206 protein-coding genes and 7 pseudogenes (2 of these 213 running past the window's edge) are annotated in these 229,978 nt (G+C 55.0%); 115 read left to right on the forward strand and 98 right to left on the reverse strand.

All coding sequences use genetic code 11. From position 1 onward, the window contains the following. Window positions 1-1,006: the 3' portion of an MBL fold metallo-hydrolase gene (locus ACVLVH_RS01625; protein WP_312462701.1), read on the forward strand. It extends 14 nt beyond the left edge of the window; only the last 1,006 of its 1,020 coding nucleotides appear in the window; its start codon lies off the left edge, out of view; it ends in the stop codon at window positions 1,004-1,006. 128 nt (window positions 1,007-1,134) lie between these two features. On the opposite strand, the gene ACVLVH_RS01630 is transcribed toward ACVLVH_RS01625, so the two are convergent. The 12 genes from ACVLVH_RS01630 to ACVLVH_RS01685 form a co-directional block, all read right to left on the reverse strand. Next, entirely contained in the window at window positions 1,135-1,578 is a 444-nt protein-coding gene (locus tag ACVLVH_RS01630; protein ID WP_309837541.1) for a hypothetical protein, read from the reverse strand. Between the two features lie 139 nt (window positions 1,579-1,717). Continuing rightward, complete coding sequence (locus ACVLVH_RS01635; RefSeq protein ID WP_312462700.1) at window positions 1,718-2,428, reverse strand: SDR family oxidoreductase; 711 nt, start codon at window positions 2,426-2,428, stop codon at window positions 1,718-1,720. A gap of 139 nt (window positions 2,429-2,567) precedes the next feature. Next, complete coding sequence (locus tag ACVLVH_RS01640) at window positions 2,568-3,854, reverse strand: MmgE/PrpD family protein (protein WP_312462699.1); 1,287 nt, start codon at window positions 3,852-3,854, stop codon at window positions 2,568-2,570. Window positions 3,855-3,870: 16 nt separating this feature from the next. Next, window positions 3,871-4,635, reverse strand: a complete 765-nt coding sequence (locus ACVLVH_RS01645; protein ID WP_192413038.1) for an ABC transporter ATP-binding protein — start codon at window positions 4,633-4,635, stop codon at window positions 3,871-3,873. Next, window positions 4,632-5,498 (reverse strand): ABC transporter ATP-binding protein, encoded by an 867-nt coding sequence (locus ACVLVH_RS01650; protein ID WP_192234809.1) that lies wholly within the window; start codon window positions 5,496-5,498, stop codon window positions 4,632-4,634. Before ACVLVH_RS01650 ends, ACVLVH_RS01645 begins: the two co-directional genes overlap by 4 nt. After that, entirely contained in the window at window positions 5,491-6,426 is a 936-nt protein-coding gene (locus tag ACVLVH_RS01655; RefSeq protein WP_192234811.1) for an ABC transporter permease, read from the reverse strand. Before ACVLVH_RS01655 ends, ACVLVH_RS01650 begins: the two co-directional genes overlap by 8 nt. After that, window positions 6,423-7,493, reverse strand: a complete 1,071-nt coding sequence (locus ACVLVH_RS01660; RefSeq protein ID WP_312462696.1) for an ABC transporter permease — start codon at window positions 7,491-7,493, stop codon at window positions 6,423-6,425. The genes ACVLVH_RS01655 and ACVLVH_RS01660 overlap by 4 nt, the downstream gene beginning before the upstream one ends. Before the next feature lie 12 nt (window positions 7,494-7,505). Then, window positions 7,506-9,098 (reverse strand): ABC transporter substrate-binding protein, encoded by a 1,593-nt coding sequence (locus ACVLVH_RS01665; RefSeq protein ID WP_192413035.1) that lies wholly within the window; start codon window positions 9,096-9,098, stop codon window positions 7,506-7,508. Window positions 9,099-9,115: 17 nt separating this feature from the next. Continuing rightward, a complete protein-coding gene (locus ACVLVH_RS01670; protein WP_309837899.1) occupies window positions 9,116-10,543 on the reverse strand; it encodes a M20 family metallopeptidase in 1,428 nt (475 codons plus the stop codon). Window positions 10,544-10,676: 133 nt separating this feature from the next. Next, window positions 10,677-11,591: a LysR family transcriptional regulator gene (locus tag ACVLVH_RS01675; RefSeq protein ID WP_192234817.1), complete on the reverse strand. Its 915-nt coding sequence runs from the start codon at window positions 11,589-11,591 to the stop codon at window positions 10,677-10,679. A 205-nt stretch (window positions 11,592-11,796) separates the two neighbouring features. After that, window positions 11,797-13,167 (reverse strand): amidohydrolase, encoded by a 1,371-nt coding sequence (locus tag ACVLVH_RS01680; RefSeq protein ID WP_312462695.1) that lies wholly within the window; start codon window positions 13,165-13,167, stop codon window positions 11,797-11,799. A 106-nt stretch (window positions 13,168-13,273) separates the two neighbouring features. Then, window positions 13,274-21,871, reverse strand: a complete 8,598-nt coding sequence (locus tag ACVLVH_RS01685) for a glycoside hydrolase family 94 protein (protein ID WP_498948527.1) — start codon at window positions 21,869-21,871, stop codon at window positions 13,274-13,276. Between the two features lie 271 nt (window positions 21,872-22,142). On the opposite strand from ACVLVH_RS01685, the gene ACVLVH_RS01690 reads away from it, so the two are divergent. After that, a complete protein-coding gene (locus ACVLVH_RS01690; protein ID WP_217548267.1) occupies window positions 22,143-22,304 on the forward strand; it encodes a YnfU family zinc-binding protein in 162 nt (53 codons plus the stop codon). Window positions 22,305-22,308: 4 nt separating this feature from the next. Further along, window positions 22,309-22,554 (forward strand): hypothetical protein, encoded by a 246-nt coding sequence (locus ACVLVH_RS01695; protein WP_101761527.1) that lies wholly within the window; start codon window positions 22,309-22,311, stop codon window positions 22,552-22,554. A 17-nt stretch (window positions 22,555-22,571) separates the two neighbouring features. On the opposite strand, the gene ACVLVH_RS01700 is transcribed toward ACVLVH_RS01695, so the two are convergent. Then, window positions 22,572-22,844, reverse strand: coding sequence for a hypothetical protein (locus ACVLVH_RS01700; protein ID WP_498948530.1), 273 nt, complete (start codon window positions 22,842-22,844; stop codon window positions 22,572-22,574). A gap of 195 nt (window positions 22,845-23,039) precedes the next feature. On the opposite strand from ACVLVH_RS01700, the gene ACVLVH_RS01705 reads away from it, so the two are divergent. Together ACVLVH_RS01705 and clcA are read left to right on the forward strand one after the other, a co-directional pair. Beyond that, complete coding sequence (locus ACVLVH_RS01705; RefSeq protein WP_101761525.1) at window positions 23,040-23,516, forward strand: YciE/YciF ferroxidase family protein; 477 nt, start codon at window positions 23,040-23,042, stop codon at window positions 23,514-23,516. 166 nt (window positions 23,517-23,682) lie between these two features. Further along, window positions 23,683-25,065, forward strand: a complete 1,383-nt coding sequence (gene clcA / locus ACVLVH_RS01710; protein WP_498948532.1) for a H(+)/Cl(-) exchange transporter ClcA — start codon at window positions 23,683-23,685, stop codon at window positions 25,063-25,065. A gap of 108 nt (window positions 25,066-25,173) precedes the next feature. Here clcA and ampR read toward each other — a convergent pair whose 3' ends face one another. Next, window positions 25,174-26,058: a LysR family transcriptional regulator AmpR gene (gene ampR, locus ACVLVH_RS01715; protein WP_498948534.1), complete on the reverse strand. Its 885-nt coding sequence runs from the start codon at window positions 26,056-26,058 to the stop codon at window positions 25,174-25,176. 116 nt (window positions 26,059-26,174) lie between these two features. Between ampR and blaPSZ the strand changes: the two genes are divergently transcribed. Together blaPSZ and ACVLVH_RS01725 are read left to right on the forward strand one after the other, a co-directional pair. Beyond that, the gene (gene blaPSZ, locus ACVLVH_RS01720; protein ID WP_498948754.1) at window positions 26,175-27,308 is read left to right on the forward strand and encodes a PSZ family class C beta-lactamase; all 1,134 of its coding nucleotides are present in this window, start codon (window positions 26,175-26,177) and stop codon (window positions 27,306-27,308) included. Window positions 27,309-27,373: 65 nt separating this feature from the next. Next, complete coding sequence (locus ACVLVH_RS01725; protein WP_167391175.1) at window positions 27,374-27,514, forward strand: hypothetical protein; 141 nt, start codon at window positions 27,374-27,376, stop codon at window positions 27,512-27,514. Here the strand turns inward: ACVLVH_RS01725 and ACVLVH_RS01730 are convergent. Continuing rightward, window positions 27,501-28,613: an MFS transporter gene (locus ACVLVH_RS01730; RefSeq protein ID WP_498948536.1), complete on the reverse strand. Its 1,113-nt coding sequence runs from the start codon at window positions 28,611-28,613 to the stop codon at window positions 27,501-27,503. The two genes, ACVLVH_RS01725 and ACVLVH_RS01730, sit on opposite strands and share 14 nt — an antisense overlap. Further along, a complete protein-coding gene (locus ACVLVH_RS01735; RefSeq protein ID WP_137387367.1) occupies window positions 28,610-29,152 on the reverse strand; it encodes a TetR/AcrR family transcriptional regulator in 543 nt (180 codons plus the stop codon). Before ACVLVH_RS01735 ends, ACVLVH_RS01730 begins: the two co-directional genes overlap by 4 nt. 175 nt (window positions 29,153-29,327) lie before the next feature. Here ACVLVH_RS01735 and ACVLVH_RS01740 point away from each other — a divergent pair, with 175 nt between their 5' ends. The 6 genes from ACVLVH_RS01740 (at window position 29,328) to ACVLVH_RS01765 (ending at window position 34,935) form a co-directional block, all read left to right on the forward strand. Further along, window positions 29,328-29,954 (forward strand): response regulator, encoded by a 627-nt coding sequence (locus ACVLVH_RS01740; protein WP_110866872.1) that lies wholly within the window; start codon window positions 29,328-29,330, stop codon window positions 29,952-29,954. A gap of 29 nt (window positions 29,955-29,983) precedes the next feature. Further along, window positions 29,984-30,364 carry an Hpt domain-containing protein gene (locus tag ACVLVH_RS01745; RefSeq protein ID WP_498948539.1) on the forward strand — a complete coding sequence of 127 codons (381 nt, stop codon included), beginning with the start codon at window positions 29,984-29,986 and terminating at the stop codon, window positions 30,362-30,364. A 301-nt stretch (window positions 30,365-30,665) separates the two neighbouring features. Continuing rightward, window positions 30,666-31,169 carry a fimbrial protein gene (locus ACVLVH_RS01750; protein WP_110866986.1) on the forward strand — a complete coding sequence of 168 codons (504 nt, stop codon included), beginning with the start codon at window positions 30,666-30,668 and terminating at the stop codon, window positions 31,167-31,169. A gap of 48 nt (window positions 31,170-31,217) precedes the next feature. Continuing rightward, complete coding sequence (locus ACVLVH_RS01755) at window positions 31,218-31,922, forward strand: fimbrial biogenesis chaperone (protein WP_210080349.1); 705 nt, start codon at window positions 31,218-31,220, stop codon at window positions 31,920-31,922. Between the two features lie 62 nt (window positions 31,923-31,984). Continuing rightward, on the forward strand, window positions 31,985-34,528 hold the full coding sequence (locus ACVLVH_RS01760; RefSeq protein ID WP_280173138.1) for a fimbria/pilus outer membrane usher protein: 2,544 nt from the start codon (window positions 31,985-31,987) through the stop codon (window positions 34,526-34,528). Between the two features lie 113 nt (window positions 34,529-34,641). Then, window positions 34,642-34,935 (forward strand): YmdA family protein, encoded by a 294-nt coding sequence (locus ACVLVH_RS01765; protein WP_222183344.1) that lies wholly within the window; start codon window positions 34,642-34,644, stop codon window positions 34,933-34,935. 143 nt (window positions 34,936-35,078) lie between these two features. On the opposite strand, the gene ACVLVH_RS01770 is transcribed toward ACVLVH_RS01765, so the two are convergent. Then, window positions 35,079-36,212: a fimbrial protein gene (locus ACVLVH_RS01770; RefSeq protein WP_192413011.1), complete on the reverse strand. Its 1,134-nt coding sequence runs from the start codon at window positions 36,210-36,212 to the stop codon at window positions 35,079-35,081. Window positions 36,213-36,711: 499 nt separating this feature from the next. On the opposite strand from ACVLVH_RS01770, the gene ACVLVH_RS01775 reads away from it, so the two are divergent. Continuing rightward, window positions 36,712-37,341, forward strand: coding sequence for a response regulator transcription factor (locus tag ACVLVH_RS01775; protein WP_110866877.1), 630 nt, complete (start codon window positions 36,712-36,714; stop codon window positions 37,339-37,341). Between the two features lie 122 nt (window positions 37,342-37,463). Beyond that, window positions 37,464-40,967, forward strand: coding sequence for a transporter substrate-binding domain-containing protein (locus tag ACVLVH_RS01780; RefSeq protein ID WP_498948542.1), 3,504 nt, complete (start codon window positions 37,464-37,466; stop codon window positions 40,965-40,967). A gap of 4 nt (window positions 40,968-40,971) precedes the next feature. Here ACVLVH_RS01780 and ACVLVH_RS01785 read toward each other — a convergent pair whose 3' ends face one another. After that, complete coding sequence (locus ACVLVH_RS01785; RefSeq protein ID WP_498948543.1) at window positions 40,972-43,812, reverse strand: response regulator; 2,841 nt, start codon at window positions 43,810-43,812, stop codon at window positions 40,972-40,974. A gap of 268 nt (window positions 43,813-44,080) precedes the next feature. Between ACVLVH_RS01785 and ACVLVH_RS01790 the strand changes: the two genes are divergently transcribed. Further along, complete coding sequence (locus ACVLVH_RS01790; protein WP_192413008.1) at window positions 44,081-44,776, forward strand: response regulator; 696 nt, start codon at window positions 44,081-44,083, stop codon at window positions 44,774-44,776. 9 nt (window positions 44,777-44,785) lie between these two features. Here ACVLVH_RS01790 and ACVLVH_RS01795 read toward each other — a convergent pair whose 3' ends face one another. Next, window positions 44,786-45,724, reverse strand: a complete 939-nt coding sequence (locus tag ACVLVH_RS01795; RefSeq protein ID WP_192413007.1) for a MurR/RpiR family transcriptional regulator — start codon at window positions 45,722-45,724, stop codon at window positions 44,786-44,788. Between the two features lie 288 nt (window positions 45,725-46,012). Between ACVLVH_RS01795 and ACVLVH_RS01800 the strand changes: the two genes are divergently transcribed. The 13 genes from ACVLVH_RS01800 (at window position 46,013) to ACVLVH_RS01860 (ending at window position 57,509) form a co-directional block, all read left to right on the forward strand. Continuing rightward, on the forward strand, window positions 46,013-46,321 hold the full coding sequence (locus tag ACVLVH_RS01800; protein ID WP_101761519.1) for a PTS sugar transporter subunit IIB: 309 nt from the start codon (window positions 46,013-46,015) through the stop codon (window positions 46,319-46,321). Window positions 46,322-46,380: 59 nt separating this feature from the next. Then, window positions 46,381-46,722, forward strand: coding sequence for a PTS lactose/cellobiose transporter subunit IIA (locus ACVLVH_RS01805; protein WP_101761518.1), 342 nt, complete (start codon window positions 46,381-46,383; stop codon window positions 46,720-46,722). After that, window positions 46,715-48,028, forward strand: coding sequence for a 6-phospho-beta-glucosidase (locus ACVLVH_RS01810; protein ID WP_312462668.1), 1,314 nt, complete (start codon window positions 46,715-46,717; stop codon window positions 48,026-48,028). Before ACVLVH_RS01805 ends, ACVLVH_RS01810 begins: the two co-directional genes overlap by 8 nt. Window positions 48,029-48,059: 31 nt before the next feature. Beyond that, entirely contained in the window at window positions 48,060-49,412 is a 1,353-nt protein-coding gene (celB, locus tag ACVLVH_RS01815; RefSeq protein WP_312462667.1) for a PTS cellobiose transporter subunit IIC, read from the forward strand. Between the two features lie 442 nt (window positions 49,413-49,854). After that, on the forward strand, window positions 49,855-50,115 hold the full coding sequence (locus tag ACVLVH_RS01820) for a biofilm/acid-resistance regulator YmgB/AriR (protein ID WP_101761515.1): 261 nt from the start codon (window positions 49,855-49,857) through the stop codon (window positions 50,113-50,115). A gap of 158 nt (window positions 50,116-50,273) precedes the next feature. Continuing rightward, the gene (locus ACVLVH_RS01825) at window positions 50,274-50,615 is read left to right on the forward strand and encodes a hypothetical protein (RefSeq protein ID WP_312462665.1); all 342 of its coding nucleotides are present in this window, start codon (window positions 50,274-50,276) and stop codon (window positions 50,613-50,615) included. Window positions 50,616-50,824: 209 nt separating this feature from the next. Continuing rightward, window positions 50,825-51,289 (forward strand): nucleoside deaminase, encoded by a 465-nt coding sequence (locus ACVLVH_RS01830; protein WP_192413003.1) that lies wholly within the window; start codon window positions 50,825-50,827, stop codon window positions 51,287-51,289. A gap of 214 nt (window positions 51,290-51,503) precedes the next feature. Continuing rightward, a complete protein-coding gene (locus tag ACVLVH_RS01835) occupies window positions 51,504-52,214 on the forward strand; it encodes a FadR/GntR family transcriptional regulator (RefSeq protein WP_309837590.1) in 711 nt (236 codons plus the stop codon). Continuing rightward, on the forward strand, window positions 52,201-53,367 hold the full coding sequence (locus ACVLVH_RS01840) for a PLP-dependent transferase (RefSeq protein WP_312462664.1): 1,167 nt from the start codon (window positions 52,201-52,203) through the stop codon (window positions 53,365-53,367). Before ACVLVH_RS01835 ends, ACVLVH_RS01840 begins: the two co-directional genes overlap by 14 nt. Before the next feature lie 20 nt (window positions 53,368-53,387). Next, window positions 53,388-54,659, forward strand: coding sequence for an ABC transporter substrate-binding protein (locus ACVLVH_RS01845; protein WP_222183326.1), 1,272 nt, complete (start codon window positions 53,388-53,390; stop codon window positions 54,657-54,659). Window positions 54,660-54,683: 24 nt separating this feature from the next. After that, window positions 54,684-55,604 (forward strand): carbohydrate ABC transporter permease, encoded by a 921-nt coding sequence (locus ACVLVH_RS01850; protein WP_192234862.1) that lies wholly within the window; start codon window positions 54,684-54,686, stop codon window positions 55,602-55,604. Between the two features lie 9 nt (window positions 55,605-55,613). Beyond that, on the forward strand, window positions 55,614-56,438 hold the full coding sequence (locus tag ACVLVH_RS01855; protein ID WP_101761508.1) for a carbohydrate ABC transporter permease: 825 nt from the start codon (window positions 55,614-55,616) through the stop codon (window positions 56,436-56,438). A gap of 3 nt (window positions 56,439-56,441) precedes the next feature. Beyond that, window positions 56,442-57,509, forward strand: coding sequence for an ABC transporter ATP-binding protein (locus ACVLVH_RS01860; RefSeq protein ID WP_110866891.1), 1,068 nt, complete (start codon window positions 56,442-56,444; stop codon window positions 57,507-57,509). Window positions 57,510-57,550: 41 nt separating this feature from the next. On the opposite strand, the gene ACVLVH_RS01865 is transcribed toward ACVLVH_RS01860, so the two are convergent. Both ACVLVH_RS01865 and ACVLVH_RS01870 read right to left on the reverse strand, forming a co-directional pair. Further along, entirely contained in the window at window positions 57,551-57,772 is a 222-nt protein-coding gene (locus ACVLVH_RS01865; RefSeq protein WP_101761506.1) for a hypothetical protein, read from the reverse strand. A gap of 255 nt (window positions 57,773-58,027) precedes the next feature. After that, window positions 58,028-58,204 carry a hypothetical protein gene (locus ACVLVH_RS01870; protein WP_158238597.1) on the reverse strand — a complete coding sequence of 59 codons (177 nt, stop codon included), beginning with the start codon at window positions 58,202-58,204 and terminating at the stop codon, window positions 58,028-58,030. Window positions 58,205-58,602: 398 nt separating this feature from the next. Between ACVLVH_RS01870 and ACVLVH_RS01875 the strand changes: the two genes are divergently transcribed. Further along, complete coding sequence (locus tag ACVLVH_RS01875) at window positions 58,603-58,875, forward strand: hypothetical protein (RefSeq protein ID WP_498948549.1); 273 nt, start codon at window positions 58,603-58,605, stop codon at window positions 58,873-58,875. Here ACVLVH_RS01875 and ACVLVH_RS01880 read toward each other — a convergent pair whose 3' ends face one another. Both ACVLVH_RS01880 and ACVLVH_RS01885 read right to left on the reverse strand, forming a co-directional pair. Next, window positions 58,876-59,082, reverse strand: coding sequence for a hypothetical protein (locus ACVLVH_RS01880; protein WP_101761503.1), 207 nt, complete (start codon window positions 59,080-59,082; stop codon window positions 58,876-58,878). It abuts the gene before it with no gap. Window positions 59,083-59,163: 81 nt separating this feature from the next. After that, window positions 59,164-59,646, reverse strand: a complete 483-nt coding sequence (locus tag ACVLVH_RS01885) for a MarR family winged helix-turn-helix transcriptional regulator (protein WP_217548235.1) — start codon at window positions 59,644-59,646, stop codon at window positions 59,164-59,166. A gap of 183 nt (window positions 59,647-59,829) precedes the next feature. Between ACVLVH_RS01885 and ACVLVH_RS01890 the strand changes: the two genes are divergently transcribed. Beyond that, on the forward strand, window positions 59,830-60,405 hold the full coding sequence (locus tag ACVLVH_RS01890) for a nucleotidyltransferase family protein (RefSeq protein WP_462063040.1): 576 nt from the start codon (window positions 59,830-59,832) through the stop codon (window positions 60,403-60,405). Here ACVLVH_RS01890 and ACVLVH_RS01895 read toward each other — a convergent pair. From ACVLVH_RS01895 to ACVLVH_RS01920, 6 genes and pseudogenes are all read right to left on the reverse strand, one after another. Further along, the gene (locus tag ACVLVH_RS01895; RefSeq protein WP_192412993.1) at window positions 60,392-61,315 is read right to left on the reverse strand and encodes an XdhC family protein; all 924 of its coding nucleotides are present in this window, start codon (window positions 61,313-61,315) and stop codon (window positions 60,392-60,394) included. The genes ACVLVH_RS01890 and ACVLVH_RS01895 overlap by 14 nt on opposite strands. Before the next feature lie 17 nt (window positions 61,316-61,332). Beyond that, window positions 61,333-63,531 (reverse strand): aldehyde oxidoreductase molybdenum-binding subunit PaoC, encoded by a 2,199-nt coding sequence (paoC, locus tag ACVLVH_RS01900; RefSeq protein ID WP_192412991.1) that lies wholly within the window; start codon window positions 63,529-63,531, stop codon window positions 61,333-61,335. Window positions 63,532-63,534: 3 nt separating this feature from the next. Then, the gene (locus ACVLVH_RS01905; RefSeq protein WP_309837600.1) at window positions 63,535-64,485 is read right to left on the reverse strand and encodes an FAD binding domain-containing protein; all 951 of its coding nucleotides are present in this window, start codon (window positions 64,483-64,485) and stop codon (window positions 63,535-63,537) included. Beyond that, entirely contained in the window at window positions 64,482-65,030 is a 549-nt protein-coding gene (gene paoA / locus ACVLVH_RS01910; protein ID WP_110866898.1) for an aldehyde dehydrogenase iron-sulfur subunit PaoA, read from the reverse strand. Before paoA ends, ACVLVH_RS01905 begins: the two co-directional genes overlap by 4 nt. A gap of 428 nt (window positions 65,031-65,458) precedes the next feature. Further along, a pseudogene (locus ACVLVH_RS01915) lies at window positions 65,459-65,661 on the reverse strand (helix-turn-helix domain-containing protein); the annotation flags it as partial. 48 nt (window positions 65,662-65,709) lie between these two features. Continuing rightward, window positions 65,710-66,627, reverse strand: a complete 918-nt coding sequence (locus tag ACVLVH_RS01920; protein WP_192412985.1) for a LysR family transcriptional regulator — start codon at window positions 66,625-66,627, stop codon at window positions 65,710-65,712. A gap of 128 nt (window positions 66,628-66,755) precedes the next feature. Between ACVLVH_RS01920 and ACVLVH_RS01925 the strand changes: the two genes are divergently transcribed. Beyond that, window positions 66,756-67,019: a DUF2798 domain-containing protein gene (locus tag ACVLVH_RS01925; protein WP_192412983.1), complete on the forward strand. Its 264-nt coding sequence runs from the start codon at window positions 66,756-66,758 to the stop codon at window positions 67,017-67,019. Window positions 67,020-67,046: 27 nt separating this feature from the next. Here the strand turns inward: ACVLVH_RS01925 and ACVLVH_RS01930 are convergent. Next, window positions 67,047-67,379, reverse strand: a pseudogene (locus tag ACVLVH_RS01930) (LysR substrate-binding domain-containing protein); the annotation flags it as partial. An 82-nt stretch (window positions 67,380-67,461) separates the two neighbouring features. Here ACVLVH_RS01930 and ACVLVH_RS01935 point away from each other — a divergent pair. Then, window positions 67,462-67,911, forward strand: coding sequence for an NUDIX hydrolase (locus tag ACVLVH_RS01935; RefSeq protein WP_192412981.1), 450 nt, complete (start codon window positions 67,462-67,464; stop codon window positions 67,909-67,911). A 101-nt stretch (window positions 67,912-68,012) separates the two neighbouring features. Here the strand turns inward: ACVLVH_RS01935 and ACVLVH_RS01940 are convergent, their stop codons facing one another. Together ACVLVH_RS01940 and ACVLVH_RS01945 are read right to left on the reverse strand one after the other, a co-directional pair. Next, window positions 68,013-68,456: a VOC family protein gene (locus ACVLVH_RS01940; RefSeq protein WP_498948552.1), complete on the reverse strand. Its 444-nt coding sequence runs from the start codon at window positions 68,454-68,456 to the stop codon at window positions 68,013-68,015. Between the two features lie 70 nt (window positions 68,457-68,526). After that, window positions 68,527-69,033, reverse strand: a pseudogene (locus ACVLVH_RS01945) (GNAT family N-acetyltransferase). Between the two features lie 393 nt (window positions 69,034-69,426). Between ACVLVH_RS01945 and ACVLVH_RS01950 the strand changes: the two are divergent. Both ACVLVH_RS01950 and ACVLVH_RS01955 read left to right on the forward strand, forming a co-directional pair. Then, the gene (locus tag ACVLVH_RS01950) at window positions 69,427-70,032 is read left to right on the forward strand and encodes a helix-turn-helix transcriptional regulator (RefSeq protein WP_498948554.1); all 606 of its coding nucleotides are present in this window, start codon (window positions 69,427-69,429) and stop codon (window positions 70,030-70,032) included. Window positions 70,033-70,182: 150 nt separating this feature from the next. After that, complete coding sequence (locus ACVLVH_RS01955; RefSeq protein WP_101761489.1) at window positions 70,183-71,175, forward strand: sugar phosphate isomerase/epimerase family protein; 993 nt, start codon at window positions 70,183-70,185, stop codon at window positions 71,173-71,175. A gap of 21 nt (window positions 71,176-71,196) precedes the next feature. Here ACVLVH_RS01955 and ACVLVH_RS01960 read toward each other — a convergent pair whose 3' ends face one another. Continuing rightward, window positions 71,197-72,201 carry a LacI family DNA-binding transcriptional regulator gene (locus tag ACVLVH_RS01960; RefSeq protein ID WP_498948555.1) on the reverse strand — a complete coding sequence of 335 codons (1,005 nt, stop codon included), beginning with the start codon at window positions 72,199-72,201 and terminating at the stop codon, window positions 71,197-71,199. 71 nt (window positions 72,202-72,272) lie between these two features. On the opposite strand from ACVLVH_RS01960, the gene ACVLVH_RS01965 reads away from it, so the two are divergent. The 3 genes from ACVLVH_RS01965 (at window position 72,273) to ACVLVH_RS01975 (ending at window position 74,387) form a co-directional block, all read left to right on the forward strand. Then, on the forward strand, window positions 72,273-72,605 hold the full coding sequence (locus ACVLVH_RS01965; protein WP_498948764.1) for a hypothetical protein: 333 nt from the start codon (window positions 72,273-72,275) through the stop codon (window positions 72,603-72,605). Then, window positions 72,511-73,434, forward strand: a complete 924-nt coding sequence (locus ACVLVH_RS01970; RefSeq protein WP_498948556.1) for a substrate-binding domain-containing protein — start codon at window positions 72,511-72,513, stop codon at window positions 73,432-73,434. The genes ACVLVH_RS01965 and ACVLVH_RS01970 overlap by 95 nt, the downstream gene beginning before the upstream one ends. Before the next feature lie 137 nt (window positions 73,435-73,571). Continuing rightward, a complete protein-coding gene (locus ACVLVH_RS01975; protein WP_192234887.1) occupies window positions 73,572-74,387 on the forward strand; it encodes a creatininase family protein in 816 nt (271 codons plus the stop codon). Between the two features lie 47 nt (window positions 74,388-74,434). Here ACVLVH_RS01975 and ACVLVH_RS01980 read toward each other — a convergent pair whose 3' ends face one another. Next, window positions 74,435-75,334, reverse strand: a complete 900-nt coding sequence (locus ACVLVH_RS01980; protein ID WP_498948558.1) for a LysR family transcriptional regulator — start codon at window positions 75,332-75,334, stop codon at window positions 74,435-74,437. A gap of 105 nt (window positions 75,335-75,439) precedes the next feature. Between ACVLVH_RS01980 and ACVLVH_RS01985 the strand changes: the two genes are divergently transcribed. The 10 genes from ACVLVH_RS01985 to ACVLVH_RS02030 all read left to right on the forward strand — a co-directional run bounded on the left by ACVLVH_RS01985 (window position 75,440) and on the right by ACVLVH_RS02030 (window position 85,720). Further along, on the forward strand, window positions 75,440-76,450 hold the full coding sequence (locus tag ACVLVH_RS01985) for a BMP family protein (RefSeq protein WP_271460416.1): 1,011 nt from the start codon (window positions 75,440-75,442) through the stop codon (window positions 76,448-76,450). A gap of 5 nt (window positions 76,451-76,455) precedes the next feature. Then, window positions 76,456-78,009, forward strand: coding sequence for an ABC transporter ATP-binding protein (locus tag ACVLVH_RS01990; RefSeq protein WP_498948560.1), 1,554 nt, complete (start codon window positions 76,456-76,458; stop codon window positions 78,007-78,009). Continuing rightward, on the forward strand, window positions 77,993-79,108 hold the full coding sequence (locus ACVLVH_RS01995) for an ABC transporter permease (protein WP_462063049.1): 1,116 nt from the start codon (window positions 77,993-77,995) through the stop codon (window positions 79,106-79,108). Before ACVLVH_RS01990 ends, ACVLVH_RS01995 begins: the two co-directional genes overlap by 17 nt. Continuing rightward, window positions 79,105-80,043, forward strand: a complete 939-nt coding sequence (locus ACVLVH_RS02000; RefSeq protein WP_210080321.1) for an ABC transporter permease — start codon at window positions 79,105-79,107, stop codon at window positions 80,041-80,043. The genes ACVLVH_RS01995 and ACVLVH_RS02000 overlap by 4 nt, the downstream gene beginning before the upstream one ends. 3 nt (window positions 80,044-80,046) lie before the next feature. Further along, window positions 80,047-80,469, forward strand: coding sequence for a cupin domain-containing protein (locus ACVLVH_RS02005; RefSeq protein WP_498948562.1), 423 nt, complete (start codon window positions 80,047-80,049; stop codon window positions 80,467-80,469). 1 nt (window position 80,470) lies between these two features. Continuing rightward, window positions 80,471-81,244: a cysteine hydrolase family protein gene (locus ACVLVH_RS02010; RefSeq protein ID WP_498948564.1), complete on the forward strand. Its 774-nt coding sequence runs from the start codon at window positions 80,471-80,473 to the stop codon at window positions 81,242-81,244. Then, a complete protein-coding gene (locus ACVLVH_RS02015; RefSeq protein WP_354466539.1) occupies window positions 81,241-82,626 on the forward strand; it encodes an amidohydrolase family protein in 1,386 nt (461 codons plus the stop codon). Before ACVLVH_RS02010 ends, ACVLVH_RS02015 begins: the two co-directional genes overlap by 4 nt. A gap of 153 nt (window positions 82,627-82,779) precedes the next feature. Beyond that, window positions 82,780-83,229, forward strand: a complete 450-nt coding sequence (locus ACVLVH_RS02020; protein WP_110866917.1) for a helix-turn-helix domain-containing protein — start codon at window positions 82,780-82,782, stop codon at window positions 83,227-83,229. Between the two features lie 9 nt (window positions 83,230-83,238). Then, complete coding sequence (locus ACVLVH_RS02025; RefSeq protein WP_498948566.1) at window positions 83,239-84,519, forward strand: type II toxin-antitoxin system HipA family toxin; 1,281 nt, start codon at window positions 83,239-83,241, stop codon at window positions 84,517-84,519. Window positions 84,520-84,616: 97 nt separating this feature from the next. Beyond that, the gene (locus ACVLVH_RS02030) at window positions 84,617-85,720 is read left to right on the forward strand and encodes an NADH:flavin oxidoreductase/NADH oxidase (protein ID WP_498948568.1); all 1,104 of its coding nucleotides are present in this window, start codon (window positions 84,617-84,619) and stop codon (window positions 85,718-85,720) included. Window positions 85,721-85,774: 54 nt separating this feature from the next. Here the strand turns inward: ACVLVH_RS02030 and ACVLVH_RS02035 are convergent, their stop codons facing one another. From ACVLVH_RS02035 to arnB, 11 genes are all read right to left on the reverse strand, one after another. Then, entirely contained in the window at window positions 85,775-86,992 is a 1,218-nt protein-coding gene (locus ACVLVH_RS02035) for an aromatic amino acid transporter (RefSeq protein ID WP_277974963.1), read from the reverse strand. Window positions 86,993-87,119: 127 nt separating this feature from the next. Continuing rightward, the gene (gene iolG, locus ACVLVH_RS02040) at window positions 87,120-88,130 is read right to left on the reverse strand and encodes a bifunctional inositol 2-dehydrogenase/D-chiro-inositol 1-dehydrogenase (protein ID WP_312462612.1); all 1,011 of its coding nucleotides are present in this window, start codon (window positions 88,128-88,130) and stop codon (window positions 87,120-87,122) included. A gap of 11 nt (window positions 88,131-88,141) precedes the next feature. Beyond that, complete coding sequence (locus ACVLVH_RS02045) at window positions 88,142-88,963, reverse strand: TIM barrel protein (protein WP_280173105.1); 822 nt, start codon at window positions 88,961-88,963, stop codon at window positions 88,142-88,144. A gap of 131 nt (window positions 88,964-89,094) precedes the next feature. Further along, window positions 89,095-90,531 (reverse strand): sugar porter family MFS transporter, encoded by a 1,437-nt coding sequence (locus ACVLVH_RS02050; RefSeq protein ID WP_280173104.1) that lies wholly within the window; start codon window positions 90,529-90,531, stop codon window positions 89,095-89,097. Window positions 90,532-90,858: 327 nt separating this feature from the next. Further along, window positions 90,859-91,224 carry a 4-amino-4-deoxy-L-arabinose-phosphoundecaprenol flippase subunit ArnF gene (arnF, locus tag ACVLVH_RS02055; protein ID WP_277974961.1) on the reverse strand — a complete coding sequence of 122 codons (366 nt, stop codon included), beginning with the start codon at window positions 91,222-91,224 and terminating at the stop codon, window positions 90,859-90,861. Beyond that, window positions 91,221-91,541 (reverse strand): 4-amino-4-deoxy-L-arabinose-phosphoundecaprenol flippase subunit ArnE, encoded by a 321-nt coding sequence (arnE, locus tag ACVLVH_RS02060; protein WP_280173103.1) that lies wholly within the window; start codon window positions 91,539-91,541, stop codon window positions 91,221-91,223. The genes arnF and arnE overlap by 4 nt, the downstream gene beginning before the upstream one ends. Further along, a complete protein-coding gene (gene arnT / locus ACVLVH_RS02065; protein ID WP_280173102.1) occupies window positions 91,538-93,199 on the reverse strand; it encodes a lipid IV(A) 4-amino-4-deoxy-L-arabinosyltransferase in 1,662 nt (553 codons plus the stop codon). Before arnT ends, arnE begins: the two co-directional genes overlap by 4 nt. 18 nt (window positions 93,200-93,217) lie before the next feature. Further along, entirely contained in the window at window positions 93,218-94,102 is an 885-nt protein-coding gene (gene arnD / locus ACVLVH_RS02070; RefSeq protein ID WP_280173101.1) for a 4-deoxy-4-formamido-L-arabinose-phosphoundecaprenol deformylase, read from the reverse strand. Further along, window positions 94,099-96,078: a bifunctional UDP-4-amino-4-deoxy-L-arabinose formyltransferase/UDP-glucuronic acid oxidase ArnA gene (arnA, locus tag ACVLVH_RS02075; protein WP_498948570.1), complete on the reverse strand. Its 1,980-nt coding sequence runs from the start codon at window positions 96,076-96,078 to the stop codon at window positions 94,099-94,101. The genes arnD and arnA overlap by 4 nt, the downstream gene beginning before the upstream one ends. Next, window positions 96,075-97,061 (reverse strand): undecaprenyl-phosphate 4-deoxy-4-formamido-L-arabinose transferase, encoded by a 987-nt coding sequence (gene arnC, locus ACVLVH_RS02080; RefSeq protein ID WP_498948572.1) that lies wholly within the window; start codon window positions 97,059-97,061, stop codon window positions 96,075-96,077. Before arnC ends, arnA begins: the two co-directional genes overlap by 4 nt. A 1-nt stretch (window position 97,062) precedes the next feature. Continuing rightward, window positions 97,063-98,199, reverse strand: coding sequence for a UDP-4-amino-4-deoxy-L-arabinose aminotransferase (arnB, locus tag ACVLVH_RS02085; RefSeq protein ID WP_498948573.1), 1,137 nt, complete (start codon window positions 98,197-98,199; stop codon window positions 97,063-97,065). Window positions 98,200-98,442: 243 nt separating this feature from the next. On the opposite strand from arnB, the gene ACVLVH_RS02090 reads away from it, so the two are divergent. The 4 genes from ACVLVH_RS02090 (at window position 98,443) to ACVLVH_RS02105 (ending at window position 102,629) form a co-directional block, all read left to right on the forward strand. Next, complete coding sequence (locus ACVLVH_RS02090; protein ID WP_101761453.1) at window positions 98,443-98,652, forward strand: hypothetical protein; 210 nt, start codon at window positions 98,443-98,445, stop codon at window positions 98,650-98,652. Between the two features lie 138 nt (window positions 98,653-98,790). Beyond that, the gene (locus tag ACVLVH_RS02095) at window positions 98,791-99,558 is read left to right on the forward strand and encodes a prepilin peptidase (RefSeq protein ID WP_210080309.1); all 768 of its coding nucleotides are present in this window, start codon (window positions 98,791-98,793) and stop codon (window positions 99,556-99,558) included. 206 nt (window positions 99,559-99,764) lie between these two features. Beyond that, window positions 99,765-101,150, forward strand: a complete 1,386-nt coding sequence (locus ACVLVH_RS02100) for a diaminobutyrate--2-oxoglutarate transaminase (protein WP_110866938.1) — start codon at window positions 99,765-99,767, stop codon at window positions 101,148-101,150. Between the two features lie 12 nt (window positions 101,151-101,162). Continuing rightward, entirely contained in the window at window positions 101,163-102,629 is a 1,467-nt protein-coding gene (locus tag ACVLVH_RS02105) for a pyridoxal phosphate-dependent decarboxylase family protein (RefSeq protein ID WP_110866939.1), read from the forward strand. Window positions 102,630-102,666: 37 nt separating this feature from the next. Here ACVLVH_RS02105 and ACVLVH_RS02110 read toward each other — a convergent pair whose 3' ends face one another. After that, a complete protein-coding gene (locus tag ACVLVH_RS02110) occupies window positions 102,667-103,593 on the reverse strand; it encodes a LysR family transcriptional regulator (RefSeq protein ID WP_498948577.1) in 927 nt (308 codons plus the stop codon). 97 nt (window positions 103,594-103,690) lie between these two features. On the opposite strand from ACVLVH_RS02110, the gene ACVLVH_RS02115 reads away from it, so the two are divergent. Then, window positions 103,691-104,554 carry an aldo/keto reductase family oxidoreductase gene (locus tag ACVLVH_RS02115; RefSeq protein ID WP_192412930.1) on the forward strand — a complete coding sequence of 288 codons (864 nt, stop codon included), beginning with the start codon at window positions 103,691-103,693 and terminating at the stop codon, window positions 104,552-104,554. An 87-nt stretch (window positions 104,555-104,641) separates the two neighbouring features. On the opposite strand, the gene pdxR is transcribed toward ACVLVH_RS02115, so the two are convergent. After that, window positions 104,642-106,126, reverse strand: coding sequence for a MocR-like pyridoxine biosynthesis transcription factor PdxR (pdxR, locus tag ACVLVH_RS02120; RefSeq protein ID WP_498948579.1), 1,485 nt, complete (start codon window positions 106,124-106,126; stop codon window positions 104,642-104,644). A 109-nt stretch (window positions 106,127-106,235) separates the two neighbouring features. On the opposite strand from pdxR, the gene gabT reads away from it, so the two are divergent. Beyond that, window positions 106,236-107,498 (forward strand): 4-aminobutyrate--2-oxoglutarate transaminase, encoded by a 1,263-nt coding sequence (gene gabT / locus ACVLVH_RS02125; protein ID WP_498948581.1) that lies wholly within the window; start codon window positions 106,236-106,238, stop codon window positions 107,496-107,498. A gap of 94 nt (window positions 107,499-107,592) precedes the next feature. Further along, window positions 107,593-108,987 carry a GABA permease gene (gene gabP / locus ACVLVH_RS02130; protein WP_101761447.1) on the forward strand — a complete coding sequence of 465 codons (1,395 nt, stop codon included), beginning with the start codon at window positions 107,593-107,595 and terminating at the stop codon, window positions 108,985-108,987. Between the two features lie 32 nt (window positions 108,988-109,019). On the opposite strand, the gene ACVLVH_RS02135 is transcribed toward gabP, so the two are convergent. Next, a complete protein-coding gene (locus ACVLVH_RS02135) occupies window positions 109,020-109,346 on the reverse strand; it encodes a hypothetical protein (protein WP_498948584.1) in 327 nt (108 codons plus the stop codon). Window positions 109,347-109,522: 176 nt separating this feature from the next. On the opposite strand from ACVLVH_RS02135, the gene ACVLVH_RS02140 reads away from it, so the two are divergent. After that, on the forward strand, window positions 109,523-110,860 hold the full coding sequence (locus tag ACVLVH_RS02140; RefSeq protein WP_370581441.1) for a glycoside hydrolase family 10-like protein: 1,338 nt from the start codon (window positions 109,523-109,525) through the stop codon (window positions 110,858-110,860). Window positions 110,861-111,255: 395 nt separating this feature from the next. On the opposite strand, the gene ACVLVH_RS02145 is transcribed toward ACVLVH_RS02140, so the two are convergent. Further along, the gene (locus tag ACVLVH_RS02145; protein ID WP_192412924.1) at window positions 111,256-112,176 is read right to left on the reverse strand and encodes a LysR family transcriptional regulator; all 921 of its coding nucleotides are present in this window, start codon (window positions 112,174-112,176) and stop codon (window positions 111,256-111,258) included. 146 nt (window positions 112,177-112,322) lie between these two features. On the opposite strand from ACVLVH_RS02145, the gene ACVLVH_RS02150 reads away from it, so the two are divergent. The 8 genes from ACVLVH_RS02150 to ACVLVH_RS02185 are packed head-to-tail and all read left to right on the forward strand — an operon-like array spanning window position 112,323 to window position 119,852. Continuing rightward, window positions 112,323-113,267: a PDR/VanB family oxidoreductase gene (locus ACVLVH_RS02150; protein ID WP_225614511.1), complete on the forward strand. Its 945-nt coding sequence runs from the start codon at window positions 112,323-112,325 to the stop codon at window positions 113,265-113,267. Beyond that, window positions 113,264-114,463 carry an amidohydrolase family protein gene (locus ACVLVH_RS02155; RefSeq protein ID WP_192412921.1) on the forward strand — a complete coding sequence of 400 codons (1,200 nt, stop codon included), beginning with the start codon at window positions 113,264-113,266 and terminating at the stop codon, window positions 114,461-114,463. The genes ACVLVH_RS02150 and ACVLVH_RS02155 overlap by 4 nt, the downstream gene beginning before the upstream one ends. Next, complete coding sequence (locus tag ACVLVH_RS02160; RefSeq protein ID WP_192235591.1) at window positions 114,453-114,908, forward strand: RidA family protein; 456 nt, start codon at window positions 114,453-114,455, stop codon at window positions 114,906-114,908. Before ACVLVH_RS02155 ends, ACVLVH_RS02160 begins: the two co-directional genes overlap by 11 nt. A 14-nt stretch (window positions 114,909-114,922) precedes the next feature. After that, window positions 114,923-115,801 (forward strand): creatininase family protein, encoded by an 879-nt coding sequence (locus ACVLVH_RS02165; protein ID WP_192412920.1) that lies wholly within the window; start codon window positions 114,923-114,925, stop codon window positions 115,799-115,801. Window positions 115,802-115,810: 9 nt separating this feature from the next. Continuing rightward, window positions 115,811-116,782 (forward strand): ABC transporter substrate-binding protein, encoded by a 972-nt coding sequence (locus tag ACVLVH_RS02170; protein WP_137386931.1) that lies wholly within the window; start codon window positions 115,811-115,813, stop codon window positions 116,780-116,782. Then, window positions 116,779-117,612 (forward strand): ABC transporter ATP-binding protein, encoded by an 834-nt coding sequence (locus tag ACVLVH_RS02175; RefSeq protein ID WP_192412919.1) that lies wholly within the window; start codon window positions 116,779-116,781, stop codon window positions 117,610-117,612. The genes ACVLVH_RS02170 and ACVLVH_RS02175 overlap by 4 nt, the downstream gene beginning before the upstream one ends. Then, window positions 117,609-118,409, forward strand: a complete 801-nt coding sequence (locus ACVLVH_RS02180) for an ABC transporter permease (RefSeq protein WP_101761439.1) — start codon at window positions 117,609-117,611, stop codon at window positions 118,407-118,409. Before ACVLVH_RS02175 ends, ACVLVH_RS02180 begins: the two co-directional genes overlap by 4 nt. 54 nt (window positions 118,410-118,463) lie before the next feature. Beyond that, complete coding sequence (locus ACVLVH_RS02185; RefSeq protein WP_312464618.1) at window positions 118,464-119,852, forward strand: FAD-binding oxidoreductase; 1,389 nt, start codon at window positions 118,464-118,466, stop codon at window positions 119,850-119,852. Window positions 119,853-119,907: 55 nt separating this feature from the next. On the opposite strand, the gene ACVLVH_RS02190 is transcribed toward ACVLVH_RS02185, so the two are convergent. Both ACVLVH_RS02190 and ACVLVH_RS02195 read right to left on the reverse strand, forming a co-directional pair. Continuing rightward, a complete protein-coding gene (locus tag ACVLVH_RS02190) occupies window positions 119,908-121,764 on the reverse strand; it encodes a putative phage tail protein (protein WP_277975327.1) in 1,857 nt (618 codons plus the stop codon). 320 nt (window positions 121,765-122,084) lie between these two features. Then, window positions 122,085-124,064, reverse strand: a complete 1,980-nt coding sequence (locus tag ACVLVH_RS02195; protein ID WP_312464623.1) for an autotransporter outer membrane beta-barrel domain-containing protein — start codon at window positions 124,062-124,064, stop codon at window positions 122,085-122,087. Window positions 124,065-124,512: 448 nt separating this feature from the next. On the opposite strand from ACVLVH_RS02195, the gene ACVLVH_RS02200 reads away from it, so the two are divergent. After that, window positions 124,513-125,799 carry a methyl-accepting chemotaxis protein gene (locus tag ACVLVH_RS02200; protein WP_101761435.1) on the forward strand — a complete coding sequence of 429 codons (1,287 nt, stop codon included), beginning with the start codon at window positions 124,513-124,515 and terminating at the stop codon, window positions 125,797-125,799. Window positions 125,800-125,837: 38 nt separating this feature from the next. Here the strand turns inward: ACVLVH_RS02200 and ACVLVH_RS02205 are convergent, their stop codons facing one another. Further along, a complete protein-coding gene (locus ACVLVH_RS02205) occupies window positions 125,838-127,166 on the reverse strand; it encodes an NAD(P)/FAD-dependent oxidoreductase (protein WP_309837651.1) in 1,329 nt (442 codons plus the stop codon). A gap of 197 nt (window positions 127,167-127,363) precedes the next feature. Here ACVLVH_RS02205 and ACVLVH_RS02210 point away from each other — a divergent pair, with 197 nt between their 5' ends. The 4 genes from ACVLVH_RS02210 to ACVLVH_RS02225 are packed head-to-tail and all read left to right on the forward strand — an operon-like array spanning window position 127,364 to window position 130,745. Beyond that, window positions 127,364-128,266 carry a metal ABC transporter substrate-binding protein gene (locus ACVLVH_RS02210; protein WP_101761433.1) on the forward strand — a complete coding sequence of 301 codons (903 nt, stop codon included), beginning with the start codon at window positions 127,364-127,366 and terminating at the stop codon, window positions 128,264-128,266. Further along, window positions 128,263-129,069: a manganese/iron ABC transporter ATP-binding protein gene (locus ACVLVH_RS02215; RefSeq protein WP_192234966.1), complete on the forward strand. Its 807-nt coding sequence runs from the start codon at window positions 128,263-128,265 to the stop codon at window positions 129,067-129,069. The genes ACVLVH_RS02210 and ACVLVH_RS02215 overlap by 4 nt, the downstream gene beginning before the upstream one ends. Further along, the gene (gene sitC, locus ACVLVH_RS02220) at window positions 129,053-129,916 is read left to right on the forward strand and encodes an iron/manganese ABC transporter permease subunit SitC (protein ID WP_101761431.1); all 864 of its coding nucleotides are present in this window, start codon (window positions 129,053-129,055) and stop codon (window positions 129,914-129,916) included. Before ACVLVH_RS02215 ends, sitC begins: the two co-directional genes overlap by 17 nt. Further along, window positions 129,909-130,745: a metal ABC transporter permease gene (locus tag ACVLVH_RS02225; RefSeq protein WP_277975324.1), complete on the forward strand. Its 837-nt coding sequence runs from the start codon at window positions 129,909-129,911 to the stop codon at window positions 130,743-130,745. The genes sitC and ACVLVH_RS02225 overlap by 8 nt, the downstream gene beginning before the upstream one ends. Before the next feature lie 139 nt (window positions 130,746-130,884). Here the strand turns inward: ACVLVH_RS02225 and ACVLVH_RS02230 are convergent, their stop codons facing one another. Beyond that, window positions 130,885-136,860: an autotransporter outer membrane beta-barrel domain-containing protein gene (locus ACVLVH_RS02230; protein ID WP_498948589.1), complete on the reverse strand. Its 5,976-nt coding sequence runs from the start codon at window positions 136,858-136,860 to the stop codon at window positions 130,885-130,887. 484 nt (window positions 136,861-137,344) lie between these two features. On the opposite strand from ACVLVH_RS02230, the pseudogene ACVLVH_RS02235 reads away from it, so the two are divergent. Further along, window positions 137,345-137,673 (forward strand): annotated as a pseudogene (locus ACVLVH_RS02235) (DUF2000 domain-containing protein). On the opposite strand, the gene ACVLVH_RS02240 reads toward ACVLVH_RS02235, so the two are convergent. Both ACVLVH_RS02240 and ACVLVH_RS02245 read right to left on the reverse strand, forming a co-directional pair. Further along, the gene (locus tag ACVLVH_RS02240; protein ID WP_370581434.1) at window positions 137,670-138,017 is read right to left on the reverse strand and encodes a helix-turn-helix domain-containing protein; all 348 of its coding nucleotides are present in this window, start codon (window positions 138,015-138,017) and stop codon (window positions 137,670-137,672) included. The pseudogene ACVLVH_RS02235 and the gene ACVLVH_RS02240 overlap by 4 nt on opposite strands. Next, window positions 137,993-138,163, reverse strand: coding sequence for a cupin domain-containing protein (locus tag ACVLVH_RS02245; RefSeq protein WP_225608252.1), 171 nt, complete (start codon window positions 138,161-138,163; stop codon window positions 137,993-137,995). Before ACVLVH_RS02245 ends, ACVLVH_RS02240 begins: the two co-directional genes overlap by 25 nt. On the opposite strand from ACVLVH_RS02245, the gene ACVLVH_RS02250 reads away from it, so the two are divergent. After that, the gene (locus ACVLVH_RS02250) at window positions 138,162-138,341 is read left to right on the forward strand and encodes a hypothetical protein (RefSeq protein WP_370581433.1); all 180 of its coding nucleotides are present in this window, start codon (window positions 138,162-138,164) and stop codon (window positions 138,339-138,341) included. The two genes, ACVLVH_RS02245 and ACVLVH_RS02250, sit on opposite strands and share 2 nt — an antisense overlap. Here the strand turns inward: ACVLVH_RS02250 and ACVLVH_RS02255 are convergent. Continuing rightward, window positions 138,338-138,940, reverse strand: a complete 603-nt coding sequence (locus ACVLVH_RS02255) for a helix-turn-helix domain-containing protein (protein WP_192412909.1) — start codon at window positions 138,938-138,940, stop codon at window positions 138,338-138,340. The two genes, ACVLVH_RS02250 and ACVLVH_RS02255, sit on opposite strands and share 4 nt — an antisense overlap. 43 nt (window positions 138,941-138,983) lie before the next feature. On the opposite strand from ACVLVH_RS02255, the gene ACVLVH_RS02260 reads away from it, so the two are divergent. Further along, complete coding sequence (locus tag ACVLVH_RS02260) at window positions 138,984-139,679, forward strand: B3/B4 domain-containing protein (RefSeq protein ID WP_192412907.1); 696 nt, start codon at window positions 138,984-138,986, stop codon at window positions 139,677-139,679. Between the two features lie 145 nt (window positions 139,680-139,824). Next, window positions 139,825-140,184, forward strand: coding sequence for a GNAT family N-acetyltransferase (locus ACVLVH_RS02265; RefSeq protein ID WP_370581432.1), 360 nt, complete (start codon window positions 139,825-139,827; stop codon window positions 140,182-140,184). Here ACVLVH_RS02265 and ACVLVH_RS02270 read toward each other — a convergent pair. Together ACVLVH_RS02270 and ACVLVH_RS02275 are read right to left on the reverse strand one after the other, a co-directional pair. Next, window positions 140,181-140,603 carry a nucleotide triphosphate diphosphatase NUDT15 gene (locus ACVLVH_RS02270; protein ID WP_498948591.1) on the reverse strand — a complete coding sequence of 141 codons (423 nt, stop codon included), beginning with the start codon at window positions 140,601-140,603 and terminating at the stop codon, window positions 140,181-140,183. The two genes, ACVLVH_RS02265 and ACVLVH_RS02270, sit on opposite strands and share 4 nt — an antisense overlap. Before the next feature lie 87 nt (window positions 140,604-140,690). Further along, entirely contained in the window at window positions 140,691-141,839 is a 1,149-nt protein-coding gene (locus ACVLVH_RS02275; RefSeq protein ID WP_498948592.1) for an MFS transporter, read from the reverse strand. Window positions 141,840-142,043: 204 nt separating this feature from the next. Here ACVLVH_RS02275 and ACVLVH_RS02280 point away from each other — a divergent pair, with 204 nt between their 5' ends. Both ACVLVH_RS02280 and cybB read left to right on the forward strand, forming a co-directional pair. Next, complete coding sequence (locus ACVLVH_RS02280) at window positions 142,044-142,538, forward strand: MarR family winged helix-turn-helix transcriptional regulator (protein ID WP_217548100.1); 495 nt, start codon at window positions 142,044-142,046, stop codon at window positions 142,536-142,538. A 91-nt stretch (window positions 142,539-142,629) separates the two neighbouring features. After that, complete coding sequence (gene cybB, locus ACVLVH_RS02285; protein WP_137386953.1) at window positions 142,630-143,184, forward strand: cytochrome b561; 555 nt, start codon at window positions 142,630-142,632, stop codon at window positions 143,182-143,184. Here the strand turns inward: cybB and ACVLVH_RS02290 are convergent. Together ACVLVH_RS02290 and ACVLVH_RS02295 are read right to left on the reverse strand one after the other, a co-directional pair. Then, window positions 143,168-143,521, reverse strand: coding sequence for an MmcQ/YjbR family DNA-binding protein (locus ACVLVH_RS02290; protein WP_498948593.1), 354 nt, complete (start codon window positions 143,519-143,521; stop codon window positions 143,168-143,170). The genes cybB and ACVLVH_RS02290 overlap by 17 nt on opposite strands. A 56-nt stretch (window positions 143,522-143,577) precedes the next feature. After that, window positions 143,578-144,462 carry an alpha/beta fold hydrolase gene (locus ACVLVH_RS02295; protein WP_498948594.1) on the reverse strand — a complete coding sequence of 295 codons (885 nt, stop codon included), beginning with the start codon at window positions 144,460-144,462 and terminating at the stop codon, window positions 143,578-143,580. An 85-nt stretch (window positions 144,463-144,547) separates the two neighbouring features. On the opposite strand from ACVLVH_RS02295, the gene ACVLVH_RS02300 reads away from it, so the two are divergent. Beyond that, complete coding sequence (locus ACVLVH_RS02300; protein WP_110866970.1) at window positions 144,548-144,904, forward strand: MerR family transcriptional regulator; 357 nt, start codon at window positions 144,548-144,550, stop codon at window positions 144,902-144,904. A gap of 87 nt (window positions 144,905-144,991) precedes the next feature. Beyond that, complete coding sequence (locus ACVLVH_RS02305; RefSeq protein WP_498948596.1) at window positions 144,992-146,107, forward strand: metallophosphoesterase; 1,116 nt, start codon at window positions 144,992-144,994, stop codon at window positions 146,105-146,107. 5 nt (window positions 146,108-146,112) lie between these two features. Here ACVLVH_RS02305 and ACVLVH_RS02310 read toward each other — a convergent pair whose 3' ends face one another. Continuing rightward, the gene (locus tag ACVLVH_RS02310; protein WP_101761774.1) at window positions 146,113-146,736 is read right to left on the reverse strand and encodes a TetR/AcrR family transcriptional regulator; all 624 of its coding nucleotides are present in this window, start codon (window positions 146,734-146,736) and stop codon (window positions 146,113-146,115) included. A gap of 137 nt (window positions 146,737-146,873) precedes the next feature. Between ACVLVH_RS02310 and ACVLVH_RS02315 the strand changes: the two genes are divergently transcribed. Then, complete coding sequence (locus tag ACVLVH_RS02315; protein WP_498948597.1) at window positions 146,874-148,082, forward strand: MFS transporter; 1,209 nt, start codon at window positions 146,874-146,876, stop codon at window positions 148,080-148,082. Between the two features lie 82 nt (window positions 148,083-148,164). On the opposite strand, the gene ACVLVH_RS02320 is transcribed toward ACVLVH_RS02315, so the two are convergent. Then, a complete protein-coding gene (locus ACVLVH_RS02320; RefSeq protein ID WP_498948599.1) occupies window positions 148,165-149,001 on the reverse strand; it encodes an alpha/beta fold hydrolase in 837 nt (278 codons plus the stop codon). Window positions 149,002-149,109: 108 nt separating this feature from the next. On the opposite strand from ACVLVH_RS02320, the gene ACVLVH_RS02325 reads away from it, so the two are divergent. Beyond that, window positions 149,110-150,108, forward strand: a complete 999-nt coding sequence (locus ACVLVH_RS02325) for a GlxA family transcriptional regulator (RefSeq protein WP_498948601.1) — start codon at window positions 149,110-149,112, stop codon at window positions 150,106-150,108. A 79-nt stretch (window positions 150,109-150,187) separates the two neighbouring features. Next, window positions 150,188-151,405, forward strand: coding sequence for an MFS transporter (locus ACVLVH_RS02330; RefSeq protein ID WP_498948602.1), 1,218 nt, complete (start codon window positions 150,188-150,190; stop codon window positions 151,403-151,405). Window positions 151,406-151,416: 11 nt separating this feature from the next. Here the strand turns inward: ACVLVH_RS02330 and ACVLVH_RS02335 are convergent, their stop codons facing one another. Beyond that, window positions 151,417-153,357, reverse strand: a complete 1,941-nt coding sequence (locus tag ACVLVH_RS02335) for a methyl-accepting chemotaxis protein (RefSeq protein WP_309837676.1) — start codon at window positions 153,355-153,357, stop codon at window positions 151,417-151,419. Window positions 153,358-153,630: 273 nt separating this feature from the next. Here ACVLVH_RS02335 and ACVLVH_RS02340 point away from each other — a divergent pair, with 273 nt between their 5' ends. After that, window positions 153,631-154,737 (forward strand): Fic family protein, encoded by a 1,107-nt coding sequence (locus ACVLVH_RS02340; RefSeq protein WP_446676437.1) that lies wholly within the window; start codon window positions 153,631-153,633, stop codon window positions 154,735-154,737. 42 nt (window positions 154,738-154,779) lie between these two features. Here the strand turns inward: ACVLVH_RS02340 and ACVLVH_RS02345 are convergent, their stop codons facing one another. The 3 genes from ACVLVH_RS02345 to ACVLVH_RS02355 form a co-directional block, all read right to left on the reverse strand. After that, window positions 154,780-155,127 (reverse strand): YebG family protein, encoded by a 348-nt coding sequence (locus ACVLVH_RS02345; RefSeq protein WP_217548088.1) that lies wholly within the window; start codon window positions 155,125-155,127, stop codon window positions 154,780-154,782. A gap of 73 nt (window positions 155,128-155,200) precedes the next feature. Beyond that, window positions 155,201-155,995, reverse strand: a complete 795-nt coding sequence (locus ACVLVH_RS02350; protein ID WP_008108794.1) for an SIR2 family protein — start codon at window positions 155,993-155,995, stop codon at window positions 155,201-155,203. Continuing rightward, window positions 155,992-156,552, reverse strand: a complete 561-nt coding sequence (locus tag ACVLVH_RS02355) for a non-canonical purine NTP pyrophosphatase (RefSeq protein ID WP_101761408.1) — start codon at window positions 156,550-156,552, stop codon at window positions 155,992-155,994. Before ACVLVH_RS02355 ends, ACVLVH_RS02350 begins: the two co-directional genes overlap by 4 nt. A 399-nt stretch (window positions 156,553-156,951) precedes the next feature. Here ACVLVH_RS02355 and ACVLVH_RS02360 point away from each other — a divergent pair, with 399 nt between their 5' ends. Next, entirely contained in the window at window positions 156,952-158,112 is a 1,161-nt protein-coding gene (locus ACVLVH_RS02360; RefSeq protein ID WP_225614485.1) for a putative bifunctional diguanylate cyclase/phosphodiesterase, read from the forward strand. Window positions 158,113-158,641: 529 nt separating this feature from the next. On the opposite strand, the gene ACVLVH_RS02365 is transcribed toward ACVLVH_RS02360, so the two are convergent. The 8 genes from ACVLVH_RS02365 to ACVLVH_RS02400 form a co-directional block, all read right to left on the reverse strand. Further along, the gene (locus tag ACVLVH_RS02365; RefSeq protein ID WP_192235003.1) at window positions 158,642-159,547 is read right to left on the reverse strand and encodes an ABC transporter substrate-binding protein; all 906 of its coding nucleotides are present in this window, start codon (window positions 159,545-159,547) and stop codon (window positions 158,642-158,644) included. Further along, entirely contained in the window at window positions 159,547-160,341 is a 795-nt protein-coding gene (locus ACVLVH_RS02370) for an amino acid ABC transporter ATP-binding protein (protein WP_498948605.1), read from the reverse strand. Before ACVLVH_RS02370 ends, ACVLVH_RS02365 begins: the two co-directional genes overlap by 1 nt. Next, the gene (locus tag ACVLVH_RS02375) at window positions 160,325-161,251 is read right to left on the reverse strand and encodes an amino acid ABC transporter permease (protein WP_110868467.1); all 927 of its coding nucleotides are present in this window, start codon (window positions 161,249-161,251) and stop codon (window positions 160,325-160,327) included. Before ACVLVH_RS02375 ends, ACVLVH_RS02370 begins: the two co-directional genes overlap by 17 nt. A 9-nt stretch (window positions 161,252-161,260) precedes the next feature. After that, the gene (locus tag ACVLVH_RS02380) at window positions 161,261-161,773 is read right to left on the reverse strand and encodes a GNAT family N-acetyltransferase (protein ID WP_101761402.1); all 513 of its coding nucleotides are present in this window, start codon (window positions 161,771-161,773) and stop codon (window positions 161,261-161,263) included. Window positions 161,774-161,782: 9 nt separating this feature from the next. Then, window positions 161,783-162,715: an ABC transporter substrate-binding protein gene (locus tag ACVLVH_RS02385; protein ID WP_192235005.1), complete on the reverse strand. Its 933-nt coding sequence runs from the start codon at window positions 162,713-162,715 to the stop codon at window positions 161,783-161,785. Window positions 162,716-162,733: 18 nt separating this feature from the next. Continuing rightward, the gene (locus ACVLVH_RS02390; RefSeq protein ID WP_110868465.1) at window positions 162,734-164,047 is read right to left on the reverse strand and encodes an LLM class flavin-dependent oxidoreductase; all 1,314 of its coding nucleotides are present in this window, start codon (window positions 164,045-164,047) and stop codon (window positions 162,734-162,736) included. 83 nt (window positions 164,048-164,130) lie between these two features. Next, window positions 164,131-165,288: an amidohydrolase gene (locus tag ACVLVH_RS02395; RefSeq protein WP_498948609.1), complete on the reverse strand. Its 1,158-nt coding sequence runs from the start codon at window positions 165,286-165,288 to the stop codon at window positions 164,131-164,133. A 22-nt stretch (window positions 165,289-165,310) separates the two neighbouring features. After that, the gene (locus ACVLVH_RS02400; protein ID WP_137386971.1) at window positions 165,311-166,306 is read right to left on the reverse strand and encodes an MsnO8 family LLM class oxidoreductase; all 996 of its coding nucleotides are present in this window, start codon (window positions 166,304-166,306) and stop codon (window positions 165,311-165,313) included. 368 nt (window positions 166,307-166,674) lie between these two features. Here ACVLVH_RS02400 and ACVLVH_RS02405 point away from each other — a divergent pair, with 368 nt between their 5' ends. The 14 genes and pseudogenes from ACVLVH_RS02405 to ACVLVH_RS02470 form a co-directional block, all read left to right on the forward strand. Continuing rightward, window positions 166,675-167,652, forward strand: a complete 978-nt coding sequence (locus tag ACVLVH_RS02405) for a TRAP transporter substrate-binding protein (RefSeq protein ID WP_137386972.1) — start codon at window positions 166,675-166,677, stop codon at window positions 167,650-167,652. Between the two features lie 48 nt (window positions 167,653-167,700). After that, window positions 167,701-168,207, forward strand: coding sequence for a TRAP transporter small permease (locus ACVLVH_RS02410; protein WP_498948612.1), 507 nt, complete (start codon window positions 167,701-167,703; stop codon window positions 168,205-168,207). Window positions 168,208-168,219: 12 nt separating this feature from the next. Continuing rightward, window positions 168,220-169,506, forward strand: a complete 1,287-nt coding sequence (locus tag ACVLVH_RS02415) for a TRAP transporter large permease (RefSeq protein WP_101761395.1) — start codon at window positions 168,220-168,222, stop codon at window positions 169,504-169,506. Between the two features lie 474 nt (window positions 169,507-169,980). Continuing rightward, window positions 169,981-170,160, forward strand: a complete 180-nt coding sequence (locus ACVLVH_RS02420) for a hypothetical protein (protein WP_210080278.1) — start codon at window positions 169,981-169,983, stop codon at window positions 170,158-170,160. A gap of 13 nt (window positions 170,161-170,173) precedes the next feature. Next, entirely contained in the window at window positions 170,174-171,796 is a 1,623-nt protein-coding gene (locus ACVLVH_RS02425; protein ID WP_498948614.1) for a TIGR04028 family ABC transporter substrate-binding protein, read from the forward strand. 12 nt (window positions 171,797-171,808) lie between these two features. Next, complete coding sequence (locus ACVLVH_RS02430) at window positions 171,809-172,753, forward strand: ABC transporter permease (RefSeq protein WP_498948756.1); 945 nt, start codon at window positions 171,809-171,811, stop codon at window positions 172,751-172,753. Further along, window positions 172,750-173,607: an ABC transporter permease gene (locus tag ACVLVH_RS02435; RefSeq protein ID WP_110868458.1), complete on the forward strand. Its 858-nt coding sequence runs from the start codon at window positions 172,750-172,752 to the stop codon at window positions 173,605-173,607. The genes ACVLVH_RS02430 and ACVLVH_RS02435 overlap by 4 nt, the downstream gene beginning before the upstream one ends. Beyond that, window positions 173,604-175,214: a dipeptide ABC transporter ATP-binding protein gene (locus tag ACVLVH_RS02440; protein ID WP_498948616.1), complete on the forward strand. Its 1,611-nt coding sequence runs from the start codon at window positions 173,604-173,606 to the stop codon at window positions 175,212-175,214. Before ACVLVH_RS02435 ends, ACVLVH_RS02440 begins: the two co-directional genes overlap by 4 nt. After that, the gene (locus ACVLVH_RS02445) at window positions 175,211-176,212 is read left to right on the forward strand and encodes a putative FMN-dependent luciferase-like monooxygenase (protein ID WP_498948617.1); all 1,002 of its coding nucleotides are present in this window, start codon (window positions 175,211-175,213) and stop codon (window positions 176,210-176,212) included. Before ACVLVH_RS02440 ends, ACVLVH_RS02445 begins: the two co-directional genes overlap by 4 nt. A gap of 12 nt (window positions 176,213-176,224) precedes the next feature. After that, window positions 176,225-177,322, forward strand: coding sequence for an alkylhydroperoxidase domain protein (locus ACVLVH_RS02450; RefSeq protein ID WP_498948618.1), 1,098 nt, complete (start codon window positions 176,225-176,227; stop codon window positions 177,320-177,322). 2 nt (window positions 177,323-177,324) lie between these two features. After that, the gene (locus tag ACVLVH_RS02455) at window positions 177,325-178,476 is read left to right on the forward strand and encodes an amidohydrolase (RefSeq protein ID WP_312464542.1); all 1,152 of its coding nucleotides are present in this window, start codon (window positions 177,325-177,327) and stop codon (window positions 178,474-178,476) included. A 23-nt stretch (window positions 178,477-178,499) separates the two neighbouring features. Next, window positions 178,500-179,348 carry a VOC family protein gene (locus ACVLVH_RS02460; protein ID WP_498948621.1) on the forward strand — a complete coding sequence of 283 codons (849 nt, stop codon included), beginning with the start codon at window positions 178,500-178,502 and terminating at the stop codon, window positions 179,346-179,348. A gap of 152 nt (window positions 179,349-179,500) precedes the next feature. Continuing rightward, window positions 179,501-180,039, forward strand: a pseudogene (locus ACVLVH_RS02465) (GNAT family N-acetyltransferase). Between the two features lie 70 nt (window positions 180,040-180,109). Further along, window positions 180,110-180,464, forward strand: a pseudogene (locus ACVLVH_RS02470) (IS30 family transposase); the annotation flags it as partial. 180 nt (window positions 180,465-180,644) lie between these two features. Here the strand turns inward: ACVLVH_RS02470 and ACVLVH_RS02475 are convergent. Together ACVLVH_RS02475 and ACVLVH_RS02480 are read right to left on the reverse strand one after the other, a co-directional pair. Further along, window positions 180,645-181,127 carry a hypothetical protein gene (locus ACVLVH_RS02475; protein ID WP_312464540.1) on the reverse strand — a complete coding sequence of 161 codons (483 nt, stop codon included), beginning with the start codon at window positions 181,125-181,127 and terminating at the stop codon, window positions 180,645-180,647. Between the two features lie 478 nt (window positions 181,128-181,605). Beyond that, window positions 181,606-182,628 (reverse strand): AraC family transcriptional regulator, encoded by a 1,023-nt coding sequence (locus ACVLVH_RS02480; RefSeq protein WP_192412863.1) that lies wholly within the window; start codon window positions 182,626-182,628, stop codon window positions 181,606-181,608. A 64-nt stretch (window positions 182,629-182,692) separates the two neighbouring features. Here ACVLVH_RS02480 and ACVLVH_RS02485 point away from each other — a divergent pair, with 64 nt between their 5' ends. Then, on the forward strand, window positions 182,693-183,895 hold the full coding sequence (locus ACVLVH_RS02485) for an MFS transporter (RefSeq protein WP_498948622.1): 1,203 nt from the start codon (window positions 182,693-182,695) through the stop codon (window positions 183,893-183,895). A 186-nt stretch (window positions 183,896-184,081) separates the two neighbouring features. Here the strand turns inward: ACVLVH_RS02485 and ACVLVH_RS02490 are convergent, their stop codons facing one another. Further along, window positions 184,082-184,606 carry a phenolic acid decarboxylase gene (locus ACVLVH_RS02490; RefSeq protein ID WP_110868449.1) on the reverse strand — a complete coding sequence of 175 codons (525 nt, stop codon included), beginning with the start codon at window positions 184,604-184,606 and terminating at the stop codon, window positions 184,082-184,084. A gap of 587 nt (window positions 184,607-185,193) precedes the next feature. Between ACVLVH_RS02490 and ACVLVH_RS02495 the strand changes: the two genes are divergently transcribed. After that, complete coding sequence (locus ACVLVH_RS02495) at window positions 185,194-185,580, forward strand: hypothetical protein (protein ID WP_462063112.1); 387 nt, start codon at window positions 185,194-185,196, stop codon at window positions 185,578-185,580. Next, window positions 185,577-185,753, forward strand: a complete 177-nt coding sequence (locus tag ACVLVH_RS02500) for a hypothetical protein (RefSeq protein WP_462063114.1) — start codon at window positions 185,577-185,579, stop codon at window positions 185,751-185,753. Before ACVLVH_RS02495 ends, ACVLVH_RS02500 begins: the two co-directional genes overlap by 4 nt. 100 nt (window positions 185,754-185,853) lie before the next feature. Here the strand turns inward: ACVLVH_RS02500 and ACVLVH_RS02505 are convergent. Next, a pseudogene (locus ACVLVH_RS02505) lies at window positions 185,854-186,496 on the reverse strand (LysE family translocator). 337 nt (window positions 186,497-186,833) lie between these two features. On the opposite strand from ACVLVH_RS02505, the gene ACVLVH_RS02510 reads away from it, so the two are divergent. Continuing rightward, window positions 186,834-187,517, forward strand: a complete 684-nt coding sequence (locus ACVLVH_RS02510) for a hypothetical protein (protein WP_192412853.1) — start codon at window positions 186,834-186,836, stop codon at window positions 187,515-187,517. 286 nt (window positions 187,518-187,803) lie between these two features. Here ACVLVH_RS02510 and ACVLVH_RS02515 read toward each other — a convergent pair whose 3' ends face one another. The 4 genes from ACVLVH_RS02515 to ACVLVH_RS02530 form a co-directional block, all read right to left on the reverse strand. Further along, window positions 187,804-188,640, reverse strand: coding sequence for a hypothetical protein (locus tag ACVLVH_RS02515; protein ID WP_277975296.1), 837 nt, complete (start codon window positions 188,638-188,640; stop codon window positions 187,804-187,806). Between the two features lie 4 nt (window positions 188,641-188,644). After that, on the reverse strand, window positions 188,645-190,219 hold the full coding sequence (locus tag ACVLVH_RS02520) for a hypothetical protein (protein WP_498948623.1): 1,575 nt from the start codon (window positions 190,217-190,219) through the stop codon (window positions 188,645-188,647). Between the two features lie 15 nt (window positions 190,220-190,234). Then, window positions 190,235-191,707 carry an OmpA family protein gene (locus ACVLVH_RS02525; protein ID WP_498948625.1) on the reverse strand — a complete coding sequence of 491 codons (1,473 nt, stop codon included), beginning with the start codon at window positions 191,705-191,707 and terminating at the stop codon, window positions 190,235-190,237. Between the two features lie 302 nt (window positions 191,708-192,009). Beyond that, entirely contained in the window at window positions 192,010-192,150 is a 141-nt protein-coding gene (locus tag ACVLVH_RS02530; RefSeq protein WP_498948627.1) for a hypothetical protein, read from the reverse strand. A 33-nt stretch (window positions 192,151-192,183) separates the two neighbouring features. Here ACVLVH_RS02530 and ACVLVH_RS02535 point away from each other — a divergent pair, with 33 nt between their 5' ends. Both ACVLVH_RS02535 and eptA read left to right on the forward strand, forming a co-directional pair. Beyond that, window positions 192,184-192,393, forward strand: a complete 210-nt coding sequence (locus ACVLVH_RS02535; protein WP_376753501.1) for a hypothetical protein — start codon at window positions 192,184-192,186, stop codon at window positions 192,391-192,393. A gap of 73 nt (window positions 192,394-192,466) precedes the next feature. Then, on the forward strand, window positions 192,467-194,110 hold the full coding sequence (gene eptA / locus ACVLVH_RS02540; RefSeq protein ID WP_498948629.1) for a phosphoethanolamine transferase EptA: 1,644 nt from the start codon (window positions 192,467-192,469) through the stop codon (window positions 194,108-194,110). Window positions 194,111-194,143: 33 nt separating this feature from the next. Here the strand turns inward: eptA and ACVLVH_RS02545 are convergent, their stop codons facing one another. Then, the gene (locus ACVLVH_RS02545) at window positions 194,144-194,920 is read right to left on the reverse strand and encodes an ABC transporter ATP-binding protein (RefSeq protein ID WP_137386993.1); all 777 of its coding nucleotides are present in this window, start codon (window positions 194,918-194,920) and stop codon (window positions 194,144-194,146) included. Between the two features lie 194 nt (window positions 194,921-195,114). Here ACVLVH_RS02545 and ACVLVH_RS02550 point away from each other — a divergent pair, with 194 nt between their 5' ends. The 3 genes from ACVLVH_RS02550 to ACVLVH_RS02560 all read left to right on the forward strand — a co-directional run bounded on the left by ACVLVH_RS02550 (window position 195,115) and on the right by ACVLVH_RS02560 (window position 198,367). After that, the gene (locus ACVLVH_RS02550) at window positions 195,115-196,188 is read left to right on the forward strand and encodes an ABC transporter substrate-binding protein (protein ID WP_462063119.1); all 1,074 of its coding nucleotides are present in this window, start codon (window positions 195,115-195,117) and stop codon (window positions 196,186-196,188) included. Window positions 196,189-196,198: 10 nt separating this feature from the next. Further along, on the forward strand, window positions 196,199-197,206 hold the full coding sequence (locus ACVLVH_RS02555; protein ID WP_137386995.1) for an ABC transporter permease: 1,008 nt from the start codon (window positions 196,199-196,201) through the stop codon (window positions 197,204-197,206). Window positions 197,207-197,317: 111 nt separating this feature from the next. Next, a complete protein-coding gene (locus tag ACVLVH_RS02560) occupies window positions 197,318-198,367 on the forward strand; it encodes a PLP-dependent cysteine synthase family protein (protein ID WP_192412839.1) in 1,050 nt (349 codons plus the stop codon). Between the two features lie 66 nt (window positions 198,368-198,433). Here the strand turns inward: ACVLVH_RS02560 and ACVLVH_RS02565 are convergent, their stop codons facing one another. Further along, window positions 198,434-199,492, reverse strand: a complete 1,059-nt coding sequence (locus ACVLVH_RS02565) for an ABC transporter substrate-binding protein (protein ID WP_210080245.1) — start codon at window positions 199,490-199,492, stop codon at window positions 198,434-198,436. 200 nt (window positions 199,493-199,692) lie between these two features. Between ACVLVH_RS02565 and ACVLVH_RS02570 the strand changes: the two genes are divergently transcribed. Further along, complete coding sequence (locus tag ACVLVH_RS02570; RefSeq protein ID WP_462063122.1) at window positions 199,693-200,841, forward strand: acyl-CoA dehydrogenase family protein; 1,149 nt, start codon at window positions 199,693-199,695, stop codon at window positions 200,839-200,841. 120 nt (window positions 200,842-200,961) lie between these two features. Here the strand turns inward: ACVLVH_RS02570 and fhuE are convergent, their stop codons facing one another. Then, window positions 200,962-203,157 (reverse strand): ferric-rhodotorulic acid/ferric-coprogen receptor FhuE, encoded by a 2,196-nt coding sequence (gene fhuE, locus ACVLVH_RS02575; RefSeq protein ID WP_498948632.1) that lies wholly within the window; start codon window positions 203,155-203,157, stop codon window positions 200,962-200,964. Between the two features lie 528 nt (window positions 203,158-203,685). Between fhuE and ACVLVH_RS02580 the strand changes: the two genes are divergently transcribed. Then, window positions 203,686-204,087 (forward strand): H-NS family histone-like protein, encoded by a 402-nt coding sequence (locus tag ACVLVH_RS02580; protein ID WP_101761355.1) that lies wholly within the window; start codon window positions 203,686-203,688, stop codon window positions 204,085-204,087. Window positions 204,088-204,295: 208 nt separating this feature from the next. Here the strand turns inward: ACVLVH_RS02580 and ACVLVH_RS02585 are convergent, their stop codons facing one another. Genes ACVLVH_RS02585 through ACVLVH_RS02595 form a run of 3 tightly spaced genes read right to left on the reverse strand, consistent with a single transcriptional unit; the run spans window position 204,296 to window position 207,919 of the window. After that, complete coding sequence (locus ACVLVH_RS02585) at window positions 204,296-205,495, reverse strand: aminotransferase class I/II-fold pyridoxal phosphate-dependent enzyme (protein ID WP_192412830.1); 1,200 nt, start codon at window positions 205,493-205,495, stop codon at window positions 204,296-204,298. An 18-nt stretch (window positions 205,496-205,513) separates the two neighbouring features. Further along, entirely contained in the window at window positions 205,514-206,815 is a 1,302-nt protein-coding gene (locus ACVLVH_RS02590; RefSeq protein ID WP_101761353.1) for an LLM class flavin-dependent oxidoreductase, read from the reverse strand. Between the two features lie 33 nt (window positions 206,816-206,848). Continuing rightward, window positions 206,849-207,919 (reverse strand): iron-containing alcohol dehydrogenase family protein, encoded by a 1,071-nt coding sequence (locus ACVLVH_RS02595; RefSeq protein ID WP_498948635.1) that lies wholly within the window; start codon window positions 207,917-207,919, stop codon window positions 206,849-206,851. A 334-nt stretch (window positions 207,920-208,253) separates the two neighbouring features. On the opposite strand from ACVLVH_RS02595, the gene ACVLVH_RS02600 reads away from it, so the two are divergent. The 3 genes from ACVLVH_RS02600 to ACVLVH_RS02610 are packed head-to-tail and all read left to right on the forward strand — an operon-like array spanning window position 208,254 to window position 211,251. After that, complete coding sequence (locus ACVLVH_RS02600) at window positions 208,254-208,799, forward strand: GNAT family N-acetyltransferase (RefSeq protein ID WP_101761773.1); 546 nt, start codon at window positions 208,254-208,256, stop codon at window positions 208,797-208,799. After that, window positions 208,796-209,938: an amidohydrolase gene (locus tag ACVLVH_RS02605; protein WP_498948637.1), complete on the forward strand. Its 1,143-nt coding sequence runs from the start codon at window positions 208,796-208,798 to the stop codon at window positions 209,936-209,938. Before ACVLVH_RS02600 ends, ACVLVH_RS02605 begins: the two co-directional genes overlap by 4 nt. Then, window positions 209,938-211,251, forward strand: coding sequence for an MmgE/PrpD family protein (locus ACVLVH_RS02610; RefSeq protein WP_498948639.1), 1,314 nt, complete (start codon window positions 209,938-209,940; stop codon window positions 211,249-211,251). Before ACVLVH_RS02605 ends, ACVLVH_RS02610 begins: the two co-directional genes overlap by 1 nt. Here the strand turns inward: ACVLVH_RS02610 and ACVLVH_RS02615 are convergent. Further along, complete coding sequence (locus tag ACVLVH_RS02615) at window positions 211,248-211,472, reverse strand: hypothetical protein (RefSeq protein WP_007890034.1); 225 nt, start codon at window positions 211,470-211,472, stop codon at window positions 211,248-211,250. The genes ACVLVH_RS02610 and ACVLVH_RS02615 overlap by 4 nt on opposite strands. A gap of 114 nt (window positions 211,473-211,586) precedes the next feature. Beyond that, a complete protein-coding gene (locus ACVLVH_RS02620; RefSeq protein WP_255421536.1) occupies window positions 211,587-211,709 on the reverse strand; it encodes a hypothetical protein in 123 nt (40 codons plus the stop codon). Between the two features lie 329 nt (window positions 211,710-212,038). Between ACVLVH_RS02620 and ACVLVH_RS02625 the strand changes: the two genes are divergently transcribed. Further along, on the forward strand, window positions 212,039-215,749 hold the full coding sequence (locus ACVLVH_RS02625; RefSeq protein ID WP_498948640.1) for an FAD-dependent oxidoreductase: 3,711 nt from the start codon (window positions 212,039-212,041) through the stop codon (window positions 215,747-215,749). Window positions 215,750-215,846: 97 nt separating this feature from the next. Here ACVLVH_RS02625 and ACVLVH_RS02630 read toward each other — a convergent pair whose 3' ends face one another. From ACVLVH_RS02630 to ACVLVH_RS02655, 6 genes are all read right to left on the reverse strand, one after another. Continuing rightward, the gene (locus ACVLVH_RS02630) at window positions 215,847-216,212 is read right to left on the reverse strand and encodes a type II toxin-antitoxin system PemK/MazF family toxin (protein ID WP_217548016.1); all 366 of its coding nucleotides are present in this window, start codon (window positions 216,210-216,212) and stop codon (window positions 215,847-215,849) included. Then, window positions 216,212-216,484, reverse strand: a complete 273-nt coding sequence (locus ACVLVH_RS02635; RefSeq protein ID WP_110867195.1) for an AbrB/MazE/SpoVT family DNA-binding domain-containing protein — start codon at window positions 216,482-216,484, stop codon at window positions 216,212-216,214. Before ACVLVH_RS02635 ends, ACVLVH_RS02630 begins: the two co-directional genes overlap by 1 nt. Window positions 216,485-216,571: 87 nt before the next feature. Then, on the reverse strand, window positions 216,572-218,857 hold the full coding sequence (locus ACVLVH_RS02640) for a molybdopterin-dependent oxidoreductase (RefSeq protein ID WP_498948642.1): 2,286 nt from the start codon (window positions 218,855-218,857) through the stop codon (window positions 216,572-216,574). A gap of 34 nt (window positions 218,858-218,891) precedes the next feature. Further along, window positions 218,892-219,653, reverse strand: coding sequence for an amino acid ABC transporter ATP-binding protein (locus ACVLVH_RS02645; protein ID WP_498948644.1), 762 nt, complete (start codon window positions 219,651-219,653; stop codon window positions 218,892-218,894). Beyond that, window positions 219,646-220,569 (reverse strand): amino acid ABC transporter permease, encoded by a 924-nt coding sequence (locus ACVLVH_RS02650; RefSeq protein WP_101761346.1) that lies wholly within the window; start codon window positions 220,567-220,569, stop codon window positions 219,646-219,648. The genes ACVLVH_RS02645 and ACVLVH_RS02650 overlap by 8 nt, the downstream gene beginning before the upstream one ends. After that, window positions 220,566-221,462 carry an ABC transporter substrate-binding protein gene (locus tag ACVLVH_RS02655; RefSeq protein WP_277975281.1) on the reverse strand — a complete coding sequence of 299 codons (897 nt, stop codon included), beginning with the start codon at window positions 221,460-221,462 and terminating at the stop codon, window positions 220,566-220,568. Before ACVLVH_RS02655 ends, ACVLVH_RS02650 begins: the two co-directional genes overlap by 4 nt. A 659-nt stretch (window positions 221,463-222,121) precedes the next feature. Here ACVLVH_RS02655 and ACVLVH_RS02660 point away from each other — a divergent pair. Continuing rightward, window positions 222,122-224,293 (forward strand): TonB-dependent siderophore receptor, encoded by a 2,172-nt coding sequence (locus tag ACVLVH_RS02660; RefSeq protein ID WP_498948758.1) that lies wholly within the window; start codon window positions 222,122-222,124, stop codon window positions 224,291-224,293. 39 nt (window positions 224,294-224,332) lie between these two features. On the opposite strand, the gene ACVLVH_RS02665 is transcribed toward ACVLVH_RS02660, so the two are convergent. Next, a complete protein-coding gene (locus tag ACVLVH_RS02665) occupies window positions 224,333-225,247 on the reverse strand; it encodes an alpha/beta fold hydrolase (RefSeq protein WP_312463854.1) in 915 nt (304 codons plus the stop codon). Between the two features lie 169 nt (window positions 225,248-225,416). On the opposite strand from ACVLVH_RS02665, the gene ACVLVH_RS02670 reads away from it, so the two are divergent. Beyond that, window positions 225,417-226,334, forward strand: coding sequence for a DMT family transporter (locus tag ACVLVH_RS02670; RefSeq protein WP_498948647.1), 918 nt, complete (start codon window positions 225,417-225,419; stop codon window positions 226,332-226,334). A 2-nt stretch (window positions 226,335-226,336) separates the two neighbouring features. Here the strand turns inward: ACVLVH_RS02670 and ACVLVH_RS02675 are convergent, their stop codons facing one another. After that, entirely contained in the window at window positions 226,337-227,224 is an 888-nt protein-coding gene (locus ACVLVH_RS02675; protein ID WP_277975278.1) for a MurR/RpiR family transcriptional regulator, read from the reverse strand. A 195-nt stretch (window positions 227,225-227,419) separates the two neighbouring features. On the opposite strand from ACVLVH_RS02675, the gene ACVLVH_RS02680 reads away from it, so the two are divergent. Both ACVLVH_RS02680 and ACVLVH_RS02685 read left to right on the forward strand, forming a co-directional pair. Beyond that, entirely contained in the window at window positions 227,420-229,549 is a 2,130-nt protein-coding gene (locus ACVLVH_RS02680; RefSeq protein WP_498948649.1) for a TonB-dependent siderophore receptor, read from the forward strand. 40 nt (window positions 229,550-229,589) lie between these two features. Then, window positions 229,590-229,978, forward strand: the 5' end (the start) of a protein-coding gene (locus tag ACVLVH_RS02685) for an ABC transporter substrate-binding protein (RefSeq protein WP_280173309.1). It continues 721 nt past the right edge of the window; 389 of the gene's 1,110 nt are visible here — the first part of the coding sequence; it begins with the start codon at window positions 229,590-229,592; its stop codon lies off the right edge, out of view.

Here is a 229,978-nt window from a genome sequence, read left to right on the forward strand (position 1 = left end):
GAGCATTTGTCGCTGCAATATAAAACGCTATCCGCAATCCGCTCAGTTTGATGGCAAAAGGTTTAACAATAAGATCCCACGCCAGCAGTTAGGATTAACTGAGTTCGCCAAACTATTCTGGGATTTTGCCTTTAACAAACCGAAAAATACCGCACCTGAATCTGCGCTGCCGCTCATCAAACTCGACGCGCAGCAACTTGCGGCTGCGGCGGATAACAGCGTATTTCGCCTTGGCCACTCATCATTGCTATTTAAAATGCAGGGCAAATACTGGCTGACCGATCCGGTATTTACGCAGCGCGCCTCACCCTTTAAGTGGTTTGGCCCGAAACGCTTCCAGCCTGCGCCGATTGCGCTTGAAGATTTGCCGCCCATCGAAGGGGTCATTCTTTCGCATGATCATTACGATCATCTGGATTATCACACCATTTTGCAGCTCAAAGATCGCGTGTGCTATTTCCTGACGCCGCTGGGTGTCGGTGATTTACTGATATCCTGGGGCGTTGCGCCGGAAAAAATCACCCAGCTGGATTGGTGGGAATCAAAGAATATCGGCGGTACTCATTTTGTCGCCACGCCATCGCAGCATTTTTCTGGCCGTGGCATGTTCGACAGTAATAAGCGGCTGTGGTGCTCATGGAGCATTATCAGCGATGATTTCCGCCTGTTCTATGGCGGGGATTCCGGTTATTTCGATGGTTTCAAACACATCGGTAATAAATTCGGCCCGTTCGATATGGCCTTCCTGGAAAACGGTGCGTATGACCGCCGCTGGGCCGATATTCATATGCTGCCACAAGACACCATCAAAGCCTTTATTGACCTTAACGCGAAATGGCTGTTCCCGATTCACAATGCCGCTTTCGATTTAGCGTTTCATGCATGGAATGATCCGCTTAATCAAATAGTGACGCTGGCGCAGGAACAGCAGATTAATGTGTCGATGCCACAACTCGGGCAAGGCGTGCAATTTTTGCAGCCGCAGCAAGAGAAAAAGTGGTGGTAAATGATGCCCGATTGCCAGGCAATCGGGTTATCCGGTTATTTCGTCAGTTCGCCCGCGAATAAACGCATTTAGCTTAGTGCGGCAGGCGGTGATTGCCGACATCAGCAGTGAATCCTGCGCCATCACGCTTACCCGGCGTCGCTGGATTTGGGCGGATTATTCTCTGGCTGCGGACGCGTTTCACCTCGCTCATCATAACGACCATGCCAGTCGCAGCGATCGTGATGACCACGATGACCAAAGCGATTGCGGCGATGCTGCATAAACTCTTCGCGCTGTTCTGGCGTCATCTGCATCCAACGTTCGTGCATGCGGCGACGCGCCATGCCGAACATGCCCGGACGGAATCCCAAACCGCCAAACAAGATGCGGCACAACGCCAGCAAGCCCAGCGCCTGCCAGAAACCGATGCTTTTCACACCGATGATGCCCGGCAGCAACGCATTCCACAGCGACATCACCAACAAGCCCAGCGCGGCGATAATCACCGCGCCCATCAGCAGCGGTTTCGCCAGGCGATGACCGCCAAAATGCTCCCGATGACCGTGTCTGTGCATATCAAAATCTCTCATTGTTTTGTCCTCATGACATTAACGGATAACTGCTGGTGATGAGGTAGACGAATGAGCAGTGAGAATATTGCTAAAAAAACGTAAAAAAGAAAAAGGCCGCCGGATGGCAGCCTCGCGTTATGGATTTTTTACTGCTGAATCAGCGCCTGGCTTTATCGCGGCGTGGACGAATAACAATATCTGCAATCTGCGTATCTTCCGGGCTATCCACAATAAACCGCACGGCGCGCGCCACCGAACTCGCATCGAGATACTCCTGCGTATTGATCGGTGCATGGTTACCCGCGCGGGCACGCGAGGCTTGATTCATCGGCGTATCGGTTGGGCCGGGCGCGACTGTCGCGACCCGCACGGCATGTTCGCTCTCTTCGCTACGTAGCGCATGCGCCAGCGCGGTAAGGGCAAATTTGGAGGCGGAGTAAATGACGTGTCCCGCTAACGCCAGCGTCCCGGAGCCGGAGTTGATAAACACCACTTTGCCCTGTGAGGCGCGCAGGGCGGGCAAGGTTAAGCGCGTGAGTTCTGCAGGCGCAATGACATTAATGTTCAGGTGCTGTTGCCACAGTTCTGGCGTGGCGGAGAAGGTAGTGCTGAGAATCGAGATCGCCGCCGAATGCACCAGTACATCAACCCGATTTAATGTGGCGGTGAACGCGGCCACGGCGGCAAAATCTGTGATATCCAGTGCAACCGGAATTACATTGGTGACCTGTTCTAAAGTCTGCAACGTTTGCTGATTGCGCCCAATCGCGTAAACCTGATGATCGGCCGCCAATAACATCACGGTTTCCAGGCCAATGCCGCTGTTGCCGCCGGTGACAATCGCGACCGGTAATGCTGATGCTGTCATAGGTTCCTCTCCTGTTGATGATTTCAAGCTATGGAAAAGGACGGCCGCAGGCAAATGCCTAAATTGACTATGTTTACCTGGTGCGCATGAATGCGCACTCGTTGTAGCGGCGCCATTCATGGCGGCCAATATCAAAAACTCATACCATCAACTCACGCATAAACCCCAAATCATGCTGTTGTTCGAGCTGCATCAGTTGCTGATAGATATTCCCAGCGTTGGGCAAATCCGCACAGCAGTCATGAAATTTCGCCTCGCGCTCCGCTGCGCTAAAAGGTTCATCGTGCGCGCCGCGCGCATGGCGACGTGAATGCACCATTTCGCGGCCATCTTTAAAGCGCAATGTGAGAATGTGCGGTAAATCGCGGCTTTCCGCTTCCTGTTCTGCCGTCCACGGCGACATGCTGATACTTGCCATCAGCGCGTTATCCGTCTGCGCCCGCACGCTTTGCGCGGTAAAGTCCGTGACGCTCAGCGCCCCTTTTTCCAGCATCATCGCCACACAATATTGCATCGAGAAGCGCGCCTGCATTTCATCCTGCGGCTGTGCATAGGCGAGGTTGCGCCAGTTGGCGATGCCCACCTGACAATGCACGCTTTTGATCTCGTCCAGTGATAGCGTCTGGCGCTGCTGCAAATCGGCAATGGCGTCGAGAATGCGATGCGTTGAACCGCAGCACGGATGCTTTTTCGGCATCACGCCGATGCGCTCGATAACGTGTTCATTCTCACAAGGCAACGCGGACACACTGAGTTTCCCCGCGTACAACTCAGCAAAACCCTGCGCGCATTCAATGATATCAGCGCGGCCTTGCATGCCAGTTTGCGCCAGCAGCGCGGCATCGACGGCGCTACGTGCGGCCATTCCGGCATGAAAGGGTTTGAGCGGCGTGCCGAACTGTCCTTTCACACCGCTGGCGAGACTCACCGCGATGCTGAGTGCGCGCGCAATGCCCGCCGCATCCATGCCCAGCAGCGCCGCAACGCCCGCCGCGCTGCCGATGCAGCCGACAGTGGATGTGCCGTGCCAGCCGGCGGTGTAGTGCTGATAGCCAATCGACTCGCCCACAAAGGCTTGTGCCTGCAGGCCAATCAGGTAAGCACGGACAAGCTGCGCACCATCGCATTGTTGCGCCACCGCTAGCAGTGCGGGCACCAACACCGCCGAGGCGTGACTCATGCCAGGCGCAAAGTTGTCGTCATAATCGATGGCGTGCGCGGCGGTGGCGTTAAACAGCGCATCCAGTGAGCGGGTGCGTGGGTGTTCGGGCCAGGTTTGCAGCACCGCGCGGGTTGAGAAATCATTGCGCCCCGCGACCATGCAGCCGAGCGTATCGGCAATGGCATCGCAGGCTAACTGGCGTGCATGAGGCGAGAAGGCGGGCGGCGTGAAGCACCACTGCGCCAGCTTTTCAATAAGTGTCATGAACGAATCCTCATAGTCAGGCCTCGCTGGCCGCGAGAAACTCACGCGTGTAGTTTTCCTGCGTCAGCCCTTGCCGCACGTTGTCGGCGCTCAGCTCTTCCAGCAGTTTGCCGTGATGCATGATGCCAACACGGCTGCACAGATGCGTAACTACGGCTAAATCGTGCGTCACCATCAGATAGGTCAGCCCTCGCTGGCGGCGCATGTTGCTGAGTAAGTTGAGAATCTCCGCTTGCACCGACACATCCAGCGCCGACGTCGGTTCATCCAGCAGCAGCACCGAGGGTTCAAGAATCAACGCGCGCGCAATCGCCACGCGTTGTCGCTGTCCGCCAGAGAGCTGATGCGGATAGCGATAACGGAAGGCATCGGAAAGTCCCACCGCGTGCAATACCTCGCTGATGCGCGCCTCATGGCGATCCAATCCGTGCAGCTTGAGCGGTTCACGCAGGCTGGCCCATACCATTTTGCGCGGATGCAGTGAGGCATACGGATCCTGAAACACCATCTGCACCTGGCGATAAAAAGCTTTATCGCGCTGTGGCTGCTGTTCGCGGTTATTGAACAGAATATGGCCGTGATAATCGTGATTAAGGCCAGCCAGAGCGCGCAAAATTGTCGATTTGCCGCAGCCAGATTCACCAATCAGGCCGTAACTTTCGCCGTACGCCAGCGTAAAACTCACGCTATCCACCACCTGACGACGACGCGTTCCGCTGCCGAAAGCGATGGTGAGATCGACCAGTTCGATGCTGCGTTCTGACGTTGGGATCATATTCATAGCGCCACTCCATCGCGGTAGCAGGGACCGTGAAGCCAGTTGGCTTCACGCAGCGGCACGCGCAGCATCTCAACCGGCTGATGCAGACGCGGCTGGCTGGCTAATAGCGCTTGCGTATAGGGATGTTGCGCCTGTTCAAGGCGGTCGGCGCGGATCTCTTCGACGATGCGCCCGGCGTACATCACCAACACGCGGTCACAGAAGCGCGACACAAGATTGAGGTCGTGGCTGATAAACAGCAGCCCGGTTTGGCGGCGCGCCAGTTGCTCGTTGAGAATGCTCAACACCTGCTGGCGCACCGTCACATCCAGCGCCGACGTCGGTTCATCGGCAATGATCAAATCCGGTTCCGGGATTAGCATCATAGCAATCATCACGCGCTGTCCCATGCCGCCGGAGATTTCATGCGGATAGCGCTGCGCGACGCTTTCGACATCGCGAATATGCACCGATTCCAGCATCGCCAGCGCCCGCAGTCGTGCTTCGCCTTTGCTGACACGACGATGCAGCCGCCAGGCTTCCGCCACCTGATCGCCGATGCGCATCAGCGGGTTCAGTGAGAAGCGGGGATCCTGCAGGATCATTGAGATGCGATTGCCGCGAATAGCGCGCATCTGTTTTTCGCTACAGCTGAGCAGGTCAATATCGCCAAACTGCATCTGATCGGCGCTGACGTGGCCGATTTTCGGCGTCAGCTTCAGCAACGCGCGGCAGGTTTGTGACTTGCCCGAGCCTGATTCGCCGACGATCGCCACTTTTTCACGACCGACCTGAAAACTAACGTCGCGCACCGCATGCTGCTCGCCATGCGCGCTGCGGAATACGATATTCAGGTTCTTGACCTGAAGCAGGGAATTAGTCATGGCGGATATCCATTACGTCGCGCAGGCCATCACCCAACAGGTTGAAGGCGAGGCTGGTGAACAGGATGGCTAAACCGGGAATGGCGGCAACCCAGCCGTTGTTAAGCATGAATTCACGCCCGGAAGCCAGCATCGCGCCCCATTCCGGGCTCGGCGCTTGTGCGCCGAGGCCAAGAAAGCCGAGTCCGGCGGCAGTGAGGATAATCGCCGCCATATTGAGCGTGACGCGCACCACCACGGAAGGCAGACACATCGGCACAATGTGGCGCACGATGATGTGCCACGACGATGCGCCTTGTAAGCGCACGGCAGCGATGTAATCCATTTTGCGGATGGCCAGCGTTTCGGCGCGCGCCAGACGCGCAATCGGCGGCCACGATGAGAGTGAAATCGCGATGATGGCATTCTCGATGCCGGGACCAAGCGCGGCGACGAACGCCAGCGCCAGAATCAGGCTGGGAAAGGCGAGAAAAATATCCACCAGCCGCATCAGAACGGTATCGACCCAACCGCCGAGATAACCGGCGGTGGTGCCGACCAGCAGCCCGAGCGGCGTAATAATCAAGGCGGTCAACCCGGCGATATACAGCGTGATGCGTGCGCCATACAGCAGGCGGCTGTAGATATCGCGGCCCAGCTCATCCGTGCCGAGCCAATGCTCAGCGTTGGCGGGTTGCAGGCGCAGCGCCAGATTTTGTGCGTAGATATCGTGGCTGACGATCCACGGTGCCAGCAGCGCGGCAGCGATAATCACCAGCAACACCAGCAGACCAAACAGCGCGGAGTGATTGGCGCAAAAGCGGCGCCATTGAATCCACATCAGCTGCACTTGCGCCTGCAACGGCGATTGCGGTGCCGGATCGCGCAGCCAGGCGCGTAAGCTCCGCGAGGCGGGCAGCGTCGGGGATTTGTTCACGGAATCGGTCATGGTTCCTCCTGACGCGTGCGGGGATCAAACAGGCGATAGAGCAGATCGCACAGCAGGTTGAGGGCAACGAAGATGGCACCAATCAGCAAGGTGCAGCCAACCACCGCATTCATGTCGCCGGCCAGCAGCGCATTGGTGAGGTAGCGGCCAAAACCGGGCCAGGCGAACACCGTTTCAGTTAGCACCGCGCCTTCCAGCAGCCAGGCCCACGACAGCGCAACCACGGTCAAGGTCGGCACCGCGATGTTGCGCAGCGCATGCACCCAAACGCAGCGCGCCCACGACAAACCTTTCACCCGCGCGGTAATGATGTACTCCTGCGAAAGCTGCTCCAGCATGAAGCTGCGCACCATGCGGCTGATATAGGCGAGTGCGCTGAGACCCAAAATCGAGGCGGGCAGAATGATGTGACCCAACACGTTGCGGAACACCTCCCATTTGCCGCTCAGCGCGCTATCAATCAACCAAAAGCCGGTCACCGGTTGCAGATCGAACTCGTAGATGAAATCAATGCGTCCTGGACCGCCAATCCAGCCCAGCGTGGCGTAAAATAGTAGCAACCCCATTAGTCCCAGCCAGAAGTGCGGCGTGGAGTAGCTGAGCAAACCGACAAAGCGCATCAGATGATCGAACCAGGTGTTGCGATACATGGCGGAGAGCACGCCCGCCGGTACGCCCAATCCCACGCCGATAATCGCCGCCACCGTTGCCAGCTCCAGCGTGGCGGGAAACACACGGGCGATGTCCTGTGCCACCGGATGGCTGGTGGTGAGCGCGATACCAAAATCATGATGCAGCAGTTGCCAGACGTAAGCGACAAACTGCTGCCACAGCGGCTGATCGAGGCCGAGCTGCTGGAACATCTTGTCGTACGCTTCCTGGCTGGCGTTATCCCCGATGATCGCCACCACCGGATCGATCGGCAGCAAACGGCCAATAAAGAAGGTGAGTGCGGCCAGCCCCAACAGCGTGCAACCGATCGAAATAACGCCCTTAGAAAGGCGTCGCAACAGACGCCAGCCAGCGGAAGGTGTGTTCTGTGCTAGCGGTGAGATCACCTGAGACATCAGCCACCTCCATTATTTACTTGCGTCACCGTACCAAACGCGGAAACCGTTCCATGTCCAGTTCTTCACCACGGCGTTAATGCCCGCGCTGTTGTACATCTGGAACATGATCGCCATCGGGCCTTTCTGCATCTGCTCTTGCTGCAAATCGGCGTACAGCGCGCTGCGTTTGCTGTCATCCGGCTCCAGCAGCGCGGTCTCCACTTTCTGGTTCATCTGTGGGTCGAAATAGGCGGCTCGCCAGCTCGGATACTGCGTGGCGCGCGCCTCTTTGCTGTTATCCGGGTTATAAACCAGACGCGAAGCGTTGCCGTAGGCATCCGGCACCGAGGTTTGCCACGCCATCATCGCGCTCTGGAACTCGCGGCCGCGCACGCGGCTAAACAGCTGCGCATTTGCCATGCGTTCAAGGTTGAGTTTCACGCCAATTTTAGCGGCGTTTTGCTGGATGCTTTGCGCGATCGGCGCTGAGTGTGGCAGCGTGCCAAACAGCACCGAGGCGCTAAAGCCGTTGGGATAGCCCGCTTCGGTCAGCAGCTGTTTGGCTTTGTCTAAATCGAGATGGAAGGGCTGTCCTTGTTTGGCATCCAGCGCGCCAAAGGCACCTTGCTGTACAAAGCTGGCGCGCGGCACGCCGAGATAAGGCATCACGCTGTTGCCGAGGCCGTCGTAATCGATCAGATAACGCATCGCCAAACGCACTTTTTCATTTTTGAAAATCGGGTCTTCGTTGTTGTAGGTCCAGAAGAACAGCTGCGGCTTCAGCACCTTCTCCACTTTGACCTTGCCGCCTTCATCCAGCGTTTTCAGATCATCTGCCGACAGATCGCGTGCGATATCCACATCACCTTGCGTCACCAGCAAACGCTGTGTGCCGGTTTCGGCGACGTGACGGATCAGAATGCGCTTCAGCAGCGGCGCTTTGCCCCAGTAGTTGGGTGAGGCTTGTAGCACCACGCCTTCACCGGCGTTCCAGCGCACCAATTGATACGGACCGACGCACGCCGTGTGGGTGGAGAGATATTTGTGGCCGAGATCGCTGTCCACCGCTTGCTTCTCAAGCAGTTTGCGATCCAGCAGCGATGAGACGTTATTGGCGGCGATTGCCTGCAGTACCAGATTGGTGGGATAGGCTTTGTCGAAACTCATCACCAGCGTTTTATCATCGGGCGCGGTGATGCGGTTATCAACATTCTCTTTGCTGAAGCCATACTCCTTGATGGCGGCGGCGTTGCCGTATCCGAGTTTCACCACGCGCTGCATCGACCAGGCTAAATCGCCTGCCGTCGCCGGTGAGCCGTCGGCAAACTTCAGGTTGTCCTGCAGATGAAAGGTGATGGTTTTACGATCGGCTGAAACGTCCCAGCTTTTCGCCATGCCGGGGTCGAGCTGGGTTTCATCGCTGACGCGAAAATCCACCAGCGTGTCACAGGTATTGGAGTAGATCTCGCTAGTGACCACTTCACCAATTTGCGCCGGATCCCAGGTGCTGATGGCGTCAATGTTCCATGCCATCACCAGCGAGTCGGGCGGCGTGGCGGCCTGCGAAGCGGCGCAGCAACCTGCTGCCAGCGCGATGGCGGCAGTGAGTGTTTTCATCGTCATGCTTCTCTCCTGAGTGGTTACAGATTGTCCGGACGTGGCTGAATCGGCGGCTTAACCTCCGCAGGGATCGGGCAGTGGTACGGTTTCTCGCTCACCTGTTCGAAGTGTGCTTTTTTCACCTGCGCCAGTAGCACTTTGTCGGTCAGCACATCCACCGCCGTCGCTGCCATCACTTTGGCGACATGCGACAGCGCTTTGTGCGCCGCGGGCATTTTGCCCTGCGCGGTAAGCTGCCATGAGTGGCCGGGCGTACCTATCGCCATGGTCGGCACGTGTGCCTGCACGGTGGGGATCACCCAGCTGACATCGCCGACATCGGTGGAGCCGATCATCACTTCGCCGTGAGTATCCAGCGGGATGATGTAGTCGCTGAGTGGTTTAGGATTGGCGGGCTTTACGCCGGTTTTGCGGTAACAGTTTTCGATCTCTTCGGGGGTTAAAGTAGCCTGAATTTCAGCGGCAAAGGCGAGGTCTGCCTGGTCAAACGGCACTGGACCCAGCGCTTCGAGATTGAACTGCATCGCCTGTTCCAGCGGGCGATTGCCGAGCAGATTGGAGACGGCGCTCATGATGCTGATATCGACCTGAGTATCGGTCATCATTGCCGCACCAGCGGCCACGCGCTTGACGCGCTCATTGAGATCAAACATGGCGTGCACATCGCGCGAACGAATCGCGTAGCGCACGGTGGATTTGGCCTGCACCACATTGGGCGCGACGCCGCCGGCATCAAGAAAAGCGTAGTGAATGCGCGAATCCTGCGGCACGTGTTCACGTAAAAACTGCACGCCGACATTCATCAGTTCAGCGGCATCCAGTGCGCTGCGCCCGAGATGTGGCGAGGCGGCAGCATGTGACGATCGGCCACTGAAGGCAAAATCCATCCGCGTGTTGGCTAATGACAGCGGTTTGGCGACTTCATGGTGCGCGCTTGGATGCCAGGTAATAGCAACATCGACGCCATCAAAGGCACCGGCGCGGGCCATAAAGGATTTTGCTGCACCGCCTTCTTCTGCCGGACAGCCGTAATAGCGTACGCGACCCGGCATGCCAGTTTCTTCGAGCCAGGCTTTCAACGCCGTTGCTGCCAGCATAGCGGCTGAACCCAGTAGGTTATGCCCGCAACCGTGGCCATGACCGTTGCCCGGCAGCGGCGAATAGTGCGCAACACCGGCTGCCTGGCTCAGGCCCGGCAGCGCATCGTATTCGCCAAGAAACGCGATGATCGGCCCACCTTCACCGGCTTCGCCCATCACGGCGGTGGGAATCTCCGCCACGTTCTCCGTGACGCGAAAGCCTTGCTGTTTCAGCATCGCGGTATGCTCCGCCACCGAGCGATATTCCGTATAACAGATTTCCGGCATGCCCCACACGCGATCGCTCAGATCACAAAAGTCCGCTTGATGCGTTTCCACCCATTTCCACACTAACGCTTTGTTTTCCATCATGGTCCTCAGCTTGGTTGGTCAGGTATCGCCAGAGGCGGCAGCCTCTCTGAACTCGCAGCATGGAGGAAAACAACAGCGTTAGGCCAATGAGCAATTCACACTCCCCATTCCAAAATTGCATAGTTTGCCGTCAGGCGGCGTCTGCCGTATCGCTGGCGCAAGCGCGCAACCACAGCTGTTCTGCCTGCGGGTTTTGCAGCACCGGCTGACGATAAAGCCGAATTGCTAGCGAGATATCCCAACTGCTTTCATCGGCACGTACCAGGTTGCCGCTGGTCAGCTCTTCGTGGATCAAACTCAGCGGCAGCCAGGCCACACCCGCGCCGGCCAACACCATCGCTTTGAGGTTCACCGACATGCCGTTTTCATACACGGCTTCCAGCGGCAGCGGCCGTTTACTCAGCATCTGCGCCAGCGCGTGGGCGAAGAAGGTGTGCTGGCCGTAACTCAGCCACGGAATTGGGCCGCCGTCAGCGCGTACCGGATAGAGCGGTTTGCCGCTGCTGTCGGGGCGACACACGGCGATAGCGCGCTCGCGGCCCAGTTGAATCATCGGGTATGCCGCCAGCTGATGAATTAAGGAAACAGCATCGTTGGCGTAGGTCAGCAGGAAATCGGTTTCACCGCTGTGCAGAGTAGAAATGTGTTCGACGAAGCTCGGCTTCTGATTGCATAAGCGGATATAGCTGAGGTGCGGCTGCAAATTTAGCCGCTGGATCCAGTCGGGAAAGAAGGTCAGCGAAAGGGTATTCAGCATCGCAAAGCGCAGCACGGCGGTGCGTGAACTATAACGCTGATGCAGATCGTTTCGCAGATGCGTCATGGAGAATACCGTTTCGCTGGCGGTGGCGAGAAAGGTTTGGCCTTCCGGCGTTAGGGTGACGGGATAGGTTTTGCGGTCAAACAGCGGCACGCCCAGCCACTCTTCTAGCTGGCGGATGCGCCGACTAAGCGCCGATTGCGTGATATGCCGCTCATTGGCGGCGCGGGTAAAACTGTAACAGCGGGCGACACTGAGAAAATCTTCAAACCATTTCAATTCCATAGCGCAGACCTCTTTGGACGAAAGGGAACGATAAGTCACAATTTGTTACACGCAAGAAACGCGCCAGTCTGCGGATGGCCTGATAGCTCGCGTATCAGCTTGATGAGATGAATAAACTGCCGCTGTTGGAGCAGCAACTGCACCCCGCAGGTGCAAGTGCGGATTTTCCCCGTAGGGTGCGCATTGATGCGCACCAAATCGAAATTTACACCTTTTTCAGGCTGCCAAACGTCTGTTTGCCGTTAAAGAACGTCGCCATCACCGGCGCGATGTGCGCAACAGCTTCCGCAGAGCAACTGGCGTTAACCAGCATCATAGTGGCGTGGTCCTGCGCTTTCGGCCATTGCTGTTCGCCGTGGCTATTCAGCGGCAACACCTCATTGGTGGCAATACCCAACGCGCGGCTCAGAGAATACTCATCCGGCCCACGATAGAGCTGCGAATAGACGTTGGCTTTCTCCAGCATGCTGCCGCTGCCAAAGGGCTGCCAGTGATCGGCGATGGTGTCGGTGCCCGACCACACCGGCACGCCAGCGGCGCGCAACTGCGGCAGCGGCATGATTACGCGACCAATCGGTACGGTGGTGGCGATACTAAACTGCTGCTCTTTCAGCTCCTCAATCATCGCCGTCAGTTCGTTACCCTGTAACGTCCCCAGGGCAAAGGCGTGGCTGAGGGTGACTTTGCCTTTTAGCTGCGGATTGTCGCGCACCGTTTTCAGCATGTAGCGAATCGCCGCCACGCCGTGCGGCTCGGTTTCGTGCAAGTGAATATCGATCGGTGCAGCGAAATCGAGCGCGATGCTGAACAGGGTATCCAGTGACTTCTCCATCGCGCCGTCAACGTTGGTTGGATCCAGTCCACCGACATAGTTCGCGCCCATCTTCATCGCTTCGCGCATCATGCCTTCGACGTTTGAGCGAAGTAATCCGTGTTGTGGGAAGGCGACAATGTCGGCATGAAAATCATCGCGATGGTTGGCAATCGCCTGCTGCAGATGCTCCAGACCGTGTAATTTGCTGACCGGATCGATGTTGCAATGGCTGCGTGCAGAACTGCTGCCTTTGGATTGCAGCAGGCCAATCAGTTTCCCGGCACGGATTTCAGAAGTCGGCAGCAGTTCGGGCAGGATCTGCTCTTCCTGATGGATCATATCGATCACGCTGTGGCGCGGCAGCGGCGCGCGCCAGCCTTCGCCGTAGAAGGTTTTATCGAGATGGATATGCATGTCGCGCGTGGCGGGCAGCAGCAGATAGCCGGCGGCGTCCCACGTTGGCAGATTAAGGCTGACGCCCGCAGGATGAATGGCGGCAATCTTGCCAGCATTCACCTCAACATCATACAAACCGGTTTGCGTGGCGGTGATCACATCTTTATTGCGGATAAAGGCTTCTTCCAGGCGCACATTGCGCAGCAAAAAGTGCGTGGCATCAACGCGGCTGGCAGGCGCCAGTTGGCAGGTTTCTACCGCCTGAATGCTGCGGCTCATGCCCGCGCTGAGTAAGGTACCTGCGGCGGTGAGTTTTATGCCGGCGGAAAGAAAATCCCGGCGATTGCCGGGTGATAAGAGGCTCATGAATTATTCTCCTTGTAGGGGAGAATAACCCTAAAATAGCCGCTGGCAGGGCGCTGCGATATTTTCCACTGCTGGCTAAGGTAAAAACTAATGACCTTAGTGATTGCTACTCAGCGAGATGAATTCGTACCTGATGATTTCCGACGTCGCAGCTGAGTGTGATGGCATCATCGGCGCTCAGCACATCATCCAGCCACAGCTTATAAGCGCCGGGCGTGCGCCGCATCTCAATCTCATAGCGCGCGGACCCTTCATGATAAATCACCTTCGCGCCCGGCCATGCTTTGGGCAGACGCGGACGCAGCCGCAATTTATCGCCGTGGCGCGTGATACCAAGCAGGCTTTCGATGATCAGCTGATAAGTCCAGCCCGCCGATCCGGTGTACCACGTCCAGCCGCCGCGACCTTCATGGTTCTCGGCGCTGTAGACATCCGCCGCCATCACATAAGGTTCGACTTTGTAAGTTGCAACAGCATTCGCATCCAGGCTGTGATTGATCGGATTGATCAGCGCCAGCAACGCCCATGCGCGCTCGACCTGGCCCATCTCGGCGAACGCCATAATTGCCCACAGCGCGCCGTGCGTGTATTGCCCACCGTTTTCACGGATGCCAGGCAGATAACCGCGAATGTATCCCGGATTGGGGCCTGCGCCATTGAACGGCGGCGTCAGCAGTTTAATCAGGCCGTTATCGCTATCCACCAATTGCTGATCGAGCGCCTGCATCGCCGAGGCGCATTTGTCGTGATCGCCAGCCGCAGACAGCACCGACCAACTCTGCGCGATGGCATCAATGCGACATTCGGCGTTGCGCTGTGAACCCAGGGTTTCACCGTTATCGAAGTAGCCACGCAGGAACCATTCACCATCCCAGGCGAGCTGATTCAGTGCCGTTTTCAGCTTTTCAGCTTGCTGTTCGCACAAGCTGGCGGCTTCCGGCTGATCGATACGGGTGGAGAGCGCGGCAAAGCGCGTGAGCACGCTGTAAAGGAAAAAGCCGAGCCAGACGCTTTCACCTTTACCGGCAATACCCACTTCGCTCATGCCGTCATTCCAGTCGCCGGAACCCATCAGCGGCAAACCATGCTCACCAAACCGCAGACCATGCTGGATGGCACGCAAGCCATGCTGCCACAGGTTTTCCTGCAGCTGACTGACGTTCGGCAGGCTGTAAACCGACTCTTCTTCGGCGGTGAGCAGTGGCGCTTCAAGATAGCTAATCGGCTGTTCTAACAGCGCAAGATCCTCCGTAGCGGTGATGTAGTGGCAGAGTGCAAAGGGCAGCCAGAGATAATCATCTGAGCAGCGGGTGCGCACGCCGCGTCCGGTGGGCGGATGCCACCAATGCTGCACATCGCCTTCAGGGAACTGGCGGGAAGCGCACAGCACCAGCTGATCGCGCAGTAAGTTGGGCGCGGCGTGGGTGAGCGACAACGTATCCTGCAGTTGATCGCGGAAGCCAAACGCGCCACCGGACTGATAATAACCGCTGCGCGCCAGCAAACGACTGGCCAGCGTTTGGTACAGCAGCCAGTTATTCGCCAGCAGATTCACCGCTGTATCGGGCGTCTGCACCTCGACTTTGTTTAACAGATTGCGCCATTGCTGCTGCACTTTCGCCAGTTCGGCTTCCGCCTGTTCGCTGGGAAGAAATTGCTGCATCAGCGTCAACGCCGCTGCGGTATCTTCCGCCGCGCCTAACACGAACACCAGCGTGCGCGTATCGCCGTCAATCAAGGTGGTCAGCGTTTGCAGAGTGGCGCAGGGATCGAGTCCCGCGCCGGTGTTACCCGACAAGCCTCGCGCTTGCATTATCGCTGGCTTGCGCGTCGAACCATTGCGGCCCAGACACTCAAGGCGATTACCGCTGAAAGCAATCTGATTGCCGGATGCGGCGAAGAAGGCGGTGCGCATCGATCCGCTGCTGGTATAGGGATTTACCGCCAGAATGGCGCTGCCATCTGCCACTATCGCCGCAGAAGTTTGTACATGGCGGGCAGATTGGCTCATCAGCTCACCCAGAACCCATTCGACGTAGCCGGTGATCGACAAATGACGGGTTTTGCCAGACAGATTACTGAGCTGAATCAGGGTGATTTTCGCCGCCTGCTCGCCAGCTACGAAGGTGGTGAGCGTGCTGCTAATGCCTTGCTCCTGATGCATAAAGCGGCTGTAACCCATGCCGTGCTGCGTCAAATAATCTCCGGCGCCGCGCATCGGCAGCGGCATAGGTGACCAGACATCGCCGCTCTCCTCATCGCGCAAATAAAAGGCTTCGCCCGACGTATCGCTGACCGGATCGTTGTGCCACGGCGTCAGGCGGTATTCATGCGCATTTTCATACCATGTGTAGGCCTGACCACTTTCTGAAATCACGCTACCAAACTGTTTATTTGCCAGCACATTGCACCAGGGCGCGGGCGTCTGCTGATGTGGGGACAACAAAATGTGATATTCACTGCCATCGGCGCTGTAGCCGCCGGTGCCATTAAACAACTGCACGCTTTCCGGCGCAGCGAGGCGGGCGGGCGCGGGAAAGGCCTGTTTATGCGCCAGGAAGCGGCAAGGCGGCGCCACCGGCTGCGGTTTTAACAGCACCGTCAGCTGGTCGGCCAAACTGCCGTTGCGGCCTTCCAGCACCACGGCAGCTACGCTGAGTAGCAGCGTGACATCTTCGGGCGCAAAGTGCTCGCTTTGGCGCAGGAAGATGCCGCCAGGCTTGTCGGTCAGCATCTGCATCTCGCCTGATGAAATCATTTTGATCAGCTGATTTTGCAACAGCTGCTGATAGCCGATTTGCTCGCCGTTGAGGATCACCAAATCTACCGTCAATCCTTTCTGGCGCCAGTATTGATGCGCTTTAATCAGATTGCTCACCAGGCTGACCTGGGTACCGTTTTCGATGCGCACCAGCACGATCGGTAAGTCGCCAGACAGCGAGTGTCGCCACAGCGACGATTGTCCCAGGCGATTCTGCTGCAGACGCTGGCTTTCGCCGCGCATTTCAGGGCTGGCAAAAATCACCGCGCTGGCGAGCTGGTTATACAAACTGGCATCTTCAGCGAGGATATTCAGCTGACGCAGCGCCACCTGGCTGTGAGAAGCCGCCATTTCAAATACCCGATTGGCGTAGACATTGTTGCGATACTTCTCAATCAAGCCAAGGCAGACATCACGCTGCGTGGTGACGCCATACACCAGATCGAGGGTGACGGATTTACCCGCTTTGATGGCGATTTTCTGGCGAATCGACAGCAATGGATCGAGCACCGCACCTGCGCTGCCGCTGAGTACGCCATCGGCTGCCATCGCCTGCGGATCGGCGGCAGTTCTGCCGCGACCAATAAACTGCGCGCGGTCGGTTTCATAATGCGTATCGCGCTCGCTGGTGCCGTGAATCAGCAGGGCGTGGAACATCCACAGCGGCTCGGTTTTCTCATCGCGCGGGCGGCGATGCGCCAAAATCGCTTCCAGTTCAGTGACGATTTCGGTTTGCACAAACAGGTTGCTGAACGCCGGATGCGCCATATCGCTGGCGGCAGAAGCCAGCACCACTTCCGCATAGCTGGTGATGTCTATTTCACGCAGCTGGCGTGAATGGTTGGTCAGGACGATGCGGCGGATTTCCACATCATCTTCTGGCGACACCACCACCTGAGTGCGGGTGCTGAGCGTTTCCATGCGCGATTCAAACTCCGCGCCGGCGTCGGTAAAGCGCGCAATGTGCTGCGGGCGCGCATCACCGCTGGGCTGGAACGTCGGGCTAATCAGCTCGCCGGATTGGCGATCGCGGATGTAGCAGAAGATACCGTGCTGATTGCTGGTGCCATCGGCGCGCCAGCGGGTTAACGCCAATCCTTTCCACTGGCTATACCCGGTGCCGGATTGCGTCACCATCACATGATAATTGGCATTCGACAGCAGCTGGATTTGCGGCAGATGCGCCGCCGAGCCGCTGAACTCGCGCAGTTCGGGCGTATCTGAACGCGGTTTGATCTCGCTGGTGTCAACGAACTGCCGACGCGGGGTATACAGCTCAATGTCATCCGGCACGCGCTCCTGCAGCAGCAAGTAGGAAGACTGGAAGCGCGCACTCGACATAAACCGCGCCACCATCGGCGCTTCATGCAGCAGGTGCGAAATCGCCAGAAAACCCATGCCCTGGTGGTGCGCCATGTAGGTTTTCACCGCGACAAATTGCTGGCCGCGCGCCAGGCGCTGCGCGGTGAAATCGAGCGCCTCGTAGAAACCGTATTTGCCGCAGGCACCCATTTTTTTCAATCGCATCAGGTTGTCGGTGGCCTGATGCGGCAGCACCATCAGCGCCAACAGCGAGGCGTAGGGCGCAACCACATGATCATCGTTGAGGCCACGCTTCAGCCCTAACTCTGGGGTACCAAAGGCTTTGTATTGATAGTTTTGGCTGTCATCGAACGCGGCGTAAGCCGACTCGGAGACGCCCCACGGAATCTGCGCGGCATCACCGGACGCGATCTGCTGCTTCACCGCCGACAGTGCCATTTTTTCCAGCAGCGTATCCGGGTAAACCGGCATCACCAGATGCGGCATCAGGTACTCAAACATCGAGCCGCTCCACGACATCACCGCCGGTTTGTTATCCAGTTGGGTGAACAAACGGCCCAGCACGAACCAGCTTTTTACCGGCAGCTGATTAGCAGAGATGGCGTAGTAGTGCGTCAGGCGCACTTCGGACGGGAAGAGATCGTAATGGCCTTTATCGAGCGCGCCGCTGTCGAGATTGTAACCCACGCTGAGCAGCGCGGTTTTATCAACATAGAGAAAGCGGAAATCCATTTTTGCATGATCTTCCAGCCGTCCTTCCAGCTCCAGCAAGGTCGCCATGCGTTCACGTGCGGCCCACATCACAGACGCCGCGAGCTGAGAATGGAGGCCGGGGCGATGACGCTCTAACTCACTCAGCCACAGCAGAGAAGGTAAGGCGGCAGGCAGATCATCATCCGGCGTGAGCCAGCTGAAAAACAGCGTCCACTCCTGCTGCAAATCGCTGAGCTGGTGGATAAACCGTTCGAACCATTTCACCTGCAACAGCGGCAGCTGCATCTGCGCCAGCAGAATTTCACTCTGCGCGATCAGCGACGAGAGATGACTGGCAATCGCAACGGGCGCGGCCTGTTGCAGCGCATCAAACTGCGCGGTTAACTCATCCCAGCGATCGTTACGCTCTGTGCCCATCTGCGCTTTCGCCAGCAGCAAGGTGTCATGCAGACCGGCCATGATCACTGGCAAGGCGAGCACCGGCAGATGCTTCCACTGCGCAAGCCCGGCCTGCAGGGTGGCGAGGTGCGCGGCGAGATTGCCGCTATCGACGGTGGAGACGTAGCGCGGATTTAATGGCTTCAGCGTGTAAGTGTCATACCAGTTGTAGAGATGTCCACGAAAATGCTCCATGCGATCGAGGCTATCCAGCGCGGCGAGCGAACGGGCTATCACCGGTTTCTGCGTAATGTAGCCAAAATCCCATGCGGTTAAATTGGCCAGCAGCGACAGGCCGATATTGGTTGGCGAGGTGCGATGCGCCACCACCGGCTGCAACACTTCCTGAAAGTTATCCGGTGGCAAGTGGTTATGTTCGGCGGTGACGAAATCTTCAAACCAAGCCCAGGTGTGACGCGCGGTGTGGCGCAAAAACTGTTGCTGCTCAGCGGAGAGCTTTTTCTGGAGCGAATGGGCCGGTTTACTCAACTGCCACAACAGCCACGGCGTGATTAGCCACAGCAGCGAGATCGGCAACGCCAGCGCAATCAATTCAGGATTAACCAGCGCGGTTAAAAGTGACAGTGCAACGCCAGCTGCTGGGTTAAACCACATCGCCTGATAAAAATGGCGCAGTGACGGCGTGGGCGATGAACTGCCCGCCGAGGCGCTTTTCCATTCATGGAGAAACTGCCCGCTCACGTTGAGTCGCCACAGCGTGACGATAATCGCCTTCAGCGACCAGTAGCTTTCATGCGGTAGTGTCGCCAGCGTCAGTCCCGCGCGGCTCAGGCGCATTAACGCATCCAAAGACAGGATAGAGAGATGATGCTGCCAGGCGCGCGTCTTGCTTTTGCGCATGCCTTCCATGCTCAACGCTAAGGCGCTGGGCAACAGCAGGAACAGCGCAATGCAGCCGAGCCAAAACGGCGGATTCGCCACCCAACTAAATGCCAGGAACATCAGCAGCAGCAAGGCGGGCGCAATCAGACTGCGACGCAGGTTGTCGAACAATTTCCAGCGCGACAGTGCACTGAGCGGATTGGCCTGATAGCCGCCATCCTCCAGTCGCACGCGTAGTTTCAGCCAGTTCAGCAGCTGCCAGTCACCGCGTACCCAGCGGAAACGCCGCGCGACATCGCTGAGATAGTTATCCGGATAGTGTTCGTACAGCACCACATTGCTGACCACGCCAGAGCGCGCATAACAGCCTTCCAGCAAATCATGGCTGAGCACCAGATTTTCCGGGCAGGTATTACGCGTCGCGCGGGTAAAGGCCGCCACATCGTAAATGCCTTTGCCGACAAACGAACCTTCGCCAAACAGATCCTGATAGATATCGGAAGACATCGATGAATACGCATCGTTGCCCGGCACGCTGCTGGAGAGACGCGCGTAGCGGCCCTGGCCAAAGGGCGGAATCTCCTCCGCCAGACGTGGCTGCAGAATGGCATAACCTTCCACCACGCGATTCAGGCTGTCATCAAACACCGGCGCATTGAGCGGATGCGCCATAATGCCAATCAGCTTATGCGCGGTTTCTCGCGGCAGAATGGTGTCGCTATCGAGGGTAATGACGTATTTCACCGTGCGCATTTGCGCCTGGCTGGCACCGACGATGACGTTAAATGTCTCTGCTTCGCCCTGCAGCCAGCGATTGAGCGCATGCAGTTTGCCGCGCTTACGCTCATAACCCATCCACACGCCCTGCGAAGGGTTTAGCACACGGTTGCGATGTAGCAGAGAAAAAAGCCCATCACTGTGCGACTTGCTGCTGTAACGGCGGTTGAGCGCCTGAATTTTCAGCACTGCATAACCGATGATTTCGGCATCATCGTCATCGTGTTCGGCCGCGCTGTCGGTGAAATCAGCCAACAGCATAAAGCTGATGTTGTCGAGCGCGTTACCGAGATAGCTGGTTTCCAGCGACAGCAACAGCGCATCGGTGCCATGTTTGCTGCTGATTAAACAGGGGATCACCACCAGCGTGCGATCGCCATCCGGTACCGTCCGCTCGTAATCAAGTCGCGGAAGCGGTACCGGATGGCGGGTGCGGGTTGTGACTTCGCTGAGCAGCTGCAGGGCGAGCTGGCTGCTGATTAAGATCACCGCCGGCACCAGTAACAGCCACAGCACCACCGACATCGCGGATTGATGAGTGAAAAACAGCGCTTCGGCGCTGAAAGCGGTAGTCAATAACGTCAGGCTGCCCAGCCAGGAGAGCAGCGGCGTTTGGCTGAGATGATGGCGCGCCTGATTAAGCCAGGAACGGCGCGGCTTTAGCTGTTGCTCAAGCTGCGCGCGCCCTTTATCCAGCAGGAAGTAACCAATATGCTGTTGGCGCGCTGGCAATGCGGCCTGACGACTCAGCGCCAAAACCTGATTAGCAACGTTTAGCTCGTCGAATTCGCTCTGGCGAGCCAGCTCTTCAACCACATGCCGATATTGATCGCGGCTGTCAAAATGCATCTGCGGATAAATCCCGGCGGGATCCTGCGCCAGCACTTGCTCGACCAGGCTCAGCGACTCCACCAAATCCTGCCAGTTGATTTCGCCAAGCTGGCGCAATCCGGCAATGCTGTTGCTGACCGAGAGCTGACTCAGTGCCAGCTGGCGGTTGAATTGTTCAATCACATCCGCAGTATTACGCCCGGTGTTCAGCAGGTGTTGCTCCACCCAGGTCAACGCCAGCGAGTGATTCTGCCCATTCAGTTTGCGCGCCAGTTCGGCGACAAACGCTCCGGAAAGCTGATCGTTTTTGTGCGCCATATCGGCGATCACCTGAATCACGCGAGTGGCGTCCCTGGCGGAGTGATGAACGATCTCATTAATCCACGCTTCGGCCTGGCTGCGCTCCTGATGAATCTCAGCAACGCCTTGCGCAATACGTGCGAGGTTATCGAGCAGCGCAAAGCGCAGCATGGCGGGAAGCGCCCAGAGTTCACCCATCAGCAGCGGCGTCACGCGTTGATAAGCATGAATAAAGGTCGCCAACACTGCTGACTCTAAGCGGCCATCACTGTGGCTGATCATCTCATCCGCGATCGCCTGAATACGCAAAGAGTGCGCGGGGTCTTTCAGCGCAGGTAAGCCCTGACCAAATTTGGTGGGCAACAGATGGCGCACCATCCGAATTTGCTCTTCGATAATATAAAAATTATCCAGCAACCATTCGCCAGCCGGTGTCAAATTACGCTTCTCACCGGTACTTAATATTTCAGCGCTTTTTATCAGCGCCTGTTCGTTTTCCGCCAGCCGCTGCAATAATTTATAGCTTTTTTTGGCGTCGGAAAGATGATGCGTTTTTGCCAGACGCTCGCCATATATTTCCATTTGCCGCTCGGAAAAAACATCTGGCCGGTTCGCCTGGTAAACACCGCTGTGATGTAAAAACTCAAAACTACTGCGTGCCGTTGCCGGAAGCGCACTACTGCTAATGAATGACCCGGTGGGAAGTTTATTTTTCATAATGGCGTCGCAAAAAATCCAATGGATTATAAAAGTCAGCACTATCAACAGGAAAGTCGACGGTATAAGAGAGGGCGAGGGAAAATACTTGTCTTATTTGAGTATAGTGCCAAATCGATCTTACGGTTGGTTTATAAAATAAAAGTTAATTTAAAACATTTAACTGAACGTAATGATGGGGTTGAGGATCTTTAACGTTGTTGTCAAGTGTGAGTGGCAATGAAAAAAATCAGGTGTGTTAGAATCAGTTAACGGAAAAAGGAAATAAATTATGAGCTGGTTAAATCAATTTTTAGAAAGCTTATCACGCCGGGAAGTCAAAACTCAGTGTCCAGTCTGTAAAAAGTTTTGCCCACAATCTTCCTTAAAGCAAGCGCGCGGACAGGCTATGTTGTGCCCGCACTGTAAATCACTGTTTATTGCCGAGGAGTAAGCGAATGCGCCATATTCTTGAATGGATTGATGTAAATGAACAAGCGCCCGGCTACAAGCAGGAGTGCATCGTGCAATTTGAAAATGGTGAGGTGCAGGGCGGCTGGCTTTATGGCGGGCAATCGCGCAGCGGCGAGCATATTTTCCTTGAAGCGCATGCGGAATATGAAACCAGCATGGAGGTGAATTTTTGGATGTCATTGCCGCCAGCGCAACCGGACCAACTCGCTGCGTTTCATTCTCCGATATGAAAGAGCACAAGATAATATTATCGCTCATATTCGATAAATGACCGTTGCGCTTCAGCCTGATCGACAAACTGAAAAGCGTAAGGATGTATCAGTTGTTCATCACAATACCAGCAGTCATTAACACGTTTAAAAACGTCACCCTGATGAAAGGGTTGAACTTTATCCAGGCGCATAACGGCATATTTGCCATTGTTGAAGGTAACTTCATACAGAGAAATTAATCCGAGCGGCATTAATCTGCGTTCGTGAATAATTTCGCCGTTGAGATCTGGCGGCCCTGGCTTTTTCATTATGTTCTCTCCGATTGACCTGGTTTAAGTCTGGCAATGATTTAAACAATGCGGCGAGTTTATTTTCAGGCTTCGCTTGTGAATTATCTATTGTCCGCCAGGATTAAGTCAGGCTTATGTGCCGGCGTAATTCCTTATTCACTCTCGCCCACGTTTTTACCTATCTGATATTCTATTCTACAAAAAGGCCATATTATGACGATTAAAACACTGCAAGATCTGTTTGTGCATGATCTCTCTGATATTTACAGCGCAGAAAAACAGATCACCAAAGCGTTACCAAAAATGATTCGCGCCGCCTCTGATCCTAATCTGGTTGCGGCTTTTAAACAGCACCTCGAAGAAACGCGCGGACAAATTGAACGTATTGATCAACTGGTTGAGCTCACGGATGGCGTGCAGATCAAACGAATGAAATGCCATGCGCTGGAAGGTCTGGCCGAAGAGGCGCAGGAAATTATCGATGAAGTAGAAAAAGGGCCGGTTTGCGATGCTGGACTGATCGGTGCCGCACAGAAAGTTGAGCACTATGAGATCGCCACCTACGGCACCTTGCGCGCCTTAGCTCTGAAGCTGGATTATCAGGATGCCGCCAGGTTACTGGGTGAAACGCTGGAAGAAGAAAAAGCCACTGATGAAAAACTGACGCTGATTGCTGAAGAGCAGGATTAATTCCTCGTAGACGAGGTTGATGCATCGGCTAAAAATGCCCAACCTCTTCGATCCTGAAAAATCCGCTTGCGAATTCCTGGGTTAAAAATCACTTCATTCTCAGTATGCTAATCCCTATTTTTTCAAACTAACGTTTGAACACTGTTCTGAATACAGAGGGATTTGCATGTCTGCTCATCATCACTCCGCAGAGCCCAAAACGATATTACGTGCTGGGCGCTTCTTATTGATGCAGAAACTGTTACGCCGCGACAAAACGCCGATCGCACTATTACTGCTGGCTGCGCTGGTCGGTGTGCTAACCGGTTTGGTTGGCGTGGCCTTTGATAAAGCGGTGAATTTTGTGGTGCAGACGCGATTGAGCTGGCTAGCGGATGCTGGTGACAATCTGCTGGTGAAAATAATCGGTGCGTTTTTCCTTTCGGCATTATTAGGCGCTATTGGCTATTTCCTGGTGCGACGCTACGCGCCAGAAGCGGGCGGATCGGGTATTCCTGAAATCGAAGGCGCGCTGGAGGAGCTCCGACCGGTGCGCTGGTGGCGCGTACTACCAGTGAAATTCATTGGTGGCATGGGCGCGTTAGGTTCAGGCATGGTGTTGGGTCGCGAAGGGCCAACCGTGCAACTGGGTGGCAATATCGGCGGCATGTGTGTCGATCTGTTCCGCGTTAAATCTTCTGAATCTCGCCACACGTTGCTAGCAACCGGCGCAGCCGCCGGTTTATCGGCCGCCTTCAATGCTCCGCTGGCGGGCATCCTGTTTATTATTGAAGAGATGCGTCCGCAGTTTCGTTACAGCCTGATTTCCATCAAAGCGGTGTTTGTCGGCGTTATCGTCTCCAGCATTGTTTTCCGCGTGTGTAATGGTAATGAGGCGATCATCAATATTGGTCAGTTGCAGGATGCGCCAACTAATACGCTGTGGCTTTATCTGGTATTAGGCGTGTTATTCGGTGGCTGCGGCGTGGCATTTAATCGCTTCATTTTCCTCGCGCAGGATCAGTTTCAGCGCTTGCACCAAGGTCGCGTGGCAGCTTGGGTGATGTGGGGAAGCTTACTGGCTGGCGCGTGCGGCGTGATTGGCCTGGTGCTGCCACAAGCCATCAACGGCGGGATTGCCCTGATCCCCGATTTCTCCAGCGCTAGTTACAGCGCGCTGGCCTTGTTTCTGCTCTTCGCACTGCGCACGCTCATCACTGTCTGCTGTTTCTCTTCCGGCGCGCCAGGCGGTATTTTCGCCCCGATGCTGACGCTAGGCACGCTACTCGGCACCTGCTTCGGCCAGCTCTGCATGCAGTGGCTGCCGGGTTTACATCTGGAGCCGGCAACCTTTGCCGTGGCCGGTATGGGCGCGCTGTTTGCGGCGTCGGTGCGCGCGCCGCTGACCGGCATTGTGCTGGTGCTGGAGATGACCAACAATTATCAGCTGATTTTGCCGATGATCATTACCTGTCTCGGCGCAACGCTGGCCGCGCAATTCTTCGGCGGCAAACCGCTGTACTCCGCACTTCTTGCACGCACGCTGGCGAAGGCGAAACAGATAGCGTAAGGCCTGGCTTACGTGCGGGCGCTGACACATCTGCTGCGGCGCGAGGACCACCGGACCAAAAGTGACTCCGGCCTGCGCATTCGCGCTATAAATCACGTGTTCGTTTAATTAGTGCGCACCGGGCAAAAAGGTATTCATCAACCAGCCAGAAAACGCGGTCATCGCGGCGCTTTCGTGCCGCGATTGCAAACGCGTTAACCAGTAGCCGCCGAGATCGATTTCAGCGGCGAAAGGGCGCACCAGCTTCTCACTTTGCAGCAGGTGATTGAAAATCCTCACCGGTGCCAGCGCAATCCCCGCACCTAACAATGCCGCTTCAATCATCGTCAGCGACGAGTCAAAAATCATCACCGGATGCGCAGGCGATGGCGCATGTTCGTTAATGCTTTGCAGCCATTGGCTCCACTCATCACGGCGGAATGAGCGCAGCAGGGTAAATTTGTGCACGTCTGCAGGCTGTTGCAACTGCCGGGCAATGTCCGGAATACACAGCGGTGATAACGGCGCAGGACAAATAAACTGCGCCTCGGTGCCGTGCCAGGCGCCGCTACCAAAGCGAATGGTGTAATCGTGGCCTTCGGCAGCCGGATCGACGCGATTGTTGTGGGTGGAGAGTTGCAGCTCAATGTGCGGATAACGGCGGTTAAAATCCTCTAAGCGCGGCAACAGTAAGCCGGTGGCAAAACTTCCCACCACGCCAACTTTCAATTTTTCACGCATTTGACCGGATGAGAAACGATCCAGCGTATCGGCAATCCGATCGAAAGAGTCGTTGAGCACCGGCAACAGGCTTTCGCCTTCTGTGGTTAGCATCAATCCGCGCGACACCCGCACAAACAGCTGGCAACCGAGCTGCTGCTCCAGCGATTTTACCTGCTGGCTCACGGCTGCATGGGTTACGTGCAGCTCAATCGCCGCATTAGTAAAACTTAGATGACGTGCAGCGGCTTCAAAGGCTCTGAGCGCGTTCAGGGGAATATAGGGTCGTGTCATGCGCCAACCTGTAAGATTTTCTATTGTCTGACGCTAAAATTAACAGTTTGTTGCACCCTGTCAAAGTGGTCAAACTGCCTGCGGAACAACAACCCGGAAGGTTAACTACAGTGAAATTGATTTCTCAAACATTGATAGCAACAGCGCTGACCTCGGCGTGCTCCATGGCGTTTGCCACCACGGCAGATGTGCAAGCAACCGTTGATCGGGCGATCAAACCGCTAATGCAGCAGCAATCGATTCCCGGCATGGCGGTGGCGGTGGTGGTTAAAGGCCAGCCTCACTATTTCACCTGGGGCATGGCGGATGTCAAACAGCAGCGCCCGGTCACCCAAGACACGCTGTTTGAGCTGGGTTCGGTGAGTAAAACCTTCACCGGCGTGCTGAGTGGCGTTGCGGTGAATAAAGGCGAGATCGCGCTGAGCGATGCTGCCAGCAAATATTGGCCGGCACTGAACACGCCGCAGTGGCGCGACATCACGCTGCTGCAGCTGGCGACTTACACCGCTGGCGGCTTGCCGCTGCAGGTGCCCGATGCCGTGACCGAAGAAAAGGCGCTGGCGAACTTCTATCAACGGTGGCAACCGCAGTGGGCGCCGGGCAACACGCGTCAATATGCCAACAGCAGCATCGGCTTATTTGGCTGGCTGGCGACGAAACCCAGCGGGCTGACTTTTGAACAGGCAATGCAGCAGCGCGTATTCACGCCATTGCAGCTCAAGCACACCTTTATCACCGTGCCTGACGCCGCGAAAAATGCTTACGCATGGGGCTACCGCGAAGGCAAACCGGTGCGCGTGTCGCCGGGCATGCTGGATGCTGAAGCCTATGGCGTGAAGTCGTCGATTAAAGATATGGCGCGCTGGATGCAGGCCAATATGGATCCGCAGCAGGTTAACGATAAGCCGCTGCAGCAGGCGCTGGATTTCGCGCAAACGCGTTTCTATCGCACCGATGCGCTCTATCAAGGTTTGGGGTGGGAGATGCTGGATTGGCCCGCTCAGGCGGAGATGGCGGTGAAGGGCGCGGATAACAAGGTGGCGCTTGGGCCGCAGCCGGTGCGGGATGCCGAATCACATCCGCGTGTCAGCGCGTCGTGGGTGCATAAGACCGGCGCGACCGGTGGGTTCGGTGCTTATGTCGCCTTCATCCCGGAGAAGCAGGTCGGCATTGTGATATTGGCGAACAAAAATTATCCCAATACCGAGCGGGTTAAAGTCGCGATGCAGATTCTGAAAGCGTTGCAGTAAGCGTATGGGGCGAACGCCTCGCCCCATCAACTACACTTAATGGGTGATCAACAAAGGAGCTTCAGATGAGCAATCACCCTAAAGATAAACGCGACGTGAATGATGAAAAGCATCCCGCCAAGGACAATCCCAGCGAACACGGTGAGATCCCCAGAACGCGCGATGACAGTGAAGACGACAAAAAAGATCCGTTTAACGACGAATAACAAACATCATTAGCAACGGCAGCGCGGCAAACAGCGTTAATGCGGTTGGCGCGCCTGCCAGCATAAAGAGTTGTCCAAACAGCAGCGATCCCATCACCTGACCCGCCGCCAATATAAAGAACAAGATGCCTACGCCGACGGCGGGGGCATTCTTAGTTGCTTCTGCGCCCCACACCAGCAACACGCCCGAGAGCGTAACATACGCCGCGCCACCTAACGCCACGGCGGGAAACAGCCAGGCTGAATAGTGATGGCTGCACGCCAGCAGCAATAAGGGCACGGCAAGGCAGCATTGCGACAGCCAATAAACCCGCTTCATCCCCATCCATTTCGCCATCGGGCCGGTGAGCGCGCCGATAATGCCTGCTGCGCCAGCGATGAGCCACAACAGGCTAACCATGCGGTCGCTGACGTGAATGTGATGCAGCAGATCCGGGCCGAAGCTCCACCAAGCCGCGCTGGCGACGCCGCTGAACAGTGCAATGAAGATAAGGCGCTGCAGCGAACGCTGCCGCAGGTGGCTTAACCAGGATTCACGTTGAGCGTTTTCACTGTGATTGGGTAGCAGGCGCCAAATCGGCACCAGGCAGATCATCGCCAGCGCGGCAAAAACCGCACAGGCGATGCGCCAGCCGCCGGGCAGCCAGTACAAAATTGGCACTGACAACATAATGCCCATGCTGGTTCCGGCATTGATAACCGTGTTCATCTGCGGCTGTTGCTCAGCCTCAATACGCTGGCTGACGGCGCTCGCTAACGCAGGCGAGGCGAGACCGGCGCTCACGCCAGCGATAAACAATCCGACGCCCAGCATCCACGGCGATACCGCGCTCGCGATGATCAACAAACCCAACGCGGCACACAGCGCGGCAACCGCAGCAGGAAATCGCGGCCCGGCGCGGGCGGTCATCATCGGCGCGATCAACACCGCCACACAGTAAGCGGCAAAGCTACAGGCCGAAAGCACGCCAGAAACGCGCCGGGTAAAGGGGATGTCGTGCATCACCTCGGGCATCATCAAGCCCCAGGCGAAACGCGCCATACCGTAGGTCACCGCGATAAGTGCAAATCCGGTGATGCCGAGCGCCGTACCCTTCATGTCTGTTCACTGAACGCGATAAGCTGCAGCGCGGCGTTTTTACCGGCTTCGCACGCCTGCGCCGCGCCGATGATCAGCGCGGAAGTCAGCACACCTTCAAACAGCAGCCAAACCGCATCCGCTAGCGCGACATGCTGCTTGCCGAGCGCCTGCTGAATGGCGCGTGCAATGTAATCGCGCATCTTGTGGCGGTAAGCCAGCGCCTGTTCAGCTAGCGCGGCATCTTCTCCGGCGTATTCGCCCCATGCCTTGAGAAACAAGCAGCCATTATTGCCGTATTGCTGCATCCAGTCGGCCATCGCATCGAACATATGGCTGACCGCTTGCGGATGGTCCGGCGATTGCAACGCGGCGAAGAAACGATCCTGTCGCGCCTCCAGCACCGCGGCCGTTAGCGCTTCACGCGAGGGGAAATAGCGATACAAGGTGCGCGTCGAGACATTCGCCTCGCTGCAAATGCGATCGGTGCTGATGGCGTGAAAGCCGTTGAGATAGAACAGCCGCTCGGCGGCATTGATGATATCGAGTTTCTTTTTCATCCTTAAAAAGTAAACCGATCGTTTTACTTTTGCAAATTTGGCTTGTCATCCATTTCGCCCATTTTGTAGGACATTTCCCCGGAATTGGGAATATCGCACCGCTTATCTGATTGTTTTATTGGTAAGTTATTTTAAACTACATGGAACAACTCCTGTCGTCGTAGAAGAGGTGAAGATGGCGAGTATTTTGATAATTGATGATCATCCAGTCGCACGTCTTGCGGTTCGTTTTTTACTGGAAAAAGATGGGCATACGGTGGTAGCCGAAGCGGAAGAGGGCCACCAGGCGTTGAAAATGATCAACGAACATCATCCCGATCTCATCGTGCTTGACCTCGATATTCCTGGACTAAGCGGCATTGAGCTGATCGTGAAATTGCGCGCAGCGGAATATCGCGGTGGCATTCTGGTGTTAACCGCTCGCGATGATGACCACTATTTGAGTCGCTGTATGAGCACCGGGGCCGATGGTTTTGTCGGTAAGCGTAATAATCTGGAAGAGCTGGGTGATGCGGTGCGCGCCGTGATGCGCGGTTACGGCTACTTCCCGCTGAAGCGCCGCGATAATAAGGGCACCAATAAAATGCCCGAAGCGGAAGTGGATGCGATTAAAAATCTCTCAAGCCGCGAATTTCAGGTTCTGCAGCATCTGGCGCGCGGTATGAAAGTGATCGATATCTCTGAGATCATGCACATCAGCAACAAAACTGTCAGTACTTACAAAACCCGCATCCTGACCAAACTGGCGCTGAGTTCTACACTCGAATTAATCGATTTCGCGCGTCGTCATCATCTCGATTAGTGTGCTGCGTTGCACAGAAAGAGGCTCTCTTGGCTAAATCTGCAAAACCCTTAGATTCACTACTTAGCCTGGAGCGCCTGCGCACGTTAACTGGCCACGATGAATCCCTGCTTTGCGCCATGCTTGCCATGACACTAAAAAGTAATTCCACGGATTTAAACGCAGCTGCAGCGCTTTATGCCCGCGCGGATTGTGGTGAACTCGCCAAAAGCGTGCACCGTATTGCCGGAGCCGCGCAGATCACCGGCGCTCGTCGCGCTGAACATGCCTGTCGCCAGCTAGAAACAGCCTGCCTGCAATCTCCCCCTGACAACATCTTCTTAGCCAATCTGTGGTCGGAAGTCTCTCCAGCAGTTGAAGAGATCAATGCCAGTATTGCTGATTACCTCGAGCAGCATTCTGCTCAATAAATCCTGACGCCCGCATCAATGCTTACATTGGACTACAGCGGCCTACAAAATGGACTACAAGAATTACAGCCTATCTTGACAAATGTAGGCCTCCGCTCTGATACCTGACATCCCCTGTAAACCGTAATCTTTACGCCATCAGACGGACACCTTCCCTTAAGCAACACCAGGTCTTCTTAAGGGTACTCAGTCTGAGGACCGGAGCGATTAGCCTCCACGTAAAAACGACAAACAGGGAATCATTCTCGTGAGCAAAACTACTCAATCTATTTTCGCTGCTTCCGCTTTGGCTCTGCTGGTGATGAGCGCGTCGTCTCAGGCATCAGACGGTACCATCACCTTTAATGGTGAACTGACTGCCAGTACCTGTGACGTTATCGTTGACGGCCAGGGGGCAGATGCCACTATCCAGCTGCCAATAGTATCAACTGCCGACCTGAAAGCCGCGTCTAAGGTTGCGGGTCGTACCGGCTTCAACATGGCGCTGAATAACTGTAGCGGCACGTTGAAAACGGCATCAGCCTTCTTCGAAGCGGGTGCAACAGTGGACACCGTAACCGGTCGTCTGAAAAATACGGTCACGGCCCCCAACGGTGGTGCAACCAACGTTAGCCTGCAGTTGCTGGATGGGGACAACTCGAACGTGATTCAGGCGGGCAACCAGAATCAAATCACAAACAATTCCTTCGTCGACGTAGCCTCCGGAAGTGGAACGCTGAGCTATGCCGTGCAGTATTACGCCGAAAATGCCACCACCCCGGGTTTGGTATCAAGCAACGTCGTTTACTCAATTATGTATAAGTAGTCATCGTCAGGTGGGAGAAATCCCACCTTTCTTTCTCAGGATTTCAACATGAACATCTCCCGTAACAAAACCCTGCCTTTTTTTGCTTTGCTTTGGGCAACTTTAATGAGTGGCCAGGCATTAGCCAGCATCGTCATTACCGGTACGCGCGTTATCTATCATCAGGATGACAAAGAAGTCTCCGTGCAACTGAAAAACGTGGGAGCTTCACCCGTGTTGATCCAAAGCTGGGTTGATAACGGAGATGCCAATGCGACACCTGAGAACATTCAAACGCCTTACATCATCACGCCACCGGTGAACCGTGTTGATGCAGGGAAAGGGCAGACTTTACGTTTGTCTTTAAGCAATTCTGGTGCGTTTGCACACGATCGTGAATCAGTGTCATGGCTAAACGTGCTGGAGATTCCGGCTAAAACCAAAGACAAGGCGGAACTTAATACCTTACAGATGGCGTTCCGCACCCGTATCAAACTGTTTTATCGTCCAGCAGGACTGAAGGGCGATGCGAATGAAGCGGTGAAATCGCTGAATTGGTCTGTGAGTAATGGCCAGCTGAAAGCCAGCAATCCAACGCCTTACAACGTCTCGCTAGTGACGGTTACGGTGAATGGACGCACGATTGACGGTGAAATGGTGCCGCCACTCTCCTCGTTGACTTTCAAAATCAGCGCCAGCGCAGGTGCCAACGTAAGCGGCGACTACGTTAACGATTTCGGGGCCGTTCAGCCTTTTACCGCTGCCATTAAATAACTTCTCTCTTGAATCTCTATCTCCTATAGCCGGCATGTCAGGACGTGCCGGAAGGCACGCTTATGACTTTTACCAGAGAATCTTCAATGCCACTGCGTTACACCTTATTAGCGAGCGCGGTGTTTACCGCGTTATTAAGTGGCGCAAATCAAGCCTTTGCCGCTGAAGAGGCGGAGTTTGACGCCAGTTTTTTACAGGTCAGCAAAGGGGGAGCCATTGATCTGGCGCGCTTTAACCAGGGCGCATCGGCTACACCGGGCACCTATCGCACGTTGGTGTACGTTAATGAACACTTGATTGCCAATCAGGATATCAACTTCCGCGAGATGGCAGATAAGCAAGTTCGCGCCTGCATACCTTCATCATTGCTGAAAAAGATCCCGTTTAATGCCTCGGCGCTGCCCGCGTCGGCTGCGGATCTGCTCACGAGTGAAAAGGATTGCAGCGATTTAACGTCTGTATTGCCGGACGCCAGCGTGAGCTACGACAGCAACCAGTTGCGTCTCGACATCTCCATTCCGCAAATCTATCTGAATAAGGTGCCACAGGATTACGTTGATCCAGCGTTATGGGATGAAGGGATCCCGGCCTTCATGTTGGGATACTCGACCAATGCCTACACCAGCCGCTCGGCGGGACAGGTGTATAAATCCTTCTTTGGCGGCGTGAACGCAGGGTTGAACATCGGCGGTTGGTACCTGCGTCACAACGGCAACTACAACTGGCAGCAACAAGGCGGCAGCGGTTATCAGTCGCTTAATACCTATGTACAGCATGATGTAGTGCCATTGCGTGGACGCCTTGTCGTCGGGCAATCAAATACCAGCGGTGTGATTTTCGATACGCTGCCGTTCAGTGGCGTTCAACTGGCCAGCGACGAGCGCATGTTGCCGGAATCTCAGCGCGGCTATGCGCCGGAAATTCGCGGTATCGCGCGCACCAACGCACGCGTAACGGTTAGTCAGCAAGGTCAGGTGATTTATGAAACCACCGTGTCGCCGGGCGAGTTCCTAATCAACGATCTTTATCCTACCGGCTACGGTGGCGATCTCGAGGTAACGGTGATTGAAGCGGATGGCAGCAAAAGCAGTTTCCGCGTGCCTTATGCAGCGGTAGCGCAATTGCTGCGCCCAGGAACATCCCGCTATAACGTGACGGCGGGTAAATTGCGTGCCAACTACATTCGTGATGACGTCGCGCTCTATCAGGGCACTTGGCAATATGGCTTAACTAACAATGTTACCGGTTACGCAGGATTGCAGGCGAGCCAGAATTATTATGCGCTGCAAGGCGGAACGGCGTTAGGTACACCTCTGGGTGCTTTTGCTTTTGATATTACGCAGGCACGCACCCATCTGCGCAATGTTGATGAGCAGCAAGATGCCAGCATGACCGGGCAAAGTTACCGTATTAGCTACAGCAAAGCGGTGCCGGAAAGCGGCAGTAATCTGTCAATCGCTGCTTACCGCTTCTCAACGTCCGGTTATATGGATTTTATGACAGCGATGCAAAGCCGTGATGTGCTACAGCGTGGCGCTAGCCTGGATTCCGTATATCGTGCCAAAAATCGTTTCTCGGTCACCGCCGGACAAACGCTGCCGGATATATGGGGAAATGTCTACCTCAGTGGCTCGATGCAGGATTACTGGAATCGTGAAGGCAACCAGAAACAGTTCCAGCTTGGCTATAACAATCGCACTGGTTCCGTGTCATGGGGCATTTCCGTCAACCGTAGCTACAGCAGCTATGGCAGCTCGCAAAACAGTTACTTGCTGAGTTTCAGTATGCCGTTGGGTAGTGATAATCAACGCCATACGCCGCTATTACGCACTGAACTTTCACATGACAATGATGGGCGTTGGGGGCAACTCGCCTCGATCGCCGGTACGGCGGGAGATGATAACCAGTTCAGCTATGGCGCAACGGCGCGTCATGCTGCGGCAGGTGATGGCAGCAGCGGCTCGCTCAATGGACAATATCGCGCCAGTGCTACTAACCTCAGCGGTTCATTGAGTACGGGTAAAGGTTACCAGAGCGGTTCTGTGGGACTTAATGGTACGATCGTGGCACACAGCGGTGGTGTAACCTTGAGCCCGTACACCGGCGATACCTATGCACTGGTGGAAGCCAAAGGTGCGCAGGGCGCGAGCGTGTCGTCCTATCCGGGCGTGTTTGTCGATAACAGCGGATATGCGCTGGTACCTTATCTCAATCCCTATCAGATGAATGAGATCGTGGTGGATCCCAAAGGCACGTCAGCGGGCGTGGAGCTTGAGAACACCTCTTCACGCGTCGCACCTTATTCAGGTGCGGTGGTGAAAGTGAAATACAAGGCGCACCGTGGTCTGCCAATACTGATTTCCGCGAACTGGCAAGGCAAACCCTTACCGTTTGGCGCCGATGTGCTGGACAGCAAAGGCAAGCAGGTGGGTTCCGTGGGTCAGGCAGGACAGGCATACGCCTTGGTAGAACAAGAGCAGGGCAAATTGACGGTGCGCTGGGGTAACGATGCCAATCAATCGTGTCAGTTACCATACAAACGTATGCCTGAAGCAAAAAACAGCAAACCTGCACTGCAATCCTTTAATGCAGTTTGTGGTCGCTAAATGTCAAGTGCCTGATGGAGCAACTCCGCCGGGCAATTAAACATCTCTAAAAACTTTAGTTTTACCCAATCTGGCCGATTATTAAGGTGTCATTCTTGATAAGAGGCCACAACATGACTCCCCGCAACGCCATCCTGTTTGCCTTTCTCACCAGCTTATATTCAGCCAATGTGCCAGCTTCGGGCAGCACGCTTCATTTTCAGGGTTATTTAAAAGAAGAGACGTGCGAGATAACCTTGCAGCAAAAAAACGTTAAGACCCATTGTCCCAGAACCACTCAACCGCGTATTTCAGCAATTCACTCTGATGTCCGATTCAAGGCTTTGCCTAGTCATCAAGGCAGTATGAAGTTAGTGTGGATTGATAATACAAAGCAGAAAGGAATTATTACGACGACCTATCGTTGAGTATTGCAGGTGAATGGAACGCGATTGACTGCGACCTAACCAAAACGGTTGGTTTGCACGTTTCGTACTAACATGATGGGATTCAGATATAAAAAAGGGAATAAGGTATACAACCTTATTCCCGCTCATTTAACAATGCTTAATCAGTAATAGCTTATATTGAAAATCACTTTACCATTTGCAACACCAGGTGAAACGGTGCCGCCTGTTTTGATATAGCGCGCGGAGAAAGGCAGTAAAACCGTCCCCACCGCGTTACTGGCCATATTTTTATCGAGCGTCTGGTTGAGATTGACCGGTGCAGGTGAAACCTTTCCGTCGGCAATTTGAATACCTATACCTTGTGCGGAATCAGCACTGTTGTCCAGACTCATAATACCCTGAGCGGCGTCAATGACCCCATTACTCGGTGTGAATCTAATCTTGATACTATTCGTCACCCAAGTTCCTGCGGCAAATCCGCTGCCAGTATGATACGTAGGCGGTGCGCTGGGATTGGAATAATTACCCTGAAATGCTGGGCAGTTAGTCAATCGAATATCGAATGGCACCCATGAGGTGGCATTGGCTTTGCCTGTACCAAACCAGCTATTGATTTCCCATTTGCCCATGTTGACGTTGACATCGGGTGTGGTACAACTGGCGGCAATCACATTCAGACTGCCGGAGAAGTTAAGTCGATAGGGCGTATCAGGAATATTCACTACAGGCGTAACAGATCCGGTGGTTAATAAAACGGTTGGCAGCTGTGCACCATTAACTGTGCCTGCACTCATTGGGCCGGTCTTAATAAAATGAAGAGTAAATGAGTTACCATAATAAAAATGATAGGCTGTATTTCCCACCGGCGTCGTCCACTTTTTTACCACTGAAGTGGTAATGGCTTGATTGGCGGTAGTACCGTCATTATTGACAATGGCGACACCTAGGCCGGGAACACCTGTTTGAAATACTGCGCCCGCATAATTTCCAGTCCAGCCCGGAACTAATGCCGGTGCATTGGTCAGGCTAAGATACTGGTCAATACTGAACCCATTTGATGTTCCTTCAGGACGACAAACTAACCAAGGTTGTTTACCTGTACTGCCTATCACCTTAAGGGTATGCACTGTCGAGCCAACCGGAACGTCAGCGCCAACTGAAATATTCGCAACTGAAAGCGGAACAGTTAAATTTACCGGGCCAGAACCGGGATCATAATCACAGCGATCTGCCCAAGCCAATTGGCTTGTGGTATTAATCAGTAAAAATAATATAGCGACGATAATTTTCTTCATGACAAACTCGAATTCACGCGTTTAGTGGAATGTGCTAAAGGCAAAGTTAGGGATTGGACGTCATTTTAATAATTGTTTTACCGGCACTCCATCAGAGTGGAATCGCAATTATGTAAGGCATTTCGTACAAACAGCGTTAGCGAGATTTTTATCTACTTTGAAAAAATAGTGTTCTGCTCATTCACAGGTCACGCCTCTCATCCTTATGCACCGTTCTGCAACGGGCGTATCAGAAAAAAGCTATGCCACGACTCACATCCATCTTCCCGCTGGGTAAAAATTCTCTGAGTCCTACAATTTGGTAAAATGTGTTGTTAAGTTATATTGTTACAGCAGGACGAGTAGGATCGGATTGGCGCAAAACTGCTGAAAAGCTCAGGGTCAGGAATAGGAAGCATAAGTAATTTCCTACAGACCATTCTGTTAAAACCGGATAGTGTAATCCGCCCTGGGAACTCATTGATAACCCGCTCAGCGTAGTCATCAGGATCTCATTTCTATGAAAAAAGTAATCATTGTTGATGACCATCCGGTTATCCGATTTGCCGTAAAAATGTTGCTGGAACGCAATGAGATGGAAGTGGTGGCCGAAACCAATAACGGTGTCGACGCTATTCAGAAAACACGGGAATGTTTGCCAGATTTAGTGCTGCTGGATATTGGGCTGCCAAAAATTGATGGTTTCCAGGTGCTGGAGCGGCTGCGCACCCTGAATTTGTCGCTAAAGATCTTAGTGCTGACATCGCAGTCCAGCAGCCATTTTGCCCAGCGCTGTAAACAAGCCGGTGCAGATGGCTTCGTCACCAAATCTGATGATATGAGCGAATTATTAGATGCCATCAAAATGGTGATGCGCGGGTACAGTTTTTTTCCGCAATCAACCTATCAATCGTATGAGCAAACTGACAGCTATCATGATGACGACGGCTTGTTAGAGCAACTTTCCGATCGTGAATTGAGCGTGTTAGTTAGCATCGGTAAGGGCATGGGTAATAAACAGATTGGCGAACAATTGCTGCTGAGTGAAAAAACGATCAGCACTTATAAACATCGTCTAAAGCAGAAGCTCAATGCGCAGTCGCTGATCGATCTAATCGATTTTGCCCGTCGTAACAACCTGATCAAATAGCCGGTGCTATGCGTACGCTTTGCTGCATTTTCCTGATATTGCTCTGTGCCGCGCGGGTTCCTGTGCAGGCGAAAGAGTTTCATTTACTGACTCGCGCCTCATTTGAGGGGCTCAAACCGCTAGTGCTTTCGACGGAAGACCGTCATCTGCTGCAGGATAAAAAGCAGTTAGTAATGGGCATTTTTCCCAGCGAGTCACCGCCTTATGGCATGACTAACATGCGGGACGAATATGAAGGATTGAGCGCCGACTATGCTGGACTGGTAGCTAAACAGCTCGGCTTAACGCTGCACATTGAGCAATATGCGTCGCTGGAGCAAGCACTCAATGCGTTGAAAAGTGGCAAGATCGATTTGGTGCCGTCGCTCACTGCGCGGCAGGATGAGAGCCCGCTGCTTTTTTCTGATCCTTATGCCAGCGAACAACCGGTTCTCGGCATGCGCGCCAACGATAACGACCCTCTGCCCGGCGATCTCCACAATATTGATGTGGCCGTGGTGAAGACCTATCTGCCTTTAAGCCTGCTACGTCAGGCTTATCCGCACGCTAATTTCCGCATGTATGAAAATTATCAGGATGCGCTGAGCGCCGTCTCCTTTGGAGCCGCGCGTGTCTATCTGGGCAACAGTTTTTCCCTCAGCCGTAACTTTTTAAATAATTTGCGCATGGTCCGCTTTAGCCAGCTGCCGCAGAAGATGATCAGTTTTGCGTTTTCCGAGCAGGCGACAGAACTTCAAACGTTGGTGAATCGTGCAATCAGTAACGTGCCGCAGGAAGAGAAAAACGAACTGTTGCGTATTTGGCAGCCCGACATGGTGGGGATGAACCAGTCGCTGAATACCCCACCGTTCACCGCTGAGGAACGTAAGTGGATGATGGCGCATCCGGTGATAAAAATGGTGATGTTCAGCCAGGACAAAGCCGCGCCGATGACCATTATCGATCAGAGTGGCGCGCTGCGTGGCATGGTGAGCGACCTCATTACGCTGGTGACATTAAAAACCGGCTTGCGCTTCAGTTTTGAAACCGTGGATACCTCCCAAGAGTTGGTAAACCGCGTCAACAGCGCCGATTTTGATATGTTCGCCTCGCTGACTCCCAGCGCTCAGCGCGAGCAGCAAATTCTGTTTACCCGACCTTATCTGCGCAGCACCTTTGCCCTGACCACGCGCGTGGGTAACAACGATATTCATTCGCTGCCCGATCTGCGCGGCAAGCGGCTGGCGATGGTCGCCAACACCAGCGTCGAAAATACGGTGCATGCGCGTTATCCGGAAATTGAGATTGTGCCGGTACAGAACATCACAGAAATGATGGCGAAGGTGGAAAAAGGCCAGGCCGATGCGGGCGTCGATATTCTGGTGATGGTGGATTATCAGATCAAAACTCACTTCCAGAATAAGTTAAAGATGGTCAGCGCGATTGGCAGTTCGCCCGCGTGGGTTTCGTTTGGCGTTGGACGCGCCGACCCCGAACTGCGCAGCATTCTCGATAAAGTGCTGCTGAGCATTCCGCCGGTTGAGATTGAGGAGCTGGCGAACCGCTGGCGCCCCAGCGATCTGATTGTTTACGACAGCTTCTGGCAGCGCTATCAGGGGGTGCTGATCGCCAGCATCATCTTTTTTGTATTGCTCATGTTGATGGTGATTGGCTGGGCGCTGTATCAGCGACAAATTATTCGCCGAAAAGCCGAGCTGCGGCGTGAACTGAATGTGCAGCTGGCGCAGCTACAAGCGTTAGTCACCAGCATGCCGTTCCCGGTTTCACTGCGCGACAAAGATGGTCGTTTAACCTACTGTAACCAGCGCTATTTAGTGGAAACCGGTGTGATTTATGAAGAGGCGTTGGGCAAAACCATGCCCGAACATCCCGGCTTACGCACGCCAGAGCAGGCGGCGTTTTATCACAATCAGCTGATTGATGTGGTAAAAACTGGCGTTCCGATCGTTGAAGATCGCCGTTATGACCTGTGGGACAACCCGGATTCTTCGATTGGCGTCACCGTTTATCAGTGGATCCAGCCGTTTAACGACAGCGATGGCAACGTGGTCGGTGTTATCGCCGGTTGGATGGACATCTCCGAGCGTGAAGCGCTGTTTGCCGAACTGCGCGAGGCCAAAGAGCGGGCAGAAGATTCCAGCCGCGCTAAATCAGTATTTCTCTCGACCATGAGCCATGAAATCCGTACACCTATGAATGCGATTATCGGCATGCTGGATATGGCGCTGAAAAAAGGGCGCAGCGGCGAGCAGGATTTGCAGGCATTAGAAGTGGCATACGATTCGGCGGAAAGTCTGGTGGGGCTGATTGGCGATATCCTCGACATCTCGCGCATTGAAGGCGGCCAGCTGGAATATCATCCGGAAGCGGTGCATCCCGGCAAGCTGATCGATAACCTGATGAAGGTGTTTCAGGGGCTAGCGATTGACAAAAATATCACGCTGACCAGGCACATTCCCGAAGATGGGTTGGAGCAGGTGCTCGCCGATCCGTTGCGCATCAAGCAGGTGCTGTCCAATCTGTTAAGCAACGCGATCAAATTCACCGATCAGGGCGGCGTCTCACTGACACTCACCCAACGGAAAGATGTCGCTGCCGGCCACGTGTATCTGGTGATTGAAGTGCAGGACAGCGGCATTGGTATTGATGAAAAACAGCAGGCCGCGCTGTTTAAACCCTTCAGCCAGGCCGATAACCGCCGCGCCGGAACCGGGCTTGGTCTTTATATCAGCCGTACCATTTGTGAAAAGATGGGCGGAACCTTAACGCTGAGCAGTGAAAAAGGTGTGGGAACCTGCGCCCGCGCTACGTTGATGTTGCCGATGGCGGAAAGTCAGAGCCTCGAGCTGGAAGAGAAAGCGGAAGAGAATGAAAAACTGCCGCTCCGTTCGGTGCTGGTGGTGGATGATAACGCAGCTAACCGTATGCTGCTGGCGAAACAGTTGAGTTGGTTGGGGCAACAGGCGGATTTGGCCGCTGATGGTCATGAAGCATTACAGATGTGGCAGCGTGGCAATTACGATGTGGTGATCACCGACTGCAATATGCCGGGTTTAAATGGTTATCAACTAACCGAGATTATTCGTGAATCGGAAGAAGATTTAGGGCGTGAACCGATTTGGATCATGGGCTTTACCGCGAATGCCATGCATGTGGTAATCAAACGCTGCCTGGAAGCCGGCATGAACAGCTGTCTGTTTAAACCCTGCTCGATCAGCAGCCTGGCGGCCGCACTGCGCGCGATTGGCGCAGAAAAATCTCCAGCGGACGTCACCGTGCCTGCGGCGCCAGAGAGTAGCGATGTTGATCGCCAGATGGAAGCGGCCATGCGCGATTTAATGGTTGCCACGCTGGCGGAAGATTTGGCGCAGTTAGACGATTTCAACCTCGACCATCATCGTGCTGAAATTGCCGATCTGGTACATCGCATCGCGGGCAGCGTACGTATCGCCCGCCAGCATCGGTTGGCTGATGCCTGTCTGCAGCTGGAGATCGCCTGCCGCGATCCACAGCAGCAAAGCGACGCATTGCAGCCACGTTTGAGTGAGCTGGTCACGCGGTTGAAAGCTTATCAGGCGCAGCTGGGGAGTGCAGCGGTTCTGAGTGATATCGCCGAAGAGGAGTGAAGGGTTAAAAGCCGGCGCGCTGGGCGGAATCTGTGGTTTCCTTTGTGCGCAGACAACTCGCCAGAATTTCACGTAACTCTGTTGGCGTAATCGGCTTGGTCAGGCAGCCATCAATGCCTGCGCTGCGGCAATCTTCGGCGGCATCAAAACTGCTCATCGCTGTTAAAGCGTAGATGGGTGTTGCTGCCAGCTGCTGGTTTTTCTCCTGTTGCCGAATCGCAAGGCTCATGGCAAAACCGTCCATCTGCGGCATGGTGCAGTCGGTAATGACTAATCCAATCTCATGCCGATGTTGCTGCCAAAGCGTCAGACCTTGTTGGCCATCCAACGCGCTCAGTACCTCGCAACCTGCCTTTTGCAACTGCTGGCTCAGTAACAGACGAGCGGGGGGATAATCGTCAACAATTAGCACTTTCGGGGTGGGCTGTGCCGGAGCGCGCGGTGCAGCTGGCGATGCGTTTACCGGCGCCGCAGAGAAGTGCAAGCTCACGCTGTTGCTTTCACCGGCAACGCTGTTGACTTTGAGCTGCGCACCGGCGTCCTGCGCCATACGCTGGCAGGCGGCCAGGCTAAAGCCGGTTTCCGCCCAGGCGCGCGTATCGTCAGCGCCTTGCAAGCTTTCCCAGCGCTCGGCCAGCAAGCCGTCGCTCTGATTGCTAACCGCGATCGCCAGCGGTAAATAGCCATTAGGTTCCTGCGTTTCACAGCACAGCGTCACCGTGATATCGCCTTGCTGAGTGTGTTGAATGGCATTACGTAACAGGCTGGAGGTGATCCGAATGATCAGCAGCGGATCGAACTCCACGCGCGGCGCATGGGGATCGAGTGTGACATGCAGGCGCAAACCTTTCTCCTCAGCTTGCTGCTGAAATAGCGCCACCGTACTGCGCAGTAATGAAGGCAGGTTCACCACGCGGATGCGGCTCTGTTCATCACGCGCTTCGGCGCGGAAAATATCAAACACATCGCCGGTGATGGAGAGCAGCGAGCAGGCTGATTCATACACCGTTTGCAAATTTTCATTGTGCTGATGTTGGCTGTGTAATCGCTCCAGCTCTAACTCCAGCAGGCCGGTGATGGCGTTGAGTGGGGTGCGAATTTCGTGGCCCATGCTCTTCATAAACGCGTTACGCGCCGCGAGCACCCGATCATTCTCTGCTTTGGCTTCCTGCAGTTGACGAATCAAGGTTTGATTACTGTTGAGACGTTCACGCAGGGCCTTTAGCGACTGGCACAATCGACCAATCCACCAGCCTACCAACAGGAACAGCAGCAACCCCAGCAACATGGTGATCGCGATTAAGGTGGGGGAAAACGCGCGTGCTGATTTCTGATCCGGCGCCAGGAGTGTGTCACGCCAGGAACTGGCCATACTCATCAGCCTATCGGGAGGCGTTTGTTGTAGCGCTTTGTTGAGAATACTGAGAGCAGGTGAGTCTGCGCGTTGGGCGGCAAAGCCCACACTGTAAGGTTTTACCGGCAGCGAAAGCGACTGGTGTAGACGGTGGAATGGGTTGCGCTTCAGCTGATACTGTACCGAGAATTGCGATCCAATCGCGCCGTGCGCCTCGCCGTTGTTGACCAGCACCAGCGCCTGCTGCAGCGTGTCGGTGACGATCAGTTGCAACGTGGGATACCAGGTTTCCAGCCACGGAATCAGCGGATTATTCTGCTGGATCGTAATTCTCTCGCCCTCCAGCTCGTGCAGTGAAGCAGGCTGAATGGTGTTGCGTTGCATCACCAGCACTGCTGGCGTCACCAGCCAGGGCTCACTTTGCGTCATCGACAGATCGGCGGCTTCCGGTTCCCCCGGTATCGTTAGGCTGCTGGCCAGCACCGCCTGCGGATATTTCACCCACAGCGCGGTCAGCTGTGCATCGTCTTCAGCTATTTGATAGTTGAACTGTAAGCCGAAGCGCTCGCTGATGTGCCGCAGCACATCGACCGCCAGTCCAGAGGGTTCACCTTGCTGGCTGATATAACTGATAGGTTCGCGACGACCATCCAGCAATACAGTGATGGCCGGATTTTGCTGGCTCCATGTCAGCTCTTCCGGCGAGAGTGATAACGCGGGATGACCGATCACCGCTTCACGATCCATGCCCCAGCCTTGTGCAATGCGCAAACGGCTTACCAGCGGCAGATGAGTGAGCACATTATTGATGGCGCTCAGCAATTGCGGTTCGGCAGCCGGCACGCCAAAAGTGAGCCGGAACTCGCCGAGTGAAGGATGCGGCAGTAGCCACAGATTATCGAGTTGATTATTACGCTGAAGATAGCTGGCGGTAGCATGGCTAAAACCGGCGGCAGCGGATTGACCAAAGGCGATGGAATTGATCGCCTGATAGTAATCTTCAAACGCTTCCGGCGAAGGACTGATATCTGGCAGCGTTTGACTATCCAGCATAAGTAACGGCAGCTTACCGCGCGGCGCTTGCTGTCCGGCGCGCGTGACGATCACCGCTCGGTCGTTTAGCCATGGCAATGAAGCATGCACCGACATGTGCGGCGAGAGATCGGGTGTCCAGATCGCCAGCATGTCGACTTTTTTATGATTCATCGCGCGAATCGCCTCTTCACGGCTGCGATAGTGAGTCAGCTCAAAATGTACCTGTAGCGTCGATTCGAGCAGCGCCAGGTAATCTGCGTCAATGCCCGCCAACTGTCCACGCTCCATGCCCAAGCTAACCGGCGGTTGTGACGCGCCCCAGACGCCGACGCGCACCACGGGATGCGTTAGCAGCCACGCGCGAACATTCGCGGCAAAGGTCACCGGCGGCGGATTGACTTCAATGCGCGGGGCCAGCGTCAGCACGTTTCCTTGCGCATGTGGCAGCCCTGGCATAAAAACCAGCGTCAGGAGAGCAAGCAAGAGGTAAAAAAGCAGTCCGTTTTTCAACGTCAAATAATCGGTAATTTTTCTACCTTGATTTTGACGTAATACTGCCTGGAATCAGCCAGGCCAGGTCTTGGTTTTTAGTAGTAAGTGTATGAAAAATAATATAAGTATTTTCCTACGCGCGCCTAAGCATTCAGCGCTTCAGAAAAGTCCCGGTAATGCCTATGCTGGGCCAAACCGTATCAATATGAGTTTCAGGTTACCGAGGTGGCAGATGGCCGTGTTTCACGCGAACAAAATTAAGGTGGTGATGCTGGATGATCATCCCATGATGCGCTTCTCATTCGAAGTTGCTGCCACACGTGAACCCGATATCAACATGCTGGCGACATTTGGCACCAGCAAAGCGCTGTTGGCCTGGCTTGGGCAGAACAGTGCCGACGTATTGGTGCTGGATTACATTCTGGGTAACGACCAGTTAGATGGCTTATCGCTAATTAAACACATCCGGATGCATCATCCGCAGTTGAAAATTTTGCTCTCAACGTCGATGGAAAGTGTTGCGGTAATTCGTGCGGCTCTGCATCTGGGCATTAAAGGCTATATCACTAAACGTGAAGAGACCCCGGCTTACTTTGCGGCAATCCGTAATATTGCTGCTGGCAAGCGCTCGCTGCCGGATGACATCGCCAGCCTGCTAAGCCAATTGCCAGGCCGTAAGCGGGATCGTCCTATTTTGCAGGAAGATTCGAACGAGGTTTCGCGTGTTTCACAGCTGAGTAAATTGCTCACGGCGCGTGAAGCGGAAGTGATTCGCTGTTTTATTGATGGCATGCAAGTGTTCGAAATCGCTGCAAAACTCAATCGCAGCCGCAAAACCATCAGCGCTCATAAGCAGACCGGCATGAAAAAACTCGGCATCGCGTCGGATTTGGAGCTGTTTAAATATCGTGGCGATCTGTTTCAGTAACCGCTGTGCTTAAAGCGCCGCTTCCAGCCGATCCAGCGCAAACAAAATGCCGTAACGGCGCGCGTGTTGCGCTTCCGGCAGCGGCAGCCAAATATCGGCTTGATTGGCGAGATCTAATGTCTTCGCACAAAGCGCAATCACCGGCGTTTTTTGAATGTGCGCATGGTGTACTGCGCTAAGCACGTGGCTGTTAACCGTATCAGGCGCGAGAATCAGCAACAGATCGTCCGGTTGCAAACGGCTCAGCGTCATGCTCAGCAGGTTATCATCCTGAATCCACGCGCTGGCCAGTCCGGCGTTTTGCAGGCGCTGATGGACGTCCGCCACCAGCGTAGTATGCAGCCCCGATGCGCCAATCAGCAGTACGCTTCGGGCTTTACGCAACATCTCTGCGGCACGCTGCCAGGTCGCCGCTTCCGCTTGACCATATTGCTGGGTTAACGCTTGAGTAATGGCCTCAATCGGCGCAATCGCGTGAGTGGTTTGTCTCTGTGGCGCGCGCGCCAGCCGCATACGCAAATCGCGGATATCTTCGCAACCCAGCGAACGCGCAAAGCGGGTGATGGTGGCGGCGCTGACTTCTGCGCGGCCGGCAAGTTGCTCGATGGTAGCGGAAGCGGCAAAAGCAGTGTCGCTGAGAATCGCCTCGGCAACGCGTTTCTCCTGCTGACTCAGCGACGATTGCCGCTGGCGGATGACATCGATAAATTCAACATCCTGCTGCTGACCGGCTTTCCGCACCTGATGGAGAAAATCATCAAGATCCTGACAGCCCGCCGAAGTGGCAAAGCGTCGCAGCACATCCGGACTCACACCAGCCTGTGTAGCCAGACTCTCCATGGTGACGTGTACATTGGCGTTCAGGTTCGCCAGAATAAAACGCGCCAGCCTCGATTCCTGCGCATCCGCGCGCTCCGACTGCTGTCGTAATTGCCAGACAATATCCATCAGCTCATCACATCCTCAGTAGCGAAGATCCATCATGCATGAAATTATTTTTCATGTTGAGTTTTTTTTCATCTCATCGCGGGGTGTTAGCGCCGTTTGTTGGGCTTTTTACTGTTAAATTACGGTTAAGATCACACTCATGAAAAATATTTTCATGACGATTTTAATCGTATCCATCTGACTTGTATTAATAAATTATCTATCCATCAGAAAATCCTCTGCCCACAGCCACTTTACAGCGTCTCTGAGACAGGTCTTAAATGGCCGGAACAAATCACAGGAGAAGAAATTATGCGCATCGTACTTTGCTGTGCTGCTGGCATGTCAACCAGCATGCTGGTGAGCAAAATGCAGCACGCCGCTGCAGGTCGCGGTCTGGAGATTGACATTAAAGCCGTGCCGGTGGCGGAATTCGAACGCATTCTGCCAGATGCCGATGTGGTTCTGCTTGGCCCGCAGGTGCAGTTCGAAGCAGCCCGACTTAGCGCCATTGCCGCGCCGCAAGGCAAATCTGTCGCCGTCATTGACATGATGGATTACGGCATGATGCGTGGCGAACAGGTGCTCGATAAAGCGCTGGCCTTACACGCTTCTTAAACGTCCTTTTTAACCCATCCAACTGACATTACACGGCGTTGTGCTGTGGGGGATTCTGCATGTCTGAAATCGTGGCTATCGAGTTTGAAGAGGAAATTATGCTGTTGCTGGTGCAGGCCGGCGCAGCCCGCAGCGCGGCCATCAGCGCGCTACGACTGGCGCGAGAAGGGCGCTTCAGCGAGGCGCAGCAACAGCTGGCGGCGGCAGGCGAAAGCATCAGCGCTGCGCACCAGCAGCAGACCGCGCTGATTGGTCTGGATGAAGGCAGCGGTAAGTTGCCGGTCACGCTGATTCTGGTGCACGCCCAGGATCATCTTATGAACGCCATGCTGATTCAGGATTTGGCTGGCGAAATCATTGAACTCTACCGCCGCACAGCGGCAGGAGGCACAGATGCTTAAGATCGCAATTATTGGTGGTGGCAGCAGCTATTCACCGGAGCTGGTGGAAGGGATCATCAATCGCTATGCGCAGCTGCCGGTGACGGAACTGGCGCTGGTGGATATCGAGCAAGGGCGTGAAAAGGTTAATGTCATCGCCGATCTTACTCGCCGCATGCTGCAGCAAAACGGGCTGGAGCAGGTAAAAGTGAGCGTCCATTTTGAGCTGGATGACGCGATTCGCGGTGCTCGTTTTGTTCTGACGCAGCTGCGTGTGGGATTGTTGGCCGCGCGCGCGGCGGATGAGCGCCTCGGGCTGAAATATGGTCGGCTCGGCCAGGAAACCACGGGCGTTGGCGGCTTTGCCAAAGCGTTGCGCACCATTCCGGTGATGCTCAAGGTAGCGCGCAAAGTCGAGGAGCTGGCACCGGACGCCTTCATCATCAACTTCACTAATCCGGCGGGAATTGTGACGGAGGCGGTGTCGCGCTATAGCAAGGCGAAAATCATCGGGCTGTGCAATGTGCCGGTGAATATGCATCACATGATTGCTGGCATGCTCGACGCGCCCTGGGATGACGTGCAGCTGCGCTTCGCCGGGCTCAATCATCTGGTGTGGGTGCATCAGGTGACCTGTCGCGGCGAGGATGTGACCGCGCAGGTGATCGAGCAACTGTGCGACGGCCAATCGCTCACCATGAACAACATCAAAGATATGCCGTGGTCGCCGCAGTTCCTGCGCGCGCTCAGAGCGATTCCGTGCCCGTATCACCGCTATTACTGGCAAACGCCGCAGATGCTGGCCGAAGAGCAGGAGAAAGCGCAAAACGGTCATGAAGGCACGCGCGCGGAGCAGGTGATGAAAGTGGAAGCGGAACTGTTCGCGCTGTATGCCGACCCGCATCTGGCGCACAAACCCGAGCAGCTGAGTTTCCGTGGCGGGGCGTATTACTCCGAAGTGGCGGTTGAGCTGATCAGTGCGATTCACAATAACAGCGGCAAAAATCTGGTGGTGAACTGTCGCAACAATGGCGCGATTCATGGCCTGCCGGATGACGCGGTGGTGGAGGTGAACTGTCTGGTTGATGCGCAAGGCGCGCATCCGTTGGCGTTTGGTGAGTTGCCGCCGCTGATGAATGGCCTGACGCAGCAGATCAAAGCATTTGAACGCCTGACGATCGAAGCCGCGGTGCATGGCGATCGTGAGCAAGCGCTGCTGGCGCTGCTCGGCAATCCGTTAGTCGGTGATGTCGCGACCGCCGAAGCCTTGCTTGACGAAGTGCTGACCTTAAACAAGCCGTGGCTGCCGCAGTTCGCCACGCCATAATCCGTTGCGCCACTGAGCCAGAGGAACACCTATGTCTAACCGTACTTTTATAGACCGTTATGTCTTGCCCGTCGCACTGAAAATCGCCGGTCAGAAGCATGTGCTCTCCGTGCGCGACGGCATCATTCTCAACATGCCGTTTATGCTGATTGGCAGCTTCTTCCTGATCTTTGCCTATCTGCCGATTCCGGCGTGGGGCCATTTAATGGCGGATCTGTTTGGCGAGACGTGGCGCAACAAACTGCTTTATCCGGTGCGCGCGACCTACGACATCATGGCGCTGATCTCCAGCTTCGGCATCGCTTACCGCTTGGCGGAGAAGTATCGCACGCTCGATCCGCTCACCAGCGGCGCGATGGCGTTAGTGGCATTTGTGATGACCATTCCGCAGCAGACGCTGTTTGCCCCGGTGGAAGGCGCGCCGACGCAGTTGGTCACCGGCGTGTTGCCGATTTCACTGATTGGCAGCCAGGGTTTGTTCGTGGCTATCGTGGTTGCGCTGCTCTCGACCGAGATTTACCGCTTTGTGCACAACCGTAATCTGGTGATCAAGATGCCGGAGGGCGTGCCGCCTGCGGTGGCAAAATCCTTCCTCGCGCTGGTGCCCGGTTTTTGCGTGCTGGCGGTGGTGTTGGTGATTCGTCTGGCGGTGGAAGCATCGCCGTTCGGCGATATCAATAACCTGATTGCTACTGTAATTGGTTTGCCGATGCATCACGTGGGCGGCACCTTGCCTGGCATGATTTTCTCGGTGCTGCTGATTGGGATTCTCTGGACGCTTGGACTGCACGGCGATGCGATTGTGCTGGTATTCATTCAGCCGGTTTGGCTGTCGAATATGAGTGAAAACCTCGAGGCGTTTCAGCACAACCAACCGATCCCGCACATCTTTACCCAGCAGTTTTATGATTTGTGGATTGCGCCCGGCGGCACCGGCGCGCTGCTGGGATTGGTGATTTTCATGCTGATTCGTTCGCGCAGTCGCCAGATGAAACAGCTTGGTAAAATTGCCGCACCGGCGGCGCTGTTTAACATTAGTGAGCCATTAGTGTTCGGTATTCCGCTGGTGATGAACCCGTATCTGTTCCTGCCCTTTATCCTGACGCCGGTGGTGCTGGTGATTGTGTCGTGGGCGGCGATGAGCACTGGTTTGGTGGCGCCTCCGGCGGGGATTGCGCTGCCGTTTACCACACCGATTTTTGTCAGCGGCTATCTGGCCACCGGCGGGCATATTTCCGGCACCGTTTTGCAGGTGGTGAATCTAACGATTTCGCTGGTGATTTACTATCCGTTCTTCCGGGTCTGGGATCGTCTGAAATTCCGCGAGGAAGAGGCCAGCCTGCAGCAAGCAAAAGTGGTGAGCGGCAAAGCGGTAACGCCTTGAACACCGGGGCAGAAGCGCATCAATGTGTGCTTCTGCAATCTGTAAACCGATAAACAACAATCCGCATTAATCACCTAACAGGACTAATTTACAATTCTCTTTGGACTCTAACTATCACTCAACTGACTGTTATCGCTGATTTTATTCCAATTGCTTAAAATAACAGCGGTTTTATTAAAAGAAACTTCTGTACTCTTATTACGTGTTTGTATATTTTTGTGATCAAGTGGTGACATAACTTCTTTCACCCCGAAACCCACGCTACTCAATGTAAACGTCAGCAGGCTCTCTTGATAGACATTTTCTCTAAAATTAACAACATTCCCCTTTTATTAAATTCAATCAGCTTAACGGGATCATTTGCGATCTCATTTTTCAGACTATTCCATTAATTTTTTATTACTCAATAAAGTGCTGGCACTAACGTCGCCAGGGGAAACGCATGCAAAAAATGAATATCAGTACCGATTTTATCGCTTATTTCAATTGTGGTTCTGTAAAGCTGAAATCTGAGGCCGAAATATTGGGCTCAATTATCACCGCTATCATAAAAGACAAAAAAACTGTTACCAATAAGAGCATTATTGCCTATCTGCTGGCAGAGCTTGAGAGCACCAATGATGTGATTTTCCAGGATTGCCTGCGGAATACGCTGCAAATCGTGGTAGGAAAGACGCCGGATGATGACGGCTTTTTCAGTTAAGATAATCTCCCATAATTAAGAACGTGGGTTTTAAAGCGATTCAATTTTAAAAGTTCAGGATTTATCTGACAGTATCAGGCCATGAGAATGGCGTTATAATTACTGGCCCGACCAGAATAATCTGGCACACAGATAAATCCAACAATAAGTGATATTTTATGAATTACAGCAATTTTTTAGCAAAAGTGAGTTTCTGGCCCAATATGCATTTCACCGCAATTGAAATTGTACAGTGCGGCGATCTCTACGAAATATATGCGACGGACATTTCGCGTCTCGCTAAAAGTAAGCTTTTTGTCGGGCGCACCCATGATAAAAATCTGGCGGATTCCTACGCGAAACAGTTCGAAGAGTGGTTACCTAAAGTTAACCGTGAAATGAAACTGCGTGACATTGCGCCGTTAACAGGAAATATGCCGTCGCAGGTTTTTTGTAGAAAACGGGATCTTGAAATTTTGCCGAGCCAGGCAGAATTTTTGCGTAACCCTCATCAATGGTAGTCCTCAGTAATTAGTCTTAAAATGCGAGCTTGCGATTAAGATTATTACTCTTCTAAAGGCGGTGCTGCCCATCACCGCCATCAGAAATAAACTTTTACTTATTCACCGTTTAAATCGTATACGTTTAGCCTGCTCATCGCTTTCGCATTATACAAAACTGAATCAGGCTCAAAATGTCATGGTTAATTATGTATACAAGCGAGGAACGAATGGATTTTGTACAACGCACGATTGATTTAGCAATGAAAAACGTTGAAGAGGGCGGTCGCCCATTTGCAACAGTCATTGTTCGCGATGGCAAGGTAATCGCTGAGCGCGCAAACCAGGTCGCACAGACGAATGATCCCACGGCTCACGCTGAAATACTGGCCATCCGCGAAGCCTGCCGTGAATCAGGCAGCGAAAACCTCACCGACTGCGACATTTACATTCTCGCCAGCCCTTGTCCAATGTGTTTGGGTGCACTCTATTATTGCAGTCCAAAGCAGGTGATATACATCACCAAACGCGAAGAGTATTCGACGTATTACCGTGACGATCGTAAATACTTTGAACTTGACACCTTTTACGCTGAATACAGCAAGCCAATTGAACAACGTCGCTTGCCGATGAAATATCAGCCTCGACCGCAAGCGCTCGACGTTTATAAACGCTGGCAGGTTTTAAATAAATAAACGCGTGTTAGCTGCTCGCGGCTCCATCCCTCCCAGGATGATCATCACCCTTACCACGTACCCAAATGGTGCAAATCCCCTCGATTTGCACCAGCAAAATGCATAATGTCCACTTATTACTCCGCACAAAATTCATTCAATTCAGCATATTAATATTCTGGCACGCGCGTTGCTATTCGATTGGTAGAGATGTTGGACCAATTAAGGCATTGCCATGCAGATACCGGCTGAGCTTCATCCTATTTCCACGCCGCGCAGCGATACGCTGATTCTCGACGCGCTAACGCGCTATATGGCGCAGTCGGGTGCGCAGCCCGGCAGCCGCTTGCCGCCGGAACGCGTGCTGGCGGAGAAGCTTGGCGTCAGCCGCAATACGGTGCGTGAAGCACTCAAACGCTGGGAAGCGCTAGGCATTATTCTGCGTAAAAAGGGCAGCGGGACTTTTTTGCAGGCGGAAGTGGGCGTCAACGACAGCTTCTTATCGCTGCGCTTTAAAAACGACTCGGCCAACATGCTGCACGCGCTGGAAGTGCGCCGCATTATCGAGTCGGAATCTTGCGCGTTGGCGGCTCAACGTGCCTCGGCTGCCGATCTGATCGAAATCGAGCAACGTCTTAATGAGATGGAAAAAGTGCATCTGGCGATCGGTTCTGCCGGTGCGGAAGACTGGGCATTTCACGCCAGCATCTATCGGGCTGCCGGAAATCCATTGCTGCTACAAATGCTCAACGGCATTTACGACTCATTTCATGCATTTTTCGAATCACCACCGGAACAGGCGCTGTTTTCAGACTCTTTCCCGCTGCACCGTGAACTCTTTAACGCTATCCACCAGCGCGATTGCACGGCATCGCGCGCGATCTGCCATCAAATTCTCGATATCACCGAACGCGACATGAAGGATGTAATGAATGCCAAACGATAAGTTGATTCCGCAACAAACGCTGCTCACTCACGATCAACGCCATGAAATGGGCGCGGTCACTACGCCGATTTACCAGTCTTCGCTGTTCACCTTCAGTGATTACGACAGCATGATCGCGCGCTTTCGCGGCGAGAGCGATCAGCCGCTCTATTCGCGCGTCGATAACCCGACGGTAAAAGCGCTGCAGGACAAGATGGCGGCGCTGGAGGGCGGCGAAGCCTGTCTGGCTTTTGGCAGCGGCATGGCGGCGATCAGCAATGCGATTCTCAGCGTGGTGGCGCCGGGTAAAAAAGTGGTGTGCGTTAATCACGTTTATCCCGATACCTATCGCTTTCTGCGTGGCTTCTGCCAGCGCTTTGGCATCGTCACCGAGTTTGTCGATGGCGATGACGAAGCTGCAATTGGTGCGGCCTTATCGGATGCCAGCCTGCTGTATCTGGAAAGTCCCTCAAGCTGGGTGATGAGTGAACAGAATCTGAATAAGCTCGGCGCGATGGCGCGCGAAGCGGGCGTGGTCAGCATGATCGATAACAGCTGGGCTTCACCGATTTTCCAGCAGCCGCTGCTGTGCGGCATCGATATCGTGGTGCACTCGGCGTCGAAATATATCAGCGGCCACAGCGATGTGGTGGCTGGTCTGGTGATCGCCAGCCAGCAGCACATCAACCACATTACGCGTCACATCAGTCCTTACCTCGGCGGCAAACTTTCGGCGCATGAAGCGTCACTGCTGATGCGCGGCCTGCGCACGCTGCCGCTGCGCATGAAACACCACCACCAGAGCGCGCTGACTATTGCTGAGAAACTGGCGGAGCATCCGCTAGTGACCGACGTCTGCCATCCGGGGCTGAAACCGCAGTCGTGGTCCACCTTGCGCGGCTACAGCGGTCTGTTTGCCTTTGAAGTGGCGGAGCAGGTGGATATTCCGCAGTTGTGCAACGCGCTGGAGCTGTTCCACATGGGCGTGAGCTGGGGCGGATTTGAGAGTCTGGTGATGCCGGCGATTTCGGTGATCAACCAGGCCAGTGAATTTAACTCGGCGGTGGATTTCGGCGTCTCGCCACGCCTGATCCGCATCTCGGTCGGCCTTGAAGAGACCAACGATTTGTGGGCCGATTTGCAGCAAGCCCTTGCCAGCGCGAATTGCGCGTAATCACTCACTGGAGAAAAGTCATGACGCAACGTTTTGCCGTGAAAGCATTAGTGTTAGCCGTGGGTTTGAGTGCGGCCATGAGCAGCCTCGCCGCCAAGCTTACCGTAGTGGAAGTGATTACCAGCCCGCCGCGCACCGCGCTGCTGCAAAAAATGCTCGATGAGTATAAAACCCAGCATCCCGGCACGGAGATTGAACTGATTTCACTGCCGTGGGGCCAGGCGTTTGAAAAGCTCGGCACCATGCTGCAGAGCGGTCAGGTGCCGGATGTGGTGGAAATGCCGGATACCTGGCAAGGATTGTATGCCAGTAACAATATGCTGGAAGACCTCGAGCCGCGCCTGAAAAGCTGGGATGCCACGCCGCAGCTCACCGATAAAACGCTGGCCATGGCGCGCGCCGCCAACGGCAAAGCCACCATGGTGCCGTACGGCTTTTATCTGCGCGCGCTGTTCTGGAATAAAAAGCTGTTCCAGCAGGCAGGATTGAGTGAACCGCCCAAAACCATGGAGGAATTCGCCAGCGATGCCCAGCGCATCAGCAAATTGGGGAATGGCATCAGCGGCTACTGCATGCGCGGTGGCGTGGGCGGCACCAACGCCTGGATGATGTTTATGGCGGCGATGAACGGTTCACCGGAGTTCTTCGATAAACAAGGTAACAGCACGCTGACCGAGCCGGGTGCGATGAAAGGCGCGCAGCTGCTGGTGGATATGTATCAAAAGGGTGGCGCCTCGAAAGACAGCGTTAACTGGGGCTTCAATGAGATCGTTTCGGGCTTCTATTCAGGTAAATGCGCAATGCTCGATCAGGATCCCGACGCGCTGATCGCGATTAAAAACAGCATGGCGGCCGATGATTTCGCTGTGGCTCCGATGCCGGTTGGCCCGTCAGGCAAAGCCTTCCCGACTATTGGCTATACCGGCTGGTCGATGTTCAAGCAGGGTAAACAGAAGGATCTCGCCTGGCCGCTGATTACCTTCCTCAGTGACAAAACCAACAACCTCGCATGGTCAAAATTCGTCGGCACGCTGCCGATTTACAAAGGCGCCGAGCAGGATCCGTTCTACCAAACGCCGCAGTTCGCCGGCTGGTTCAAAGAGCTGAACGATCCTAACTATGTGCCGCTAACCATGCCAACCCATCTCAAAGGCTGGGGCTATTTCAACTCGGTGATTGTGAAAGAGAGCAGCCAGGAAACCTTGCTGGGTGAGAACGATACCGAAAGCATGGTGAAGGATTGGGCGAACTATCTCAGCAAAGAGCAGAAAGCCTGGCTTGCCACGCAGTAACCTCTAACCACGCGGAGTGTGATTATGATGCTTGATGCTTCTCTGCCCAACAGTCCGGCGCGCCGCCGCCTCCGCTGGAGTCGGCTGGCTGAGCCGTGGTGGTATCTCTCGCCTGGCCTGTTGCTGATCGCTTTGTTCATCTTTGTGCCGATGGCGATCGGTATCTCCTATGCGTTTCAGAGCATTAACCTGCTGAATCCGCTGGAGACCGGTTGGGTCGGCTGGGATAACTTCAGCGAGATGTTTGATGACCGGCGCTTTTTCAAAGCGCTGGGCCACACTCTGAACTGGACGCTCAGCTCGCTGCTGCTGCAGTTCTTTTTCGGTTTGGCGCTGGCGCTGCTGCTCAATCGTGAATTCCGTTTTCGCCGTTGGGTGCAGGCGCTGGTGTTCTTGCCGTGGGCGGTTCCGGCGTTTCTCTCTGGCTTGACCTGGTCATGGTTGTTCAATCCGGTAGTCGGCCCGTTGCCGCAGTGGCTGAGCGATTTGGGCGTGCTGAGTGAGCCGTACAACATCCTGTCCGATCCGCAGCTGGCAATGTGGGGACCGGTGATCGCCAACGTCTGGTTTGGCATTCCATTCTTTGCCATCACGCTGCTGGCGGCGCTGCAGTCGATCCCCAAAGACCTGTACGAAGCGGCCTCGATTGATGGTGCCAGCGGCTGGCAGCAGTTTCGTCGCGTCACGCTCCCGTTTCTGGCACCGATGATCGCTATCACCGTGATGCTGCGCACCATCTGGATCGCCAATTTTGCCGATCTCATTGTGGTGATGACCGATGGCGGTCCGGCGGGATCGACCTCGATTCTCTCCAGCTACATCTTCACCACCGCCTATCGCAAGCTCGACTTTGGCTATGCCTCAGCGATGGCGGTGTTTCTGTTACTGCTGATGACCTGTTATGCGCTGGTGTTGCTGCGCATCCGTCATCAGCTGCTGAAATAGGAGGCGACGATGCGACTCTTACCGCTGATTGGCCATCGCCTGAGTATTGCGGCGTATCTGCTGTTCGCGCTGTTTCCGCTGTATTGGATCATCAAAATCTCGCTGACGCCGGACCAACTGCTGTTTAGTCAGGGCGTAAGGTTATTGCCGAGCGGCGTGACCTTTGGTCATTTCAAAAAAGTGCTGACCGACAGTGATTTCCCGACCTTTTTTACCAACAGCCTGATTGTCTCGTTTAGCACCGCGTTTCTTACCACGCTGATTGCCGCTGCGGCCGGCTATGCCTTTTCGCGCTTTCAGTTTCGCGGCAAAGTGCTAATCGCCGGACTGCTGCTGTTCACGCAGATGTTTCCGCTGGTGATGATCATCGCGCCGATTTACAAGGTGATGGCGCCGCTGGGCCTGACCAACAGCTTGCTGGGGCTGATTCTGATCTACACCGCGTTTAACGTGCCGTTTGCCACCTTCCTGATGCAATCCTTCTTTGATGCGATTCCCAAAGATTTGGAGGAGTCGGCGATGCTGGAAGGCTGCACGCGTTTTCAGGCGCTGTATCGCGTGCTGGTGCCGCTGACCTTGCCGGGCATGGCGGCCACATTGGGCTTTGTGTTTACCGCAGCGTGGAGCGAGCTGCTGTTCTCGCTGATGCTGATCAACAAAAACGAAGTGATGACGTTCCCGGTTGGACTGCTCAGCTTTGTGTCGAAATTTGCCGTTTCCTGGGGCGAGATGATGGCAGCGGTGGTGCTAGCGCTGATCCCGGCCTGTCTGTTCTTCGCCTTCATTCAACGCTATTTGGTTCAGGGACTCACCGCCGGTGCGGTTAAGGGGTAAATCATGGCTGAAATCACGCTCAAACAGATCGACAAGCGCTATGGCAACGTTGAGGTGCTGCGCGATATTAACCTCACCATCAAAGACGGCGAATTCGTGGTACTGGTGGGACCTTCCGGCTGTGGCAAATCGACGCTGCTGCGCACCATCGCCGGACTGGAGCTGGCGACCGGCGGCGATATTCGTATCGGCAACCAGCTGATGAACGATGTGGCGCCCAAAGATCGCGATATCTCGATGGTGTTTCAAAGTTACGCGCTCTATCCGCATCTAACGGTGGCGCGCAATATGGGCTTCAGCCTGGAAATTCAGAAGCGTCCGCGCGCGGAAATTGAAGAGAAGGTGAGGCGTGCGGCGGAAATTCTCAGCCTGACGCATCTGCTTGATCGCCGACCCAAAGAGTTATCCGGCGGTCAGCGGCAGCGTGTGGCCATGGGACGCGCCATCGTGCGTCAACCGCAGGTGTTTCTGTTTGATGAACCGCTGTCGAACCTGGATGCGCAGCTGCGCGGTCAGATGCGCGTCGAAATCAAGAAGCTGCATCAGCAGATGAACAACACCATTGTGTACGTGACGCACGATCAGGTTGAAGCCATGACGCTGGCGGATCGTATTGTGGTGCTGAACAACGGTGTGATTCAGCAGGTCGGTACGCCGCTCGAGCTGTATGACACACCGGCGAACAAGTTTGTCGCCAGCTTTATTGGCTCGCCATCAATGAACTTCATCAATGGCATGATGACCGCGCAGGGCGTGCGTATTGGCGATAGCGCACAGCTGCCGTTGAATCAGCATTGGTCGCAGCATCAGGCTGGGCGAGCGGTAATTTACGGTATCCGACCAGAGAATGTGGCGATTGCCGAAGCGGGCGCGATGAATGCGCTGCCGTTAGAAGTGTCGCTGGTGGAGCCGACGGGATTATCCGAGCTGATTCATGGATCGCTGTTAGGGCATGACATCATGCTATTCACCACGCAACGTTCTGGCGCACAGGCGGGGGATATTCTGCCTGTGACCATTGATGCGGATCGCGCGATGCTGTTTGATGCGGATTCGCAAAAACGTTTATAACGCGTGTTACAGCTGCCTGTTTGCACAGGCAGCTCAGGGAATTACTTAGACTGCTGCTGTTTGCTGTCCGCTTCTTTCTGCTTTTTGTTCGCCATATGGTGACCAACCGCACAACCCGCTGCTGCACCCGCAACGCCGTGATGCGCCACGTGGCCCGCCACGCCGCCGACAACCGCTCCTTTGATGCAGCCCTTCGCTTCGACCTGAGAAGTGACCGACAGCAGCACGCCCGCAGTTAATACAATCAGAGAAAATTTACGCACTGGATTTATTCCTTATAAAGTTAATAGCGTGTAAATACACGCTTCCAGTGTAGTAAGTGGAATAAATCCTACCGTTATAAACTGTAAACAAAGATATTTTAGCGAAATACCCTAATGCGGTTTAGTGAACGCTTTTTAATCGGCTTATTTAACATTATTAATCATTAATAAAAGTCACAGACGAATGGAATGCGCTGGCGAGTGTTTATCACGCCTGTAGAAGAGAGTGCAGCCTCCTTGCTGCCCGCATTATCGTTAACGTTTCAGTCTGGCCCAATCGACAAACTGGCCATCCTTCATCACCGCCGCTTTTTCCGGAAAATAGTGATAGAAAATGACGGTCAATCCATCGCCTTGCATAACACGCGCAGAGTCGGTGGTGGCTATCTCCGCCATCATCTTGCCGTCGCAGGTGACTTCATGATTCTTCACATTAAAAGTGAATTTTCTGAACTGGTAGATCTTCAATTTAGCTGCATCCTAACCGATAACAGTAAAGCAAAGTGAGGTGAGAAAAGCAGGGTTTGCGGCTTTCATACTAATTATTTCCCGTGGTGATTTTTCGCCATGAAAACGTACGCGAGGCCACTAAGACTTTTCTTATCTTTAATCAAGTTGGATGAGCTTGTTTTTATCGGGGAATGTCATCGCGCCGAGGCGATCATTTTTTATGCGGCAGGACTTGCTGATAGCGGTGCTGAATTAGATTGGATTTTACAAAACAATTGTTTTCTCTTAACCTGACTGACGCACGTTGATTTTCTCAAGATAACAACGCCATTGGTTAATAACTCTTAAGCTTGAGTGAATATGACTACACAGAGAATTAAATGACCAGCAGTTATGATGAACAGATGAAGGACCGAATGATTGGTGAGGCGCTGCTTGCTCTTTTAGAAGACCAGGTTGCAGTATCCTCTGCGGCGCTGATAGCCAAACTTGAAGAGATGGCGGAAACAGAAGAGGAAAGCTACAGGCGAGTTGCCTGCCAACGCGCACTGGCGGATGTCAGAAATCATAGCGTCAGGACCAGCACGCAACGCGACGGACAAGATTTCAGTAGTGAGAAGCATGCTAATATCTCGAATCAGAAAAAGCACTGATTAAGATGCTAAACACTTTTCCGCAATCTTACTCATCGCGTTGACATAATCCTGCTTGAGCTGAACGGGCGCGGCTTCTTCTTGCTGCTTCAATAGCGCAGTAATGTGATCAAGTTGCAAAGGTTGATCGGATTTAAGCAGGCATGACACGGCGTGACCAATGACAGCATGAATGTCATCCATATTTTCCGCTTTCTCGTCTGACATCACCTTCTCCTTAATCCCTTTGCTAATTAACATTTTTCAGCTTGCTCCAAAGCATTCATAGGAATGTATTATTTCGCGCCCTTAGGGCAGGGCATTGATCAGTTTCTGGCGCAGCGTGGTTACACGTGCAGTGAGATCGGCCAGTTCTTCATAAGGCGTATCCATCACTGACACCATGTCAGCCGGAACGCCGGCCGCCGCGGTCTTTAATTCTTGTCCCTGCTCAGTGACGGAGATCAACACTCTGCGCTCATCGCCACCGACATCTCGTTTTCTACTGATAATGCCAGCCTGCTCCAGTCGCTTTAAAAGCTGGCTGAGCGTGCCAGAATCCAGCTGCACGCGCGCGCCCAATTCTGAAACGGTGACATGGTCTTTTTCCCACAGCGCCAGCAGCACCAGATACTGCGGATAGGTCAAACCCAGTGGTTTCAGTCGCGACTGATAAAGTTTGGTCATCGCAAGGGACGCGGAATAGAGCGCGAAGCAGAGAAACTGGTCGACAGTCACCGGCGCTTCACTCTCAGGACCTACACAGCAAACTTCATCGTTTAACTCTTTCATATCACCACTATTTTTAAGGCAGAGTTGCAGTCATTGAGACTGAAAAACGTGAATATATTGACATAAATTAGATTGAAGTCAATCTAATTTGGATTGGCTATTTTTTGTTAATATCTATTATAAATCATAGGATTAGCTATAATTTCATTAATAATCGATGGTAACGCAAGGTTTAAAACTTCTATGGATTCAGCAACGCCCGGCATTCTCATCCTCGCGGCAGGTAAAGGCTCGCGTTATATCGCCAGCGGCGGCAGCGGCAATAAGTTGCTGGCCAGCATAAACGACGATGCGCCGAAGGTAATTGAAACGGTGATTGAACAGGCAAAGCTGAGTGGCTTGCCGGTGGCGCTGGTGACGCGTCCCGACTATCTGGCGGTGCGTCAGCATGCAGTAAAGGCAGGCGTGCAGCTTGTGCTGTGTGAAAGTGGCGGCAGCGGCGAATCCATTGCGGCGGGTGTGGCGATGACCGCTCACTGGAACGGATGGATCATTACGCTGGGAGATATGCCGTGGCTAACGGTGGATCATTATCGGCACGTAAAAGAGGCGTTAGAAAAGGGCGCGGCGCAGGTGCGTCTTACTTATAAAGGCAAACCCGGCCATCCGGTCGGGTTTGCTGGATGCTACGCTGAGGCGTTACGCAATTTGCAGGGCGATGAAGGTGCCAGAGCGCTGCTGGACCCGCGCTTACTGGTCACCCTTGAAGCGGACGCTGCTGTACAGCGCGATCTCGATGTGGTGGCTAAACCACGTTGAGCCGAGCCGCCGCGACATCCGCAACAATTGATAGCGCTAGCGTGCGCGCATCGCGCGCCTGGGCAAAAATGCCAATCGGCGCTTTGATGCGCGCAATCTCTTCCTCACTAAACCCTAGCGACAGCAGTTTCTTAACGCGCGTTGCATGCGTGCGCCGACTTCCCAATGCTCCGATATAGAAGGGTGCAGAACGCAGCGCTGCCAGAAGTACTGGGAGTTCGCGATCGAGATCGTGATACAGCAAAATCACCGCCGTAAGGGGATCAACGGCCTGCGCCTGCACATCCTCGCCAGAAAGCACCTCGTAACCAGCGGCCTGCGCAATCGACGCCGTCGCCAACGCTTCGACTGAACGTCCATATACCGCCACGCGTGTTTTTGGCAGATAGCCGGTGATAAAGACATCCTCCTGCCAGCCGGTCATCTCAGTGCAAGCAACGCTCGCCAGCCGCTGAAACGTCGGCAGATAGCGCAGCGCTGCGGGTTGACGCTTTGCCAGCAAATCCAGCACGTTTCTCAGCGGTTGCGCGTCACGTAGCTGATGGAAAGCCAGCGTAATGCCGCCACCACAGGGCAGCACAATATCCAGATAAGGCGATCCTTCGCCATATCTCATAAAGCGATCTTTGCCAGTGGCGATGACTTGCAACGCTTCATAAGCCGCCGCCGCTTCCACGCAGCCGCCGGAAACATAGCCGCAATAGCGGCCATCTTCCCGCACCACCATCTGCGCACCCAATGCCCGCGCCGCGCCACCGCGAATCTCAACCAGCGTGACCAGCACGACAGCGGAATCTGCTTCCATTGCTTCAAGCGCGAAGCGCAGGATGCTTTCACTGTCATCGGTCTGCAAAGCCTGCTGCGGCTTGATCTGCGGTTGCAGATCGTCATCAATCAGTAGCTGCTGCAATACGCTTCTCCTTAGCTTTAGACAAGGGCAGGCAAGCCTTTGAGTAACTTATCCAGCGTCACCGGATAGTCACGCACGCGTACGCCGGTGGCGTTGTAAATGGCATTGACGATTGCCGCGCTGACGCCGCACAAGCCCAGTTCACCCACGCCCTTTGCTTTCATCGGTGAGGAGATGGGATCGGTGTCATCAAGGAAAATCACCTCCTGCTGCGGGATATCGGCGTGAACCGGCACTTCATAGCCCGCCATATCGTGGTTGACGAAATAACCGAGGCGTTCATCGACGAACAGTTCCTCCATCAACGCGCCGCCAAGTCCCATCGTCATGGCACCAATCACCTGACTGCGCGCCGTTTTGGGATTGAGAATGCGTCCGGCGGCACAAACCGCCAGCATGCGCCGCACGCGCACTTCACCGGTAGCGACGTCCACGCCGACTTCAATGAAGTGTCCGGCGAAAGTGGATTGCTGATATTGCTCGTCAAGATCGCCAAACTCAATGGTGTCTTCCACGGTGATAGTCGCTTCAGCGGCGGCCTGGGCGAGCGGCACGCTCTGGTTTCCGTCATGCACCTGACCGTCGCTGAAGGTAGCGCGTTGCGCATCAAAGCCCAGTTTGCTGGCGACCGCTTCACGCAATTTCACGCAGGCGGCGTAAACGCCGGATGTTGAGGTGTTCGCGCCCCATTGGCCGCCGGAACCGGCAGAAACCGGGAAGTCTGAATCGCCTAAACGAACCGCCACACGCTCAATCGGCACGCCCATCATCTCCGCCGCCGTTTGCGCGAGGATGGTATAGCTGCCGGTGCCGATGTCGGTCATGTCGGTTTCAACGGTGATGATGCCTTTATTGTCGAGATGCACACGCGCACCGGAAGGCGCCACCATGTTGTTACGAAAACCGGCCGCAACACCCATGCCGACCAGCCAGCGTCCCTCTTTGACCATTGCCGGTTTGGCGTTGCGTCGTGACCAGCCAAAGCGCTCGGCGCCGGTATTCAGGCACTCAACCAGCTGGCGGCGTGAGAAAGGGCGCTCGGGTTTGGCCGGATCGACCTGCGTGTCATTGAGGATGCGGAAGGCGATCGGATCAATGCCCACTTTTTCCGCTATTTCATCAATGGCAATTTCAAGCGCCATGAGTCCAGGCGCTTCACCCGGTGCGCGCATGGCGTTACCTTCGGGCAGATCCAGCGTCGCCAGTCGTAATCCGGTAAAGCGGTTAGCACCGGCGTAAAGCAGTTCCGTTTGCTGCACGGCGGTTTCAGGTGTGCCTCCCGGCAGGTTCCCCGACCAGCTTTCATGCGCGATGGCCTGAATCTTGCCGGCTTTATCGGTGCCAATGCGAATGTGCTGAATGGTGGCCGGTCGATGTGTGGTGTTATTGGCGATCAATGGCCGAGGCAGCATCACTTTGACCGGACGCTTAACCGCGCGCGCACCCAGCGCAGCTAACACTGCATCGCTGCGCAGGAACAGCTTGCCGCCAAAGCCGCCGCCAATATAAGGCGACACGATGCGGATCTTCTCCATCGGCATGTTGAGCGTGGCGGCCAGATCGGTGCGGCACCAGTCAATCATCTGATTCGAGGTCCAGACGGTGAGTTTATCGCCTTGCCACGTCGCCATCGAGGCGTGCGGTTCCATCGCGGTGTGGCTTTGGTCCGGCGTGGTGTAGTGCGCATCCAGCTTAACGTCAGCTGCAGCAAACGCACCGGCGAAATCACCCACGGACTTATCTGGCGTATCTTCGGGCGCGGAGGTAACGCCCGGCTTTTGCTGCGCGAGATCATAAGCGCCGCGCTCACGCTGATAATCCACCTTCACTAAACTGGCCGCAGCACGCGCCTGCTCAAACGTCTCCGCCACGACCAGTGCCACGGCCTGGTGATAGTGTTCGATGGTGTCGCCGGCCAACAGGCGAGCGGTATTTTTATCGCCTTTGCCCAGTTTTCCCGCGTTATTAGCCGTCACCACCGCTAACACGCCCGGCGCATTTTGCGCTGCCTGCACATCAATGGCGGTGATTTTTCCTTTGGCGATTGGCGCGCCGACCACATAGCCGTACGCCGCATCGGGCGCTTCGTGATGCCATTCGTAGGCGTAATGCGCCAGGCCGGAGGTTTTCAGCGGTCCGTCGATGCGATTGAGTGGCTGACCAACTACCTTGAGCTGATCAATTGGGTTATTGCCTGCGGATTTTTCGAATTTCATCAGTTATCCCCTCGCTTCGGCCAATACGGAAGCGAGCGTTCGCTGCGCCAGAATGATCTTGAACTCGTTTTCAGCGGTAGGTTGCGCCGTGGCGAACAGCCGATCGCTCACCGCCTGCGCGCCCTGAATCACCGCCTTATCCGCCTCTTCCAACCGCCACGGCTGATGTGCTACGCCACCGAGCGCCACACGACCAGATTTATCCGGCTGAATGATGGCGGCAACAGAGACCAACGCAAAAGCGTAGGACGCGCGGTCGCGCACCTTGCGGTAAATGTGTGTGCCGCCCAGCGGAGCCGGCAGTGAAACGGCCACAATCAGCTCGCCAGGAGTGAGCACGGTTTCCAGATGCGGCGTATTGCCAGGCGCACGATAAAATTCAGCAATCGGGATTTTGCGCTCACGGCCATCCGGGCTGACCGTTTCCACTACCGCATCCAGCAAACGCATCGCCACTGCCATATCGCTCGGATGGGTGGCGATACAGGCCTGGCTGGTTCCGACCACCGCATGCTGGCGACTGAAGCCATCCAGCGCCGCGCAGCCGCTGCCGGGTAAGCGCTTGTTGCACGGTTGGTTGGTGTCATAGAAGTAGGGGCAACGCGTGCGCTGCAGCAGATTCCCTGCGGTGGTTGCCTGATTACGTAGCTGGCCGGAAGCGCCAGCCACTAACGCGCGCGACAGCACGCCATAATCGCGGCGAATACGCGCATCGGCCGCCAGATCGGTGTTACGCACCAACGCGCCGATGCGTAATCCGCCATCGGCTGTGGCCTCGATTTTGTCCAGCTCAAGCCCATTCACATCAATAAGATGCGCGGGCGTCTCAATCTCCAGCTTCATCAGATCGAGCAGATTGGTGCCGCCGGCGATGAATTTGGCATTGGTATGTTGCTGGGCGCTGGTAGCGGCTTCAGCCGGGGTTTTGACCCGCTGGTAAGTGAAGGCTTTCATGATTCCAGGCCCTCCGCGTACTCTTCAATCGCCGCAAGAATGTTGGAATAGGCACCGCAGCGACAAATATTGCCACTCATACGCTCACGGATTTCATCCGCAGTCACGTTGGGCGCGGAAACCAGATCGTGTGTGACGTGGCTGGGAATGCCCGCTTTGATCTCTTCCAGCACCGCCATCGATGAACATATTTGCCCAGGCGTGCAGTAGCCGCACTGGTAACCATCATGTTTGATGAACGCCGCCTGCAAGGGATGAAGCTCATCCGGATTTCCCAAACCTTCAATGGTGGTGATTTCTGCATCCTGCTGCATTACCGCTAAGGTCAGGCACGCGTTGATGCGACGTCCGTTGACCATCACCGTACAGGCACCACATTGGCCGTGATCGCAGCCTTTTTTGGTGCCGGTCAAATGCAGATGCTCACGCAATGCATCCAGCAGCGTGGTGCGGGTATCAACGTTTAATTGCTGCTGTATACCGTTGACTTTGAAGCTGATCGGCACCATTGACGGCACAGGTGTTGTTAAGTGTTGGCTGCTCATGCCAAACCTCCAGTAAAAGGGTTAAATGTTGGGGTACAACTTATTTTTGTATGGTTTTAGAAGGGTAAGCATAGTCGGCATCTGCGAAAGCATTATCCGTAATCACTAAATGGGTTTATGAGCGGGAGTAATAAAAGCAGGTTAGGGCGCTGAATGGCCCGAGAAAACGGCGCTTTTCCGGGGCCGCAGCGGCTATCTATTTCGCCAGGTTTTTGATGTTTTCGTCAATGCGCGCCTGGAGAAAGCGCAGCGTTTCCGCAGTGATTTGCTCTGGGAACATATCGGCCGCTTTGCGGGCAAAGCCAGTTGCAACCGAACAGTAATTATCGATGATATCGCCTGCCTGCGCTGGCGTGAGTTCAGTTTCCTGTTGCCCGAGCGCTAACAGGTGAGCGCGTTTAATCTCTCCGCAACCGGGGACCTTTCAGAGGGGCGAACAGCGCTTCCAGCTCGTTAACCCGACCGAGCACCATCGCCACTTTCACCAGGTTTTCAAAGCCGACGTTACGACCCGCTTCCAGATTAGAAACCGTATTTACGCCAATTCCCGCTCTGGCCGCGACATCCGCCTGCTTCATCCGCTCAACAGCTTGACGATTTCTTCGGGTTTGCTAAGAGTTAAATCCAGCATATTGTGGCTTAACGTCCAAAAATGACTTTAACACCCAATATTATGGAGTTAATCAACGCTTTCGGCGAGCTGTTGTTCCAGAAACCCAATAAACGCTCTTACCTTTGCATTCAGCGCCGAACGCTCGTTGACGCAGGCATAAATATTCATCGGTGAAGCCACAATGTCGCTTTTCTCACCTTGATCTAAGTGGAACAAAGGTATGAGTTGGCCACTCTCGAGCAACGGCTGAGCAATAAAACTCGCCAGCCGGGCAATTCCACCGCCGTTTTCGGCAATTTTCGCGATGATATCAATATCATCGCTGATGAATTCTGGGTTGAGCTTTGCATTCACCGGCTGGCCATTGACCATAAACGTCCACGGAAGAAAGCGTCCGTCGGTTGGATAGCGGAAAACCAAACAGGCGTGCTGGCTCAGATCTTCAGGCGTTTTAGGGATGCCCGCACGCGCCAGATAAGAGGGTGCCGCGCAGAAGATAAAGGGTAATGAGGCAATTTTGCGGGCGATCAATTGAACACTCAGTTGCGCCTCAATACGAATACTGACGTCAACGCCTTCCAGGCGGTGGTCAACATTGCGATCGGTACTGATCAGTTCGATATCAATATCGGGGTAAGTTTGTTTAAAGGCAGGCATCAGTGGGGCGAGAACGTGTCTGCCAAATGCCGCCGTGGTGGCGATGCAAAGCGAACCCTGCGGTTTGGTTTCAATCGCTGCGGCCTGCGAGGCAAGGTCAATATCATGGGGAATGTGTCGGACTTTTTCGAAATAGCGTTTACCGCTTTCGGTTAACGTCATGCTTCGGGTAGTGCGTGAAAGCAGCCGCACACCCAAATGTGTCTCCAGACGCGCAACACTTTGGCTTACCGCCGCTGGACTCATTCCTTTCGCCCGCGCGGCGGCGGCAATGCTGCCGTTCTCAACTACGCGAATAAAAGTGTTGATCAACCCCAGTAAATCCATAGATCCCTCAATGCGTGATTCGTTACTTTTACTTAATAATGATTAAAGCAGAAGCGTTCTACTCGCATCCTGATTCACTTGATAGGTTAGCGGCTGTTTTGCTTAAACTTACTGAAAAGGATCACGCTATGACAATAGCAACCGAGAAAAGTAGTGCTCGTCTACGCCTGCCAAAGCACGTTTCACCTTACATCTTCGCGCTGTATATGGCGACAATCATGGCGTTTCTGATGAGCCTGGTCATTACCTTCGCCGAATTTGGCATCGGGCCGCATTATATGGAAAATGTGATGAATGCATATCAAGTTGCGATGCCCGCAGCTTTTGTTTGCATACTGGTAGTGCGCCCGATTGTGGTTCGGTTGGTGGGATTAACGGTGCATGGTCATTGAGTCGTTTGATGCTCCCTCACATCAGTTTTATTGGGGGCTTCCAACTCTGCTCTGTAAAAAATCGATGAACGCTCGTACTTTTTCAGGTACATGGCGCGTGTTGGGGTAAAGCGCATAAATTCCTTGACGGGGAAAATGATGATCTGGCAGTAGTTGGATCAAATTCCCCAGGCGCAACTCTTCCTGCACAAGCCAGGCAGGTAAGAGGGCAACGCCAGCCCCTCCAAGAGCAAAAGCCAAGAGCGAAGCAGCGTTGTCAGCCATGATCATGGCAGGACTATGTACGTTGAAAACTACGCTCTCACCTTCGGGTGTTGAAACTTGCAAACCTGAGATGTCCAATATTCTGTAATAACATATGATTTAACTTTGGCTCTATTTTATTTTTATCCTCAAAATCAGTTATGCTGACCTGCATTGAAAATGAAAAAGGAATTATCCATTGCGTACCCGTGATTCTGCGCGTTTGCTTATTATGAACTCCCTCAATCAGGTCTTATTATTCAAGTTCAGGCATGAGAAGGATGCGCTGGCAGGTAAAGTATACTGGGCAACTCCCGTTGGAGGCGTGGAATCAGAAGAGACTTTTGAGCAGGCAGCCATTCGGGAACTTAGAGAAGAAACAGGCATTTATGTTAATGATGTAGGACAGGTGTTAACGGAGAGAACCTTTGAAATGACTCTGCCCAGCGGTGAGGTGGTTCTGGCACATGAGCGATTTAATTTTATTAAAATAGGCGATGAAGATATCAGTACCAGCGGATGGACTGAAAATGAAAAATCAGTCATCAATAGTTATCATTGGTGGGATCTTAATGAACTCCGAAATACAGACGACGTTGTTTATCCCTCAAATATTCCTGATATCTGCTCAATTGCCTCATCAATCTAAGTGCGCATAATCATGATTATGTTAAATGAGGTGTCTCATCACGCACTCTAGCCACGTCTAAACCCGATATCAACCGTCACCCTTTCAAGTGACGTTTTAGGTTAAACACCCGCGTTAAGGCGGCTGGTAATAATCTCAAGGCCAATCTGTTGGCCATATGAAAGTTCAAGCGTGTTGCCATCGGGATCGGCGAAGAATGCCCAATAACCGACGGGAGCGGCTGATTGTTGCGCTTGGCGGCGTAACACACCTTCGCATTCAGCCTGAGCAACCCTGGCATCAATCTCTTCTTTACTGTCACACGCAACGCCTAAATGACCAAACGGACCCAGAGGCGTATCCACTGTGGTTTGAGATTGCACCAACACCAACGCAAATGGACGCGTTAAATCAGAAAGCCATGCGACTTTTTGCGCTTCTGCAATGCCTGGTGCCCGCTCATGGATCACCTGCATCCCTGCGTAACGTTGATAGAAATCGATGCTGCGTTCTATATCTCTCACTTGCAGTGCTATGTGGCTAAAACCAATATCGTGCTCTTTCATATTCCAATCCTGTAAAATAAGAAGAATTGGAATATGACATAAAATGTTGATAGCACTTGTTCACGAATGCCTAAAGATGAAGCTCATACACCACGCAAGGCACATCGTAGTGTTGCTCAATCGCTTTGTAGGTCATGCCAAGCCGCTGCATCACCTTTTGCGAAGCGGCATTCTCAGGATCGGCCACCGCAACCAAATATTTAACGCCAACCTTTTCTACCGCAAACTTAACTATCGCCTGTGCGGCTTCGGTGGCAAAACCTTTGCCGTGATAATTGGCATTGAGACGCCAGCCAATTTCCAATGGCGCACCATCCTGATTGGCTAAATGCTGCAGACAGCAAGCACCGACGATTTCGCCAGACTCTTTTTCACGCATCGCCCACTAGGAAAAACCATATTGCTGCCAGCGCGATTGAACGCGTTCGATACTCGTCAGGGTTTCTTCTGGCGTTTTAACTACGCCATTGCTGATGTAACGCATAATTTCCGGATCGCTTTCCATCGCTCGCAGTCCGCCAAAATGCGCCAGCTCAAAGGGTTCCAGCCGCAGTCGGGTTGTTTCTAATTCCATCATTCCTCCACTTTATGAAGAGCCTACACCAGCATCGTCGCATACGGTGACGCTTCAGAAATATCCAGCTGCTGCGCCAGTTAACTATGTCGGCTATTTTCCTCAACAGCAAATGAAACGCGCCAGGCTGATACACCACTCGCTGCCTTTCCTGGCTGTGCATCGCTTCATGTTCTTATTTTTGTTGCACATTTTTTCCAGCGGCAAGCCCGATGCAAGGCTAACACCCAACGCGGCCATACGTTCACCCAGCGGTTATATCTCAACAACACTGACATGCGTTTAAATCTGTAATCGCGAATTTGGGAAATTTCGTACAAACCTCCCTTCCCCAGTCCGATATTCATAGCACCGGGATCGCGCTTTAATGCCAGCATAATAAAGATGGGGATAACTATGTTGTCATTAACGCTGATAGACAATAACAAATGGATTACTGAAGGGATTTCGCGTTATTTTTCCGGGAAATTTATTCATGTAAAAAATATAGATAGTGACGATATTGACTCAGCGCTGAGTAAGATCGCCGGAACGGATTTGCTCATCAGTGAATTAACCGCTTATGGCCGCGATGTGCAATTCTTTACCGAATTATTGCTGACAGTCCAACGGACTTCGCCAGACACGCGGATTATCGTGCTAACCGATTTGCATGAGAAAGCGGTCATAAGCTATGTGGTCAGTTTGCTGCCAGATGTTACTTTTCTCTCTAAAAAGTGCAGTCTGAAAGCGCTTTCTGATGCTGTATTAGGTTTACCGTTGGCTACAGAATTTGAGGCGGGTGTTCGCCGCACCAAGCAAACCCTTTCAGCGCGGGAGTTCGGCTTATTGCGCATGCTGGGGCAAACCAGCAATCTCACCGATATTGGATACAAACTGCATCTCAGTTGTAAAACCATCAGCCATCATCGGCAGAGTATTATTCGCAAGCTCAACTGCGCCAATAATAAAGAGTTATTCAGCCGGTTAAGCCGGATGGGATATCACAGCAAACCGGTTTGAACAAAGGGGCATGGCATCGAATATTGTGTGATTGCGGTTGCATTTCCGTCAATGATTGCTGGTTAACTGCGCACGCCGAGGCGCAGAATGGAATATATAACCATACATGAATATATATTCAACAGTGTAATCATCTGAGGAGAAGGTCTAATGAGTTCCTACACGTATCCGAAATTCGGTGCCGGCTTGTGGCACTTCGCCAACTATATCGATCGCTACGCCGTAGATGGTTACGGGCCAGCGCTTAGCACCCTTGATCAGATTAAACTCGCTGGCAGCGTCGAGGACCTTTCCTATGTTGATGTGCCCTATCCCTTCACCGAAGGCGTGACCGTAGCGCAGGTTAAACAAGCGCTCGCCGATGCCGGATTGAAAGCCATTGGCGTGACGCCAGAAATTTATCTGCGCCGCTTTTCACGCGGTGCTTTCACCAATCCCGATGCCGCCATTCGCCAACAGGCGTTTGATTTAATGCACGAAGCCGCCACCGTAGTGCGTGAGCTGGGGGCTAACTACGTGAAAGTCTGGCCGGGTCAGGATGGCTGGGATTATCCGTTCCAGGTCGATCATAAAAACCTGTGGAAGATGGCCGTAGAGGGTATGCGCGAACTGGCGAGCGCCAATCCAGACGTCAAATTTGCTATCGAATACAAACCGCGTGAACCACGCGTGAAAATGACCTGGGATTCAGCTGCGCGTACGCTGCTTGGCATTGAGGATATTGGACTGGATAACGTTGGCGTGCTGCTCGATTTTGGTCATGCACTGTTTGCCGGTGAATCCCCAGCGGATTCCGCCCAGCTGATTATCGATCGTGGTCGTCTGTTTGGTATGGACGTCAACGACAACCTGCGCGGCTGGGATGACGATTTGGTGGTCGGTACCGTGCACATGACCGAGATTTTTGAGTTCTTCTATGTTCTGAAGATCAATAACTGGGACGGCGTGTGGCAGCTTGATCAATTCCCGTTCCGTGAAGATCATGTTGAAGCCGCCAATCTGTCGATTCGCTTCCTCAAACATATCTATCGCGCGCTGGATAAGCTGGATATCGCCGCGTTGCAGGAAGCGCAGCGTGAGCAAAACCCGCTAAAAGCGCAAAGAATTATTCAAAATGCGTTGCTGACTAGCATAGAACAGTGATTTTACGTCGTGGGTCGTCATTTATGGCGACCTCAAATGCGAACGCCGTACTCGCATTTCACCCCGCCGCCAATGCTCATCCGCACCCTTTCGACCATCAATCAATCGGTTTAACGCTTCGGCGATCAGCAGATCAATACGTTGGCTAAAGGTGGTGAGTTGGCAGCCTGGCGCGCTGGCTTCTTCAATATCATCGAATCCCACCACCGCAATCCTTGACCTGGTCGGGGCGGCGCGCATCGCTTCCATCGCGCCGAGCGCCAGCACATCGTTTTCACAGAACAGCGCATCAATTGCGGGCGCATCCGGTTGATGCAGATAATCGCTCATCGCTTGCCAGCTGCGTGCACGATCGTAGCTGCCGGCTTTAAGCAGCACATCAATTTGACAGCCTGCTTGTTGCAGCGTCGCTTCAAATCCCTCTTTGCGCAGCAGATGTGACGTTGGTGTATCCGGACCTTGCATAAAACCAAACCGTTGCGCGCCCTGCGCCAGCAACAGCTCGGCGATCTGCTTGCCGGCGGCATAACCATCAATCGCCACCACATCGATGCCCTGCGCATGCGTATTGCGGCACAGCTGCACCAGCGGAATGTTGTACATATCCTCCACCAGCGTAATCAGCTGTGCCGATAACACCGTACCGAGAAACAAAATGCCGTCGATCTGCAATTGATCCGCCTGCGTCATTACCGATCGATACGGCTCGCCGTCGGTGATGTTGAGGATCAACGCCATATAGCCCCGACGTTGTAGCTGCTGCGTAGCTTCATTGAGAATCATCAGCGTATGCGGATTTTTCAGCTCGTCGATTACTACGCCAATAATATGCGTTTTCTTCTTTACCAGACTACGCGCCAGCAAATTTGGCCGATATCCCAGCTCTTTAGCGATGCGCATCACCTTCTCGCGCGCCTTCTCAGAGATTGAAGCGCCGGGCATAAACGCGCGCGATACCGTCCATTTCGATACGCCGGCAAGAAGCGCCACATCGCTGGCCGTGGCTTTTTTCACTGTTCTCGTCATCGCCTCCCTTCCGCAAATTAGCTGGCAAAAAGTGAGCATAAAGCGATTCCTCAGGTAAACAAGAGGCGACTTTGAAAAACTTTGCACCCGGTTGCATTTTTGTAATGCACTCGGGTGCAAATCGTGATGATTTTGTGATCGTGGTGATGAAATCGCTTTTTGCTGCGTTGACTAATTTTCAACCGTGCCAGAGAGTGAATGCAGCACATCGCGTTGTCCGTCTGAACATGATGTCAATCAGCGGGACTCATCCCGTTGATTTTGCACCCGGATGCAAAATAATTGAAACCTCCCCTACAGAGATAAAAAATGAAATTATTCAAAGTACTAATGCTTATCTGCGGTTTGCTCAGTGTGTTCACTGCCCAGGCGAAAACCTACATGGTTGGCGTCGCTCTGGCTAATCTCGATCTCAATTTTGTTTCCATTTTACGAAGCCAGATGGAAAAGCAGCTTAAAGACAAAGGGCTTAACAGCCAGTTTGCCGATGCTAAAGGCGATGTATCTCTGCAAATCCAGCAGGTGGATGATTTCATCAATCAGGGCGCAGACGCGATCATCATCAACCCGGTGGATACGCAAGGCGTAATGCCGGTGATCGCCGCCGCGCAAAAAGCCAATATCCCGCTGATCTTCGTGAACCGTAAACCCGAAGTGAAACTGACCGGCAAAATGGCTTACGTCGGTTCAGATTCGGCGTTAAGCGGCAAGATGGAGATCGAAGCCTTAGCCAAACGTCTTGATAACAAAGGAAATATCGCCATTCTGATGGGCGCCCTCTCCACCGAAGAAGCACGTCAGCGCACCAAAGCGGTTGAAGATTATGTGAAGGATCATCCCGGCCTGAAAGTGATCCAGAAACAGAGCGCCAACTGGCAGCGCAACGAAGCGGTCGATAAAACCCTGTCATGGTTGCAGGATGGGAATGATATCAACGCCATCATCGCGAACAACGATGAAATGGCGATCGGGGCGATTATGGCGCTCGATCAGTTGAAGAAAAACAATGTGTTAGTCGCCGGCATCGACGGCACGCCGGATGGTTTGCAGTTTATTAAGAACGGCAAAATGGCGGTGACGATCTTCCAGGATGCGAAAGGCCAGGCGACCGGTGCAGTCGATGTGGCTTACGACATGCTGAGCGGTAAAAAGACCGAAGCCTACAACTGGGTGCCATACCAGACGGTGACCAAAGAAAATTATCAGGAATTCACCAGTAAAAATCAGAAGTAACGCCGCTCTTGTTGGGTCGCCGATCATTCATGGCGACCTGCTTATGAACATTGCCTTTAAAGCAACGCTAAGTGCGAATTTTGTTGCTTCCATTGCACTATTAACTCGCTATGTTGGGGTTAAAAATGGAGGTCAAAATGCTCAAACCGTCTTCGCCCTGGTGGTGGGATCTCTCAACCCGGGAATTCAGTGAACTTGATATGGCGAATATCGTCGCCGTGCTGCCGATTGGCGCAGTTGAACAACATGGCCCGCATCTGCCGGTGCGTGTGGATGCGGCGATCAACGCCGGCATTATTCAACGCGCGGTGGAATTATTGCCCGACGATCTTCCGTTGCTGGTGCTGCCCGCGCTGCCGATGGGTAAATCGGATGAACATCTTGCCTATCCCGGCACCCTTTCATTGCCGTATGACGTGTTAGGCAAAGTGTGGTTCGAAGTCGCGAAAAGCGCCTGGCGCGCCGGAATTCGCAAGCTGATTTTCTGGAACTCGCACGGCGGACAGCCGCAGCTGATGGAGATCGTCTGTCGCCAGCTGCGCATCGAACTGGGCATGTTTGCCGTCAGCGCCAGCTGGTTCCGTACCATTGATGCATCGGATCTCTACAGCGCGCATGAACTTAATCACGGCATTCACGGCGGTGAATCAGAAACCAGCATGATGCTACATTTGCACCCTGAACTGGTGCGGATGCAGCACGCCGCGGATTTCGTTTCCACTTCGGTGGCGCTTGAAGCGACCGGCGGTATTTTAACGCCGGAAGGCGGCATTGGTTTTGGCTGGATGGCGCAGGATCTGCATCTGTCTGGTGCTACCGGCAACGCCGCAGCGGCGGATGCTGAGCGCGGTGCGATTGCCACCGATCGTGCTGCACATGCGCTGCTGAAGCTGGCACGCGAAGTGAACGATTTCGATATTCATTTCCTGACCGATCGCACCGCATTCTCGTAGGGTCGCCATGTAAGGTGACCAAGTGCGCATTAATGCGCACCCTACGATTAACGCAATTCCGACATCATCCCTTTAATGGTTTCGGCGAACACGCTACCAATCGCGCTGGTGCCGCGATCGTGGCCGATCAACATCAGCGTTTGCGTGTGCTGCGCCAGTTCGCGCACCGGAATATAGATTAACCGGCCGCTGCGTTGGTCAGATTCAATGTCAATCGGCGTGAGAAACGTGAGAGTTTGATCCATCATCGCCGACTGGCGCATCACCTCGATCGAATTGGTTTCAATAACCGGCTGCATATTGTTCGAGGCGCGCGCGAACACTTCATTTAGGTAAGGCCGAATCACCATCGATTTGTCGGCAATCACCACCGGATACGGCAAGCAATCACTCAAACGCAAACTGGATTTCTCCGCCAGCGGATGCCCCGCGCCCACTACCGCGCCTAATCGCACCGGCACGCTGGCAATATTGCGATGCACCGGCTGCAGGTCGAAATCAAAACCAATCCCCAAATCGGCCTCGCCACTTGCCACCGCGTTAGTGATGTTCTCGCCGGTGGTGAGTTGTTGCAGCAGCAATTTCACGCGCGGATTGGCGCGGCGAAACTCCGCTGCCACGCGCGGAATCAGGTTCGCCGCTAATCCACTCATCATCGCCACCGTCACTTCGCCGCGCCGCAGCCCTTTCAGCTCTTCGATTTTCATCTGCGCGATTTCAATCTCTTTAAAGCTCTGCCGCACATGATGAATCAGCGCTTCACCGGCGGCGGTAAGGATCATTTTGCGCGGCAAACGCTGAAACAGCGGCGTGCCCAGCTCCTCTTCCAGCGCAATCAGCTGGCGATTAATCGCCGACGCCGAGATGTGCAGCCGTTCAGCCGCTTTGCGAATCGAACCGCTGCGCGCCACCTGATCGATATACACAAACAAACGATGTTGCAGCATATTCCCCCTGCGTTGCCTTTTAGGCATCGGTAAGTGCTAAAAATGATGCTTTTAAGATAATGCTCTTCCGGTGATTAATACATCAAAACCACACCAGGAGAACACATGATGGCAGACGTATCCCGCAGAAAGTTTGCGAAGTTAGTGGCTGGCGCGTTGTTGTTACCCGCGCTGGCACCGATGTTGTCGCGCAAAGCGATGGCGGCGAATAACACTATAAAAATCGCCCTGCTGTTGCCCGGCTCGGTTGCCGATGGCGGCTGGAGTTCGCTGGCGTATGCCGGATTGCAGAGCCTGCAAAAAGCCGGTTTCAGCGTGGCGCACAGCGAAAGCGTGTCGCAGGCGCAGATGGATCAAACCATACGTGGCTACGCCGATGACGGTTACACGCTGATCATTGGCCACAGCTTTGAATACGGCTCGGCGTTTGCCGAAATCGCGCCGGAATATCCTGATACCTACTTCTTCGCTTCCACCTTCAAGCCAGGCGAAAAATCACCGGACAACGTGGAATACGTCAACCTCGCCTATCTGCAAGGCGCCTATGCCGCCGGTGCGCTGGCGGCGCTGATCTCCGCAAAAGGCAAAGCGGTTGGTTTTGTGGGCGGCGGCGATAATCCCACGCAGCAGGCAATGATGCGCGCCTTTATTCAGGCCGCTGAGAAAACCCGTCCGGGCATCAAAGGCATGGGCGTGGTGACCGGCGATTACGACAACGCCGCCAAAGGCCGTGAAGCTGCCACCACCATGATTGGCAACGGCGCGGATGTGATTTGGCATGCCGCAGACGTCACCGGCCTCGGCGCGATGCAAGGCGCGGCAGCGGCGAAAGTCAAAGCTATCGGCTGCTATGTCGATCAGCGTGATGTCGCGCCAGATTATGTTGCCTGCAGCTTCCGCCAGAACCTCGACTGGATGGTGGAACAGGTTGGCGAGTCGGTGGCGAATAAAACCTTTAAAGGCGGCGACGAATGGCATCCCACCGTTGGCAAAGCCTGGTCGGTGGTCAATGGCAGCGAACATTACAACGCCAAACTGGTGAGTGCCAGCGCATGGGCTAGCTTCCAGCAGATCTGGCAGCAGCTTGATAGCGGCGCGCTGAAGCCAGTGGTTTAACCATCATGACAGCAATAGCAAATATCCGCGTCGCGCTGAAAAACATCACCAAACGCTTTGCGCGCGTGGTGGCCAATGATGACGTGTCGCTCAGCATTAAAGCCGGCGAAATCCACGCGCTGCTAGGGGAAAACGGCGCGGGAAAAAGCACGCTGATGCAAATCCTTTACGGCCTGTATCAGGCCGATGAAGGCAGCATTGAGGTGGATGGCCAGGCGCAGCGTTTTCGCGATCCCAGCGATGCTATCGCCTGCGGCATTGGCATGGTGCATCAGGAATTCATGCTGGTGCAGCCGATGAGCGTGGTGGAAAACGTGGTGCTGGGATTGAAAGAAGGCGCTAGCGGCGTACTTGATCTGCGCGCGGCGGCGGCGCGTTTGCAGGCGCTGTCGGATAAACACGGGCTGGCGATCGATCCCTGGGCGAAAGTGCAGCATTTGCCGATTGGCGTGCAGCAACGTGTGGAGATCCTCAAGCTGTTGTACCGTGATGCGCAGGTGCTGATTCTCGACGAACCGACGGCGGTGCTGACGCCGCAGGAGAAAGCCGGCCTCTTCGCTACCCTGAAATCACTGTGCGCAGAAGGCCGTTCGGTAGTGATTGTCACTCACAAACTGTATGAAATCATGGCGATTGCCCATCACGTTTCGGTGATGCGCGGCGGCAAAATGGTGGATTCGGTGGATATTAAAGACACCTCGGAGCGCGATCTGGCACGCCGCATGGTTGGGCGCGATGTGGTGCTGCGCGTAGAAAAAACGCCGTGCCAGCCGGGCAAAACCGTGTTGCAGGTGGATAGCATTGCGGTGCGTGATGCCAGCGGCCAGCAGAAAATCTGGCGCGTGTCGCTCAACGTCGCCGCTGGCGAAATCCTCGGCATTGCCGGTGTGGAAGGCAACGGTCAATCGGAGCTGGCGGAAGCGCTCCTTAACCTGCGTGAACTGGAAGCAGGCCGCATTCTGCTGAATGGCGAAGACATCAGCGACGATTCCCCCGCTACGCGCCGCCATAAAGGCATCAGTTTTATTCCGGCGGATCGGCGTGGCGTCGGTTCGGTGACCGATTTATCGATTACTGATAACGCCATGCTTGGCCGCCAGCGCACCTTTACCCGCGCGGGCGGCTGGCTGCTGGATCGCCAGCGCATTAGCCAGCATGCGCGCGACATCATCGCCCGCTTTGCGGTACGCACGCCGGATGCCGATTTCGAAGCCGGAAAACTCTCCGGCGGTAACCTGCAAAAGTTGATTCTCGGGCGCGAAGTCGCCAGCAATCCCTGCTTATTAGTGGTTGAACAGCCCACGCGTGGGCTGGATGTCGGCGCGATTGAGAGCGTGTGGCAGGGTTTGATGGCGGCGCGCGATCGCGGATGCGCCATTCTGATGATCTCCGCCGAGCTGGAGGAGATCATCAATCTCTCCGATCGCATCGCGGTGATGTACAGCGGCCAGATTGCCGGAGAAATGGACGTCGCCGACGCCACGCCAGAACGCCTCGGCGAACTGATGGCGGGCGCGCACCTGAAAAAAAACGGAGGCAACCATGAAGAAGCTGCTTGAGCGACGTCTGGCGCCCGCCGAATCCAGCGGCGCGCTGGTGTTAACCAGTTTTTGCGGCATCCTTGCCGCTTTCATCATTGCCGGCTTGCTGTTTATCCCGTTTGGCGGCAGTCCGCTCTCGGCTTATGGCTTCCTGTTTGATGCCGCTTTTGGCTCGCTGCGCAGCTTCGGTCTCAGCCTGGTGCAATCCACGCCGCTGATGCTGATCGCGCTGGCAACCATCGTGGTGTGGCGCGCCGGGCTCGGTTATATCGGCTTTGAAGGCTGTTTTCTGCTAGGTGCCACGGCGGCCAGCTGGATCGCGCTGTCGGGTACGCCGCAGGGCTTTCCGTGGGCGATTCCCGCACTGCTCTACTGGCCGATGGTGCTGATTGCCGCCTTCCTTGCGGGCGCGCTTTGGGCCGGTTGGGTTGGCGCGTTACGGGTAAAATTTGGCGGCAACGATGTGCTGATTTCGCTGATGGCCAACTATGTGGCGCTGTTCATGGTGCAGTATCTGGTTTCCGGCCCAATGCGCGCGCCGGGCGATCTGCCGCAGACGCCACGTTTGCCGGTGGAGAGCTGGCTGCCGTTTGTGATGAACGGCATGCGCGCACATTGGGGCATCGCCATCGCGCTAGTCGCCACGCTGTTTGTCTTCTGGCTGATGCGTGCCACACCCGCCGGTTTCGAAATCAAAATTGCCGGGCTGAATCCGCGCGCGGCGCGCTACAGCGGCGTGGATGTCAATCGCCGCCAAATGGGCGCGGTGCTGCTCGGCGGAGGATTGGCGGCGCTGGCGGGATTGTGCGCGGTATTAGGCGTGCAACATCGCCTGATGGAAGGCATTTCCGGCGGCGTCGGCTTTATCGGCGTGGTGGTGGCTTTGCTGGCACGCCTCAATCCGCTGCTGGTGATCCCGACCGCCATTCTCTACGGCGGGCTGGAAGTGGGCGGTAGCGCCATGCAGCGCCAAACCGGCTTGCCCACATCGGTGGTGCTGATTCTGCAAAGTCTGGTGGTGTTACTGATTCTGGCGGGCGATCTGCTGCGCTATTACCGCATCAACCTGCCCGGCGGGCGTAAGTCGCGCAGCCAGCTGGCGGAGGAACACTCATGAATCTGTGGATGAATCTCGATACCGCCTTTTTCGTCAGCTGGCTAGCCGCCGCAGTGCGCCTTGCCGGTCCGGTGTTACTGGCGGCGCTCGGTGAAATCTATGCCGAACGCTCCGGCGTACTGAATATCGGTATTGAAGGCACTATTCTGCTGGGCGCGCTTTCCAGCTACATGACGGCGGTTGAGAGCGGATCGACCGCGCTGGGCTTTATCGCCGGTGGCGTCGGCGGACTGCTGGTTGGCTGCGTGCTGGCGGCGCTCTACCTGCGCGCCCATGCCAGCCAGATTGTGGTGGGCATCGTCTTCAATATATTGGCAGCGGGATTAGCCACCTGGATTTACGCGCTGGTGATGGGCAATGCATCCTCACCTACCATCCCAATGCTCGAACCCTGGCATGTGCCGCTGCTCTCTTCGCTGCCGTTTATTGGCCCGATTCTGTTCCAGCAGCCGCTGCCACTCTATCTCACTTTGCTGCTGGCGGTGCTGGCGCACTTTGGTCTGTTTCACACCCGCTTCGGCCTGTCGCTGCGTGCGGTGGGCGAAAACCCGCGCGCGGCACATGCCGCCGGGCTCAACGTGTTGAAGATTCGCACGTGGGGCGTGCTGTTCTCCTGCGTGGGCGCTGGGTTAGCCGGCAGCTATCTGGTCACGGCGCAGATCGGCCTGTTCCGCGACAACATCGTCAGCGGGCAAGGTTTTATCGCGCTGGCGATTGTCATCTTTGGACGCTGGAGCCCGCTTAAAGCGCTGGTCGCCGCTTTTATCTTTGGCGCTGCAGATGCCCTGCAACTCTCGCTACAGCTGTTTGAGAACACGCTGCCGCCGCAGGTGCTGCTGGCGCTGCCTTACTTGCTCACCATTCTGGCGATGTCCGGCGTGGTGGGACGCACATTGCAACCCGGCGCATTAACGCAGCCTTATCGAAAGGAATAACTTATGAAATCGTTTCGTTTCAACAATCTTGCGGATGTTAAGGCGTTCCGTATCAGTCCGGATAGCAGCAACTATTTCGCCATTTTGTTCGACAAACCGTTAGACGGCATTGAGAACATCTTCGTGGTGGAGATTTTCTACGTCGGCGGTGCTACGCCACCGAATGAACACGCCACCGCGCACGAGTTCTTTTATGTACTGCATGGCGAAGGCGTGGCGCGCTGTAACGATGATGAACTTGAGATAAGGAAAGGCGATTCCCTGCTGCTGCATCCGGGCAACGATCACGCCATTCGTAATACCGGCAGCAGCAAACTCTATACGCTGACGGTGATGACGCCGAATGAAGGCTTTTCCGAACTGATTCGTAGCGGTGACCCTGTCACGCTCGATGCAGAAGATATCCGCGTGTTAACGGGAGCCTGATATGCCGGAGAACGTTTTAGGCAGCAGTCGACACAATCAGTGGCGCGTTTCAGCGCAAGTGGTTGATACGCGGCGTCCAGCGCAGGTGTCGCGCAGCGTGCAGCTTACATCGCATGAACGTTCAGTGATTTTTGATCTGCAACGCACGGCTATCCTGGTGATTGATATGCAGAACGACTTTTGTCATGCCGAAGGCTGGCTCGGGCATATCGGCGTCGATGTCACGCCTGCGCGCGCGCCAATTGCGCCGCTGCAAGCCTTGCTGCCGACGCTGCGCGCTGCACAGGTGCCGGTGATTTGGCTCAATTGGGGCAATCGCGCTGATAAACTCAATCTCAGCCCCGCGCTGCTGCACGTCTATAACCCGAACGGTGATGGCGTGGGATTAGGCGATCCGCTGCCGGTTTCCGGCGCGCCAGTGTTGCAGGCCGGCAGCTGGGCGGCGGAAGTGGTGGACGAACTGACGCCGGACGCCGGGGATATTCGCGTCAACAAATACCGCATGTCCGGTTTTCAGGACAGCGAACTCGACAGCATTCTGCGCAATCTCAACGTCACCACGCTGCTGTTTGCCGGTGTTAACGTCGATCAGTGCGTGCTTTGCACCTTACAGGATGCCAACTTTCGCGGTTACGACTGCCTTCTGCTGGAAGATTGCAGCGCCACCACCTCGCCTGCTTATTGCCGCGATGCCACGCTGTATAACGTGCAGCAATGCTTTGGTTTTGTGGTTAATGCCGCTGAATTAAAGCAGCAACTGGAGAACGCCTCATGAGTTATCTGCTGGCTGACGGCTGGATGATCACTATGAATCCGCAACGCGAGATTCTGGAACAGGCCAGTTTGCTGATTGAAGATAAGACCATTCGCGCCATCGGCACGCGCGACGCTTTGCAGCAGCGCTATCCTGAAGCGGAAATTATCGACTGCCGCGAACGCATTATTATGCCGGGCATGGTGAACACGCATACGCATCTGTTTCAGACGCTGCTTAAAGGTCTCGGCGATGACATGGTGCTGAAAAAGTGGTTCACCTGCATGACCGGACCCAGCGCCGTAGCGTTGACAGAAGAGGATGTTTACGCCGCCGCGCTGCACGGCTGCATGGAATCACTGCGTTCGGGCGTCACGTCGCTGGTCGATTTTATGTACGCGCATCCGCGTCCAGGATTAACCGCCAAAGTGATCGAGGCCTTTGAAGTCAGCGGCATTCGCGGTCATGTGTGTCGCGGTTTTCTCACCAGCGGCGCTGAGCATGGCATTCCTGCTGAACTGATCGAAACGCCTGAACAGGCGCTGGCCGATGCGCGCGCGGTGATCGATCGTTATCACCAGGTCGATGGCCGGGTAAAAGTCGGTCTGGCACCGAGCATGATTTGGGCGCTGGATGAGAAAGTGCTGCGCGGCACGCGCCAGCTGGCGGATGAAACCGGCGTGCTGATCACTACGCATGTGGCGGAAACCGATTTTGAGATCGAGCAGGCGAAGCTGCGTTTTCAGGCCAGCGATACCGAATTCCTCAGCGATATCGGCTTTCTTGGCCCGGATGTGCTGGCGGTGCATTGCGTGCAGTGCAATTCGCGCGACATCCGCGCACTCAAACACCATGACACGCGCGTGTCGCACAATCCCTGCAGCAATCTCTACCTCGCTTCCGGCGTGCCGCCGATTCCGGATATGCTGGCTGCCGGCTTAACCGTTGGTTTGGGTTCAGACGGCCCGGCCAGCAGCAACAATCACAACCTTTTTCAGGCGATGAAAGTGGCGGCGCTGCTGCAAAAAGGCGTGCACCGCGATCCCACCATTATGACGGCGGAAAAAGTGCTGGAGATGGCCACCATCGACGGTGCGCGGGCAATTGGACTTGAACATCTGGTGGGTTCGCTGGAAGTCGGCAAACGCGCCGATGTGGTGATCGTTGATACTTCGCATCCTGCGATGACGCCGATCCATCATCCGGTTTCATCGCTGGTCTACTCGGCGCTCGGCCACGAGGTCAGCGATGTGTTTGTTGATGGCGCTTATCTGCTGCGAGCCGGGGAGTTTACCCAGCTCAATCAAAAAGAGGTGATGGCGCGTTCGCAACGTGCAGCGCATTCACTGGCGGTGCGCACCGGCAATGATGACGCGCGCGGCTGGCGATCGGCGGCGTTTTAAATTGGAGTGCTAATATTTTATCTTTTAGGTTCATTAAATGATAATTTATTAGCACTTTTTCGTTTTTATTTTAATCATTAAAAATGGAATGCAGATCGACAAAGTGCTAATATTTTATCCATTAAACCCATTTAAAGATAAAATAGTGACACAATGGCACAGCGAACTTCTCTGCTTCTTCCTCAAACGAACGAAATGCTTGCCGCTTTTGGAGAGAGATTAAAACTCGCTCGTAAAAGAAGAAAACTTACGGCTAAACAGGTGGCGGAACGCGCGGGAATGACCCCGATGACGTTGCGTTCGCTTGAAGCGGGTAGCGCGGGTGTGACTATCGGAGCCTATCTGGCTGTGATGCAAGTGTTAGGACTCGAACAGGATCTCAATCTGCTGGCTGCTGAGGATACTTTGGGTCGCCAACTGCAAGATGCACGTCTTACCTCAACGACTAAATTATTTGCTGCTAAATCAGCGTATAAGGTTGATGAGGGTGAGAACAGCACGCAGGTAGCTGAGGCTAATGAGCGCGGAGTTGAGCAAAAAAACGCTCAGACAGTCACCTCTGCCGGCCTCGCCTCACTGCTAATTTCAGGGAAGAAAAAATAGGACCCGACAATGACCATGATTAGCGTCTACGCCGACTGGAACGGACTCAAGCAACCAAAACGTCTCGGTTATCTGCATATTCGCCGCAGCCGGGCGCGTGAATCTTTTGAATTTCAGTATGATCCGCAAGCGCTTAGCGATCCCGATTTGATGTTGATCCAGTTAGATCCCGGCATCCACTTATTCGAAGGGCCACAATATCCTGCCAACAATCGTGCTGGATTTGGTGTGTTTGCCGATTCCAGCCCCGACAGATGGGGACGCTTATTGATGGAGCGTCGCCTGGAACGCGATATCCGTGGCGGATTATTGCCTTCCGGCACGCGCATGTTTGAATCCGATTTTTTACTGGTGGTTCATGACCTGTATCGCGTGGGTGCTTTGCGTTACCGGCTGGAGGATCAGGGGGAATTTCTTGATAACAGATTGGAAATTGCGACTCCCCCATTTACTGAAATCGCAGCACTTGAACGTGCAAGTCGCGCGCTGGAAAGTGATCCGGATAACCGTGCTGCTCAGGGACATGAATGGCTCAGGATGTTGATCGCTCCAGGCGGTTCTCTGGGTGGCGCACGGCCCAAAGCCAGTGTGGTTGATGAGGAAGGTCAGCTATTTATCGCCAAGTTCCCCAGCATCCGCGATGAATATGATGTGGGTGGATGGGAAATGGTCGTCAATGCTCTCGCCACGGCTTGTGAACTTGACGTTGCCGCTGCGATGGCGAAAAAATTTGCCAGCGATTATCACTGTTTCATGGTGCGCCGTTTCGATCGCACGCCCGAAGGAAAGCGTCTGCACTTTGCCTCCGCGATGACCATGACTGGCCATATTGATGGCGAAGATGCGTCCACCGGAGTGAGTTATCTCGAACTGGCAGAAGTATTGATTCGTCATGGCTCCCAAACCAATGCTGATTTACGCGAGCTGTGGTCGCGGATAGTCTTTAATATGCTGGTTTCTAACAGCGATGATCATCTGCGTAATCATGGATTTATTCTGGTTCCAGACAAGGGCTGGCGGTTATCTGCCGCCTTCGATCTCAATCCAGTGCCCTATGCTGATGGCCTAAAATTAAATGTGACGGCAGCTGATAATGCGCTTGATCTCGATTTGGCGCGGGAAGTTGCGCCCTATTTCCGGCTGAAGGCACCTGAAGCCGAAACTATCATTGAAAAATTCAGCAGCATTGTTGCGCAATGGCGCATAGTCGCCAGACATTTGGGGTTATCACAACGTGAGCAGGAAAAAATGTCTGATGCGTTTCGACTTGCGGCGGCACATTCCGCTTAACTTACTTTTTGCTACAACATTCAAACTCATAGCCCTCTGCAAAATGCGCTTTTCGCCCTAAGCTTAAAGCCATTCAGCCACTGAAGATGAGGTTTCAATGAGTTTACTGTTTAGTACAACACAACTGGGTAAGTTAACGCTCGATAATCGCATCGTCATCGCGCCGATGTGCCAATACTCTGCGGAGGATGGCAAAGCCAGCGCCTGGCACCGCATTCATCTGGGGCAACTGGCACTTTCCGGCGCCGGTTTGCTGATCATTGAGGCGACAGCAGTGGAAGCCGCCGGACGTATTTCTCCGGGCGATTTAGGCTTGTGGGATGATGCAACGGAAGCGGCTTTAGCCAGCGTACTGCAAGATATCCGTCACTATTCTGACACTCCCATTGGTATTCAACTCGGTCACGCCGGACGCAAAGCGTCCTGCGCCGCGCCGTGGCTGGGTGGCAATCAGCTGTCGCTGGAGCAAGGTGGCTGGCAAACCGTTGCACCATCCGCGCAAGCCTTTAATCCTGAAGATCGCGCACCGGTTACGCTAAGTAAACAGGATCTTGAGCGCCTGAAACTGGCCTTCGTTGACAGCGCGCAGCGTGCGGCGAAACTCGGTATCCAGTTGATTGAACTGCATGCTGCGCACGGCTATTTGCTGCATCAGTTCCTGTCGCCACTGAGTAACCAGCGTGAGGATGAGTACGGCGGCTCGCTGGAAAATCGTCTGCGTTTCCCTCTGGAAGTGTTCCATGCGGTGCGCAGCGCCGTGCCAGATTCAGTGGCGGTGGGTGTGCGCCTCTCGGCAACCGATTGGGTTGACGGCGGCTGGGATGTGGAGCAGTCGATTGTCTTCAGCCAGCAACTCGAAGCGGCGGGCAGCGATTACGTGCACGTCTCCAGCGGCGGCTTGTCACCGCAGCAGAAAATCACGGTCGGTCCCGGTTATCAATTGCCTTTTGCACGCGACATCCGCAAACAGGTAAAGATTCCGGTGATTGGCGTAGGCTTGATTACGGAACCAAAGCAGGCAGAACAAGCATTGCAGGTAGGTGACGCAGATTTGATCGCGCTGGCGCGGGCAGTACTTTACGACCCGCGCTGGCCGTGGCATGCCGCCGCTGAATTGGGTGCGCAGGCCAAAGCGCCACCGCAGTATCTGCGCTCCGAGCCGCACGGCCTGAAAGGCACGTTGGTATCCAACAAAGAGTAATTGTTTTAATCAGGTACCGGTTGAAAGTCGAGTCGCCATTTCTGGCGACTCATCTCATCCACCAAATTCCGGTAACACCCCAAACCAGCTCAACAGCCAGGCAAGGATATTCATCGCGCCAAACACCAACAGAAAAGCCACCGCCAGCGAACAGCGTTGCTGAGATTTCCATGCCAGCAGCGCGGGGATGATCACCGCCCACAAGGTAGCAAACAGTCCGGCAAAACCAATCGCGGCGACAAAGCCATTCGGCCACCAAATCGAGGCAAGTAACGGCGGCAGGAAAGTCAGGCTGGCGGTTTTCAGGCGTGCGACAGATGAATTCCCGAATCCCAGACGATCGGCGATGAAATCAAACAGACCGGCGGTGACGCCGAGGAATGAGGCAATCACGGCGAAATGCGAGAAGATCGACATCATCAGCGCCAGCGCATTGACGTGCAGATGCGCACGCAGCGCCGCCATCAGCGCAGCGATATCGCCGCCCTGCTTCACAATCTCAGGAAACGCGGCGCGCGGTAGATTTCCCATGGTGCTGGTTAGCCAAAACAGATACAGCGCCAGCGACAGCAGCGTTCCCAACACCAAAGCCCGCGTGATGTTCTGCTTATTGCCGCCGTAATAGCTCACCAGACCGGTGATGTTGCCGTGGTAACCAAACGAAGCGAGACAAAACGGCAGCACGCCGAGTGCATAAGGCCAGTAACGTTCACCGGCAGCGGGTCCGCTCAGTAACGACGGCACGTTCACCTGCGTCAGAAGGCCGCCAAACAGCACGATCAACAGCAGAATTTTCGCCAGCACGCAGAAGGTCATCAAGCGACTGACGCCCGTCGTACCGAGCCAAACGACGACGGCGACGCACAGCGTCAGCAACACCTTGGCTTCTGCAGTTGAGATGGGTAATCCCAACTGACTGATTGAGTGCTGATAGACCGGGCCGCTGGCTGAAATGTAGGCGTATGTCAGGATGCCAAGGACGAATAAGATGCTGAGGCCGTTCAGCGCCGCCCAGCCGCGTCCAAGCAAATCTTTGGTTAAAGTGTCGTATCCAGCGCCCGGCGGATACGTGAGGCTGACGCGCATAAACAACAAGCCGGACAGCAACATGCCGCCCCAGCTGATCAGCAGTAACATCATCGCCCAGCCAAACCACGCGCCCGCCATCACCACCGGCAGCGTAAACATCCCTGCGCCCACCACGGTGCCGCAAATAATCATCGCGCCCCACCATACCGAAGGCTGGCGGCGGGACAATGTCATCTCCGTCATCACTTATTCCCTACAAAACATCTTAAAGGCGGCGATGATACACGGGAAAACGCTAAGAAGAGAGTGTGATACGCGATAATACGCGCGCCAGTTCAACCTGACGCGCGTTTAAGGAAGGGAAAGCAACTTAGTTATAAAACGCCGGTTTCGCTGGCATAGTGACCGGTACGATGTCTCCGGATTTTTGCGCCGCAACACAGGCATCGGCAGCAACCGCCGCAGCGAAGCCATCCCACGCAGACGGGCCGGTCATCTCACCCGACAACACGTTATTGATGAAGTCCTGCAACTCCACGTCATAGGCATCGATGAAACGCTTTTTCCAGTCGGTAAGAATGCTGGTGGAGAGTTTGGCCGCGCTGCGCGTCTGTACCGACATCGGTTCAGGCAGGCGCGCAATACCGCTTTCGCCGACCACTTCACATTGAATATCGTAGCCGTAAGCGCAGTTAACGAAGATTTCGACGTCGATGCGCACGCCTTTGGCGGTTTCCAGCAGCACGATTTGCGGGTCTTTCAGATGCGAAGCGGCTTTACTGGTTGAGCGCGGGTAGATCACCTGCGCACTAACGTAATCATCTTTCAGCAACCAGCGCAGCACATCGAGCTCATGAATCAGCGTATCGGTGATCGCCATATCAGTAGTGTAGGAATCGCCGACTTCGGGATTGCGATGCGCGCAGTGCAGCATCAGCGGTTCGCCGATGTCACCGTTCTCAATCACCGCCTTCAGCGCGCGGTAGCCCGCGTCGTAAGGACGCATAAAGCCGACCTGCACTAGCTTCTTACCGGCGGCGATTTCCGCTTCCACGATGTTCATACAACCCTGCGCGGTGACCGCCAGCGGCTTTTCACAGAACACCGCCTTGCCGGCTTTGATCGCTGCCAGCACAAACTCTTCATGGGTTGGGCCCCACGAGGTGACCAGAATCGCCTGCACCTCTGGCGCGTTAATCAGATCATGTGCGTTGTCGTAAATCTCCGCCTGAATGCCGAGATCGTGGATGATCTGCTCGCAGTTGCTGCGGTTGATGTCATTCAGCGCCACCACACGCGAATGTTGCAGCACCTGGCTGCAACGACGAATGTGTTCGCGACCGATCGCGCCCGTGCCAATTACACCGATATTGAGCGTCATGGAAGTGTTCCTTAGTTATTCAGGTAAGCAATGCTGGAGTGGATTTCACGAGCAATTTGTTCTTCGCTCCAGTTATCCATCACCGACGAAAACGGTTCGAAAGCGTAAATACCGCGATAGCCCATCTCTTCCAGACGCTGCACTTGTTGTTTCGATTTCAGCATATCGTCGGCGCTTAACATGATGCGCTCTTCGTCGGTTAACTGATGCGTTGGGCGCGCGTCGGTCACGCCGGACAAATGCACCAGCCCGATATTGTTGACGTCGATGCCGCCAGCAAAGTCTTGTTCAGCCCCTTCGTACAAATGATGGTGAAAGGTATCCAGTACGATTTTGAACGGCGCGCCGGCTTGTTTGATCAGCTGCTGTGCCAGCGCCGCTGAACGCAGCGAGCTTTGCGGGAAACCGAGCGGTTCCACCAGACCGGCAATGCCATATTCGGCAAACAGTGGCGCCAGCGTTTTTAACGCATCGACGGTTTGCTGCTGGGAAATAACGGTGCCGTCATTCAGTGGGCAAAGGACTAACGCTTTCGCACCGGTGGCACGCGCGTCTTTTAATAAAGCGCGCGTTTTCTCCAGCACCTCATCGCTTAATTGGTTAAACGGATAAACCGCATTAATAGTTTCAATAGTAAAAGCATGCTGAGTCGCGAGATGGCGAAATTCTTCGCCTGTTAAATTATCGGTCACGCTACCACTCTTCATATCATTGCGGATTTCGACTTTATTTAACCCCAGCTTTTCAACCAGCGAGAAAAAACGCTCGAGACTAAGATTAGGCGCGATTTTACGATTAACGCAGAGTCGGTCATGGCTTATTTTGTAGGTCATGGTGTGTTCTATCCTGAAAGAGTAATATTTATTAGCTTCTGTTTTGTTATGTCGCGTCGATATCTTGCTATAGTAAGCGATGTTGTTTTGCTGCTCTGCCAGAACCTTGATTGATTTACATCAATGCGACATCATTTGTACAACTCATGGAAATAGTGCTCGACCTGTTCCAGGCTGCGTCCTTTGGTTTCCGGGATGGTGCGCAACACGAACATCGATCCCCCAATACCAATCACGGCAAAGGTTAAGAAGGCACCGGCCAGACCAAATGCCGCCAACAGCAACGGGAACGCCATGGAAATGGCGAAGTTGGCCATCCACAACGCAAATACCGCGCCGCCCATGCAAATACCGCGCATCCGCGCTGGAAAGATCTCGGAAAGTAATAGCCAGGTAACCGGCGACAACGCGCCTTGCTGAAAGCACAGAAACATCAGCATGCCCGCCAGCACCAGATAGGCGCGCAGCAGATTGACGTCACCCGCCGGGTGATATTCCGGCATGAAGAAGCACACCGCGGCGATAAAAAACAGGCACGCGGTGCAACCCATCTGACCAATCAGCACCAGCGGACGACGGCCGATTTTGCCGATCATCCAGATACCGATCAGCGTCATCAGCACCGAAATCACGCCGTTGGCGATGGTGGCGAACAGCGCGGCATCGTTGCTCAAGCCGGTTGCCGTCAGCATGGTAGGCGCGTAATACATGATGGTGTTGACGCCGGTCAGCTGCTGAATCGCCGCGATGCCGATACCAAGCAGGAACACTTTGCGCAGCCACGGCGTACGCAAATCGCGCAGGCGGCCTTTGCCCTGTTGCCGGTTCTCTTCGATGGTTTCTTCGATCTCTTCCAGCTCCCATTCGACGTCATCGGCCGCGCGGGTTTTCTCCAGTACTTTGCGTGCTTGCTGGCTATTACCGCGCATTACATGCCAGCGCGGGCTTTCCGGCATAAAGATCATGCCCAACCACAGCAATACTGCGGGCACAGTTGAGATAGCGATCATCCAGCGCCACGTGTGTTCTCCACCCCAGATTTCATTGAAAGTGGCGTTGGACACGTACGCCAGCAGCTGACCTGAAACAATCATCAGCTCCTGCAAGGTCACCAGTTGACCGCGCTTGTTCGCCGGGGCAATTTCCGCGATATACACCGGCACCGTAGCCGCTGCGCCACCGACGGCGATACCGAGGAACAGACGTGAAGCGATCATTGAGATGACATCCGGCGCGAAGGCCGAACCGATGGCGCCAAGGGCAAAAATAAAGGCCAGAGAAATGATGATCTTGCGGCGTCCCAGCGCGTCCGCGAAATGACCGGCGAGCAGCGCGCCAAAAGCGGCGCCAAACAGCAGTGAACTGGTGACTAACCCGGTGGTAAAAGGCGTGAGCTGCAGATCGTCACGCATAAAGAGTAAAGCGCCCGATACTACACCGGTATCGTAGCCGAACAGCAATCCACCCAGCGTGGCGACCAGCGCAATAATTTTAACAAATGGCTCGGTGCGCGTGGTGCTATTGGGGCCGGAAGCGGTGTTAGTGGATATATAAAGTTCTCTTTCCATAATACCTCCTGGTGAAAAAATTAAGGAAATACGGCAGAACAAACAGAGCACTCACGCTAGCGGTGTTTTTATTTCATGTTAATTTTTATTTGGAATTTGCTTTCCGAATTGTGAGTTCAAGCATTTTGGGATTTTTATTTTGATGGATTTACATCAGGATGATGTATTTATTTAGGGATGCCTTTGAGGGGATAAATAAAAAAGATCGCCATGAGTGGCGTAATGGCTTTCAATTAAGCGCCGTGTCACATCACTGCACCTTCCGAAGCGGCGCAATTTATTGCGCAATAAATTGCGCCGCTACGGTATGTGCATAAATAAACACCATCACTTACGGCGCGGCAGCGAAACCAGCATCAAGCCAAACACGATCAGCACCACGCCAGCAAAGCTGCTCCAGCGGAAGTTTTCGCCCAAAATCGGCAAGGAAATCGCGGCCAGCCACACCAATACATAACTCAAACTGAGCAGCGGATAGAGCCGGTTAAGCGGCAGCTGGCGCAGCGCCAGCATCCAGCACAGCATCGACAGCGCATACGCCCCGAGGCCCATCGCCAACAGCAGCAGCGGTTTCCAGTGCTGCACACTCAGCAATTCGCTTAATGGCGGGAAATCCAGCATCGCCAACCGCAGCACCAGCTGCGCCAGCGATACCAGCAACACGCTGCACAGCGCCAGCATCACGCCTTTCATAGATGACTTCCCATCAGCGCCACGCCAGCAACAATCGCCAACGTACCGATCCACTGCTGCACGCTGTAGGTTTCGCGCCAGATCAGACGCGCGGCGATCGCCACCAACACAAAGTTAAGACTCAGCATCGGATACGCCACGCTCACCGGCACCACGCGCAATACCGCCAGCCACAGCAGCATGCCGATACCGAGCAGCAGGATGCTGAGCGCCAGCCAGAAAATTCCTTTTTTGATACCGTGATGGGCCGCCTGCTTCTGACACAGTTGGGCGGCACAGCTCAGCACGCTCACCAGTAAAATCAGCAGCAGATTCATGGTTTCGCATCGTAGCCGTAGTAAATCAGGCGGCCCTGACGATAGACATCATCCGGTTCCGGCAGGTTTTTATCCGGCGTGCTATCGCTGGCATTCAGCATCAACACCAGCGAAACCTTGCCCAGACGACGATGGATACGCAGCCAGTCGGCAAAGTTATCCGCATCAATATAGTGTGACTGTGCATCCGGGTAGCTCAGGCCATATTGCAACTCACCTTTGGCATCGTAGAAATTGATGTCGCTGCGCTGCAGTTCCCAGGCCACCGCTGATGCCACGCCGGGATTGTTTGCCAGCAGATAACGGCTATCCGCCAGTTGATCGTGTACCGCGCTAACAAAACTCTGTGGCTGCTTGGCATCGCGCACCTTGTCAGGAATGGCAAATCCCACCAGTAACGCCAGCGCCAGCGGACAGAGCGCGGCTAACTGCCAGCGACCCTTCTCCGGCTTGCGGCTCAACCAGCCCATCACGGCCCAACCTATAAAGGAGAGCGCCGCACAGAGCACGCCCATCCCTTCATCGCCGCTATAAACCGGACGATGCGCAACGCCCCAGGGTGCCAGCACCACTAAAACCACTATGGTGGTGATCAAACCGAACAGCAGATTGATCCAACCGTTTACCTTTAACGCTTTAATCACCTGCGCCGAACCGCTGTGTGCGTAATGCGCCATCAGCAGCGCAAGCGGTGCGAAACACGGCAGAATATAGGTCAGCAACTTGCCTTTGGCGATGCTGAAAAACAGCAGCGGCAGCAGCACCCAGCTCAATAAATAGATCGGCCCGGCTTGCTGGCTGCGCTGACGCCACGCGCCAATCAGCGATCCCGGCAGCAGCGCCAGCCACGGCAAAGTGCCCGCCAGCAACACCGGAATGTAGTACCAGAATGGCGCTTTGTGCTGTGCGTCCGACTCGGCGAAACGCTGTATATGCTCGACCCAGAAGAAATAGTGCCAGAAATCGCCTTCCTGCTGATTGATCGCCAGCGCCCACGGCGAACTAAGCAAGGCGGCGACCACCATCGTCAGCGGTCCCCAACGCAGCAATTCGCCAAAACGACGTTGCCAAATGGCCCAAGGCAGAATCGCCAGCACCGGTACCGCCAGCGCGAGAAAACCTTTGGTCATAAAGCCCATGGCGCAGGCCGCACCCAGCAACACATATCCGATCAATCGTTGCCGCGTGCTACTGGCCTGCGACGCCAGCCAGTAACTGCACATCGCCGCGACCAGCCACAGCATCAGGATCGGATCGAGCACCGCGTAGGTGCCGACGCCGTACACCAGCAACGAGGTGAGAAAAATCATGCTGCCGCTAAGCGCGATTTTACGGCTGGCGAACATCTGCGTGCCGAGCCAATACACCAATACCGCGCTCAACGTGGTGCTGAAAATCGATCCGGCGCGCACGCCAAAGTTAGTGTGACCAAACAGCAACTGGCCGAGGTTATTGACCCAATAACCGGCGATCGGTTTCTCGAAGTAGCGCAGATCGAAGAAGTGCGGCACTACCCAATTGCCGCTAAATAGCATTTCCCGGCTGATTTCGGCATAGCGGGTTTCGTCCGGCTGCCACAAGGCGCGGAACTCAATCGGGATCAGGTAAAACAGCGCGAAGAGCGCGAGGGGTAACGCGGTTTTAGTGACTGTACGCATCCGTGGTTCCTGTAAAAATTAGCGCTGGCAGCCTAGCCAGCCTTCACGTCCGGGAATATGCCCGCGTACGATATTGCCCTGTGGCAGCGTAGTGAGATCGTCGGGTAACAAGGCGCTGAGCGGACAGAACTGAATGTCTTGCTGCTCCGCACGTCTCAGCAGATCGGCGAACGCCTCAAGCCCGACAATCCCTTCCACTTCGGCATGAATGGTGTAAACCGGCGAACCGCTTGCGGTATGGATCTGCTCGAGGATGAAGTCATTAAAACCTTCCGCGCTCACCGATTGCCCAACCACTTCATCCCAGGTCGGCAAGGTCACCGGGATTTGTACCGTGCCGGGGCTGCCATCACTGAGAATCGGTATAAATGGACCGCTGCCGCGACAATCACTGTTGTAGCTGAAACCAAACTGCTGCTTGGCAGCCACCACGCGGCCATCGGCGCGCCAGCCCGCCACCGCTGAACAGGTGACATTGTCACCGATGATCGCTTCCAGCACCTGTTTACCGCGCGCAATTTGCTCAACCAGTTTCTCTTGCGGCCACACGCCCGCCCAGGTTTGCCAGGCAAAGTGATCCCACGCATGCAAACCGACTTCATGATGATCGGCGGTGGCGCTGATGATCTCCTCCAGACCGCGACCAATCTCACGTCCCGGCCAGGCGGTGCCGGCCAGCAAAATATCCCAGCCGTAGAGTGATGCGGCGCGCGACCGCAGCATTTTCCACAGGAAACGCGGTTTTAACAGGCGCCACAAGTGGCGCCCCATATTGTCCGGCCCAACGCTGAAAAAAAAACTGGCCTGCAGCTGATGCAAACTGAATTGCTCCAGTAACGCCGGCACGCCAAGTTGGGTGCCGCGCCAGGTATCGACATCGACACGCAAACCGACTTTCTTCATGGTTTATCCTGTAGCTCAACGGTGCGCAGGAAGAAGTCCAGCGTGTTATCGATGGTGGTATCCATCTCTACGGTTGGTGTCCAGTCCAGCAGACGACGCGCGTTTTTGATCGACGGCTTACGGTGTTCCACGTCCTGATAACCTTTGCCGTAATAGCTGCTGCTCTCCACTTCACGGAAGCCGGCAAACGGCGGGAAGTTGCTGCGCAGCGGGTGACGTTCGAAACTCGCCAGCAGACGCTCGGCCAACTCTTTAATGCTGGCTTCGTTATCAGGGTTACCGATGTTGACGATCTGGCCGTCGCAGTTGTTCTGTTTATTTTCGATGATACGGAACAGCGCTTCGATGCCGTCGCGAATATCGGTGAAGCAGCGCTTCTGTGCGCCGCCATCAATCAGCTTAATTGGTGAGCCTTCCACCAGATTGAGGATCAGCTGCGTGATAGCACGAGAACTGCCGATACGCGCGGCATTCAGATTATCGAGGCGCGGCCCCATCCAGTTAAACGGACGGAACAGCGTAAAGCGCAGCCCTTCTTTTTCACCGTAAGCCCAAATCACGCGGTCCAGCAGCTGCTTAGACACCGAATAGATCCAGCGCTGTTTATTAATCGGCCCAACCACCAGATTGGAGTGATCCTCATCGAAATGCTGATCGGTACACATGCCGTACACTTCGGAAGTCGATGGGAAAATGATGCGCTTTTTGTACTTCACGCAGTCACGAATGATTTTAAGGTTCTCTTCAAAGTCGAGCTCAAACACGCGCAGCGGATTGCGTGTGTACTCAATCGGCGTGGCGATGGCCACCAATGGCAACACCACGTCGCACTTCTTAATGTGATACTCGATCCATTCTGAGTGAATGCTGATGTCGCCTTCGACAAAGTGGAAGCGTGGCTGATCGAGGAAACGGCTGATGGCGTCAGAACCGATGTCTAAACCGTAGACTTCGAAGTTATCATCCTGCAGCAGACGCTCGGTGAGGTGGTTACCGATAAAACCGTTCACGCCGAGAATCAGCACGCGCGTGCGTCGTTTCACCGCCGCCACTGGCTGAGAATAGAGCAAGGCGCCCTTCACCATACCGAGGTTTTGCGCCAGCTGGCTGCCGTTCATAAACACGCCGTTATCGCTTTGACCGGTCACCACTTCCAGCGCGCCTTCAGCGCAGGCGATCAGGAATGGCTCAACAGAAAGCACGGTACCCGGTTTGGCCTGATGTTCAGTGCTGTGTACGCGACTTTTCCACACCACGAATTTCACCGTTCCGGCATAGGCGAACGCGCCGGGCCACGGATAGGTCACCGCGCGCACCAGATTATTGACCGTGTGCGCCGGTTGTTCCCATTTAATGCGGCCATCTTCTGGCGTGCGGCGCCCCACAACCGTGGCTTCGCGCTCATTTTGTGGTGTGGTAACGATATCGCCGCGTTTCACCGCCGGTAATGCGCCTTCCAGCACCTGCGTTGCACAGGCAACCAGCTTGCGATGCAGCGTTAACGCATTGTCCTGCTCGTCAATCGCCACGCGCTGTTGCGCCACGATGTCACCGGCATCGGCGCGCTTCACCATGCGGTGCAGCGTTACGCCGGTTTCGGTTTCGCCATTGACCAGCACCCAGTTCAGCGGTGCGCGGCCACGGTATTTGGGCAGCAGCGAACCGTGCAGGTTAAAGGCCCCCAAACGCGCACTGCTGAGAATGCAGTCGTTCAACAAAGCGCGGTAATAGAAGGAGAAGATGTAATCCGGTGCCATGGTTTTAATGCGATCGACCCACAGCGGATGATTGACATCCTCCGGCGCATAGACCGGAATGCCCTGCTCAGCGGCTAAACGCGCAACGGAGTCGAAAAAGTGGCTCTCAGTTCCTGTGTCTGAGTGGGTGAAAATAGCGCTGATTTCATAACCAGCGTACAGAAGTGCAGAAATACCCGCACAGCCCATTTCGGCGTAGGCGAAGACGACAGTTTTCATTGCTCAATTTCCTGTACAGATGAGGCGTTTTGCTGTGGGTGAATCACACGTTGGATGAAGTAGCGCGGACGGGCGCGTACGTCGTTGTAAATGCGGCCGATGTATTCGCCGAGTAATCCCATACCGATGAACTGCGCGCCGACAAAAATAAACAGCACCGCGAACAGCAGGAACACGCCATCACCGGCCCATGCCGCGCCGAGGAACAGACGCAGCACAATCAGAATCAGCGAGAAGGCAAAACCGGCCAGCGCAATCAAACTGCCGACGATGCTCAGCAAGCGCAGCGGCGTGGTGGTCAGGCAAGTGACCAGGTCATACATCAGGTTAATCAGCCGCATAAAGCTGTACTTTGAATCGCCAAATTCGCGCTCGGCGTGCGCCACCGGCAGCTCAATGGTGCGGCGCGCAAAGGTGTTGGCGAGGATGGGAATAAAGGTGCTGCGTTCGTGGCAGTTCAGCATCGCATCGACGATATGGCGGCGATAAGCGCGCAGCATGCAGCCGTAATCGCCCATCGCTTTGCCAGTGACGCGCTGAATCAGATGATTGATGGTGCGTGAGGCGCGACGGCGGAACCAGCTGTCCTGGCGGTTTTGACGCACGGTGCCCACCACGTCATAACCCTGCTTAGCCGCTTTCACCAGGTTCGGGATCTCTTCCGGCGGGTTTTGCAGATCGGCATCCAGCGTGATGATCAGGTCGCCGCTGACGTGGCTAAAGCCCGCCATGATCGCCGAGTGCTGACCGTAATTACGGTTCAGCAACACGCCAACCACATGGCTGCCCGGCATATCGGCGGCATCGGCAATCATCTCGCCCGAGCGATCGCTGCTGCCGTCATCGACCAGCAGAATCTCGTACGCCAGATTTAATCCCGCACAGGCCGCATCAGTACGACGCACCAGTTCCGGCAGGCTCTCCTCTTCGTTGTACACCGGGATCACCACGGAGACTTTGCGAATGGCTTTTTCTTCCAGCATGTCAAACTCCAGCGATATGACGTAATGCGCTAATCACGCGCGTGACATCTTCATCGCGCATATCAGGGAACAACGAGATTGAGCAGATGCGATCGCTATTCCATTCGGTGTGCGGCAACGAGAGTTGCGGATAGCGTTCGCGATAATATTTGTGGGTGTGCGCGGCACGGAAATGCAGCCCGGTGCCGATATCCTGTGCTTTCAAGGTTTCCATAAGCGCATCACGACTGATGCCGCACTGCGCCTCATCAACGCGAATAATGAACAGATGCCACGCGTGTTGATGTGACCATTCTGGCTGCGCCAGCGGCAGAAACGGCGTATTCGCCAGTTCAGTGAGATAGCGCTGCGCAATCGCCGCGCGGCGCTGATTGATGGCGGGCAGCTTTTTCAGCTGCACCAAAGCAATCGCTGCGCTGATATCTTGCAGGTTGTATTTGAAACCCGGCATGATCACTTCGGCCTGCGGCTTGCGGCCGTGCGTGTGGCGATCGTACGCATCGACGCCGAGTCCGTGGAATTTCAGACTGCGCATGCGGTCGGCCAACGCCGCATCATCGGTGACAATCAAGCCACCTTCGGCGCAGGTCATGTTTTTGATGGCGTGGAAGGAGAAGATCGCCGTGCCCTGCTGGCCAACGTGCTTTTCTTTGTAATAACAGCCTGCGGCGTGCGCCGCATCTTCAATCACCGGAATGCCATGGCGCTCACCAATAGCGCGAATGGCATCTATATCGGCGGGCGCGCCAGCGTAATGCACCGGAATGATGGCGCGCGTACGCGGCGTGATCGCCGCTTCAATCAGCTCCGGCGTTACCATCAAGGTGTCGCGGTCGATATCGATCATCACCGGCGTCGCACCCAGTAGTGTGATGATGTTGATGGTGGAAACCCAGGTCAGCGAAGGCGTGATCACCTCATCGCCAGGCTGGATGCCCAGCGCCAGCAGCGTGACGTGCATCCCCGCCGTGGCGGAGCTGACAGCAATCGCATGCTGATTGCCAGTGAGCTGGCAAAAAGCCTCTTCCAGTTCGGCATTTTTCGGGCCGGTGGTGATCCAACCCGACTCAAACACCGATTTAACGGCGGCTAACTCTTCTTCACCCAACGAGGGCCGTGAGAATGGTAGAAAATTCATTATGTTACCTTGGAATTAAGCACTATTTAACGGCCATTTATTCCAAAATACGCGGGTTAACTTAACGCAACATTAAATGAGAAGGGTACTAAGTCGGCTTTTTCTGACACGTTGAGGATTGGTAGAGGAAGGGACAAATTTGCCGGTTTATCATCATGAACCAGCACACTTCTTAAGGTTAAATTAAGGTTTTGACCCTATACTAAGTCAGGATATGTTTTATAACGTCTGGAGGATAATGCGATGAGTACGGCTACTGACAGACTTTCTCAGGCAGCGCTGCGCCGCCACCATATTGGGGTGAAAACCAAAGGATTGCGCTATCGCGGCGATCTATATGTGTTCCGCTATAACGCCGGCCACTACGATGTGTTCCTTAATAACGACCGCGTAATGTCATTGAATACCAGCAATGTGCAGGAAGCGATCCAGCTGTTTAAGCAGCAAGCTTAATCTTCTCCTCTCCATTTCTGGAGCCCGCTCTGCAATCCCGATGTATGCCGCTGTAACGCCCTTTTACCTCTCGCACCTATCCTCGCTTCGGCGTAAAGTCCTGGCAACGACAAGCCTGGATGGCGCGAGGTATGAGTAATGGAATACGTACATGGCTTAATTAGTGGCCTATTAGGATTGGCCGTAGGCAGCTTTCTTAACGTGGTGATCTCGCGGTTGCCATTGCAAATAGTGCACCCGAACACTCCGCTAAATGTGTGTTGTCCGCCCTCTCACTGCCACCAATGCACCACCGCGCTGCGCTGGCGCGACAACATTCCGCTCATAAGTTGGTTACTGTTACGCGGTAAATGCCGTTATTGCCATTGTAAAATCAGCGGGCGTTATCCACAGGTGGAGATAATTACCGCGCTTCTGACGCTGCTGCTTATCTGGCTGATGCCAGTCAATATGCAATTGCTGGGCGCGCTCATATTGTTCTGGGCGTTAACGGTATTAGCCTTTATTGACCTCGAACATCTGCTTTTACCGGATGTGATTACGCTGCCCTTGCTGTGGATTGCGCTGCTGTTTAAAGCGATGGGATGGCTACCCGGCTCATTACAAGAAGCGGTATGGGGATCCATAGCGGGATATTGCGTGTTGTGGGCGCTATCGATTTTATATCAATGGATTAGAGGCATTGAGGCGTTAGGGATGGGCGATGCAAAACTGCTGGCGGCAATCGGCGCCTGGTTGGGCTGGTCGCTTTTACCCTGGGTGCTTTTATTGGCTTCGGGCGGCGCTATTTTATGTGTTTTGATTTCCAGAGTTAGCGGGCAGCGCGAGCTCAATCACGTCATCGCCTTTGGTCCGTGGATCGCCTTAGCGGCTATAAGTCTCTTTATTCATTCGATTATTTTTTAACCACCCCAACTGCGGTGCGAAATTAAGTGGCCAATTTCTGGCCAACGCCCTGATTCATATATGGAAAGAGTAAACAAATCTAAACAAAATTAATCATTGTGATGTAGGTCAAAAGGCTCTATATTGGCCGCGTTTTTTCACAGCTGTTACTTTTTTGTTCAATTAGTCAATTGGCGAGCCTTACGTGCCCCGGTTGAAGGAGAGATATGATGACGGATAAAGTCCGTATTGATAGTTTTGGTGCCAATGCATTCAACGGAAATAACGACGCATTCTTAGCCCGTCAGGCTGAGTTTGAATCTAACGTCAGGAGTTACCCGCGCAAACTGCCTTTAGCTATCGCTAAAGCCCATGGCGTGTGGATCACAGATGTTGAGAATAAACAATATCTTGACTGTCTGGCTGGCGCAGGGACGCTGGCACTGGGTCACAACCATCCTGATGTTCTCCAGAGCATTCAAAATGTCATTACCAGCGGCTTGCCGTTACATACTCTTGATCTGACTACTCCACTGAAAGATCAGTTCTCTGAGTCTCTGCTCTCGCTGCTGCCAGGCCAGGGTAAAGATTATTGCCTGCAGTTCACCGGTCCTTCTGGTGCCGATGCGGTTGAAGCCGCGCTGAAACTGGCGAAGAAAGCCACTGGCCGTAGCGGCGTGATCAGCTTCTCTGGCGGTTATCACGGTATGACGCACGGCGCGCTGTCCGTCACCGGTAACCTGGCACCGAAAGAAGCGGTTGATGGCATGATGCCAGAAGTGCAGTTCATGCCTTATCCGCATCAGTATCGTTGCCCGCTGGGTATCGGTGGTGAAGCTGGCGTGAAAGCGCTGACCTATTATTTCGACAACCTGATCAACGACGTGGAAAGCGGCGTGCGTAAGCCTGCTGCAGTAATCCTCGAAGCCGTTCAGGGCGAAGGCGGCGTGAACCCAGCTCCCGCTGAGTGGCTGCAGCGCATCCGTAAAGTGACGCAGGAACACGGCATTCTGTTGATTCTCGACGAAGTTCAGGCTGGCTTTGCCCGTACCGGCAAATTCTTCGCCTTCGAACACGCCGGCATCGAGCCAGACATTATCGTGATGTCTAAAGCTGTGGGCGGTGGTCTGCCACTGGCTGTGCTGGGCATCAAAAAGCAGTTCGACGTTTGGTCACCTGGTCATCACACCGGCACCTTCCGTGGCAACCAGCTGGCGATGGCTACCGGCCTGACCACGCTGAAAATCCTCAAAGAGCAGGATATTGCAGGCAAAGTGGCTGCGCAGGGTGAATGGCTGAAACAGCAGCTGGCCGCGATGCAGAAACGCTTCCCGGTAATTGGTCACGTTCGTGGTCTCGGCATGATGATCGGTATTGAGATCGTTAAACCGAACGAAGCGGCCGATCACATGGGCAGCTTCCCGGCTGACGGCGAGCTCTCTGCGCTGCTGCAGAAGAAGTGCTTCGAAGCAGGTCTGATTCTGGAGCGCGGTGGCCGTCATGGCGCAGTTCTGCGTCTGCTGCCTTCACTGCTGATCACCAACGATGAGCTGGCGATTTTCCTGGATAAATTTGAGCAGGCGCTGATTGGCGCTGGCGTCAAACCTGTTTGATTGGAAGAGTAAATGTCTGAAGTAAACCCGATTCTGGCCGCCTCTGCACAGAGCATTGAGGCGTACCAGCAGGCGATTGCCCAGAGCAGCGCCGCGGTTGTGCAGTGGCTGCAACAGCCTGAGATGTATCAAGGCAAAAGCGTTGCCGAACTGCGCGAGCGTATCACGCTCGACTTCAATCCAAACGGCCTGGGTAACCAGGCCGCGATTGAACGCGCGATTGAATATTTCCTGAAAGACAGTCTTTCAGTGCATCACCCGCAATGTGTAGCGCATCTGCACTGCCCGAGTCTGGTGGTAAGTCAGGCGGCAGAAGTCCTGATCAACGCCACCAATCAGAGTATGGATTCGTGGGATCAGAGCCCTTCTGCCACCATCATTGAGATCAAACTGATCGAATGGCTGCGTGCGCAAGTGGGTTACCCTGCTGGCGACGCCGGTGTGTTCACCAGCGGCGGCACCCAGAGCAACCTGATGGGTCTGATGCTGGCACGCGACGCCTTCTATCAGCGTCAGGGTCACTCGGTGCAGCAGCACGGGATCACTGGTGATCTGCGTAAGATCAAAGTGCTGTGTTCTGAAAACGCGCACTTCTCCGTACAGAAGAACATGGCGCTGCTTGGCCATGGCTACCAATCTGTGGTGCAGGTGAAGTCTGATGAGTTCGCCCGTATGGATGTGTCAGACCTGAAAGCCAAACTGGCGCAGGCCGACGCTAACGGCGAACAGATCCTGGCGATCGTGGCGACTGCCGGTACCACCGATGCCGGTGCGATCGATCCGCTGCGTGAAATTGCCGGCATTGCTGCCGAGCGCAACATTTGGGTACACGTTGATGCAGCATGGGGCGGCGCGCTGCTGCTGTCCGAGAAGTATCGCGACTACCTCGATGGCCTGGAGCGGGTGGATTCCGTCACTTTGGACTTCCATAAACAGTATTTCCAGACCATCAGCTGCGGTGCGTTCCTGCTGAAAGATGAGCGTCATTACGAGCTGATGCGTTATCAGGCGGCTTACCTGAACTCTGAGTTTGACGAAGAGGCCGGCGTACCGAATCTGGTATCCAAATCCCTGCAGACCACGCGTCGTTTCGATGCGCTGAAGCTGTGGATGGGTCTGGAAGCGCTGGGTCAGAAACAGTATGCGGCGATCATCGATCACGGTGTGACGCTGGCGCAGGAAGTGGCGAAGTTTGTTACCTCTGAACCACGCCTCGAGCTGGTGATGCAGCCTCAGCTGGCGAGCGTACTGTTCCGCTATCGTCCAGAGCAACTGACCGATACTGCTCAGATTGCGCTGTTCAACCAGCGTATTGGCGATGCGCTGCTGGATTCAGGCCGCGCCAACGTAGGTGTGACCGAGAATCAGGGCGTAACCTGCCTGAAGCTGACCTTGCTGAACCCAACCGTCACGCTGGAAGATGTTAAACTCCTGCTGGCGCTGGTTGAGAAAACGGCGAATCAGCTGCTGAACGCATAATTACCTGTGATGCGAATGAGCCGATAACTGGCAACGGTTATCGGCTTTTTTTTGCTTCTGCACTTGAATTCAGTTCGCGCACATAATCCAGAAACGCCTGTAGCGGCGCCGGAATCAACCGGCGATCGTTGTAATAGAGCCAAAGGCCAGAGAAGCTTTGCCACCAATCCGGCAGAATCGGCTGCAGGCTGCCATCACTCAGCGCCGGTCTAATCCAATCCTCAAATAAGTAGACCACGCCGCAGCCAGCGATTGCCGCTTCTACCGTCAAGTCCATCGCCGCGCCGATACTGCAAATCAGCGGACCTTTCGGCTGCAAGCGCACGGTTTCCTCGCCGCAGGTAAATTCCCATTCGGCAATCACGCCAGTCGCATAGCGTCCGTGTAAACAGCGATGCTGCACTAAGTCGCGCGGATGTTGCGGCGTACCGAACTGCGCCAGATACGCGGGTGATGCCGCCAGGGCAAAGCACTGCGTGCGCGGACCGATTGGCAGTGCCACCATGTCTTGCTCCAGATGATCGTCATAACGAATGCCGGCATCACAACTATCGCGGAACACATCCTGCACATTACTTTCCGCCACCACTTCCAGCTGGATATCGGGATAGCGCTTTAGAAATCCCGGCACAATCGCCGGTAACACAATGCGCGCGGCGCTCACCGGCACATTTAAGCGCAAGGTGCCGCCCGGCGTATCGCGGAACGTGTTCAACGCATCCAGCGCCGCATCCACTTCGTTCATCGCCGGAAGCAGGCGCGACATCAGCGCCCTGCCGGCTTCAGTTAACGCCACGGTGCGCGTGGTGCGATTAAACAACCGTACGCCAAGTTGCTCTTCGGCACGCCGCACCGCATCGCTCAAGCGCGACGGATTACTGCCGGTTATGCGCGCCGCCTCGCGAAACCCGCCTGCTTTGGCCACCGCCACCACCGCGTGCAGCAAGGCGATATCCAATGCCATTGTTCGCTACCTCGTACACTGTGTCCCAATTTGTACGGATAGTTGCACAGCGTTTTGGCGATTACAATCTAACCACACACTGACGAAGGAGCTTTCCATGTCTCATCCAGCATTGACTTACACCCTTGGCGACCGCCAGGTTGCACGACTCGGTTACGGTGCCATGCAGTTAGCCGGTCCCGGCGTGTTTGGTCCGCCGAAAGATGAAGCGCGTGCTTTACAGGTGCTGCGCGATGCGGTCGCAGCAGGCGTGAATCACATTGATACCAGCGACTTCTACGGTCCGCATATCACCAATCAGCTGATCAAAAAAGCGTTACACCCTTACGCCGACGATCTGGTTATCGTCACCAAAGTAGGCGCGCGCCGCAACGATAAAGGCGGCTGGTTACCGGCATTCACGCCAGAAGCGCTAACGCAAGCGGTGGAAGATAACCTGCGCAATCTTGGGCTTGATGTGATGGAAGTGGTTAATCTGCGTTCGATGCTGGACGTGCACGGACCGAAAGAGGGTTCGCTGGAGCCGCAGGTTGAAGCGATGATCAAGCTAAAAGAGCGCGGGCTGGTTCGACACATTGGTCTGAGCAACGTGACGGCTAAACAGGTGGCCGATGCCCAGGCGATGACGCCGATCGCCTGCGTGCAAAATCTCTATAATCTGGCCAATCGTCAGGATGAGGCGCTGCTCGACCAACTGGCAGCGCAAGGCATTCCTTATGTGCCGTTTTTCCCACTCGGCGGATTTTCACCGCTGCAATCGGATCAGCTGAGCGAGGTAGCGATTGAGCTCAATGCTACGCCGCTGCAGGTGGCGCTGGCGTGGCTGCTGCAGCGTTCGCCTAATATTCTGCTGATTCCGGGAACGTCATCGCCGGAGCACCTGAAGCAAAACCTGGCGAGTAGCGAAGTGACACTTACGCCAGAAATTGTGCAGCGGCTAAACACCATCGGCCAGCGATAGAGCACCCTTCGTAGCGGCGCCATTTATTGCGCGTGTTTTGCCATATACATTGCGCAACAAATTGCGCCGCTACGGATTATTCACTGTTTAAATGATTTTTGCCTCGGCCAGACAACCTTTGAGAATACCAAACGCATCCTGACACTGCCGCTCATCGACGCAGGCAAAACCCAACAGCAAGCCGCGCCGCTCCTGCGGATGCATATAATATTGCGACAACGGCCGCACCTTCACGCCACGCCGTAGCGCCAGCGCGGCGACCGCCACATCGTCGCAGCCGGTTGGCAAATTCATTACCAGGTGCAATCCCGCCTCATGATTCACTACCGGCAGAAAATCGGCGCCCAAATAACGCTCAATCAGGCTCACCATAAAGCGCCGCCGCTGGCTGTAGAGCTTGCGCATGCGGCGAATGTGCGACATGTAATGCCCTTTTTGGATGAACTCTGCCAGCGCGCGCTGCACCAGCAAATGCCCGCCGCGATAGAGTTCCGCCGCCGCCACGCGCAGCGGCTGCGCCAGCGCTTTTGGCACCACCAGATAACCGAGACGCAGCGCCGGATAAAGCGTCTTGCTAAAAGTGCCCATATAAATCACCGGCGCATCCGGCTCAAAGCCTTGCAACGACGGGAACGGCTGGCCGGAGAAGCGAAACTCGCTGTCGTAATCATCTTCCACCAGCCAGGTTTTGTGTTTGCGCGCCAGATCGAGCAGCTGCTTGCGCCGCTCCAGGCTGAGATGCACGCCCAGCGGATATTGATGTGACGGTGTCACGAAAATCATCTTCGGTGCACGACTGCGCGGTGGCAAATCGGGGGTCATTCCCTGCTCATCCACTGCAATGGCGTTGATTTTCAGTCCGTTAATGCGCAGCAGATTGCGCGTCCCCCAATAACCAGGCTCTTCGATCCACACCTGATCGCCGGGATCGCATAACACGCGCGAAACCAAATCCACCGCCTGATGAATCCCTTCAGTAATGATGATTTGATCGGCATCGGCGCGTACCGAACGCGCCACGCTCAGGTACTCCGCCAGAGCAGCACGCAGCTGTGCACAGCCGCCGTTGCTGCTGTAGATCAGCCGTTCGATATCCGGTTCACGGTTCAGACGCGCCTGAATCTGGCTGAAGAGTTTATGCGGGAACTGCGTGACATCCGGCGCGCCAGGCACAAAAGCGCCCCACTGATATGGCGAGGCATTGGCATGGCCGAGCAGCGAAGCGCCGCGTTTGGAAATCGCCGCCGGTTTCGCGGTTAACGTTTCGATCGGCGCCACGTTGCGCGGCGTGTTCAGCGATCCCTCCGGCAAATTTTCTGCAATCCATGTTCCGCTGCCGGTACGCGCCGTGACGTAGCCTTGTGCCATCAAATTCTCATACACGTTCAACACCGTGTTGCGCGATACCGACAGCTCGCGCGCCAAATCGCGCGTGGCGGGCAGGCGCGTGGCGCGCGGAAAAATGCCTTCTGCGATAGCGGCTTGCATACAGCTCAGCAAACGCTGCTGCAACGTCCCTTCCGGCATAAACTGCATGCGCTCTAATACATGATCGGCGTACAAACTTCGCAATTGGCTCCCCTCTTTTCACTGAAAGTGGCTCTGGCAAGATAACTTAGCGCAGGCATAAATAAGCGTGTTTGTCGTGATTTGTAAAGACGCTTATCGCTAAGGAAAGGTTATGGAAGGTAAAAACAGCCAGTTGCAGCAACGTAAAGATGATGCCCTCCCACGCGGCACCGGCAATCTTTGTCAGTGGTACGTAGAGCACGCGGAGAACGCCACGCTGCGCGATGGTGAAGGCAACAGCTGGATCGACTTCGCTGGCGGCATCGCGGTGCTGAACACCGGGCATCGCCATCCGCGCCTCGTGCAGGCGATTGCCGATCAGTTAGAGAAATTTACCCATACCGCATTCCAGGTGACGCCGTATGAGAGCTATGTGGCGCTGGCGGAACGCCTCAATCGCGTGGTGCCGATTGCCGGTAAAGCCAAGACCGCGTTCTTCTCCACCGGCGCTGAAGCGGTAGAAAACGCAGTAAAAGTGGCGCGTGCGGCGACGCGTCGTCACGGCATCATCACCTTCGGCAACGCCTTCCACGGTCGTACTTTCATGACCATGGCAATGACTGGCAAAGTGGCCCCTTACAAACGCGACTTCGGTCCGATGCCCGCGTCGGTGTGGCACGCGCGCTATCCCAACAGCGTTACCGGCATCAGCGTTGATGATGCGCTGGCCAGCTTGCAGGATATTTTCACGCAGGACATCGCGCCACAGGATGTTGCGGCCATCGTGCTGGAGCCAATTCAGGGCGAAGGCGGCTTCCACGTCGCGCCGCCTGAATTCTTCAACCGCCTGCGGTCGCTGGCCGATGAGCACGGCATTTTGCTGATTGCCGATGAAGTACAAACCGGCTTTGCCCGCACCGGCAAATTGTTCGCGATGGATCACTATACGGTGAAACCGGATCTCATCACCATGGCGAAAAGCCTCGCGGGCGGCATGCCGTTATCGGCGGTCAGCGGCCGGGCCGAGATTATGGATGCGCCGGGTCCAGGCGGCTTGGGTGGCACCTACGCTGGCAATCCGCTGGCGATTGCCGCGGCGCATGCGGTGCTGGACGTGATCGCCGACGAGAAGCTGTGCGAACGTGCGCAACAACTCGGTGCGCAGTTAACCGACTTCCTGCACAGCGCACGCAGCCAGTATTCCTCCATCACCGACATTCGCGGCCTTGGCTCGATGATTGCGGTGGAGTTCGCCAGCGCGCAAACCGCGCAAACCATCCAGCAACACGCGATGGCGCGCGGGCTGCTGCTGCTTACTTGTGGCCCGCAGGGCAATGTCATCCGCTTCCTCTATCCGCTCACCATTCCTGGTGCGCAGTTCCGCCAGGCGCTGGAGATCCTCAGCAGCGTGCTGAGTCAACACGCCGATTCGTAACAATCTACCCAGCTCGCGCGGCGGGCTGGGCTTCTCACCTGTTGTAACCCGGCTGCGCGTGGCGCGGCCCGAGAGACGCTTTGGAGAAACATTGATGAGTTCACAGAATGCCGATGTACTGGCGCAAGGCCTGAAGCCGCGTCATGTGCGGATGTTATCGATTGGCGGCGTAATTGGTGCCGGATTGTTTGTTGGCTCTGGCCATGCGATCGCCGAAGCTGGCCCGGCGGTACTGCTGGCCTACATCGCCGCGGGCGCGTTGGTGGTGCTGATTATGCGCATGCTGGCCGAAATGGCGGTGGCGTCACCGGATTCCGGCTCTTTCTCCACCTACGCCGACAAATCGCTGGGCCGCTGGGCCGGTTTCACCATCGGCTGGCTGTACTGGTGGTTCTGGGTGTTAGTGATCCCGCTGGAAGCCAACGCCGCTGGCACCATCCTGCATTCGTGGTTTCCACAAGTTCCGGTGTGGGAGTATACGCTGGCGATCACCACGTTCCTGACCATCAGCAACTTATTCAGCGTCAAAAACTATGGCGAGTTTGAATTCTGGTTCGCCCTGCTGAAAGTGGTGGCGATTGTCGCATTTCTCTGCGCGGGTAGCTTAGCGGTGTTTGGTTTGATGCCGGGCAGCAGCACGCAGGGGATCTCACATCTGTATGACACGCAAGGCTTTATGCCTAACGGCATCGGCGCGGTGCTGGCGGCAATCCTCACGACCATGTTCTCTTTTATGGGTACTGAGATTGTCACCATTGCCGCCGCCGAATCGCGCGAGCCGAAGAAACAAATTACGCAGGCCACCAACTCGGTGATCTGGCGCATCGCGCTGTTCTATCTGCTGTCGATCTTCATCGTGGTGGCGCTGGTGCCGTGGAATACGCCATCGCTGATGAAAGCAGGTTCTTACCAGACGGCGATGCAGATGATGAACGTGCCTTACGCTAAGCAGATCGTTGATGTGGTGGTGTTGATTGCGGTGTGTAGCTGTCTCAATTCTGCGCTGTATACCGCATCGCGCATGATCTATTCGCTTTCACGTCGTGAAGATGCGCCTGCCGTCGCGTCGCGCACCACCCGCAGCGGCACGCCGTGGGTAGCGGTGTTGCTCTCCACGGCGGCGGCCTTCCTCGCGGTGATCGCTAACTATCTGGCGCCGAGCGCAGTATTTGAGTTCCTGCTCGCCAGTTCCGGCGCCATCGCGTTGCTGGTGTATCTGGTGATCGCCGCGTCTCATCTGGTGCTGCGTAAAAAGCGCGAAGCGCGCGGTGAAATCCTCAGCTATCGCATGTGGCTGTTCCCTGGCCTGACGTGGGCGACGATGGTGTTCATCGTTGGCGTGTTGGTTGCCATGCTTTTCAACCAACAACACCGTCCAGAGATTATCGCCACCGGCCTGTTGACGCTGGGTGTCGTCGCCGCCAGCCGTATTGTGCATCGCAAACGCGTGGCGCGGAAAAACGAGGAGATGGTGGCGTTACGTTCGTAACGCATGACTTCCAGGCAAGGATGCCGCGGAACTTAGTCGTACTGCACGTCGATGCTGATGGCTTCTTCCTGCACGTTGAGGTTTATCGCGCATTTACGCCACACCGGCAGACCGTTGGCCATATTGTTATCCACGAAGTACTGCTGAAAATCTTTCAGCGCCTCCGAGAGATCGCCTATCGCGCGCGCATCGGGTTCAAACCAATCCGGTTCACCGTTTTCATCGATGTAATCGAACTGAAACTGCCCGCCATCATCGTCCGCAAACAGTTCAGCCTGAACGATCAATTCCCGCGCACCTTGCGGGCCACAGCTAAAGATGATCTGGCCGATACGGCGATAAAGGTCTTCGTATTGCATAGGTTTTGGGTTCCTCAAATAAATTTACTGCGTGCAACTCATTGCGACGCTACAAAATCCCGTACTTATCAGTAGCGGCGCGATTCATCGTGCAAACCATGACACCATTATTGACTTTAGTTCGCATGATAAGAGAATGAGGCTCTTCGAACAGAAAGTTGCAAAAAAGGGAGTTTATCATAGCCTGTTCACATCGTTTTCCCTGGGTTAACACCTATAAAAAATCTGCTGCGCTGGTCGCCATTGCTGTCGCCCTCTCACTGGCCAGTTGCTCCTCGCCGCCACCGAAATCGCTGGTCACGCCGTTGCCGACGGTCACCAAACCGCCAATGCCGACTAAACCAGCGCTGAGCAAAGAACCGGTACGCGGCGTGTGGCTAACCACCGTTTCACGCCTCGACTGGCCGCCAATCAATTCCGTGAATGCCAGCCCGGCCAACCGCATCCACCAGCAGCAACAGGCGTTGACCGATAAGCTAGATAAACTGAAAAGCCTCGGCATCAATACGGTATTTTTCCAGGTAAAGCCGGATGGCACTGCGCTGTGGCGCTCCAGCATCTTGCCGTGGTCAGATATGCTCACCGGCAGGATTGGTGAAGATCCCGGCTACGATCCGCTGAAATTTATGCTGGATGAGGCGCACAAACGCGGCATGAAGGTGCACGCGTGGTTCAACCCATATCGCGTCTCGACCAACGTCAAACCTTCCACGGTTAACGCGCTGAATAATACGCTTGCGCTGCAACCGGCCAGCGTGTTTGTGCTGCATCGCGACTGGATCCGCACCGCCAGCGACCGCTTCGTGCTCGATCCCGGCATTCCCGCCGCCCGCGACTGGATCACCAGCATCGTTGCGGAAGTGGTGTCGCACTATCCGATCGACGGCGTGCAGTTCGATGACTATTTCTATACCGAAACGCCCGGTTCAACCCTCAACGACAGCGCCACGTTCCGCCAGTATGGTCAGGGTTTTGCATCGAAAGCTGACTGGCGGCGCAACAACACGCTGCTGTTAATTGAGCAGGTGTCGCGCACCATCAAGCAACTGAACCCGAACGTAGAATTTGGCGTCAGCCCGGCAGGCGTGTGGCGCAATCTGTCGCATGATGCGGCGGGCTCCGACACGCGCGGCGCGGCCGCCTACGACGAAGCCTACGCCGATACGCGTCGCTGGGTGCAAATGGGACTGCTGGATTACATCGCGCCGCAGCTTTACTGGCCGTTTGCGCGCCAGGCCGCCCGTTACGACGTGTTAGCCCACTGGTGGGCGGACGTGGTGAAGCCAACGCATACGCGACTCTATATCGGTGTGGCGCTGTACAAAATCGGCGAAGCGTCGAAAAGCGAACCTGACTGGACGGTGAATGGCGGCGTGCCGGAGTTGCAAAAGCAACTCGATCTCAACGAATCGCTACCGCAAATTAACGGCACCATTTTGTTCCGCGAAAATTACCTTAATCAGCCACAAACCCAGGATGCGGTGAATTATTTGCGCAGCCGTTGGGGCGATTAACATTATCGTAAGGTCGCCATCCATGGCGTAATGCTTGTCAGTTAAGCAAGCATTTGCTTTGAACAGGTAGCGGGCGCTGACACATCTGCTGCGTCACGCGCCTTTAGCAAATGTGCCCTTTTCAAAAACACGCACAGAAGTTTAAGCAGGCCGGGGCCACTTTTGGGCAGGCAATCCGCAGCGCTGAACGCAGCGAGGAAGCCAGGAGAGCCCGCAGGACGCGGGCGAAAGGCGGAGCCGGGACAGGACGTCCCGTCTCCGCCGGTCCGTCAGGCAGACGAGCAAAGTGAAGGTACCGCGCTAGCGGCGCGAGGACCGCCGGACCAAAAGTGGTCCCGGTCTGCGCACTCGTCGTTGGCTTACCTGACGAGCATTACGCCATTCATGGCGACCGATTACGCCAGCAACTCCTCACTCTGCATCAGTGCAAAAAACGACTCCAGCTCGCGCAGCATCATCGAAGCGGCAATCGAAAGCTGGCGCTGCGGCGCAACACACAGCGACAAGGTAAATGGCTTCAGCACCGTATCGATCAGCGGAATAAACTTCAGTTCACCGCGCCGATACTCATCAACGATATCCAGCCAGCACATCAGGCTTATCCCCACATCATCACGCACCAGTGAACGCAGCATATGAATGTTATTGGTGCACGCCACTTCGTTGATCTTAATGCCCGAGCTGTTGATCAGCGCCTCCAGCGGATCGGCCAGCATTAGCGGCGCGGCGGGCACGATAAATGGCCAGGATTCGCAGTGGCTGAAACGGATCGACTCCAGATTGGCCAGCGGATGTTGACTGCTCACCACAATACCCAGACGTAAATCGGCAAACGACTTCACCAGCAACTCGCGCGAACTTTGCGGATTAAGCATGATGCCGAAATCCGCATCGCCCGAGGTCAGTGCATTGGCGATGTGGATGTTGCTCATGGTGGTCAGCGTGAAGGAGATGCCGGGATAGTCGCTGCGAATGCGCTGCAAAATCGATGAAAAAAAGCCGCGATTAATCGCATCAATGGTGGCGATATGCACATGGCCGTGACGTAATCCGCGCAAATCATCCAGCTGCGTGCAGACGCGGCCAAAATCCCGCTGCCAGTTTTTCGCCGCATTCAGCAGGATCTCACCCGCCGCAGTCATACGTAATCCTGATGGATGGCGCTCAAACAGCGGCATATCCAGCTGTTCCTCCACGCGCAGAATCTGCCGATCGATGGACGATGCCGAGACATGCAGCACCTCAGAAGCCTTACGCAGCGAACCCTGGCGGGCCACCTCAGTAAAATAGAGCAGAAATCGGGAGAAGGCGAACATAAGGGGTGCTCTCTTTTTTGCAACGCATCATGCGAATTAAACAGATGGACGCTTACACATGGGCAAAATAATAATCGCTGCCATGATAAAAACAAGGGTTTGCGCGGCCTTCCAGCTGACGACATCCCTGCTCAGGCAGATAGATGATGAAATCCAATCCTCTCGTCGTCACCGTCATCGCAAAGCAGTTCAACGGTGCAGGCAATGTGTTACTGACGCTGGCGAATCGCAGCGGGCAGCCGCTGCCTGCTTTCACGCCCGGCGCGCACATTGATGTCATTATTCCTGACGGCGGTAAACGCCAGTATTCACTCTGCTCTGCGCCAGCCGAGTATTATGAAATCTGCGTACGTCTGGATGAGTGTTCAACCGGCGGATCGCGCTGGCTGCATCAGCAGTTAACCACCGGCGATAAGCTAGAGATATCCGCGCCACGTAACCACTTTCCGCTGCCGCACGCGTCGCGCACGCTGCTGTTTGCCGCCGGCATCGGCCTGACGCCGCTGTTGGTGATGGCCGAAGCACTGGCGGCGCGTCAGGCGGATTTCACCCTGCACCTTTACCTGAAACACGCCGACCAACTGGCTTTCAGCCAACGTCTGCACAATCTCGGCACGCGCGTGGTCATCCACTACAGCAGCGAAGGCGACAGCCTGCGCCAGCGCGTTCCCGAAGATCTCACCCAGCCAGACAACGCTGCGCTGGTGTTCTGCGGCCCGGCGGGTTTTATGCATCATCTGCAGCAGCTGGCGTTGCAACATGGCTGGGACGAAGCACAGCTGCACAGCGAGCGCTTCCAATCCACATCTTCGCTGATGGCTGGCGCTGCCTTCGAAGTGCAGCTCGCCTCCTCCGGCGCACGCTTTGCCGTGGGCGAGCAACAAACCATCGCTGAAGTACTTGAAGAAGCAGGGATTGAGATTGAACTCTCCTGCGAACAAGGCATGTGCGGCGCCTGCATCACCGGCGTGTTGGCGGGCGAGCCGGATCACCGTGATGATGTGCTGAGCCAGCAAGAGCGTGCGGCCAACGATTGCATCGTGCTGTGCTGTTCACGTGCGCGTTCACCTTTATTGGTACTGGATCTATGAGCGGCTATCCGGGTGCGACCGGCGCACGTTTACCCCGCTGGCTGCTGCCAGAAAACTGGCCTGAAGCCAACAATCAACCGCAGCTGGCGACCTTACATTTCCACGCCGCGGGCCTGCAATTCGAACCCGACCATGCAGCAGCACCCGCTGATTATCTGCCGCTTCACGGCGCGCTGGTGCTGCCCGCGTTTATCGAACCGCACGCGCATCTGGATAAAACCTTCACTATTCAACGCAGCCCGGCGCAACAGCCCGGTTTGCTGGCCGCGATTGCTGCCATGCATCAGGACCGCGTGCACTGGAACACAGCAGATCTGCAGCAGCGCGCTACGCAGGCGCTGCGCTGGGCGGTAGAAGCTGGCGTCGGTTTGCTGCGCACCCACATCGACTGGTTCTCCGTTGATGCACCATTAGCGTGGCAAGTGATTGGCGATCTGCACCATCCGCTGTGCAGCATCGAGCGCGTGGCCCTCGCGCCACTCACCTTCTTTGCCGACGCCAGCGATGCGCAGCATATTGCCGCGCAGGTCGCGACCAGCGGTCCGGGCGCGCTGTTGGGCGGTTTTATTCACAGCAGCAACTGGGATGCGCAGGCGTTTCAGCATCTGATGGAAGCCGCCGAATTGTGGCAGCTGGATATTGATCTGCATATTGATGAAGAACTTAATGTCGAGGCGCAGGGATTGCGCTGGCTGGCGCACTATTTGCAGCAGCATCCATTTAGCGGCGCGATCACCTGCAGCCACAGCTGCGCGCTGGCGCAGCAGGACGATGCGCAACAGATTCTTGCCTTACTGGCGCAACACAATGTGACGTTAATTGCGCTGCCGCTCACCAACCTGCTGTTGCAGGACGCGGTGCCCGGCCGCACGCCGCGTTTGCGCGGTTTAACGCTGGTGAAAGAGGCGCAGGCGCTGGGCATTCCGCTGCTGCTCGGCGCAGATAACGTGCAGGACGCGTTCTGTCCGTTTGGCAGTTACGACCCGCTCGATACGCTGTTCAGCGGTTTGCTGAGCCTGCAACTGGGCGCGGCCTTTGATCAGGCCTCCGCGCTGATCTGCCAACGCCGCGCGCTGCTGGCCAATGATTTGGTGATTTTTCCGCATGCCGATGTGGCGAGCTGGCCGTTGCGTCAACGTCAGCGCTATCGGCTGAAAAGGGGTGTGTGTTATGGAGAAACAACAGATGGCGCTTGATGCAGGAGCGGGAAAACCGCTGGCGAAATATGCCGCGTGGCGACGCGCGGGTGACTTCATTTTCCTCTCCGGCATTATTCCGGTGAATCCACAAACTGCCACCATTGTGCGCGGCTACGACGACATTCCCGCAGCGGCGCAACAGCTGCTTGGCCGCACCGGCGAGTTCTCCACCGATATTAAAGAGGGGCCGATTCTGGCGCAGAGCTGGTACGTGCTGGAGAGCATCCGCGCCACCATCGAAAGCGCCGGCGGACAGATGAGCGATGTCTTCAAACTGGTGCAGTATTTCCGCAATCTCGACCATTTTCCCCACTACAGCCGGGTGCGTAAGCAATTTTTTCCCGATGCGCCGCCGGTTTCTACCGTGGTGCAGGTGAGCGAGATGCTGCCGAGTCCGGACGTCTTAATTGAAGTTGAAGCCACGGCGTGGTTGCCGCAATAACACGAGGAGTTGAAATGTTGCATGGTTATATTCCGGCAAACCGCTTTTTGCCGTACCTGAGCTGGACCGACATCGCCACGCTGGAAAATAAAGCCAACACCGTGATCGTGCTGCCGACCGGCGCGATTGAGCAGCACGGCCCGCATTTGCCGTGTGCGGTGGATAGCGTGATCGCCTCCGGCGTGGTCGGCCATGCGCTGGCGCGTTTATCGGCGGAAATCCCGGCCTACGCCATTCCGCCGATCACCTACGGCAAATCGGATGAGCATCTGCATTTTCCCGGCACGCTAACGCTGACCGGCGAAACCCTGCTGCATACCATTCTGGAGATTGGCGAATCACTCTATCGCGCCGGTTTTCGCAAGTTCCTGATGGTTAACGGCCACGGCGGCCAGCCGCAGCCGTTGCAGATGGCAGCGCGCGAACTGCGTCTGCGCCACGGCGACATGATCATCATCATGCAAGACACCTTTAAAGTGCCGAACTGCGCGGAAAGCTTTATGGACGACAAAGAGCGGCAGATGGCGATGCACGCGGGACATGCCGAAACCGCGCTGATGCTGGCGCTGGCGCCCGATACCGTGCAGATGGATAAAGCGGTGGCTAATTATCCGCCGGCATTCCCCTGCCCGACGCTTTCGACCAACAAACCGATGGCGGCGTGGGCCTCCTATGATTTCGGCCCAAGCGGCGTGATTGGCGATCCTTTGCCCTCCACACCGGAGCAAGGCGCGGCCATCCTCGATTCGCTGGCAGAAAGCTGGGCGCAGGTGATTACCGAAGTGCACCAGATGACGTGGGTAACCCGCGCCGAACCGGCGTGGGGCACCGGCCAGTGGCAAGGCAAAGTATTGGATCACCACGACGCAGCCGCCTTTTTACCACCTCGCTAGGGAATAACGATGAAAAAAACATTGAGCACTGTTGCCGCGCTTGCGCTGGCACTCTCGGCCCCGAGCATGGCGGCAGAGAAATTCACCTTTATGACCAACTGGTATGCGCAGGCCGAACACGGCGGCTTCTACCAGGCGCAGGCGCAGAATCTGTATCGCGATGCCGGCCTCGACGTCACCATCAAGATGGGCGGTCCGCAGGTGCATACCATGCAGCTGATGGCGGCCGGTCAGGCCGACTGCATTATCAGCGATAACATGCAGGCGCTGGAAATCTGGCAGCAAGGCGTGCAGGCGATGCCGGTTGCCACCACCTTCCAGCACTCGGCGATTGCCTTTCTCACCCATCCGGATGTGAAAAACCAGGCCGATTTGCAGGGCAAAACCTTCCTGCTGGCGGCGGAAGCCTATACCTCATATTGGCCGTGGGCGCAGAGCGCGCTGAAGCTGAAAAATGCCCGCGTGCGTCCTTACACCTTCAGCATTCAGCCGTTCCTCGCCGATAAAAATCTGGTGCAGCAAGGCTATATCACCTCCGAACCGTTTGCGGTGCAAAAAGCCAATGCGCAGGCCAATGTTTACCCGATCAGCGATTGGGGTTATCCGCCGTACGGCAACAGCATTGTGTGCATGAAATCGACCATTGAGAAACGGCCGGCTGCGGTGGCGGCGTTTGTGAAAGCGTCGATGCAGGGCTGGAAAAACTATCTGCAAGATCCTGCCGCTGGCAACGTGCTGATCAAGAAAGAGAACCCGCAGATGAGCGATGAACAGATCGCTTTCGGCATTGCGCAGATGAAGAAATACCAGATGCTGACCGGCGGCGATGCGCAAACCGGCGGCATCGGCATCATGACCGAAGCGCGTCTCAAGCAAACCTGGCAGCTACTGGTCGATACCAAGCTGATCGATGCGGCCAAAGTACCGTTTGACGGCAGCTACACGCTGAAATTTATCCAAGACGTCAAGGTTCTGCCATGAATAGCGCCAGCCATTTGACGCTGCTGCATCCCGATGCGCAAGCGGTGCCGCGTTCTGCGGCGCCACCGGCGATTGAGGTGCTGTCAGCGGAGAAAATTTATCCCAACGGTACGCGCGCACTGCTGCCGGTCGATCTCACTATTCGTCAGGGCGAATTTGTCTCGCTGCTCGGCCCGTCCGGCTGCGGCAAAAGCACCTTGCTGAAAATGATCGCCGGGCTGATTGAGCCCACCGATGGCAAATTAATGCTGTTTCGTCGCGATCGGCGCGAAAATCAGCGCGATCTGCCGCTGTCGTTTGTGTTTCAGGAAGCGACGCTAATGCCGTGGAGCAACGTGCACAAAAACGTGCGTCTGCCGCTCGATTTGGCAGGCGTGCCGCGTGCCGAAGCGGACACCCGCGTGCGCGAAATCCTCGAACTGGTCGGCCTCGGCCAGTTTGGTCACGTATTGCCGCGCGAGCTTTCCGGCGGCATGCAGATGCGCGTGTCGATAGCGCGCGGCCTGGTCACGCGCCCGAAGGTGCTGCTGATGGATGAGCCGTTTGGTGCGCTGGACGAGATCACCCGCAACAAGCTGGACAGCGATCTGCTGGATTTGTGGCAAGAGCAAAAGCTGACGGTGGTGTTTGTCACCCACTCAATTCAGGAAGCGGTATTTCTGTCGCAGCGGGTGATTATGATGGCGGCGCGCCCCGGACGCGTGGTAGATGACATCCGCATTGAAACCACGTTGCCGCGCGACGATGAGTTCCGCGTCAGCCAGGATTTCACGCATTATGCGCAACAGCTGCAACGCGGCCTGCTGGCGGCGAGCAAGGAGAGTCAATGATGAAACCGTTAGCAAGCCATCGGCAATTTCAGCAGTGGCTGTTCCCCGCCATCGTCGCGGTCGCCATGCTGCTGTTGTGGCAGTTTCTGGTCACCACCTTCAAAGTGCCGGTATTTCTGGTGCCGTCGCCGCTAGTGGTGGCGCAAAGTCTGGTGCAGAACTTCCCGACGCTATTTATGTCATTGCTCTACACCCTGAAAATCACCGTTATCTCTTTTGCGGTGGCGATTGTGATTGGTTCGATTGTGGCGTTTCTGCTGGTGCAAAATCGTTTTATTGAGACCGCCCTTTTTCCCTACATCGTGTTCTTGCAGGTGACGCCGATTGTCGCGATCGCGCCGCTGATCATCATCTGGGTGAAAGACACCACGCTGTCGTTGGTGGTGTGCGCCACCTTGATGGCGGTGTTTCCAATAATTTCCAATACCACGCAAGGTCTGCGTAGCGTGTCGCCAGGATTGCTGAGCTATTTCCGCCTTAATCATGCATCACGCATGCAGATTCTGCTGCGCCTGCGTATTCCTTCGGCGCTGCCGTACTTCTTCGGCGCGCTGCGCATCTCCAGCGGCTTGTCGCTGATTGGCGCGGTGGTGGCAGAGTTTGTCGCTGGCACCGGCGGCACCGATACCGGGCTGGCGTACCAGATTTTGCAGGCCGGTTACCAGCTCAATATCCCGCTGATGTTTGCCGCGCTGCTGCTGATTTCACTGGCAGGCTTCCTGCTGTTCGCGCTGATGTCGTGGCTAACGCGCCGCGTGCTGGCGGCATGGCATGAGAGTGAATTGAGCCCCAGTTAAGAAACACGCATGCGCCGTAGTGGCGCAATACCCCTTTTCACACAGGAAATACACATGTCTGATTCCGATCGCCAGTCTGCACTGGCGGCGCTGGTCGCGGCGTTGCCTGATCTCGACTGGATCAAAGAAGCGCCGAAGGTCAAACGTCTGTCGCGCGATTTCCACTGGTTCAGTCCGGTCTTGAAACCGCAGCTGGAAGCGAAGTTTGCCGAACTGGCGGTACGTCCGCGTGATGAGCAGGAGCTGGCACTGATCGTGGCAGCCTGCGCCAAACAGCGCGTGCCGCTCAATCTGCGCGGCGGCGGCACCGGTAATTACGGTCAGCTGATTCCGCTGCACGGTGGCGTGATGGTTGATATGACGCGCCTCAACGCCGTCACGGCTGTCGGTAACGGCACGGTGCGCGCGCAGGCAGGCATTCGCCTTGGCGACCTCGAAGCGCATACCCGCCCACTCGGCTGGGAGCTGCGCTGCATGCCCTCCACCTGGAAACTGGCGACGCTCGGCGGCCTGTTTGGCGGCGGATTTGGCGGCGTAGGTTCGATTAATTACGGTCCGCTGGCCGCGCCAGGCAACGTGTTGTCGGTGCGCCTGATGACCATGGAAGAGACGCCGCGCATTATCACCCTGCAAGCGCCGGATGCGCTGCTGCTGCATCACGCGTACGGCAGCAATGGCATCGTGCTGGAGATTGAACTGGCGCTGGCACCACGCCACGACTGGATCGAACGTCTCGACACTTTCAACGACTTCCCTACGGCGATGGCCTTTGCCGATGCGCTGGCCCGTTCGCCGGGCATGGTGAAGCGCCAAATCGCCGTGTTCGCCGCGCCGGTGCTTGATTACTTCAGCGATCTGGCCGATGCCGATGTGGCGCGCAAACATGGGGTGATTTCCGTGGTGGGCAGCGAAAGCGACGGGCTGTTACCTGCGCTGCTGAGCCAGCATACGGGCCGCAATGCGCTGCATTTTGCCGCAGGGGAAAATAGCGGGCATTCGCTGATTGAATATTGCTGGAATCACACCACGCTGCAGGCGCTGAAAATCGATAAGACGCTAACTTACCTGCAAACTGCTTACGCGACGGATAATTATTTGCAGCAGGCGCTAACGCTGGAAGCACAATTATCCGATGAGGTGATGTCGCACATTGAATTCTTACGCGATATGAACGGCAGCATTACCTGTAGCGGTTTACCGCTGGTGCGTTATCAGGACGAAGATCGCCTCAACGCGATTATGGCTATTTACCGCACGAATGGCGTGAAAATTAATAATCCACATGTGATTCATATTGAAGATGGCAAACAGGGCATGGTGCGTGCTGATGTGGTGGCGATGAAACGCGCCTGTGATCCCCACAATTTATTAAATCCCGGCAAATTGCGCGGCTGGGAAGTACGCGATACGTTACCGGATGTGCATATCCCTGGCGTGAATTAACCACGTAGATTTTATTATTGTCGAGCCAGCAACCTCGATTGCTGGCTCTATAAAATTAATAGGGATCGGTAGCACTATGCAATTCAATACTGCGCTCCGCTCCATTGACTCGAACTTTTAAGAACCGACGCGTTCTCCATGTTCCATCGGGATTTTGCACGCTCTTTTCGAACACCGGACCATGCAATAACAACTCTTTGTTGTCGTTGTACCCAAAGCCAACTTGTTTATTACCAATCCAGTGCTGTTCAAAGGCAACAACTTTCTCCGCATCCAGTCTGGTGCTCTCTTCGGCGCTACAGGCCGTGAAGCTTTTACGGAAAATAAAGCAATTTCCAGCCTGGTATCGGTCTTTGCCATTGGTATCGACTAGCGCAATGGAATAGGCGGTAAAGCCCGCAATTTTCACATAGAGTTTGGTTCGGGCACCATTACCCGAAATATGTACTTTGGTCACCGGACTGGAACCCTCGCCGTACCAGCTGCCAATAGAATCTGCACCATTTCTTGCCTGCAGATAGATATTTGCCACGCCTTCCGGCGTACGGCTACTAAAGTCAGTTTGGGTTGCACTTTGTGAGAGGAATTGTGCGGTGCCAATAATTCGCACATGTATTTGCGAGTTGGCATTAGAGAAGGCGAATTCCCCGACATAAAACCACTGTTCAGCCTCCTTCCCCTGATTATCCATGTGATACTGCGAGGAGATATAGTCATAGCTCAATGAACCTTGCGCAACGATTCCCCAATCCGACATCTCCAGTACGCCACGATCGCCTTCACCGATAAGCGTCCACGGCTCAATACCTTCGGTACTGTAATCGAATCCGGCACTTTGGTTATGAATACTTTTTTGAATAATAGTGGCGCGGCAATAACCCAGTTTTAATGGGTTATCGGTGGATTCAATCGCTAATCCCTCAATCACCCACTGGCCATTGGAGAGATCACCGGCAAATTCGGAGTGTTCAATCCAGCCGTTGCGAATAAAGGATTGGGTACAACGCGGTAAATCCAGCACCGGCTTTTTAGTGCCGCCCTGCAAATTAAAATTGGAGAGTTCAATTGCCGTAGAGTGATCCCAGGCGCCTTCTACCCGACCGGACCAACGAGCATAAACAATGCTGTCCTGACAACCACGGGAATAGAACTGGTCGATTTTACAATCCAGCGTATCGATAAGATCAAGCGCACGTCCGCCCAAATAGCGGAATTCCATACTGCTGACGCGCAAGAACTGGCCGCCGATAATGGTGTTGGCATAGAAACCGACATTATTGAACGCCGTGCCGCCATCACCACCGCTGTCCGAACTCTTGCCTTTCACAACCAGCCCAGAAATTTCGGCATAGCGTGCCTGCACTTTAAAGAAATGTTGACCACGAGGTTTGGTATCCCAGTCGAAAAACAACGTCGTTGTTGGAAAATAACCGAAATTGACCGCCGCACCGGTCACCTTAAAACGGTTAATTTCTTTATCTGAGATATCAAACGTCGACATACTAAATTCGCCCGCAGTAAAACGTATCCCTGCTGATGGCAACACGCGCTGCGACCAGTTAAACATACGTTTTACCGCCTCGATGCAGTCGGTTTTCCCGTCAGGCACCGCGCCAAAATCCAGCACGGTGACCGAGTTATAATCCAGTATCACCCTTTTCCAGCGTTTCTTTCCCGCTGTCACAATCACCAACCCACCATCGTCTGGCGATGTGGTATCTGTTGCGTCATAAACAAATACGCCGCCGCCGGCTTTCGTTCCGCGCTTATACTCCAGCACCGTAGCGAGTTCACCGCCGGTGGTAGGTTCGGTGGCTTTGAGCTGTTCGATATCTATGACCTGAATAACCGGTGCCGCCGCCGTGACACTATTTTGTGGTGTGGTATTCGTATTGCTGGACGCATTCGCCATGGTGTACCCCTTAACCATTAAGAGAAAGTAACTGCACCATCGAGTATAAGTAACTGAAAATTAATGTGTTGATGCGTACCACGCTAACTGGGGCATTTGACTTATGTGATTTTTGCATGGCCAGACAACAATATGATTAATGGAAAAAAGCGTAGCGGCAGCGAGGCGATTTACAGATTAATCGCAGACAACTTCTTTATTTACATGGCACGAAACAGGAGAGGTTACGCGGAATTACAAGGTTGATTGCTAAGCAGAGAAAGCATTTGTGATCGTTATAAATTAACAGGCCAGCAACTAACAGTTACTGGCCTGCATGCTTAGAACGTGGCGTTGACACCGACATTCCATGTCACCTGATGGTAATCGCTATTCCCACCGACGGTTGAAACCCCGGCAAACGCATTCACCGTTTCGCCGAGCGGCACGTTGGCACCCAGCGACAGATCCAGCCAGTTTTTATCGCGCGCCTCGACGCTGCGTTCAAACGAAGTACGCGTTGATTTCAACCCGGCACGCACCGTGGAATCGGTATCGCCAAACTGATGGTTGTAGCTCACCTGTGCCCAGGGATTAACCACCCACTGTTTGCTGTCGATGCGCCAACCCACTGAGCCAATCTGTGAATGGGTGGTTTGATCGGAGTAGCGCATTGCGGTACTGCTGTCGCTGTTCTCGCTATAGCCGCCGACGCGACCGTAATCCAGCGCGTAACTGGCAACCGGCCCGGTGCTGAGATTTTCAGTAATTGGCAGCGTCCAGCCAGTCTGCACGCGCATGCCGAGCAATTTACCGCTGGTGCTACCCTGCTCGGTACGTTTGGACGGGCCAATGTGGATATCACGCTCGATGCTGTCGAAATCGAGATCGGCATAATGCAGATCGGCGTTAATCCAGCCCTGATCGAACACCGTCAGCTGGCTGTAAAGCGCCACCAGATTGCCGCGCAGTTTGTAGTCGTAGTTCGACGAAGGTTCCTGGCGCTGATTGGTGTTGGAGAACAGCACACCCGTTTGCCAGTTGTCGGTGATCTGATAGCCGATACCCAGCGTTAAGTTGGTGGTGTTGGCATTTCCGTCGCTCCAGCTGTCGCCCTGATAATCGACATGTTGCCCGGCATAGCCGCCAAATACCGTGAACTTTCCGGCGCTGGCGGGCTGTTGACGCTGCTGCTGCAAATGTCCATCCAGCGTGTTTTGCGTATCACGCGCCATCATCAGTGGCGATTGTGATAACGCCGCCACCTGCGCTGGCGCATCCAGAATCGACTGGATGTAATCGGCAATCATCGCATGCACCGCTGGGCTCGGGTGCAGACGATCGGCAAACAGATAATCCTGCGCCGTGGAGAAGCCCGGCGTGCTGGATTGACACTCATCCGCTGAGGTGCCAATCGGACAAGCGATGCCGATGGTGTTGGTTAAGCCATATTGGGTTGGATTGGCGATCACTTCATCGAACAGCCCGGCGATATCCACGCGCACAATATTGCCATTCAAGGTCGCCAGCCCCGCTTCTTCCTGCTGGTTATAACCGTCGGAGAGCGCCGTGACCTGCTCGCTCAGCTCCTGCCATGCGTTATAAAGCTGTTGCGCTAGTGCGTCACGCACCGCTGGAACCGACGAAACTTCGCCTGCCGCTTGCGTGAAGGCATCCTGCACCGCTTGCTGTCGCGCGGCTTTATTTGGTGTGGTCACGCCATCCAGTGACTGAAACGCCGCCACCATCGCCGGTGTGGCTTCACTTCCCAGCACGCGCAGCACGGTTTGAATCATATAGGGCGTTGAGCCGAGCTGCGGCACGGTGGGCACAATCACCGCGCCCGCGCCGGCATCCAGCAGGGTTTTAATTTGCGCAACCGATTGATTGGCGCTGTTGCTGATGGTTTCACTGGCGGTTAAGGGATTGGTGACGGCAACGGCGATGTCATTGGCACCGACCCAATGAATATACAAACCGTTGCTATCCGCGCGACCGCCGGTTGAAGCGAGATAACCCGCCAGCTGATCCTGGGTGTTTAAATCAGGATCGAGCTTGGGTACCGATACCGCGCCACCCTGCGCATAATTGCTGCCGCCTAACGTTGAGCGCTGTAAATCCTCCCCCAAATGCGCGGCAAGAATCTCATCATATAAAGGATGTTGTGCACCGTCGAAGGTAAAGCGGCCTACGTTGCCGCTATCACTCAGGCTATCGCCAAACACGGTCAGGCTGTCCCATGCCAGCGCAGGTGCGGGCGTCAACAACGCAGTGAGTGTGGCGATGGCGACGGCAGAAAGCGCAGATTTGTGGTTGTTCATCATCAACTCCGTGATGGGCCAGAGATGCAGCGTCTGACCGGCAAAAGGTAAGGTCCGCGCATCAAGCGAACCCGCAACATCGCATCAGGAATGCGTTAAGAAAATATCAAGGACGTTTAACTATTTAGTCAGGAAGGGGGCGTTATGCCAGTTTGCAGCGGCAAATAAACTCAAGTTTATTAACAGCCCTTTTACATGCATTTAAATTAAACCTTTAAATAAGGCCGCCGATAACTAGTGTTGCGGAGTGCGAGTACGCTCTGAGCGCTACATTTGAAAACATCAGGTAGGTTAATTACATACCCCGTGCGGCGCTGCGGCGCACAGAGACACTTAAGTGTACGGCGAAGGGGAATCTGCGGGCAGCTCAGGTGACGCATGTTGAGCGTGACCAATTTTGCACTGCACGCATTACGTTCAACAGCACAATAATCACCTGAGGCTTCCCATGTTTGGTGTGAAAAAGTCGAGTCTTTCTTTGCCGTTTTATAAAAGTGGCGATGTGGCTAAAGATATCAATGCGATCAAACAGCATGTGGCATGGATTGAATTTACGCCTAACGGCGAGATTCTCACCGCCAATCACCTCTTCCTTGCCACCACCGGCTACCAGTTGAATGAGATTCAGGGGAAGCATCACCGCCTCTTCTGCAGCCCGCAACACAGCCAATCCTCGCGCTATCTCGCCTTCTGGCAAACGCTGGCGTCTGGCGAATCGGTGACCGGCATTTTTGAGCGCTTCAATAAGCTAGGTCAGCGTTTCTATCTCAGCGCCACCTACTTCCCGGTGAGCGATGACAAAGGCCAGGTTTACAAAGTGATCAAGGTGGCATCGGATATCACAGAACGTCATCAGGAGCTGGAGCATAAAGAAGCGGTGATCACCGCGCTGGATCTCTCCATGGCGGTGATTGAGTTCACGCCGGACGGACAAATCCTCACGGCCAACAATAACTTCCTCAAGCACATGGGATATGAGCTAGCTGCGGTTGTGGGGCAGCATCATCGCATGTTCTGCTTCGATAACTTCTATAGTGAAAATCCCGACTTCTGGCGCAAGATGGCCAAAGGCCAGCACTTTGTCGGCCGCTTCGAACGCAAAACCGCCGGCGGCGAACGCATCTGGCTTGAGGCCAGCTACAACCCGGTTTATGACGCCGATGGCAAGGTGTACAAGGTGATCAAAATCGCCTCAGATATCACCGCGCGCGTGGAAGCCGCCAAGCGCGTGGCCGACATCGCGCTGACGACCTCTGAAGAAACGTCACAAATTACCGACAACGCCAACGAGGTACTGGACGAAACCATCCGCAATTCAGGGTTGGTGGCGCTGCAGGTTAATGCAGCAACGGCGATCGGGGGCGAGCTTAACGCCTCGGCGAAAAGCATTAGCGAAGTGGTCGAGACCATCAACCTGATTGCCTCACAAACCAATATTCTGGCGCTGAATGCGGCAATTGAGTCTGCGCGCGCCGGTGAAGCGGGACGCGGATTCAGCGTGGTGGCGGGCGAAGTACGACGTTTGGCGGCATCCACCTCCAGCGCGACGAAGCAGATCACGCAAGTGGTGGAACACAACGCCAGCCTGATTGCGCAAATGGAGCAGCAGCTTAATGAGGTCAAGCAGTTTGTGGTGACCGAGCAGGATAAAATCAGCGTGTTGTCACGCAGCCTGCGAGAAATTAACAGTGGCGTACATGAGTTTGTGAACGTGATTCATCGGTTGGATGTGTAATGTTCGGCCGGTGTGCAACAACGCGCACCGGCCCACCCTCACATCATCTGCGGTTCACGGATCGCCTGACCTTTGGCGAACCGCGCCAGGCTGTACGGCTTCACATCAGTGAACAGCGGTTTGTTATTGACCATCTGCGCGCACAACAAGCCTGCGCCTGGCCCAATACCAAAACCGTGGCCGCTGAAGCCGGAGGCGATAAACAAACCCGGTATGCTCGTCATCTTATCAATCACCGGCACCAAATCCGGCGTGGTATCGATCCACCCGCCCCACGCGTAATCCACCTTAATGCCGTTCAACTCCGGATAGAGCTGCACCAGCGCCTGCATCGCTTCCTGCACAATGCCGTTATCCGCTGCCGGATCGAGGGTGCGGATCTTCTCGAACGGCGACTCGCTTTGATTGGACCACGAACCGGCGGCTTCCGGGCCGTTGAAGAACGAGCCGTTGATGCGCACCTTGAGCTTCTTAGCGATCTTGCTGCGATACATCGCATAGAACCTGGTGGCGTAACGGATATTTTGCGGCGCGAGATCAATCTGCCCGCGTCCGGCGAGCGCCACGGTGTAGCTGCCATCCTGACGACGGCGAATACACAACCCGCCGGTGCTGAGACAGCCTTTGATCACTTCAGGCGCCGCCGTGGTTTTGAACGCGGTGCCCAGAATATTGGCGCTCGGCAGTTCGATGCCATATTGCTTGCAGAAGCGCGAACTCCACGCGCCGCCGCAGCAGATTACACGGTTAGCTTTCACCAGGCCGCGCTCGGTCCAGACGCCGGTGACGCGTCCGCCAGATACATCGAGGCCGCGCACCGCGCAGTTTTGCTGGATGGATGCGCCGAGATTTTTCGCGCCAGTCGCCATCGCCGGCGCTGCCAGAGACGGCTCTGCGCGACCATCGCTGGGCGACCACACGCCGCCAATCCACGGCGCATTGTTGCCGATGCGCTCGCGCGTCTCTTTTGCGGTCATCAAATGGCTGACGAAACCCAGTTGCTGCGCCTGCTTGCCCCACGCTTCCCAGCGCGCCAGATCGCTTTCACTCTGCGTGCCGTAAGTAATGCCCTGCCGCGAGAAGCCGAGATCGAGGCCAATTTCACTGCTCAACTCGTCCCAGCGCTGCAAACTGCGCATCGCCATCGGCAGTTCGTACAGGTCGCGGTTTTGCTGGCGAACCCAGCCCCAGTTGCGGCCGGATTGCTCGCCGCCGATCACGCCCTTCTCAAACAGCGCCACGGAAACGCCCTGCTTTGCCAGTTCGTAACTCACTGACGTGCCAATGATGCCGCCGCCAATCACAATCACATCAACGGATTCGGGAAAGCGTTCACTGTCTGCTACTGCATTGATTTTGATGCGCATCGTCTTAAATCCTGTCCGCTTTTTGTTGATGTAACCATATTTAGTGTTTCAGGGGAAATGCCGTTTAATTCCGTCTTTATGACACTTGCCCCTTTCGTAAATTTTTGTCTTTACACTGGCGTTGTGAACAAAAATGACTCATATAGATAGCATCAGCTATATATTATAGCATTGGCTATATTACTCTGGAGATGATCATGTTCACTCAACGCCTTTTGCCTGCGATTGCCGTTCTGTTGTCACTCAGCGCATTTACCGCGTCAGCGGCTGAAAAACTCAAAGTGGTCACCACCTTTACGGTGATCGCCGATATGGCGAAAAACGTCGCGGGCGATGCGGCGGACGTGACGTCGATTACCAAAACCGGCGCAGAAATCCACGAATACCAACCCACGCCAGGCGATATTCGTCGCGCGCAGGGTGCCAATCTGATTTTGGTAAACGGCTTTAATCTGGAACTGTGGTTCAGCCGGTTTTACCAGCGTCTTAACGATGTGCCGCAGGTCACCGTGACGCAAGGCATTGAGCCGATGGGCATTACTGAAGGTCCGTACAACGGTAAACCGAATCCGCATGCGTGGATGTCGCCGGATAACGCGCTGATCTACGTCGATAACATACGCAACGCGCTGCAGAAATACGATCCCGCCAATGCCGCAATTTATCAGGCCAACGCTGAGCGTTACAAAGCGCAGATTCAGCAAACCATCGCGCCGATGCGTGCCGCTGTCGACAAGCTTCCCGCCGATAAACGCTGGCTGGTGACCAGTGAAGGTGCCTTCTCTTATCTGGCGCGCGATTTCGGTCTGAAAGAGCTCTATTTATGGCCGATTAACGCCGATCAGCAAGGCACCCCGCAGCAGGTGCGTAAGGTGATCGATGCGGTGCGCGATCATCAAATTCCTGCCATCTTTAGTGAAAGCACCATCTCTGCCAAACCCGCTCAGCAAGTGGCGCGTGAAGCCGGCATTCATTACGGTGGCGTGTTGTACGTCGATTCGCTGAGCAACAGCGATGGCCCGGTGCCGACCTATCTGGATCTGCTGCGCGTCACCACCGAAACCGTGGTGAAAGGCATCACAGAAGGAAGTCAGAAATGAACCCAGCCGCAGGATTAATCGTCGAGAATGTGGGTGTTACCTACCGCAACGGCCACACGGCGCTGCGTAAAGCCTCTTTCAGCGTGCCCGCAGGCAGCATTACCGCGTTGATTGGCGTTAACGGCTCCGGCAAATCCACACTGTTCAAAGCGATCATGGGATTTGTGCCGCTCTCCTCGGGCGCGGTAACGCTAGCGGGTTTACCGGCCAATAAGGCCCTCAAACACAACATCGTTTCCTATGTTCCGCAGTCCGAGGAAGTGGACTGGAGCTTCCCGGTGCTGGTGGAAGATGTGGTGATGATGGGCCGTTACGGCTATATGGGCATGCTGCGTATTCCGCGTGCCGCCGATAAACTCAGCGTTGATCAAGCGCTGGAGCGCGTGGGCATGAGCGCTTATCGCCACCGTCAGATTGGCGAGCTGTCGGGGGGGCAGAAAAAACGCGTTTTTCTGGCACGCGCGCTGGCACAAAGTGGTCAGATTATCCTGCTGGATGAGCCGTTTACCGGCGTGGACGTCAAAACCGAAGCCGCGATCATCGCCCTGCTAAAAGAGCTGCGCGACGAAGGCCGCACCATGCTGGTTTCCACTCACGATCTCAACGCCATCCCTGATTTCTGCGATCGCTGCGTGCTGGTAAAAAATACCGTGCTGGCGAGCGGCCTGCTGCATGACACCTTCACCGCCGATAATCTGGCGCAGACCTTTGATGGCGCGCTGCATGAGCGTAACGCGGTGTTAATGCAGCTGATGAAAGACAAAAATCCTGACCGGGGAGCGAACCATGTCGTGGATTATTGAACCGTTTGGCTATCAATACATGCTGAATGCGATGTGGATCGCAGCGCTGGTCGGCGCGATTTGCGCCTTTCTCTCCTGCTTCCTGATGCTGAAAGGCTGGTCACTGATCGGTGATGCGCTGTCGCACTCAATTGTGCCCGGCGTGGCGGGCGCGTACATGCTCGGACTGCCCTTTTCCCTCGGCGCGTTTCTCTCCGGCGGGCTGGCGGCGGGCAGCATGCTGTTTCTCAATCAGCGCACACGCTTAAAAGAAGATGCCATTATCGGCCTGATCTTCTCGTCGTTTTTCGGCATCGGCCTGTTTCTGGTTTCACTCAATCCCACGTCGGTGAATATTCAAACCATCGTGCTGGGCAATATTTTGTCGGTCGCGCCCGCCGATATCTGGCAGCTCGGTGCGATTGGCTTTATCACCCTGACCATTCTGCTGCTGAAGTGGAAAGACCTGATGGTGACCTTCTTCGACGAGAGCCACGCGCGCTCGCTCGGTTTGAATACGCTGCGACTGAAGATCCTGTTCTTTGCCCTGCTCTCGGCGTCCACCGTCGCCGCGCTGCAAACCGTCGGTGCCTTTATGGTGATTTGTCTGGTGGTGACGCCCGGCGCCACCGCCTATCTGTTGACCGATCGTTTTCCGCGCCTGTTGCTGATCGCCGTGACCATCGGCAGCGTCACCAGTTTCCTCGGCGCATGGAGCAGCTACTTCCTCGATGGCGCGACCGGCGGCGTGATTGTGGTCGCGCAAACGCTGGTCTTTTTAGTGGCCTTTGTCTTCGCGCCAAAACATGGCGTGCTGGCTTCGCGACGCCGTGCGCGTCAGACCATGGAGGACGGCGTAAATGGCTGAATTATTGTTGAGTCCGTTCCAGTTCGAATTTATGAACATGGCGCTGATCACCACCTTGGTACTGTCGCTGCCGTGCGCGATGCTGTCGGCGTTTCTGGTGCTGAAAGGTTGGTCATTGCTCGGTGATGCGATGAGCCACGCGGTATTTCCTGGCGTGGTGATCGCCTGGCTGATTGGTTTGCCGTACGCCATCGGCGCGTTTGTCGCAGGCATGGTGTGCGCCGTCGCTACCGGCTACATCAGTGAGAACAGCCGCATCAAACCCGATACGGTAATGGGCATCGTCTTCTCCGGCATGTTTGGCGCCGGTTTGGTGCTGTATCTGAAATTGCAGCCCGAAGTGCATCTCGACCACATCTTGTTCGGCGATATGTTGGGCATCAGCCTGGCGGATATTATCCAGACATCGGCTATCGCGCTGATTGTTAGCCTGTTGATTGGCATCAAATGGCGAGATTTACTGCTGCACGCGTTCGATCCCAATCAGGCGCGCGCCTGCGGCATCAACGGCAAACTGATGCATTACGGCTTGTTGTGTTTAATCTCGTTAACCATCGTCGCTGCGCTGAAATCGGTGGGCGTGATTTTGTCAATTTCCATGCTGATCGCGCCTGGCGCTATCGCTTTACTGCTGGCACGTCGTTTCGTGCAGGTGATGTTGCTGGCGATTGGCATTGCGGTGGTGACAGGTTTCAGCGGCGTGTACGCCTCGTTCTTCCTCGACAGCGCGCCGGGCCCAACCATTGTGGTGATCTACGCGGCGCTGTTCGTGCTGGCGTTTTTGTATGTCACGGTAAGAGATCGGCGCACGCAGCAAGTGCACGGCTAATGATTTTGGTCCCCAGGCATTAAGTCGCCTCTAACCCCTCATCCTTGAGGGATTGAAAACAACTTATCTTGACGCACACCAGCATAAGGCGTATCGCGCATGCTGAAGAGTTCAGCATGCGCGATGGACAGGCTGAATTTTAAAACGACCACCTCACGCCCGCGTTATAGCGCCAGCCTTTGGCGCCGTTGCCGTCGATCTCTTTGCGGTAATCGGCTTCGGCATACAGCGCAACGTCGTTATTCAGCGTGGCGCTGCCGCCTAAACCAACGTCCCACATCTGCCCAAACTTGCCACTTTCGAAGATTTGACTGCCTTCAGTATCCGCCGCACCGATTTTGGTTTTCGCGGTGCCGCCCCAGCCTTTGTAGTAGTTGGCGCGAACGTACGGCGTATAGGCGTTCTGGCTGGTATCCAGCCAGGTGCGATCGAGGCGCGCGCCGAGTCGTCCGATGGTTTGATCGTAATCGTTGTACGACACACGCGTACGATCTTGATCGGTGAAGCTGTCCATCTTCATCTGCAGCCAGGTGATTTGCGCCTGCGGTTCAAGGCGCACGCCGTTGGCGAAGGTGAACGGATAGCCCGATTCCACCGACGCCGTCCAGCCTTTGCCTTTCGGTGTTGCCACCTCTTTCTGCCGGGCGATGTCGGTTTCACCGCGATACCAACCCCAACTCAGCGAGCCATCGAGGTAGAATCCGCTGTCGCGCAGCCAGGTGCCGTACAGCGAAATGCTATCGCTGTCGAAACTGGTGGAGCTGTAACCGTCGGCTGCATGAGGACGAATGCGCGTGTTGCCACGCGTGTAGGCCACGCCGCCGCGCAAGCTGTCTTGTGGGCCGTCGGCGCGCAGTACGTTGCCGCCCAGCTGTACCGCGCTGTAATCCAGATCGAAGTCATAGCCGTAATCGGCCAAACCGCGATTGCTTTGATACTTCAGGTTGGAGCCGAGATAGCGGATAAACATCTCGCCGCCCACGGCATCGGATGCGGTTTGCTGCTGACGCAGTTCGCCAAGACGTTTATGCAGATCGTCGGTCACCGCCAGCGAGTAATACGCCAAACCCACCGGCGCGGAGATGTAGGACGGCACCTGCGGCGTCACGGCCAGCCGCGCGGCACGCTGATTGCTGCCCGCTTGTGGCTGGCACAGCGAACCGTCTTCACAGACAAAGGTGTTAGCGAGTCGATAATCCCACGCACCGGATGCTGAACTGCCCGGCGCGAAGCTGGCCAAACCATATTGCCACGGCCCGGACGCCACATAGCCGCTCTTGAGCACAAAACTGGATGCGCTGGCGCTGCCGGTTACCTGCGCCAGCGACACACCTTCGCTGGCGGCAATCACGCCATCGCGATTGCTATCCAGCTGCGGGCCGCCGATCAGCGTATCGTCGATCAAGGTGGTGCCCGACACATTGCCGTTTACGCGCAGGTTGTCGCTCTGCGTGGCGGTAGAGTTGAGTTTCAGGCTGCCGCCCGCCGATGCCAGTTGGCCATCAATGGTTAAAACATTCGCCGCCGCGTTGCCGCCGTTAGTGAGATCCAGCGTACCGGCGTTATTTACCACCAGCGAATCATCGGTCGCGCCTTGCAGCAGCGGATTGACGTTATCACCGGCAAACAGCGTACTGCCGGCGTCGATATTGATGGTGCTGTGCGCTAGCTTGATGTTGTCGGTTAGCGTCCACTGGGTGGCGAAGAAGTTGAGCGTGCTCCAGCCCGCGCCGAGGTTGGTGCCTTTGCTGACATCATCGCGGGTAAACGAGCCGCCGCGCGCCGTCAGTTCGCTGAGATTGAGCGTGCTGCCAGCGCCGTTTTCGGTGGTGATGTGACGGGTATCGGCCAGGCTGACTCTCTGCACCGTTGCCTGATTCGCCGCACCATTGCCCATCGTCAGGCTGCCGTTCAGCGTGCCGCCGGTCACCACCAGTTCATCGCTGCCGCTGCCGGTATTCACATCGCCGACCACCGCGCCATCGAGCAGCGCGATCACATCATTGCCTGCGCCTCCGGCTACGACGACCTGATCCGGGAACGGCGCGGAGATGGTGCCCTGGTTGATAAATACCGTATCGCCACCGCGCAGATCGATCAGCGGAGAGACGCGGCTGAGTGAGGCAATCGAACCCTGATTGATCACCTGGCTGGCGGTGCTGGTGACGATCGCCGAACCGCCGTTGAAATCGCGAATGCCAATTGAGCCCTGCGAAATCACTTTGCCGCTGGTGTTAGCGCGAACGCCGGTACCCTGGCCGGAAACCAGAATGGCGTAATCCTTGCCGATCACCAGATCGTTGCTGGTGGTTGAGCCATCGGCATTTTCGAAGCGATAACCGGTAGCGCCGCCGCTGACGTTAATCAACGCGCGACCATTGGGATCGAACGAGGTCGCCGAACGCACGCCGTTGCCGCCGCTCACATCGAGCATCACGTTATCCAGCGAGATATTGCTGGTTTCCGCGCGGTTGTTGATTACGCTGCCGCTGCCATAAGCGCCGAGGATGATGTCGTTGGCTTCCAAGCCCTGCGCGCCATGATCCAGCAACAAGCCATCGGCTTTGCCCATCGCATAAATATTGCTCGCGCCCTGCCCGTCGCCGTAGATTTTCAGCCAGCCGCCGTTGCCAACGCGTAACGCTGCGGTGCCCTCATCAACGCGCAGGGAACTGTCCACCGGTACGTATTGACCGTAGCCGCTGCTGACGTCCACACCGATACCCGACGCGATACGCATGCTGCCACGGTTAATGAAGTTACCGCCGTCATGCACGCGCGCGCCTGTGCTGTTTGGTCCGGTGAGATCGACGACGCCTTGATACTGATTAAACAACCGTGCGCCACCGCTCACATCAAAAGCGGTGCTATTGCTGCCGTTACCGGTGATTCGCGAGGCGGCGTAGATTTCCGACTCATCGCCGCCGACCACCGCCGCAGTGCCGCTTTCGCCATTCAGGGCAATGCCGCTGGTGATCACGCCCTCAGCGCTGCCGCTGACGCGCATCACGGTGGCATTTTTGCCGGTCACGGTGTAATTGTCGGTGCGGGAAACCATCGCGTCGTATCCGCTCACCTCCATGCCAGTGCTGTTTTCCCCGCTGAGCGTTACATTGCCTGGCGTTTCGGCATACAGCCACGCGCCGTTGACAATCTCGTATAGCCTTGAGTTTTCAGTGCTGACATCAATGCTGCCGCCGTGGCTGATCAAACGCGTGCCGGGATCCGCCGCGCGAAAACCGTATTGGTTCCTGTCGTGGAACACCACGCGATTGCCATCACCTAAATCAAGCAGTCCACCGGCAAACACCGCGCCCGCCAGCGCGTTTGAGCCAAACAAATTGATGGTGCCGTTTTGATAGAAGCGCGCCAGCTCATGATAGGAGATCAATCCTCTGCTGGGTGAGAAACTCTCGGCATCCAGGTTATACACATTGAGCAAACCAATATTGATAACTTCCGTCGGCGTTACGCCATCGGTGTATTCGGGATTGCCATACGCATACAGGCCGGTGCTGCTGCGCGTCACGGTGACATCGCCACGGTTGAAGGCAAAGGCACCATTTTGCGCATAAATACCGTTGGTGCTCTGACCGCCTAAGGTGATATCGCCGGTATTGATCAACTGGGCGTGATTCGTGACAACCAGCGCCTGTTGATTATCAGCAACGCCGCTGAGCGCCGCATGGTTGACCAGCAGCGTATCGGGATTGAACTGGGTTTGCGGATTGATCGGGTCGCCTGTCAGGGTGAATTTATTGCCATCCGCCACCGCGCCGGTCGCGCCATTGCTGAGCAGCCTGATGCGGGTCGCCGCATCAATGGTGGCGTGCGCGCCATCACTGATCTCAATAGCACGCGCGTAATTGCCGGCAACGTTGAAGGTCGCGCCATTGGTGTTGACGTCGGTGAACTCACCGCTGCCGTACACGCCCGTGGAGAACGAGTTGTTCATGGAAAGCGTGCGGCCGGTGCCGTCAAAATCTGCCCCATCTGCAACGCGGAAAATATTGCCGTACGGCACGGTTGCGCTGTAGCTGCCGTTGGCGGGCAAGTTGATTCTGGCGTTGGGGCCAAGGGTGTAAAAACTGATATGCCGTGCGGTATACACGTTGGGATCAGGCACGGATAGCGGCACCGCATTAGCGCTGACATCAACCACCGCAAGCCCTTCGGCACGAATACCAATATTCGAGCTTCCGCCGAGCCGGATCGGTCCGGTCAGTTTCGCGTAAGCCGTGCCGCCCGGATCGCCCTTCACCCATACCGCCGTGTTAAAGGAATTAACAAACCGATCGCCATCGCCAGGCACGCTGATCGCGCCGCTGGAAAATGCCACGGAGTCATTGCCATCGCGCGCGAAGACTTTTAGGCCAGTGCTGTTGTAGCCGTTGACATTGATGGTGCCGATATTGCCAACCTTGCCGAGGCTGCCCGAATCGAGCACCAACATGCCAACGTTCTCGGCGGGTTGAACTTGCGCCTTGCCGTTAACGTCGATGACGCCATTGTTCAGCGTGACCGCGTGAGGCGCGAGTTCCACCTTCATCCCTGCCGCGTTTTGCACTTTGGATCCAATAACGATGTGGCCATTATTCACGGCTTTGGAATCAAGGAATTGATAGATGCCGCTGGCGCCGCCACTTAGATTGACGGCGACATCTTCGGTGGGATCATTTTTGCGATTTTGCGGTGTGCGCCCGATGTAGATGAGGCCGTCTTTGGCGTTAACGAAACCGCCTTTGCCATCGCTGCTCAGCAAGACGCCCGCCGCCGTGCCGCCGCTGCTGACATCGCTGACGCCAACGTTGATGTTGCCGTGGTTAACCACTTTGCTGTTGTAGGCATTGATGCCGGTACTGAAGCCCGCGCCGGGTTGCAGGTTGATCACGCCACGATTGATAAAGCGACTTTCATAACTGACGTCGACCGCGCTGCCGCCCGCGCCAACCGTGCTGCTATCGACGCCTTTGCCATTGGCGTTATTAAGAAAACCGGCGTTAATAACGCCGTTGTTGAAGCCGCGCGCGCCGCTAAGCAACTCGAGGCCAGAACCGGTGCTGGCGAGTTTGCCATCGACTATCGCCTTCGCCCCGTTGCTGGCACGCATCACCGCGCTGTTGCTGTTCACCACTTCCAGCGTTTTGCCGCGATTGATTTTCACTGTTGCCTTCGGACCATCGGCGCTAAGCACCACCTGATCGAATATCGGTAGCGCCACTTCATCATCGAAGTTGTTGGTGCTCATGCGATACACCACGCGTCCTTCGCGCAGCGCGTAGGCCTTATTGAATTCTGTGTTGTAACTTTCGGTGCTGAGGTTGGCGTTGGAGAGCTGATCGATCAGCCAGTCGTTGTAATTGCGCAGTTCATTGAGATTAGTGACGTTGAACGTTTTAGTGCCGCCATCCAGTGTATTGACGGTGAATACACCCGCGTATTCCACCACGTTGCCGACATCGTAAGCCAAGCGATCGCCACCGTACGGCGTGGTGCCGGCGGTGAAGGCGATACGGTTATTGGAATTCCAGTTCAAATTGCCTTTTTTGCTGGCGGTAAATAACTGGCTTTGCTTAGCCGCCATCGACCAGCTATTACTGGAGGACGTCGCCGCCGCGTTATGCTTGCCAATATCGATATTCAGCGTGCCATTACTGACGGAAGCGACACGCGCGTTGATATATTGTTTGTCGTTTACATCAAAATAATCTGGCACGACGGTATCCAGACCTACAGCAGGTAAATCAACCAGTTCTGCAGTATTAAATACCTGATAGGTGGTGTAGGTATTTTCTTCGTAATTGGGGATGCCAATAGCGTAATTCTGCGCACCGATTTGCAGCCGCGCCGCGCCAATCACGTTGTCATTGATAATTCGCCCAATATTGCGCAACTCACCAATCGTTACGCTGCCCGTACCGTTTTCACCCGGCGCGAACTGCGGCAATCCGCTCAGCGTTTGCGTGCTGCCATTACATAAACAGTAAGCACCAACCTTATTGTCATTAATTTCAGGCGTATAAGGCTTTAATATCGCTGCCGTTGTCGGCAACACAGGGAACATCACGCCTTGCGCAGCCACAAGGCTTAGTAACACCGGATTTAATTTAAACACAATGTTTTCCTCAACAGAGAAAAGACAATACGCGCACGGATTATTACCGCTACGCTTTAGGTTTGTTTAACTAATTGAATTATTTTGTTTCAGCTTTTTAATGTTTGAAATCGGGTGAAATGAGTATCTACGCTTTAGCTGGCAAGCGTCCAGTTTGAGTTAAGGATTTGTGAGGTGGGAGAAAGGATTTAGGAATTAAGCCAGGGTGATTTTATAATTACCCGGATCTAATAGTCGTAAAGATGATGATATTGAAACATCAAGTAAACTATATGGGATTTAATAAAACTCTCATGAATTCATTGTGATTTATTCGAATCTTTTATTCAGCCAAATGCCAGGCCGCTAATCCCTTTAATTCCTGCAGTACAAACATACTCTGCATCTCCAACTGCGCGATAAATCGCGCCGCTACAAAATGTGCGGAATTTATACTCCAGCGATCGCTTACTTTTGCATTCCCACTCAAGGTGAAATACTCAACATGGATTTCGACGCAAACACCCATCGCTGCACCATCTTGATTGTCAGCAACTGCCCGCCGGATTGGCAATGAAAGCTGCCAGCATTATCGGCATTAGTTTTGGCAAATTACCAGGAAATTTGGTGGGGCCGAATCAGCAAAGCCAGGATGGCGTTGATTATCCCGGCGTCATCTACGCGCCGCTGGCGCAATCCTGCAAAACGTACGAAGAGTATGGCGAGCGTATTGCTGACGCGCACAGCGATCAGATTGAGTTGGTGGCGCTCGGTTTGATCGGTCCAAAGAAAAAAATTACCCGTTTAACCGGCAATTTGAAGCTTTATCGCTAAACATCCTCTTCGGCGGCGTACCACGCTGGCGGCTGGCCGACGTAGCGACTGAATGCCACGCTGAAGGCGCTGGCGGAACGATAGCCGACGCGCTCTGCTACTTCAGCCACCGCCATGCTTTTGCCGCGCAGCAGATTTTTCGCCAGCGCCATGCGCCACGTCAGCAGGTAGACCATCGGCGCCACGCCAACCGCTTCACGAAAACGCACAAAGAAAGAGGAACGTGACAGCGCGGCGGCTTTCGCCAGTTCGGCCATCGTCCAGCTGTGCGCAGGATTGGCATGAATGGCGCGGATTGCCGCCGCCAGCCGTTCGTCAGCTAACCGCTCATCACGCCCGGACACGCATTGCAGATCGGCATTGATCGCAGCGCTTCGATTAACAGCAGCTCTAGCAAGCGTTCCAGTACCACATGACGCGCCGGACGCTGTGCGCGGCACTCATCCATCACCAACTGCACAAGCGTGGTCAGGCGCGATTCGCCGCGCATGGAGAACACGCAGCTTGAGCCGTATCAGCCGCTATTAGATGGCGTTTTCAGCACGATGCAGCACACCAAGGCGCTGGATGTGGCGGAAGCGGTGTGGCGTGCGGCGACCGATCCGCATGCTCCGATGCGCATTCCAGCTGGCGAAGATGCGGTGGTGCTGGCGAACGAAGTGGGTTAACTGTGAATTTCGGCGACTGCCATGGTGAAAACCAGCGGCACTTCGCCGAGGTTCGCATAACTGTGCGGTGCGGCGGTTTTCGCCACCGCTGAATTGCCGAGCGGCACCTGCAACTGCTGTTCATCAACCGTCAACGTAAGTTCACCTTGCTCGACATGCAGCAGTTCGTAAGTGCGCTGCGGATGGCCCGGCGAGGCGAACTGTTCGCCGGGGAACATCTCCCAACGCCATAGCTCGATCATATCCGGGCCTTGCGTGCCCGCCAGCAAACGCGCCGTTCCGCCCTTGTCACCTTGCCAAAGTATTGGAATGTCCTCTTCAGCAACCAGATGCGCCAGCGGATCGGCGGTGACATTCACAATATCGGCCACCGATATTCCTAACGCTGCCGCCACTTTGCACAAAATGGCGATGCTGGGGTTCGCGCTGCCTTTTTCAATCTCAACTAACATGCCTTTACTGACGCCGGCACGGCGCGAGAGCTCATCCAGCGACAGTTTTTGCTGTTGGCGGAAACTTTTGACACTGGCTGAAACGGCGGCACTGACATAGTCGATATCAGAACCTGTTTCGGTCAATTTATTGACTTTCGTCTTCATCGGTCACTATTATGGAATAAATTAGTCATTACAGGATTATGTTATGTTCGCCTTTCGCCCGTCAATCGATCCTTCCGTTTCTGCTTTAGCGCCAGACTTTACCGCGCTCAGCATTTTAGTTCAGGCTGCGCCAGTGTTGCGTCCGCAAGTTGGTGAAGAAGCTTTAGCGCAATCTTGTCGCGATGTGCTGCAGGATGATTTTCCGTGGGCAGAAGCACATCTGACGCAATGGGCGGAAATGTTCAAACATTTTGGTGCCAAACCGAAACGTACGCCCTGTTCGGCAGATGCCTTGCGCAAGCGCGTGCAGCGCGACGGATCAATGGCAGCCATCGATCCAATCGTGGATCTCTACAATGCGGTGAGCATTCGTTTCGCCATTCCGGTTGGTGGTGAGAATGTGGCCGCTTACGTGGGGAACCCGCGGCTGACGCGCGCCGATGGCAGCGAACCCTTCGATGTCTATAAAGAAGGCGTATTGAGCCATGAATCTCCCGAACCTGGCGAAGTGGTGTGGCGGGATGACGCAGGCGTAACTTGTCGTCGCTGGAACTGGCGACAAGGTGTGCGCACGCGTCTCAGTATTGAGCAAACGCAGATGTGGTTTGTGCTGGAGCGATTACCGGCGATGCCACTCGAAGCATTGCAACATGCGGGCGATATGCTGGAGCAAGGTATTCAGCAGATGATGCCCGGCGCTATTATCGAACGCAGTTTACTTGGCAATATCAATCACTAATCGCTATGTTGTCACTCTCGCCTGTCACCTTTGAGGAATCGGAATGCACATCAGCCTGCTGGCGCAACAGCCTCAGTTTTTGGATGCGGTGACGCAAATGCTGCATCGCGAATGGTCGGATTTCCCCAACTAGCGCGATGCGGCAGTGATTGAGCAGCGTTTACAGGCGCGCAATGCCGCCGAGGCCAAAACGCTGACGCTGGTGGCCACCACAAGCGACGGCGAATTAATGGCGACCGCCAGCATTATCCATTACGAACTGCACGATATCGCCGAGCGCGAGTTTTGGCTCGGCGAAGTCATTACTGCCGCAGCACATCGTGGAAAAGGGTTGGCGAGTAACTTGGTAACGCGCTTAATTACCGAAGCGCGTCAGCGTGAGATCACCGCGTTGTGGCTGTATACGCCGGCTCAACAAGCGCTCTATCGCCGCTTCGGCTGGCAGGATGTAGAGCAGCGCGTGATTGCTGATGAAGATGTTACGGTGATGAAACTGGTGCTCTAAGTCGATTTTGCCAACGCCTGTAACGCCGCCAATCCGTCGCGTGCCATCCATGTGCGCAGCGGCGCAAACAGCGGTTGCGGCAGATTGTCTGGTGCGAACCATTGCCAGCCGTGGCACTTTTCAGGCTCCATCAGTTGTGGTTCACCGATTGCGTCCTGCGCCACCATTAGTAGCGTAATGTAGTGCTTATTGACCTCGGGAAACACTTCGCTAACGAACGCGCCGTTTTGCAGTTTACCAAGCTGTAAGCCGGTTTCTTCCAGCACTTCGCGACGCGCGCAGGCTTCCGGCGATTCGCCAAACTCCAGATGCCCGCCCGGCGCAGACCAGTCGCCCGCGCCGTGGCTGCCTTTGCGTTGCCCTAATAACAGTTTTCCATCGCGGAAAACTAAAACGCCGATTCCCACTTGTGGCGACATGGTTGCTCCCTGGTTTGCCAGGCCGTCATAAATGACGACCCTGCGTTAAAAATTGCCCCACGTTTTATCACATTCTGTGCCGTGCGTTTATCGCTGCGTTTTAAACCGCAGCGCCATCACCATCAGCAACACAATGCCCACGCTCATGATTATCCACGCACTATCCAGCGAGGCGGCGCGGTCACGCACGATGCCAGCGATCAGCGGCATCAACGCCGCCAGCAAATAACCGCCGCCCTGCACGAAGGAGAGCAATGCGCCCGCTTCTTCCGGCGTGCGCGCGTGATCGAGCGTGACGATCAGCGAGAGCGGGAACAGCGCGCCGATGCCTAATCCGAGCAGCAATGTAGGCAGCCACGCCTGCGCCCCGCCAAGCCACAGCAGACTGATCAAGCCCAGCAGAATCAAAGTTAACACCACCAGCAACGGACGGCGACGATCGCGGAAGCGATGGATCAACGCCGACAGCACAAAACCCGCGGCAACTTCCGTCAGCGTGAGCGCGCCCAGCACATAGCCACTTTGTTCAGGTTGCCAGCCGTGCTGCATGTAAAATGGCGGCAGCCACGCCAGCACCAAGGTGTACGCGCCGGTGCCAATGCCAAAGAAGATCATCAACAGCCAGGCTCGCGGTGAGCGAGCAGTGCGTGGAGCCTGGCTGCTTTGCATTGGCGTTACGCCGCGTGAAAACGTCAACCACAGCAACAGCGCGATGACTGCGGGGACAACAGGAATTGCCAGCGTTAACGCTAAACCTTGCGATTTCGCCAATGGTGCGGCGCTGGCGGCAGCAATCGCTGCGCCCGCCATAATCCCGGTGGTGAACAGCGCCATCAGCGTGCCTGCTTTCGCACCAAAGTGACGTTTGATCTGCGCTGGCATTAAGGCCTGAATCAATCCGATACCGCACCCCGCCACCAGCGCGCTGGTAATCAACGCTATGGCAGATTGCTCGAACCCACGCGCGACGCTCGCCAGCGCCAGCAACAGCAATCCGGCAGCGATACCGCGTACTTCGCCGAGCCGGCGCAACAGCAGCGGCCCGGCCAGCGCCGCCAATCCCATCATGATGACCGGCAACGTGGTCAGCAGGCTAAGCTGCGTGGCGCTGAGCTGCGCGTCGCGCTGCAGGAGTGGAAACAGCGGTCCCATCGCCGCCATCATCGGCCGCAAATTCAGTGCGATAACAAAAACCAGTAAGGCAAACATCCCAACCGCAGGTAAAGTACGATTCACTTTGCATCTCCATGCTCATTAAAATTATCTTAACGTTAAGATAATTTTCGCAGCAGCAACAGCCCATGCGCACAAAGCAACAAATGAGGATGAGATGGCGAATATTAATCACCGCACAATCCGTAGCGGCGCAATTTATTGCGCGATGAATCGCGCCGCTACGGATTGTGCAAACAGGCAACAACAGCATCTGGAGAAATCAATTTGACCGATCACGTCGATTTTGTAGTTGAACAGTGGGCCAGCGCGATGCCGGAGCTGGATGCATCGTCGATGGCGGTATTTGGTCGCATGCTGCGTATCATGAAACATCTGGCGAAAACGCGCGCTGAAGCGCTGGCACCGTTTGGATTTCGCGATGGCGAATTTGATGTGCTGGCGACGCTGCGGCGCGCGGGTGCGCCCTATCGCTTATCGCCGACCCAGCTGTATAAATCATTGCTGGTGACATCGGGCGCGATGACCAATCGCCTCAATCGGCTGGAAGACGTGGGGTCGATTGTGCGCGTTGCCGATCCCGACGATAAGCGCAGCATGCTGGTGGCGCTGACTGAAGAAGGATTAGCGAAGATCGAGCAAGCCCTGCTGGTACACACGCAAACGCAAAATAGCCTGCTGGAAACGCTGGATGCAGCGCAGCAAGCGCAGCTGAAAACCTTGCTGAGTCAATTGTTGGTGGCAACAGAAGCGGAAAGGTAAAAACGCTGTTGCTGATGTGTCAAATAATGAATTCATTCAGCGCATTTTCCATTAAAGTAACCGTCCCGCCAGGCCTTTTTACGGATTAAAAATGAGCAATAAATACGCCCCATCGCAGATTTTTCTTCACTGGTTGACCTTCCTGTTGGTCGTCACTGCGTATTGCACCATGGAATTTCGTGGACTGGCGACGCGCGGTTCGTGGCAAGGCTTTGCCATGATTATTGGTCACTTCAGCGCAGGAAGTTGTGTGCTGGTGATTATGCTGTCACGCATCCTGCTGCGTTTTCGCCATCGCAGCCCGGCGATTTTGCCCAAGCCGCCGCACTGGCAAACCGGCCTGGCGCATCTGATGCATCTGGCGATCTACGTGTTTTTCATTGTCTTACCCACGCTGGGCATTTTGTCGCGCTTCTATATGGGCCGCACCTGGTGGATTTTTGGCATTCCGATGCCGGTGAGTGGCGATCCGGATCCGGATTTCGCCGACATGATTGCGGACTGGCATGAAACCCTCGCGCCTTACGGTTACTGGCTGATCGGCATTCATGCCGTGGCCGCGCTGGCGCACCATTATCTGTTCAAAGACAATACGTTAGTGCGCATGATGCCTGCGCGCCGCTCGCGCGCTAAAACGTCAGACTGAAGCTGTCATCCAGCAACGCCAGAATCTCGCTATCCGGCAAGCCGTTCTCCAGCGTGATGCTCAGCCAATGCTCTTTGTTCATGTGGTAAGCCGGATAAACGCCGGGCAACTGGCGCAGCGACCCAATCAGTTCAGGTCGCGCTTTGATGTTCATCACATCAATTACCGTCCCATCCGGTAAACCGAGTTTGTGACTCTCCAGCGGGAACACCAGCGCAAACCATTTGCGGTGCCGCGGATGACGCAGCACTGCATACTCACTGTGCTTTTTCCACGGATAATCGGGTTCTACCTGATAGTGCTGATTGATGTAGTCGAACAGCTGCTGGCGTTGCATGCATCCTCCGTGGTGAACGCGGGATAAGGGCCGCCGAAGATGGCGGCCCTGAGACTTTATAAAGCTGAAGCAAAAGTTGCCAGTGTTCGATTAAAACGCGCAGGTTCTTCGATAAATGGCGCATGGCCAGAATCGGCAAACATCTGTGTCTGAATGCGCGAATTGATACGCTTTACTCTGGCGAGAGATGCAGCAGGATTCACCAATGCATCATGCTCACCGTAGATGAACAGCAGCGGCACACGCACATTTTTTACTCCTTTTTCTAATGCAATGGTCATGGTGGGCACCGCTCTTTGCATGGGCCACGCAGCCAGCGCGGCGTTGGCCAGCAGGCGTTCAAAGGTGGTGCGGTCCGGTTGCTGGTAAAAACACAGCTGCAGAAATGCCCGCTCGCCATCCAGATGTGTTTTCAAATCACTTGCCGTCATTGCGCCATATACTTCATGCGCCGGAATCAACGTGGGATTGAGCTCTACCACGCCGTCGACGTAGATAGCGCCACTGATATTACCGTCACCATAGGCCGCCAGATAGTTGGTGATCACCGCCCCGCCCAATGACCATCCGACTAATAACGGCTTATTGGCATGGCTTTGATTAATTACTGCGCGGAGATCGTCGGCCCAGCGTTTCCCATCGCGGTAAGCTGATTCTTGTTCAGGCTTGTCGGATAAACCGTGCCCACGCATATCGAATGTAATCAGCCGATAGCGTTGTTGTAACTGCGCATCACTGATCTGTTTTTCCCAGTTTAAGTGGCTGCCAAGCAAACCATGAATAAACACAATAGGTAAACCATCAGGATTACCTGATTCCTGTACTGCCAGCTTCACGCCATCTGGCGCGGTAATGGTGTACTGCTTCTCAGCGGCGAACAGCGTGGCAGAAAAGAGCATGAGAACGACGCTAAACAGTGTGCGTTTAAAAAGTAACAGCATAAAAATCTCCTTAAATGAATGATTCCCGGCTATCCTGAACCCTGACACTGATGTCAGAGTCAAGCCGCTTTATGGGGAGTCACTTATGCAGTTATCAATTGGAGAGCTGGCAAGAGAGACAGGCGTGAGCGTGCGCGCCATTCGTCATTACGATCGCCATCATCTGCTAACTTCAACACGTGCCTGCAATGGATACCGTTTTTTCCCGCCACAGGCGATAACCCAGGTGCGCCAGATTCAACGGCTCATCAATACCGGTTTCAGCATTGCCGAAATCTGCTCTTTTCCGGATTGTATGCGCATGATCGAAGGGGCAGCATTTTGCCCGGAAACTCAGGCTGTGCAATATAAGCGACTGGCGGATATTGAACGCCAAATTAGTGAACTCGAATCTCGTCGGGCATTGCTGATGGCCACGCTGGCTGAAGGCATCACTCGATGATGCGGTTTTATCAACAGGGCGGTAGTAATGTTCTTTGCGGATAAATTTTTGCGCTAAATCAGCGCCCTTAAACCAGGGAAGTGAGTGATGTTCCATCTGATTTTCAGCATACCGAGCTGGTATGTGATCGCCCGATTTTTGTTCCCGTTAGCCATGCCCTTGCTGTTAAAAATCATCCTTTCTCTGCTGGTGTTGCTGGCTTCGCAATATCTGCTGGTGAGCCGTTTTACCTCTGGCAGCATGTTCTCGCCGGAAATGCCGCGCGCCATCGTCATCCTGTTCAACTGGGGTTTCAGCGCCGTTTTATTCCTCGCGCTGACGCAGTTTGTGATTGATGTAGTGGCGCTGGTTTCACTGTTGTTCCGCCATCCGTTCGAAATCGTACCCGCGGTGCGTTATGTGGCGGCGGCGTTTGCCTTGATTCTGGCCACGGTTGGCGTTTATCAGGCTATCCGCGTTCCGCCGATCAAAGATGTGACCATTGAGATCGACAACCTTCCGCGTGAATTCGAAGGCTATCAACTGTTGCAGTTAACGGACATGCACATCACCAAACTTTTTAATGAGAAATGGACGCGCGCGCTGGTGCAAAAAGCCATGACGCTGGACGTCGACCTGATTCTGGTCACCGGCGATGTGATTGACGGTACGCTGCAGAACCGTCGTGCGGACGTCGAACCGCTGCGCGGATTACACGCCCGCGATGGCGTTTTCGCCATCACCGGCAATCACGAATATTTCTTTGAGCAGGAGCGCTGGACCGCACATCTGGCGTCGCTAGGTCTGGAGCCGTTACTCAATCGCCATACGGTGATTAAGCGCGATAACGCCGAGCTGGTGATCGCCGGCATGCCGGATACGTCAGCAGCACGACGTGGCGCAGTTGGCCCCAATTTGGAACTGGCGCTGGCCGGTGCGCCGGAAGACGCTCCGGTGATCTTGCTCGACCACCAGCCGCGCAACGCCCGGCAAAACGCACTGAAAAACATCGATTTGCAGCTGTCCGGCCACACGCACGGCGGCCTGATTGTTGGCTTCGATCGCCTGTTTGCCAAACCCAACGCGGGTTTCGTGTCGGGTTTGTATCAGGTCGACGGCATGCAACTCTACGTCAACAACGGCACCGCGCTGTGGCCTGGCATGGCGGTGCGTTTGGGCCGCCCCTCAGAGTTGACCCGCATTACGCTGCAGCGCAAACCGTAACGCACTTAAGATTGTGGGAGTGCCCGCGAGGCATCCCACAATCTCATCATCTGTGCGATTCCGCGCTCAACTTCGTGGAGAGGAACGTCATCGCGCGCTAGCGTTGATATCCCCAGCATAAAACTGTTGAAGCTGACCGCCAGCGAAAGCGTCTCCTCCTCATCCCGCAACTCACCGCTGCCGATCCCTCTTTCAACGCAATGCTTTATCCCTTCACGGGTGCGCATGCGCGATGCTTCAAGCGGTTTAAGCACGTGGCGATTTTCCTCAGAACAGGAAGACATCACGCTTAGCGCAACCATGCATCCACGCGGATGCGCAGGATCGTACTGCATTCTGGCGGAGTTGAGCAGCGCGGTTTCCAGCGCCTGGCGAGCGGGCACGCGGGTATCCCACAAAGCTTCCGTGACCTGAGCATGGGTTTGCAAATAACAGTTCACGGCTTCAGCAAAGAGTGCCTCTTTCGATCCAAACGCGGCGTAGAAGCTTGGCGCGGTGATGCCTTTGCCTATTGAGGCTTTGAGCTGCGCCAGCGAGGTTGATTCATAGCCGTTTTCCCAGAAAAGGTGCATCGCTTTGATCACCGCTTCATCCCGGTCAAATTGTCTTGGTCTGCCTGTTCTCATCATCACATCCTCCGCCATTTATACTAATCGATACAGAATTCATTGACAACGCACAGCTCGCCTCCGCAATATAAATACCGATCGATACATATATCCATGGCGCTTCGCGGCGCTGTTGCAAATCAAGAGCAGGCTAAATAATGAATTCAACGTTTAAGCACGAAGAAGCCCAACGGCTGCCACTCCTGGCGCTTTTGGCGCTCGCAATGGCAGGTTTTATCTGCATCCTGACTGAAACCATACCCGCGGGATTGCTACCACAAATCAGTCAGGGGCTTAATATTTCCCCCTCGCTGGCCGGTCAATGGGTTACCGCCTATGCAGCCGGTTCGCTACTGGCCGCGATTCCGCTCACATTGCTGACCCGAAGCTGGTCGCGCCGGGTTGTGCTGCTGAGCACCGTGTGTGGGTTTCTGCTATTTAACACTCTTACCGCCGTCTCTTCTGACGTTGTCATCATCTTAATAGCGCGATTTTTTGCTGGTGCGTCAGCCGGTTTGGCGTGGAGTCTGATTGCGGGCTATGCGCGAAGAATGGTGGTTCCATCGCTGCAGGGACGCGCATTGGCGCTCGCCATGGTGGGCACGCCCATCGCTCTTTCACTCGGTGTTCCGGCAGGCACATGGATGGGTTCGTTGCTGGGATGGCGTCTGACTTTTGCCGCCATGTCGGGTCTCTCTCTCATTCTTATCGGCTGGATTTTGCTGGCCGTGCCGAACTATCCCGGCCAATCTGCTACGCAAAAAATGCCGCTCGGCGCAGTGTTACGCCTCCCCGGCGTAGGTGCCGTGCTGGGTGTGGTGCTGACCTGGATGCTGGCGCATAACATTCTCTACACCTACATTGCACCGTTCATTGCTTCAGCCGGTCTGGCGCATCGCGTGGATGTGGTGCTGCTGATCTTTGGTATGGCGGCATTGGGGGGAATATTCATTACCGGCAAGATCATTGATACGCATCTGCGCAAAGCGGTGCTGCTGTCACTCTCCATCTTTGCTGCGGTGTCGGTGATTTTTGGTCTGAGTACGCCAACACCCGCCGTGATCTATGCGGGCATAGCCGCTTGGGGACTCACCTTCGGCGGTGCCGCGACGCTGCTGCAAACGGCTCTGGCAGATGCCGCCGGTGAATATGCCGATGTCGCGCTCTCCATGAATGTCGTCACCTGGAACAGCGCTATCGCCCTCGGCGGTTTGACCGGCGGAATGTTGCTGGAACATGTCGGCTCCCAATCTTTTCCGTGGGCGATTCTGCTATTGCTGTTGGTCGCGTTGGGAATTGCGCTGCGTGCTAAGCAGGGTTTCCCGGCTGAGAACAGCCGGGAAACCGGCATTACACCGGTGGCTTAGCGTAAACATACATTGCACATGCTGTAGCGGCGCGATTTATCGCGCAAATAATTGCGCCGCTACGATTCGTGAACTCGGTAATTTACGCTTTCGCAAACGCCAACAAATCAGGATTAATCTGCTCAGGATGCGTCGCGAACATACCGTGCGACAAGCCTGGGTAGGTTTTCAGCGTGCCCTGTTTCAGCAGCTTAATCGCCTTATGCGCCGAATCATTAATCGGCACCACCTGATCGTCTTCCCCATGCAGCACCAATACTGGCACGGTGATCGCTTTTAAATCTTCGGTAAAATCGGTTTCCGAGAACGCAGCGATACAGTCGTACTGCGCCTTAGCGCCGCCCGCCATGCCCTGACGCCACCAGTTATCGATCAAGCCCTGGCTCGCTTTCGCACCCGGACGGTTAAAACCGTAGAACGGCCCCGCTGGCACATCGATAAAGAACTGCGCGCGGTTAGCGGCCAGCGCCGAGCGGAAACCATCAAACACCTCTTTCGGCAAACCTTCTGGATTGGCGGCGGTTTGCAACATGATTGGTGGCACGGCGCCCATCAACACCGCTTTCGCCACGCGACCTTTTTCGGCATGCGCCACATAACGCGCCACTTCGCCGCCACCGGTAGAGTGACCGATATGGATGGTGTTGCGCAGGTCCAGCGCTTTGGCCAGTTCTGCCACGTCAGCGGCGTATGTGGTCATATCATTGCCGCTATCGGTTTGGTCGGAACGTCCGTGGCCGCGACGGTCGTGGGCGATAACGCGATAACCTTGTGCCAGGAAGAACAACATTTGGTTATCCCAGTCATCGGCGCTTAACGGCCAGCCGTGATGAAACACTACCGGTTGGGCGTTTTTTGGGCCCCAGTCTTTGTAAAAGATTTTGGTGCCGTCTTGGGTGGTGATGATGCCGTTGCTCATGAGTAAGTCCTCTGTATGTGATTGTCTGCGTTCGATGGGCTTATTGTTATGGAAAGCGGCAGCGGCTAATATTGTCAAATATGACACATTAAGGGCCGTAACTGACAAATGATAAAAACTGACGAAAGCAGCGTTGTCGCGGAGATTGGCTTGGTGATCTATCCCGATTGCCAACTCGCGGCGATATATGGCTTAACCGATATGTTCAGGATTGCTGCGGAATGGGCCGAGAATATATCGGGTGAAGAGCGCAAGCGGACGATTCGTGTCTCACATTGGCAGATTGATGCGCACAGCGATCACATGGTTTGCGTCTGGGATAGCCATCCCGATACAGCACATCGCCTGAGCCACGTGATTGCGCCGCCAAGTCTGGTGGTGCCAGCGAAAATGGTGCCCATGAAGGTGCCCGCCGACTGGATGAGTGAGCTTTATGACGCAGGCGTAACGCTCTGTTCGGTGTGCGCCGGTGCCTTTGTGCTGGCCGAAACCGGACTAATCGATCACCGTCGCGCCACCACGCACTGGGCCTTTGCGCAGACGCTGTCGGAGCGTTTTCCTTCGGTAGACGTCGCGGTGGAAAATATGGTGATTGACGATGGCGACATTATTACCGCCGGTGGGATTTTGGCGTGGACCGATTTGGGTTTAACGCTGATCGAAAAAGTGCTCGGCACCGGCACCATGCTGGCGACCTCACGCTTTTTACTGATCGACCCGCCGCGACGCGAGCAAAGCACCTATTCGGCATTTATCCCCAATTTCGATCACGGCGATAGCCAGATTCTGCGCGCGCAGCATCATCTTCATGCCCATGTTGCCGAGCATCACAGCATTGAGAGCATGTCGGCGCTGGCAAGCATGACGCCACGTACTTTTCTGCGCCATTTCCAGAAAGCGACCGGCCTGCGGCCAACGGATTATTTGCAGCAGGTACGCATTATGAAAGCGCGCGACGCGCTAGAGCTGAGTAATCGTTCGGTCGATCAGATCGCCTGGGAGATCGGCTACAGCGACCCTTCCGCTTTCCGCAAAATTTTCCGCAAACTCACCGGCGTCACGCCCGGCCAGTATCGGCAGCGGTTTGGTACCCGGCAACATAATTAACGCCCATCACAGCAGGAAAATTGCCGTTTTCCTGCCATGATTACGTTCGTCCCGTTCCGATTACTTGCTAAGGATTCCTATGCCACTGCGTTCGCTTCAGGCTCTGTGTCTGGTTAACTTTTTTATGGCTGACGTACGAGATGGTCTTGGGCCTTTTCTCGGCATATTTCTGACAGAACGCCACTGGAATGCAGGAGATATTGGCTGGGTGATGACCGCCGGTGGCCTTGCAGGTCTGGTTGCCACCCTGCCGGCGGGTTTAGCCACAGACGCTACTCGCCATAAACGATCGTTGCTGCTCATCGGTTCACTCCTGATCACCCTATCCACCTTGCTGCTGTGGTATTTCCATCAGGGATGGATCGTGGTTTTATCGCAGATTGTGACTGGCCTTTCCGCCGCGCTCATCGCGCCGATGTTGACGGGTATTACCCTTGGCCTGGCCGGTCCGCAAGGATTCAGCCATCAAATGGGGAGAAATGAAGCCTTCAACCACGGCGGAAATATGACGGCCGCCATTATTGCGGGTGCTTCAGTGTGGTTGTGGGGCACGGGTGCGGTGTTTGTACTCATGACGACGATGGCGCTGTGCGCAGGTGCAGCCGTGCTGGCTATTCGCCATAACGACATCGATAACCTTGCCGCGCGCGGGCTTTCTGGCAGCGAATCGATTAGCAACGTCCCGCGTCTTTATCAGATTGCCCGTAATCCTGCCGTCATTATTACGGGAGTTACGCTGTTACTCTTCCATCTTGGCAATGCCGCGCTGTTACCTATGCTGAGCCTGCGGGTGGCGGCAGCGCACAATGCAGCCATCAGCCCTGGACTTTATGCTGCCGCCACGGTGGTTATTTCACAATGTGTGATGATTCCCATGGCGCTGTATGCTGCACGTCACGCACCGCGTTTTGGCTACCCCGTGCTGATCACGGCGGCGCTGCTGGTGCTGCCATTACGTGCGTTGATTGCCTCCGCTTTTGACGGCGCTTATTTCATGATTCCGGTACAGATTCTGGATGGCGTAGCGGCGGGTCTGCTGGGCGTGGCGGTGCCGGGTTATATCGTGAAGGTGCTTGAGGGCAGTGGACATACCAATGCGGGTCAGGGTTTTATCATGCTCATGCAGGGCGTCGGCGCGGCAATGAGTCCCGCGTTAGCGGGAAACATTGCCGCAGCCTATTCCTATCGCAGTGCGTTTGCCGTGCTGGGCGCGATCGCCCTGGCGGCGCTGATCACCTGGTGGATAGGCAGCCGTTATTCAGAGAAAAACGGCGTGCCACGCTCAGCGCGTTCTTAGCTAAGGCTCAATTAACTCAGCTGGAAACGCCCAACGGTGTTCGCCAGCTGCGAGGCCTGATCTTCCAGCGAACTGGCGGCGGCAGACATCTCTTGCACCAGCGCGGCGTTCTGCTGCGTGGTGCTGTCCATCTCGTTCACCGCGATGGTCACCTGACTGATGCCGCGCGCCTGCTCATCGGAAGCGATCACGATTTCACCGATAATGGTGCGCACCGAATTCACCGCCTGCGTCATCTCCTGCATGGTCTTGCCCGCATCCTGCACCAGCTTCACGCCGCTGCCGACGCGCTGCGTGGATTCTTCAATCAGCGCGCCGATATCTTTCACCGCATTGGCGCTGCGTTGGGCCAGATTACGGACTTCCGACGCCACCACGGCAAAGCCGCGTCCTTGTTCTCCGGCACGCGCCGCTTCTACTGCGGCGTTCAGCGCCAGAATATTGGTCTGGAAGGCGATGCTATTGATGATGGCGGTGATGTCGCCAATTTTCTTCGCGCTGTCGTCAATTTGCGCCATGGTTTGCACCACTTCGCCCACCAGCGTTTCACCACGGCTGGCAATGTGCGTGGCGTTGTCGGTGAGCGTTGTCGCCTGATGCGCGTTGGTGGCGTTGTGTTTCACCGTAGCAGTGATCTGCTCCATGCTGGCGGCCGTTTGCTCCAGCGCGGCAGCTTGCTGCTCGGTACGCGAGGCGAGATTGAGGTTGCCGCTGGCGATTTCACCCGCGCCCTGACGCACCGACGAACTGGCATCCTGAATCTGTCCCACGATATCGCGCAGCTGGTTTTGCATGGTATGCAGCGCATAGAACAAGCTGCTGTTATCGCGCCCTTTCAACGTGATGACGTTATCGAGTTTGCCATCGGCGACGGCCAGCGCGATGGTCGCGGCTTCCAGCGGTTCGCCACCAATCGGCTTCAGCACTTTGCGACTGAACAGCATGCCAAGCAGCGTACACACCACCAGAATACTGATGATCATCAGGATCACTGCGTTAATCAGTTGACGATGCGCCGCCGCCATCACCTGGCTGACCGGCGCAACCACGCCGAGATACCATTTCTGATCGCTGTTACCAATCACCACCGGCTGCCATGTCACCAGCGCATCTTCACCCAGCAACGCATCATGATGTTCCATCACGCTGCTGCTGAAGTTATGGGTATCACCTTTCCACGGCTTGCTGGTCTGGCTTTTATCCGGATAAGAGACCACATTACCCGCGCTGGAGAGCAGCATCGCATAGCCGCTGCCATCCCACGGTTTGATTTTGTTGACCTTCTCCTGCAGCGACGCCAGCGAAATATCGGACGTCACCACGCCCCACAGTTTGCCCTGGCTCACAATCGGCGCCGCTACCGAAGTCAGCAGCGTCGGCACGCCGTTGTAGGCGTAGCTGTAAGGCTCAATCAGCATATCTTTCTGACTTTTTTGCGGCAGCAGATAGTAATCGCCCTGACCTGGCGTGAAGATCGAGGTCAGCGGATGCAGGTTAAAATTGCCGGTTTGATCGCGATCGACGAAGAAGGCGTAGCGACCTTTCGGTGCCGCATTGGCTTGGGTGGCGAACTCCGCGTCACGTCCGTCGAAGGCGTTCTCTTCGAAGATCACCGAGATCGACAGGTAATCGGGATTATCGCGCAGCGCCGATTCCATCAGCTTATCAGCAACTTTACGGTCCTGAATGCCCGCCGCTGGCAATGCGATCAAGCTGTGGCCGAGGTTATGCGCCACATCGCGCGCGTAGCTAAGTTCATGCTGAATTTGCAGCGCCTGGCTTTGTGCAATCTGCTGCAGATAGCTTTCGGCCAGTGACTTTTGTTCGTTACTGGATTGCCAGCTCAGCACGCCGATGGTTACGGCAAAGCCGAGTGTGATGGTTAAGGCGCCCGTCAGCAGCATCTGCGTGCGGGTGCTCATTGTTTTCTTAGGTGATGCGTGTTTGGCCATTATGGCGCTCCTGGAGTTGACACTTTTCGGTATTCAGAACCACTCCCTGTGCGCGTACATCCCTTTGAACACTCTATCGGCGCGCGGCGGTAGAACTTGATGGCAAGGTACCAAACTCCGGTGGATTGCCATTGATGGTCACCGACATTAGCTCAGCGCCAGATGCCTGCAAGCTCAGCTGGTCAATGAGCCGATTACAGACTATTATTCAGCTCACCATGTGAGCCGAATAGCCGTTCTATTCAGCTCATGCGATTCAGGAGTGACTTTATGATGTGGATTTGGCAGCAGCCCGATTGGCCGCAGTTTCGCTGGCAGGAAGAGAAATTACTGCCGCGCCTGCGCCAGCTGCAGCAGCAGCGCGGCGTCTTGCTGGGCCGCGCCAGCGTGCAAGATAACAGCGATCAACAAACGCTGGATACGTTGCTCAGCAATATCCTCTCTTCCTCAGCGATTGAAGATGAGCGCGTCAACGCGCAGTCGGTACGATCGTCCCTTGCCCGCCGTTTAGGCGTTTCGCTCGATCAGCCTTACCCGGTTTCCGAACGTTCCGAAGGTTTGGCAACCATGATGATGGATGCCATCACGCAACGCGATCAGGAACTCACGTTGGCGCGTTTATGTCAGTGGCATCGCTGGTTATTCCCCGCAAGCGAATGGACCATTAAGCGACTAAATGTTGGCGCGTTGCGCGGCGATGAACCGATGCAGGTCGTTTCGGGGCGTATCGATCGGCCAACAGTACATTTCGAAGCGCCGCCGCGCGCCGGGCTGGAGGCACAGCTTGAGGAATTTATCGCGTGGTTTAATCACAGCCGCGCGGATCCGCTGCTCGACCCGCTGTTGCGCGCCGCGCTGTGCCATCTGTGGTTCGTTACGCTGCACCCGTTTGATGACGGTAATGGACGCATCACCCGCGCCCTGACCGATTTGGCGCTGGCGCAGGCGGATAGCCAGAGCATCCGCTTGTATGCCATGTCCGCATCGATTCTGGCGCAACGTGCCGATTATTACCGCATCCTGCAGCAGACGCAGCGCGGCGCCATGGACGTCACCGATTGGCTACTGTGGTTTTGTGATGTGCTGAATGACAGCCTTGAGCGCGCGCTGGAAACCGTCACGCGCACGCAAAACAAAGCGCGCTTCTGGTTAATGCACAATGCTGCTGAGCTGAGTGCGGAGCAAACCCGCGTGCTGAATCGCTTACTGGATGGCGGTGAACAGGGATTTAACGCAGGTATCAGCGCCGGCCAGTATCAGAAGGTGGCGAAAGTGAGTAAAGCCACGGCGACGCGACATCTGACAGAACTGCTGGCGAAAGGTTGTCTGGAGAAATTACCCGGCGGCGGGCGCAGCACGCGCTACCAGATTAAACATTGATGAGTAACCAGGTGCGCATCAATGCGCACCTGACAAAACGGCTTAGGCCGCTTTAACCGCGCGGACTTTCTTTTCCGGCGCTACCGCTTCCGCTTCGCTCTCGGTTTCCGCAGCGGCTTCAGGCGTTGGCGCGACCTCTTCTGCCTTTACAATATCCGGCAGCTTGCTGGTGCGCAGGATATGCTGCACCGCGTCTTTCTGTTCAGCCAACAGCAGACCCAATGCTTCGGCCTGCGCTTCACCCAACTCTGGCTGATGTTGCTGTAGCCAATCGGTAAAGGCGTCTGCCATATCGAGCATTTTGTCCCAGGCATCCGCGTCTTTTTTATTGGCAAACGTCATCTTTTCTTCACCCTTTCTGACTACAACATATTTGGTTTCGACTGCCATGATGCACCTCGATTAACTGTATTTATATACAGTATATTCTGATCAAACTTTTCCAGGCAATCACTTTCTGCTGTTAAGCCAGTAATTCTTCCAGGAACAGCGCCAACGCTTTGCGCGGATCGTCCTCTTCCGAGACGATCATCTCAATGCCCCACTGCCCTAATACCTCTTTTGCCACCGGGTTATTGCGGTTGGTGAACAGGTACGATTTAGGACGCGCGGTGGCCAAGCCGGTTCGGCCCCACATTTTTGTCAGGCGGTAGAATAACAGACGAATATTGAAATCGCTGATGCTGTAGCCCACAAACAATACCGAGTTGCCCATGACGTCGTGCGTGAGTTTGATATCCAGCGGCGAATCAAAATAGAGGCGTTCAAAGTAGCTGCTTTCATCCAGCACAATTGACGTATCGTCGTCGAAATCACCATGCAGTTTGATGATGTGGCGCTTATCTTCAGTCAACGACACCAAATCTGCCGCGTTCGCTACTTTACTGTAAGGCACGTTGTGCGCCTCATGCGCCATTTCAAGCCAGCGATCGTAATTGGTGGTGTAGATGCGTGAGAAATTGCCTTGGGTGATCATGGTATGGATTTCAGAACTGCGCACGTCAATATCCGGGCGATGCCATTCGCGATCCATCCAGCTGCGCAGCGGTCCCAGCGAGCCTTTACGCTGCTTGTAATACTCCGCCAGCGACAGATGCGTGCCGTAGGTATTGAAGATTTTCGGGTCGTAGCCCAGCTCTTTAGCCAGGTGCGCAATCAGCTCATGCCATTCCGGCAGGCCAAGATTGCGTGAAATGCCTGCACCGGCGAACAGGATCAGTTTACCGGCGTCGTAGGCGCGTTTTAGCTCGGGTTTCATGCCAATCCCCGCGATGTTTTCAAAAAGGTTGCGAAGCGATCCAGCGCCAGGCGACGCATCGAAATCTCATTTTTCAGCTCGCCCATTTCGGCGAAGGTTTGCGTATGCCCTTCCGGGATAAACACGCAGTCCCATTGAAATTCGCGTGGACCAGCAGGCTCGGTGGCGATGGTGCCGCGCAGTTCGCCTTCGAACTGATACATTTTTTGCCCATCGCAATAGCCAAGCACGGTTTTTGCCGTGACGCAGGCGCTATCTAAACCGTTCACCAGTTTGGTGAAGCGCTCGGCATTCAGGCGGCTCCAGAAGATGCGCGTCAATCCGGCCGGTAAGCCGTTCAGGCCATCCAGATAGAGCCCGGTGTGTTCGACAAACAGCGGACGACCAATAATAGAGAACGCTTTGGTGAGCTTGTCGCGCACCAGTTCAACCTCATTTTCAGTCTGAATCTCTTCAATACGGCGTGCGATTGGAAGCACTTCGACACCGACCGGCTCAAGGATGGTACGCACCTCGGCCAGCTTTAGCTCGTTGGCAGACAGGAATCGTATTTTCATTGCAATCAGTATGTTGAAGGTGAGTTTAAGCTCTGTGAAAGCTTTTCCGTTGGTCGTTGATTCTAACGCGCCTACCGGGAACTGGATAGGAACAATCTTTGATCGGAGAAAACAAAATTATGACTTTCCCGATGCATGAATCTAGAATAATTATGCGATTCAATTTAATAAATATGACAGAAAAAATGAGAACCTCAGATGATTTCTTATTTTAGCTCCAGATATTCCATGCTAAAAGATTTACCCTTCATTTTGCAGGGTGATAACCCAGAGAAAAAATTGCGCTTAACTCTGCTCATTGCTGGATTTTCCAGCATCCTGGCGGGTTTTTATATGGTAGTGACGAATTTCATTAAGGGAGAAAATGGTGTTTCCGCCTTATATTGCCTGAGCACCGCGATGGGATTTTATATTGTCATTGCGGCATTCCGTGACAAGCTGAACAAACATCTCTACATCATCGTGCATGCTTTGTTACTGATCATAATGCTGTTGTTTCTGCTGGATAATGACCACAGAGTAGAAAAACACTCAGAGTACAATTATCTGGTGGCGTTAACCGTCGGCTCAGCATTGGTATTACGCCAGCAAACACCTTACTTAAGTAAAATATTCCCGTTAATCTGCCTGGTGGTTTATCTGTTTTTTATCTCGACCGGATTAACCTGGCAACATAGCGCGTTTCAGCTCAATATTCCGCATGAATCCGGCTTTTATATCGTCAACTGTGCAGTGCCAATGATCGCGCTGTTGTTGACGGCATTCACGCTGCGCGGCAACTACTCCGAAACCGATTTGATCAAACGCGAACTTTCACAAGCCATCGAAAAGAATCAGCTGGAGCTCTATTACCAGCCACAAGTCGACAGCAATAAAAAGCTGATTGGATTTGAAGCCCTGCTGCGCTGGAAGCATCCTGTTAAAGGCTTTATTTCACCCGAAGTGTTTATTCCAGTGGCCGAAAAAAGTGGCTTGATTATCGACATTGGCAAGTGGGTGATGGAACACACCTTACAGCAAATCGCCGAATGGGATCGCGGTCAGCACCTTAGTGATTTGGTGTTTTCTGTTAACATCAGTCCGCTGCAGTTAATACACCGCGATTTCACCCAGGATACCTTGTTATCGCTGTCACATTATAAAATCCGCCCCGAACGCCTCAAGTTTGAAATTACTGAAACCACCTTTGTCTACGACCAGAAGCGTATTGGCGACGTAATCAGCCATTTTAGCCAATTAGGTGTTAAATGGGCGATTGATGACTTTGGCGTCGGCTATTCATCGCTTAAATCGATCAGTGATTTTGCCATTGATGATATTAAGATTGATAAATCATTAATCATGCAGATTTTTAAAAATGAGTCATCGGCGATTGTGGTGCAGAAAACCATCGAGTTATCGCGTGAAATGGGTCTGAATGTGCTGGCTGAAGGCATCGAGAGTGAGGAGTATTTCACCTACCTGCGCGATAAAGGCTGTCATCTGTTTCAGGGCTACCATTTCGCCCGCCCGCTGCCGCCCGCAGATGCGCAGGTATGGATCAAAAAAGCCAAAATATAATCTGCTGTTTTGCAGGGTCGCCATTTATGGCGACCGGCACACGAAATATTAACTAAAACAGCAGTTTCGCGAGGAAAAGTCCTAACCCAAGTGTCATGAATTGCATTGCTACCAGCCATTTAGTTTGTATCATTATCGCCTCATACAAATCGCTGTTTATCGACTCCACCTTAACTCCTCTGGACTCGACATCTTGCTTAGTCGCATCATTAGATTTGTTCGCTGGCACATCGGTGAAAAGTACATTAACCTGACTTTCAAGTCTGCTGCCTCTTTCCTGCATTCCCTTACCTCCGTTGAATGAATGCACATCACACAAAACCGTAAGCATCCTGGCACTAAAATATTTTTAAAACATTAGCGTTTCGAATAACAGAATGATGTTTTAGGGAGATCATTGGTCTAATTAGTGGAAGCCATAACTAACAATAGCAAATTTAATGTGAGCCGACCTAAAACCCAATGAAATAAAAAAAGCCCACAACTTTCACATCGTGAGCTTTCTCGCAAAATTAAGCAGAACAGAAAATTACTGGTAAACAATCCCCGGCGGATTTACCTGCGAGGTTTCCACCGCCTCTTCCTGTTCGCCCCAGCGTGCCAATACTTGTTTGTACTCGCCGCTGGCAATCGCGCCATTAATTGCCTGCTGCAGTGCCACATCCAATCCATTACCTTTTTTAGTGGTCACCGCCACCCAGGCGCGGAACGGGCCGTGACCGACGATTTTGGTCTGCCCGCGCGAAGCGACTTTCCATGCTGCCAATGATTGAGGGCCAAACGTTGCATCCGCACGTCCCGAAAGCAGCGCCAGCGTGGCCGCCGCATCATCGTTGAGATAGATCGGCTGCACCGGCGCTAAGCCCTGCGCGCGGTTCTTCTCATCCCAGCTGAGTAAAATCCGCTCCTGATTGGTGCCCGAACCCACAATGATGCGCTTACCCGCCACATCTTCGCGGCCCTTAATCGCGGTTATCGCGCTGTTGGTTTTCACCGCAAAGGCGTGGTTATCCGCGCGATAAGTGGCGAAATCGAACTTCTTTTTGCGCTCTTCGGTGACGGCAATATTGAACATCGCCACGTCATACCGTCCAGCGGTAATACCCAGCGGCCAATCTTCCCAGGCGGCTGGCACCAGCTTCAGCTTTAAACCCAAACTGTCCGCCAGCAGACGCGCAATATCCGGATCGCTGCCGATCAGCGTTTTATTATCCGACGCCCATAAACCGATCGGCGGCGAGTTCATCGCCGTGGTGGCGACGGTCAAATACCCCGGATTCACAAAGTGAAAACCCGCCGGAATCTTCGCGATAGCCTGGGGATTCGCGGCTATATTGATCGGCGTTTCGTTGTTTTTGGCATCCAGCGTTTCTGCTGCGATGGCTGGCGCGCCTGACATCACTGTCAGCAACGCCGCAATAATCACTCTTTCCATTAAAGTACCCGCGCCAGAAAACGTTTGGTGCGCTCGTGGCGCGGCTGATTCAGCACCTGATTACTGCTGCCCTGCTCAACAATGCGTCCATCGACCATAAACACCACGTTGTCCGCCACTTCACGCGCAAAACCGACTTCGTGCGTGACAATCACCAGCGTGGTGCCGGAACGCGCCAGTTTTTTGATCACATCCAGCACTTCACCCACCAGCTCGGGATCGAGCGCTGACGTCGGTTCATCAAACAGCATCACGCGCGGATTGAGCATCAAGGCACGCGCAATCGCGATACGCTGCTGCTGGCCGCCCGACAAATGGCGCGGCCAGGCATCGGCTTTGTGACGCAGGCCAACCACATCCAGCAGCTCACCGGCACGATCAATCGCTTCACGGCGAGACAGTTGACGATGCGCAATCGGCGCTTCAATCAGATTCTCCAGCACCGTCAGATGCGGGAACAGATTGAAGTTCTGGAACACGTAGCCAACGTTGATGCGCTGACGCAGAATTGCCTGCTCTTTCAGCTCATACAGCTTGTCGCCGCGACGCTGATAACCGATGTAATCACCATCGATCTGGATATAGCCTTCATCAACGCGCTCCAGATGGTTAATGATGCGCAACAGCGTCGATTTGCCCGAGCCAGACGGCCCGAGAATCACCGTCACCGATCCCGGTTCCAGCTCCAGTGACACATCATCCAGCGCTTTCAGTTTGCCGAACGACTTGCTCACGCCGGTAATGCTAATGGCGCCAGCGGTATGCAGATTGCGGTAATCAATGGCTTCGGACATGGGAAAGCTCCTCGGTTGCAGGTTTGGCGCTGCGGTTACGCCATTGACGCCAGCGCGACGGCTGCGGTTCACGGGTGACACTGCGCGCCAGCCAGCGCTCAACGCTGTGCTGCAGCAGTGACAAAACGGTGGTGATGATCAGATACCAGGCCGCGCCGACCATCAGCAGCGGAATCACCTGCTGCGTGCGGTTATAGATCATCTGAATGGTGTAGAACAGTTCCGGCATCGCCAGCACGTAAACCATTGAGGTGCCTTTGGCGAGGCTGATGATTTCATTAAAAGTGGTAGGAATAATCGCGCGCAGCGCCTGCGGCAGAATGATGCGGAAGGTACGGCGCGTGGAGGATAATCCCAGCGCCGAAGCCGCTTCAAACTGGCCGTGATCGACACCCAAAAAGCCGCCGCGAATGATCTCAGCACTATAAGCGCTCTGCACCAGCGTCAAACCAATCACCGCCGCCGGGAACTGGCCGAGCACGTTGATGGTCTGGAAATGGCCCCACGACAGCGCGGTAAACGGAATGCCGAGCGACAGCGTGTCGTACAGATAGGAGAAGTTGTAGAGGATGATCAGCACCACGATCAGCGGCAGCGAGCGGAACAGCCAGATATAGCCAAACGCCAGCGTACTCAGCAGCCAGGATGACGAGAGACGCGCCAGCGCCAGCAAACCGCCAAAAATCAGGCTGAGTATGGTGCCAAACAGCGTCAGCAGCAGCGTTTGCCCCAAACCGCTGAGGATCACCGGATCAAAAAACCATTTGGCGAACACGCCCCATTCCCAGCGCGGATTGAACGCAACCGAATCAATCACGCTGGCCAGAATAAACAACGCGACAATCGCGCCGACGGTACGTGCCGGATATCGCGCCGGCACCACGGTTAAACGTTGTGGTTCATTACGCATTACAACTCCTTAGCTGGCCTGCGCCACGCTATGTACATCAATCACTTTCAGGAAGCGCAAGCGTCCATCGTGTGGCGGCTGGCTGTAGACCTCCATATCCTCCAGCAGCTCAAACTGCGGCTGATAACCGTGGCCGATATACAACTTCACCGCTTCTGGCTGGCGGAAACCGGTGGTGAGAAACACGCGCTGATAGCCCGCACGCAGCGCACGGCGCTCCAGTTCCTGCAGGATCAGCAGCGCCAAGCCCTGACGACGCAGATCGCTGCGCGTCCAGATGCGTTTAAACTCAGCGGTCACCTCGTCGTAAGGTTTATACGCGCCCATCGCGATGATCTCGCCGTCACGCTCCAGCACGATAAACAGCCCGCGCGGCGGCAAATACCATTCGGTCAGCTCCACCTCTTTTTGGCTGGTGAAGAACGCGCCGTAGCGCGCGGTATATTCACCAAACAGTCCGGTCAAAATCGGTTGCAGCTCAGGCGCTTCCGGTGATACTTCGCGGAACAGTTGCTCGCTCATGCTGCCTCCTTAATCGCCCAATCCGGCCGGATTGATCTCTGAACTGTCGATACGCTCCACGCCTTCACCCCAGCGCTTCAGCACCTTGTCGTAATCGCCGTTCTTGATCACGCCATTCAGCGCGGTGTTGATCGGCTGCACTAAACCGCCATCTTTCTTCACCGTCACCGCGATGTGCGCCGCTTTAGGCCAGCCGCCATCGACGCTGCCAACCAAACGCGTCTGCTTGGTCAGCGCCGCTTTCCAGGCGCCAATTACGTTCGGACCAAAGTAGGCATCGGCGCGACCTGACTGCAGCGCCAGCGTTTGGGCCGCATCGTCTTTGGTATACACCGGCGTAAACGGCTTCAATCCTTTAGCCTGATTCTCTTTATCCCAGGCCAGCAGGATCGATTCCTGATTGGTGCCAGAGCCGACGATAATACGCAGTCCGGCAATATCTTCGGCTTTGGTCAGCGACGTAATTGGACTGCTGGATTTGACGTAAAAACCGAGTGAATCTTTGCGATAGGTGGCGAAATCGAAGCGTTCTTTGCGCTCTTTAGTGACGGTCACGTTACTGATCGCCGCATCGTATTTGCCCGATGCCACGCCCAGCGGCCAGTCTTCCCATGACGTTGGCACCACGTTGAGTTTCAGACCCAGGCTGTCGGCGACTAAGCGGGCGATATCCACTTCGCTGCCGAGCAGGGTTTTGTTGTCATCACTGAATACAGTTAATGGCGGCGAATTCAGCGCGGCGACCGCTACGGTGAACGAACCCGGCACGGCAAAGCGATGTCCAGCCGGGATCTGCGCCACTGCGGCGTCATTTTTCGCGGTATTGATCGGCGTTTTGTTGGCTTCAACACTGATGTTTTGACCGTTAACCGCCACATCTTCGGCGAATACGGCGCTGCTCATGCCCAGCAACAACAGCGCAATAAGGGATTTTTTCTGCATAGCGTTTATTCTCGAGTTTTATTTTTGTGTGTATTGGTTAACCGGATCTTTCAGACCAAAGCTGGCGCGCAGCGTGGTTCCGGGGTATTCGCTGCGGGTCAAACCTCGCGCTTGCAGAATCGGTACCACGCGATCGACAAAGCGTTCGAAGGTATCTGGCGTGCCGCCCTGAATGATGAAGCCATCGGTCGCTTCGCTCTCAAACCACAGCTGCAAACCGTCAGCCACCTGCTCTGGCGTGCCATGGAACAGCGGACGCGGCGTTGCGGCTTCCAGCGCCGCCTGGCGCAGCGTGTGGCCATGCTCGCGCGCCTTACGTTTGATTTCGTCGGTGGTGCTGCGGAAGCTGTTTTGCCCGATATCGCCGAGTTCCGGGAACGGCTCATCCAGCGGATATTGTGAGAAGTCGTGATGATCGAAGAAGCGACCGAGATAGTTGAGCGCATCTTTGATGGAAACCAGCGCGGCGGTGGTTTGATACTGCTGCTCCACATCTTCCGCACTGTCGCCAACAATCACGCCAACGCCCTGGAAAATGTGCAGATCGCCCGGTTCGCGGCCATTCGCCACCAGCTGTTTTTTCACATCGCGGTAGAACGCCTGCGCCTCTTCGCGCGTCGGCTGATGGGTAAAGATGGCATCGGCGTGTTTAGCGGCCAGCTTGCGGCCATCTTCCGATGCGCCCGCCTGGAACACCACCGGACGTCCTTGCGGCGTACGTTCGATATTCAGCGGCCCTTGCACCTGGAAGAAATCGCCGTGGTGATTCAGCGTGTGCAGCTTCTCAGGATCAAAGAACTGGCCGCTCTCTTTATTACGCACGAAAGCGTCGCCTTCCCACGAATCCCACAGCCCTTTCACCACTTGCAGATACTCATCAGCGATGCGGTAGCGCAGCGCGTGTTCCGGATGCTGCTGGCGCGAGAAGTTCTTCGCCGAACCTTCCAGCGGCGAGGTCACCACGTTCCAGCCCGCACGACCGCCGCTCAGATGATCGAGGCTGGCAAACTGCCGCGCCACGGTGAACGGCTCGCTGTATGAGGTGGAAACCGTGCCGACCAAACCAAGATGCTCAGTAACGCCCGCCAGCGCCGACAGCAAGGTCAGCGGCTCGAAGCGATTGAGGAAGTGGGGAATCGATTTTTCGTTAATAAACAGGCCATCGGCAACAAACAGGAAATCCAGCTTGCCCGCTTCCGCCTTGCGCGCAATGTGTTTGGCGTAATCAAAATTGATGCTGGCATCGGCCAGCGCCGCCGGATGACGCCACGCGGACATATTGCCGGACGCGCCATGCAGAATGGTGCCCAATCGCAGTTGTCTTGCAGTCATAATGTTCTCTCTTTTGCCAAGGCGCAGCCTGACGGCGACATGCCTGTCGCCGTGCAGAACCGGAATTAAACGGGTGAATCGCGTTAGTTCAGAATGGCGTCACGACATCGCGCGTTGAGGTGCTGCAACGCTTGCTGAGCCAGTTGCGTAAAGTAGTGTGCAGCGGGGGCAATCAGCGCTTCATCAGGATTGAAGCCGCCATGATGCAGGCCAAATTCGCTCGCGCTGCCAATGCTGACAAACGCCCCGGGGATCTGCTGTAAGTAGTAGGCAAAATCTTCGCCGCCGAGATGTAACTCAGCGGTCTGCACGCGGTAGCCCGCCTGCTGCGCCACGTTGCTGGCAAACTGCGCCCAGCGCGCATCGTTCTCCAGCACCGGCGGACCCGGATGCCAGCTGAAGGTGGCGCTGGCACCGTTGGCGGCGGCGATATTCTCCACCAGCGTGCGGGCGCGCTGCTCCAGCTCCGCGCGCACCTGTTTGTCGTGGGTGCGCACCGTGCCGCCAAATTCGGCCTCGCCGGGCAGTACGTTCCAGGTTTTGCCAGCGTCGATACGCGTCACGCTGAGCACTAAGCTGTCCAGCGTATTGAAGCTGCGGCTGGTGAGCGATTGCAGCGCCTGAATAATCTGGCTGGCGACCACAATGCTGTCCACGCCCTCTTCCGGATGCGCGGCATGCGCACCTTTGCCGGAAACCCGCACGATAAATTTATCCGCATTGGCGTAAAACGCGCCGCCACGGGTGGCGAAGGTGCCGGTCGGCAAACCGGGTTCATTGTGCATGCCGAAAATCGCCTGCACACCGTCCAGCACGCCCGCATTGATCAACTGGCGTGCGCCGGTGGCGTTCTCTTCTGCCGGTTGGAACAGAATACGGATGCGCCCCGGCAATTGATCTTCAACGGCTTTCAGCTGCAAGGCCGCGCCCAGCATCACCGCGCTGTGAACATCGTGGCCGCAGGCATGCATTACGCCGCTGTTGCGCGAGCGGTAAGTGAGTCCGGTGGCTTCGTGAATCGGTAGCGCATCGATATCGGCGCGCAGCGCAATCAGCGTGTCGCCGTGCCCCACTTCCACGATTACGCCGGTTTCCAGCGGATAATCCAGCAGACGCAAACCGGCGTCCTGTAACCAGCGGCGCAGGCGCGCGGTGGTTTCGACTTCGCGGCCGGATAACTCCGGCCAGCTGTGCAGCTCACGTCGCCAGTCAATCAGCTGATGTTCGCTAAATTGCGTCATACCTGCCTCCGGAAGCAGCGAATCATGCGGTGACTAAACGGTGAGTGGCCAACAGTTCGAGTGATTTCACGCGCGCCTGCTCTTCAGCCACCGGCGTATCAATCACGAACTCTTCAATGCCGAAATTCTGATGCAGCGCATCCAGCTTGGCATGCACCTGCGCGGCGGTGCCTTTCAGCAGCGATGGCGTGCGCGGTTCAATCACGTAATCGGTATAACCGCCCTGACGCACATAACGTTCGGCCTGCTCGACGCTGCCGACGTTAACGCTGGGGCCATCTTTCACGCTGACGTGGTAAACGCGCAGGTTATCCACCAGCAGATCGGCTTCCGCCGGCGAGTCCGCCACCACCACTTGCACCGCCACCAGCGCGCGCTGGCCGTTGCTGTGCTGGCGATAGCTGTTAAGGACTTTTTCCATCAGTTGCGGATCGCCGTTGTGATGCGCCGCAAACACCAGCTGCCAGCCGAGTTCCGCCGCCAGTTTGGCGCTCTCTTCGCTGGCACCCAGCAGGAAGCGATTGGCCGGACGCGGCGGCTGCGGCGTGGCGCGCAGAATCTCTTCATCGCCCACTGGCGGCACTTGCAACCAGCTATCCAGCAGCGTCAACTGCTCGGCGAAGCTGCCTTTCTCCTGCAGATGCACGCCGAGCTGCAACGCACGCGTTGAGAGTGGCAAGCCGCCTGGCGCTTTGCCGACCCCAACGTCAATGCGGCCCGGCGCTAAGGACGCCAGCAAGTTGAAGTTTTCCGCCACTTTGTACGGGCTGTAGTGTTGCAGCATCACGCCGCCGGAACCGACGCGAATATGTTGCGTCTGGCCGATGATCCAGGCGATCAGCAGTTCCGGCGACGGACTCGCCAGACGATCGGTATTGTGGTGTTCCGCTAACCAGAAACGGTGATAGCCCCAGGCTTCCGCCTGCTGCGCCAGCTGTAACGTGCGGTGTAGCGCGTGGCTGGCTGTCTCTCCGTCGGCAATCGGCGATTTATCCAGCAAACTCAGTCGGTATGACATGCGCCTTATCCTTTTCGTCATGAATATGGCGAGTAGTTTGTGGCGGAGAAGGCGGATTCGTAAAACATGATATTGTCGTATCTATATTTACTTTATGCATATCAGGGAGATAGATTGGACCATGTGGTTTAAACTCCTTTGAAAACACACAATTATCCCCACAGGATATGGATTGTTGTGGTGATGTTTTGAAAATGTGACACTCAATATAAAATTATTAAAACATCGTTTCAAAATGTGACGTAATTCATCCAATCGCCATTCCCTTATTTTTCCAGCCACTATTTTCTCTATGCTGACACCACGCGGCATCCTTCGACAAATTAATGCGCCGCACCTTCCTGCCTCCCTTTAGCTGGAGAAAAAGCATGACGTTTAAAAAATTACTTCTGGTCGTTTCGTTATCCTCTGCGGCAGCGTTTTGCCCGGCAGTGGCTTCCGCCAAGGTCATTAAAGTGGCCGAAGTTCAACCGGCGGGTTATCCCACCGTGGTGGCGCTTGAACACATGGGCGAGAAGTTAAAAAAAGCCACTGATGGCCGATTAGAAATGAAGGTTTACGCCGGTGGCGTACTAGGCGATGAAGACCAGACGCTGCAGCAGGTGCAACTGGGCGCCATTGACATGATCCGTGTTTCGCTGGCACCGGTCACCACCATCGCGCCAGAAACCAGCGTATTAACCTTGCCGTATGTTTTTCGCGATGAGGATCATATGCACAAGGTGCTTGATGGTGATATCGGAAAAAATATCGTCGAGAAATTCGATAACGATCCTAACGCCCGTATGATATTCCTCGGCTGGACCGACGCCGGTGTGCGCAACATGATCACTAAAAAGCCAATCGCCAAACCCGACGATCTTAAGGGTATGAAAATCCGCGTGCAAAACAGTGCGATTTCGTTGGCCACCTTAAAAGCCATGGGCGCAAACCCGGTGGCAATGGGCGTGAGCGAAGTGTTTAGCGCCATGCAAACCGGCGTGGTGGATGGCACTGAAAACAACCCGCCAACCTTTGTTGCCCACAACTATATGCCAGTCGCCAAATACTACACCCTCACCGGCCACTTCATTCAGCCTGAAATGATTCTCTACTCTAAACCGTTGTGGAATCGTCTCTCGGCTGACGACCAGGCGTTGCTGAAGAAATTAGGCAAAGAGGCGCAGGAGGAAGAGCGTCAGCTCTGGGCAACTTACACCCAACAATCCATCGAGAAGATGAAAGCCGGTGGCGTGACCTTCCAGGAAACCGATCGTGAAACCTTCATGAAAGCCACCCAGCCAGTGCGCGATCAATTTGGCGGGAAATATCAGGATTTGATGAAACAAATTGCTGATGTGAAGTAATCCTCCCCACGCCACGTGCCTGCGTGGCGTTTTAATCAGGTAAATATTATGACTGCATACTCTCGTCTGATGGATGGGCTTTATTTGCTGTGCATGGCGATCGCCGCCGTTGCCTTGTTGATCATGGTGACGGTGATTCCCATCGGGATTTTCACCCGCTATGTGCTGAACGACGCGTTATCCTGGCCAGAACCGGTCGCCATCATTTGCATGATCATCTTTACCTTTATTGGTGCGCCAGTCGGGTTCCGCGCCGGTACGCATATTTGCGTCTCGATGATGACCGACCGGCTCTCGCCGGTGAATCAGCGCTGGCTGCTGAAGTTGTCTGACGCGCTGATGATCATCACCTGTCTGGTGATTTTCCGCGCCAGTTACAACCTGTGTGAAGCGATGTGGGTGCAAACGCTGGCCTCACTACCGGTGGTGACCTATGGCGAAATGTATCTGCCGATCCCAATCGGCGCGATTTTCACCCTGCTGTTTGTCATTGAAAGATTGGTTCATGGCGATCAAAGCCAACGCGCCATCGTGACTCTTGGCGGCACCCACTAAGCGGAGAAGAAAATGGACGCACTGATTTTGATAGGCAGTTTGGTGGTATTACTGCTGGTGGGTTTCCCGGTGGCATTTGCCGTTGGATTGAGCGCGTTTATCGGGGCATGGTGGATCGATTTACCACTGGAAGCGGTGGTAATTCAGATTACCAACGGCATTAATAAGTTTTCACTGTTAACCATTCCGTTCTTCATTTTGGCTGGTGCGATTATGGCGGAAGGCGGCATTGCCCGACGGCTGGTTAACTTTGCCTATATTTTCGTTGGCTTTATTCGCGGCGGTTTGTCGCTGGTGAATATTGTCGCCTCAACCTTTTTTGGTGCAATTTCGGGCTCTTCGGTGGCGGATACCGCCTCGATTGGTTCCGTGATGATTCCGCAGATGGAGGAGAAAGGCTATCCGCGTGATTTCGCTGCGGCGGTAACGGCCAGCGGCTCGGTACAAGCGGTGTTAACCCCGCCCAGCCATAACTCGGTGATTTATTCGCTCGCCACCGGCGGTGTTGTCACCATCTCATCGTTGTTTGTCGCCGGCATCATTCCAGGCCTGTTACTGGGTTTTTGCTTAATGGTGATGTGCCTGGGATTTGCGCGTAAACGCGGCTATCCCAAAGGTGAGCGCATCCCTTACAAGCAGGCGTTGAAAATCTTCTTCGATGCGTTTTGGGGATTGTTCACCATTTTCATCATTCTCGGCGGAATTCTGTCCGGCGTGTTCACCGCCTCGGAATCGGCAGCCATTGCCTGCATCTGGGCGTTCTTTGTCACCATGTTTATTTATCGTGATTTCAAATGGACGCAATTGCATATTCTGGTGTTTCGTACCATCAAAACGGTAACCATTGTGATGGTGTTGATCGCCTTCGCCGCCGGTTTTGGTGCGGTAATGACCTTTATGCAATTACCCACCATTATTACCGAAGCCTTTACCCAATTTTCCAGTAACAAGTATGTGATTTTGATGTGCATTAATCTGCTGCTACTGGTGGTGGGGACGCTAATGGATATGGCACCGCTGATCCTGATTCTGACGCCGGTACTATTACCGGTAGCCACCGCACTCGGCGTCGATCCGGTGCATTTCGGCATGATAATGCTAACCAACTTAGGCATTGGTTTAATTACGCCACCGGTCGGCACGGTACTATTTGTCGCCAGCGCAGTGAGTAAGCAAAAGATTGAGCAAGTGGTCACCGCCATGCTGCCTTTCTATGGCGTGTTGTTTATTGTGCTGATGTTGATTACCTATATTCCGGCGTTATCGCTATGGCTACCGCGTTTAATGGGCGTGATGTAACAACCGGTCAAATCATTGTGCTTTAAATCTGCTGCGGGCTCTGACACATCTACTGCGTCACGGGCCGTCCTCGCACCGCTAGCGCGGTACCTTCGGCTTTCACGTCGTGCCGACGGATCATTCGGGGATCGGCCGTCCTGGCCGGCCCCGAACTGCCTCACGCATCCCTGCGTGAGGCTCCTGGCCCAACGTAAAAGCCTCAGCGCTGCGGATAGCCCTTTTGCCGCAGCAGACGCGTCAGCGCCTCTGGCAAATGTGCCCTTTTCAACAACACGCACTGAAGGTTTGGAGCAGGCCGGGGCCGCTTTTGGGCCGGCAATCCGCAGCGCTGAACGAAGCGAGGAAGCCAGGAGAGCCCGCAGGACGCGGGCGAAAGGCGGAGCCGGGACAGGACGTCCCGTCTCCGCCGGTCCGTCAGGCAGACGAGCGAAGTGAAGGTACCGCGTAAGCGGCGCGAGGACCGCCGGACCAAAAGTGGCACCGGTCAGCGCCATCGCCAATGGCTTAGCTAATAAGCATTACGCCATTTATGGCGCCCCATCGTATGAACAGAACGCCTATTTATTTTTTTTAGCAAAGCTTAGTGCAATTCCTTGGTTCAACTCCCGTGTGCGGCATTCAATGATGAAAACCGCCCGTCGGGCTATTGATTAAAAAGGGAAACACCATGACTAAGCATTTTCACTTGCAGGCGTTGAGTTTGGCCCTGCTATCAGGGATTTTTAGCGCCCACGCGGCAGACACGCCCGTTAAAGGCGGCACGCTGGTTTACCTCGAACAACAGGCACATACCAACCTTTATCCACCCGCCGGTGGCTTTTATCCCAATGGCGGTATTCTGAATCAAATTACCGATAAGCTGACGTGGCAGAATCCTGAAACCTTAAAAGTGGAACCGTGGATTGCCGAAAGCTGGAGCAGTAACGCCGATAAAACCGAATATACCTTTAAAATTCGTCCCGGCGTCACTTTCTCCGATGGCACGCCATTAGATGCCAATGCGGTAGCCAAAAACTTTGATACTTACGGTCTGGGAAATAAAGCCCAGCGCCTGCCGGTTTCCGAAGTGATCAATAATTACGACCGCAGTGAAGTTATTGATCCTCAGACGGTGAAATTCTATTTCAAAAAGCCATCTCCCGGTTTTTTACAGGGCACCGCTACCATCGGTTCGGGCCTGGTTTCCCTCAGTACGCTGCAGCGTAGCTTCGACCAACTCGGCGATGCGCGTCATATTATTGGTTCCGGTCCATTTGTGGTCAGCGATGAGAAACTCGGCCGCGAAGTCGATTTAACCGCGCGCAAAGATTATCAATGGGGCCCGAAAAACCTCGCCCAGCAAGGTCCCGCCAATCTCGACGGCATTAAATTCATCGTCACGCCGGAAGACAGCGTGCGTATTGGCGCGCTGCTGGCCGGCCAGGCCGACTTCATTCGTCAGGTGCAAGCCTACGACGAGAAGCAGGCGCAGCAGCAAAACTTCCCGATTTACGCTGCACCCACGCGTGGCGTCAACGACAGCATCAGCTTCCGCCCGGATAACCCGCTAGTCAGCGATGTGAAAGTCCGTCGGGCGCTGCTGCACGCCACCAACGCGCAGCAAGTGGTGCAAACCCTGTTCTCACCGAACTATCCGCAGGCCACGTCGGTGATCGCCACCTCGGCGGCCGGTTACGTCAATCTGGCCGACAAGCTGAAATTCGATCCGGCGTTATCGAAAAAGCTGCTGGATGAAGCGGGCTGGAAACCGGGCAGCGACGGCATCCGCGAAAAGGATGGCAAGAAACTGGCGCTGACCATTTATGAATCGCTGCCGCAGCCGCAGAACAAAGAGGTGCTACAGCTGGTGGCACAGCAGTGGCGTCAGGTTGGCGTCGCGCTGGCGGTGAAAGCCGGTGATGCCGGCAGCCGCGTGCTGGATAACCTCGATCCGCTGAAAACCCCGCTGGTGGTGTCCGAAGTGGGCCGCGCCGATCCTGACGTGGTGAAGAGCCAGTTCTATCCGACTAACCGTGATGCGCTGCTGCAAAAAGGCGGCTCCAGCGACAAGGTGCAGAACTTCCGCGACGACAAGCTGAACACGCTGTTGCTGAGGATCTCCTCGGAAGTCGATCCGGCGAAACGCCTGGCGGTGACCGGCGAGGCACAGCGCTATCTGCTCGATCAGGCCTATGTAATTCCGATCTTTGAAGAACCGCAGGTGTTTGCCGGTGCGCCGTGGCTGAAAGGCGTGAATTTTGAAGCCGTCGGTCGTCCGTCGTTCTACGGCGCGTGGCTGGAAAAACACTAAGGCAGGTTAATGATGCAACGTTCACTGCTGCGAAGAGTGGGTCAAAGCGTTTTGGTGCTGTGGGCCGCGTTTACCCTGTCGTTCTTTCTGCTGCAGGTGCTGCCCGGCGATGCGGTGCTGATCAAGTTTCAGAACCCGGATCTGGGCCTTAGCCCGGATCAAATCGCCGAAATGCGACTGGCTTACGGCGCGGATAATCCGCTCTGGCAGCAGTACGTGCACACGCTGCTGGCGATGGTGCGCGGCGATTTTGGTTACTCGGTGCAGGCGGGCGTGCCGGTCAGCGAACAGCTGATCAGCAACCTGCCCGCCACGCTGCAACTGGCGCTGCTCGGTTTTGTGCTGGCAACCCTTATCGCGTTCGCGCTGGCGGCGTTATCGCGCTTGCCAGCGCTGCGCTTCCTGCGTTCGGTGCTGCAATCGGTACCGGCGCTGTTTATCTCGCTGCCGACCTTCTGGCTCGGCATCGCGCTGATTCAGCTGTTCTCCTTCCAGCTGCGCTGGATCCCGGTGATCAATCCCTCGGCGCTGCAGGGTTTGATTCTGCCGGTGATTACCGTGGCGATCCCGATCTCCGCGCCGCTGGCGCAGATTCTATTACGCAGCATCGATCAGGTTTCTATCCAGCCGTTCGTGGCGGTCGCGCGCGCTAAAGGCGCCAGCGAAAGCCATGTGCTGTGGCATCACGTGATGCGCAATGCGCTGCTGCCGGTGCTGAACGTTGCCGGTTTGCTGCTCGGGGAACTGATCGCCGGTGCGCTGATTACCGAAACCGTATTTGGCCTAAGCGGCGTCGGTCAGCTGACGCAGCAGGCGGTGAATAATCAGGACGTCGCGGTGTTACAGGCGGTGGTGATGATCTCGGCGCTGGCGTTTGTGCTGATTAACCTGCTGGTCGATGCGCTGATGCCGCTGTTCGATCCGCGTCTGCAATCCATTGCCGGAGGCAACCGATGAGTCTGGTCGATTACTCAACTGCGCGTCAAAGCAACGGCAACGCACGTGCGTCCCGCGTGCTCAACATCCAGCCAGGTTTGTGGCTGGCGTGGGGCGTGATGCTGTTGGCGCTGCTGGCGGCATTTGCGCCGGGTCTGTTTACCCATTTCAGCCCGACGGAAGGCGTGCCTGGCGCGCAACGTCTGCCGCCGCAGGCCGCTTACTGGCTCGGCACCGATCAGCTGGGCCGCGATCTCTACGCGCGCATTATTTATGGTGCGTCACAGTCGCTGTCGGCGGCGGTCGCAGCGGTGGCGATGGGGCTGATTGGCGGCACCACGCTCGGCGTGCTGGCGGGCGCGATGGGCGGTCGCACTGAGAACTGGCTGATGCGCTTAGTGGATGTGCTGCTGTCGATTCCTTCGCTGCTGCTGTCGCTCAGCATTCTGATTCTGCTGGGTTTTGGCACCGTGCACGCCGCGCTGGCGGTGGGCATCGCCTCGATTGCCAGCTTTGCCCGCCTGGCGCGTGGCGAAGTGGTCCGCGTACGCCGCAGCGAGTTCGTCGAAGCGGCTTACGGCAGCGGCGGCAGTTTCGGGCGCGTGTTGTGGCGTCACATTTTACCCAACTCGCTAACGGCGGTGATCGCCTTCGCCGCCTTGCAGTTTGGCCAGGCGATTCTGGCGTTATCCACGCTCAGCTTCCTCGGCTACGGCACGCCGCCGCCGACGCCTGAATGGGGTTTATTGATCGCCGAAGGACGTAACTATCTGGCGACCGCGTGGTGGCTCACCACCTTCCCCGGCATTGTGGTAGTCGCCGTGGTGCTGGCCGCCAACCGCATCAGTCGTCAACTGGCCGGAGGTGACGCATGAGCGCGTTATTAGCCATTGAAAATTTAACCCTCAGCTATCGCCAGCGCGGCGAGTGGCGCGCGGTGGTTCACAACGTCAGCTTTGAGTTGCAGCCGGGTGAAATGGTGGCGCTGGTCGGTGAATCCGGATCCGGCAAAACCACCACCGCGCAGGCCATTATTGGTTTGATGGCGGAAAATGGCCGTCGTGACAGCGGCAAAATTGTGCTGAACGGCACCGATATCGCCGGCTGGTCTTCTAAACGTCTTGATAGCTTGCGCGGCGTCAGCATCAGCTTAGTGCCGCAGGATCCGGGCAATTCGCTCAATCCGGTGAAAACCATTGGCGATCAGGTCGGTGAAATGTTGCAGCTGCACCTGAAAATCAGCAAAACCGAACGTCAGCAGCGCGTACTGGAGCTGCTGCAAAAAGTGGGGCTGAGCCATCCGGAACAGCGTCTGACGCAGTATCCGCATCAGCTTTCCGGCGGCATGAAACAGCGCGTGCTGATTGCTATCGCCCTCGCCCTGCGTCCGCAGATTATCATTGCCGATGAACCCACCAGCGCGCTGGATGTCACGGTGCAAAAACGCATTCTCGATCTGCTGGATGTGCTGCGCCGCGAATCCGGTACGGCGGTGCTGTTTGTCACGCACGATTTGGCGCTGGCGGCAGAACGCGCCGATCGCCTGCTGGTATTTCGTCATGGCGAAGTTCAGGAACAAGGCCCGGCGCCGCAGGTGATCAACGCGCCTAAGCATGCTTACACGCGGCAGCTGTTGCAGGACGCCGATCCGGGCGACAGCGCGCTGTCCGTGCCGACACAGGCCAACTTCTCGTCGCCAGCGATTCAGCTCTCCGGTATCAATAAACAGTTTTCCCTCGGTCGCCAGCAGCAGCTGCAGGTAGCGAAAGAGGTATGCGTGACCGTAGCGCGCGGCACCACGCACGCGCTGGTAGGCGAATCCGGCTCGGGGAAAACCACGCTGGCGCGCATTCTTTTAGGCTTTGAGCAGGCCGATAGCGGCCGCGTGGTGATCGATGGCATCGATGCCACCGCGCTGCGCGGCGAAGCGCAACGTCAGCTGCGCCGCAAGATTCAGTTTGTGTATCAAAACCCGTTTGCCTCACTGGATCCGCGCCAGACGCTGTTCGCCATCATTGAAGAGCCACTGCGTAACTTTGAGAAACTCAGCAGCGACGAGCGCCGGCAACGCGTCGCAGCCGTGGCGCAGCGCGTGGCGTTACCGCTGGAGCTGCTGACGCGCAAACCGCGCGAGTTGTCCGGCGGCCAGCGTCAGCGCGTAGCCATCGCCCGCGCCCTGATTCTGCAACCGGCGATTCTGGTGCTGGATGAAGCGACCTCAGCGCTGGATGTCACAGTGCAGGCGCAGATTCTGCAACTGCTGCAACAACTGCAACGCGAGCTCGGCCTTACTTATCTGTTTATCACCCACGACCTCGCCACCGTGCGCCGCATTGCGCACAGCGTCACCGTGCTGCGCGCCGGTGAAGTGGTGGAGCAAGGTGACACCGTCACGCTATTTAATGCGCCGCAGCATCCGTATACCCGATCGCTGATTGACGCGATACCCGCTTTCCGTCCGCTGATTAAGGAGTCTGCATGACGCGCAAACGCATTGGTTTTTTCACTCGCCTGCTGGATGACACTTCCGCACAGCAGCGCTATCGCCTGGCAACGGAACAGATTCAGCACGCCGAGCGCACCGGTTTTGACAGCGCGTGGATTGCTCAGCACCACTTTCACGAGAAAGAAGGCGGCTTGCCGTCACCGCTGCTGTTTCTGGCCCACGTTGCTGCGCACACCCGCACTATTCGGCTTGGCACCGGCATCATCACGCTGGCGATGGAGAACGCGCTGCGCGTCGCCGAAGATGCCGCGGTGCTGGATTTGCTGAGCAACGGTCGCCTCGAAGTCGGTTTAGGTTCGGGCGGCACCGCGACCTCGTTTCTGCCGTTCGGTATCACCATCGACCAGCGCGCCAGCGTGTTTGCCGATCATCTGCATCAACTGCTGAGCGCCTGGCGCGGCGATACGTTGGGCCATCCGGAGAATCATCTTTATCCCGCTGCGCCGACGCTGGCGCAGCGCGTGTGGATCGCCACCTTCTCGGTGGAAGGCGCGGCGCGCGCGGGACAAGCCGGGCACGGTTTGATGCTGTCGCGCACCCAGCCGCGTCCGGCGGGCCAGCCTGATTTGCCGCTCCACCAGATACAAAACCCGATGATTGATGCCTATCTGGCGGCTTTACCAGCAGGCATTGCGCCGCGCATTCTGGCATCGCGCACCGCTTTTGTGGCCGATTCCAACGACTACGCGCGCCGTCTTGCCGAGCCGGGCTTACAGCGCCAGGCGCAGCATTTCCGTGAATCGGGACACGTGATTGGCAACACGCTGGACGAACAGGCGCGTCAGCTGGATGCGCACTTCGGCGATGCCGACACGGTGCGGCAATCGCTGCTGGCCGATACGTCGCTGCAACGCGTCACCGATATCAGCTTCCAGGTGCACTCCATCGATCCGCCACACACCGACATTCTGCGTTCTATCGAATTGATTGCCGAGCATATTGCGCCCGCGCTGCGTGCGCTAAGCCACGCTTAACAGGAGAATTTCATGTCTCAAACGTTTGATTTACTGGCCGCGCTGGCGGATATCGATCCCGCGTCTGAACTGGCGCAAGCTCGCGCCGAACGTCACGCCGCCACCCAGCACACGCAAGGCAGCTATGACGTGCTGTTTTCGCAGGATGATGAAGATTTGCCGTTAGCAGAACGTTTCGCCCTCGCCGCGCAGGTCGCGGCCTGGCATGGCGCGTCGAGTCTCGAAGCGCATTACCGCCAGCCGGATCAGCCCAACAACGCACGCTTCGCTGCGGGTCTGGCGTTTGCGGAACTGCTGAGCCTGCATCCGGTCGATGCTGCGCCGCAGCACATCGAGACGCTGCAAACTGCCGGATGGTCGCCACGCGGCATCGTCACGCTGGCGCAGCTGATCGCCTTTGTCAGCTTCCAGAGCCGCTTGCTTGCGGGTTTGCGTTTGCTCAACGGTGAAGAGACGGCGTCGCAGCCGCATGCGGTGGCCGGTAAATGGCACGATGCGCCGCTCACCGTCAGCGGGAAAACCGCCCTCACCGCCTTTACCCAACAGGAACTCGGCTGGGAACCGTGGCTGGCGGCAAAACCGCTGCAGGAATTTAGCGCTGAAGAGCAGGCAACGCTGGCGAAATTCGGCCACAGCGACTCTGATTACTTCCGTCTGCTGGGCCGCAATCAGCCGCTGCTTGAGCAGCGCACGCTAACTGATAAAGGCATCTTCTACACCGCAGGCGGACTCTCACGCGCCGAGCGAGAACTCGCCGCCACGGTGGTGAGCAAGGTCAACGGCTGCATCTACTGCGCCTCGGTGCATGCGCGCAAAGCCAGCCAACTGTCGAAAGATGAACCGGCGGTGCAGAAGCTGCTGAATGTCGCGCCGGGCGCTGAGCTGTCGCACGGACAATCGGCGCGCTGGGCGGCGCAGATCGATTTGGTTGCTACCTTATCGATTACGCCTGCCGCCACCAGCCTGAAACAGCTGCACGCGCTGCGCGATCAGGGATTCAGCACGCTGGAGCTGCTGGACCTGATTCAATCCGCCGCCTTTTTCGCCTGGGCAAATCGCCTGATGCTGACGCTCGGCGAACCTTTCTTACCTGAACACACACAAGGATGACCATGACGGATCTTTCCCATCAACAGCTGGTGCGCTGGCGACGCGAGCTGCATCAGCATCCTGAACTGTCGGATCAGGAATTTGCCACCACCGAGCGCCTTACCCGCTGGCTGCAGGAACTCAACGTCAAGCTGCTGCCGCTGGATTTGAAAACCGGTGTCGTGGCAGAAATCGGGCACGGTGAACCGCTGATTGCGCTGCGTGCCGACATCGACGCCTTGCCGATTGACGAGCAAACCGATCAAGCATGGCGCTCCCAGCAGCCGGGCGTGATGCACGCCTGCGGCCACGATCTGCACAGCAGCGTCATGCTGGGCGTCGCACAGCAGTTGCAATGCATCGAATCGCAGCTGCCTGGCCGCGTGCGCATTCTGTTCCAGCCTGCCGAAGAGATTTTTACCGGCGCGAAACAGCTGCTGGCGGCGGGCGCGCTGAAAGAGGTGCAGGCGATTTTCGGCCTGCATAACGCGCCGGATCTGCCAACCGGCACGCTGCGGACGCGCGGCGGTGCCTATTATGCCAACGTTGATCGTTTCCAGATCACTATCAACGGCAAAGGTGCGCACGCCGCGCGTCCGCATGAAGGCATTGATAGCATCGTGATTGGCAGCCACATCGTCACCGCGCTGCAAACGCTGCCGAGCCGCGTGTTCAGTTCGCTGGAGTCGCTGGTGGTCAGCGTGACGCGCTTTACCGCAGGCAACAGCTGGAACGTGCTGCCACAAACGGTGGAACTGGAAGGCACGGTGCGCACCCACAATGCGGCGATTCGCGCGCAGATCCCGCAGAAAATGAGAGCGCTGATAAACGGGATCGCCGCCGGATTTGGCGCACAGGCGGAGCTGGTGTGGCAGGAAGGTCCGCCTTCGCTGGTTAACACCCCGCAATGGGCCGATTTCGCGCTGGATCTGGCCGCAGAGCAAGGCTATCAAACACAGGTCGGCACGCCGCAGATGGGTGGCGAAGACTTCGCCTTCTACCTGCAGCAGCTGCCGGGCGCGTTCGTTAGCATCGGTAGCGCCAGTGAATTTGGCCTGCATCACGCCGGTTTCGATCCAGATGAAGCGATGCTGGAACCGGCGGTGCTTTACTTTACCGAGCTGGCCCAGCGCGCGCTGCTGACGCTGCGCCAACAACAGGCGCTGGCATCGTGACCATGAGAGCAAGGAGAAAAGCGATGGCGATTTCTGTACCTGTTCCACGTCTCGACCATGTGGTGATCAACGTTGCCAGCCAGTTGGATGACGCCAGCGCGCTGTTTCGTCGCCTGGGATTTCAGCTGACCGAGCGTGGCCATCATTCGCTCGGCTCCAGTAATCATCTGGCGATTTTTGGTGATAACTATCTGGAGTTGCTGGGGTTTGAACCTGGGCGCGGCAATCTGCGCCAGGATTTGTGGCAGTCGCCGATTGGCCTCAGCGGATTAGTGTGGAAAACCGAGGATGCCGATGCGGTGTGGCGCTATCTGGAGAGCCAGGACATCGACGGCGATCTGCCGGCCAGCTTTTTCCGTCCCGTTACTTTGCCGGACGGCACCGAACAGGAAGCACGCTTCCGCACCGTGCGGTTGCGCCCGTCGCTGGTGGCGAACGGCCGCAGCTTCTTTTGTCAGCACGACACGCCGGATTCGGTGTGGCAGGACGCGTGGCGCGTCCATCCGAATGGCGTGAGCGATATCGTCGAATTCGTGGTGGTGGCGCAGGATCCCGCCGCCGCTGCTCAGCCCTACAGCCGTTTATTCGGTGCCGATAAACTCACCGCCTGTCAGGAAGGCGCGTTTGTGCTCAGAGCGGGCGTGGCAACGGTACGCTTTGCCGCCGCGGAGTACGTTACGCAGCGCTTCGCCGGATTGCCGATTGATTACGACGGCAGCGCGCGCATGGCCGGATTGAGTTTGCGCACCTCGGATCTGCGCAAAGTGAAAGCCAGCCTGCTGCTCGGTGATGTGCCGTTCCGCGAAGAAGAGTCGACGATTATTGTTGGTGCCGAGCAGGCGTTTGGTGTGGCGTTGCGGTTCCAGCAATAATCACGTTTTGCATGTATCCGTAGCGGCGCGATTTATCGCGCACTGTGATGGCGATTGCGCAGCCAGCCTGATATTGCGCAATAAATTGCGCCGCTACGTTATGAGCGTTGTAAAATATCGTTGTGGAGTAATCTGAATTCTAAAGGTGAAAAGTGACCGCTAACCTGCATCTCGACACGCCCAGACTCACTTGCTCGCAGATCGCGGAAGACGACTGGGACTTCTTCCGTCAGCTCCAGCTCTCGCCTCACGTCATGCATTACGTCGCCGATGCAAAATCTGATGAAAAAATTCACGCCGATTTTACAGCAAGATTGCCGCGCTGGTCGCCATTCAGCGCGCATTGGCTGTGTCTGGTGGTGCGGGAAAACAGTCAGGCAATCGCCTCGGCGTTAGCGGTTATATTCATCGGGAAAAGGACTGCGCCGAAGTCGGCTTTCTGTTCGCACCTGAAGCGCAAGGCAAAGGCTATGCGCACGAGTCGCTCCGCGCGATTTGTGACTATGCATTCAGCGACGGCGGCATTCGACGCCTAAGCGCTACCGTCACCGCAGACAATACGCCCTCACGGCGACTGCTGGAAAAAGTCGGTTTTGTATTAGAAGGTGAACTGCGAGAAAGTTACTGGCTGAGAAATGCGTGGCATAACGATTGGCTGTTTGGGTTGTTGCGCGAGGAATATGGGTTGTAGTGCAGGTGTGATCAACTCAGCTCGGGATCAAGGTTATTTAACGAATTAGCCATATTTAACCCGACCAAACATAGAGATGTCTACTAACTCCTATATCGTCACCCACGTTGAACGCCATTCCCGCTTTGTTATGCTGTCCAAAATCAGCGACAACAAAACCATAACTGTTGTATCTGCACTCATCAAACAAGCGCGGAATTACCAGCTGAGCTTTTATAAAACACTAACATGGGATCGAGGCGCCAAACGACCAGCCACGCTCGATTTACGGTAGCGACAGACATTTGGATTTATTTCTGTGGTCCTCAATCTCCCTGACAGCGTGGCTCAAATGAAAATACGAACAAGCTGGTCAGACAATATTCCCAAAAGGAACTGACTTTGGACGCTCAAGTTATTCTGTCCAATCCATAATATTTCGCGAATCAGTAAATGAATACGAGGCGGTTTGGTGCGATTTTTAGATGCATTCTAAATAAGCTGCAAAAAAATTCTCAAGAAATGAATCGTCAAATATTATCAGCCTAACTATTAAGAACGTTACTAGCCAGGCGTAATATCCCACTATGGAAAACTGAATATGAGCTTTTGAACGATCACTTATGTTAATTATAAAGCCTTTTTTGTTGGGAACGCTGCCTCCGCTCGTCATACTCCTTAGCTTTTTCCTTATGCCACATATTGCTGCATCCTGGATCGCTAGGGGTAAGACAATATTGAGTTGTATCATCTTGAGACTCACTTTTCTCCCAAGATAGTTTTGGCGTTACCTCTGTGGACCAGGAATCTTTCGCTTTTTCCTCATACCACATTTTGCTGCATCCAGGATCGCGAGGGGTAAGACAATATTGGGTTTCATCAGCTTGAGACTCACTTTTCTCCCAGGAAAATTGTGGCGTTATCCCTGTTGACACCGAATAGTCCTTCTTATCAAGATTATACATAAAATCTGGTGAGGCCGATGCTGAAACACCATAAAGTAGTGATATAAATGGGGCATATACATATTTTTTTAAGCATGACATATTCGTTATTCCTTTAAACGTAAATTCGTTTAACTTCAATTTAGAAGCCCAGGTTCCTGACACGACTAGACGCATGAGTAAAGTAACGTAAAATGTAGAACTGTCGATTATATCCTCATTACTGGGGAAGACCCACTATACATATTTTTTTAAGCATGACATATTCTTTATTCCTTTAAACACAAATTCGTTTGACTTCAATTTAGAATCCCAGGTTCCTAATTTTAATATTCGATATCGCATCGTAAAAATCGTGCTTTCCTACATGAACGAAAAAGCATATTCGGAAAGAATGTCTGGTGACAAAGTCAGTCAGATCAGAATTAATCATCTTGCTTGATTGCGTAAATTCAAAACCACCAGCATCTGTAAATGATATGTCAGTTCTTTGCTCATTACAGACATCCGCTTCTTACAACAAGTAACTCTGTGCCAGAATCGGACACCGGAGAAATTTGCGATACGTAGAATGATGAAAAGTCGTTTCCGCTCAGTTTTTAAGGTCTTCTACATTCAATCCAGCAAATGACAATAATAGCATTCACTCACTTACTGTATTAACGCCTCTCGCTGTTCGCTGACGCATAGCGCCCGGTGGATACCCATTAATACGCTTGAACGCTCTGCTAAAGGCTGCCTGCGAGGCATAGCCGAGGCGAAGCGCTACGGTGTCAATTGAGATCTTATCGTGAGTAATCCAGTGACCCGCGATGCGCATTCGCACTTCCCTTGCATAGCGCTGCGGAGGTATGCCGATGATTGATTTGAAGCGTTCAGCAAAAACAGAACGGGATACATGCGACTGGGCAGCAAGCTCGGCAACAGACCACTCCCGGCTTGTATCACGATGAATGGCCAGAATGGCACGGGCAAGTCGTGGATCACGTAACGCAGCGATCAGACCAGCGGCGTTCTCGCTGCCGTTTTCAATCCATCCACGCACAATCATGGCCGCCGCCACTTCTGCGAGGCGTGCCAGAATGCCCGCGAAGCCCGCGCGTCCGGAACAGATTTCAGATTTCATCGCGCCCAGAACGGGAACCAGCCCCGGATAAATCTGTTCATTTGCCTCAACCACGATGGCTTGCGGCATCAGTTTACCCAGGCCCTGCATTCCACCAAGATCGAACTCCATACAGCCATAAAACAGAACTGTGCTGGGTGTCGGATGCGAACTCGGGCAGGTATTAATTCCGCTGACGGCCTCGCCTAAAGGAGCAGAGCCGAACGTGTCGATATGTTGAAATGAACAGCTGACATCCGATAAAAGCTGATGCTCCTCGCCCTGCGGCATGAATACCATGCTCCCGGCTTTCAGTTCGTGCAACGTACCATCATGTGTGCGCAGCAGAGCAGTACCCACTGCGATGTAATGAAAATAGGCATGTCCGAGTCTGCTGCTGAAACCGACGCCAAACTCAGAGCCCGTCTGTAAACGGCGATACTGCACGCCACGCAGACGCATTTCCAGCAGCAATTCACTAATGAGTTCGGATGACAGGGCAAAGTGTTTATTCACATGCATAACCGGAGTTTCGGGTAAAAAATCAGGATGTGGCATCATAGATCGTCCAGCGGCTCAACTCTAGACTTGGAGTTATCATTTTTTCTCCAAAAAAGAGTGTGTTATGAAAAACGAAGCAACTGAAGCTGCATCCGTTAGTTTGAACAGTGCGGAACCCAAAGAATCCGCATGGATGGCCGTTATTTCACTGACGATGGGCGTGTTTGGCTTGCTGACTGCAGAATATCCTCCTGCCAGCCTGTTAACACCCATGGCCGCGGATCTTGGTGTGACCGAAGCGCTTGCTGGTCAGGCTGTGACGGTGACAGCTGTGGTGGCCCTGTTTGCGGGCCTGATGGTTCCCCGGCTGACGCGTAATTATGATCGCCGAACTGTTTTACTGGGTTTTACCGTGCTGATGATCGCCTCCAACCTGCTTGTCGCACTCTCCTCCAGTCTGGCTGTTCTGCTGGTCATGCGCATTCTGCTGGGCATCGCGCTGGGAGGCTTCTGGAGTATGGCTGCTGCCGTAGCTATGCGACTGGTCCCTGCAAAAAGCGTCCCGCGTGCTCTCTCCATTATTTTTAGCGGTATTGCTGTCGGTACCGTGGTTTCGATCCCGCTGGGGAGCTATTTAGGTGGGCTTTATGGCTGGCGTAGTGCTTTTATCGCTGCAACCGCAGTTGGCCTGCTGACACTGCTTTTCCAGCTGTTTACGCTTCCTGGGATGGCTCCGCGTAAAATGATGATTACGGCATCCGTCATGGATTTACTCCGCCGCCCAGGCATTGCGGTGGGAATGACGGGGTGTGTGATTGCCCATACGGGCCAATATGCGCTGTTTACCTATATTCGTCCGGCTCTTGAAAATATCGTTCAACTTGATGTGGATCGTTTGTCTTTGATACTGCTTGGATTTGGCGTCGCTAATTTTATCGGTACGCTGCTGGCCGGGTGGCTGATGGAGAAAAGCCTGCGTCTTACCCTGATACTGATGCCAGCACTTGTTGGTTTAGCGGCATTAAGCATGATTTTGCTGCCACTTGAGGAAGCAGGATTGATGTTGTTCGTCGCGTTGTGGGGGATGGCATTTGGTGGCGTACCCGTTGCGTGGTCGAACTGGGTAGCGCGTTCCGTTCCCGATCAGGCTGAAACCGCTGGCGGCATGGTAGTCGCAGCAGTTCAATCCTCAATTGCTGCGGGTGCTGCGTTGGGAGGATTACTTTTTGGTCTCAGCGGCGTAACTGGTGTTTTCATTACCGCGGGTTGCATAATGTGTTTTGCCGCGCTGGTGATTGCACTAAAAGTGAGGGTCGCGCTGAGCTGACCACTTCCCCTATAAAAACGTTTAAATAAAGGCCAGCTGAATCATTTGGCTGGCCTGAAAAAAGTAGCGAGGTTTCCTGGCTCTTTCTGCTCACTTAAAATCTCTACTACTTTGTTCGGCACCTCAGCGTCCAAATGAATTGGCTTTGAGGTGTCAGTGTAATGAAGCAGTAATGTCCGGAATTAATTATTTCCCATCGAAGAAATTGTCCGGAAGTTGACCTGGGGGCATATTAATAACAGCATCATTATCAGGCCCTTCATTTTTCATATACGTGACCCTGGCAAATTCGGGTATCACAACATAGGGATATGCCGGTCCTTCATCGCGAAAGCGATGCATATCCTCAATGAACTCATTTTGATAACAAATTGTTTTTTCAGGATGTTGATTTTCACCTGCAATCCACTGAGGAAAGAAGATGGTGCCATGAATGATCTTTCTTTCAATATCAAATAACAGGCTCACACAGGTTCCTGTCGGCTCGTGCCAGTCGACTTTATAAATGCCAGGTGCGAACTGCACGGCATTCATTTTTTGATTTGTCACCCAACGACCACCTACCAACCCCTGATGAATCCTGTAATCACACGTATTGTCATTACGCGCATACCATTCATATTTCCATCCATTATCATAGGTATAGACAAAATGCGTCCCTACAAAGGCGGATAAGTCTTTTGATATATCATTAACTGATTCACTTGACATAACGACCTCATATTTTCCGATAGCGTAGCGAAGTGTGGAATGTTACTTGCTGAACCCGCGTAATCTAAATACTGTAGTGTTACGAGGTGAGCATGTTATAAAACAATGCGCAAGCATTTGCATATCAATTATTTACATAATATTAGCATTTAGATGACAGATACAAGTCATTTGCTTAGGAATAATATAGCCACTTTGCATGAGTTTTCCATAATAATTAACCATTTTATAATGCCAAATAGTTTGACTCAGTCGCAAAATGAATAAAAAGGTTAACCGTATGTAATAAATTAACGGTTCACCTTCAAAATGCAACGATTAAAATTAGACTATTTATCAGTATTTTGCACTCCCTTGAACCTGTTTTTTAGGGTTTTAATTTGCGAAAGTAAATTATAAAGCTACCCTGAGATAAGCATCAAACGCTGACGTTTCTTCTAACTGAATAATCACTCTTCAGGCAGAAAAATATGCCTGAGCCCTAAGAATTTTCTCTGCGGGATATATTTCTATGGATTTGATTCATGAAGTTTTTCGATTATCACCGGAGCTGGCGCTTTTTCTTTCTCTCGCTGTAGGCACGTGGAGTGGTAAATTTAAACTGGGCGCATATTTGCGCTGGACAAGAGAATTGCGGTCGCCATCGCAAAACTGAACTTGATCCAGCACAGCTCCAGCAGATGCAGGGGAATGTCGCGGTGCGATATGCGTTGACATACATCTTCGGCTCCCTGAGTACCATCATTATCCGCGTTAACATTCTTGCCAAAATTATGGGGCGCTCTATTCGTCAAGACGCAATGAAAGCTGAACAGGGACTGATGCATGGCGCAATCATACTGGCGCCAGGACAGATGCCTGCTTTACCTGAACTGATAGGTCGGGTGTTTCTGGCAGGAGCGGCCGCGAGCAGAAGCATTGCTCAGATTAAAGCGTTAGCTAACCCACTTTCCCGGTTACCGTTGAACGCATGAAACGCGGCGATAAAGTCATCGCCGTTCCGCCTGACATGCCGCTTAATGACAACGACATTCTGTTACTTGTGGGCCGCCGCAAAGGCATCGTTGCCCTCGCCTCCACGCCGGGAAAAAAGCTGAATGCAGAGGATGGGCCGGAAATGCCCATGAAGACATCTGAAGTCTTTTAGATGGTATCAAGCGCGGAAGTCCCTGACAGGAAATTTGCCTTTGCCGGCCTCTGGCCTGCGGGCCGTAGAGACCATCAGGAACAACGGTATTTCTAAGGAGTTAATCGATAAGGCTGTGCAGAGAAACAGCTATGAGCATTATCCCGCCGACAATGTTGACGTACTTTTGCAGCATTCGCGGGTTAGTTTTTTTGGCTGAGAATATGAGCGTTTGAGTGATTGCAAAAAGCCAGATACTCATAACCACTATATGAACTGATGCCAGTATAAGGTAGTTGTAAACGCCACCCTTCGCGCCTGCGAACTGTGAAACGACCGTCAAATAAAAAAGGATGGCTTTAGGGTTCAAAACATTAGCCAGCCAAGCCTCTTTTAAAGTCACGGAATGCTTTGCACCAGTAAACCCGCCTGAATTTACCGTTATCCCACTCCGGATAAGCATCGCGCCTAACCAAAGCAGATAGACAGTTCCGGTTACTTTAAGCACAGCAAACGCTGCTGACGACGAGATGAGCACTGCCGTGATACCAAACCCTATAAAAATTGCATGGGTATATATGCCCAGAGCGGTTCCGGCGAGGGTTCTAAATAAACCTTTGTTACCTCCTGTCAGAGCACTGTTCATAACGAGATTGAAGCTCGCTCCGGGAGACAGGGCAACAGGGCAACAGGGCAACAGGGCAACAGGGCAACAGGGCAACAGGGAGTAAGGCTGGCATTAAGCCCAAAATGTTCATATCCATAGATTCTGGATAGTAATTGGCACTCTCTGAAATTGCCAGTGCAAGCGTTTCGCATATAGGCAATGTTCAGCTAAGCAAAAACGGGGATCTTTTTGACTAAAAGTCCGCTCTTCGCTCATAGCGACCTCGACTCAGTTAGCTTGTCCGCTTCGTGCCACATGCGGACGTTGAGCAGATTACGACGTATTCAACTTCCGCCCCGTAAAAATATTTATTATCAGCCATGCATCTCATATTTTCAGTCCAGATTAAACTGGACAATTAAACGCTTAGTCTTAGATGCCTGAAAGAAATATAATCAATCATCTGGTCGCGCACTTCTGTCAGAAGGTCTGTAATGAACTCAGAACACCTGCAAAAGATGTATCTTTCTGCAAATGAGAACACCATCGCAATGTGGCTCAAAAATGCAGGTATTGGCAAGGCCAGAGAAGAAAACTACTACGATCCGCTTAAACTCGCTCTTGCAGCAGGCATTAAGCCCCCTGTGTCCGGTTCTGTCTCACATCTTATTGAGGAATTGAAAAGGCTCACACAGGATGATCCGCTTGCCGATACGCTGCCAACACAGGGTTTCCATTTCACTTTCTTACCCCTGACACTACCACTGTATAACGTAAACGAACCATTGCCAGAGAAAATGGATCAATTGACAAATATATGGACAGAATTTCATGCGAAAAAAATTGTTCTCAAAGATCTCCGGTTAGTTGCGTTGCCCAGTCAGTTATTGCTTGCTGGGATCCCTGAACCTGCTGCGATAGATCTGCGCCAGTCGTTCTGCGAAAAGGTTCTGGATTCACACTGGAAAAAAGAGTTGCTAATGCGACATACCGGCAGCCCTTTACCAGCACCATTCTGGCACAGCACACTTCTGCGCTACAGCGCTGCTTTTTTACCCGTAACCGTGCGTCAATTTTTTATTAAACGTCAGGGTCTTAATTTCGGCAATGTTGCCGGAGAATTGATATTAGCGAAGGTCAATTACAACTGGACAAAATGTTATCCATTGACGAGTTAACTGAGACGTTGTAGTCGTATGCCAAAAAGGCTTTCGCCACATATACTAGCTTAATAGCCGGAAGCCGAATGAGTTTTAGTCCGCTCCTCGCTCATAGCGGACCTTGCCATATGCACACATTCTTTCAATGCCAGATGCGGGAGATGTTAAAGCGCTTTACCCAGATCAACGGTGAGCAGATGAACATGGGTAATCCACCCTAAAACCATTATGGTAACGAAGTCGCGACTCATATTCACTGCCCTGGCCAGACGTTGAGGCAGTGAATACATCGTTTATGAGCAACTTATTGCAAATCTACATTCAACGCCGGTGCACCAAAACTAACTAACTCTGCATTCGACGCAGTAAAATAGTCGCGCCAGAATATCTCAAGCTGCTGAATGATTTTCCCTGAGCGATAATTATTTTTCGCGTCGGTATCAATCAATCCTGCACCTGCGACAAATACCTTAGCGCCGGCAAAATCCGCTAACAAATTCTGCTGTTTAACCTGCTGCAACGCTTTCTCAGGCGAAAGCAAACGCAGCGCGTTATTGCGGTAGAAGCTATCAAAAGCGCTGTTTTCCAACATATCGGAGATCAGAAACAGAGTGCGTGACGCGTTTTCATCCTGCTCAAGATCGTGACTAATGCGTTTCAGGCTATCGAGGATCTCGCTTTTAGCGATGTTATCGCCCTTCTCAGCGAAACTTTTTGCCATCAACCCACCCATTGCGCTCGCGAAATATTGCTTTTGCTCACTCAGGCATTTGTCGAGGTTCTTCAAACTCTCCATGCCTTGATTGTCGCGGATCTTCTTGTCCGTGAGTAGCGGCTCCAGACGTCCATCAAATAAGCGCTGCATGAAATTGTTCTGCAACAACGCCGAGAACTGATACAGCACCACATGATCGCCGGGCTGGCTAAAACGCATAATCTGCTGCCAACTGGCATTTTTGATCTGCAGCGGCACTTTAACCGTTTGATCAATAATCACCACCAGCTCACGACCGCTGTTGGCCGGGCGATATTGACTGAGTTTGGCATAGTCATAACAGCTCGGGATATCGTTGCGATCCGCAGCCTGCGCCAGGGCACTCACCCCGGCTAACAGCAGCAAACACCATTTGCTGATCTTCACCTGATTATCCTCTGGCCTTATTAAGCACGCGCTGCACTTTACGACGACTGAGCAGTGCTTCCATTGACAGACCCAAATCCTCAGCCACCAAACGCAGTTCTTCATCATCTAAGGCTGTCAAATCGCCCAACTCCGCGATGCGCGCCTTTTCATCAGCGTCAGCAGCAGGTGCCGTTTCCAGTGCCACCGGTGCAGGTGTTGGCGTTGTAGGTTCAAATACCAAAGCCGGTTCTCGCTGATGTACCGGGCGCTCTGGAGCAACGGTTGCGCGCGTGGCGTTAAATTGCTGGTGCTGATCGTCAGCCAGTGCTTTATCGCGCTGCTTACCGCGCACGTAGTCGTCGAAGGTCCGAACATCAGTTTGTGCAATGCTGGCGCTACTGGCGCGTTGCATCGCCATACGATTCTGCAAGCTTGCCAGTTTATCCTGCGCATCACGCTCTACGCGCTCACGGCGCATGGCGTACCACGCGGCAAACTCTTCAGAGCTACTGAAATTACCAATATATTTCGCCGCCAGGCGCGATTCGATGCCGGCCAAAGAACGGTAATAACCAATCAAAATACCGATAATCTGCACGCCAATGAAAATCACCGACAAAATAATGAAGGTCAATTTGGAGGCGAACACGCGGTTGTCACTGACCTCTTGCGCCGCTTGCTTATCAGCCTGCTGATTATCTTCCACCGCTTGCTGTGGCAACTCAAAAGGTGAAGCGTTGCTCGCCGCGCTGGTTTGGCTGAACGGCGTGCCATTAACGGCCTGGGTTTCGGCGGCATTAATGGTTGCCGCACGAATGAAATAGGCACCTACCGCAAAGGTGACGATCAGCAGCAGCGTCACAACCGTTTGTACATATTGCGGTTTTGCGCCAATACCGTGGTTCACACGGTTGAGCATTTGCAAATAGCTGGGTGCATCATCGTCAATGCGGCTGTTTTCCAGCGAGACGCGGTTGTCTTTGACCAACGCCTGCGCATGACCTTCCAGACGCGCTTCTTTATGCCAGTAGCGGATTTTGCTCAGCAGCGTATTTTTGTGTAACTGCGTGCCCATTAAATGCGTTGCGGGCACTAAAATCACACCAATCAGCACCGAAACCACAATCGCCGACAGCTCCGCCTGGTTCGCAGAGATGTTGTTGGCAATGAATGGCGAAAGTACCAGCGCAAAGATAAAGGCCTCCAGAATGACGAGGGCGATACTGCATAACCACAACACCACGCTGGTCGGTTTGCGGCCCCGCTCATCCACTTTGTTCAAATAGTTAACGCAGCGCAGATAAAAATCGGCATCGCGGTTTGAAATGCTATGAAATTGATAAAACTTGCCACACAACGCTTCTTCAGCCGGATGCCAGATGCGTCCGCCGGTGCCCGCACGGCGAGATTCATGGCTACGCGACAAACGGGTGATGTGGCCAAAGAGCGGTAGGGAACAAAACAGGTTGAGAAAGAAGTAACGAACTTGATCCCACCATTTGATCACGCCAAGTGTTAGCGCCAATAGCCCGAAAAGCGGCCAGAAGATGTAGCGATAGGTGGCGATCGCCTGCATTAAGGTATCTAAAATTTCCATAAGAGTGTTATCCGTTTATCCACGCTGAGGAGCGTAATTGGCCAGCCACGGCTGACGATGATTGCTATAAAAGAGCTGTCCTTGTTGCGCAGGCTTGCCCGATTTCGGCAGCAAGAGGTCGACGCAGGAGATCGGTTGATGCTGGGCATCGGCGATGTAGACGCGGTAAAGAATGCTGTCTTCACCTTCCCAACTGTTGGCGACACTTGCCATGCCTTGTAGCGCCTTGCGGTTGCCCTGCGCATAGTTTGGCGTGATGAGCACTTGAGGGTTTTGCGTCACCACGGCACCCTCCTTGAGAACAAACACTGGCGTCAATGTCACCAGGTTGCCATTCACCAATCCAGCCCACGCGCGCCCGTTCATATTGGGCAGATATTCCCGCGTATCATGCTGATCGATCGCCTTACCGCTGGCTAAATTCTTAGCCAGCCCACTGACGCGGGGAAGATCGGTGAGACAGCTACCGCTGACACTGCTGGCCTGCGCCTGACTAATCAGGCTGAAACCTTGCGACAGCGGCTTTAAGTTGCTGGCGAGACCCGTAACCTGTGCGCTGGTGGGCTTGCCACCAAAATCGACAAAGTTAACGGGATTGCTCTCAGCAATGGCTTGAGTGGGTTGGGTCACCACTTCCGGCGCTTTTACTTCAGCGCTTTTAGTCGCAGCCTTCTTGCTCGCTATACGTGGTGCCGCCCTGGCGGTTGAAGTACGCGCCAACGTATTTTCAGCAGCAGAGCTGTGGCGCAAATACAGTGGGTTATTGCTTTCCAGAGCCAGGCGTTGGCGTAACAGTGCTTCATTCGCCAACGCCACGATTTCAACCCGGCGGTTTTGTGCCCGACCCGAAAGGGAATCGTTATCCGCCAGTGGACGTGAGGAACCCACACCCTGGAAATAGAGTTGGCTGGCTTTAATGCCACTTTGCTCCAGTACTAGCCCAACGTTGCGGGCACGCGCTTCAGAAAGTTGCTGATTGTGTTCGGCGTTGCCCGTGGCGTCCGTATGTCCCACCACCAGCAAAACATCGTTGGAGGATTGCTGGCCGCCTTTCATCGCTGTGGCAATTTTTTGCACCTGACGCATGCCGCTGCTGGTCAGTTCTGCACTGTCGATGGCGAACATGGTACCGTCCTCAACTTGTGCAACAATCCCCACCGGCTCCTGCTTGCTGTTCTCCTGCGCCTTAAGCGCCTGAGTGCTGATGCGAATTTTTTCTTCCTCGGCGACTTTAGCCAGAGCCTGTTCACGATTCTGCCAAACGTTCCCGACCACGCATCCCGCTACGCCGCCTGCCAGTCCACCCACCAGGGCTTTCCTGGCGTCGTGAGTCACCAGATAAGTGATGCCGCCACCCAGTGCGGCACCGCCGATACAACCGGCAGCGGTACCGTAATCACGAGCAAAGTCATTCATTGAGGCACAACTGGAAGTCAGAGAAGCGGCGATCAGCACGGATGCAGCTTTTTTAGAAAAGGGTAAATTCACATCAAATCCTTGATTGAAAAATCCTCTGTCGTGCGGAGGAAACAATGATTAATGGTTGAGGCTGATTGATAAAAAAAATTCACAGGTTTGTATCGGCAGCAATGCCGATGACTTTAGACCTCAGTGGCGAATTTTTTCTATTCAAGGAGATAGGGGATTAAAACGGGTTGACGCAGGAGGAAATGATGAAATTACGTTAGTAATATTATCCAATCACCGCGCGATTTATCGCGCAATACGTGTTTGATGAATATGGGCACGCGTGGCAAGTTTGACCAAACGCCAATCCTGATGGCCGTTAATCATCGGGTTCGCCTGCGCTTTTGCCAGTTCGACCACCTTTCCTGCGTCAGGATGCGCACGCGATTATCGGAAAGATCTTCGATCAACCATGCATGCAGCACGTCCAGACGATCGTCGCTGCCCCACCCTGGAAATCTCACGTTAAGGACTTCTGCGCACAGGATCACGCGCTGGTGTCTTATCTCGGCGGGAATTTTCACGGCGTCACCGATGCGGCTTTGAATGCGATGGGACGCTCGCGCCGCCGCTGGAGATTCAGGATTTCACTAAAACCGTGGCGTGGCACGAAAGAACGCACCGCGATGCCGGGCATCGCTGGTTGCGCGAATTATTGTTCAGCACGGTCAGCCGCAATGATGCTGTCTAAAGATAAATCTGCCTGACAGGATTCAGCCTAAGGTTGACTTAACCTTCATTTCTTAATCTGGCGCCATCTTCACTGTTACGGATGGACCAATGACGTTTTCGCTGCGCAAAAGACCGACGCTAAGTCGGCTGACGTTTATTTCGCTATTTTCAATTTATATTGCGGTGTTCCTGAATATTGCCTTTTATCGTCAGGTGATTGCAGCAATGCCACTCGATACGCTGCGCACGATATTCGTCTTCGTCTCAATGCCGCTGGTGGCATTTAGCGTGATCAATATTATCGCCACGCTCGCCTCTTTTGTTTGGCTTGACCGGCTTATTCTTGCGCTGTTCGTATTAGTGGCGGCGGCTGCGCAATATTTCATCTGGACCTTCGGCATTGTTATCGATCGCTCGATGATCGTGAATATTCTGGATACCACACCGTCCGAGTCTTTTGCTTTATTGTCGCCTAAGTTAATTATCACGCTGGGTTGCAGCGGCCTGCTCGCTGCCCTTTTGGCATTCTGGATTCGGATTAAACATAACGAACCTCTGTGGAAAAACATCGCCAAACGCGCCGCGTCAATTGTGGTGTCGATCATCTGCATCGCCCTGGTGGCGACATTTTTCTATAAGGATTACGCCTCGCTGTTTCGTAACCAAAAAGAGCTGATCAAGTCGCTCAGCCCGTCGAACTCCATTGTGGCGACACTTTCCTGGTATCACCACAGCCGCACCGCCAATTTGCCGCTGGTGAAAATTGGCTTAGATGCCAAACAAAAGCCGCAGATGCTGGCGGGTGCAAAGCGCAATCTGACGATTTTGGTGGTGGGTGAAACCACGCGCGCGGTGAATTTCCAGCTCAATGGTTATGGCCGAGAAACCACGCCATTGCTGGCGAAAGATGACGTCTCTTATTTCCCTAATACGCAATCCTGCGGTACCGCTACTGCGGTCTCGTTGCCATGCATGTTCTCGAATATGCCGCGCGCACATTATGACGACCAGCTTGCTGAACATCAGGAAGGCATGCTCGATATTATCCAGCGCGCCGGCCTGCAGGTTTTATGGAATGACAATGACGGCGGCTGTAAAGGTGCCTGCGATCGCGTCCCGCATCAGGATATGACCAGTCTGAATCTGCCGAATATGTGTCACGACGGGGAGTGTTATGACGAGGTATTATTTCACGGTATCGAGGACTCTATTAAAAACCTTAAAGGCAACGGCGTGATCGTATTGCATACCATTGGCAGCCACGGCCCAACCTATTACAACCGTTATCCGCCGCAGTTTAGAAAATTCACGCCGACCTGCGATACCAATCAAATTCAGGATTGTTCGCAACAGCAGCTGGTGAATACCTACGACAACAGCATTCTGTATATCGATTACATTGTCGATAAGGCGATCAATGTATTGAAGGCACATCAGGATCAATACACCACCAGCCTGGTGTATTTATCGGATCACGGTGAGTCGTTGGGGGAGAATGGCGCTTATTTGCACGGTATGCCGTATGCGATTGCACCAGATGTGCAGAAACATGTGCCGATGCTGATTTGGCTGTCACCAGATTACCAGCAGCGTTATGGCGTGAGTAAAAGCTGTGTCGATAAACAAGCGGCGCATCAGGGTTATTCGCAGGATAATCTGTTCTCCACCCTGTTGGGATTGACGGGGATTCAGACCAGCGAGTATCAACCTGCGGATGATATTTTGGCCGGTTGCCGGATCGTGCAGGGTTAAATGCCAGAAGGTCGCCATGAATGGCGACCCACATCAAGCAGCTACCCGATCCGCCCCCAACAAATCCAATATCCTGCTGCGCAGCGCCACCAGCTGCGGATCATCGCGACGACGCGGCCACGGCAGATCCACCTCGATCACATCCACCACTTTCGCCGGTCTTGGGCTGAATACCACCACGCGATTCGCCATCACCAACGCTTCTTCAACATCGTGCGTCACCATCAGCGTGGTGAACTGCTGCTCCTGCCACAGGTCGACAATCTCCTGCTGCATCCGCAACCGCGTCAGGGAATCGAGCTTGCCGAGCGGTTCATCGAGGATCAGCAAACGCGGCACGTTAACCAGCGCGCGAGCCAGCGCTGCACGCTGCGCCATACCGCCCGAAAGCTGATGTGGCCACGCGCGAGCAAACTGCCTGAGGCCGACGCGATCCAGCATCGCGTTGATACGCTGTTCGCGTACCGGCCGGCTCTCCCCACGAATCTGCAAACCGAGACCGACGTTGTCATAGACGGTGCGCCACGGATAGAGCGTGGGATCCTGAAACACCACCACGCGCGACGGATCGGGCGCGGTTATCGCTTTGCCCTCCTCCGCCAGTAACCCGCTGGCGGGCGGTTCGAGGCCGGCCAGCAAACGCAGCAGCGTCGATTTGCCACAGCCGGACGGCCCCAGCAGCGCGACAAATTCACCGGCCTCTACCTGCAAATTAATATTCTCCAGCACCGGTAAATCTTCGCCTTCTAAGGTGAAGTGATGATTCACCTTCTCAATCGCAATATTAACGCCCGCCGAAGTGGTAGCCATATTTTCGCTCCTGCTTGATTTGCTAAGAAATAAAGCATAAGCCGCGCCTTTCCCACACTGAAATAGCCATTTCGGCAAACCTATCCGCAAATATTCATAATGAAAAACTGCATGATGTCATGCGGGATTGTTATTTGGTCGCGCTAATTGCCTTTGCCATAGTGCCTGTGAACTTTATCTACAAGGAAGACAGGATGGCATTGCAACAATTCTCTCTGAGCCGCCGCGCGTTATTACGCGGGCTGGGTCTCTTTAGTGCCGGCGTGGCGGTGAATCCGTTGCTGAGCAGCAACGTGTTTGCCGACGAAATATCCCTCAAAACCATCAAGCTGGCCTGGGGGCAAACCGCAGTGTGTCAGTCACCGATTTCGGTGGCGCTGAAGCAAGGCTTCTTTAAAAAGTACGGCTTGAATGTTGAGCCGGTGAACTTCAGCGGCCCCACCGATGCGCTGTTACAGGCGATTGCCACCGGCCAGGCCGATGGCGGCATCGGCATGGCGCTGCGCTGGCTGAAACCGCTGGAGCAGGGTTTTGATGTGGATCTCACCGTCGGCACGCACGGCGGCTGCATGCGTTTACTCGCGGCGCAAAATAGCGGCATCCGCGATGTGAAAGATTTGGTGGGCAAATCGGTGGCGGTCAGCGATCAGGCCAGCCCGATTCGCAACTTCTTCGCCATTCAGCTGGCGAAACAGGGCATCGATCCCGATAAGCAGGTCAACTGGCTGCAATATCCGCCCGACCTGTTTGGCGAAGCGCTGCGCAAAGGCGAAGTGCAGGCGCTGGCTACCGACGATCCACAGGGCTGGCTGCTGAAGAAGCAGCACAACCTGGTGGAAGTCGATAACAACCTGAAAGGCGAATACGCCAACCTCACCTGCTGCGTGCTGGGCCTGCGCGGCTCGCTGGTACGTGACGATCCCGCCACCGCGCGTGCTATCACTCAGGCGATTGTCGATGCGCAGCAGTGGACCGCCGAACATCCGGACGAGACGGCGAAAATCTTCCAGCCGTTTGTGCCCGGCTCCGTTGCGGTGGAGGATATCGCCGCGATGCTGAAAGAGCACACTCATAGTCATCACTCCACCGGCGTGCAGCTGCGCAAAGAGGTGGCGGTTTATATCGATGAGCTGAAAAAAATCAACGTGATCCGCCCGGATACCGATGCGCAGCGCTTCGCCGAACACTATGTGCCGGAGCTGTTGCCGGCGGAATCCGCCCATCAGCACGCCAGCAACATGGCGCACATGAGCAACATGTCGAGTTAAGGAGACGAGAATGGCCAGTGAAACCCTGACGATTGCCCGCAACCGTGATGTGCCGCGCCGCCTTCAACCGGCGGTTTGGGGTGCACTCCTGCTGTGGTGGGCGCTGGTCGCGCTGATGGTGGCGGTGCCGGATAAGCCGCAGGGTTTTGCCGCCCCGCGCTTTGTCAATGAAACGCACGAGCTGTTTGCCGCCATCGCGCTGCTTCTCACCGGGCTGGCGATTGCCTCGGGTCTGTTCCCGCGACTGACCTTACTCGCGCCGCTCAAACGCAGCGGTCCGTGGCTGATTGTGCTGGCGCTGCTGATCGGCCTGTGGGAAACCGTCACCGGCAAACTGGCGCTGCTGCCGGCGCCGTTTTTCGCCCCGCCGCGTGCGCTGGTCGAAGCCTATGCCACCGATTGGCCGCGCCTGCTGGATAGCGTGCTCAATTCGCTGCGTCTGCTGGCCTTCGGCTTTATCTACGGCAGCGTGGTCGGCTTTATTACCGGCGTAGCGATTGGCTGGTCGCGCGGCTTGGGTTATTGGGTGCATCCGATTCTGCGCTTCCTTGGCCCGGTGCCTTCTACCGCGCTGCTGCCGCTGTCGCTCTACTTCTTCCCGTCAAGCTTCTCGGCGGCGGTATTTCTGATTGCGCTGGCGACCTGGTTCCCGGTGACGGTGCTAACCTGGTCGGGCGTTTCCAGCGTTGATACGCGTTATTATGATGTGGCGCGCACGCTCGGTGCCAATTCGCTGTTCCTCGTGTTGCGCGTGGCGGTGCCGGCAGCGCTGCCGCACTTGTTTGTTGGCCTGTTTATGGGTTTGGGCGCGTCGTTCTCGGTGCTGGTAGCGGCGGAGATGATGGGCGTGAAATCCGGGCTCGGCTGGTATCTGCAGTGGGCGCAAGGCTGGGCGGCTTACGCCAATATGTACGCCGCGCTGATTGTGATGGCGCTGCTGTTCTCTTCGCTGATCTCCCTGCTGTTCCTGGTGCGCGATCGCCTGTTGTCATGGCAGCGCAGCGCGGTGAAATGGTAACGACATACATTGCGTAATAAATTGCGCCGCCACGGTATGTGCACCCATCCGTAGCGGCGCGATTTATCGTGCAATCATTCAGGCTCATCTCATCTATTTATGAGGTCGATTATGGCTGCAAAAATTTCTGCTTCTATCACTGAACTGATTGGTAACACGCCGCTGCTGCGCCTGTCTCGCTTCGCACAGCAACACGATATTCAGGCCGATTTGGTCGCCAAACTCGAACTGTTTAATCCCAATCACAGCGTGAAAGATCGCATCGCCCTCAGCATGATTGAAGCCGCCGAACGCAACGGCATTATTCAGCCCGGCGATACGCTGGTTGAAACCACCAGCGGCAACACCGGCATTGGGTTAGCGGCGATTGCGGCGGCGAAAGGCTACAAGTTCCGCGTCTATATCAATGATTTTGTTAGCATCGAACGCAGCCAGATTATTCAGGCGTACGGTGCCGAAGTGGTGCCGTTCAGCACCATTGAAGGGTTCAAAGCGTTTTACGATGCCAGCAACGGCGATTTCGTCGCCGCCACCAAATGGCTGGCCGAGCAGGTCACCGCAGCGGAACCGGAAGTGCACTTCCTGCTGCAGCTGGATAATCCGGCCAATCCGGCGGTGCATGAACGCACCACCGGGCCGGAGATCTGGCGCGACAGCGGCGGCGAGCTGGATATCTTTATCGCCGCCGTCGGCACCGGCGGCACGCTCTCCGGCACCGGACGCTATCTCAAACAGCAGCATCCGGGATTACAGGTTATCGCCGTGGAGCCGGGCGTGGGTTCACAGCCGAGCGAACTGCGTCCGGATCCACTGGAGATCACCGGCGTGCATGCGTTTAGCAACCAGACGCCTGAGCGTATTCCTGCCAATCTCGATCACCGCGTTTACGATGAAGTGATCGCGGTGGAAACCTGGCAGGCGTATACAGCGGCGCGGCAGCTGGCGTTGAGCGAAGGTGTGCTGGTAGGGGATTCGTCCGGGGCAGTGTTGTGGGCGGCCCAACAGGTTGCAGCGCGACCGGAGAACCGTGGCAAGCGCATTGTGGTGTTGCTGGCTGATGGCGGCAGCAGTTATTTAACCACCCAGCTGTTCGCGCATCAGGTACCAGCCGAATCGCTGAAGCTGGCGAGCGCCGTGCAAACCTCCAGGAAAATCGCCTGAAAATAATGCGCGATAAATCGCACCGCTACAGAATCCTGCATGTATTCTTAGCGGCGCGATTTCAATTTAAACCAGCACGTTGCTGGTAATCCCCTTAGCAAACAGCAGCGGATCGGTTTCCGGTCGTAACACGTTGATCGCCTTTAAATCGCGCGCATACACGTCGATCTCATTCACAAACGCGTTCCCCACCGAATAGTGTCCGTGCGTATGGGTTTTCAGCACGCTGGCGATCTCCTGCGGCGTGGTGTTGAGTGCCTGGCCGTTAAACTCGCTGCCAATTGCTTCCGGGTGTTTGGCCGCATAAGCATGCGCCTGCAAAATCGCGTGGGTGATCGCCGCCGCCACTTCCGGCTGCTCGCGAATCAAACTGCCGCGCGTGCCCACCACACAGCAACTCAGTCTGGCGTACTCGTCCATTAAGTTGGTGCCAATCTCACGGTAGCCCGGCTTCTGGGTTAAGCGCCACATCACCGGATCGGAACCGCTGGCGGCCTGAATCTCGCCCTTCTCCAGCACCATCGGCAGCAAATCCTGCGGGAACACGCGCCAGTCGACATCGGTATTGGGATCGACGCCGTGCTTTTTCAGCATCAGCGAGAAGAAGTTTTTATCCGCGCCCGCCATGTCGGTGACACCGATGGTTTTGCCTTTCAGCTGCTCCAGCGTGGTCGGCCCGCCATCGCGCGCCAGCAGGCGCATACAGCCGCCATGCGTGCCGGCGGTGAGTTTGACGTCAAAGCCCTGCTCCAGCGCTTTCAGCCAGCGCAGCGCCATGCCAATAGCGGCTTCGGCTTTGCCGGTGGCGATGGATTCCAGCAGCAGTTCGGTGGAGTTGCCGAAGTTAACGAACTCCACTTCCAGGTTGTGCGCTTTAAAGAAGTTATGCTGATCGGCCACCACTACCGGCGCAAGGCAGATGGCGTTGAGATTGACCGCCAGACGCACATGCGTTGGCTTCGCCAGCGCCCATTTTCCGGGGCCATCTTGCAGTAAATCGCCGGGCATCTGCATGCCCGCCATATGATCATCGGCAAACACGCGGCCCGGTAACGTTGCCGCCATCGCCGCAGCGGCGGAATATCCCAGAAAATGCCGACGGGAAACTAAATAATTATTTGGCATTAAATGACTCCCAAAAATAAATGCAGGTGAAGGTGTTGACCCTAATTAATGGCTCGCGCAGAAACAGCCATTGCAAATTAACACTTCCACCGGCGGCATAATTATGCCGATTCCGCATGTATATAGCCGGTTTATTGCTTTTACAGCGGTGGCAGAACAGGAAACAATTAAGCCTGATTTAATAAGGGGATTAATAACGCATGGCAAATAACCCGCCCTTTCTGGCTGAAATATTGCCGGTGATTATTCAGGCCTTAGAAAAAGACGCTGAAGAGGTTGATCGCAGCGGCGAATTTCCTAAAACCGCTTTTAGCGTGTTGCAGCAGCATGGCTTGCTGCATTTTGTATTGCCGACGGCGTCGGGCGGCAGCGGCGGCGATCTGCTGGCAAGCCAGGCGATTATCCAGGCCGTGGCGCGCGGCGAACCTTCTGCAGCGCTGATCCTCATCATGCAGTATCTCAACACGCGTCGCCTCGACGACAGCTCAAACTGGCCAGACGCGGTGCGCCGCAGGGTGGCGGAGAGCGTGATTCGCGACGGTGCGCTGATCAATGCGCTGCGCGTCGAACCCGAATTAGGCACGCCCGCGCGCGGCGGATTGCCCGCCACCCGCGCACGCCGCACCGCTGAAGGCTGGCGCATCAGCGGCGAGAAGATTTACTCCACCGGCAGCTATGGACTGAGTTGGTTTCTGGTGTGGGCCAGCAGCGACGATGCCGATCCGCTGGTCGGCGGCTATCTGGTGCCGGCCAACGCGCCCGGCATCCACATTATTGATGAGTGGGATCACCTCGGCATGCGCGGCACCTGTAGCCATCGAGTGGTGCTGGACGAGGTGCTGATCCCGCTCGATCACGCGGTCAACGTCGCGCCGTGGAGCACGCCGCGAGCGGGCCTCAACGAAGAAGAATCAGTTTGGATGGCGGTGCTGCTCGGTTCGCTGTACGACGCCATTGCGCACAGCGCGCGCGACTGGTTTATCGGCTTTTTGCAGCAGCGCGTGCCGGCCAATCTTGGCGCACCGCTGGCATCATTGCCGCGCTTCCAGGAGCTGGTTGGCCGCATCGATACGCTGCTGTTTACCAGTCAAACTATGCTAAGCAGCGCCGCCCACGGCCACATCGCCAGCGGACATGCCGCACAAATCAAACAGGTGGTAACCGAAAACGCCATTCGCAGTGTGCAGCTGATGGTCGAAAGCATTGGCAACCACGCGCTGACGCGCCACCATCCGTTACAACGTCACCTACGTAACGTGTTGTGCGGCCGCATTCATACGCCGCAGGACGACGCTATTTTCACTTCCGTGGGCAAATCCGCCCTTTCTGCTGAGAGGAGTACATCATGACGCTGGAATTTATTGGTCTGGAGGGTAATCAGAAGAAATGCGGGCTGCCATAAAAGGCCAGCTTAAGGTGATTTGACGGGGTTATTATTGGGTGCGCATGACACGCACCCTTAATTTTGATTAAAAACGATACGTCGCCGAGACAGAGAAATTACGTGGATCGCCGTACACGATGCCGCCGTTGCTGACGTTGGTGTCGTACTCTTTGTCGAACAGGTTGTTAATGTTCGCCTGCAGTGAGACGTTTTTGGTGACGTCGTAGCGTGCGAACAAATCCACCACCGAGTAGCTGCCCTGACGTGCGCGCCAGGTGCCTTCGCCATCTGGACCGCCAATGTCGCCGTAGGTTTTCGACTGCCAGGTCACGCCACCACCCAGGGTCAACTGATCCAGCATAGGCAAGCGATAGCTGGTGAAGAGGTTGAATGAGGTGCGTGGCAGCTTAGAATTGTAATTCTCGCCTTCGCGATCTTCCGCCACAAAACTGGTACCGCCGAAGGTCATCTGCCAGTTATCGGTTACCGCACCGTTGACTTCAAACTCCACGCCACGGCTCACTACGCCACTTTTACCCACATAAATGGCATTGCCCGTTTCCGGGTTGGTTTGTCCGGTCGCTTCGCCAACGTTATCCAGTTCAGTGCGGAATACGGAGATCGAGGTAGTCAGACGGCTGTTAAACCAGTCTGATTTCACGCCCGCTTCGTAGTTTTTACCAATCACCGGCGCCAGGAATGCACCTGAGGCATCCTGATAATCCTGCGGCTGGAATACCGAGGTGTAGCTGGCATACGCCGACCAGTTGTCGTAGAAGTCCCAAATCACACCACCGTACGGCGTGATGTTGTTCTTCTCCATCTCTTCGCTCAGAGTCTGACGATTCCAGTTAGTGTAGCGCGCGCCGAGAATCACATGCAGCGGATCGGCCAGCGAGATGCGGGTTGCCAGATAAGCAGATTTCTGACGTACCAGCTGTGTATCTGAAGCCGGTTCGCGCGGATCCCAGTTGGATTCCGGGAAATCGCCGTTGTAGTTATTGAAGTTACCCAGCTCTGCTGATGAGATGTTCTCCCACGAGCTGTAGTACTTGTTGTCCTGACGACTGTAGTTAACGCCAATCATCAGCTCATGCTGACGTCCCAACAATTCGTATGGGCCGCTGGCGAAGGCATCCACCGCATCCACTTTACGTTTGCCGGTGTTATAGCCGGTGCCGCCGATAACCGGATAGCCGGCGTAAGAGGAAGAGCCCGCGCCGGTGGTTTTATCAAAGAAGCCATCGATATACAGCTGTTTGCTGTCGAGGAACATTTCGTTATGCGTGCCGTTAAGCGTGATGTTCCAGCCGTTATCGAAGTTTTGCTGCAGGTTAATAAAGACCTTTTTGTTTTCTTTGTTGTTGTAAGCCCAGTCTGGCGCGGTGTTGTAACCACGACGCGCTTTGATCTGAGAACCGTCGGTATACCAGCGCGGGGAACCGCTCCACATTGGCGAATCGGTGTTTACCTGGGTAAATTCGTAACCAACCGACAATTTGGTGGAGTCGGTCAGATCAGCGTCAACCACGCCATAAACGAACTTTTTGTCTGCGCCGTAGCGTTCGATAAAGCTGTTTTTGTCTTCATAGCCCGCAACTAGCCGACCACGCACGTTCCCTTCAGGCGACAGCGGTGCAGAGAGATCGGCAACGTAACGCTGCTTGTTCCAGCTGCCGTAGCTGGCGGAAACATCACCGGTGAACTCTTTGCTATCGGCGTGCTTACGCACCATGTTGATGGAGGCGGAAGGATTACCTGGGCCAGTCAGCAAGCCGGTGGCACCGCGCACCACTTCGACGCGCTCATACAGCGCCATGTCGCTCTGCGCGTCGCCAAGGTTCCAGCGTGAGGCGAAGGCAGTTGGAATACCGTCGACCATATAGTTGTCGATCAGGAAACCGCGCGAATAGTAGTTGGTGCGGTCCATATCGGAAGAGACGCCGTGGATACCGGTGGTGTTCTTCAGCACATCGTTCAGCGATTGCAACTGTTGGTCTTGCATACGCTGCTTGCTGACGATTGAAACCGATTGCGGAATATCGCGCGCTGTGAGCGCCATTTTGGTACCGGCACGCGTCACCGGTACGCTGTAATCCTGTGCCGCCTGCTGTTGCTGATCGGCGTTGGCGCTGGCATCCACGTTCAGCGTCTGTTCGATGGTGGTGGTCTCTGCTGCCTGCGCGATACCTGACGCAACCATCACAGCCAGTAAAGAGAGACGTAACGCACGCTGAGGCGCACTGCCGGGTTTCCTGACGCGCAAATCACTGAAAGACATACGATTCCTCAATCAACTTATCGTTATTTTTTTGCGGCACCGCTGCTGACGTCGGAAAGAGGAACGACAGTAAGGAAGCCGTTAAGAAAGCAAATGAGAAATATACGCATTAAGATTTCCAATGCAAGAAATTGTTACCAGTTTACTGACACTTTTACACTTGGTGAAAAGCCTTATTCTTCAACGAGTAATAGTTGACTTACGTTATTTTCAGAAAGGTTCATGGCGGGGCTTTCGGCAACTATGTGAAATTGAACAGATTCTTATGTGTACGGTAACCATTTATGGCGACCTTCACACGCACCGCATACACACGCATATTAAATCACCCACTATTATTCTCCTTACTCTCCCGCATCACGTGAATAAGCCAAATAGCTCGATAAAGCGTCACGGAATATAAAGGAATCTCTGATCACCCGGATATTTTACAGACAATTCTGCCCACGTTTGATTATTTTAATTTGGCAAAAAATCTCGTAGAATGCTTCCCTTTACACCAGTCAAATAAGTAATAAGGATTAATACATGAGCGATGCACTTAAAGCATTGAACAATCTTCGTACGCTGCGTGCCGAGGCGCGTAATATTGACGTCGCAGCATTAGAAGAGATGCTGGAAAAATTCGCCGTGGTCGTCGCAGAGCGCCGTGAAGAAGCGGAAGCAGAAACTGCAGCTCAGCGCGAAAAAGAAGAAAAGCTGGCGCTGTATAAAGAGATGTTGTTGAAAGATGGCATTGATATTAGTGACCTGGCGCAATTAACTACCCAGGAAAGCAAACCCAAGTCGAAACGTGCTCCGCGCCCCGCGAAGTATAAATTCATCGACGAACAGGGGAACGAGAAATTGTGGACCGGCCAGGGCCGTACGCCATCACCGATTAAAGCCGCACTGGAAGCGGGCGGTTCAATGGATGATTTCCTGATTTAATCGGTGACTTGCTGTACAGCGCATGAACAGTAAAAACGCAGCGTAAGTGCTGCGTTTTTTCGTTATTAATTCTGCGCGTTAATCTGTTTGATATACGCTTTTAAAAAGTCGTAAACATAATCCTGGCAAGCGATACCGGATTGCGCATCATACTTGCCGTTAAGTCAGATAATCCCCCGGAAATATCTGACGTCTTTTACTAATAAGCTTATTTCAGAACCGCACAGGCCTGCGCAATTCTGCGGCCCGCTTCACGCACCGTTTCAATGTCGGTGGCAATCGACAAACGGAAATAAGGTGATAATCCGTACGCGCTGCCCGCCACGCCAGAGACACCGCTTTCCAGCAGATAATTCATCACATCCTGCTCGCTTTCGATCTGCTGACCATCTGGACGCGTTTTACCTAATAAACCGGCACAGCGACAGAAAATAAAGAACGCGCCATCAGGATTAAGCACGTCAATTTCCTGCACCGGCTTTAACAGCGCCATAATCGCATCGCGGCGATCCTGATAAGCCGTGCGTTGCGGCGGCAGGAAGTCGAGTCCACCGTTATACGCCGCCACCGCCGCAGCCTGGCTGATCGCGCTGGCACCGGAGCTGTTTTGCGACTGCACCACCACCATCGCGTCGACCAACGCTTTAGGCCCGGCACCGAAACCGATGCGCCAGCCGGTCATGGCGTAGGTTTTCGACACGCCGCCCACCAGCAGAATACGGTCGGCTAAATCCGGCGCAACGTGCAGCAGGCTAATATGTTCACGGCCATCAAACAGAATATGTTCGTAGAGTTCATCCAGCATGATCAGCACATCAGGATGATCGCGCAGCACCGTCGCCAGCGCGGTCAGCTCATCTGCGCTGTACACCATACCAGAAGGATTGCCGGGATTGTTCAGCACCAGCCAGCGGGTTTTGGCGGTGATCGCCTGCGCCAGCTGTTGCGGCTGCAACTTGTATTCCTGCTCCAGCGGACACGCCAGCAGCACCGCCTCACCGCCGTTAAAACGCACGCTATCCGGGAACGTCGGCCAATAAGGCACAGGCACAATCACCTCATCGCCTCCATTCAGCGTGGCGGCAAAGGCGTTGAAGATAATCTGTTTGGCACCGTTGGCGATGCATATTTGCGCCAGCTCATAATCAAGCTGATTTTCATTTTTCAGCTTAGCCAGCACCGCTTTGCGCAGCGGCGTGGTGCCGTTGGTCGGCGTATAGCGCGTTTCACCGACTTCCATTGCCGCCACCGCCGCCTGGCGAATATGCGCGGGCGTGTCAAAATCTGGCTCACCAGTAGTGAGATCGAGAATATCCACGCCCTGCTCTTTCAGCTGGCGCGTCAGTTGACGCGCCGCCGCATTAGCAGAGAGCGACACGGACTGCACACGCTTTGATAAGGTGACCATGTTGAGCTCCTGAATGGGTTAGACCACCGGCAAACCGAGGTTTTCACGCAGCGTGGCGAACTCGTAATCGTCACGGAACAGGCCGCGACGGCGCAGTTCAGGGATCACCAGCTCAACAAACAGATCCAGCTGCTCGGACATGATCGCCGGCATGATATTGAAACCATCCGCGCCGCCCTCGTTCATCCACAGCTCGAAATCGTCAGCGATATCTTCGGCGGTACCGACAATCACGCGATGTCCGCGTGAACCAGCAGCCACCGCCGCCAGCTCGCGCAGCGTCAGATTTTCGCGTTTCGCCATATCGGTCATCAGTTTAACGCGGCTCTGGTTGCCCTCGCCCAGCGGCACTTCTGGCACCGGACCATCCAGCGGGAACTGGCTGAGATCCATGCTGAAACGCAGCGACAGCTGACGCAGACCGTTTTCGATGTCCACCAGCGTGTTGAGCTCTTTCCACAGTGCTTTGGCCTCTTCACGCGTGCGGCCCACAATCGGCATCACGCCCGGCATAATCACCACATGATCCGGATTACGACCAGCGGCAATGACCTGATCTTTCTGCGAACGGTAGAAGGTTTGCGCTTCTTCGAGGCTGGCAGCCGCCGTGAAGATCACTTCCGCGGTTTCCGCCGCCAGTTTCTGACCATCGGCGGAGGAACCGGCTTCGATGATCACCGGACGCCCCTGCGGCGAACGGGTGATATTCAGCGGACCCTGCACCTGGAAGTGCTCGCCTTCATGGTTAATCGGCTGGATTTTTTCATCAACAAAGTACGCACCGGTCTCTTTGTTCGGCTGCACCGCGCCCTCTTCCCAACCGGCCCACAGCTTGTCGGCCACTTCGAGGAATTCGCGCGCACGCGCATAACGCTCGGCATGGTTTGGCATATCGTTGCGGCTAAAGTTACGCGCTACATCGGTAGAGAACGAGGTCACCACGTTCCATGCCGCGCGACCACGGCTGATGTGATCCAGCGAAGAGAAGCTGCGCGCCATGGTGAACGGATCGCTAAAGGTGGTGGACGCCGTTGCCGCCAGACCGATGCGTTTGGTATTCACCGCCAGCGCCGACAACATGGTTAGCGGCTCAAGGCGCGCCATGGTCGAGGGCAGACGATACATGCTGGTGGCCAGCGCATCGCCTACGAAGAACAGATCGAATTTACCGGCTTCGGCTTTTTTGGCGATGGTGATCAGCCAGTCGATGTCAGTTGGATCGCCGAGTTTTTCCGTTAGTCGCCAGCCGCTGACGTGTTGTCCTACCGGCTGCACGAAAAGGCCTAAACGGATGCGGCGTTGTTGTTTTGAGTTAGCCATTAATTTGTCCTGGTCAATAAAAAGTGGTGCGATTTAAAACGTGTTCTCGGTCGCCAGCAGCGCCTGTTCCAGCGCATCGGCAGAGATGCGGAATGGCAGACGTTCGGCGCTGGCCGCCGGGAATTTAATCTGTTCTGCGATGGTGCGAATCGTCGCCGCGCGGTCACCGGTTAACGGCGCTAAGGTCAGCGGCATGTCGTACGCACGCAGCAGCGTCAGCAGATCGGCATCCGGCACGCCGTCATGCTCAATCAACGATTGCACCAGCAGGCTGTAACCCACTTTCTCGCCGTGCAGCCATGCATGCAGTTCCGGCTGATGCGTCAGACGATTGTGAATGGCGTGAGCAAAACCTGGCGTCGGCAGCACATCACGCACGCTGTTGGCTAATCCGGCCAACACGATATTGGCATCGATGATTTTCACCAGCTCCGGCGTGACCTGCTGTTGCTGGTTAGCGGCTACCGCCGCCGGGCCCAGCTCGCGATAGAGATCCAGCGCGCGTTTGGCGGTCATCACTTTAAGATCCAGCGCCAGATCGTTAGGATTGTTACGCTGATACGGATAGAACTCGTAATATTTTGCCAGCGCATCAACGATGCCGGCCTTCAGGTAACGCACGTCGCTGCGCGCGATAATCTCGCTATCGACCAGTACCAAATCCGGCATTTTGCCCAGCGGCTGGCTGCGCACATGGCCGCCCTGCTCGTTGTAAACAATCGCCACCGGCGACCAGGCAGCGCAAGTCGCGGCAACCGTCGCGAAGTTGATCACCTTGAGATTGGGCAGCTGGCTACCCACCGCTTTTGCCGCATCCAGCACGCGCCCGCCGCCAATCGCAAACAGCAGTTCAGCGCCCTGCTGCTCGACATTGTGCTTCAGGGTTTCAATCGCGGCATCGGTGCATTCACCGGTCAGATACTCTATTTCCCAGCGAATATTATTGTCTTCAAGGCTCTGGGTTAATTCCGGATTAACGGCCTGCCAGGCGCGGGGGGAAGTAAAGACGCGAATATGGGAAGCGTAAGGTTTGATAAATTCACCGGCGCGCGCACGCAAACCGGATTCATGTGCATATGCACGCGGAGATTTGATCGCTAACACGGCGTCACCCTGATTAAGAATAAGGCTATAACGGATTAAATTAAGATAATTCAGAGGGTTAATACAGAATAGTTATAGCGCTATGTATTTTCTGCATACTACGGTAAATAACGATTTAAGCAATGCAAAAGGGGCGATTTCATTTTCACAAATTCGCATTAACTTAGTTATTTTTCACATATAGCGGGGAATGGCTTTGCTGGTAATCTGAACCCTTATAACAGACGAGCACCTTGCGTAGCGGCGCAATTTATTGCGCGATGAATCGCGCCGCTATGGAAGGTGCCTGTTTTTTGATTCTCCGCCTGATGGCGGTTTTTTCCCGGGGATGTCTATGTCACTTGAATTTCGTCAGGTCAGAGAAGACGAGGTGGAAACCTATCAGGCGCTGATGCATGCCGCGTATGCACCCACGCTGGCGCTCGGCATTAAATTTGATGCCGCCACCGCCGACCTTGCCAAGACACTGCGTCATCTGCAGAGCCACGGTGTTTATGCCCTGTATGCCGATGATGTGATGGTCTCATCCGTTACCGTACGCTATCCGTGGGGACCGCTGCCCGGCCCGTTTGGCCTGCCGCATATCGGCTGGTTTGGCGCGCATCCCGATTATCCCGGCCAGCAATTTGGTCGTCAGGTGCAGGATCGTCTCGAGCAGGAGATCTTGCTGGGCCAGTTACGCGCGCCTGCGGTGTCGCTCGGCACCGCCACTAGCCATCCGTGGCTGATCGAGATGTACAAAAAGCGCGGTTTCCAGCTGATGCACACCACCGATCTCGGCAAAGGGCATATCACGCAATATATGAAGAAAGTACTGGATGAAAGCGCCCACGATGCGTGGTTAACACGCCAGGCGGCACAACAAGGAGTAAAAGCATGAGCCAATCTCTCGACACCTTAGGCGAACAGCTGATCGCTTTCCGCCATGAACTGCACCGTTTTCCCGAGCTCTCCAATCAAGAGTTTGAAACCACCGCACGAATTCGTCAGCAATTAGAGCAACACCAGATTCGCGTGCTGGATCTCCCGCTCAAAACCGGTTTAGTGGCGGAAATCGGGGCGGAAAAAGGCCCATTGATGGTGTTACGCTCCGATATTGACGCGCTGCCGATTGAAGAGCAGTCAGATGTGAGCTTCCGATCTGAACGTCCCGGCGTGATGCACGCCTGCGGCCACGACTTTCACAGTTCGGCGGCGCTGGGGGCAGCGATTCTGCTCAAACAGCAGGAAGATACGCTGCCAGGTCGCGTGCGTATTCTGTTCCAGGCCGCTGAAGAGACCGGCCAGGGCGCGCCCGACGTGGTCGCGACCGGCGCGCTGGATGATGCGGTGGCAATCTTCGGCATTCACAACGATCCGTCTCTGCCGCCAGGCGTGATTGGCAGCAAAGCCGGTCCGCTCACCGCAGCAGTCGATCGCTTTGATATCAGCATCACCGGCATGGGTAGCCACGCCGCCAAACCGCATCAGGGTAACGATCCGATTGTGATTGCCGCGCAAATTGTCTCGGCCGCACAAACGTTGATTAGCCGCAATGCGCCATCCGGCGATAACGCGGTGGTCTCGATTACCCAGATTCACAGCGGCAGCACCTGGAACGTGATTCCTGATAGCGCCTGGCTGGAAGGCACGGTGCGCTCCTTCTCGCAGGAAACGCGCGAACGTCTGGAGCAGCGCTTCCGTGAAATCGTGCAAGGTATCGGCGCCGCTTTCGCCGCCGAGGTGAAATTCAACTGGCACGCGGGTCCGCCATCGGTGGTAAATGATGCGCATTGGGCGGATTTTGCCTTGCAGCAGGCCAGCGCCAGCGGCTTTGAGGCGCGCGTGGTGGAAGCCAGCCCAATCGGCGAAGACTTCGCGTTCTATCAGCAACAGCTGCCGGGCGCGTTTATGATGATTGGCACCGGCGAGCCTTATGCGCTGCACCATCCGGCGTTTCGCATCAATGATGATGTGCTGCTGCCGACGTCGCGCTATCTCGCCAATCTGGCGGTCGCAGCGCTGAAGAGCGTGAGCTGATGAGCCTGACTGCCGCGCTGGCTGAGCGCATTGTTCACAGCCAACCGGACGCCGCCGCACGTGATGCGGCGCGCGAAGGGGTGCGTGATTTCCTCGCCGTCAGCTGGCCGGTGCTGCAAGGTCAGGTGCCAGACAGCGGATTACCGGCGCTGCGCAGCGTATATGGCGACGGCAGCGCGCGAGCCAACGCGCTGCTGCTCGGATATGCCAGCCACGCGCTGGATTACGATGATTTCCATGCGGATTTTCGCGGGCATCCCAGCGTTGTGATTCTGCCTGCGCTCTTTGCCTGGCAGCAGTTGCAGCCCTCTGAGCTGGATCAGTTTCTTGATGCCTATGCGGTCGGCGTGGAGGTTGCCGGACGTTTAGGCCTCGCCGTCAGCCAGCAGCATTACGCTTTAGGTCATCACAATACCGCGACGCTTGGCACAGTTGCCGCTGCCGCCGCGCTGGCGCGTTTGCTGGCGTTAGATGTGGCTGCCACCGCAACGCTGCTCGGCATCGCCACCACGCAGGCCAGCGGCTTACGCGCGCAGTTTGGTTCGGCGGTAAAGCCGCTGCATGCCGGGTTTGCAGCTGAACGCGCGGTGAGCGCCGCACAGCTGACGCTGGCAGGCTTTGATGGCAAGCAGGACGGCGTGATTGACGCTTTCATCTCCGCCACCAGCAATGGCCAGGCGCAGCCGGAAAAACTGATTGAGCATTGGGCGCAGCCGTGGCGCATCGTCGCGCCTGGGCTGGAATTCAAACCCTTCCCCACCTGCGCCGGTACGCACAGCGCCGCCGAAGCCACGCGCATCTTGCGCAATCAATGGCTGGCGAGCGGTAAATCACTGGAAAGTTTGCTGGAAAACATTATCGAGATTAGCGTGGCGTTTCCGCCGGGCGGTGATATTGCGGCATCGGTGCGCGTGCCAACCAACGGCATCGAAGCGCGTTTCAGTCTGGAATATGTGATCGCCGCGATGCTGATGTATGGCGATTTGCGTTTGCAGGATTTTGCCGAAGGCGAGTTGAATCAAGAGGTGATGCCGCTGGCAGCAAAGGTGCGTCGTATGCCAGATGAAGGTGCGCCACCGGATGCGATTAACCCGGCGCTGCGTTTTCATCTGGTGACGATTACGCTACGCGACGGCTTGCAGATGCAGCATCACCGCACACGTCAGCAATCGCTGGCCGATGCGGTGGATGTCGCAGGCAAGCTGCGCGCGGCACTGCAGCAGGAATCCTCGCTACGTCAGCAACAACTGCTGAACAGCAGCGAGTTGGCTAACAGCGCGCATCTGGCGCAGTTAACCCAGTTGCTCGCTTAAAGCGTTTCGACCGGCTCCAGCGCATCCTGAATGGCATCGGCCAGATTTGCGATCTCATTGGCAACCGCCTGCAAATCCCACGATGCCTTTGATCCGCTGGCAGAGGTTGAGGCGCTAACTGACTCTTTTGCCACCGCTAATGCCGCCGCAACCGCAACGGTGCGTTTATGCTGCTCAACCGTGACGCCAATCGGTGGCTGTGTGAAATAGTCGTTGACCATCGTATCTCTCCCTTAAGTGTTAAAAAAATAAATGAATCCTGGAGAGGTATTATGGGGGAATTACAGCAGAGTGCACTCTAAATAGTGAGCCGCCAGCGGCGGCTCGACCGATTTTCAGATTTTAGGTTGCTGATCTTCAGGGAATTCAGTATCGCGGGGTAAATCATCATCTTCGTCAGGTAATGTTTCATCATCACCTGGCAGTGGAATTACATCATCATCTGGACGTTCTGACATACGTACCTCCGTAAACCCGAATTGGGTTAATTAAAGTGTAGTAATGAAATAAATTAAACATCGCCCTTCTTTTCATTATGTGAGTTAAGCGTAAGAAATCGCGCAACAATAATATTTTTATTTCTTCATGCCGCTTCACTTAAATAAGAAAAATTCACGCTGGGCTTATTTTCTTTTCAGCTCAGCCATTTGCGCTAAGCCAAAGCGTGGTTATAATTTGAATTAGGTTCAACAGTCGATTTCCCTGGCTTCCTTAAATGGCGCCCCTATAACACGATTAACTTCTTTTATTTATTGCTATTTCCTGAATGTTATTCCGGGGGAACACCATGTCGCCATTTTCCAGCTTTTGGCAAGCCGGTTATGAGGGAGCGGATCATATCAATCCCTTCGGCGAACGGCTTTCAATGAATGCGTTGACCGACCATTTATCGCAATACCATAACGATTACGCCGCGCTGCAGCAGTTTGGCATTACCTCCGCCCGCGAAAGTATTGGCTGGCGACTGGCGGAAATGGAACCGCAAACCACGCTCGAAAGTTTAAAAAAACGCATGAATTCGGCGCGCTCCTTTGGCGTGCAAATTAACTGGACCTTTTGCCATTACGGCTGGCCGGATGACTTAACCTTATTTTCCAGCGAATTTGTGCCGCGCTTCGCCGCTTTTTGTCAGCGCATGGCGCGCTTTCTCGCGGAATATTATGAAGACGCACCCCTTTATTCGCCGATGAATGAAATCTCGTTTATGGCGTGGGGAATTTCTGTCGGCCTGTTTGGTAATAATGCCCATAACGATCCCGATGAGATTAAACGTCAATTGATTCGCGCCACGCTGGCGGGTTGCGCCGCCATTCGCCTTGCAGATCCGCGTGCGCGTTTCCTGCACTGCGACCCGATTATTCACGTGGTGCCGGATGAAGAGAGCGATGCGTGTCGGCAGCACACCCGCGAGATCAACGCTTCGCAATATCAGGCGTGGGACATGATCGCCGGTTTGCGCGAGCCGGAACTCGGCGGCAAACCGCACTATCTCGATGTGGTTGGCGCCAATTATTACCACAGCAATCAGTGGCTCACCGGGTCGGGTTGCCTGCTGGAGTGGCATCTGGGCGATGCGCGCCGCGTGCCGCTGCATCCGCTGCTGGCCCAGTTAACTGAGCGTTACCAGCGCCCCATTTTGCTGGCGGAAACCAGCCACGTCGGCAGCGGACGCGCCGCCTGGATTTCACAAGTAACCGCCGATGTCGCGCAGGCACAGCTGAACGGCTGTGATATCCGCGGCATCTGTCTTTATCCGATTATCGATCGCCCACTTTGGGAAGATCTCGAACACTGGCCACGCAGCGGATTGTGGGATGTCGATCCCCACAAAAAGCGTCTGCTGAACCCGGTTTATGCCACGTCATTACAGCAATCACAACGATTATTAGCCCGTTTTCAGGGTCTTATCACCGCGGCCAGCAGGCCAGAGGAAAGCGTCATGAAACAATCCGTATTAGTGGTATTCAGTCATTTACGTTGGGGATTTGTCTTTCAACGTCCACAGCATCTATTGTCGCGCCTCGCCCAGTTCCACCGCATTGTGTTTATTGAAGAGCCGATTTATCAGCCCGGTGAAGCCACGTTACGCCAATATCAGCCCGCACCAAACGTGACGGTGATCGAACCGCATACCGATGTGGCCGCGCCCGGCTTCCACGATAGCCAAATCGCCGTGCTGCAACCGCTGCTGGCTGAACTGCTTGCTGACGATGAAACGCCGCTGGTGTGGTTTTACACGCCGATGGCGCTGCCGCTGCTGGCCTGCTTTACACCGAGCGCGATTATCTATGACTGCATGGATGAGCTCTCCGCCTTCAACCAGGCGCCGCGTCAGCTTCAGCAGCGTGAATCGGCGCTGTTGAGCCGCGCCGATTTGGTGTTCACCGGCGGCACCAGCCTGTATGAAGCGAAGAAACATCGCCATCCGCAGGTTTTCTGCTGCCCAAGCAGCGTCGATGCGGGACATTTTGAACAGGCGCTGGACCGCACTAACAGCCATCCGCTGCAGGAAAACCTGCCAAAACTGCGCCTCGGCTACTACGGCGTGATCGATGAGCGCCTCGATTTGACGCTGATTGCCGCGCTGGCCGATGCGCATCCCGACTGGCAGATCGTGATGGTCGGTCCGGTGGTGAAAATTGATGCCGCCAGCCTGCCCCAGCGCAGCAATCTGCATTGGTTTGGCCAGCAACCCTACGCCGCCTTGCCGCACTTTCTCGCCGGCTGGGATCTATGCCTGATGCCGTTCGCGCTGAATGCTTCGACGCGCTTTATCAGTCCTACCAAAGTGCTGGAGTACATGGCAGCGCAGCTGCCGATTGTCAGCACCGCGATTGCCGATGTGGCGCGACACTATGCCGACGTGGTGAGCATCGCCGACTCACATCAGAGCTTTATTCGGGCCTGTGAAGCGGCGCTCAGCATGCCGGTGGAAACCCGCTATCAGCTAGCGAAAAACATGGCGGCACGCGTTGCGGAAACCTCGTGGGATCGCACCGTCGAGCAGATGCAGGCGCATATCGTGGCGCTGACCCAACGCCAGATTTCCCATCCCGAAGTAGCCGCCGCTCCTCCGCCCGCGCTGGCGCACAATACCGTTGAGTGCTTGATTTTGGGTGCCGGGCCAACGGGGTTGAGCGCCGGGTATCACTACGGTGCGGGCGCAGTGGTGCTGGAGAAAAATGCCACTGTGGGCGGCTGGTGCCGTTCGGTCGAGGATCAGGGATTCACCTTCGATCACGCCGGCCACATTATGTTCTCCAACGATCCTTACGTGTTGCGCCTGTACGATATCCTGCTGGGCGACAATCAGCACTGGCAAACGCGTGAAGCCTGGGTTTACAGCCATGATGTTTACACCCGCTATCCGTTCCAGTCGGCGCTGCATGGTTTGCCTGCCGAAGTGATTGGCGAGTGTGTGTTAGGCGCGATTGAAGCGCGCTATGCGTCGCCTCCCGCTTTACAGGCGGTGGCCACCGAGGCGCGGCGTGATTGCTGCGCCGATGGCGCCATCCCGGATGGTGAAAGCCTGGTCTGTCAGCCGGAGAGCGAAGATTTCGAAAGCTTTATTTTCCGTACCTGGGGCAAAGGCATCGCCCGCCATTTCGCCCTGCCGTATAACCAGAAACTGTGGAAAACCCCGCTGGTGAATATGGAAACCTCATGGCTCGGCGGACGCGTGCCGCTGCCGGATTTGGAGCAGATCATCTTCGGCGCGCTGGCGCCGCTGGATAAACCGGTCGGCCCCAATGCGCGCTTTGGCTATCCGCTGCGCGGCGGTTTTCAGGCGCTGATGGAAGGATTTCTGCCACATCTGAAGTGTACGCTGGAGATGGAAGCGGGCGTCAGCGAGATCCAGCCGCTGCAACGGCGCGTGCTGTTAAGTGATGGTCGACAGTTCCATTATGACCAGATGATCAGCACCTTGCCGCTGCCTGAACTGGTGCGATTGATGGGCCACTTTGCACCGGAAGCGGTGCAGAAAGCGGCGAAGCAGCTGCGTCATATCTCGGTGCGCTGCGTCAATCTGGGCATTGGCCGCGCCAATATCAGCGACAAACACTGGATTTACTATCCCGGCAACACACTGTTCCACCGCATCTTTTTACAGGGCAACGCCAGCCCGCACTGCAATCCAGAAGGCGGTTTTGGCCTGACCTGCGAAATGACCTATCGCGACGATCAGCCGCTGCCCTGTGAAGGCGATGCGTTGATTGAACGCTGCATTGCGGATTGTATTCGGGTCGGCATCATCAATGCCGATGATGAGATCGTTACCGCCAGCGAAGTGGATATGCCTTACGCCTATGTGGTTTATGACCATCAACGCACCGCCAACGTCACGCTGATTCGTAGCTGGCTGGCGACGCAAGGCATCCATCTTTCCGGGCGCTACAGCGAGTGGGAATATTACAACTCGGACCACGCGTTCCTTGCCGGTAAACGTGCAGCGGAAACGGTGAAAGATTTGACCCATAACCGGAAAACGACTGCTTGAGATGAAAAGCTAGTCAGTTAGGGTGAACGGGTCGGCATTCATGAGTGGCTGCCCTACGATTGTCATCGTAATTTTCGTAGGGTGCGCATTCAGCTTTTTAACGCGGATCAATCAAATCCACTACCATCGACAGGATTTCATCCATGACGTGCGATTCAACTTTCGCGGCGAAACTTGCCTTTCGCGCGGTCAGGTCAAGAGAACGAAGTTGGTAGCACAACGCCACGCCAGTTACGCTGCCGGTATCCGTGCTGCTGCCATCCAGATACACCGCAACAGCACTCGAGCGTGATGCGCCGCCACCGCTGGTTACCGGAATGCAAACCGCTGTCCCTAAAGCAGCGACGAGTTCCCGCCGTGAAATCACCAGATAATAATGCGGCCCTTTAAACTCCCTGCCTTCAACGGGATCACCGTTGACGTGCCAGATTTCACCTAACTGCGGAACTCTGCGCGATATCATCAGATAGCCTCCTTGCCCTGCGGTTTATCCTGCAAATCGTCGCTGACGGCTTCATTAAACTGGCGAATCTCTTCCTGATCAATGCCAGCTAACAGTTGGTCCATCGTTTTCCTGCCGCGTGCGAGCCGGTTAACAGGTTTGATGTTGATTGACTCGTCAGTTGCAGTGACATCTAGCTCAATCCCCACATGCCAACCCGCTTTGGTCGCGATGTCACTGGGAATCGTTAGCACAACGGCTCCGCCTTGCTGACGCAGTTTGGTTAAAGCCATACATCCTCCAAAGTGTAACTTTGTCACACTGAGTCTATCACTCGGTGAGACAAAGTCACACTTTGATTTATTGAGATGCATCTGCTTTTAGGCAGGCGGAATAAACGCCTGAACCGGCGTCACTTCGCCGCGATATTTCCGCACCTGCACCACGGTGATTTGCCCGCTGCAACCTTGTGCCAATGAAGACGTGCCGATATCCAGCGTCAACACATTGGGATTACCGTGACGGCACAGCGGACGCAGCGCGGTGGGATCGACCGGATCGTACCAGGCACCGGTGGGCAATTGCACCACGCCGCGCATGATGGTTTCGGTGAGACGCGCACTGGCGAGCACGTGGCCGCGCGCGTTGTAGAGCTCGATAATATCGCCATCATTAATGCCTGACCCCGCCGCATCCGCCGGATGCAAACTGCACACTTCGCGGCCATGGCATTTGCCGCTCAGGCTGTAATCACCAAAATCGAGCTGGCTGTGCAAACGCGTCGCCGGCTGATTGGCGATCAACCAAAACGGATGATCGGGATTCGGTTTTTGCTGCGGTTCACGCCACACCGGATGTCCCGGACAGTTTTCGTAGTTAAAGCTGGCGATGGTGGCAGAGAAAATTTCAATTTTCCCGCTCGGCGTCGGCAGCGGCGACGCTTCCGGGTCGGCGCGGAACGCGTTGATCATACGGCCGCCGTCTTTCAGCTGCGGCAACTCCAGCACGCCTTGTTGCCAGAACTTCTCGAAGTCGGGGATCTCAACCTGATGCGCCGCCAGCTTTTGCTGCAGCTGGGCGTAATGATGCTGCAACCAGCCGCGCGTATCGCGCCCTTCGGTGAAGGCCTCTTCGCGGCCTAAACGGCGCGCCAGCTCGGTGAAAATCGCGTAATCATCTTTGGCTTCACCGAACGGTTGCGCCACCGGTTGCATGGCAAACAAGTGGCGATCGGTGGGTGCGCCGCCAATGTCTTCGCGCTCCAGCGTCATGGTGGCGGGCAAAACGATATCGGCATGGCGCGCGCTGGCGGTCCAGGCGATCTCATGCACGATCAGCGTATCCAGCTGACAAAAAGCCTGACGCAAGCGCGCGAGATCCTGATGATGATGGAACGGATTGCCGCCGGCCCAATATGCCAGACGGATGTGCGGATAGGTTAAACGGCGGCCATTGTAATCAAACGGCTTGCCGGGATTGAGCAGCATATCGGAGATACGCGCCACCGGAATCAGACGATCGATACCGTTTTTACCCTGCGGTAGCGCCGGAAAACTCACCAGATTGTGATGCTTACCGTAATGGCCCAGCGCACCCAGCGCATAGGTGTAGCCGCCGCCCGGCAAGCCCGGCTGACCAAGTGCGGCCGCCAGCACCAATCCCAGCCATACCGGCTGTTCGCCGTTTTCTGCGCGCTGCAAGGCATGCGCCACCGTCACCAGCACGCGTTTGCCGTGCAGCTGGCGAGCAAAATCGCTGATGAACGCAGCACTCACGCCGCAAATTTCTGCTGCCCACGCCGCATCGCGCGGCGTGCCATCCTCTTCGCCGCGAATGTACGCCGCCATTTCTGGCCAGCCCACGGTGTAGCGCGCGAGGAAAGCCTCATCGGTCAGCTGTTCAGCGATCAATACCGATAACACGCCGAGGATGAAGGCCGCGTCAGTGCCCGGACGCAGCGCCAGCCATTCGCCCTGCGCTTCTTCAGGGAGATCGCTTTGCAGCGGGCTGACCGAGATAAAGCGAGTGCCGCGCTCAGCCGCCTGCCGCATAAAGCCGCGCTCGGTGTGTTCGCTCAAACCGCCGCTGGCGACCTGCGAGTTTTTCAATGCTAAACCGCCAAATGCCAACACGATGTCGCTGTGCTGGGCGATCTCTTCCCAACTGACGCCGCGACGGGCAATTTCATTCATGTCGCCGACGATATGCGGCAGCAACACCGACGCGGAGCCGGAACTGTAGCTGTTGACTGAACGCACGTAGCCGCCGAGCGTGGTGTTGAGGAAGCGATGCACCTGACTTTGCGCGTGGTGGAAGCGCCCCGCGCTTGACCAGCCGTAAGAGCCGCCGAAGATGCCTTCCGGGCCGTACTTATCGCCGACGCGTTGCAGTTCGCGCGTGACCAGCGCGTAAGCTTCATCCCAGCTCACCGCGACGTACTCATCGTTGCCACGACGATCGTCCGCGCCCGGGCCGTTCTCCAGCCAGCCACGGCGCACCATCGGACGGGATACGCGCGCCGGATGGTTTAACGCAGTGTGGAAATTTTGCAGCAGCGGGCTGGGATCGGGATCGCCCTTGAACGGTTCGATGGTGAGCCGATCGCCCTGTTGCTGGGCATGAAAAGCGCCCCAATGGGCGCTGTGCATTACCGGTTTTTGCGTCATCACTGTTCCTGGCATCAAAAAAGAAAAACGGTGCCTAAAGCACCGTTGCAATAAAGTTTCTTACGCGCCCGTTTTCTGGGTCGTCGAGCACTTGCTGGGTTGGCCCCGCCGCCACGATTTTGCCGCTTTCCATAAACACAATGTTGTCAGCAACCTCGCGCGCAAAACCAATCTCATGCGTCACCACCACCATGGTGATGCCGGAGTGCGCCAGCTGTTTGATCACCTGCAGCACTTCGCCAACCAGTTCGGGATCGAGCGCTGAAGTGGGTTCATCAAACAGCATTACGCCGGGATCCATCGCCAGCGCGCGGGCAATCGCCACACGTTGCTGCTGTCCTCCGGAGAGATTCTGCGGCCACTCATCTTCGCGGCCAGACAAACCCACTTGCTTCAGCAGCGACAGCGCTTTGCTGGTCGCCTGCTGACGACTCTGCTTCTTGACGCGCATCGGCGCATCGACGATGTTTTGCAACACGGTACGGTGAGGGAACAGGTTGAATTGCTGGAACACCATGCCGATTTCGGCACGCTGACGCGCAACTTTACCGCTGCTTAACTCGTGCAGCGCCTGGCCTTTCTGCTTGTAGCCGATGATCTCGCCGCCGATGCGAATGGTGCCGCCATCCAGTTTTTCCAGGTGGTTTATGCAGCGCAGCAGCGTGGATTTCCCCGAACCCGACGGCCCAAGTATTACCGTGACTGAACCGGCGGGAATATCCAGATTCACTTCATCCAGAATGGTGACGCCAGAGAAGCGCTTAGTGACTTTACGTAAGGCGATCGCTTCACCCATTGCTGACGCTCCTTTCTGCTTTTGGCGCTGAGAAGCCCGGCAGCGATTTCAACAGGCTGCGTTTTTCCCGGCGCGAAACGCCACGGCCAAAATAGCGTTCCACATAGAACTGACCCACCGACAGCACCGAAGTCATCAGCAGATACCACAAGGTAGCCACCAGCAGCAGCGGAATCACTTCATAGGTGCGCTGGTAAATAATCTGCGCCGAGAACAGCACGTCCTGCAGCGAGATCACTGAGACCACCGCCGTGGTTTTCAGCTGACCAATGATTTCGTTGCCGGCGGGCGGCATGATGGCGCGCATCGCCTGCGGCAGCACGGTGTGACGGAAAATCTGCGAAGGGCGATAGCCGAGCGCACGCGCGGCTTCCAGCTGGCCGTTGCCGACGCTTTGGATACCCGCACGCACAATTTCGGCGGCATAGGCAGATTGGTGCATCACCAGCGCAATCACTGCCGCACTAAATGGGCTCACCAGCGCGTTCGATTGCGTGCTCCAGACTTCGCCGAGGCCCGGAATCGACAGAGCGATGGTGGGATAAAGCGCCGCGATGTTGTACCACAGGAACAATTGCACCAACATCGGTACACCACGGAAGAACCAGGTGTAGAACCAGCTCACGCCCACCAGCACCGGATTGGAGGAGAGGCGCATCAGCGCCAGCACCGTACCGAAGGCAAAACCCAGCACCACAGAGATCGCAGTGAGCTGCAGCGTCATTAATACGCCTTGCAGGATCGATTCGCCGGTAAAGTTCTCCGCGATCACGCTCCATTCGAAGCGTGGATTGTTAATCATCGAGTTCGCCATCGCCACCACGCACAACAACACGACCAGCGCACTCAGCCAGCGTCCGTAGTAACGTTTGCCGACGATTTTCAAGTCGCCGGTGTGGTCGTGAATGTCACTCATTGAAAGATTTCCTGATTGCGTTTGGCTTGTTTAACAGCACCAAAGCCGATGCCCCAGTTGTCGAGGATCTTGGTGTAGCTGCCATCTTTGATCAGCGAGTTAAGCGCGGCCTGTACGGCGGGCTCCAGCGCGGAATCTTTCGGGAAAGCGACGGAGACTGGCGCATCGTGTACGGTGATTTCGCCGCTCATGGTCAGCGGTTTAATCACTTTCACCTGCCACAGCAAACCTTCATACGGGCCAAGGAACATTGGCACGCGACCGCTTACCACCGCCTGCACGCCAGCTGGACGATCCGGGAAGACGGAGACTTTGATTGGCTTTTTACCCGCCGCTTCACAGGCTTTGCTGGCGTCTTCAAGACGCGTAACCTGGGTGGTACCGGAACCGGCGCCCACTTCTTTACCACAGACATCGGCCAGTTCTTTGAATGGCGCGATGTTGGCATCTTTGCGCGAGATAATGCCGAGGCGGCTGGCATCGTAGTAACCCACGAAGTCGATGATTTTGGCACGCGCTGGCGTGGCGTTGATGTTGGAGAGCGCCACATCGTAACGACCGGTTTTCAGGCCTGGAATGATGTTGTCGAAACCGCCGGTGTCCCGCCACTGAACCTGGATTCCCAGACGCTCGCCCACGGCATTCATGATATCGATTTCACGGCCGGCCAGCGTTTTGTTGTCTTCTTTATAGAAGGTGGTTGGCGGCGTGTTGGGGTTGGTTCCGGCAACAATGTAGCCACGTTTCACCACATCCGCAGGCAGCAGGCTTTTCAGCGCAGGATCGGCCTGCACGTGGATTGAGCTGTCAGTTGGGACGTTTTCATCGGCGGCGAACGCGGTGTGTGCACTCAGCGCGAGCGCAAGAAGAGTCATGCCTTTGGCGAATTTCACTGGAACCTTTCTCCTGATTTATAAAAAGTTTCCCCACAGGGAAAAGGCGTTGAGGTAGCGATGGTTTTGTCTCCTGACTCACCTCGTGCGAACGGCGTGCGGTGAGTGGAATTGTCATCCTCATATACCCTAAATAATTCCAGCTGCAACAAGGCGGCAAGTGTGTGAATCCCCGGGAGCTTACTTAAGTAAGTGACTGGGGTGAACACGCGGAGCCAACGCAGTTGCGGCTGAAATTATGACGGGTATTTACGTCCCGATTAGCATTCTCTGGAAGATAGATAACAATCACAAATGCGAAAAAAACATATCTATTGCCGAAATATGGCAATAGCCGCTAGCACGGTTGCAAGGCGGGATTTCCGCCCGAGATTTGGCACGTAACACTCAGCAGAATTCAGAATATGCTAGTGAATCAATAGCCTGCTTATCCAGTATTCATCGACACATTTCTTCTTACTCATAACGGTTTCTTCTAAGCAAATGAGAAATTCCCCTCTCCGCAACTCATACCCCGCAACCGAACAACCTTTGTAAAGGTTTGTATTGTCAGGCATGTTGCCGTCTCACTGAATAGACAATGAGAACCGTTATCATTATCATGCGCATTTACTTACAATTGTTAACGTTACAGGGAGAAAACTTAAGTGAATGTAACCATGCGTGGCAAAAAGCGTCCAATTGCGCTTTTTTTAGCGGGAATGCTAACGTCGCCTGCCTTTGCAGCTGAAACCACCGAAAAGCTGGCTGACGATGAATCAATGATCGTCACCGCCGAGCAGGAGCTGAAACAGCAACCGGGCGTGTCCACCATCACCGCTGAAGACATCAAAAAAAATCCCCCTGTTAACGATCTCTCCGACATCATTCGCAAAATGCCCGGCGTAAACCTTACCGGTAACGGCGCCAGCGGCAGCCGCGGCAATAACCGGCAAATCGATATCCGTGGCATGGGCCCGGAAAACACCCTGGTGATGATCGATGGCGTGCCGGTTTCCTCTCGTAACTCGGTGCGCTACAGCTGGCGCGGCGAGCGTGATTCACGCGGCGATACCAACTGGGTGCCAGTTGAAATGGTTGAGCGCATTGAAGTGATTCGAGGCCCGGCCGCTGCTCGATACGGTTCTGGCGCGGCGGGCGGCGTGGTGAACATCATTACCAAGCGTCCCACCAACGACTGGCACGGCTCGCTGTCGCTCTATACCAGCCAGCCGGAAAATAGCAAAGAAGGCGATACCCGACGCGCTAACTTCAATCTCAGCGGCCCGCTGGCCGGTGATGCGTTGACCATGCGCCTGTACGGCAACATCAACCGCACCGATGCCGATGCGTTCGATATCAACACCGCAGAAAACGGTTCATACGCGGCGGGCCGTGAAGGCGTGCGCAACAAAGACATCAATACCGTGCTGTCGTGGAAAATCACGCCGCTGCAAATCATCGACTTCTCCTGGGGCTACAGCCGTCAGGGCAATATTTATGCCGGTGACACGCAGAACAGTAACAGCAACGCCAGCACCGACGGTTTAGTGGAGTCGCTGTACGGTGATGAAACTAACCGCATGTATCGCCAGAGCTACGGCATCGCGCACAACGGTATCAGGGATTGGGGAACCTCGAAGCTCAATTTCAACTACGAGAAAACCAATAACACCCGCCTGCAGGAAGGCACTGCCGGGCGTACTGAAGGAATGATCAACAGCGATACGTACGCCACCAGCCGCCTGGAAAGCTATCGCGCGGGCGGAGAGATCAACTTCCCGCTGCAGCTGCTGGTCGATCAAACCGTGACGCTGGGCGCGGAGTGGAACCGCGACGAGCTGAACGATCCAGCATCAATGCTTGCGGCCAGCGCGAGCGGCGTGAATTTGCCAGGCAGTTCTGGCGATCCATCGCAGCGCAGCAGTAAGAACAGCGCCACCATCAGTTCACTGTTCTTTGAAGACAACATTGCCGCCACCGATAGCACCGAAGTGATTCCGGGCCTGCGCTTTGATTATCACGATCAGTTTGGCGCCAACTGGAGCCCAAGCCTGAACCTCTCACAAGGTCTGGGCGACTATTTCACCCTGAAGGCCGGTATCGCACGGGTGTTTAAAGCGCCAAACCTGTATCAATCAACGCCGGGTTATCTGCTCTCCACGCGCGGCAACGGCTGCCCGATTGGGCTCAGCCAATGTTATCTGCTGGGGAACAACGATCTTGATGCAGAAACCAGCGTCAACAAAGAGATTGGACTGGAGTTCAGCAACCAGGGCTACGTTGCGGGCATCACCTGGTTCCGCAATGACTACAAGAACAAGATTGTGTCCGGCACCGAGCCGGTTTATTCCAGCACTCGCCCGGTTTACAACGTGCTGCGCTGGGAAAACGGCGGCAAAGCGATTGTGGAAGGACTGGAAGGAAATCTGACTATTCCTTTGATCGCCGATACGCTGGAATGGCGCTCCAACGCCACCTACATGTTCCGCTCCGAGAGCAAGAAAACCGGCAATCCGCTGTCGGTGATCCCGGAATTCACCATCAACTCGCAGCTGGAGTGGCAGGCGACGCAGGATCTCAGCGCCAACATCAACTGGACGCAGTATGGCCGCCAGAAACCGCGTCAGAATGTTGAGACTAATATCGATACCTCGAGCATGACGACCCAGGAAATCAGCCCGTATTCGGTGTTTGGTTTGAGCGTCAATTACGACATCAGCAAAAACCTGCGCGCCAATGCCGGTATCAATAACCTGTTTGATAAACGCATTTACCGCGAAAATTCGGGTGCTTCGACCTATAACGAACCGGGCCGCGCCTATTATGCCGGTGTGACGATGTCGTTTTGATTGAGCGGTTTTTAGTCGCCAGACATGGCGACCTGACGTTTAATTAAAAAACTCACCCAACGCCTCTGCCAGCGCCTGCGGTTGCTCATCCGGAATGAAGTGACCGCAGTGCGCGATCTTAATTCCCGTCACATCCGCAGCGAATTCTCGCAATGGTAAGGCCATATCCGGAATCGAACCCTGATCGGCGCTGATCGCCAGTAACGGCAACGCTAATTTGCCGCGCTCTTTCAGCAACGCACGGTTTTGCGCCGCCGAAACCGTCACTTCACGATAAGTCGCCATTCCGGCGCGTATCGCGCCCTTCTGCTGTAACAAACGGGTATATTCCGCCATGTCCTCATCGCCAAACACCATCGGACTGGCCGCTTTGCGTTTCAGGAACCATTCGAGATAGATCGCTTCGCGCCCTTCTATCAGCGCCTCCGGCAAATCCGGTAAGAGATGAAACGCGAAGTGCCAGGTTTTCCACGCTTTATCCGGCGTCGCGGGCAGCGATTCTGGCAACGTCACGCCAGGAATACCGGCATCAAGCAGCGCCAATTTCTTCACCTGATCGCTAAACAGCGTGGCATACGGCCAGGCAACCCACGCGCCGACGTCGTGCGCGGCGAGGTAATAGCTTTCATGACCCAATTGCTGCATCAAGCCCTGTACATTCTGCGCCAGCGATGTGGTGTCGTAGCCGCGGAGCGGTTTATCTGAGTCGCCTTGACCGGGTAAATCCTGCGCGATGATGAAATAGCGATCGCCCAGCAGCGCCATCACCTGGCGCCAGGCAAACCAGCTTTGCGGAAATCCCGCCAGCAGCAGCAACGTTTCTCCATTTGCATTGCCGCCGCTGACGTAGTGCAAACGCACGCCGTCTACCGTGGCGTAATGATGGGAAAATCCGTCTAACGCGTTGAATGGTTGCGTCCAGCCCTGTGCGTGTTTGATAACTGATGCTGACATTTTCGCTCTCCGCTCATTTAGGAAATGATCAATTCCTAAATACTACCTGATGATTGCGCTGCCTGGGAATATTTCTGCAAAGCGGTAATCAGTCGCCGTTAATAGCGGCCCGACGGAGCGGGTTATTTGCTATTCTGTGCGCGACTCTTTCTTAACAATTGTGAAACTTATGCGAACATCGGATTTGTTGCGGCTGCTGCTTTTAGCCGGTATTTGGGGTGCCAGTTTTCTTTTTATGCGCATTGCGGTACCGGCGCTGGGCGCGGTGAACACCGCGTTTTTACGCGTGTTTTGCGGCATGTTGGGTTTATTGATCATTATGGCGGTGATGCGCATTCCACGCCGCTTTGAGGGCAAATTAGGTTGGGCGATGCTGCTGGGCGTTATCAACTCAGCGATTCCGTTCCTGATGTATTGTCTGGCGGCGCGCGTGCTACCGGCGGGCTATTCCGCGATTCTTAACGCCACCACACCGTTGATGGGCGTAATCATTGGTGCGGCGTTTTTCGATGAAAAACTGACGATCACCAAAGTTCTCGGCATGATAGCCGGCTTCAGCGGCATCATTATCATCAGCACCACCGGCGAAGCGCATCTGAGCAGCACTTTAATCGGGGGGATTTTGGCTTGCCTGGTCGCCACCGCCTGTTATGGATTTGCCGGTTTCCTGACCAAGCGCTGGATTGGTGCACGCGGCGGACTGGATGCCACCAAAGTGGCTTTTGGCAGCCAATTGGGTGCATCGCTGTTTTTACTGCCGGTCTTTGCCTTTAGTGCTCCGCAAACGTCCGCCAGCAGCTGGCAAATCCCGGAAGTGTGGGCTTCTATTTTGGCGATTGGGTTTATCTGTACCGCGCTAGCCTACATTATTTATTTCCGTCTGCTGGCCGATATTGGCCCGCTGCGCACGCTGACCGTCACCTTTATGATTCCGCCGTTTGGGATTTTATGGGGCTGGTTAGTGTTGGGCGAGCAGATCAATCAGGGCTTTATCGGCGGTTCGCTGCTGATTGTCTGCGCGGTGTGGCTGGTGACCAGCAACGGCTTAGGCAAACGCGCCGCTGTAAACAGCAGCGCCAGCAAATAGCGTTACTTTTTGCCGGATGGCTTCAGCGATCGATTGAGATCCTGAATACGCTTCATGGTTTTTACCGTACGCGATGAGGTCGCGGAAGCCACCGACAATATCAACATCTCCAGACACACCAACACCGTTCCGTGCAGCGGCATGCGACCATTCTCGCCGCCGCGCGGCACGTTAATAATGACATCCGCCTGTTTAGCGAAAGCCGAATCAAGCGCATTAGTGAGCAAAATCATCGGCATGCCGAGACGCTTCGCCTCTTTCAGCGCGGTCATGCCTTCACGATGCGCCGACTTCTGCGCCATCATAATCAGCACATCGCCGCGTTGCAGCCCAATCAGCTGTTCCGCCAGCGCAATCCCAGAGCGATTGAGCGTTACCGCCGGAATACCAATGCGCGTGAACAGACGCGCGCTGTAATCCGCCAAAATCCCGGAGGCATTAATGCCAAATAGCGCCACCTGACGCGCGTCAATCAAGTGCGTTACCGCTTTGGCGACGGCTTCACGATTGTGCGGTTCAGACAGCGCATCGCAGGCATGTTTATGGCCGCTCAACACAAAATCGATGCCGGAATTGATATCGCACGACAGTTCGCTGACGGTGGCGCTCATCTTCTCTTCAGAGTTCATCGCCGGTCCAAACCAGGCGTTTAACGTGGTTTTTAAATCGCGCAAACCGGCAAAACCTAATGCCTGCACCGCGCGCACCACCGTCGCATCCGAGGTGTTAGTGGCCCTGGCAATTTCCAGCGCCGTGGCATCCAACACCACCTCGCGATGGTCGTGGATGTACCGCGCCACCGCTTGCAGACCGGATGATAAAGTTGGTGCGCGCAACCGATATCGTTCACCCAGCACATCCACACGACTTTTAATGCTATTTCGACTCATCTGCTGATTGCTCTTTTAAGAGTGAGAGTTTTACTGAAGGTTTGTAGTGAATTACCCACTTACTACTTAGAATTAAGATGTAAGCCAATGAATTTATGATAATAAAATGTAACGGCTTCGTAATCATTTCCATTTACTACTACATTACAACATGGTTGAATGATTCTCAATTGCATTGCACCAGGTTAATAAAGAATGAATAACAACAAGCCGTCGGCTTCTAAATCTCAACGCCATCCCGCCATTCTGGCTGCGATTTACGGCGTCAGCATTTGGGGTTCCACCAGCAGTTTTGCCGCCGAGGAGAGCAACACGCTCACCGTTTCGGCGCAGGAAGATAACGCACAAGGTTACAACGTCACTAATAGCGCGATCGGCAGTAAAACCTCTACGCCGCGCATTAACCAGGCGCAGTCGGTCAGCGTGGTTACGCAGCAGCAGCTGGAGGATTATCAGGCGTCGAGCCTTGCCGACGCGATGCGTTTTGTCAGCGGCGTTACGGAAGGCAACACGCTGGCCGGCACCGAAGATGGCTTCGTGCGTCGCGGCTTTGGCAGCAATTCGGATGGTTCGATCTATCGCGATGGCGTGCGCAGCAGCCAGGGTTTGAACTTTGATGCCACCACTGAGCGCGTTGAAGTGTTGAAAGGCTCCGCATCGCTGCTGTACGGCATCCAGAATCCGGGTGGCGTAATCAATGTGATAAGTAAAAAGCCGCAGTATGAGTGGCACAGCAAAGTCAGCGGCCGAACCTCCAGTGAAGGCGGTGGCGCGGGCACGGTGGATGTCACCGGACCGCTTGGCAACGGCTTCGCCTTCCGCCTGATTGCGGAGAAACAGAATCAGGATTACTGGCGCAATTTCGGCAGCGAAAAGCACACGCTGATCTCGCCCTCGCTGCAGTGGTTTGGTGAGCAAGCCAGCTTCCTGATTAGCTATTCAGATTATCAGTACGACATTCCTTACGATCGCGGCACCGCATTCATCAACGGTAAGCCGCTGGATATGGGCTACAAAGATCGTCTGGATGACAAAGCCAACCATGCATGGGGCCACAACAAAACCCTCAACGCCCATTATGACTGGCAGTTTAATGATGACTGGAGCACGCGCGTCACGCTCGGCTGGAACCAGCGTCAATACGATAATAATGAAGTGCGCGTCACGGCGGTCAATGCCAACACTGGCGTGGTGACGCGTCGTGCCGATGCCAATCGCGGTTTTAACCATAAAACCAAATATGTTTCGTGGGACGTGATCGGCTCACAGCAAGTGTTTGGGATGACGCACGATCTGGTGCTGGGCACCGATTACGAGATGATCCAAACCTATCGCGCGCATCAGTATCAGGGCAAAGCCAACACCGGTTTCAACTTCACCGATCCGCAGTACGATATTCTGTCGCCTGTTACCAACAGCAGCACCGAAAACAGCGCCAACGCCAATAACCTCAACCGCACGCACAGCCGTTCAATCTATGCCAAAGACAGCATCAGCCTGACGGAAAACTGGATTGCGGTGCTGGGCGGACGCTATCAGCATTACGAGCAACGCGCCTCGAAAGGTTTTGATCCGGTGGTGCAAACGCTGGACAGCGAAGGCAACAAATTCCTGCCGCAGGCCGGTTTGATCTACAAAGTGACGCCGGACGTTTCGCTCTACACCAGCGTGAGTAAATCCTTCACACCATCGACCGATGTTGATGATGATGGCAACGTCGGTAAACCGGAACAGGGCACCACATGGGAAGTGGGCAGCAAGTGGCAGATTTCACCGAAGCTGTTCGCCAGCGTCGCGCTGTATCGCATCAACGAGCGCGATATGTCACTAAGCATTAACGGCACCACGCGCGCCATCAATAAAGCGCGATCCAGCGGCGCGGAATTTGAGTTAAATGGCGAAGTGCTGCCGGGCTGGGATCTCAGCGCCAACTACAGCTATGACAAAGCCGAGATCGTGGATGACGGTGTTAACGCGGCTAATAACGGCAATCGCCTGCAGAATGCGCCGCGCCACGCAGGCGCGCTCTATCTGAGCCATAATCTGGCGATCTCCGGCATTCCGGGCGATTTCCGCGTAGGCGGCGGTGCGCGCTATGTGGGAACGCGCGCCGGCGATCCGGAAAACAGCTTTACCCTGCCCGATTATGTGGTAGCGGACAGCTTTGTCGCCTGGAACAATCAGCTGTTTGGCGAGAAAACCCAGCTGAAGCTCAATCTGAATAATCTGTTCAACAAACACTATTACACCTCCAGCGGCGGCAATCTGCGCGTGCGTGAAGGAGAAACCCGCAACCTGATGCTCGAGGCCAGCGTTGAATTCTGATTCGATAGTTGTACGACGTGCGCCTGGCTTGTCCGGCCCGATGTTGGTGGTGCTGGCCTGTTTTCTACTGGTGCTCAGCAGCGTGGCCTGGGCAAAAACCATCACCGATATCGACGGTAATCGTGTTGAAATCCCCGATCGTCCGCAGCGTATCGTGCTAGGTGAAAGCCGCATGCTGTATACGCTGGCGTTACTGGAGCCCGGCGATCCGTTTCAGCACATTGTGGCGTGGCCGCAGGATCTGAAGAAGTACGACAGCCAAACCTGGAACAGTTTTGCCCGTCACTTTCCCCAGATGCTGAAAATCCCGTCGCTGGGTGCCGGCGGGCCGAACGCCATCAATCCCGAGCAGATTCTGGCGCTGAAACCGGACGTGGTGATTTTGCCGAGTCTGGCACGCTACGATGATGCCGACCTGCGCCTGGTCAC

Source organism: Kluyvera sp. 1366, from assembly GCF_054823405.1.

What these genes read in the sequence shown, in the direction of transcription:
- ACVLVH_RS01850 (WP_192234862.1), top strand. Translation starts at nt 54,684, where the DNA reads ATGATGCTTGATGCTTCTCTGCCCAACAGTCCGGCGCGCCGCCGCCTC.
- ACVLVH_RS01795 (WP_192413007.1), bottom strand. Translation starts at nt 45,724, where the DNA reads ATGGATATTGTCTGGCAATTACGACAGCAGTCGGAGCGCGCGGATGCG.
- ACVLVH_RS02145 (WP_192412924.1), bottom strand. Translation starts at nt 112,176, where the DNA reads ATGTTCGCCTTCTCCCGATTTCTGCTCTATTTTACTGAGGTGGCCCGC.
- ACVLVH_RS02415 (WP_101761395.1), top strand. Translation starts at nt 168,220, where the DNA reads ATGGACGCACTGATTTTGATAGGCAGTTTGGTGGTATTACTGCTGGTG.
- ACVLVH_RS02210 (WP_101761433.1), top strand. Translation starts at nt 127,364, where the DNA reads ATGTTCACTCAACGCCTTTTGCCTGCGATTGCCGTTCTGTTGTCACTC.
- ACVLVH_RS01750 (WP_110866986.1), top strand. Translation starts at nt 30,666, where the DNA reads ATGAGCGCGTCGTCTCAGGCATCAGACGGTACCATCACCTTTAATGGT.
- ACVLVH_RS02600 (WP_101761773.1), top strand. Translation starts at nt 208,254, where the DNA reads ATGTCACTTGAATTTCGTCAGGTCAGAGAAGACGAGGTGGAAACCTAT.
- ACVLVH_RS02160 (WP_192235591.1), top strand. Translation starts at nt 114,453, where the DNA reads ATGGCGCTTGATGCAGGAGCGGGAAAACCGCTGGCGAAATATGCCGCG.
- ACVLVH_RS01845 (WP_222183326.1), top strand. Translation starts at nt 53,388, where the DNA reads ATGACGCAACGTTTTGCCGTGAAAGCATTAGTGTTAGCCGTGGGTTTG.
- ACVLVH_RS02020 (WP_110866917.1), top strand. Translation starts at nt 82,780, where the DNA reads ATGGCACAGCGAACTTCTCTGCTTCTTCCTCAAACGAACGAAATGCTT.
- ACVLVH_RS01760 (WP_280173138.1), top strand. Translation starts at nt 31,985, where the DNA reads ATGACTTTTACCAGAGAATCTTCAATGCCACTGCGTTACACCTTATTA.
- ACVLVH_RS02105 (WP_110866939.1), top strand. Translation starts at nt 101,163, where the DNA reads ATGTCTGAAGTAAACCCGATTCTGGCCGCCTCTGCACAGAGCATTGAG.
- ACVLVH_RS02135 (WP_498948584.1), bottom strand. Translation starts at nt 109,346, where the DNA reads ATGCAATACGAAGACCTTTATCGCCGTATCGGCCAGATCATCTTTAGC.
- ACVLVH_RS01690 (WP_217548267.1), top strand. Translation starts at nt 22,143, where the DNA reads ATGAGCTGGTTAAATCAATTTTTAGAAAGCTTATCACGCCGGGAAGTC.
- ACVLVH_RS02185 (WP_312464618.1), top strand. Translation starts at nt 118,464, where the DNA reads ATGTCTGATTCCGATCGCCAGTCTGCACTGGCGGCGCTGGTCGCGGCG.
- ACVLVH_RS01765 (WP_222183344.1), top strand. Translation starts at nt 34,642, where the DNA reads ATGACTCCCCGCAACGCCATCCTGTTTGCCTTTCTCACCAGCTTATAT.
- ACVLVH_RS01985 (WP_271460416.1), top strand. Translation starts at nt 75,440, where the DNA reads ATGATGGCAGACGTATCCCGCAGAAAGTTTGCGAAGTTAGTGGCTGGC.
- ACVLVH_RS01755 (WP_210080349.1), top strand. Translation starts at nt 31,218, where the DNA reads ATGAACATCTCCCGTAACAAAACCCTGCCTTTTTTTGCTTTGCTTTGG.
- ACVLVH_RS02450 (WP_498948618.1), top strand. Translation starts at nt 176,225, where the DNA reads ATGTCTCAAACGTTTGATTTACTGGCCGCGCTGGCGGATATCGATCCC.
- ACVLVH_RS01825 (WP_312462665.1), top strand. Translation starts at nt 50,274, where the DNA reads ATGAATTACAGCAATTTTTTAGCAAAAGTGAGTTTCTGGCCCAATATG.
- ACVLVH_RS01790 (WP_192413008.1), top strand. Translation starts at nt 44,081, where the DNA reads ATGGCCGTGTTTCACGCGAACAAAATTAAGGTGGTGATGCTGGATGAT.
- ACVLVH_RS02490 (WP_110868449.1), bottom strand. Translation starts at nt 184,606, where the DNA reads ATGTCAAGTGAATCAGTTAATGATATATCAAAAGACTTATCCGCCTTT.
- ACVLVH_RS02305 (WP_498948596.1), top strand. Translation starts at nt 144,992, where the DNA reads ATGTTCCATCTGATTTTCAGCATACCGAGCTGGTATGTGATCGCCCGA.
- ACVLVH_RS01860 (WP_110866891.1), top strand. Translation starts at nt 56,442, where the DNA reads ATGGCTGAAATCACGCTCAAACAGATCGACAAGCGCTATGGCAACGTT.
- arnD (WP_280173101.1), bottom strand. Translation starts at nt 94,102, where the DNA reads ATGAAGAAAGTCGGTTTGCGTGTCGATGTCGATACCTGGCGCGGCACC.
- ACVLVH_RS01855 (WP_101761508.1), top strand. Translation starts at nt 55,614, where the DNA reads ATGCGACTCTTACCGCTGATTGGCCATCGCCTGAGTATTGCGGCGTAT.
- eptA (WP_498948629.1), top strand. Translation starts at nt 192,467, where the DNA reads ATGACGTTTTCGCTGCGCAAAAGACCGACGCTAAGTCGGCTGACGTTT.
- ACVLVH_RS02045 (WP_280173105.1), bottom strand. Translation starts at nt 88,963, where the DNA reads ATGACCTACAAAATAAGCCATGACCGACTCTGCGTTAATCGTAAAATC.
- ACVLVH_RS02555 (WP_137386995.1), top strand. Translation starts at nt 196,199, where the DNA reads ATGGCCAGTGAAACCCTGACGATTGCCCGCAACCGTGATGTGCCGCGC.
- ACVLVH_RS02430 (WP_498948756.1), top strand. Translation starts at nt 171,809, where the DNA reads ATGCAACGTTCACTGCTGCGAAGAGTGGGTCAAAGCGTTTTGGTGCTG.
- ACVLVH_RS02155 (WP_192412921.1), top strand. Translation starts at nt 113,264, where the DNA reads ATGAGCGGCTATCCGGGTGCGACCGGCGCACGTTTACCCCGCTGGCTG.
- iolG (WP_312462612.1), bottom strand. Translation starts at nt 88,130, where the DNA reads ATGACGCTCAATATCGGTGTAATTGGCACGGGCGCGATCGGTCGCGAA.
- ACVLVH_RS02035 (WP_277974963.1), bottom strand. Translation starts at nt 86,992, where the DNA reads ATGACGGAGATGACATTGTCCCGCCGCCAGCCTTCGGTATGGTGGGGC.
- ACVLVH_RS02635 (WP_110867195.1), bottom strand. Translation starts at nt 216,484, where the DNA reads ATGGCTTTAACCAAACTGCGTCAGCAAGGCGGAGCCGTTGTGCTAACG.
- ACVLVH_RS02375 (WP_110868467.1), bottom strand. Translation starts at nt 161,251, where the DNA reads ATGCGTAATGAACCACAACGTTTAACCGTGGTGCCGGCGCGATATCCG.
- ACVLVH_RS02680 (WP_498948649.1), top strand. Translation starts at nt 227,420, where the DNA reads ATGAATAACAACAAGCCGTCGGCTTCTAAATCTCAACGCCATCCCGCC.
- ACVLVH_RS02640 (WP_498948642.1), bottom strand. Translation starts at nt 218,857, where the DNA reads ATGACGCAAAAACCGGTAATGCACAGCGCCCATTGGGGCGCTTTTCAT.
- fhuE (WP_498948632.1), bottom strand. Translation starts at nt 203,157, where the DNA reads ATGTCTTTCAGTGATTTGCGCGTCAGGAAACCCGGCAGTGCGCCTCAG.
- ACVLVH_RS02670 (WP_498948647.1), top strand. Translation starts at nt 225,417, where the DNA reads ATGCGAACATCGGATTTGTTGCGGCTGCTGCTTTTAGCCGGTATTTGG.
- ACVLVH_RS02325 (WP_498948601.1), top strand. Translation starts at nt 149,110, where the DNA reads ATGATAAAAACTGACGAAAGCAGCGTTGTCGCGGAGATTGGCTTGGTG.
- ACVLVH_RS02255 (WP_192412909.1), bottom strand. Translation starts at nt 138,940, where the DNA reads ATGAAGACGAAAGTCAATAAATTGACCGAAACAGGTTCTGATATCGAC.
- ACVLVH_RS02560 (WP_192412839.1), top strand. Translation starts at nt 197,318, where the DNA reads ATGGCTGCAAAAATTTCTGCTTCTATCACTGAACTGATTGGTAACACG.
- ACVLVH_RS02480 (WP_192412863.1), bottom strand. Translation starts at nt 182,628, where the DNA reads ATGATGCCACATCCTGATTTTTTACCCGAAACTCCGGTTATGCATGTG.
- ACVLVH_RS02345 (WP_217548088.1), bottom strand. Translation starts at nt 155,127, where the DNA reads ATGGCAGTCGAAACCAAATATGTTGTAGTCAGAAAGGGTGAAGAAAAG.
- ampR (WP_498948534.1), bottom strand. Translation starts at nt 26,058, where the DNA reads ATGACACGACCCTATATTCCCCTGAACGCGCTCAGAGCCTTTGAAGCC.
- ACVLVH_RS01970 (WP_498948556.1), top strand. Translation starts at nt 72,511, where the DNA reads ATGAAATTATTCAAAGTACTAATGCTTATCTGCGGTTTGCTCAGTGTG.
- ACVLVH_RS01640 (WP_312462699.1), bottom strand. Translation starts at nt 3,854, where the DNA reads ATGACACTTATTGAAAAGCTGGCGCAGTGGTGCTTCACGCCGCCCGCC.
- ACVLVH_RS02165 (WP_192412920.1), top strand. Translation starts at nt 114,923, where the DNA reads ATGTTGCATGGTTATATTCCGGCAAACCGCTTTTTGCCGTACCTGAGC.
- ACVLVH_RS02455 (WP_312464542.1), top strand. Translation starts at nt 177,325, where the DNA reads ATGACGGATCTTTCCCATCAACAGCTGGTGCGCTGGCGACGCGAGCTG.
- ACVLVH_RS02050 (WP_280173104.1), bottom strand. Translation starts at nt 90,531, where the DNA reads ATGGAAAGAGAACTTTATATATCCACTAACACCGCTTCCGGCCCCAAT.
- ACVLVH_RS02435 (WP_110868458.1), top strand. Translation starts at nt 172,750, where the DNA reads ATGAGTCTGGTCGATTACTCAACTGCGCGTCAAAGCAACGGCAACGCA.
- ACVLVH_RS01940 (WP_498948552.1), bottom strand. Translation starts at nt 68,456, where the DNA reads ATGAAAGAGCACGATATTGGTTTTAGCCACATAGCACTGCAAGTGAGA.
- ACVLVH_RS02090 (WP_101761453.1), top strand. Translation starts at nt 98,443, where the DNA reads ATGAGTACGGCTACTGACAGACTTTCTCAGGCAGCGCTGCGCCGCCAC.
- ACVLVH_RS02675 (WP_277975278.1), bottom strand. Translation starts at nt 227,224, where the DNA reads ATGAGTCGAAATAGCATTAAAAGTCGTGTGGATGTGCTGGGTGAACGA.
- ACVLVH_RS01955 (WP_101761489.1), top strand. Translation starts at nt 70,183, where the DNA reads ATGAGTTCCTACACGTATCCGAAATTCGGTGCCGGCTTGTGGCACTTC.
- celB (WP_312462667.1), top strand. Translation starts at nt 48,060, where the DNA reads ATGTCTAACCGTACTTTTATAGACCGTTATGTCTTGCCCGTCGCACTG.
- ACVLVH_RS01665 (WP_192413035.1), bottom strand. Translation starts at nt 9,098, where the DNA reads ATGACGATGAAAACACTCACTGCCGCCATCGCGCTGGCAGCAGGTTGC.
- ACVLVH_RS02460 (WP_498948621.1), top strand. Translation starts at nt 178,500, where the DNA reads ATGGCGATTTCTGTACCTGTTCCACGTCTCGACCATGTGGTGATCAAC.
- ACVLVH_RS02115 (WP_192412930.1), top strand. Translation starts at nt 103,691, where the DNA reads ATGTCTCATCCAGCATTGACTTACACCCTTGGCGACCGCCAGGTTGCA.
- ACVLVH_RS01830 (WP_192413003.1), top strand. Translation starts at nt 50,825, where the DNA reads ATGGATTTTGTACAACGCACGATTGATTTAGCAATGAAAAACGTTGAA.
- ACVLVH_RS01635 (WP_312462700.1), bottom strand. Translation starts at nt 2,428, where the DNA reads ATGACAGCATCAGCATTACCGGTCGCGATTGTCACCGGCGGCAACAGC.
- ACVLVH_RS02510 (WP_192412853.1), top strand. Translation starts at nt 186,834, where the DNA reads ATGAACTCAGAACACCTGCAAAAGATGTATCTTTCTGCAAATGAGAAC.
- paoC (WP_192412991.1), bottom strand. Translation starts at nt 63,531, where the DNA reads ATGAAATTCGAAAAATCCGCAGGCAATAACCCAATTGATCAGCTCAAG.
- ACVLVH_RS01925 (WP_192412983.1), top strand. Translation starts at nt 66,756, where the DNA reads ATGACAATAGCAACCGAGAAAAGTAGTGCTCGTCTACGCCTGCCAAAG.
- ACVLVH_RS01975 (WP_192234887.1), top strand. Translation starts at nt 73,572, where the DNA reads ATGCTCAAACCGTCTTCGCCCTGGTGGTGGGATCTCTCAACCCGGGAA.
- ACVLVH_RS02150 (WP_225614511.1), top strand. Translation starts at nt 112,323, where the DNA reads ATGAAATCCAATCCTCTCGTCGTCACCGTCATCGCAAAGCAGTTCAAC.
- paoA (WP_110866898.1), bottom strand. Translation starts at nt 65,030, where the DNA reads ATGAGCAGCCAACACTTAACAACACCTGTGCCGTCAATGGTGCCGATC.
- gabP (WP_101761447.1), top strand. Translation starts at nt 107,593, where the DNA reads ATGAGTTCACAGAATGCCGATGTACTGGCGCAAGGCCTGAAGCCGCGT.
- ACVLVH_RS02310 (WP_101761774.1), bottom strand. Translation starts at nt 146,736, where the DNA reads ATGATGAGAACAGGCAGACCAAGACAATTTGACCGGGATGAAGCGGTG.
- ACVLVH_RS01650 (WP_192234809.1), bottom strand. Translation starts at nt 5,498, where the DNA reads ATGACTAATTCCCTGCTTCAGGTCAAGAACCTGAATATCGTATTCCGC.
- ACVLVH_RS01835 (WP_309837590.1), top strand. Translation starts at nt 51,504, where the DNA reads ATGCAGATACCGGCTGAGCTTCATCCTATTTCCACGCCGCGCAGCGAT.
- ACVLVH_RS02340 (WP_446676437.1), top strand. Translation starts at nt 153,631, where the DNA reads ATGTGGATTTGGCAGCAGCCCGATTGGCCGCAGTTTCGCTGGCAGGAA.
- ACVLVH_RS02015 (WP_354466539.1), top strand. Translation starts at nt 81,241, where the DNA reads ATGAGTTATCTGCTGGCTGACGGCTGGATGATCACTATGAATCCGCAA.
- clcA (WP_498948532.1), top strand. Translation starts at nt 23,683, where the DNA reads ATGTCTGCTCATCATCACTCCGCAGAGCCCAAAACGATATTACGTGCT.
- ACVLVH_RS02520 (WP_498948623.1), bottom strand. Translation starts at nt 190,219, where the DNA reads ATGGAAATTTTAGATACCTTAATGCAGGCGATCGCCACCTATCGCTAC.
- ACVLVH_RS02570 (WP_462063122.1), top strand. Translation starts at nt 199,693, where the DNA reads ATGGCAAATAACCCGCCCTTTCTGGCTGAAATATTGCCGGTGATTATT.
- ACVLVH_RS01820 (WP_101761515.1), top strand. Translation starts at nt 49,855, where the DNA reads ATGCAAAAAATGAATATCAGTACCGATTTTATCGCTTATTTCAATTGT.
- ACVLVH_RS01805 (WP_101761518.1), top strand. Translation starts at nt 46,381, where the DNA reads ATGTCTGAAATCGTGGCTATCGAGTTTGAAGAGGAAATTATGCTGTTG.
- ACVLVH_RS02395 (WP_498948609.1), bottom strand. Translation starts at nt 165,288, where the DNA reads ATGACGCAATTTAGCGAACATCAGCTGATTGACTGGCGACGTGAGCTG.
- ACVLVH_RS01785 (WP_498948543.1), bottom strand. Translation starts at nt 43,812, where the DNA reads ATGCCAGGGCTGCCACATGCGCAAGGAAACGTGCTGACGCTGGCCCCG.
- ACVLVH_RS02010 (WP_498948564.1), top strand. Translation starts at nt 80,471, where the DNA reads ATGCCGGAGAACGTTTTAGGCAGCAGTCGACACAATCAGTGGCGCGTT.
- ACVLVH_RS02585 (WP_192412830.1), bottom strand. Translation starts at nt 205,495, where the DNA reads ATGGTCACCTTATCAAAGCGTGTGCAGTCCGTGTCGCTCTCTGCTAAT.
- ACVLVH_RS01890 (WP_462063040.1), top strand. Translation starts at nt 59,830, where the DNA reads ATGGATTCAGCAACGCCCGGCATTCTCATCCTCGCGGCAGGTAAAGGC.
- gabT (WP_498948581.1), top strand. Translation starts at nt 106,236, where the DNA reads ATGGAAGGTAAAAACAGCCAGTTGCAGCAACGTAAAGATGATGCCCTC.
- ACVLVH_RS02100 (WP_110866938.1), top strand. Translation starts at nt 99,765, where the DNA reads ATGATGACGGATAAAGTCCGTATTGATAGTTTTGGTGCCAATGCATTC.
- ACVLVH_RS02425 (WP_498948614.1), top strand. Translation starts at nt 170,174, where the DNA reads ATGACTAAGCATTTTCACTTGCAGGCGTTGAGTTTGGCCCTGCTATCA.
- ACVLVH_RS01960 (WP_498948555.1), bottom strand. Translation starts at nt 72,201, where the DNA reads ATGACGAGAACAGTGAAAAAAGCCACGGCCAGCGATGTGGCGCTTCTT.
- ACVLVH_RS02270 (WP_498948591.1), bottom strand. Translation starts at nt 140,603, where the DNA reads ATGTCGCCACAAGTGGGAATCGGCGTTTTAGTTTTCCGCGATGGAAAA.
- arnE (WP_280173103.1), bottom strand. Translation starts at nt 91,541, where the DNA reads ATGAATCTGCTGCTGATTTTACTGGTGAGCGTGCTGAGCTGTGCCGCC.
- ACVLVH_RS01705 (WP_101761525.1), top strand. Translation starts at nt 23,040, where the DNA reads ATGACGATTAAAACACTGCAAGATCTGTTTGTGCATGATCTCTCTGAT.
- ACVLVH_RS01990 (WP_498948560.1), top strand. Translation starts at nt 76,456, where the DNA reads ATGACAGCAATAGCAAATATCCGCGTCGCGCTGAAAAACATCACCAAA.
- ACVLVH_RS01980 (WP_498948558.1), bottom strand. Translation starts at nt 75,334, where the DNA reads ATGCTGCAACATCGTTTGTTTGTGTATATCGATCAGGTGGCGCGCAGC.
- ACVLVH_RS02665 (WP_312463854.1), bottom strand. Translation starts at nt 225,247, where the DNA reads ATGTCAGCATCAGTTATCAAACACGCACAGGGCTGGACGCAACCATTC.
- ACVLVH_RS02175 (WP_192412919.1), top strand. Translation starts at nt 116,779, where the DNA reads ATGAATAGCGCCAGCCATTTGACGCTGCTGCATCCCGATGCGCAAGCG.
- ACVLVH_RS02645 (WP_498948644.1), bottom strand. Translation starts at nt 219,653, where the DNA reads ATGGGTGAAGCGATCGCCTTACGTAAAGTCACTAAGCGCTTCTCTGGC.
- ACVLVH_RS02620 (WP_255421536.1), bottom strand. Translation starts at nt 211,709, where the DNA reads ATGTCAGAACGTCCAGATGATGATGTAATTCCACTGCCAGGTGATGAT.
- ACVLVH_RS02545 (WP_137386993.1), bottom strand. Translation starts at nt 194,920, where the DNA reads ATGGCTACCACTTCGGCGGGCGTTAATATTGCGATTGAGAAGGTGAAT.
- ACVLVH_RS02290 (WP_498948593.1), bottom strand. Translation starts at nt 143,521, where the DNA reads ATGCAACGCCAGCAGCTGTTCGACTACATCAATCAGCACTATCAGGTA.
- cybB (WP_137386953.1), top strand. Translation starts at nt 142,630, where the DNA reads ATGAGCAATAAATACGCCCCATCGCAGATTTTTCTTCACTGGTTGACC.
- ACVLVH_RS01810 (WP_312462668.1), top strand. Translation starts at nt 46,715, where the DNA reads ATGCTTAAGATCGCAATTATTGGTGGTGGCAGCAGCTATTCACCGGAG.
- ACVLVH_RS02320 (WP_498948599.1), bottom strand. Translation starts at nt 149,001, where the DNA reads ATGAGCAACGGCATCATCACCACCCAAGACGGCACCAAAATCTTTTAC.
- ACVLVH_RS02580 (WP_101761355.1), top strand. Translation starts at nt 203,686, where the DNA reads ATGAGCGATGCACTTAAAGCATTGAACAATCTTCGTACGCTGCGTGCC.
- arnF (WP_277974961.1), bottom strand. Translation starts at nt 91,224, where the DNA reads ATGAAAGGCGTGATGCTGGCGCTGTGCAGCGTGTTGCTGGTATCGCTG.
- ACVLVH_RS01920 (WP_192412985.1), bottom strand. Translation starts at nt 66,627, where the DNA reads ATGGATTTACTGGGGTTGATCAACACTTTTATTCGCGTAGTTGAGAAC.
- ACVLVH_RS02385 (WP_192235005.1), bottom strand. Translation starts at nt 162,715, where the DNA reads ATGCAGAAAAAATCCCTTATTGCGCTGTTGTTGCTGGGCATGAGCAGC.
- ACVLVH_RS02245 (WP_225608252.1), bottom strand. Translation starts at nt 138,163, where the DNA reads ATGCGCGGCGAATCGCGCCTGACCACGCTTGTGCAGTTGGTGATGGAT.
- ACVLVH_RS02445 (WP_498948617.1), top strand. Translation starts at nt 175,211, where the DNA reads ATGACGCGCAAACGCATTGGTTTTTTCACTCGCCTGCTGGATGACACT.
- ACVLVH_RS01670 (WP_309837899.1), bottom strand. Translation starts at nt 10,543, where the DNA reads ATGGAAAACAAAGCGTTAGTGTGGAAATGGGTGGAAACGCATCAAGCG.
- ACVLVH_RS02200 (WP_101761435.1), top strand. Translation starts at nt 124,513, where the DNA reads ATGTTTGGTGTGAAAAAGTCGAGTCTTTCTTTGCCGTTTTATAAAAGT.
- ACVLVH_RS02380 (WP_101761402.1), bottom strand. Translation starts at nt 161,773, where the DNA reads ATGAGCGAGCAACTGTTCCGCGAAGTATCACCGGAAGCGCCTGAGCTG.
- ACVLVH_RS02590 (WP_101761353.1), bottom strand. Translation starts at nt 206,815, where the DNA reads ATGGCTAACTCAAAACAACAACGCCGCATCCGTTTAGGCCTTTTCGTG.
- ACVLVH_RS01735 (WP_137387367.1), bottom strand. Translation starts at nt 29,152, where the DNA reads ATGAAAAAGAAACTCGATATCATCAATGCCGCCGAGCGGCTGTTCTAT.
- ACVLVH_RS02660 (WP_498948758.1), top strand. Translation starts at nt 222,122, where the DNA reads ATGCGTGGCAAAAAGCGTCCAATTGCGCTTTTTTTAGCGGGAATGCTA.
- arnA (WP_498948570.1), bottom strand. Translation starts at nt 96,078, where the DNA reads ATGAAAACTGTCGTCTTCGCCTACGCCGAAATGGGCTGTGCGGGTATT.
- ACVLVH_RS02000 (WP_210080321.1), top strand. Translation starts at nt 79,105, where the DNA reads ATGAATCTGTGGATGAATCTCGATACCGCCTTTTTCGTCAGCTGGCTA.
- arnT (WP_280173102.1), bottom strand. Translation starts at nt 93,199, where the DNA reads ATGCGTACAGTCACTAAAACCGCGTTACCCCTCGCGCTCTTCGCGCTG.
- ACVLVH_RS02025 (WP_498948566.1), top strand. Translation starts at nt 83,239, where the DNA reads ATGACCATGATTAGCGTCTACGCCGACTGGAACGGACTCAAGCAACCA.
- ACVLVH_RS02350 (WP_008108794.1), bottom strand. Translation starts at nt 155,995, where the DNA reads ATGAAACCCGAGCTAAAACGCGCCTACGACGCCGGTAAACTGATCCTG.
- ACVLVH_RS02630 (WP_217548016.1), bottom strand. Translation starts at nt 216,212, where the DNA reads ATGATATCGCGCAGAGTTCCGCAGTTAGGTGAAATCTGGCACGTCAAC.
- ACVLVH_RS02410 (WP_498948612.1), top strand. Translation starts at nt 167,701, where the DNA reads ATGACTGCATACTCTCGTCTGATGGATGGGCTTTATTTGCTGTGCATG.
- ACVLVH_RS02190 (WP_277975327.1), bottom strand. Translation starts at nt 121,764, where the DNA reads ATGGCGAATGCGTCCAGCAATACGAATACCACACCACAAAATAGTGTC.
- ACVLVH_RS02205 (WP_309837651.1), bottom strand. Translation starts at nt 127,166, where the DNA reads ATGCGCATCAAAATCAATGCAGTAGCAGACAGTGAACGCTTTCCCGAA.
- ACVLVH_RS02215 (WP_192234966.1), top strand. Translation starts at nt 128,263, where the DNA reads ATGAACCCAGCCGCAGGATTAATCGTCGAGAATGTGGGTGTTACCTAC.
- ACVLVH_RS02330 (WP_498948602.1), top strand. Translation starts at nt 150,188, where the DNA reads ATGCCACTGCGTTCGCTTCAGGCTCTGTGTCTGGTTAACTTTTTTATG.
- ACVLVH_RS01680 (WP_312462695.1), bottom strand. Translation starts at nt 13,167, where the DNA reads ATGAGCCTCTTATCACCCGGCAATCGCCGGGATTTTCTTTCCGCCGGC.
- ACVLVH_RS02405 (WP_137386972.1), top strand. Translation starts at nt 166,675, where the DNA reads ATGACGTTTAAAAAATTACTTCTGGTCGTTTCGTTATCCTCTGCGGCA.
- ACVLVH_RS01645 (WP_192413038.1), bottom strand. Translation starts at nt 4,635, where the DNA reads ATGAATATGATCCCAACGTCAGAACGCAGCATCGAACTGGTCGATCTC.
- ACVLVH_RS01950 (WP_498948554.1), top strand. Translation starts at nt 69,427, where the DNA reads ATGTTGTCATTAACGCTGATAGACAATAACAAATGGATTACTGAAGGG.
- ACVLVH_RS02335 (WP_309837676.1), bottom strand. Translation starts at nt 153,357, where the DNA reads ATGGCCAAACACGCATCACCTAAGAAAACAATGAGCACCCGCACGCAG.
- ACVLVH_RS02030 (WP_498948568.1), top strand. Translation starts at nt 84,617, where the DNA reads ATGAGTTTACTGTTTAGTACAACACAACTGGGTAAGTTAACGCTCGAT.
- ACVLVH_RS02005 (WP_498948562.1), top strand. Translation starts at nt 80,047, where the DNA reads ATGAAATCGTTTCGTTTCAACAATCTTGCGGATGTTAAGGCGTTCCGT.
- ACVLVH_RS02605 (WP_498948637.1), top strand. Translation starts at nt 208,796, where the DNA reads ATGAGCCAATCTCTCGACACCTTAGGCGAACAGCTGATCGCTTTCCGC.
- ACVLVH_RS02300 (WP_110866970.1), top strand. Translation starts at nt 144,548, where the DNA reads ATGCAGTTATCAATTGGAGAGCTGGCAAGAGAGACAGGCGTGAGCGTG.
- ACVLVH_RS02370 (WP_498948605.1), bottom strand. Translation starts at nt 160,341, where the DNA reads ATGTCCGAAGCCATTGATTACCGCAATCTGCATACCGCTGGCGCCATT.
- ACVLVH_RS01885 (WP_217548235.1), bottom strand. Translation starts at nt 59,646, where the DNA reads ATGAAAGAGTTAAACGATGAAGTTTGCTGTGTAGGTCCTGAGAGTGAA.
- ACVLVH_RS01880 (WP_101761503.1), bottom strand. Translation starts at nt 59,082, where the DNA reads ATGTCAGACGAGAAAGCGGAAAATATGGATGACATTCATGCTGTCATT.
- ACVLVH_RS01775 (WP_110866877.1), top strand. Translation starts at nt 36,712, where the DNA reads ATGAAAAAAGTAATCATTGTTGATGACCATCCGGTTATCCGATTTGCC.
- ACVLVH_RS02625 (WP_498948640.1), top strand. Translation starts at nt 212,039, where the DNA reads ATGTCGCCATTTTCCAGCTTTTGGCAAGCCGGTTATGAGGGAGCGGAT.
- ACVLVH_RS01695 (WP_101761527.1), top strand. Translation starts at nt 22,309, where the DNA reads ATGCGCCATATTCTTGAATGGATTGATGTAAATGAACAAGCGCCCGGC.
- ACVLVH_RS01725 (WP_167391175.1), top strand. Translation starts at nt 27,374, where the DNA reads ATGAGCAATCACCCTAAAGATAAACGCGACGTGAATGATGAAAAGCAT.
- ACVLVH_RS02315 (WP_498948597.1), top strand. Translation starts at nt 146,874, where the DNA reads ATGAATTCAACGTTTAAGCACGAAGAAGCCCAACGGCTGCCACTCCTG.
- arnB (WP_498948573.1), bottom strand. Translation starts at nt 98,199, where the DNA reads ATGAATTTTCTACCATTCTCACGGCCCTCGTTGGGTGAAGAAGAGTTA.
- ACVLVH_RS01675 (WP_192234817.1), bottom strand. Translation starts at nt 11,591, where the DNA reads ATGGAATTGAAATGGTTTGAAGATTTTCTCAGTGTCGCCCGCTGTTAC.
- ACVLVH_RS02195 (WP_312464623.1), bottom strand. Translation starts at nt 124,064, where the DNA reads ATGAACAACCACAAATCTGCGCTTTCTGCCGTCGCCATCGCCACACTC.
- ACVLVH_RS02365 (WP_192235003.1), bottom strand. Translation starts at nt 159,547, where the DNA reads ATGGAAAGAGTGATTATTGCGGCGTTGCTGACAGTGATGTCAGGCGCG.
- ACVLVH_RS02260 (WP_192412907.1), top strand. Translation starts at nt 138,984, where the DNA reads ATGTTCGCCTTTCGCCCGTCAATCGATCCTTCCGTTTCTGCTTTAGCG.
- ACVLVH_RS02485 (WP_498948622.1), top strand. Translation starts at nt 182,693, where the DNA reads ATGAAAAACGAAGCAACTGAAGCTGCATCCGTTAGTTTGAACAGTGCG.
- ACVLVH_RS01630 (WP_309837541.1), bottom strand. Translation starts at nt 1,578, where the DNA reads ATGAGAGATTTTGATATGCACAGACACGGTCATCGGGAGCATTTTGGC.
- ACVLVH_RS02400 (WP_137386971.1), bottom strand. Translation starts at nt 166,306, where the DNA reads ATGTCATACCGACTGAGTTTGCTGGATAAATCGCCGATTGCCGACGGA.
- ACVLVH_RS02250 (WP_370581433.1), top strand. Translation starts at nt 138,162, where the DNA reads ATGGAGAACACGCAGCTTGAGCCGTATCAGCCGCTATTAGATGGCGTT.
- ACVLVH_RS02440 (WP_498948616.1), top strand. Translation starts at nt 173,604, where the DNA reads ATGAGCGCGTTATTAGCCATTGAAAATTTAACCCTCAGCTATCGCCAG.
- ACVLVH_RS01740 (WP_110866872.1), top strand. Translation starts at nt 29,328, where the DNA reads ATGGCGAGTATTTTGATAATTGATGATCATCCAGTCGCACGTCTTGCG.
- ACVLVH_RS01685 (WP_498948527.1), bottom strand. Translation starts at nt 21,871, where the DNA reads ATGAAAAATAAACTTCCCACCGGGTCATTCATTAGCAGTAGTGCGCTT.
- ACVLVH_RS01840 (WP_312462664.1), top strand. Translation starts at nt 52,201, where the DNA reads ATGCCAAACGATAAGTTGATTCCGCAACAAACGCTGCTCACTCACGAT.
- ACVLVH_RS02390 (WP_110868465.1), bottom strand. Translation starts at nt 164,047, where the DNA reads ATGACTGCAAGACAACTGCGATTGGGCACCATTCTGCATGGCGCGTCC.
- ACVLVH_RS01875 (WP_498948549.1), top strand. Translation starts at nt 58,603, where the DNA reads ATGACCAGCAGTTATGATGAACAGATGAAGGACCGAATGATTGGTGAG.
- ACVLVH_RS02110 (WP_498948577.1), bottom strand. Translation starts at nt 103,593, where the DNA reads ATGGCATTGGATATCGCCTTGCTGCACGCGGTGGTGGCGGTGGCCAAA.
- ACVLVH_RS02225 (WP_277975324.1), top strand. Translation starts at nt 129,909, where the DNA reads ATGGCTGAATTATTGTTGAGTCCGTTCCAGTTCGAATTTATGAACATG.
- ACVLVH_RS02565 (WP_210080245.1), bottom strand. Translation starts at nt 199,492, where the DNA reads ATGCCAAATAATTATTTAGTTTCCCGTCGGCATTTTCTGGGATATTCC.
- ACVLVH_RS02615 (WP_007890034.1), bottom strand. Translation starts at nt 211,472, where the DNA reads ATGGTCAACGACTATTTCACACAGCCACCGATTGGCGTCACGGTTGAG.
- ACVLVH_RS01660 (WP_312462696.1), bottom strand. Translation starts at nt 7,493, where the DNA reads ATGTCTCAGGTGATCTCACCGCTAGCACAGAACACACCTTCCGCTGGC.
- ACVLVH_RS02500 (WP_462063114.1), top strand. Translation starts at nt 185,577, where the DNA reads ATGAAACGCGGCGATAAAGTCATCGCCGTTCCGCCTGACATGCCGCTT.
- ACVLVH_RS01905 (WP_309837600.1), bottom strand. Translation starts at nt 64,485, where the DNA reads ATGAAAGCCTTCACTTACCAGCGGGTCAAAACCCCGGCTGAAGCCGCT.
- ACVLVH_RS02170 (WP_137386931.1), top strand. Translation starts at nt 115,811, where the DNA reads ATGAAAAAAACATTGAGCACTGTTGCCGCGCTTGCGCTGGCACTCTCG.
- ACVLVH_RS01700 (WP_498948530.1), bottom strand. Translation starts at nt 22,844, where the DNA reads ATGAAAAAGCCAGGGCCGCCAGATCTCAACGGCGAAATTATTCACGAA.
- ACVLVH_RS02295 (WP_498948594.1), bottom strand. Translation starts at nt 144,462, where the DNA reads ATGCTGTTACTTTTTAAACGCACACTGTTTAGCGTCGTTCTCATGCTC.
- ACVLVH_RS02180 (WP_101761439.1), top strand. Translation starts at nt 117,609, where the DNA reads ATGATGAAACCGTTAGCAAGCCATCGGCAATTTCAGCAGTGGCTGTTC.
- ACVLVH_RS01655 (WP_192234811.1), bottom strand. Translation starts at nt 6,426, where the DNA reads ATGACCGATTCCGTGAACAAATCCCCGACGCTGCCCGCCTCGCGGAGC.
- arnC (WP_498948572.1), bottom strand. Translation starts at nt 97,061, where the DNA reads ATGCTGGAAGAAAAAGCCATTCGCAAAGTCTCCGTGGTGATCCCGGTG.
- ACVLVH_RS02360 (WP_225614485.1), top strand. Translation starts at nt 156,952, where the DNA reads ATGGGATTTTATATTGTCATTGCGGCATTCCGTGACAAGCTGAACAAA.
- ACVLVH_RS01770 (WP_192413011.1), bottom strand. Translation starts at nt 36,212, where the DNA reads ATGAAGAAAATTATCGTCGCTATATTATTTTTACTGATTAATACCACA.
- ACVLVH_RS02610 (WP_498948639.1), top strand. Translation starts at nt 209,938, where the DNA reads ATGAGCCTGACTGCCGCGCTGGCTGAGCGCATTGTTCACAGCCAACCG.
- ACVLVH_RS01730 (WP_498948536.1), bottom strand. Translation starts at nt 28,613, where the DNA reads ATGAAGGGTACGGCGCTCGGCATCACCGGATTTGCACTTATCGCGGTG.
- ACVLVH_RS01995 (WP_462063049.1), top strand. Translation starts at nt 77,993, where the DNA reads ATGAAGAAGCTGCTTGAGCGACGTCTGGCGCCCGCCGAATCCAGCGGC.
- sitC (WP_101761431.1), top strand. Translation starts at nt 129,053, where the DNA reads ATGTCGTGGATTATTGAACCGTTTGGCTATCAATACATGCTGAATGCG.
- ACVLVH_RS02550 (WP_462063119.1), top strand. Translation starts at nt 195,115, where the DNA reads ATGGCATTGCAACAATTCTCTCTGAGCCGCCGCGCGTTATTACGCGGG.
- ACVLVH_RS02355 (WP_101761408.1), bottom strand. Translation starts at nt 156,552, where the DNA reads ATGAAAATACGATTCCTGTCTGCCAACGAGCTAAAGCTGGCCGAGGTG.
- ACVLVH_RS02095 (WP_210080309.1), top strand. Translation starts at nt 98,791, where the DNA reads ATGGAATACGTACATGGCTTAATTAGTGGCCTATTAGGATTGGCCGTA.
- ACVLVH_RS02650 (WP_101761346.1), bottom strand. Translation starts at nt 220,569, where the DNA reads ATGAGTGACATTCACGACCACACCGGCGACTTGAAAATCGTCGGCAAA.